This window comes from Streptomyces sp. NEAU-174 (assembly GCF_052665095.1).
Window position 1 is genome coordinate 172,774 of sequence record NZ_JBQTCE010000003.1, and the last position, 229,966, is coordinate 402,739.

The window sequence follows — 229,966 nt, forward strand, 5'->3', positions numbered from 1 at the left end:
CACCCGCAGGTTGGTCATGACGGGCAGCGGGCGGGTGCACACCTGCGCCGGCTTCATGTACGGGACGCAGTAGAACGCGCAGCGCGCCGGGTCGGTGGGGAAGTCCTCGCCACCGTCCCAGTGGGCGTATTCGAGGGAGTCGGGAAGACCGTCGATCTCCTCGGGCGGAATGGGCAGCCACACCAGGTCGCGCGCTTCGGATGAACCGTGAGTCGATTCCTGGTGGCGGAACGTATCGCTGTGATCTGCACTCATGCCAGGAGGCTATGCGATCACCGGCCGTTGGCAGAGGTTAGTTTGGGGTCCGAGGAACGGGAGGGGTCAGGCCAGGTGGAGCGCAGGAGAATCGGCGCGGCGGCGCTCGAAGTGGGGGCCATCGGCCTTGGATGCATGCCGATGAGCTGGGCGTACACCGCTTCGCAGCGCAGTGGCGAGCGCTCGGAGCGCACCGTGCACACCGCGCTCGACTCGGGGGCGAGCCTGCTGGACACCGCCGACATGTACGGCCCCTTCACCAATGAGCTGCTGGTGGGGAGGGTGCTCAAGGAGCGGCGGGCGGACGCCTTCGTGTCCACCAAATGCGGACTGCTGGTGGGCGACCAGCACATCGTGGCCAACGGGCGCCCCGGCTATGTGAAGCGGGCCTGCGACGCCTCGCTGCGCCGGCTCCAGACCGATGTGATCGACCTCTACCAGCTGCACCGGGCCGACCCTGAGGTCCCCATAGAGGAGACCTGGGGCGCGATGGCGGAGCTGGTCGCGGCCGGGAAGGTACGGGCGCTCGGGCTGTGCGCCGTGGGCGCGCGGGCGCAGCGGAGGGCGGGCGCCGGGATGCACGACGCCACGGTGCGCCAGCTGGAGCGGGTCCAGCAGGTCTTTCCGGTCAGCTGTGTGCAGGCGGAGCTCTCGGTGTGGTCGCCCGACGCGCTGGAGGCGCTGGTGCCGTGGTGTGCCTCGCGCGGGGTGGGCTTCCTGGCGGCGATGCCACTGGGCAACGGCTTCCTGAGCGGAACGCTCACCCCGGGGCAGGGCTTCGAGCCGGACGACATGCGGGCCCGGCATCCGCGGTTCACGGCGGAGATGATGGCCGCGAACCAGCCGATCGTGGCCGGTCTGCGACGGGTCGCCCAGCGGCACGGGGACGGGGTGACCCCGGCCCAGGTGGCCCTGGCCTGGCTGCTGGCGCAGGGGCCGCATGTGGTGCCGGTGCCGGGGACCAAGCGGGAGCGGTGGGCGGCGGAGAACTGCGCGGCGGCCGGTCTGCCGCTCTCCTCCGAGGACCTCGCGGAGATCGCGGGGCTGCCGCCGGCGCAGGGCTCGTGGGACTGAGCGCGTCGCGCCCGGCGGTCCGGCGCGTGGCCGCCGGTGTGCGTTCGGCCCTGGTCCGGGCCCGATTCGGGGATGGGAACCCGGCGCGGGCCCGCGGTGTATAAGAATCAGTGCCGTGCCGCGGCACACGTGCCCATGGAGAGGAACCCGACCGTGCGACGTCCTCGCGTCACCTCTGTTCTCGCCGCCGCTGCCGCTGCCGCCGTGGTGCTCGTGGCGGGCTGCTCGTCCGACGGCGACAGCATCACCAGACCGGACGGCCGGTCGTCCGCGCCCACGAAGCCGGGCGGCGGGGGTTCCTCCGACGCGCCCTCGCCGACGGAGTCCGCGGCGCCCGCGAAGGGCTCGGTGAAGGTGGAGCGCACCCTCACCACGAAGCTGGACTCCCCCTGGGGGATCGCGCCGCTGCCCGGCGGGGATCTGCTGGTCTCCTCGCGGGACACCGGGAAGATCTTCAAAGTCTCGGCGGACTCGGGGAAGAAGACCGAGCTGGGGTCCGTCCCGGGCGTCTCCGCCTCCGGTGAGGGCGGGCTGCTGGGGCTGGCGGTCTCCTCCGACTTCGGCACGGACCATATGGTCTACGCGTACTTCACCACCGATTCGGACAACCGCATCGTCCGCATGGTGTACGACGACAAGCGCCCCGCCGGCGATCAGCTCGGCGCCCCGGACACGATCTTCAAGGGCATCCCCAAGGGCTCGATCCACAACGGGGGCCGTATCGCCTTCGGCCCGGACAAGATGCTCTACGCGGGCACGGGAGAGAGCGGTGACCGCGGGCTCGCCCAGGACATGGACTCCTTCGGCGGCAAGATCCTGCGGATGACCCCGGACGGCGAGCCCGCGCCCCGCAATCCGGACGCCCAGTCGGTCATCTACTCCCCGGGGCACCGCAATGTGCAGGGCCTGGCCTGGGACGCGGACAAGCGGCTGTGGGCCTCCGAGTTCGGCCAGGACACCTGGGACGAGCTCAATCTGATCGAGCCGGGCAAGAACTACGGCTGGCCGGAGGCCGAGGGCAAGGCCGGGAAGAAGGGCTTCGCCGATCCGCTCGAGCAGTGGAAGCCCAAGGACGCCTCGCCGAGCGGAATCGCCTTCGCCAAGGGCTCGATCTGGATGGCCGGGCTGCGCGGTGAGCGGCTGTGGCGCATTCCGCTGAAGGGCGACAAGGCGGTGGCGAAGCCACAGTCGTTCCTGGACGGGAAGTACGGACGGCTGCGCAGCGTGGTGGCGGCGGACGACGGGGGGCTGTGGCTGACCACGAGCAATACGGATGGGCGTGGTGAGCCGGGCCGGGAGGACGACCGGATCCTGCGGCTGGAGGTCCGCTGAGGGCGCTCCGCTGGGGGGATCTGCTGGGGAGGTTCGCTGAGGGGAGGGCGAATCGGCTGGTCGTGGCGTTGAGTTCGGCCGACATGGTGCGGAGTGCCCGTTCTGTGCGGAGTCTGCCTACACTGGCAGCAGTCGCACGCCTACGGGGGTCGTCATGTTCAACCTCATCGAGGAACTGTTCGCGCCCGGCCGCAAGCACACCGATGAAGAGCGCAACCGCCTGGAGTTCACGCTCGACGAGACGCGCAGCAGCGACCCGGGGAAGGGCCCTATAGACCTCGACTCCGGGCGAGTGGTGATCCGGCCCCGCGAAGGGGACTGACCCGGCGGGCGACTGACCCGGCGGGCGGTAGGGATACCGATACCGCACGTCCTGTCAGCGCCCCGGCGTGCTGACGGTGCGACGCACCGCGCATACCGTCAGCGGGCCGCCGCCGCGCCATCGGCCAGGCCGTCCACCAGGCGCAGGCGGTGGGCCACGGCGGCTGCCTCGGCACGGCCCGAGACGCCCAGCTTGGCCAGGATGTTGGAGACATGCACGCTGGCCGTCTTGGGCGAGATGAAGAGCTCCTCGTCGATCTGGCGATTGCTGCGCCCGTCGGCGACCAGCCGCAGCACATCCCGCTCCCGTGGCGTCAGCCCCAGCTCCTCGGCCGGATCGACGGGTTCGGCGGACTTGGCGGCCGGGGCCGGCGAGCCCGGTACCGGGGGCAGCGCGGGGGTGCGGCCCGGGGACGCGTCGAGCGCGGCGCGGGTCGCGCTGGACGCCAGGGGCAGCCGCGCGCGTCGGGCCAGGAGCTCGATCTCCTCACGCAGCGGACGGGCACCCAGCCGGTCGGCCACGGCATACGCCTGGGCGAGCAGTTCGGCAGCCTGCTCACGATCAGTCTGGGCCGGGGCGCCCCGCCCCGGAGCCCCCCGGCCGGAGACACCTTGGCCGGAGGGGCCCGGGCCAGACGGGCCCTGACCGGAGAAACCCTCGCCAGAGGAACCCTCGCCGGATGTGCCTTGGCCGGGGGCGCCCGGGCCGGTGGGGCCCCGGCCGGAGGGGTCCGGGGCGGGGGTGAGTAGGGCTTCTGCCCAGCGGTGGCGGGCGCGGGCCAGTGGGTAGGGGCGGTCCAGCGCGGCGAAGGCGGCCGTGGACTCGGCCCAGAGGTCGGGCCGGTCCCGGCCCTCGGCGCGCGCCAGTTCGGCCCGGACCATCGCCGCGTGGGCCCGCCAAACCGGCACCGGCTGCGGCACCCGCTTCACGGCCGCCCGGAGTCGGGCCAGCGCCTCGCCCCGGCCCGGCTCGGCCGTGGGCAGTCCGCGGGCGGCCGACTCGGCCGCGGCGGCCGTGTACAGCAACCGCCAGGCGTAGCGCTGCATCCCTGGCGGGAAACCGGCCGCCACGGCCTGGTCCAGCAGGGCCCGGACCTCCAGGATCCGGCCACGGGCCGCCGCGAGTTCGATGGCGTGCCCCGCGATCTGGAGGGTGTACTGCGGTTCGGTGTTGCGGGCGCCGTAGTGCTCCCGGGCGGCGGCCAGCTCGCGCTCCGCCGTGTCCCACTCCCCGCGCGCCAGCGCCAGTTGGGTGAGCCGGTTGGCGGCGGTGCCGCGCGGCTTGGTGCCGAGGGCGAGCCGCCGGGTCTCCACGGCCGCCGCCTCCGCCTCGTCCCAGCGGCCCAGGGAGAACAGCGACTCGGCCAGATTCCCGTAGACCCAGGCCCGGGAGTCCACCAGACCGACCCGGTCCAGGATCCGGGCGCCCTCCTCGGCGGTCTCCACCGCCTCGGCCGACCGGCCGACCCCCTCCAGCGCCGAGGCCAGATTGACATAGCAGCGCCCCAGGACGCTGATGTCGCCGAGGGCCAGGGCCCGCTCGCAGACCTCGCGCATCTCGGCCAGCCCGCGCTCGATGTCGCCGGAGTCACCGGTGAAGTAGCCCAGCGTCAGGCGGGCGTTCAGCTCCGTGCTCTCGGCGCCGACCAGCCGGGCCAGCTCCACCGCCCGTTCGGCGGCGGCCAGGCCCTCGGCACCCGGCCGGTGTGTCATCGTCCAGCCCGCCACCTGCGCCATGACCTCGGCGTGCACGGGGGACGGTGGCAGCCCGCGCACCAGCTCCTGGGCCCGGCTCAGCTCCTCCCAGCCGTCACCGCGGGCCAGGCCCTCCATCAGTTTGCTCTGCTGGGTCCAGAACCAGGCGGCCCGCAGCGGGTCGTCGCCGCCGCGGTCCAGCGTCCGCAGCGCCCGCTTGCTGACGGTCAGCGCGCGCTCCCGCTGCCCGGACATATGCGCGGCCACCACCACCTCGGCGAGCAGATCGAGATGGCGCAGCGGCTGGTCCTCACAGCCGCGGGCGGGGTACACCTCCGCGTAGTCCATGGGCCGCTGCGCCCGCCGTATCTCCTTGGGCGCGTCCTCCCACAGCTCCATGGCCCGCTCCAGCAGCCGCAGCTGCTCCGCGTGGGCGTACCGCCGCCGTGCCGCGACGGACGCCTGGAGCACGGCGGGCAGGGCCTTGGCGGGGTCGTGTGCGTGGTACCAGTAGCTGGCCAGCCGCGCGGCCCGCTCATCGGCCCGTACCAGCGCGGGCTCGGCCTCCAGGGCCTCCGCGAAGCGCCGGTTGAGCCGCGAGCGCTCCCCGGGCAGCAGATCGTCGCGCACGGCCTCGCGCACCAGCGAATGCCGGAAGCGGTAGCCGCTGTCGTCGGCCGTGGGGCGCAGGATGTTCGCCCCGACGGCGGCCCGCAGCGCGTCGATCAGCTCGTCCTCGCCCAGCCGGGCGACCGCGCGCAGCAGTTCGTACTCCACGGAGGAGCCGCCCTCGGCGAGGATCCGCACCACCCCCTGGGCCTCCTCGGGCAGCGCCTCGACCCGCACCAGCAGCAGATCGCGCAGGGATTCGCTGAGCCCGGTGGCGCAGCCCTCGTTGAGCGAGCGGGCGATCTCCTCCACGAAGAAGGCGTTGCCGTCGCTGCGCTTGAAGATCCGGTCGACCAGCTCGCGCTCCGGCTCGGCCCCGTTGATCCCGGTCAGCTGGGCACGCACCTCGCCGCGGGTGAAGCGGGACAGCTCGATGCGCCGCACCTCGCGCATCCGGTCCACCTCGGCGAGGAAGGGGCGCAGCGGATGGCGGCGGTGGATGTCGTCGGAGCGGTAGGTGGCCACGACCAGCAGCCGGGCGCTGAGCAGCGAACGGAAGAGATAGCCGAGCAGCTCGCGGGTGGAGCGGTCGGCCCAGTGCAGATCCTCGATGGCGACGACAAGGGTGCGCTCGGCGGCCAGCCGCTCCAGCAGCCGGACGGTGAGCTCGAACAGCCGGGCCCGGCCGTCCCCGTCGTGGGACGCGCGGGAGGTCTCGCCCAGCTCGGGCAGCAGCCGGGCCAGTTCGCCCTCCTGCCCCGCGGCGGCCCCGTCCAGCTCGGTGCCCAGCTTGCGGCGCAGTGAGCGCAGCACGGTGGACACGGGCGCGAACGGCAGCCCGTCGGCGCCGATTTCCACACAGCCGCCGACCGCGGCGACCGCCCCCGCGGCCACGGCCGAGGCCAGGAACTCGTCGATCAGCCGGGTCTTGCCGACCCCCGCCTCTCCCCCCACCAGCAGCACCTGCGGCTCGCCCGCGGTGGCACGGGCGAGCGCGTCCTCGAGGGTGGCCAACTCCTGGGCGCGGCCGATGAACACCGGGCTGACGGACGTGGTGTGCACGCCGTCGAGCATCGCACAGGGCACCGACACCGCGGCACCGGCTTTTCCGGCGCCCACCGCTCCGGATTCCACCGCTTCGGCCCCTACCGTTCCGGCGCCCACCGCCTCGGCGCTCCCCGCTCCGGCTCCCGCCCCAGCTTCGGCCCCCATGACGAGCGGCACGGCCCGGCCGCCGTCAGGCCGCCGTACGGTACGACCCTGGTGAGCGGTCGCCGCGCCACCGCCGTACCGGCCTCTTCCGCCCTCCGCTCCCCTGCCCGGCCGAGCGGCCGTCGACCCCTTCCGCAGCCTGACGGACCAGCCGGTGGGCGGCGGCCTCCCGCCGCAGCTCGGCCTCGCGGATCCGGTGCAACTCATGGTGCAGCATGGCGTTCTCCCTGGTGACGAGTGGTTTCGTGGAACGCGTCCACTCTCGTCGCCCAGGACGGCCCGGCGCATCGGGAGGCCGCCCGATCTTCGCTCGGCCCAGGGCCTTAGGCGCCCCGCCGACACGGCTGAGGAAGCCCGAGGAGGGTCCTCAGAGCACCGGCGAACGTGCCGTACCGGCCCGCGCCGCGTCCTCCGAGGGTTGCTCCGGCAGCGGCACGGGCACCGCCACCGGTCCGGACGCCGCGCCCTCGCCATCGCCCCCGGCCCCGACCTCGGCGTCGCCCGCGCCCTCGCCCACGCCCTCCGACTCGATGCTGATCCGCGGCAGCAGCCGCTCCAGCCAGCCCGGCAGCCACCAGTTGGCGCCCCCGAGCAGATGCATCAGCGCGGGCACCAGGAGCGTACGGAGGACGAAGGCGTCCAGGGCGACCGCGGCCGCCAGCCCGATGCCGAACATCGCGATGATCCGGTCGCCGCTGAGCACAAAGGCCGAGAAGACCGCGATCATGATGACGGCCGCGGAGTTGATGACCCGGCCGGTCTCGGCGAGCCCCACCCGGACCGCGGTGCGGTTGTCGCGGGTGCGCCGCCACTCCTCGTACATGCGGCTGACCAGGAAGACCTGGTAGTCCATGGAGAGCCCGAAGAGCACCGACACCATGATCACTGGCAGGAAGGGCTCGATCGGGCCCGCCCTGCCCAGCCCCAGCAGTTCGCTCCCCCAGCCCCATTGGAAGATCGCGACCACCACGCCGAAGGACGACGCGACGGCGGCCACATTCATGACCGCCGCCTTGATCGGGATGCCGATGCTGCGGAACGCGAGCAGCAACAGCACACATCCCAGCGCCACCACCACCCCCACGAACAGCGGCAGTTTGCTCACGATCACCGCGGCGAAGTCGTCGTAGCCCGCCGTCAGCCCACCCACGTAGACCCGCAGCGAGCTGCCCTCCTCGGCCCGGGGCAGCACCTCGGAGCGCAGCCGTTCGACGAGGTCGGAGGTGTCCCGGGATTGCGGTGCCGTCGTGGGGACGACCGTGATGACGCCGGTGCCGCCGCCTCCGCCCAGGTCCGCGGCGCTCACCGAGGCCACCCCGTGGATGGTGCGCAGGGTCTCGGACAGTTGGGTGAAGGCCATACGGTCGTCGGCCCCGTCCATGCTGCCTATTAGCGTCAACGGGCCGTTGAAACCTGGTCCGAACCCCTCGGCCAGCAGGTCGTAGGCCCGGCGCGTGGTCGAGGCCGAGGAGCCGTTGCCCTGATCCGAGGTGCCCAGGTGGAGCGAGAAGGTGGGGAGCGCGAGCACCGCGATGAGGGCGGCCGCGACCGCCCCCAGCAGTTTGGGGCGGCGCTCGACGTAAAGCGCCCAGCGCGCGCACAGGCCCTGGGACGCCGCGGCTTCCGGCCCCCGCTCGGCCAGCCGTACGCGTTCCCTCCGGCTCAGGGCCCGCATGCCGATCAGGCCGAGCAGCGCGGGCAGCAGGGTGAGCGAGGCGGCGACCGTAAGGGCGACGGTGAGCGCCGCCGCGACCGCCACCCCGTTGAGGAAGGACAGCCGCAGGACGAGCATGCCGAGGAGCGCGAGACAGACGGTCGCGCCCGCGAAGACCACCGCGCGCCCCGAGGTGGCCACCGCGCCCTGGGCGGCCTGTTCCACCGACAGCCCCCGCCGCAGCCCCTTGCGGTGCCGGGTGACGATGAACAGCGCGTAGTCGATCCCCACGCCGAGGCCGATCAGCATGCCGAGCATGGGCGCGAAGTCGGCGATGGTCATGGCGTGGCCGAGCAGCCCGATGGCCGCGTACGCGGTGCCGACGCCGATGAGCGCGGTGGCGATCGGCAGCAGCGTCGCCGCGAGCGAGCCGAAGGCGAGGAAGAGCACCACGGCGGCCACGGCGACCCCGATGGCCTCGCTCAGATGGGCGGGCCCGGTCCGCTCGGTGAGCCCGGCGCCCGCGCCGCCCATCTCGACCTGAAGGCCCTTGGCCCCGGAGGCGGCGGTACGGACCGTGTCGAGCACCCGGCGCACCTCCGCCTCGCCCAGGTCGGCGGCGGGCTTACGGAAGACGACGGTGGCGTAGGCGGTGTGCCCGTCGGCGCTGATCCGGCCGTTGTCACCGGCTTCGCCGAGCCCGCCGGATCCGCCCAACCGGCCGGTGTCGCCGGCGCCGTACGGACCGGTCGCGGGGACGGCACCGTACGGGCCGGTCACGGAGGCGACGCCGGGCAGATCCGCCACCTGCCGCAGCGCCGCCGTCATCCGCCGCTCGACCCCCGGGGCGCGTACGGTGCCCGCGCCGTCCGCCGTGTGCCAGACGACGGTGTCGCTGTCCCCCGCCCGGTCCGGCAGCCGCCGCTCCATCAGGGCGGAGACCTTGGAGGAGTCGGTGCCCGGGATATCGTAGTCGTTGGAGTACGCCGAACCCGTCACGGCCGCCGCCGCGGCGACCCCGGCGAAGGCGGCAAGCCACAGCACGATGACGATGGCTCGGCGCCTGAGACACCAGCGGGCGAGTGCGGCCATGGCTGCTTTCCGGGTCGTGCGCCGGGGGGCGGCGTGATGTGGTTGTGACCTGGCACTCTGCCAGGCGGAAAAGATCCTTTGTCCCCTTTGTGGGCTTCACCACATGTGGGAGGGGGAAGTCGGAGAGCATGAACCCGGCCGGACGGCGAGCCGGCCGGGCGCGCCGAGTGGGTGCCCCTGCTCCACGCCGTCTCGCTCCCCGGCGGCCCGGTCGAGCGCGGGACCTACGACCGGATCAAGGGCGAGCTGATCGAGCGGCTGCGGCGGGCCGGTCCGCTCGACTGGCTGGTGTACGACATCCATGGCGCGATGAGCGTCGTGGGTCTGGAGGACGCCGAGGGCGCGACTCCGGCGACAATCCCACCGCCGGGGGCGCCGGGGACCTCGCCTATATGCTCGGGCGGCTGCTGGCCAACGAGGAGCTGGCCGCCGGCCGCGCCACCGCCCTGCACCCCGGGATCAGCGATCCGGCGGCGGTCGCGGAGTGCTTCGCCGCCGGGCCGGGCGCGACGGTCCGGCTGTCCGTCGGCGGCGGGATCAGCCGGGGGACGGCGGACCACGCCGCGCCCTGCGAGCTGACCGACGAGGTGGTCGCCCTGCGCCGGGGACGACCCGGTCGGCGGGGATCTCGCGGCGGTGCGGCACGGGGGCGTCACGGCGATCCTGGTCAGCCGCCGCAAGCCGTTCCACACGCCGGCCGACTTCGGTGAGCTGGACCCGCGCGGGTATGACCCCTCGAACCCCTCGTCGTCGAAGGGATACAGCCCGTCCGTGCAGGGGTTCAAGGCGCGACGGTCGGTACTTCGCCCCCGGGGTCCAGGGGCGGAGCCCCTGGTAGCGGGAAGGGGCGGGGAGGGGAAAACATCGCTATGCGGCTCCGCCGCGCGACCCGCCGGACAGCGCGGAAGGGCGCATACGACGGCGGCGGGGCGCGCCCTCGCGCACCCCGCCGCCGTCAGGAACCGAAACGGACGTACGCCGAGCCGGTCAGCCCTCGACGCCCAGCCTCTCCAGGATCAGCTCGCGCACCCGCGCCGCGTCCGCCTGGCCGCGCGTGGCCTTCATGACCGCGCCGACGAGCGCACCCGCCGCCGCGACCTTGCCGCCGCGGATCTTGTCGGCGATGGCCGCGTTGGCCGCGATCGCCTCGTCCACGGCGGTGCCCAGCGCGCCCTCGTCCGAGACGATCTTCAGCCCGCGCTTGGTGACGACCTCGTCCGGACCGCCTTCGCCCGCGAGGACGCCCTCGATGGTCTGGCGGGCCAGCTTGTCGTTGAGCGAGCCCTCCTTGACCAGCGCGCACACCCGGGCCACCTGCGCCGGGGTGATCGGCAGCTCCGCGAGCTCCACCCCGTCCTCGTTGGCACGGCGGGCCAGCTCGCCCATCCACCACTTACGGGCCTGATCGGCCGGGGCACCCTCGTCCATCGTGGCCGTGATCAGGTCGATCGCGCCCGCGTTGAGCACCGACTGCATCTCGTGCCGGGACAGGCCCCACTCCTCGCGCAGCCGGTTGCGGCGCACCCGCGGCAGCTCAGGAAGCCCGCCGCGCAGCTCCTCCACCCATGTCCGGGCGGGGGCGACCGGCACCAGGTCGGGCTCGGGGAAGTAGCGGTAGTCCTCCGCCTCCTCCTTGACCCGGCCGGCGGTCGTGGAGCCGTCCTCCTCGTGGAAGTGGCGGGTCTCCTGGATGATCGTGCCGCCGTCGTTCAGCACCGCGGCATGGCGCTGGATCTCGAAGCGGACCGCGCGCTCGACCGACCGCAGCGAGTTCACGTTCTTGGTCTCGGATCGGGTGCCGAACTTGTCGGCGCCCTGCGGGCGCAGCGACAGGTTCACATCGCAGCGCATCTGGCCCATCTCCATGCGCGCCTCGGAGACCCCGAGCGACTTGATGAGCTCGCGCAGCTCGGTCACATACGCCTTGGCGACCTCCGGGGCCTTCTCCCCGGCGCCGACGATCGGCTTGGTGACGATCTCGATCAGCGGGATCCCGGCCCGGTTGTAGTCCAGGAGGGAGTGCTGGGCGCCGTGGATGCGGCCGGTCGCGCCACCCACATGGGTGGACTTGCCGGTGTCCTCCTCCATATGGGCGCGCTCGATCTCGACGCGGAAGACCTCACCGTCGACATCGACGTCCAGATAGCCGTTGAAGGCGATCGGCTCGTCGTACTGCGACGTCTGGAAGTTCTTCGGCATATCCGGATAGAAGTAGTTCTTCCGGGCGAAGCGGCACCATTCGGCGATCTCGCAGTTGAGCGCGAGTCCGATCTTGATGGCCGACTCGACGCCGGTCGCGTTGACCACCGGGAGCGAGCCGGGCAGGCCGAGGCAGGTGGGGCAGGTCTGCGCGTTGGGCTCGGCGCCCAACGCCGTGGAGCACCCGCAGAACATCTTGGTCTTGGTGCCGAGCTCGACATGCACCTCGAGCCCCATCACGGGGTCGTAGGTGGCGAGGGCGTCCTCGTACGACACCAGTTCAGTGACGGTCACGGAAAAACTAACCTCTCAGTCCGCGAGGACGTCGTCGTCGCCCATGCGCTTGAGCTCGCGGATGAGCAGGGCGACGCCGGTGACGATGGCGGCGGCCGAGACCACCGCGTCGGCCAGCTGGAGCTTGTCGTTCTCGAATCGGGCCTTCTTGGCCTGCTTCGCCACACTGACCGCGCCGAACAGCGAGGTCGCGATGGACAGGTAGGTGCCGGGCCTGGACTTCTTGAAGCCCTTCGCCTTCTTGATCGCACTCATAGGGACGGTGCCTCCTCGATCAGCGGATGGCCCCACTTGTCGATGAGCGCGGCCTCGACCGCGGCACCGACCTTGTAGAGCCGGTCGTCGGCCATGGCGGGGGCGATGATCTGCAATCCGACCGGCAGACCGTCCTCCGGCGCCAGACCGCAGGGCAGTGACATGGCCGCGTTCCCCGCGAGGTTGGTGGGAATCGTGCAGAGGTCGGCCAGATACATCGCCATCGGGTCGTCGGCGCGCTCGCCGATCGGGAAGGCGGTGGTCGGGGTGGTCGGCGAGACCAGCACGTCGACCCGCTCGAACGCCTGCTCGAAGTCCCGCTTGATCAGCGTACGGACCTTCTGCGCGGAGCCGTAGTACGCGTCGTAGTAGCCGGAGCTGAGCGCGTAGGTGCCGAGCATGATCCGGCGCTTGACCTCGGCGCCGAAGCCCTCCGCGCGGGTGAGCGCGGTGACGTCCTCGGCGGACTTGGTGCCGTCGTCGCCCACCCGCAGGCCGTAGCGCATGGCGTCGAAGCGGGCCAGGTTGGACGAGCACTCGGACGGCGCGATCAGGTAGTACGCGGCCAGCGCCTTGTCGAAGGACGGGCAGGAGATCTCCTCGATCTCGGCGCCCAGCTCCCGCAGCAGCTCCACCGACTCGTTGAAGCGCTGCATGACGCCGGCCTGGTAGCCCTCGCCCGCGAACTCCTTGACGACGCCGATGCGCATGCCCCGCACGCTTCCGTTGCGGGCGGCCTCGACGACGGCCGGGACCGGCGCGTCGATGGAGGTCGAGTCCATCGGGTCGTGCCCGGCGATGACCTCGTGCAGCAGCGCCGCGTCCAGCACAGTGCGGGCGCAGGGGCCGCCCTGGTCAAGCGAGGACGAGAACGCCACCATGCCGTAGCGGGAGACCCCGCCGTACGTCGGCTTGACCCCGACCGTGCCGGTGACCGCGGCGGGCTGGCGGATCGAGCCGCCGGTGTCGGTGCCGATGGCGAGCGGGGCCTGGAACGAGGCCAGCGAGGCGGACGAGCCGCCGCCGGAGCCGCCGGGGACCCGGGTGAGGTCCCAGGGGTTGCCGGTGGGGCCGAAGGCGCTGTTCTCGGTCGAGGACCCCATGGCGAACTCGTCCATGTTGGTCTTGCCGAGGACGATCACGTCCGCGTCCCGCAGCCGCTGGGTGACGGTCGCGTCGTACGGCGGGATCCAGCCGTCGAGGATCTTGGAACCGACCGTGGTCGGGATCCCCCTGGTGGTGAAGATGTCCTTGAGCGCGAGCGGGACACCGGCCAGCGGGCCCAGCTCCTCGCCGCGCTCCCGCTTCGCGTCGACGGCGCGCGCCTGGGCGAGCGCCCCCTCGCGGTCCACGTACAGGAAGGCGTGCACCTTCTCGTCGACGGCCTCGATACGGGCCAGGTGCGCCTCGGTCACCTCGACGGCGGTGACCTCGCCGGAGGCGATCCTGGCGGCGATCTCGGCCGCGGTGAGCCTGGTCAGGTCGGTCACGGTGGTCACTCCTCCCCCAGGATCTGCGGCACCTTGAAACGCTGCTGCTCCTGGGCCGGGGCGCAGGCCAGGGCCTGCTGCGGGGTCAGGGACGGACGGACCTCGTCCGGACGCATGACGTTGGTCAGCGGCAGCGGGTGGGAGGTCGGCGGAACGTCTTGGTCGGCGACCTCGGAGACGCGGGCGACCGCGCCGATGATGTCGTCGAGCTGTCCGGCGAAGTGGTCTAGCTCTTCGGCCTTCAGCTCCAGACGCGCCAGCCGGGCGAGGTGGGCGACCTCCTCGCGCGTGATGCCAGGCATGCAGCGATCCTCTGGGTGAGTGTGAAGTGTTTCGGCCCCAATCCTATGGCTCCCGCCGCACCCCGCGCGAAAGGCTTTGCGGCACCCCATGTTGTGGGCAATCGTTCCGCGGGGCGGAACGGGTGGGCACAACGCCACCCACCGGCCCGCACCCAACAACGAAACACCAAGGGGCAGCACCCCTCAGGTCACCGGCTGATCCGCGTCCTCGTCCGCGGGAGCGGCTTCCTTACTCGACGGCTCCGCCGTCTCGCGGTGCCAGCCACCCTCACCCCGCGCCCGCAGCCACGCCGTCATCTCCTCCGGCGGCATCGCCGCGGCCACCAGCCAGCCCTGGACCGCGTCGCAGCCCAGATCCCGCAGCCGCTCCCAGGTCTCGTCGTCCTCGACGCCCTCCGCGACCACGAGCAGGCCCAGCGAGTGGGCGAGGTCGACCGTACAGCGGACGATCTCCGCGTCCTCGTTGTCCACGGCCAGCCGGGCCACGAAGGAACGGTCGATCTTGAGCTCGCTCACCGGCAGCCGCCGCAGATGGACCAGCGACGAATACCCCGTCCCGAAGTCGTCGAGCGACATCTTCACCCCGTGCCCGGTGAGCCCGGCCAGGGTGTCGGCGGCCCGCTGTGGGTCCTCCAGCAGGACGTGCTCGGTTATCTCCAGCTGGAGGGCGCCCGCCGGGACCCCGTGCCGGGCCAGCCGCCCGGCGACCGCGCCCGCGAAGCCGGGGGTGTGGACATCGCGCGGCGAGACGTTGACGGCGACGGGCACCTCGAGGCCGTCGGCGCGCCACCGCGCCACCTGGCCCAGGGCCGTCTCCAGGACGTACTCGGTCAGCCGGGGCATCAGCCCGGAGCTCTCGGCCATGGAGATGAACTCGTCCGGCGGCACCTTGCCCCGGTCCGGGTGCACCCAGCGCACCAGGGCCTCCAGGCCCGCCACATGCCCGTCGAAGCCGACCTTGGGCTGGTAGTGCAGCTCGACGTCGCCCGCGTCCAGGGCGCGCCGCAGATCGCCGAGCAGACCGAGCCGGTCGGGGGTGTTGCCGTCCCGCCGCGCCTCGTACAGCTCGACTCCGCTGCGGTCCCGCTTGGCCTGGTACATCGCGACATCGGCGCGGCGCAGCAGCCCCTCGGCGTCCAGGGCGTGGTCGGGGTAGACGGCGACACCCGCGCTGGCCTCCAGCACCAGGGTCAGCCCGTCCAGGTCGAGCGGGGAGCCGAGGTCGCCGACGAGGACGCGGGCGCTGCGCTGGGCGCTGGTGAGCGAGTCGGTGGTGGGCAGCAGCACCGCGAACTCGTCGCCGCCGAGCCGGGCCACCTCCGCCCCGCGCGGCAGGGCGAGCCGCAGCCGCTCGGCGATCTGGAGCAGCAGCCGGTCACCGGCCAGATGGCCCAGGGTGTCGTTGACCGAACGGAAGCGGTCGAGGTCCAGCAGCACCAGCGCGGTGCGGGTGCCGGCCCGCTCGGCCTCGTCCAGCGCGGTCCAGGTGCGCTCCAGCAGCCACTGGCGGTTGGGCAGCCCGGTGAGCGGGTCGCGCAGCTGCTCCTCGGCGCGGACCCGGGCGATCCACAGCGTGGAGTCCAGGGCGACCAGCGGCACCGCGAACAGCGGGAGCAGCAGCGGGGTGTCCCCGGCGACGACCACGATGAGGGGGGCGATGCCGAGCAGCGCGATGCCGACGAGGACCTGCCGGAAGAGGGCGGTGCGGGCGACGGTGGGCAGTCCGGCGCCGGGCGGGGCGAGGGAGCACCACAGCAGGGCGCGGGTCACCGCGAGATAGACGAAGGCGGCCAGGGCCGTCTGGGGGATGGCGGACACATGCCAGGTGTCGGTGCGCCAGGGGTGTTCGACGGAGGGGGTGGTGCCGAAGGCGGCGAGGGTGAGGGCGGCCGCGCCGACTCCCAGGATGTCGACCGCGCCGTGCAGGGCGGCCTGCCGCCATCGGTGCCGCCGGGCGGCACCGACCAGGACGACCACGGCGAGGCTGACCAGCACGGCCGGAATCCAGCCGTAGAGCAGCAGCGCCGCCAGGGTTAACGCGGCCCCGGAACCGGTGCCGCCCCACCAGCGGTCACGGCCGAGGGCGACCAGATGGCCGACGATGATTCCGGTGAGCACGGCGAGCGACCAGCCCACGGTTCCGTCGGGAAAGAGCGCATTGCCCGCGTCGAGCACTCGGAACACTCCGATACCGAGTGCGAAAGCCGCCATGGCGACCGCAGCGGCCGGCAGCGCGGGCAGCACGGCCCGGCGCAGCCGCGACGCCGGGGCGGCGCTTTCGGTCGGTTTCATACCCGTCCCTCTCACAGCCGGCGGTGCCAGCGCCACGGCGGGCGCACACCTCAACAGTAGGCGGCAGAAGGGGAAGACGGGCGGCGATCGGCGACGGTTCCCCGAATGCCGCCCGACGATCCATGACCTTCTGCTATGCGCTGTAAGGGTGATGCCCGCCGGCTGTACCCGGGAAGTGCTCCCAGTCGTAATCCGGCCAGGTTTGGACCCATTGAGCGGACAAGATGGCCGGAGCACTGCGCCGGATGGGTGGAGCGGCTACTCCCGTGGCTACTCCAACCGCCGCTCCACCGGCCATCCGTGCTACTCGGCGGACTCTTCCGCGGACTCTTCACCGGGCTCTTCACCGGACTCTTCCGGGGGCGTCAACGCGACCTCTCTCGCCGCGTCGGGACCCTGTTCGAGCAGGACGCCAAATCCGTCCTCATCGAGTACGGGAACCTTCACCTGCATGGCCTTGTCGTACTTCGAGCCCGGATTGTCGCCGACTACTACGAAATCGGTCTTTTTCGAAACCGATCCGGTGACTTTGGCACCACGGCTCTGTAGTGCCTCCTTGGCCCCATCCCGGGTGTACGACTGAAGCGTTCCGGTGACGACGACGGTGAGGCCCGCCAGCGGACGAGGGCCTTCCTCCTCACCGCCCTCCTCCTCCAGCCGGACCCCGGCCCGCCGCCATTTCTCGACGATCTCGCGGTGCCAGTCCACCGCGAACCACTCCTTGAGCGAGGCGGCGATGGTCGGCCCGACCCCCTCCACGGCCGCCAGCTCCTCCTCGTCCGCCTCGGCGATCCGGTCCAGCGAGCGGAATTCCCGGGCCAGCGCGGTGGCGGCCACGGGGCCGACATGACGGATCGAAAGTCCGGTGATGATCCGGGCCAGCGGACGCTCCTTGGCCGCTTCGATATTGGCCAGCATCGCCAGGGCGTTCTTCTTCGCCTCGCCCTTCTGGGTGGCGAAGAAGGTGACGACCTTCTCCTCACCGGTCTCCGGATCACGCTTGGGCAGTCCGCTGTCCGGGTCCAGGACATACGACCGAATGGGCAGCAGTTGTTCGATCTTCAGGTCGAACAGATCGCCCTCGTCCTTCAGCGGCGGTTCGGCGGGTTCCAGCGGCTGGGTGAGGGCGGCCGCGGCGACATAGCCGAGGTTCTCGATGTCCAGGGATTTCCGCCCGGCGAGATAGAAAATCCGCTCGCGCAGCTGCGCCGGGCAGGACCGGCCGTTGGGACACCGCAGATCGACATCGCCCTCCTTGGCGGGCTGAAGCGGTGTATCGCACTCGGGGCAGGCGGCCGGCATCACGAATTCCCGTTCGCTGCCGTCCCGCAGATCGACGACCGGGCCCAGGATTTCCGGAATGACATCGCCCGCTTTGCGGAGCACCACGGTGTCACCGATCAGCACACCTTTGGCCTTGACCACATCCTGGTTGTGCAGCGTCGCGAATTCGACCTCCGAGCCCGCGACCGTGATCGGCTCGACCACCGCATAAGGCGTCACCCGCCCCGTGCGCCCCACGCCCACCCGGATGTCCACCAGCTTGGTGTTGACCTCCTCGGGCGGGAACTTCCAGGCGATCGCCCAGCGCGGCGCCCGCGAGGTGGAGCCCAGCCGCCCCTGGAGCGGGATCTCGTCCAGCTTGACGACCGCGCCGTCGATCTCGTGCTCCACCGAGTGCCGGTGCTCGCTCTGGCCGTAGTACGCGATGTACTCGCGCACGCCCTCGATCGAGTCGACCACCTTGAAGTGGGCGGCGGTGGGCAGCCCCCACTCGTGCAGCAGCTCATACGCCTGCGACAGCCGGTCGATGTCGAAGCCCTCGCGCGCCCCGATGCCGTGCACCACCATGTCCAGCGGCCGGGACGCGGTGATCTTCGGGTCCTTCTGGCGCAGCGAACCCGCCGCCGCGTTCCGGGGGTTGGCGAAGGGCGGCTTGCCCGCCTCCACCAGCCCGGCGTTCAGCTCCTCGAACCGCTCGCGGGGCAGGAAGACCTCGCCGCGCACCTCCACCAGCGCCGGGACGCGGTCGCCCGTCAGCCGGTTGGGGATCTTGGCGATCGTCCGCACATTGGGCGTGATGTCCTCGCCGGTACGGCCGTCGCCACGGGTCGCGGCGCGGGTCAGCCGCCCGTGCTCATAGGTGAGGTTGACCGCGAGGCCGTCCACCTTCAGCTCGCACAGGAAGTGGTACGAACCGCTGCCCAGCTCCTTGGCGATGCGGTCCGCCCAGCCGGCCAGCTCCTCGTCGTCAAAGGCGTTGTCCAGGCTGAGCATCCGCTCCCGGTGCGCGACCTCGGTGAACTCCGTCTCGTACGCCCCCGCGACCTTCTGGGTCGGCGAGTCGGGCGTACGGAGCGTGGGGTGCTCCTCCTCCAGCGCCTCCAGCTCGCGCATGAGCTTGTCGAACTCGGCGTCACTGACGACCGGCGCGTCCTTCACGTAGTACCGGAAGCGGTGCTCCTCGATCTGCTCAGCGAGCCTGGCGTGCCTCTCCCGCACCTCGGCGGGGACCTTCGACTGCTGTTCGCCGGCCACCGTGTCGTCCTCCCGTTACTCAGGGTTGTCCGCGAGCGATCTCGCCGCCCGGACGCAGTGGGCCAGCGCGGCGCGGGCGTACCCGGGCGAGGCGCCCGCGAGCCCGCACGACGGGGTGACCACCACCGACTCCGCGAGAGTCGCCGGTGCCAGCCCCAGCCTGCGCCACAGCGTCCTGACACCCCCGACGCTACCGGCAGGGTCCGACAATGGGGTGTCCGTGCCGGGTACCGCGCCGATGAGGAGTGCCGTACCGCCTTCCACGGCTTCCCCGATCGCCTCCTCCTCACCCTCCGTGAGCAGCGACAGATCGAAGGAGATCCCCGCGACGCCCGCGCGCCGCAGCAGCCCGAACGGCACGGCCGGCGCGCACGAGTGCACCACCACCGGCCCGTCGGCCGCCTCCACCAGGGTCCGCAGCGCGCCCTCGACCACGCCCCGGTCCACGGCGGCGTGGGTGCGGTAGCCGCTGGCCGTACGGACGCTCCCGCGCAGCACCGACGTCAGCGACGGCTCGTCGAGCTGGAGCACCACCTCGGCGCCCGGCACCCGGCGGCGCACCTCCGCCAGATGGGCGCGCACGCCCTCGGCGAGCGATGCCGTCAGGTCCCGGCAGGCGCCCGGGTCGCTCAGCGCGGCCTCGCCCCCGCGCAGTTCGAGGGCGGCGGCCAGGGTCCAGGGCCCCACGGCCGACACCTTGAGCGCGCCCTGGTGCCCCTGGGTGAACTCCTCCAGCGCGTCCAGGTCCTCGCCCAGCCAGGAGCGGGCCCGGCGGGTGTCCCGGCCCGGCCGGTCGCTGATCCGCCAGCCGCTGGGCTCGACATGCGCGTAGAGCTCGGCCAGCATTCCGGCGGTGCGCCCGATCATGTCCGCGCCGGGGCCGCGCGCGGGCAGCTCCGGGAGGTACGGCAGGGCCTCCAGCGAGCCGGTGACGGTCTTCGCGGCCTCCCGCGCGTCGCCGCCCGGCATCGACCCGACGCCGCTGGCGGTCCCGGGGGGCCATGGGTGGGTGGTGGTGGTCTTGTCGCTCACGTAAGCGCTCCGCTGGAAACGTTGGTATGCCGTCGGTCGTCTGCGGCAACATTGTGGCTGGTCGCGCCCACGCGGCGGAGCCGCACATCGACACAGCCCCGCGCCCCTGCGGGGCGCACCCGAACCGCGGCCGACCTCCGCCGCCGGGATGACTCAGCCGCGGGGGCGGACCTGGAGGTCGGTGATCTCGGCGTCGGGCGGCAGGTCGAGGGCGGTCAGGATGGTCGTCGCCACGGTCTCGGGCGCGATCCAGCGCTCCGCGTCGTACTCCTTGCCCTCCTGCTGGTGCACCTTCACCTGCATCGGGGTGGCCGTGCGCCCCGGGTAGACCGTGGTCACCCGGACGCCGTTGCCGCTCTCCTCCCAGCGCAGCGCGTCGGCCAGCGCCTTGAGCCCGTGCTTGCTGGCGGCGTACGCGGCCCACTGGGCGTTGGCGCGCAGCCCGGCGCCGGAGTTGACGAAGACGACATGCCCCTGGGCCAGCCGCAGCTGCGGCAGCAGCAGGCGGGTCAGCTCGGCGGGCGCCACGAGGTTGGCGGCGAGCTGGCGGTTCCACGCCTTCGGGGTCAGCTCCCCGACCTCGCCCAGGTCGACCACTCCGGCGATGTGCAGCAGCGAGTCCAGCCGGTCGGGCAGCGTCTGATGGCCCAGCGCCCAGGACAGCCGGTCCGGGTCGGACAGGTCGCCGACGACCGTCCGCACCCCCGGGAACCGCTCCGCCAGCTCCTTCGCCCGCCCGGCGTCCCGCGCGAGCAGCCACAGCTCGTCGCCGCGCTCGGCCAGCCGCTCGGTGACCGCCGCGCCGATGCCCGAGCCTGCCCCAGTGATCAGATGCGTTCCCATGCTCCCCAGCTTGCCTCACCGCCGGAGGCGCCCCGACGACGGTCCCGACCGATGGCGGTCCCGGCTTGGCGCGATCCCATGCCCGAAACCCGTGCGGACTTCCCGCTGAGCGCTCCCATCCTGTAACGGGCGCGGCGCTCGCCGTAACGGGACTCGCGGAAGATCAGGCGGCGAGGGCCGGAGCCGGAGCCGGCGGCGGCCCACCCCAGGACAACTCGAACCACAAAGTCTTGCCGCCGAGCCCGAACGGCTCTTCTCCGATGGCACAGCCACCCCAGCGGTCGGCGAGGATGTCGAGGATGAACAGACCGCGCCTGTTCTCCAGCTCGGTCGACGCCGAGTCTGCCGACGCCTTCAATGGATCGGGCAGTTCGGGGTTGGTGTCCGAGACACTGACGCGAAGGACGGGGTGCAGCCAGAGCAGGCGCACGGAGGCGTGGTTGTCGGAGTAGCGGACGGAGTTGGTGGTCAGCTCCGACGTCAACAGCGCGGCCAGCTCGACGAGTTCGCGCAAGCCGTGCGCTGTCAGTACGGCGCGCAGGGTGGCCCGGACGACCCCCGGGCCGCGCGGATCGCGAGGGAAGCGGATCCAGCAAGCCGCCGCCATGCTCGGCGCCGACCGGACAATGATCTCCAACGTGGAGGCCGCCCGGACGAGACTGAGCGAAGAACGGGTACGCCAACTGGCCTGCAACTACGGATGCGCCGATGAAGCACTCGTCGAGGCATTGGCCTCTATGACAGGCAGCCGCCGGAACGAGCACTGGTGGCAGGAGTACAAGGGGAAGCTGCCGGACGGTTTCCTGGACATCTCTGAAATCGAGCACTACGCCACACGCATCCGCACGGCACAGACGGCGCACCTTCCTGGACTGTTGCAGACCGAAGATCACGCACGAGCACTCTTCGATCTCGTAGTGCCCAAACTGCCGCGCCTGGAGATCGAGCTACGCGTCGCGCACCGTCTTGCCCGTCAAGGCATTCTCGACGGGGAGCATCCCACCCCGTACGTTGGCATCATCCACGAAGCGGCGCTACGGATGCAGTTCGGCGGGCCGGAAGTGGCCCGGTCACAGCTTGAGTACCTGGCCGACTCTGCCGACCGCGACAACATTACGCTGCTGGTCATCCCGTTCAGCGCGGGCAGCTTTCACGGCGCTGGGCAGTCCGTCCTCTACGCGGAGGGGGCCGTCCCTCCGCTCGACACGGTGCAACTGGATTCGGCGTACGGGCCCCACTTCATTGACTCCCCCACGCCAATCGCCAACTATCGTGCACTGCTTGACCTGATGGAGGGATCCGCGCTCCGTGCCGACGAGTCGCAGAAGCTCATCCGCTCCATCGCCCGTGAGATGTGAGAGGAGCCATCAGTGCACGAGCACACCTGGCAGCGGTCATCCTTCTGTGGCGGCGGCGGCAACAACTGCATAGAGGTCGCCGCCGACGACAGTGACATAGCCATCCGGGAGAGTTCGGAACCCAGCGCCATTCTCCATACCGACAGGATCGCGCTCCGCACGTTCATCTCCGGTGTTAAGCGTGGGCACTTTGACCGGTTGCTGAACTGACACGCTTTTGTCGGAGTGTGCGACGGTCAGACGGGGAGCTGCCAATTCGGCCCCTCCGGTGAGCCAATCCATACGGTCTGTTCGAAGGGCGTGGCGGTCATCCCGAACTCCGTCATGTCCGGCGCTCCCACGCCCCGCCAGCGCAGAAGAGCCTGTTCCACCTGGTCCCAGAGGCGGAGTGGCCCGTGCTGGTGCACGGTCCACCCCTCACCTTCGGGTTCCGTCCACGCCTGTGAGCCGGTCGCTACATCACGGAGGATGACGCCCGAGCCGGTGGTCATCAGCTCGGCTGAGGGTGCCGCGAGCTGGGCGACGAACCGTCCCGCCCACTCCTCCAGGAGCCCAGGGTCCAGGCGCGTACGACGTGTGTCGCCGTCCAGTCGGAAGAAGGACGGGGACGGCGGCCGTTCGTGGGGGCGGGCAAGCATATAGGTGATGGTGTCGCCGGTGAACCGACCATGGGCGGTTCCCTCGTCGTCGAGGACGAGACGGATCATTCCGGCGGCGAGCATCCAGCCGCAGATGGTGGTGGTGATTGATCCGCCGTCGTTGAGTTGCCAGAACCATGAGTGCGGGATGGACCGGACGGAGCAGGTGGCGACGATCGCGTCGTAGTCGGCGTGCTCCTTGCACCCTTTGAGGCCGTCTCCGACCGCGAGCGTCGGCGTATATCCGGCCTCGCCCAGGTGCGCGGCGGCCCTTGCGGCCAGGACGGAGTCGTACTCGATGCTGACGACGTTCCCGGCCCCGAGCCGGTGGCACAGGACGGCGGTGGAGTAGCCGGTGCCGGTGCCCACTTCGAGCACCTTCTGACCGGGGCGGAGATCTGCCACCTGGGCGGTGCGAACCACCAGAGAAGGGAGCGTTGCCGAGGACGTGGGACTGCCGGAGACAGGGCCCGTGGCGTCCGCGGCGTCCTTCTCCTGGACCTGGGTGACCCACGTCTGGTCGGAGTAGATCATCCGCAGCCACTCGTCCTCCCCAGTCTCGGCCCGGTGTACGGGTTCCCATCCGGTGCCGGTGGGGCGGAAGGCCACGGTGCCGAGGAACAGCTCGCGAGGGACAGCCGCGACCGCGTCTCGCCACCCGGGGTCAAGGGCGGGATTGGCGGCGGCAATCTCCTCGGCCAGGGCGAGGCGGAGTGCGGCGGGGTCAGCGGGCACGGGGTTCTCCTGCGTGCTGGAGCTGGTCGGCGACGGCGGTAATGATCTTGCCGGTGATTGGTTCAGGGAACCACGCGTATTGGCCATTTGGGTTGCACTCGTACAGCCAGATTCGGTCATCCCGGTCTACGCCGAAATCGAAGACTCCGAAGACCAGCCCGAAGGCATCCACATACTGGCGTACCCGCTTGGTCAATTCCGGTGGCGTATCGATGAGCGAGTACGACAGAACGTCGTAGTGGCGTCGCCAGTCCAGGCCCGGCGAACCGTCGGTAGTCCGTGCTGCGCAGGGGCTTATAGATGACGGGGCCGTAGTCGCGGGCGAACTCCCTGGCGGCGGTCTCGTCGTTCGTGAGAAGAGTCGGCGGGATATCGAAACCGCAACGCGCTGCGGTAGCGAGCTGGGCGGGCTTGTACTCGGCGTCCCGGTTCCGCCACGGGTGGTTCACGTAGTACGCGTCAGGGAGGGAAGCGAGGATGCCCCCGAGACCGTAGCGAGCCTCTTCTCGGCACCAGCGGGCGTCCTGGTCACCCAACCCGGAGGGGGCTGTGTAGGGGCGCGGTCGGCGCCAGTACACGGATCGAACCCGGTCAAAATCGGTGACTCGGGTTCGAGTCCGTGCGTTTCCGCGCAACCCGTCGTTGTCCAGGCGGGCCACGAGGGAGATGTCCGTGGGGAAATCGCCCGGGTCCAGGCGTATGACCGGGACCCGGCGCTTGTTCAGTTCCTCGATGACGGAATCGGCAGTTACGTCATCCACCTGCGAGACAACGAGGACAGGACCGATTGGCGTCAATCCGTGTCGCCTTCCTGATCGCTGCCTTGATCCGGGTTGCCGTCCAGACTTGTCTTGGTCTGGGTTTCCTTGCCCGTCTCGGACCTCTTGTGTTTACCCGTAAGGGGCAGGCCCAGACCCTCCGAGCCGACCCATCGACCGGTCTGCGTCTCCGGGTCGAGGACGACCTCCGCAGCGGGAAGGACCACTGCTTCGGGGTAGGGCCTCATACGGGTCAGACCCCACGGCTCCGCTGCCATGCTCACTTCCACCTCCGGACACCGCTGATCTCCGGCGCACAGTGTGTCGCCTTGCTCTCGCGCTTCGGTGGAGGGCATTTCAGCGGATGCGTGTCTCCAGCGGCACCCGCGTCAGACGGACTCCAGATACGTCATGGCCTCCGCCCCGTTCTCCGCGAAGAAGACCAGCTCGCTCAGCGGCCGGGGCAGGAATCCCTCCTCCTCCATCCGCTGGAACTGCTGCTTCAGGCCGTCGTAGAACCCCGCCGCGTTGAGCAGCACCACCGGCTTGATGTGCAGCCCGTGCTTCTTGAGCTCCAGGATCTCGGTGGCCTCGTCCAGCGTTCCGGTGCCGCCGACCATGATCACGACGGCGTCGGCGCGGGCGAGCAGCTGGGCTTTGCGCTCGGCGAGGTCCTTGGCGATCACCATCTCGTCGGCGTTCTCCCGGGCCTTGGCGGCGAGGAACTCCACCGAGATCCCGACCAGCCGCCCGCCGTGCTCCTGCACCCCGTCCGCCATCACCTTCATCAGCCCGACGTCGGATCCGCCCCAGACCAGGGTGTGCCCGCCCTTGCCGATCAGTTCGGCGAACTCGCGGGCGGGGGCGGTGTATCGGTCGTCGAGGTCGGCGGCGGAGCAGAAGACGCAGATATTCATGCGCGTCACTCTACGAGCCGGGTCGGACACCCCCGCCGCCGCGCGCTGCGGGTCGCGCCGTGCGGCGGATCTTTCCCCTCCCCGCCCCTTCCCGCAGCATCGATTTGCGGCTCCGCCGCGTGGCATGGGCTCCACCCCTGGACCCCGTGCCCCGGGGGCCAAGCCCCTGCCACGCGACGCAGTCGCATACCGATGCTGCGGGCAGGGGCGGAGCCCCGGTTTCGGGGCCTGCCTCAGGTTTCGGCGCCCGGAGCGCCCTGTCGCCACGCCCGGCCTTATCCCCTCCCCATCGCCCCGATATGGGCCAGCACCGCCTCCGCGCCGTCCTCCACACCCATCGCGTCCGCGAGCTCGGCCGCCCGGTGGCGGAGGGCGGGGGCGGTCAGGCAGGTCGTGATCGCCGCGCCGAGGGATTCGGCGGTGAGGTCGGCGAGGGGCAGCGGACGGGGGGCGACGCCGAGGTGGTGGAGGCGCGTTGCCCAGAACGGCTGGTCGGCCATGGCGGGCACCGCCACCGCGGGGACCCCGGCGCGCAGTCCGGCCGCGGTGGTGCCCGCTCCGGCGTGGTGGACGACGGCGGCCGTGCGCGGGAACAGCCAGTCGTGCGGAAGGTCGCCGACCGCCAGGACGTCGTCCCCGGCCGCCGTCAGCCCGGCCCACCCCGCCTGCACCACCGCGCGCACCCCCGCCCGTGCCACCGCCGCCGTCACCAGCTCGCCCAGCCGCTCCCCCTCGCCCGGCGCCATGCTGCCGAACCCGATGAACACCGGTGGCGGACCGGCCTGGAGGAAGTCGGTCAGCTCGGCCGGGGGCCGCCAGTCCCGGGGCCGGGCGGGCCACCAGTAGCCCGCGACCTCGACCCCGGACGGCCAGTCCGCCGGACGCGGTACGACCAGCGGGCTGAAGCCATGGAAGACCGGCCGGAGGTCCGCTCCCGTCGTCTGTGAGGTGGCCGCCCGCGAAGTGGCGGGTGGCAGGCCGAGCCGGGTGCGCAGGCCCGCCACGGCGTCCGCCTGGAGGGCCGCGGCGTCCGCCAACAGCCGTTGCCCCGCCGCCAGATTGCCCTCCGGCCCGAGGTCTTCGGCGTCCGTGGCACCGGCCAGCGGGAACTCCCGCGTGGGACAGGCCGGTGCGAGAAAGGTGCCGATGACGGGGGTGCCGGACGCCTCACCGGCCACCCGGCTGAGTGCCGCCGGGCCGAACGCGGTGAGCACCAGGTCGGCCCCGTCCGCCACGGCCGCCGCCACTCCGTCGGCGAGCCGGTCCAGGAACGCCGCCATCGCCGCCCGCGCCTCGTCCCAGGAGGCCGCCCGCGCCCTGGCGCGGATCAACTCCCGTGGATCGCCCGGCAACGGCCGGTGGTCCAGGCCGCATCCGTCGATGAGCCCGGCGAAGGGCGGGTGCGCGGCCACGGTCACCTCATGGCCGGCCTCCAGCAGACGCCGCCCCAGGCCCGTGTACGGAGCGACGTCCCCGCGCGAACCGGCAGTCACGATCAGAATCCGCATGTGCTGATCCTCCTCGCCCGAGTGTCGGACGAGAAAGCCCCCCGGCCCCGGGTGGCCGGTAGCGGGTGTCGAACCCGCCACCGGCCACCCCATGGGGTCAGGCGTCGGCGATCAGGGACCGGGGATCAGCGGGTGAAGTGGAAGATGCCCCAGGTCACATGGCGGTTTCTGCCGCCCTCGACCCAGTTGCTCAGCCCCTTCTTCATATGGGTGAGGTAGTCGGCGCTGACCTGCTCCGTCAGACCGTTCGCCTCCTGGCGCCGGGTTTCCTCCAGGACCCGGGCGTAGTGGGTGATCAGCTGCTCGCGGTGCTCCTGGAAGCCGCCGCCGACCTCGATGAAGCCGAGCCGCGCCAGTTCATGGCGGTAGAACTCGGGCGACCCCATGGTCTCCAGATGGATGCGATCCAGGATGGGGCGGAGGGTTTCGGCGGGGCAGCCGTCGGCCGCCATGGGGTCGGTGAAGATGAGGTGACCGCCGGGGCGCAGCACGCGGGCGGCCTCCTCCAGGGGGCGGGCCCGGTTGCCGCTGTGCAGGAACGCGTCCTGGGACCAGACGACGTCGACGCTGTCGTCCGGCAGCGGGATGGACTCGAAGGAGCCGTCCATCACCTCGATGGCCTCGGTCAGCCCGCGCTCGGCGTTCAGCGCGCGATGCCGCTCGTTCTCCACCTCGCTGAGGTTGAGCGCCTTGACGCGGCAGCCGTACGTCTCGGCCAGATAGCGCGCCGAGCCGCCGAAGCCCGCTCCGAGGTCGAGGACGACGGAGGACTCGGTGAGGTCCAGCTGCCCGGCCATACGGGCCACGGTGCGCCTGCTGGCCTCGGCGATCGGCTCGTCGGGCCGGTCGTAGATGCCGATGTGGATGTCCTCGCCGCCCCAGACACTCCAGTAGAAGGCGTCGGCGTCCGCGGAGTTGTAGTAGTCGCGGGCGGTGCCCACGGCTCCCGAATACTCCCCGTTCGCCGTGACCGAACCGATCGGCCCGACCGGCGCCTCCGTCGTGCGGTATTCCTTCTCCGCGACGTGAATGAAGAAGTCGGGCCGCTCCTCCCGGTAGGTGTGCTGGAAGTCGCCGTAGGTCTCGATCCGCTGGAAGCCGACCTCCTCCATCAGCCTGCGCGTGTAGTCCTTGCGCAGCGGAAACATGTTGAGGTGGTAGACGGATTCGTCGGGGAAGCTGTAGCGCATGCGCACCAGCCCCTCGTCCACGTACTCCGGTTCGACGGCGACGTCTTCTCCGCAGTAGTAGTACACATGCTTGCTGCTGTAGCCGCGATCGAGGATCGCGTCGTAGTTGCGGTGATCCAGGATCAGGATTCCGTCGTGCTTGAGCATGGCGTAGAACTCCGCCAGCGCCTTGCGCCGGTCACGCTCGGAGAACAGATGCGTGAAGGAGTTCCCGAGGCAGACGATGGCGTCGTACTCGCCGTGGGCGTCGCGGTTGAGCCAGCGCCAGTCGGCCTGGACGACGCGGAGGATGTGGTCACCGTGCTTGAGCCCGTTGGAGAATGCCTGGGCGAGCATCTCGGCACTGCCGTCGGCGCTCACGGCCTCGAATCCGGCCTCGAGCAGCCTGACCGAGTGGAAGCCGGTCCCGGTGGCCACGTCCAGGACCTTCTTGACGCCGCGCTCGCGCAGCAGGTCGATGAAGAACGTGCCCTCGCTGTCCGCCCTCCGGTCCCAGTCGATCAGCGAGTCCCACTTTTCGACGAAGCTGGGTACGTACTCCTCTGTGTAGTGATCAGTGTCCCTGACATCAACTGGATTGTCGCCAAATTTCTGTACAGGTTGCGCAGAAATAACGGAACCTCCGGTGCTGAGACAGCGGACCACGGCACCCGTGTCCGCGGGGCGCATTCCCAGATTCACGTGGCGCATGCCACCGGAATGGCCGGGCCCACGTTAAATTCAGAGAAACTGATCGCACCAAACGGAGATCAACCACCCAATCCTGACTTTTGGCTTCTTTTTCACCAAAAGCGGATATCCACCCGGAGGGCCCGGGGTCTACGAGGCGACCGGCTGGGCCCGCTCGGTCGCGGCGATGGTCGCGGAGCCGACCACCCGGGTGCCGTCGTAGAGCACGATCGCCTGCCCGGGCGCCACGCCCCGCACCGGCTCGGTGAAGGTCACCCGCAGCTCGGTTTCCCCGATTCGCTCGGCCATCACCTCGGTTTCGCCACCATGTGCGCGCAGCTGGGCGGTGTACGTGCCCGGGCCCATCGGAGGGGCCCCGCACCAGCGCGGCTTGATGGCGGTGAGGGCGGCCACGTCCAGGGCCTCGACGGGGCCGACCGTGACCGTGTTGTCCACCGGGGAGATGTCCAGCACATAGCGCGGCTTGCCGTCGGGCGCCGGATGGCCGATGCGCAGCCCCTTGCGCTGGCCGATGGTGAAGCCGTACGCGCCCTCGTGGGTGCCCAGCCGGTGCCCGTCCTCGTCGACGATGTCGCCCTCGGCCCTGCCGAGGTGCCGGGCCAGGAAACCCTGGGTGTCGCCGTCGGCGATGAAGCAGATGTCATGGCTGTCGGGCTTCTTGGCCACGGCCAGGCCCCGCCGCTCCGCCTCCGCGCGGATCTCGTCCTTGGTGGTCAGGGTGTCGCCGAGGGGGAACATCGCATGGGCGAGCTGGCGCTCGTCGAGCACACCGAGGACATAGGACTGGTCCTTGGCCATGTCGCTGGCGCGGTGCAGCTCGCGCGAGCCGTCCTCGCGCTCCACGACCGTGGCGTAGTGGCCGGTGCAGACGGCGTCGAAGCCGAGGGCGAGCGCCTTGTCCAGCAGCGCGGCGAACTTGATCTTCTCGTTGCAGCGCAGACACGGATTGGGGGTGCGGCCCGCCTCGTACTCGGCGATGAAGTCCTCGACCACGTCCTCACGGAAGCGCTCGGCGAGGTCCCACACATAGAAGGGGATCCCGATCACATCGGCGGCCCGCCGGGCGTCCCGCGAGTCCTCGATGGTGCAACAGCCACGGGCGCCGGTGCGGAACGACTGCGGGTTGGCGGAGAGCGCGAGATGGACACCGGTCACATCGTGGCCCGCCTCGGCCGCCCGCGCGGCGGCGACCGCGGAGTCCACACCGCCGGACATGGCGGCGAGGACGCGCAGCCGACGGCCGTCGCGGGGACCTGTGGGCGCACCGGGGAAGTCAGTCATAACCCGGCCAGCATAAGTCGGCACGTACGCAACGGCTAAATGGGCAGGGAGCGGCCGGCCACCGCCCCGCTCAGCTCGCCCGCGCCCGCTCCAGCACCCGCTGGACGAGGTCCAGGGCCTGGTCGGCGTCCTTGCCGAGGTAGATCAGGTCGACGAAGGCGTGCTGGATGCCCGCCTCCCGCTCGGCCCGGACCAGGGTCGTCGCGATGTCGTCCACGGAGGCGTCGGCGCTGGGGTTGACGCGCAGGATCGCGTCGAACGCGGCCGGGTCCCGGCCCTCCCGCTCGACCGCTTCGCGCACCCCGGGCAGCCGCTCGGCGAGGTCGGCGACGGGGTCGGGCGCTCCGGACGCGGCGGGGACGACCGCGATGGGCAGCCAGCCGTCGGCGCGCCGGGCCACCCGGCGCATGGCCGCGGGCGCGAAGGCGGCGAGGTAGACGGGCGGGCGGGGGCGCGAGGCCGGTTTGAGGTCCACATGGGAGGCGGGCACGGTCCAGTGGTCCCCGCGGTACTCGACCGGGTTCCTGGTCCACCAGGCGTCCAGGGCGTCGAGGCATTCGTCGAGGCGACGGCCGCGCTCGGCCATGGGGACGTCCACCGCCTCGTACTCCTCGGGCGACCAGCCGGTGCCGAGCCCGACCAGCAGTCGGCCCGCGCTCAGCAGATCGACGGTGGTGAGGGAGCGGGCGAGCAGCGCGGGCGGGTACCAGGGGGCGTTGATGACATCGGTGCCGAGCCCGACCCGCTCGGTGGCCGCGGCGGCGGTGGCCAGCACCGCGAAGGGGTCGAGCGCGGCGCGGAATTCGGGCGGGATCACATCGGTGCCCGCGTAGCCGACGATCGGGTCGACCGGGGCGAGCAGGCGGTCCCCGACCCATAGGCTGTCCGCGCCGAGCTCCTCGGCCTGGCGCGCGAACCGCGCGATGTCCTCGGGGTGGTGGGCGAGCGGACCGAACTGGGGAAGGGCGAATCCGATGCGCATACCGTCAGCTCCTCATTGAGCGGATGGACACATTCCAGCGGGCACGTTCCACGGTACGGAAGCCTGGAGTCGGCTCAGAGACAGTTCAACGTTCATCTACCCGGACGGCCAGAGGGCCATCACCCGGAACGAAGGGTTCGCGCCATGATCCCGGCGGCCGGAACCGGACGCCCTCCCCCGCGCGTTGAGCGTTCCGTGAGCGAGACCACGACCGGCGGTGGACGCCGCGTCAACAGGCGCACCCTCCTGATCGGCGGCTCGGCGGCCGGTCTCGGCGCGGGTGTCGCGGCCTATGCCGCGCGGGACGAGCTGGCCCGGATGTGGTGGCGGCTGCCCGGTGTCGACAAGCCCCGCAAGGCGGGAGCGGTCGATCAGCCGGGCGCGGAGTGGATCCCGGCCTCGGGCGCGAACTGGCGGTGGGCGGACCGCCCGGACGACTACGTCATCGACCGGGTGGTGATCCATGTGGTCCAGGGCAGCTTCGACGACGCGGTGCGGGTCTTCAAGGACCCCGGACACCGCGCCGCGGCGCACTATGTGGTGCGCCGCGACGGGCATATCGCGCAGCTGGTCCGGGAGCTCGACGTGGCGTTCCACGCGGGCAACCGCTCGTACAACGAGCGCAGTATCGGCATCGAGCACGAGGGGTTCGTGAGCGAGCCGAGCTCGTTCACGGACGCGATGTACCGCGCCTCGGCACGGCTCACCGCCTCGATCTGCGAGCGGTACGACATCCCCCGGGACCGTGAGCACATCGTCGGCCATGTGGAGGTGCCGGGCACCGATCACACCGACCCCGGCCGCCACTGGGACTGGGACCGCTATATACGGCTGGTGCGAGCGGTGCGCGTGGCACGGGCGGCGAAGTGACGGATCTGGTTCAGGCGGACCTGGCTCAGGCTCCGAAGACGATGGCGAGCGGACGGGCCGAGCTGTCGGCGGTGGGCCTGGCAGCCTTGTTGTCGCCGATGTAGAGCTTCTTGCCCTTGTAGATCATGATGCACTCGCCGTAGGTGTCCATGTCGGACTCCACGTCCTTCATGTCGTCCGGGTGGGTCTGGAGCGTGTCCATCGCGAACGTCTTGGGATCGATGCGCACGACCCCGCCGGCCTCGCTGTACATGGAGCCCAGATAGGCGATCAGGGAGCCGTCGTCATCGGTCTGGACGGGGATCAGCGACCGGCTCTCCGCCATCTTCGTCTTCCCGGTCTCCTTGCCGGTCTTCAGGTTCAGACCGGAGATCCGCTCCCCCGGGCCACCGTGGTCCACGTCCACCTCCGAGGAGAGGTAGAGGGTGCTGCTCGCCTTGTCGAGGGCGAGTTCGGTGCAGCCCTCCACGCTCGTGGCCGGGCAGTTGGGCTGGTACCCCTTGGCCAGGACGTCGATCGTGCTGAGCAGCTTGCCCTGCTTGCCGCTGTCGTCGATGGTCAGGATGTCCGTGGTGCCGGTCCCGGCGTCCGAGTCGCCGGTGTCGACGGCCACGACGAGCGGCGCGGTGGAGATCACATGCGCGTACTCGACCTTCTCGTCCAGTTTGTAGCTGGACTTCACGTCGCGGGTCCTGGGGTCGACCGTCTGGACCTCCAGCCGCTTGGTGCTGGAGTCCCCGGTGTCGCAGCTCCGGATCGCGACGATCTTGTCATCGCCGCCCGCGTAGCCGTCGTCGTCGCAGTCCGCGAGGTACGCGGGCTTCCACAGCGGCTTGCCGTCGAGCGACCAGGCTCCCCCGCCGCCGGTGCCGCCCGCGGCCACGGTGCCACCGCCGATGGTGACCTCGTCGAACTGCACCCCGGCGTTGCCCTCGCTGTCCGACCCCTCCTTCTGCCAGACCAGCTCGCCCTTCTTCAGGTCGACAAGACCGACCTTGGTGCACAGGGCGTCCTCGCCCGCGCCGTCCCGGAACAGGATCGCGGTCAGACCGTCCTTGGTCATATGCGGGGAGGCCCAGCAGAGCTGTCCGCCGAGCGGAATCCGCCACTTGGACTTGGCGCCGTCGAGCGAGTAGCCGACGAGCTTGTTGACGTCGCCCTTCACAAAGGTCGAGTCCGTCACCCAGGTGCCCATGGTGTTGGCCTCCTTGCCGACCTTCGGCATGGCGACCTTGCCCAGCGTCTTCGCCTGGGCGCCCTTGGACGAGCCCCCGCTCTCGCCGCCGTCGTCATCCCCGGACCCGCAGCCGCTCACCAGGGCGGCCGCGAGGACCCCGCCCGCGATCAGCTTCAGTGCGGGCTTGGAGCGCCACCCCCGCGACGGCGGCCGCCGCACCCCCCGCGGCTGCGGGGGCTGGTGCGACGGCTGGTGGTGCGGCGGCAGCGAAGGCTGCGACATCGATGAACTCCTGGATTTCCCCGTGAAGAAAACCTGTGTGCGTATCCCGCATGACAGGTCTCATTGACGGGTAAATCCTTTCCCACGGCTCTCCGCCATTTCAAGCGGAGATTGATGTTCCGTAGGTTATGTGAAATGGCCGCAGGAACAATTCGAATTCCGTGGTGATGATGAGGCGGTCCGGGCGGGGGCCGTCGGCGCGGCCGTCAGCTGAGGCATCGGCGCGGCCGTCAGCTGAGCCCCGCCCCGCGCGCCCGTTCCACCGCCGGGCCGATCGCCTCCGCTACGGCCTCCACATCGGCCTTGGTCGAGGTGTGGCCGAACGAGAAGCGCAGGGTGCCCCGGGCCAGCTCGGGGTCGCTGCCCGTGGCCAGGACCACATGGCTGGGCTGGGCGACACCGGCCGTGCAGGCCGAGCCCGTCGAGCATTCGATGCCCTGCGCGTCCAGCAGCAGAAGCAGCGAATCGCCCTCGCAGCCGGGGAAGGAGAAGTGGGCATTGGCGGGGAGCCGGCCCGCCGGGTCGGGGTCGCCGCCGAGAACCGCGTCGGGCACGGCCGTACGGACGGCCGTGATCAGCGTGTCGCGCAGGGCGCCGATCTCACGGGCGAACTCCTCGCGATGCTCGGCGGCATGCGCACCGGCCACGGCGAAGGCGGCGATGGCCGGGGTGTCGAGCGTCCCGGAGCGCACCTGGCGCTCCTGGCCGCCGCCGTGCAGCACGGGCACGGGGGTGTGCTCACGGCCGAGGAGCAGCGCGCCGATGCCGTAGGGACCGCCTATCTTGTGGCCGCTCACGGTCATCGCGGCCAGCCCCGAGGCGGCGAAGTCGACCTCGGTCTGGCCGAACGCCTGGACCGCGTCGGCATGCAGCGGAACGCCGAATTCGGCGGCGGTGGCGGCGAGTTCATGGACCGGCTGGATGGTGCCGATCTCGTTGTTGGCCCACATGACGGTGGCGAGGGCGACGTCCGAGGGGTCGCGGGCGATCGCCTCGCGCAGCGCCTCGGGGTGGACCCGGCCGAGGGAGTCGACCGGCAGCCATTCGACCCGCGCGCCCTCGTGCTCGGCGAGCCAGTCGACCGCGTCGAGCACGGCGTGGTGCTCCACGGGGCTGGCGAGCAGCCGGACGCGGGCCGGGTCGGCGTCCCTGCGGGACCAGTAGAGCCCCTTGACCGCGAGATTGTCGGCCTCGGTCCCCCCGGCGGTGAAGACGACCTCGCTCGGGCGGGCGCCCAGCGAGGCGGCCAGGGATTCGCGCGACTCCTCGACGGTACGGCGGGCACGCCGGCCGGCGGCGTGCAGCGAGGAGGCGTTGCCCGTGGCGGCGAGCTGGGCGGTCATCGCCTGCACCGCCTCCGGGAGCATCGGAGTGGTGGCGGCGTGGTCGAGGTAAACCATGGTGGCCTCGATTCTACGAGGCGATGCGGGGCTGCGTACCGGGTGCACGGCCTGCGGATCTCTCATGGGTTCGCGAGGACCCCTCGACAGGGGCGGTAAGGAGTGTCTACGGTTTTACTCATGACAGACACTGGGTGGAAGACCGAGAAGACCGAATGGGACCTGGACCGCACCTGCCTCAGCTCCTCCGGCGAGGTCCGCTGGGCCGAGTTCGGCGCGCCGGACGCGCCCCCGGTCGTGCTGCTGCACGGCACGCCGTTCTCGTCGTACGTATGGCGGGGCGTCGCCCGTGCGCTGGCCGGCCGGTACCGGGTGTTCGTGTGGGACATGCCGGGCTATGGGGCCTCCGAGAAGCGGGCTGACCAGGACGTCTCGCTGGCCGCCCAGGGCCGGGTCTTCGGTGAGCTGCTCGAGGAGTGGGGGCTGACCGGGGAGGGGGCGGAACCGGCCGTCGTCGCCCATGACTTCGGCGGCTGCGTCGCCCTGCGCGCGCATCTGCTGCACGGCGCGAGGTATCGCCGGCTGGCGCTGGTCGATCCGGTGGCCCTTCCGCCCTTCGGCTCCGCCGCCTATCAGCTCTTCGGCGGTCACGCCGAGGTGTTCGAGCAGCTTCCACCGGCGCTGCACCGGGCACTGGTGCGGGAGTACATCGGGTCGACCGGCGGGCCGGGGCTGCACCCGGCGGTGTGGGAGCGGCTCGTCGAACCGTGGTGTGGTGAGTCGGGGCAGCCCGCGTTCTACCGGCAGATCGCGCAGAACGATCAGCGGTTCATCGATGAGATCGAGGGGCGGTACGCGGAGGTTGAGCCTCCGGTGCTGGTGTGCTGGGGCACGGAGGACGCGTGGATTCCGGTGGCGCATGCGGATGAGCTGGCCGCTCGGATTCCGGGGGCGCGGCTTCGGCTGATCGAGGGGGCGGGGCATCTGGTGCAGGAGGATGCGCCTGCGGAGCTCACGGCTGTGCTCGGCGGGTTCCTCGGCGAGGGCTGAGGGGGCGCCTACGGCGGTTGCTCCCCCACCCCGCCCCTTCCCGACACCTGACGATATGCGGCTCCGCCGCGTGGGAGGCTCCGCCCCAGACCCCGGTCCTCAAACGCCGGACGGGCTGGATTGGTTCATGTGCTCATGCGGAGCAATTCCGCGGCCAGTCGGCCGATGTGGTGGCGCCAGGAATTTTGGGCTTCGGTGCGCTCCGCGGCCGCGTCCGGCGGGCCCGTTTGGGTGAGGATGAGGCGGGCGCCGTGGCCGGTGCCTTCGGTGAGTTCCCAGCGGACCGTTCCGACGGGGTGGCCGCCGCGTTCCCAGTCGTAGGTGAGCACCCGGGGCGGGCGCGCCTCGGTGATCGGGCCCGCCGGGACCGCGTCCGTGCGGAAGCCCGGGGGGACCGGCGCCCCGGCCGCCGGTTCGGCGGTGGAGTCGGCGGTGGTGTCGGCGGCCGGGCCGGTCAGCGCCCGCCAGGCCGTCTCGGCGGGGCGGACCAGCTGGCGCTCGAAGCGCAGCCGCCAGCCGCCGTCCTCGGTGGTCTCCACCGTGCCCTCGGCGAGCCCGAACGCCTCGACGTACTGCTCGTGCAGCTCGGCCATGTCGCCGTGGGCCACCTCCTCACCGCCGAGCAGGGCCGCGAGACCCGTGATGCAGGCGTGCCAGCCGGAGGCGAAGCTGGCCGCGCCGAAGCGGTCGCCGAAGGTGTGGGTGAGGGTCAGCACGGAGCCGTCGCCCTCGGGGCGCAGCTCCCAGCGGAGCTCGTCCTCGCCCCAGGTGAAGGCGAAGACATGGGGCGGGTCGAGCTCGGTGACGACGCCGTCCATGTCCGGGCCCTCGCGCCCGGGGAAGACGAAGCCCATCCGGCCCCCGACCTCGAGCTCGACCTGGACCTCGGAGGGGAACCAGTGGGCGAGCTGGGCTGGCTCGGTGAGCGCCCGCCAGACCTTCTCCGGGGGGTGGGCGAGCCGGCGCTCCAGGCGCAGCGCCGAGCGGCCGCCGTCGGACTGGGCGAGGGTGTCTTTCATGGCGCTTCTCCGTCGGATGCGTCGGGTAGTGCGTCGAGGGGGGCGTCGGGGGGTGCGTCGCGTACGTCGTGTGGCTCGGGTTCGCCGGTCGTCCCGGGGAGCTCCGGCATCGTGTCCAGGTGTCGTTCGAGCGCGTCGAGACGGTCGGTCCACAGCCGACGGTACGGCGCCAGCCAGGCGTCCACCTCGGCGAGCGGCTCCGGGCAGAGCTCGTACCAGCGGCGCTGGGCGTCCCGGCGGACCCGCACCAGACCGGCCTCGCGCAGCACCCGCAGGTGCTTGGAGGTGCCCGGCTGGGTGAGCCCCAGGTGCTCGGTCAGCTCACCGACCAGGCGGGGCCGCTCCAGCAGGAGGTCCAGGATCTGCCGTCGACTCGGCTCCGCGAGCACATCGAACGGTATGGCCATGACCTCAACATAACGCCCCGGCTATATAACCGCAAGGGAATGCAAGCCCCCGGGTACGGAACGAGCACCCCTCAGGGCTCCTCCGTCGCCGTACTGCGCCGGTTCCACGCCCTCGGCGCCCGCCAGCCGAACCGCATCGCCGCCAGCCGCACCACAAACGCCACGGCGGCCGCGAGCGCGCTCGTGGCCGCCGTAAGGGCGTCGAAATGGAGCAGCAGGGCCGCTATCGAGGAGCCGACGATGGCCGGGACGGCGTACAGATCCCGGTCCCAGCGCAGCAGCGAGGGCGCCTCATGGGCGAGGAGGTCGCGCAGCACACCGCCGCCGACCGCCGTGGCCATGCCGAGGGTGACGGACGAGGTGAGGCCGAGCCCGAAGTCATGCGCCTTCATCGTGCCCTCGACGCAGAACAGCCCCAGCCCGGCCGCGTCGAAGACCCCGACCGCCGCCGTGATCCGCTCGACCTCGGGGTGGAGGAAGAAGACGATGCCGGTGGCGACGAGCGGGGTGAGGAAGTAGCCGAGGTCGGTGAAGGCGATGGGCGGCACCGCGCCGATCACCAGGTCACGGAAGACACCGCCGCCCAGCGCGGTGACCTCGGCGAGCACCGCCATGCCGAAGACATCGAAGTTCTTCCGCACGGCGAGCAGCGCGCCGGATATCGCGAAGACGAAGATCCCGGCGACTTCCAGGGCGTGCTGGACGGACGGGGTGAACAGTTCGATGGGCACGCGACATTGTTATCCGCGAAGGCCCACGGTCCCCGTCCGGACCCCGTCCCGTCTCAGCTGTCGGTCTTCTTCGTCACCTTCTGTGCCGACGCAGGCCTGGGCTTCTCCCCCGGTGCCTGGTCGGCTGCGTTTTCCGGGTGGTGGCAGGCCACCTGGTGGCCGGTGGCCAGCGACACCAGCGGCGGCTCCTGGCTCTTGCACACCTCGGTCGCCTTCCAGCACCGGGTGTGGAAGCGGCAGCCGGAGGGCGGGGCGATCGGCGAGGGCACATCGCCCGTGAGCAGGATCCGCTCCCGCTTGGCGCGCCGCCTGGGGTCCGGCACCGGCACCGCGGACAGCAGCGCCTTGGTGTACGGGTGCATGGGGCGCTCGTAGAGGTCCTTGCGGTCCGCCAGCTCGACGATCTTCCCCAGGTACATCACCGCGATCCGGTCCGAGACATGCCGGATGACCGACAGGTCGTGCGCGATGATCACGTACGTCAGACCCAGCTCGTCCTGGAGGTCGTCCAGCAGGTTGACCACCTGCGCCTGGATCGACACATCCAGCGCCGAGACCGGCTCGTCGGCCACGACCAGCTTGGGCTTGAGGGCCAGCGCCCGGGCGATGCCGATGCGCTGCCGCTGGCCGCCGGAGAACTCGTGCGGATAGCGGTTGTAGTGCTCGGGGTTGAGCCCGACCAGCGCCAGCAGCCGCTGGACCTCCGCCTTGATCCCGCCCTCGGGGGTGACGCCCTGGAGCCGGAAGGGCGCGCTGACGATCGCGCCGACGGTGTGCCGGGGGTTCAGCGAGGAGTAGGGGTCCTGGAAGATCATCTGGACGTCACGCCGCATCGGCCGCATCTGGGCCGTGTTGAGATGCGTGATGTCCTTGCCCTCGAACTCGATCTTGCCCGAGGTGGGTTCGAGCAGCCGGGTGACCAGCCGCCCCATGGTGGACTTGCCGCAGCCCGACTCGCCCACCACGCCCAGGGTCTCCCCCGGCCGGACGTCGAAGTCGAGCCCGTCGACCGCCTGGACCGCACCGGACTGCCGCTGGAGCAGCCCCTTCTTGATGGGGAAGTGCTTGACCAGACCCGACACCTTGAGCAGGGGCTCGGGCGACGTCGTCGCCTTCTGCGGGACCGTCATCTTCGGATCCTTCGTGTCGGTCACAGCTTCGGCGCAATCTCTTCGGTCCAGATCCGGGTGCGCTCCTCCTGCGTCATATGGCACGCGGAGAAGTGCCCGCCGCCCCCGGCCTCGGTGAGCTCCGGCCGCTCGGTGCGGGTGATGTTGTCCTTCGGCACATCGGCGTACGGGCAGCGGGGGTGGAAGGCGCAGCCGGATGGCACGTTGATGAGGCTGGGCGGGGAGCCCTTGACCGGGATGAGCCGCTCGGTCTGGTCGCGGTCGATCCGGGGCATCGAGCCCAGCAGCCCCCAGGTGTACGGGTGCTGGGGCTCGTAGAAGACCTTCTCGGCCGGGCCGCGCTCGACACAGCGGCCGCCGTACATCACCAGCAGATCGTCGGCGAGCTCGGCGACCACGCCCAGGTCATGGGTGATGATGATGACCGCGGAGCCGAACTCCTTCTGGAGGTCCCGGATGAGGTCGAGGATCTGCGCCTGGACGGTGACGTCCAGGGCGGTGGTCGGCTCGTCGGCGATCAGCAGTTCGGGGTTGTTGACCAGCGCCATCGCGATCATGGCGCGCTGGCGCATCCCGCCGGAGAACTCGTGCGGATAGCTGTCCACCCGCTTGTCGGGCTGCGGGATGCCGACGCGGTCCAGCAGCTCGATCGCGCGCTTGCGGGCCACCTCCTTGGTGACCTCGTGGTGCACCCGGTACGCCTCGATGATCTGGCGGCCGATGGTGTAGTACGGGTGCAGCGCGGACAGCGGATCCTGGAAGATCATCGACATCTCGCGGCCGCGCAGCTTGCGCACCTCGTCGGGGTCGGCGCCCAGCAGCTCCTGGCCGTTGAGCCAGATCTCACCGGAGATCCGCGCCTTGCGGCGGCCGTACTGGCCCGCGGTGTGCAGCCCCATGATGCCGAGCGAGGTGACGGACTTGCCGGAGCCGGACTCGCCGACGATGCCGAGCGTCTTGCCCTTCTCCAGCCGGAAGCTGAGCCCGTCCACCGACTTCACCAGACCGTCGTCGGTCGGGAAGTGGACGTGCAGATCGCGCACCTCGAGGAAGGCGGTGGGGGCGGGCGAGCCCGCCGCGGCCACCTCGCCCACGGCGGCGGTGCCGGTGGCCGGCAGATCGCCGTTCCCGGGCTGTCCTGAGGGCTTGGTCAGGTCGGTCATCCGAGCCTCACTCGCGGGTCGATGACGGCGTACAGAAGGTCCACGACGAGGTTGGCGACCACGATGAAGACGGCCGCGATCAGGGTGACGCCGAGGATGACCGGCAGGTCCTTCTCGGTGATCGCGTTCACCGCGAGCCGCCCGAGGCCGGGCAGGTTGTAGGTGGTCTCGGTGAGGACCGCGCCGCCCAGCAGCGCGCCCAGGTCGAGGCCGAGCAGGGTGAGGACCGGGGTCCAGGTCGAGCGCATCGCGTGCCGGCCGATGACCACCCGCTCCCGCAGCCCCTTGGCGCGGGCGGTGCGGATGTAGTCCTCGCCCATGATCTCCAGCATGGTGGCCCGGGTGAGCCGGGCGTACATCGCCGCGTAGAGGAAGGCGAGCGTGATCCACGGGAGGATCAGGCTCTCGAACCACATCGCCGGATCGTCACCGAACCCCTTGTAGTCCACGTTGACCCACTTCAGCGAGTAGCTGAAGATCGCCAGCGAGAGCAGACCGGTGAAGTAGATCGGCAGCGAGACACCGGCCAGCGCGACCGTCATCGCCGAGCGGTCCCACAGGGTGCCCCGGCGCAGCGCGGAGACGACACCGGTGGTGATGCCGCCGACCAGCCACAGCAGACAGGCGCCCGCGGCGAGCGAGAGGGTGACCGGCATGGCGTCGGTGAGCTGCGGCCACACCGCCTGCTCGGTGCGGAAGGAGTAGCCGAAGCAGGGCGCCGGGCAGTGGGTGACGTCCGTGCCGTTGGCGTAGTCCCGGCCGACGAAGAGGCCCTGGACGAAGTGCCAGAACTGCACCAGGACCGGATCACCGAGGCTGAGCTTCTGCCGGATGCCCTCGATGGCCGCGGGGTCGGCCTGCTTGCCGACGAACAGCAGCGCGGGATCGGCACCGGCCCACTTCGGGATCACGAAGAAGATGGCGAAGGTCGTAAGGGTGACGACCAACAGCATCACGACGACGGCGAACAAGCGCCGGATGAGATAAGCAAGCACTGTGCGCGGCCCGGGGGTGGCCCGTGATACCCCGGTCGAGGGGTATCAGGGGGGGGGGGGGGGGGGGGGGGGCTCCTGGGGCCTTGGGGGCACCCCCCCCCCCCCCCCACCGCCCGCGGCCATCACCTGCCCTTCGGGCCTATCGGGTGCGGCGATGGTTAACGTGTGCGGCGGATCGGGTGACCGGCCGTCACTTGACGACGCCCAGCTGGGAGTAGTCGTAGCGGCCGTTGTAGGCCGCCGACGAGAAGGCGTTCGTCAGCCGCGAGCTGCGCCAGGTGATGTTCTTCTCGTAGATGAACGGCATCTGCACGGCCAGGTCGCTGACCTTGTGGTTCATCTTCTGGTAGATCTCCCCGGCCTTGTTGGGGTCGGTCTCCTTGAGCGCGTCGTCGAAGTACTTGTTGATCTCCGCGTTGTTGGTCTCGGAGACGTTGTAGTTACCGGTCTGCTCGATGAACCGGCCGTCGATCAGCGGCTGGGAGAAGCCCTGGCCGGTGGGGAAGTCCGGGCCCCAGCCGGTCATGGACAGGCCGTAGCCGCGCTTCTTCATCACCGCCGGCGAACCGGTGATGCTGGCGGAGGTGCTGCCCTGGATCGGCTCCACGTTGAGGTTGATGCCGACCTTCTTCAGCGACGCCTGGAGCGCCTCGGCGGCGTCGACCTCGGCGGGCTGGTCGTTGCGGGCCACGATGCTGGTGGAGAAGCCGCCCGGCTTGCCGCACTGCTTCAGCTCGTCCTTGGCCTTGGCCACGTCCGCCTTGCCACCGCGCTTCAGGACGCCGTACGGGTCGTAGTTGTCCGAGCCCTTCACGCTCTTGGGGAGCATGTTGGTGGCGATCTCACCACCGGCCTGCGGGCCACCGCGGGTGGTCTGGAGCGACTTGTAGTCGGTGCCGTAGATGACCGCCTTGCGGCAGTGGATGTTGTCGAACGGCTTGACCTTGGTGGTGAAGTCGACGTACCGGACGAAGCTGGTGGTGATGTTGTCGACGTTGCCCTTGTTGTGCTTGAGGGCGTCGTTACGGCCCGAAGGGGTCATACCGGTGGCGCTGAGGAAGACGTCGTAGTCGCCCTTGATCAGCAGCCGGTCGATGGCCTCGAGGTTGGAGTTGAAGGTGACCGTGACCTTGTCCGGCAGGGCCGGGCGGATCGGGTCGGACGCCTTCTTCCAGTTGGTGTTGCGGACCAGCGACAGGCTCTTGCCCGGGGTGTACGACTGGACCTTGTACGGACCGGAGGAGAACGGCCGGTTGGTGTACTTGGCGCCGGTGTCCTTGTCCGCCTTCACCGGGGAGCCGGTCGGCATCGCGAGCATCTGCTCGAAGTCACCGTTGGGCTTGGCGAGGTTGAAGACGATGGTCTTGTCGTTCGGCGTCTGGATCGCCTTCAGGCCCAGCTTGTCCTTGGACTTGTCCTTGTACGGGCCCTTGTACTCGCCCTTGGGGTCCAGGACCTGGCGCAGATAGCCGGGGCCGCCGGAGACGACGTCCTTGGCCCAGATGCGCTCGATGCCGTACTTGACGTCCTTGGACGTGATCGGGGAGCCGTCCTCCCAGGTGATCCCGTCGCGCAGGGTGTAGGTGTAGGTCTTGCCACCGTTGGTGATCTTGCCGGTGGAGGTGGCGAGGTCCGGGGTCAGCTCGTTCGCGGCGTTGCCCGGCTTCGGCGTGTAGGAGATCAGTTGGCGCGCGTAGAAGCGGGAGAAGTCCCAGGCGAACCCGTAGTACTGACGCTGCGGGTCGAGGGAGTCGAACTCCTGCTTGTTGATGAACTTGAGGGTGCCGCCCTTCTTGGCGGACTTGGCTGCGACACCCTTCACCGCGGCGTTGAACCCGGCACCCGAGCCCTCGTCGTCGGAACTGCCACCGCCGCAGGCGGCGGTGGCCAGGAGAGCGCCGACGACAGCCGCCGCTCCGGCGATCCGCCTGCTTCTCGAGAGCCGTTTCATAGTTGCTGCAACCTCCGGGTTAGAGCGGTCCTGGGCATGGCGCCGCGGAATACCTTGGGGAGCCGTCTGCCGGATGTGGCAGGGGCTGCTGATTGCGTTCGAGTACGACCGGGCGGCCGTGTGCCGCACCGTCATCGGGTGCCCTTCGGGTCCAGTGCGTCGCGGACGCCGTCGCCGAAGAGGTTGAAGGCCAGCACCGTGACGAAGATCGCCAGACCCGGGATGATCATGAACATCGGATCGTCCTCATAGGTGCCGACCGCCTTGGAGAGCATCTGCCCCCAGGAGGCGGTGGGCGGCTTCACGCCCGCGCCGAGGAAGCTGAGCGCGGCCTCGGTGAGGATGTTGGTGGGGATCATGAGCGTCGTGTAGACGGTGATCGGCGCCACCAGGTTGGGCAGCAGCTCGCGGAAGAGGATGTAGCGCCGGCCGGCGCCCAGGCTCCGCGCGGCCTCGATGTACTCCTTCTCGCGCAGCGACAGCGTCTGGCCGCGCACGATGCGGCCGACGTACGGCCAGCCGAAGAAGCCGATGACCGAGACCAGGATCGCGATGCGCACCCCGCTGCCGGTCAGTCCCAGCAGGTCGTTGGGGAGCACCGAGACCAGGGAGATGATGAAGAGCAGCTGCGGGAAGGCCAGCAGCATGTCCATCACCCGGCTGATCAGCGAGTCCACCCAGCCGCCGAAGTATCCGGCGATGATGCCGAAGATGGTGCCGAGGACCACCGCGACCACCGCCGCGAGGAAGGCCACCAGCAGCGAGATCCGGGCGCCGTAGATGACCCGGCTGAAGACGTCGCGGCCGTTGGACGGCTCCACACCGAACAGGAAGTCCGAGCTGATACCGCCCATGGACCCCTTCGGGGTGCCGAACAGCGGGTCGATCTCCTCCTGGTGGAACTCATTGGGCGGATGCCCGAGCAGACTCACGATGAGCGGAGCGAAGATCGCCACCAGCACGAGGAAGACGACAACGATGCCACCCGTCAGTGCGAGCTTGTCCCGCTTCAGGCGTGACCAGGCGATCTGCCGCAGCGATCTGCCTTCGACGGACGCTTTGACCACATCCGCCGCTACATCGGCAGTCGCCACCGGATCGCTGTCCGTGCTCGTGCCGTGCAATGGTGCCGTCATCGTGGTGGAGACCCCTCTCGACCGGTGGTGACCGGCCCACGACTCGCCGCTGTAGCGGCTTTGTTCATCACCTGGGTGAAAGTCGCGTTCTGGTACGGAACCTTTCTGGAAGGGGTCGTACGCAGGAACCGCACCCCTTGGAGCGGGAGTCTTCAACGCGTTTGTGATCACCCGCCAGTACTCCCGGGCAATGGATGCCTAACCGTGATGTGAGGAGTACCGCTCCGCTATACGGACGGTCGCGACACGAGAACGCAGCAGTAACCTCGCGCCCGTAATGGTGTGTTCGGCCCGATTGGGGCGGAAGGCCGGTCGGGCAATCCCGTCAATCGGTGCGCGGCTCAGTGCGCGGCGGGACCCGGTGGCTCGATACGTGGGACGGGGTGGCCCGGTACGCGGGACGGGGTGGGCCCGGTACGCGGGACGCGGTGGGCCCGGTACGCGGGACGGGGTGGGCCCGATACGTGGGACGGGGTGGCTTCAGTACGCGGGACGCGGCGGCGGATAGCCGTAGCCGTACGACGGCGGCGCGGCGGGCGCGGCGCCATAGGCGTCACGGTCGAAGAACGGGCGGGCGTTGGCCCGCATCCACATGGCGACGGGGTCGTACTCGTCCGAGAGCGCGACCGTGGAGACCGGCAGCCCGTCCGGCACCGCGGTGATCGACTGCTCCATCATCACCCGCACCGACTGCACCGCCGCCGCGCCGGTGTCGTACAGATCCAGGCCGATCGCCAGGTACGGGGCGCCCAGCGAGGGCTGCACCCAGGCGCGCCGCAACGAGCGCACCGCGGCGGTGCGATGCGCGTTCTGCCCCAACAGGGCGTAGAACTGGGGGATGTCGATGGCGGGATCGGACAGCCGCAGCGGCCCGGCGGGCAGCCGGTCCAGACCGCCCGCGATCCGGCGCAGGTCCGGCCAGGGGATGCCCACTCCACCGCCGCGGGCGTGGGGGTTGAGCCAGAGGCCGTAGCGGTCGCGGTAGAGCGAGTCGGCGATGAGGCGTCCGTCGGCCACCTCGTGCGCGCGGTTCCAGCCACTGGCGGCCAGTTCCTGCGCCGAGGTCACACACGGGGCGTAACCGAGGCCGTCCACGTCCATGTTCCCGTACTGGGCGTCGGGCGAGCCGGGCGCACCGTGCCACAGCAGCATCCAGACCTGGCCCTCGCCGATGGCGTGCAGCAGCGCCTCGTAGGCGTCGTACCGGCCGGGAGCGACCTGCTGCAACGCTCGCTCAACCTGGCCGGCCGCCGCCCCCCAATCCGCGCCCGCGCTCACCTGGGTCCGCCCCTTCTCATCGCCTTGCCCACACCTCACCGGGGAGCGTGCCCGCACCCCTCCTGGTCATCAAACCAGCTTACGGGCCGCGGCAGCGGACCCAGGGGTGAGTCAGAGGTCACGGTCGTAGAACGGACGCACCCGTCCCAGCATCCAGTCGGCCACCGGATCGCCCTGCGCCACGTCCAGCAGCACCAGCTGAACCTTCCACGGCACCGGCACCGCACCGAGGGCGCGGCCCAGCGCCTCCACCGCGCGCGCCTGCCCCGCGGGGTCGGGCTCGTCGAGCTGCACCCCGACGAAGAGCGCCGGCTCGTCGCCCTCGACGCTGGCCAGGGCGCGCCGGGCGGTCCGCACCCCGGTGCCCTTGGCGAACTCGATCCCGGCGGCGGCCAGGAAGTCCACCGGCTCGTCCTGCCAGTCCGGTTCGAAGAGCCGGACCCGGCCACCGGCGGCCGGACCGTCGAGCTCGGTACGCCCGGCGCGGCACAACTCCCGGACGGCGGGCGGAGGCAGCGGTACGACCACCGCGCCGCCGGGGTTCACCGCGATGCCGAGCTGGGGCGGCAGCCCGCGGGCGAACTCCACGGCCGGGGCGATGGTGAAGGACATATGGGAGCCGACGAGCTGGAGGAACTGCTGCTCGGAGCTGAACACCGGGACATACGCGCCGCCGTCGATCTCCATCGTGGGCAGATCGAGGCTCGGGCTGCCCGGGCCCCCGCCGTTGGGCAGCGGGATCCAGAGGTGGCTGCGGGAGAGCGTCTCGACGATGCGCGCTCCGGCCCCGGGGACGCCGACGGAGGCGGCCATCACCTCTTCGAGCTCATTGCCGGGAAACGCCGGTTGCGCGGCATATCCGCCGTCCGGGAATCCTCCGTGCGCCGGGGCCACTCCGTACTGCTCCGGGAAGCTCATCTTCGTCCAACCGCCATCTCGTCCGACCTGCCCGAAGCACCCTAACCGCTGGGCGGCCCGGGGCCGGAGGGGTCGGCGGCGATCTCCACAGCACTTCCCCACCTCGCCCGGACCCGCCCTCGTCACGCTGTGTGATGCCGATGGTCGATTTCCGGCCACCTCCGAGGGAGCGGCGCGCTCACTCGAAGGAGATGCAGCGCAGCGCGCTCGCGCCTCGCCGGTCCAGCAGCACCGCCGACGCGCACCCCCGCGGCGGCCGCCCCTCCTCCATCCCGGTGATCAGCCGCCGCATCGCGCGCAGATGCCGCCCGAAGGCGTAGGCGGAGACCCCGCGGCCACGGGCGGCCTGGCCCTCCAGCGCCTCCGTGGCGCCCACGTCCAGCAGCACCATATGGAGGCCGCGGCCCCGGCGCCGCACGTCCCGGGCCAGCCAGCGGCGCACCCACGGCAGCGCGCCGCAGTCGTGCACCACGACGCTCGCGCCCGAGCGCAGCGCCCGGTGCAGCCCGGCGTAGTGGGCGTACCGGACCAGCGGGCGGTAGAGCGCGTACGGCAGCCAGCCGGGCAGCCGACGCTCCCACGCCTCGCGGGTGTTCTGCGAGTCGACCCTGATCACGGCCGCGCCCGTCTCGTCCAGAAGCGGCACCGTCCGGTTGATCAGGGTGCTCTTGCCGCTGCCCGGCAGCCCGGAGGCGACCAGCACATCCCCTGCCGGAAACCGCAGCTCACGCGGGCCCGCGCCGCCACCCTCCGCCCCGGCGCGCAGATCGTGCACCGCGCTTCTTCGACCGGGGCGGGCCGTCGACCCGGAGGGGATGCGCCCACGCCGCGCCGGCAGGAGCCTCTGTGTTGTCGCGTACGTTCCCTGCCCATGCACCGTGATCGTCCTCCCAGGTCGGTCAACGCTGCTCGTACCCGCAGAGTGTCAAGAAAAGGTAATGTCGGGCAAGGCTGCCCCTGTCCGGGCGGCCGGAGCCCGGTCGGATCGGGGCTTCCCTTCTCGGCCATACATGCGATGATGTCCGCGCAACTCCATACCGGCCGCTTGAATCCGCGCGGGAGAGTCCTTGGTCACCGGCATCCGTGCCGGGTGTCCGGGGCGCCGAAGGAGCAAGTCCTCCCTTGAATCTCTCAGGCCCCGATACCGCACGGACGAGGCAGATCTGAAAAGCGGGCCGCCCGGGCGCGGCTCCACCCAAGGTGCAAACCGGGCCCCTTACGGGCGTCACGGCGAACCTCTCAGGTTCCGATGACAGATGGGGAGGGCGCACGCGTCCTTGCCGTCCGTCCTCGCCGTCGCGCGACCCCGACCTCTGGAGCCTGAATCGTGACCGACGCCCCGCCCACCCCACGCCGTACCGCGCTGGACGCGCGGCACCGCGCGCTCGGCGCCACCATGACCGACTTCGCCGGCTGGGACATGCCGCTGCGCTACGGCAGCGAGCGCGACGAGCACACCGCGGTGCGCACCCGCGCCGGGCTCTTCGACCTCTCCCACATGGGTGAGATCTCTCTCATCGGTCCGCAGGCCGGGGACGCCCTGGACCACGCGCTGGTCGGCCGGCTGTCCGCGCTCGCCGTGGGCCGCGCCCGCTACACCATGATCTGCGACGACGAGGGCGGCATCCTGGACGACCTGATCGTCTACCGCCTCGGGGACGAGGAGTTCCTGGTCGTGGCCAACGCCGCCAACGCCCAGGTGGTGCTGGACGCGCTGACCGGGCGGGCCGCCGGTTTCGAGGCGACCGTGCGGGACGACCGCGACGCCTACGCGCTGCTCGCCGTCCAGGGCCCCGAGTCCCCGGGGATCCTGAAGCGCCTGACCGACGCCGACCTGGACGGGCTGAAGTACTACGCCGGGCTGCCGGGCACCGTCGCCGGCGTCCCCGCCCTGATCGCCCGCACCGGCTACACGGGCGAGGACGGCTTCGAGCTGTTCCTGGCGCCGGACGACGCCGAGCGGGTCTGGGAGGCGCTGACCGAGGCCGGGGCCCCGGCGGGCCTGGTCCCCTGCGGTCTCTCCTGCCGGGACACCCTGCGCCTCGAGGCGGGCATGCCGCTGTACGGGCATGAGCTGACCACCGACACCACCCCCTTCGACGCGGGGCTCGGCCGGGTGGTGAAGTTCGACAAGCCGGGCGACTTCGTCGGCCGCGAGGCCCTGGAGGCCGCGTCCCGCCAGGCGGACACCGTCACCCCGCGCACCCTGGTCGGCCTGATCGCTTCAGGCCGCCGGGTGCCGCGCGCCGGATACGCCGTGGTGGCCGCCGACGGCTCGGCGATCGGCCAGGTCACCTCGGGCGCGCCCTCCCCGACGCTGGGCAAGCCCATCGCGATGGCGTACGTGGACCCGGAGTACGCGAAGCCCGGCACCGAGGGGGTCTTCGTGGACATCCGCGGCGCCCGGGAGCCGTACGAGGTCGTGGCGCTCCCCTTCTACAAGCGCGAGCGCTGACGTTTCCCCGGGCGTGAGCGGTGCCCCGGCCCGTCGCCGGGCCTCTCCGAACGCGAGCAGGGCCCCGGCCCATCCCGCCCCCTCGGCGCCGTATCCCCTCGGCGTCGCATCCCACCAGCTAAGACCCGTTTCCCAAGCACTCCCCCGTATCCAGGAGAATCGGACCATGAGCAACCCCCAGCAGCTGCGGTACAGCAAGGAGCACGAGTGGCTGTCGGCCGCCGACGAGGACGGCGTGTCGACGATCGGCATCACCGAATTCGCGGCCAACGCGCTCGGCGATGTCGTCTATGTCCAGCTCCCGGACGTCGGCTCCACGGTCTCCGCCGGTGACACCTGCGGTGAGCTGGAGTCCACCAAGTCGGTCAGCGATCTGTACACGCCGGTCTCCGGTGAGGTCACCGAGATCAACGAGGACGTGGTGAACGATCCGGCGCTGGTGAATTCCGCCCCCTTCGAGGGCGGCTGGCTGTTCAAGGTGAGGGTGACGAGCGAGCCGGAGGACCTGCTCTCCGCCGACGAGTACACCGCCTTCGCCGAAAACTGACCCTCCTTATTCGATCGGGACCCTCGATGTCGCTTCTGAACAGCTCCCTGCACGAGCTCGACCCGGACGTCGCCGCTGCTGTCGACGCCGAACTCCACCGCCAGCAGTCCACCCTGGAGATGATCGCCTCGGAGAACTTCGCTCCGTCGGCGGTCATGGAGGCCCAGGGCTCGGTCCTGACCAACAAGTACGCCGAGGGCTACCCCGGCCGCCGCTACTACGGCGGCTGTGAGCACGTCGACGTGGTCGAGCAGATCGCCATCGACCGGGTCAAGGAGCTCTTCGGCGCCGAGGCGGCGAACGTCCAGCCGCACTCGGGCGCCCAGGCCAACGCGGCCGCGATGTTCGCCCTGCTCTCCCCCGGCGACACCATCCTGGGGCTCAACCTGGCGCACGGCGGCCATCTGACCCACGGCATGAAGATCAACTTCTCCGGCAAGCTCTACAACGTGGTGCCCTACCACGTGGACGCCGAGACCGGTCTGGTCGACATGGACGAGGTCGAGCGGCTGGCCAAGGAGCACCGCCCCAAGCTGGTGATCGCGGGCTGGTCGGCGTACCCGCGCCAGCTGGACTTCGCCGCCTTCCGCCGGATCGCGGACGAGGTCGGCGCGTACCTGATGGTCGACATGGCCCACTTCGCGGGTCTGGTGGCGGCCGGGCTGCACCCCTCGCCCGTACCGCACGCCCATGTGGTGACCACCACCACCCACAAGACCCTGGGCGGTCCGCGCGGTGGCGTGATCCTCTCCACCGCCGACCTGGCAAAGAAGATCAACTCGGCGGTCTTCCCCGGTCAGCAGGGCGGTCCGCTGGAGCATGTGGTCGCGGCGAAGGCGGTGTCCTTCAAGGTGGCGGCGAGCTCGGCGTTCAAGGAGCGCCAGGAGCGCACGCTGGAGGGCGCCAGGATCCTCGCCGAGCGGCTGACCCAGCCCGATGTCCGGGAGGTGGGCGTCGCCGTCCTCTCCGGCGGCACCGATGTCCATCTGGTCCTGGTCGATCTGCGCGACTCCGAGCTGGACGGGCGGCAGGCCGAGGACCGACTGCACGAGGTCGGCATCACGGTCAACCGCAACGCGATCCCGAACGACCCGCGGCCCCCGATGGTCACCTCGGGTCTGCGGATCGGCACCCCGGCGCTGGCCACGCGCGGCTTCACCGCGGAGGACTTCCGCGAGGTCGCCGACGTGATCGCGGAGACGCTCAAGCCGTCGTACGACGCGGAGGCGCTGAAGGCCCGGGTCAGCGCGCTGGCCGACAAGCACCCGCTGTACGCGCATCTGTCCAAGTAAGCCGGAGCGCCCCGGAGCAACCCGGAGCAACCCGGAGTGATGCGGACCCGGGGGCGCGCCCGCCCTGGCGCGCCCCCGCCGCACCACATCGCACCAAACCGCACCACCCCACGCACGGCCCGCACGCTTCCCCGGCGGGCACACGCTTCCCCCGGCGTGCAGACGAAGGAGTCCCCCGGTGGCCATTTCCGTATTCGACCTCTTCTCGATCGGCATCGGCCCGTCCAGTTCGCACACGGTCGGCCCGATGCGGGCCGCGCGGATGTTCGTCCGCCGGCTGAAGAACGAGGGTCTGCTGGCCCACACCGCGTCCGTCCGGGCCGAGCTCTTCGGCTCCCTGGGCGCCACCGGTCATGGCCACGGCACCCCGAAGGCCGTGCTGCTGGGCCTGGAGGGCAACTCCCCGCGCACCGTCGACGTCGACACGGCCGACGGCGAGGTGGAGCGCATCCGCACCACCAAGCGGCTGCGGCTGCTCGGCGCCGAGATCGGCCCCGGCCACGAGATCGACTTCGACGACTCCTCCCAGCTGATCCTGCACCGCCGCCGCTCCCTGCCGTACCACGCCAACGGCATGACGCTGTGCGCGTACGACGCCGAGGGCCATCCGCTGCTGGAGAAGACGTACTACTCGGTCGGCGGCGGCTTCGTGGTGGACGAGGACGCGGTCGGCGAGGACCGCATCAAGCTCGACGACACCGTCCTCACCCACCCCTTCCGCACCGGTGACGAGCTGCTGCGGCTCTCCCAGGAGACGGGCCTGTCCATCTCGGCCCTGATGCTGGAGAACGAGAAGGCGTGGCGCACGGAGCCGGAGATCCGGGCCGGGCTGTTGGAGATCTGGCAGGTCATGGAGGCGTGCGTGGCCCGCGGCATGTCCCAGGAGGGCATCCTGCCCGGCGGCCTCAAGGTCCGCCGCCGCGCCGCCACCGCCGCCCGCGCCCTGCGCTCCGAGGGCGACCCGGGCGCCCGCGCCATGGAGTGGATCACCCTCTACGCCATGGCGGTCAACGAGGAGAACGCGGCGGGCGGCCGCGTGGTCACCGCCCCCACCAACGGCGCGGCGGGCATCATCCCCGCCGTTCTGCACTACTACACCCGCTTCGTCCCGGGCGCCGACGAGGAGGGCATCATCCGCTTCCTCCTCGCCGCGGGCGCCATCGGCATGCTCTTCAAGGAGAACGCCTCGATCTCCGGCGCCGAGGTCGGCTGCCAGGGCGAGGTGGGCTCCGCCTGCTCGATGGCCGCCGGTGGCCTCGCCGAGGTCCTCGGCGGCTCCCCGGAGCAGGTGGAGAACGCCGCCGAGATCGGTATGGAGCACAACCTCGGCCTCACCTGCGACCCGGTCGGCGGCCTGGTCCAGATCCCCTGCATCGAGCGCAACGGCATGGCCGCGGTCAAGGCGGTCACCGCCGCGAGGATGGCCCTGCGCGGCGACGGCCGCCACCATGTCTCGCTCGACAAGGTCATCAAGACGATGAAGCAGACGGGCGCGGACATGAAGGTCAAGTACAAGGAGACGGCGCGGGGCGGGCTCGCGGTGAACGTCATCGAGTGCTGACAAAGGGACGGCGAAAGGGAACGACGAGTGGGGTCGGCTGATACCCCGGCTGATACCCCGGCGATACGCGTGCCGGTCGGGGAAGACTCGGAGCGCTGGGCCAGCCGGGCGACGAGCCGACGCGTACTGCTCGTGGTGCACAACGTCACCTCCGCGGGCCGCCTGCTGGACGTACTGCCGCTGTTCCACGACGACTTCCGGGTGCAACTCCTGGTCACCTCGACCGAGTCATCCGCGTTTCAGGCCGGAATCGGCGAGTTGTTCACGGAGTTGGGTCTGCCCGTGCTGCCCTGGAAGCAGGCATTGGCGACACCGGTGGCGCTGGCGATCTCCGCGAGTTTCGGTGGTCAACTCCAGGATATACAGGGCAAATTGGCCGTGATGTCACATGGTGTCGGATACACTAAGAAACTGGGCGAGTCACGAGTCACGAGTCACGAGTCACGAGTCACGAGACACGAGACACGAGCCGACCTTCGGCCTGTCGCCGGAGTGGCTCCTGGCAGGCGGGGAGCCGTTCGTGGACGGCCTCGTCCTCTCCCACCCGGAGCAGCTGGAGCGGTTGCGGCGGGTGTGCCCGGAAGCCGAAGGAGCATCCGTACTCGCCGGCGACCCCTGCTTCGACCGCATGCTGGCCGGGCGACCCCACCGGGAGCGGTTCCGCCGCGCCCTGGGCGTGCGTCGCGGCCAGCGGCTCGTCGTACTGAACTCCACCTGGAATCCCGAGGGGTTCTTCGGAACCGGCGGCGACCAGGACATCCTGCCGAGCCTGCTCCCCCGGCTCGCCTCCGAGCTGCCGGCTGACGACTACCGGCTGGCGGCCGTACTGCATCCGAACATCTGGTACGGGCACGGTCCAGGGCAGATACGCGTCTGGCTGGACCGGGCCCGCCGCAGCGGGCTGACCTTGATCGACCCCGTGCACGCGTGGCGCCAGGCCCTGCTGGCGGCGGATGTCGTCCTGGGGGATTTCGGAGCGGTGTCCTACTACGCCGCGGCGTTGGACATCCCCGTGTTGCTCGCGTCCGCCACGCAGGACCGGCTGGACCCGGAGGCACCCCTCGCGGCGTTCGTCCGGCAGGCCCCTCGGCTCGACCCGCACGAACCGCTGCGCGGGCAGCTGGAGGACCTGCTGGCGCGGCATCGCCCGGTGGCCGGTCCGGCGGAGTTCACCAGTTCGGCCCCGGGCTCGTCGGCGGCGCTGCTGCGGAGGCTCTTCTACACGCTGATGGATCTGCCGGAGCCCGCGGCTCCCGCCCTGCTGGAGCCGCTGCCCCTGCCACCGTACGATCCCCCGCGGCGTACGGCTCCCCTGGACGTCCGTACCCGCGTCCTGGGAGCGGACGTCTGGATCGAGCGCTCCACCGGGCACCCGTACGACGCGGTCGGCGAGAGGCACCTCGCGGTCCATGAGGACGCCCGGGACCCCGGCGGCCTGGCGCTGGCTGATGTGATCTTCCGTGAGGGGCAGCCGGACGATCCCCGCCTGGGCGGCCCGGAGGAGTGGACCGCCGAGGTGCTGCGCCGGTATCCGCACTGCTCGCTCGCCGTGTACGTGACCGGCCCGCACAGCTGCACCGTGCGCGCCCGGGAGCATGGTGTGTTCCAGCTGTCGGCAGGCCCGGGAGCGGACGCCGATCCGGCGGCCTACGCCTCCGCGCTGTACACGTGGCTGGCCGGTGGCGGTGCGGTGCCACCGGGCGGGACGACGCTCCGGGTGCACGCGGCCGGCCGCGTGCACCCGGTGACGGTGGCCCCCGCTACTGGGCGTCCTCGCAGCGCAGCCGCAGCCGGGCCAGATAACCCAGGTGCGGAGTCGCCTGTTCCGGACTGAGCAGGCGCTCAGCCTCCGCGATCTTCGCCAGGGCCTCGGCGTTCTCACCGGCGTCGTGCAGCGTCTCGGCGAGGTCCGTGAGGGTGCGGGCCTGGTTGTACGCCTCTCCCCGCTCCGCGAAGAAGTCCCGCGCGGCCTCCAGGCGAAGGCGGGACTCCCCCAACCGCCCCAGGCCGCGCAGGGCACGTCCCTGGTGACGCCCGATCAGGGCGAGGGCACGCGGAAGGTCCGCCGCGCCCTCCTGGCCTGGGCCGATCCGCCGGTAGACGCCCTCCGCCTCGACGAACCCCTCGTACGCCGCCTCGTACCGCCATCGGTTCAAGCACAGCAGGCCCAGGAACTCCACGGACGACGCCTCGCCCCGTAAGTGGCCCGCGGCGCGCTCGCAGGCGACGGCGGCGCGCACGGCGTGATCGGCCTCCTCCCACCGTCCCATCTCGCCCAGACAGTGGCCCAGTTGGAAGTGCAGGGCGCCCGCCATGCGGGACCGCGGCTGATGCTCGTCGGCACACCGGGCCGCGATCCGCAGGGCGGGCAGCACCTCGTCCCAGTGTCCGGCCTTCAGCTGAAGTGGCCACAGTGCGCGGGCCAGTCGCAGGGCCTTGTCGATGTGCTGGTACTCGTCCGCCACAAGGACCGCCCGCACCAGGTTCCCGGCCTCGGCCAGCAGGGCCGCCATACCCTCGGCCTCGTCACCGTACGGAGTCCCCCGCTCGGGTGCGGGCTCGGTCCGCCAGCTCTGCGGCAGGGCCGCGTGGGCGGCGTGCAGCGCCCGGTTCAGCAGTCCGTCGAGCACGCGTGACACCGCCGCGAAGCACTCCGGGATCCCGTGCCGGGGACCCGCGGCGTCGGCCAGATGGCGGCGCACCTCGGGCCGGAAGCGGTAACGTCCGTCCCCCACCGACTCCACCAACTGCGCTTCCGCCGCCGCGGCAAGCATCCGGGCGGCCTCCTCCTCGGCGACGGCGGCGGCGTCCGAGGCCAGCCGGGCATCGATCGCGGGCCAGCCACCCAGCGCGGTCAGCCGGCACAGCCGCGCCGCCTCGGGCCCGACACGGCGGCACGCGTCCTGCGTCATGGTGTGCACCGGATGGTGCCCCGCGGGCTCGTCCGGCGGATCCGGGAAGGGCGGTTCCTCGGTCAGCAGGCGCATCGCCGCCGCCTTCAGGGCGAGGGCGTTGCCCGCGCAGGTGTCCAGCAGGGCGGGCATCCGCGGCTTGGCTCGCGCGACCTTGTCGGGCCCGGCCACCTTCCTCAGCATCCGCAAGGCGTCCCGCTCGCTCAGCGGAGGGACGGCGATCCGCTCCGCCTCCAGCGCGAACGGCGGACCCGAGGCCACCACCAGCAAAAACACCTCCGGCGTGGCCGGAATGAGGTTGCGGACCTGCGCGACCGAAGACGCGTGGTCGATCACCACCAGCGCCCTGCGGCCGGCCGTCAACCGCCGGTAGAGCTGTTCACGTCCCGTCTCGGTCGGCGGAATCCGCTCGGGCTCGACTCCCATCTGCCGCAGCAGGCGCAACAGGACGGCGGCCGGTTCCGGTCCATGGTCTCCGGCGGCGTCGGAGAGGTCGACGTAGAACTGCCCGTCGGGGTACCGCGCGATCTGGGCGGCGCCCCAGTGCAGGGCCACCGCGCTGGTGCCGATGCCGGGCGGACCGTGCAGCAGCGCGACCCGCGGCCGCCCGCCCGCGGCGCGGGTCGCCTCCCGCTTCAGCTGTCTGAGGACGGCCTCGCGGTCGGTGAAGTCCCGCGCGGCGGGCGGCAGTCCCGCCACGGGGCGCGGCGCCACCGCCGTGTCCGGCAGGCTCCGCAGCAGAAGGGCCCACTCGCCGGTCCGTCCACCCTCGTCACTCAGGCGCGCATGCATCTGCCGCGCCAGTGCCTCCCACCCCTCCGCGGTGGCCGGCAGCGGCGTCTCCCGGCCCAGAGTCCGTCTCACCAGCGCACCCGTCGACAGGAGCACCTGCTTGCCGACTTCTCCGGCCGCGCCGTTCCCCACCGCCGCGAGGAATGCGGTGAGCGCGCTCACCGTGACGATCTCGATCACACCGGCCCCTCCCCTGGTCCCGGTCCGGTCCCTGGCCGGACTGTATCCCCGCGGCGCCCACCCCGGAAAACCATCCGGCCTCGGCGGCCTCGCCCCGACGCCGGGTCCGCCGGGTCCGCCGAGTCCGCCGGTTCCGCATGCGGGCCGGCCGGATGTCACACTCCGGCGGGCTTCTCTGTCGTACCTGCGCAAGCCATTGCCACCACAGGTACGACACGATGGAGAGCCCGCCATGGCCCGTATCTCGCTCACCCCGCCCAGCACGCTCCTCAACCGCCTCGGCGCCTGGTACTCCCGGCGCACCTACGGCAAGGTGCTCGACCCCGGTCTGGCCGCCGGCCACAATCCGCGGGTGCTGCTCACCTATGTCCGGGCCGAGCGCGGTGCCGCCAGGTGGAACCGCCTGGACCCGACCCTCAAGCACCTCGCGGTCATGGCCACGACGGCGAAGATCAACTGCTCGTGGTGCATGGACTTCGGCCACTGGGAGGCCGACGCCCTCGGGCTCCCGATGGACAAGATCTCCAAAGTGCCGCGATGGCGCGACCACGAGGACGCCTTCACCGGTCTTGAGCTGCTCGTCCTGGACTACGCCGAGGCGATGACCGAGACCGAGCCCCGCGTGACCGACGAGCTCGCGGCCGCCCTGGTCGAACGGCTCGGTGAGGCGGCGTTCGTCGAGCTCACCGCCATGGTCGGCCTGGAGAACTACCGTTCGCGCGTCAACAGCGCCTTCGGCCTGACCAGCCAGGGCTTCTCGGACGCCTGCGGGGTAGCGTCGCGGGCGTGATCGACACGACCACTTTCGAAGAACACCGGCGGATGCTGTTCGGCATCGCCTACCGCATGCTCGGCTCCGTCGCCGATGCCGAGGACGTGGTGCAGGACGCCTGGCTGCGCTGTAGTCAGGTGTCCACGCCGGTGGACAACCCGGCGGGCTATCTGGTCCGTACGGTCACCAACCTCGCGCTCAACCGGCTCACCTCGGCCGCCGCCACCCGCGAGAGTTACGTCGGCCCCTGGCTGCCCGAGCCGCTGGTCACCCGGCCGGACATCGGCGAGGAGGTGGAGCTGGCCGAGTCGGTCTCGCTCGCCATGCTCGTCGTCCTGGAGAGCCTGTCGCCGCTGGAGCGGGCGGTCTTCGTACTCAAGGAGGTCTTCGGCTTCTCCTTCAAGGAGATCGCCGGAATGCTGGAGCGCGGCGAGGCGGCCGTACGGCAGGTGGGCAGCCGGGCCAGGGCGCATGTCCAGGCCCGCCGGCCGCGTTACGACGCCCCGGCGGAGGTGCGGCGGCAGGTCACCGAGGAGTTCCTGGCCGCGTGTCTCGGCGGCGATCTGAACCGGATGATGGAGCTGCTGGCCCCCAATGTGACGGCGTGGAGCGACGGCGGCGGCAAGGTGAAGGCAGCCCTCCGCCCGCAGCGGGGCGCGGAGAAGGTCGCCCGTTTCCTCGCCGCCGTCATCGCCCAGCCGATGGACGACCCCCAGGCGCACGCGGTGGACGTCAACGGCCGTCCGGGGTTGCTGCTCACGGTCGCGGGCCGCCCGGACACGGTCGCCTGTGCGGAGGTCGAGGACGGGCGCATCACGGAGATCCGCATCATCCGCAACCCGGAGAAGCTGCGGCACCTGCCGCCGCCGTAGGCCGCGGGGGGCGGCGCACACCGGCGAACAGGTCGTCCTCGGGAGTCGCGACGGTCTCCGACCTGCTGGAACCTCCTTGGGCGACTACGCGGTGCGCTAAACCGTCAGAGCTGACCAAGATCAACCCGCATCGGAAACGGAGCCGCGACCTTCACCACACCGGTGAATACGTCTCCCTCCCGGTAGACCCTGGCCGCGGGGTCGAGTACGTAGGTGTAGACGAGCGGGACGCCGGTGGCCGCCTGCTCGATCCGCCAGTAGAAGGCAATGCCCGCCTTGGCGTACTGGTCCACCTTCACGATGCGGTCAGTGGTCTCCGAACCGGGCGACACGACCTCGGCGACCAGCAGCACATGCTCGGGGCGGGTGGGCGTGACGTCGAATCGTTTCCGCGCGGTACACGACCACGTCCGGACGACGATTGGTGAGCGGCACATCCTGGAGCCGGACGTCGAAGTCCGTATCGGCGTTCCAGTCAGGGCCCGCGGCGTCTTCCAGGGCGTTGGCCAGGATCCGGGCCAGGCGGCGGTGCCGCTTCGACGCACTGGGGCTCACCACGGCCACCCCGTCCACGATCTCAATGCCCGCGCACTGCTCCTCGGACCAGGAGTCGTACTGCTCAGCCGTGATCTGCTCGTGCATCCACGCCGTAGGGGCCATCTCAGCAGCCTCCCATCACGGTTCACGGGTGAAGATCTCCACGTCTTCGAGTGCGTCGGCGGCGGCGCCCGCGAGGGACTGGTCCCCCTGAAGCCTCCCCACCGCCTCGACCGCCTCGGGCGACACCTGCCGGTGAAGCCGGGCCAGGTGGCCCAGCGCGAGGGCCGCGGCCCTGCGCACGTCGGACTCGGGGTGCGAGGTGAAGTGGATCAGCCATCGCTCCACCCACTCTCGGTCCTGAATGTTCAGAGAGGCTGCGATCAGCGTCTCGGAGATTTCTCGCGGCTGCCCGGAACCGAAGATTTCCGCAGCCTTCTCCGCGGTAACCTGCTCAGGCTTTTTGTACTCCATGAAAAAAGAAACTCCTAGCCAGGCGACTACTTGATCTTACCCTTGGCCGTCACGAGACCCGCTTTCCGCAGCGCACTCTGCATCTGCTGACTCAGCTCATTCCACTTCCGGACGTGACCGTGATAGATGCCGGTGCCATTGTGCGTTTCGTCGAATACCGCGAACTCTCCGGCCTCTTTGTCCACCCCCACCCGTCGCGTCGTATTGGGGTTGAAGGTAATCGAATTCTCCAAGGTGCTCTGAGGATTCGAAGGCTCGGGGGCAGCGTTCCCTCTCTGTGTCTGTCCGTGCTTGGGCGAGGGCTGGAAGGTCAGGTTCTGCTGGTCTTCATCAGCGGACTTCGATGCCTCCTCATTCTGCCGGTCGGGCGAACCGTCAGGCCCTGTTCCGCCGCTCGCGGCCATCAGGACGATGCCCAACGCCCCGTACGCCGCCGCGTGGACGGCGGCCTCGCGGGTGATGACCGTCGCGCCCACTCGGGCGCCCGCCAGGGCGAGGCCGAGGCCGCCGGCGGGGGTGATGAGGGTCAGGAGGGACAGCAGGAGGAGGGCGAAGCCGAGGTAGGCCAGGAAGTTGTTGAGGGCGTCGAGGAGGTGGAGGTTGCGGATGACGGGGCCGTTCGGGGGTGCGCCGTCGGCCAGTCTCAACAACAGCAGCGCACCCACGACACAGCCACCCAGCGCGGTCCAGACGCGGAAGCGGATCGTGGCCAGCGCCTCGCCATGCGGCAGCGCGAGGCTCGCCCGCCACGCCCGCAGCAGTCGGACCAGCTGCCAGCCCGTCCACAACAGGCCCGCGATCCCGAAGCCGACCAGGACGTGGAGCCCGGTGCCCGAGGCGAAGCGCTGTTGAAGGTCGGCCGCGGACGGGAAGGAGCCGATCGCCAGGAGGAGCAGCGCCGGGGTCGCCAGAGCGACGGACACGAGCACGTACCACTTCCGGCGCCGGTCCCGCAGCGTCCCGGCCACCCTCGCCACGGCCCGTAAGTCGACGCCCCGCCAGGCGTGTTCGCGGTCGGAGGCGTCGATCTGGGCGGCGGACCAGGCGACCGTACGGTGCAGGCTCCCGGCGCCGGGGTACGGCGGCGCCCCAGCCGCCGCCCCGTAGAGCAGGGACCGCCGCAAGCGCGCGAAGCGCAGCGCGATCAGCGTGGACCAGGGCACGCCCCAGGCCCCGTACGCCGCCAGCGCGCTCAAGCCGGTCCTGCCCGCGCGTTCGGCCCGCAGCAGGACCCCCGGCACGACCGCCTTCCCCCGCCACAGCTGCCGCAGGTCGACGGCCATGGCGACCGCCAGACACACCAGCGGAGCCGCCCACAGCATCCCCTCGAACGTGTCGACCCGCTCCGCCGCACCCCGGTCCATCGGATGCGCGGCGGCGTAGTTGGTCAGCATGTGGAGCCCGGACGTGGCGGCGAGCGGCAGCACGCCGAGGGCCCGCGCCCAGCCCCGGCCGCGCAGCAGGACCCCGACGCCGAGCGCCGCCATGGCCGTATAGACCAGGTGGGGGCTGGTGGCAGCGGCCGGGGTGCGGTCACCGAGCTCCAATGCGCCCTGAGGAGCGGGGAACCAGGCGGAGAAGACCTGCTCGGCACCCGGGATGTACGGCGCCCGGAGGCTGTCGGGAACGGCCCAGCCGCCGGCCGGGTGCGCGATCGCCCGATCCGCGTCCAGCCCGTACCGCGCCACCGCTTCCAACAGCCCGAACCCGGCCCCCAGCGCCGCGCCGAGCACCACGTAGTCCGTCAGGCCCCACTGCCGACGGATCCTGACGTTCCACGCCACGAGCAGCAGCGGCGCCAGCTTCATCAGCTCTTCGATGACCGGATCGACCGCATAGCTCGCGGTCTTCACGACATCGGTCAGCGACTCCCCGGTGGCCTCGGCGGCCCCGCGCGTATACGCCAACTCCAGCAGCGCCGCCGCGGCCCCGGCCCCGTAGACACCGACCGCGATGGCCAGCAGCGCCGTGGACATGCGCACCGACCGGGTCGGCGAGGACAACACCAGAAGCTGCACCACGCCGTACACGCTCGCGGCCAGCATGAGTAACGCCACGCCCAGTCCCCCCGACTGTTCGGCTCAGGGGGCGAGGCTATGGCTCAGATCATGGTCGCGGCAACGGGCCGCAACGGGACTCCCGCCTGCCGCTCACGGGCCGACCCCGTCCCCGCCGTCGGCGGGCGCCCTTTCCGGCTGCTCCCCCGGTCAGATGAACGGCGTACAGGCGCCGGTCGGCAGGATTCCTGCGGCGCTCGATCAACCCGCGCTCCTCCAACTCGTCGTGACACGGCTCGTACCGTCCAGGGCATGGCTGCTGGGGGTGCTGGGAAGCGGCGCGTACGCAGAGTGCGCTTGGCTTCGGCCCGGTATGGGAGGGATCCGCGCCGCAGCCGGACCCGCAACTGTCGAACCTCTCCGGTGGCAGCCCTCACTCGGTCGGCCTAGCGTGGTTGGTGTAGCGGTCGGCGGGCTGAGAGTCGCCTTCCTGGTGAGGGGTGGTCAGAACTCCACTTCTGCGACCGGTTTTCCAGACATCAGCGCGCATCTGCCTCAACCCGCGCAGTGCCGCCTCCCCCAGGGGAGAGCCATGGGATAGAGCCGGGTGAAGGTCCTGCGGGCCAGGCCGGGACAGGCATCGTGACGCCGGCTTCACGGCGGCGCTCACTGCCCTTGCAGCCCCATTTCATGAAGAGCTCCGGCGGAGGAGTGGAAACGACCATGCAGATGAATGATATGTACCAGAGCGCGATCAACGGGACGTTGAAGTCCGGGTATACAGAGCTGGGACAACCTCTGACGTTCCACAACATGACCACCACGTGCTTGGCCATGTATGAGATCGCTAGCGACGGAACTCGCTGGGGCTGGGACAAGGAAGAGCAGGAGTTCTCGTCCGGACAGCCGTCGGGTCAAATCGTGCAGGGTACGGCCCATCCTGGATATCAGGGCGGCCAGTCGACGACATTGGAACAACCGTACTTGAACGCCTACTGGCTGTTCGTGAACGCTTGGAGTGGCGCGTTCGCCGCGGTCTTCCAGACCCCGACCGATGGCAGCAGTGACATTTACATCACGGATTGGGATCTGCTGGAGCCCAACGACATCGGGACGATACCGACGCCCGACACCGACGCCGGGATCCTTATTCCAACAGATTCACCGCGGATCGTGGTCGGCAGCGGCCTGCTAGGACCTACGGGATATGGGACGCCAAATGTCGTGATCCGGGAACAGTTCTGGCAGCGCCTCCCGGATTCCTACAGCATCGCGCCGGGAGAAACCAAGCATTCATCCTACACCGTGACGTCCGGCAGACAGCAGACCACCTCCGAGTTGAGCACGCTCGAGGCGTCGGTCAACGCGTCAGCCAGTGCCGGCTGGGGGCCGGTGTCTGCGTCCGTCTCGGCCAGCCTGAGCACCTCGTCCACGAATTTCCAGCAGGTCACCGTCACTGAGCAGACGACGTCCTATGTCTCTGAGAAGTACAGCCTCGACCAGGGCGCCGAATCACCCGAAATGATGCTGTACTGGCAACTGGCCGACGTCGTGACGATTTACGACTGGGAAGGAACTCCGCTCGGCTCCATCATCACTGGAACACAGCCGACCGTGATCGGCGGCCCCTACACTCCGCCCAGTCCCGCCGAACTGACGCACTGACGCTTTGACGCTCTGACGCACAGGGGAAAGATCATGCAGATGAACCCGACATATCAGCAGGCCCTCAACGGTACGCTGGTGTCCAAGAACACCGGCAGTACCGGACAGTTCGCCTTCTACAACGCCACGAATATTCCGCTGGGTGGATACCTCATATCCGACACAGGTGTCTGGCTGGGCATGGCGCCGGGCGGCACCAGCTTCGGTCTGGGAAACCCATCGCTACTCCTGAAGCCGTACACCCCGTGGTCGACGTTTACCTCGCCGATCGACTACGGCTGGTATTTTATCTTCGTCAACTACTACAGCGGCGCCTTCGCCGCCGCTTATCCGGCCACAGCCGCAGTACCCTGGCAGGGCGACGAGTACGTACTCACCGTCTCGTCTTCCGATCTGCTCAATCCCAACGACATCGGATCGCCTCCGACTCCCAACGAGGCCGTCGTCATTCCCCCTGACTCGCCCCGGGTGGTGGTCGGCTGCGGAGGCGTCAACGGCAACAGCATTGCCCGGGAGCAGTACTGGCGACGGCTGCCCAGTTCGTACTGCATCGCCAAGGGCGAACAGCGGACGGAGAACTACACGACCACGTCGGGGATCGAGGTCACGACATCGCAGCAGTCACAGCTGGCCGCATCCCTGGGTGTCAGTGCCAGCGCTGGCTGGGGGCCGATCTCGGCCAGCATCTCGGCGTCGGTCAGTGCCAGCTCCAGCACATCCCAGCAAGTTACTACGAACACGCAGAGCACGTCCTTCATTTCCCAGGATTTCGACAACGTCAAGGGTTCGACCGCGCAGATGTTCCTTTATTGGCAGCTCACCGACGTGATCACGGTGTTCGACTCCAACGGGAATGCTCTCTCTTCCCTCATCTACGGCTCCGAGGAACCTGCGGTGATCGGCGGCCCGTACGACCCGTCCCACCTCCCGTCGCGTCCGCTGAAGAAGGAGGTTCCCATGTCTCCGCAGATGCGAGAACTCCTGACGAAAGAGCGAGGAGACTAATCGCGGAATCTGACCGCCCACCCGCAGCGACCTCCCGGTGAGCGGTCTCTCACCTCGGCGCGGTCGACGCGCTTGCGTATGGAGGCACCCATGCCAGAATGGGACGGTGCTAAACTACCACAGCCCAGTCAGGACCTCTTCACGGCCTCCTGTCAATTGACCGACGAAGAGCACGAGATCATCCAGGCAGTTGTGGAGCGGGTCAAGCTGATGGCTGCCGAGAAGCCCAACATACTCGTATCCCTCGCGGTGGGCGCCGGCGATCCGGCCACGGCATGGCAGAACCCGTCGCTAGACGTGGACCCCATGGTCCTTGCCAGGCAAAGCGAACCAGGATATTTCACGGATGCCGCGAAGAATGGCTACTTCGTCATCTCGATCATCCTGAACAGGTCCAGCTTTCCTAAAGAGCAAAATTTCACCCAGACAGAGACCGACTCATTCGTCCAAATACAGGCTCCAGCCAGGTTCCCCCTGAACGACCCACCCACGAGCAAGACATGGGCGGCGCTGGCAGAGCTGGCCGACTTCGTGAAGAAAAAGGGCGGCCTGTGGGTGGTGGCAAACTGTCTGACCGACCACCACTACCAGCGGATCATGGACCTTGTAGCGAAGGGCGGCAGGGTCACCTCCGCGTACCTCCACTCTTATGCCCTCAAGGGGCATACCATCGAGAGGGCGTACAACCTTCACGGGAAGATGTGCCAGTACAAGAATAGCCACTTCGAACGCCTCGGTGACGTCTTCGAGCAGCTGGATACCCAGGGGCTCGTCGTTCTCGCGAGCTGATCAGGTTGATGGTGGATCGTGTCCTGGACTTTAATTGGCCGGGAACTCTCCGTTGCGCACGGCGCTCGTGAAGGAAGTCCACGCCTCCACGGGGAAGACGAGGGCGGGGCCTGCCGGGTGCTTGCTGTCGCGGACGGGGACGACACCGGCAGTGGCGGCTATGGCGAGTGCGAATTCCACGCACTCACCCCCATTACCGTTGCTGTAGCTGGACTTGACCCACTCAGCACGGGACAGGTCGAGGGCAATCCTCATCGGGTGTATTCCTCCATTGCACTACGGATCATGGACAGTGACTGTTCGGGATGGAGCGCAGCAGCCCGCAGCCAGTCGTAGGTGGCTGTCGCATTTGCCACCGCTTCCGGTGAATCGATCAGTTGGCCTGCCATCGCCGTGTCCACGTAGGCGACATTGGGACCTTCGTCGAACGTCAGGAGCGTGTAACTCTCCGATGCGGCGGGCGCCCCCACCGCGAACGGTAGTACCTGAAGGGTGATGTGCGGAGACTCCGCCTCCTCCAGGAGGTGGGCGAGTTGTACGGCCATGACCCCTGAGCCACCCACCGCAGTCCGTAGACACGCCTCGTTCAGGACGCACCAGAGCAGCGGAGGCGGATCCTTCTCCATCACCTCCCGCCTCCGCAATCGCCCGTCCACCAGCTCATCGATCTTGCTCGTGCTCTTCCGGGGGTGCGCGGCCTGGAAGACCGCCCGCGCGTACTCGGGGATCTGGAGCATGCCCATGACCAGCGCCGCCGAGTAGTTCGAGATGCCCGTCGCCTGCCGCTCCAGCTGCACGTACGGCACGAACCAGTCCGGATAGCCGTGCTGGCTGGCCCGCATCCGCAGGCGCGCGAACGTGCCCGGCGTGCCGAAGACCCGGTCGCACGCGTCGGCGAACTCGGGGCTGGCCAAGCGCTCGCCCGCCTCCACCTTGGCCACATATTGCTGTCCGTAGTTGGCCTTCAAGCCCAACTCCCGCTGGCTCAGCTCCGCCTGTAACCGCCAGGTCCGTACCTCGGCTCCGAGGAACGCCGCCCCGCTGGATGGTTCCTGGCCTTCCTTGACCTCGCTCACCTGTGGTTCTCCCCTCACCCCAAGCTTCTTGGTGTGCCCCGATCCCTGTTGCGCGTGGCCCCGCAGGGCAACGCTGGGAGTACACAGAGTGATTAAAGCTCGCAAGACACATCCAGGTCAGGAAGAACCCCCCATGGTGTTTCCCTCCGAACACATCACCGAATCCACCCGACATCGCGTCGCGGACCGGGTCACCCGCGAGATGCGGGAAGTGGCGCGGCGACGTGGCTGGAGTTCGGCGGGCCCGGCCGAGCCACCGGTGGGAGGGACCCCGTGCGTCCTCTTCTGCGGGGCGCTCCCCGAAGACCTCGCACGGCGCCAGGAGCCGCCCACACCCACATCCACACCGGAGAGTGACCGTTGAACGACACCTGCCCCACCTGCCGCCACTACGCGGCACTGCGCGAACAGGCCAAACGAGCCGGTGACCACAGCAAGGCCACCGACTACGAGGTACTGCGCCGACGCCACCCCGCCCACACCGTCCACATCCCCCGCCAGCCCGAAGGACGAGCCGTATGAACCACCAGCTCCAGCAGCCACAGCCCAGCACCCGTCCAGCACCCGCCCTCGGCCAGGTGGCGTACGACCCGGCCAGTGGCCGTACCGGCGTGGTGCAGGCGGTGCACAGCGTCGCCGAATTGTGCTTCGACCACCGGATGAGCAGCGATCGCGTCGCGTTCCTCCGGCCGGAGCGAGGCGGCGTCGAGTGGACGGCCGACGCCGGGGCCCTCCGTTTCCCGGCGGACGGGGAGGGCGGCGGGCAACACCCGCACGCGCCGTAGCCATGCTCGGTGCGGTGCGCGCCCCGCCGCCGTCCTGACGGTGGTCAGTGCCAGTCGCCGCACCCCGCGCCAGGCTCGCCACCACGTCGGCTCCCGGCTCCCGACTCCGGGCTCCCGGCCGTGAATCGAAACGGCCCGTCGCCGCGTTTCCAGAACCTCGGACCGCGGATCGAGGAGATGCGCCGTCCGCCGGGCTGAGCAGTGCCCTGACGCCGCCGCTGCCCGGTGGCGCCTCCCTCCGTCCCGTGCGAGGGAGGACCCATGGATCCGTCCGGCGACGCCTCCGGCCCCGCCGAGCCGCCTCATCCGCTGAGCGGGAGCGAGCGAAGGGAGTACGAGCGGCTGCGCGAGGCGGCGGCCGTGCGCCATCGGCGGCTTCGCCACGTGGGCGCGTGTGTGCTGCTCGTCCTGGCGGTTCTGCTCTCCCCGCTCGCCGTCGTCGCCACCTGGCTGCACGAAGAGATCACCGACCCCCACCGGTATGTCCAGACCGTCGCCCCGATCGCCAGGAACCCCGGGGTCCAGGCCACCGTCACCAACCGGCTCACCAAACGCGTGGTCGACCGGGTCGACGTGCCCGCCATCACCGCCCACCTCGCCAGGAACCTCGACAAGACCGGAGCCCCGTCCGTCGTCGTGGACGGCACCCGGATGCTCGGCGGGCCGCTGGAGAGTGCCCTCACCAACGCCGTGCGGCGCGTGGTCCACAAGGCGATCGCCAGCGAGCAGTTCCCGTTGGTGTGGGACGCGGCCAACCGCCGTGCCCACGCCGCCGTCGTCAAGGTCCTCACCGGTGAGGGCACCAGCGCGGTCCAGGCCCGCGGGAACGCGATCGTCCTGGACATCGGCACCCTCGTCGACAACGTCAAACAGCGCCTCGTCCGGGCGGGCTACGAGAAGGCCGCCAAGATCCCGCACATCGACCGGCAGTTCACGCTGGCGCGGACGGACAAGCTGGACGAGGCACAAGGCGCGATGCGCCTCCTCGACGTCGTCGGCACCTGGCTGCCCGCCGTGACGATCGTGCTCGCCGCGCTCGCCGTGTGGACCTCCCCCGCGCATCGGATCACGCTGCTGGCCGCCGGGGTCGGTACGGCGGTGATGATGATCGCGCTACTGGTCGGCCTGGCCGTGGTGCGCGGCGTCTACCTGGACTCCGTCCCGCCCACGACCCTGCCCCGGGGCCCGGCGGCCTTCATCTTCGACACGCTCGTACGCTTCCTGCGCGAAAGCACCCGCACCCTTCTCGTCGTCGCGATCGTCACCGCGCTCGCCGCGTATCTGTACGGCCCCGGGCGCGGGGCCCGCGTCGTGCGCTCGGCCGCGGCGCGCGGCACCGGCGCCATCGGCCGGGGGCTGGCCCGCGTCGGAGCCCGCACCGGGGGGTTCGGCCGCTGGCTGGACACCCATCGGGCCTGGACCACCGGCGTGGTGATCACGGGCGGCGCGCTGGCCCTGGTGCTGTGGAACCACCCCACTCCGGCGTCCGTCGGGCTCGTCCTCGGCGTCGTCGTGGGGGTCCTGGCAGTGCTCGGCATCCTCGCCGGGGCGTCCGGGCCTACGGCGAAGGGCCGGACCGCGTCCGGGCCCACGGCGAGCGGCCCCGCCCCCGATGGCCCCGCCGTCGGCGGCCGTCCTGGGCATCCCTGACCCATGAGGGCGCCGCGGACGCTGTGGGAGCGCGTCACGACCGCCATCGGCGGCGGCCCGGCCGCCCGGTTCCTGGAACGGCTGGCGGCGGTGAACGTGCTGGAAGCCGCCACCCGGCTGGCGGCCCAGGCGTTCCTCACCGCCCTCCCCCTGCTGATGGCGGTGGCGGCCTTCGTCCCCGACGCGTTGCAGAACCTCCTGGCCGACTCGCTGCGCTCGGTGGTGGGCGTGCGCGGTGACGTCCTCGACGAGGTACGCCGTACGTTCACCACCCGGGGAACGGCGAAGAACACCTCGGGGGTCGTCGGACTGCTGGTCGCCCTGGTGTCCGCGACGGCGTTCAGCAGGGCGCTCCAGGCGATCTGCGAACGCTGCTGGGGGCTGCCCAGGGCGGCGGTGCGCGTCACGGCGTGGCGCTGGCTGCTGTGGCTGCTCGTCTGGCTCGCGGTGCTCCTCGTCCAGGCGCCGGTGCGCAGGGGGTTCGGCACCGGCATCGTCTCCGGGCTGGCGCTGTCCGTGCTGTCGGCCGTACTGCTGTGGTGGTGGACCCAGCATCTCCTGCTGAGCGGCCGCGTCACCTGGACGCATCTGCTGCCGGGCGCCGTGCTCGCCGGTGTGGGAACCGTCCTGCTGGGTTACCTCTCCCGGCTGCTCATGCCCGTGGCCATGGCCCGCAGCCTCGCCGACTTCGGCCCGCTCGGCCCCGTTTTCACCCTTCTGACCTGGCTGATCGTCGTCTTCCTCATCGCCGTTGCCGGTCTCGCGGCCGGACCGGCGGTGGCCTCGTCGGCCTGGTACGCACGGACCATCGGCCCGCCGCGGGGAAGTCCGGGACGCAAGCGGACCTGACGGCCCGGACCGGACCGGCCCGCCCCGCTTCGTGGAGCGGTGGTTCAAACCCCGCCCCGTCTCCCTCGGTGTGGCACCGAACGGCTGCGGATCGCGATCCCGTCCCAGTAGGGTCCTGCGTACGAGAGGGGGAATAACACCCGTGTATTCACCCGTTCTTGACCCGAGGTAGGCGCCATGCTGCACGGCATCGACGTGAGTTCGCACCAGTCCACGTTCGACGCGGACGGACTGGCCTTCGTCTTCATCAAGGCCACCGAAGGCCGGTCATACATCAACCCGAAGCAGACCTCGCAGGCGTCCCGGGCGCGCAAGGCGGGATGCGTCGTCGGCTTCTACCACTTCCTGTGGCCGGGCAATATCGCGGCACAGGCGCGCTACTTCGTCGAGAAGTGCGCGTCCCAGAAGCACGATCTGCTCGCCGTGGACTGGGAGACCACCGGTTCCGGCACCCGCGCCAGCAACGCCGAGAAGGACCGGTTCATCCGCGAGGTCAAGAAGCTGCGGCCCACCCACCGGGTGATGCTCTACTGCAACCGGAACTTCTGGCTCAACTACGACACCACGTCGTACGCGGGCGACGGCCTGTGGATAGCGGACTACGTGACGGCGGGCAAGCCGCGCATCAAGGCGAAGTGGCGAATCCACCAGTACACCGACCGCCCGCTGGACAAGGACGTGGCGAACTTCTCCAGCAAGTCCGCGCTCCAGGCCTGGGCCGACCCCAGCCGGGCGGCGCTCACCGCCGATGAGGAGACGGAGGACGTGGCGGACGCGGAGACCGCGGAGACCGCGGAGGACGGGGCCTGACCGGCCCCGGGCCCCTCGGGGCGTTGTCGGTGGGGGCGCCTACGCTGCCCGGTATGAGTTACGCAGACCTGCGCGAACTCCGCAGCGCGCTCACCACCGCGTCGGACATCGCCTTCTCGCTGGACGCCGCACCCTCCGGGCCGGAGACCGAGCTGCTCACCGACGCCCTGCGGCGGGCGCTCGCCGCGGCGGGGTCGCTGACCGCCGAGCACGGTTCCACGGGCTGCCCGGAGCATCCGCGCGGAGCCGTCGATCCGCTGTACGGGGATCCGGACGACCCGCTGCCGCCCGGCTACGGCCGCTGTCTGCTGTGCAACGACCGCAGACGGCGGGCCGGCGCACAGCGGCGCGGCTGGCGCTGAGCGCGCCGGCCGCGCCGTCGTCCGTACGGCCCGTGTCGCCGGTCCTCGGCCAGCTCAGCGGGTCCGTTCACGGCCCGTTTCAGCCGGTCTTCTCGCCGCTCTTGTTCTGGGCCGCCCAGAACTCGTCGAAGGTGAGCAGACCGTCACCGTTGGAGTCGTGGGCGTTGATGACGGCCTGGGCGACGGGCTCCGTGACATACGGGTCCCCCAGCTGCGCCATCACGCTCTTGTACTCGGCCGCGGTGATCTGGCCGTCACCGTTGAGGTCATACCGCTCGAACGCCTTGCGCGCCGCCTCGATGTCCGCCACCTGTTCCGCCCCTTCCGTGCGTTTCCTGACCCGCACAGATTAGCGGTCGGGGGTGGCCGGTTCGTCTCGGCCGTGTCACGGCGCGCTCGGCGTTCGGTTCGCGGCCTCAGGCCCGGCGGTGTACCCGGCTCCCTCCGTTGACCAGCCTCATATAGCGGTCCCAGTCCCACAGCGGGCCGGGGTCGGTGTGGTCGGTGCCGGGGACCTCCACATGGCCGATGATGTGGTCGCGGTTCTTGGGGATGCCGTAACGGTCGCAGACGGCCGCGGTCAGGGCGGCGGACGAGGCGTACATCTCGTCCGTGAACCACTTGGGGTCGTCCACCCAGCCCTCGTGCTCGATGCCGATGCTGCGGTTGTTGTAGTCCTTGTTGCCCGCGTGCCAGGCGACGTCCTTCTCCCGGACGAACTGCCCGATGTAGCCGTCGGCCGAGGCGACCATGTAGTGGGTGGAGACCTGCTTGGCCGGGTCCTGGAAGATCTTCATCGCGTCCGGGAAGGTCTCCTGCGTCACATGGATGACGACGAAGTCGATCGGATACGAGGTCGGGCGGCTGGAGACGCGGTAGTTGGAGGAGGAGGCCGGGATCCAGTGGGTGGGGGGATAGGCGGCCGCGCGGCGGCGGCGTCTGTCGTCGGCGTGGGCGGTGGTGGCCGTCGCCGCGGTGGCGGCGAGTCCGGTGGCGGCGGTGGCGAGATAGGCGCCCGAGCGGAGCAGGGCGCGCCGGGTGGGGGTGCGGCCGTGCGCTTCCATGGGGGTCTCCCGAATGTCGTAGCGGGGACAAATAGCGGGGACAAAGGGGGTGACGCGTGGGGGTGTGACGCGCGTAGCGCGCTTCCATGGTGAGTCCTCGGCAGGGCCATGCCAAGAACCGCCGCGCAAAGAAAGATTTCGTGTCACGGTCTGGACCACTGGAGTTTTGAAAGAATCAGGTCGACAACAAAGGAGATTTGCCGCTCTACCCGCCATTAACAAGGCAAGTGTTACACCTCACCTTGGATTGGCTTGGAAGTGGTCTACCACCTCTGCGATAGTCGGGGCCGCGACCCCCATTGACCCGAGCGAGGTCGCTTCCCCCGAATGCCACGGCGAACACCCCTTTCGCGCCATGGCCGGGGAGGGAAGGGGCCCCGGTGCCGTCGGCGCACGACGACACCGGGGCCCCTTTCACGCTCCTTCACGCTCCGCGCGTGGTCCGTACCGGCGTACGCACGATCAGTTTTCGGCCACTCGCATCTCAAACCAGGTCGTCTTGCCGCACGGCAGCAGATCGACCCCCCACCGCTGGGAGAGCTGGTCGACCAGCATCAGCCCGCGCCCGCTGGTGTCGAGATCCCCCACCGGCATCAGACACGGCAGCCCCCGGGACGGGTCGCGGACCTCGACCCGGATCCAGCCGCGCCGCCGCAGCATCCGCAGCCCGAAGGTGCGGGCGCCGGTGTGCCGTACGGCGTTGCCGACGAGCTCGGAGACCAGCAGCACCGTGTGCTCGGCGAGCTGATGACCCAGCCCCCAGTCCCGCGCCACCACGAATTCGGCCATCCGGCGGGCGGTCCCCGCGGACTCGGGGCGGGAGGGCAGCCGCACCTCCTCGCACGCGGGGTTCCCGAAGAGGTCAAGCGCCCTGAGGGCCAGATCATCCTCGACGGACGGCGCCCCCCGCACCGCAGCCGTACCAGTGCGCTGCCGCGGCTGCTCCATTCCCTCCAAGCCCGCCATGCCCCCCATCATGGCCGCCCAAAAGGCCATCCGGGGCGGAACCATGGGATTCCGACCACCGGAGCCCCAGGCTCCATACATCCGATCCGACATATGCCAAGGGCAGTTGGGGAACCGCAGCGCCCCATCTGACCAGCGATGTCACCGCGCGTACGCGTGATCACCCAGCGTACCGGACCGGGTCAATCGAGGGCCGACCGTTGGCGAAGAAAATTCGCTCGCACGGGGCATACGCGGCTCCACGACCCCGGCCGGGGTGGCTTCACAAACCCCGGCCGAGGCGATCGGAACCGGTCGGGTGTCAGCGGAACGTGGCCTTGCCCGGCCCGTCCTCGACAAAGCTGCGCATCCCGATCTCCCGGTCCTCGGTGGCGAACAGCCCGGCGAACCAGTTCCGTTCGATGGCGAGACCGCTGTCGAGGTCCGTCTCCAGCCCCCGGTCCACCGACTCCTTGGCCGCGCGCAGCGCGATCGCCGGGCCCTTGGCCAGCTTCGCCGCCCAGGCGTGGGCCTGCTCATAGACCTCCTCGGCCGGTACCACCCGGTCCACCAGGCCGATGGCGAGCGCCTCGTCGGCCTTGACCTGACGGCCCGTGAAGATGAGGTCCTTGGCCTTGGCCGGTCCGACCAGCCGGGCCAGCCGCTGGGTGCCGCCCGCGCCGGGGATCAGACCGAGCAGGATCTCGGGCTGGCCGAGCTTGGCGTTCTCGGCGGCGATACGGAAGTCGGCGCACAGCGCCAGCTCGCAGCCGCCGCCGAGGGCGTAGCCGGTGACGGCGGCGACCACGGGCTTGGGGATGCGGGCCACGGCGGTGAAGGACTCCTGGAGGTCACCGGAGCGGGCCACCATCGCGGCGTGGTCCATCTCCCGCATCTCCTTGATGTCCGCGCCGGCCGCGAACACCTTCTCACCACCCCAGATGACCACCGCGCGCACATCGTCGCGGCGGGTCACCTCGGCCGCGAGCTCCCGCAGCCGGTCCTGGGTGGCGATGTCGAGCGCGTTCATCGGGGGGCGGTCAAGGCGGAAGGTGGCGACGCCGTCGGCAACCTCGAGGTTCACAGTCATGAGCGCAGGTTAGCGCCCGCTAACAAGGGAGCGGAGGGGCGGGGGTGGCACCGGGAGGAACGCCGGGGCCGGTGCCGGGGCGCCCCCGACCCGGCGCCCGGACACCTGCCGAGGTCACGCCTTCCACTTCTCCCAGGACATGTTCCAGCCGTTGAGCCCGTTGTCCGGCTGGACGGTCTCGTCATGGGAGTTCTTCACGATGACCACATCGCCGAGGATCGACTTCCGGAAGAACCAGGCCGCCGGGGTGGAGGGATCCCCTCCGCCGCGCTGGTCGAACAGGCCCACACAGCCGTGGCTGACATTGGACGAACCGAACGTGGGCCGCCCCGCCCAGTAGTTGCCGTGGATGAAGGTGCCCGAGGTCGACAGCCGCATCGCGTGCGGCACGTCCTTGATGTCGTACTCCCCGTCGAAGCCGACCGTGGCGCCGTCCATCCGGGTCACCGGATGCTTCTCGCTGATCACCATCTTGCCGTTGTAGGTCTCATGGCCGGGCGCGCCCGAGGTGATGGGGATGGTCTTGATGGTCTTGCCGTCCCGCTTGACCGTCATCTTCTTGGACTTGGCGTCGACGACGGAGATCTGGCTGCGGCCGATGGTGAACGTCACGGACTTCCGCTGCTCGCCGTAGACCCCCGGCCTGCCCTCGACCCCGTCGAGGTCCAGCCGGAGCGTCACCTTGGTGCCGGCCTTCCAGTACTTCTCGGGGCGGAAGTCCAGCCGGTCGTTGCCGAACCAGTGGCCCTCGATCGGCACCGACGGCGAGGCGCTGACCTTTATCCCCTTCTCCACGTCCGCCGGGTGGGTGATGCCGCGGGTGAAGTGGAGCGAGACCGGCATGCCGACGCCGACCGTCGTGCCGTCCTCCGGGGTGTAGATGCCCACGAAGGTGTTCTTGGGGCGGAGGGTGGTGAAGGTGGCGTGCTTGGCCGTGGTCAGACCGTGGGCGTCCTTGGCGACCGCGTCCACGGTGTAGGTGGTGTCCGAGCGGAGATGGGTGTCGGGCCGCCAGCTCTTCCCGCCCTGGGCGATCTTCCCCTCGACCGGGGTGCCCTTCGCGTCCTTGACCTTGACCGAGGACAGGGTGCCCTTCGCCGAGGTGACCTTCAGCGCGCCGCTGGTGTCCACGTCCTTGGCGCCGTCCTTGGGCGCGATGGTCACCACGGCGCGGGAGGTCCTGGGCCGGTCGCCCTTGCCGTCCTTGCCCTTCTCACCGTCATCGTCGGAGCCGCCGCACGCGGCCACCGCCATCAGCAACACCCCGAGCAGCAGCGCGAGAAGCCCCTTGCGGCCGCCCCGCACCGCCTCCGGTATCCGCCGCACCGTCACAACAGCTCTCCCCTCCCCAGGGCCGCGCCCCCGCGGCAACCCCGACACGCACAAGGCGCTCCTGGCGATAGGTAATCACACGCCGCCGACAGTGGACTCCCCCCGATGGTCACGTTTCAGTCCCAGGCCAGAGGGGTCCCAGGATGATCGTCCGGTGGCGGTGGGGGCCGGGCGCCATTGAGCCCCGGGTTCTGGGGTCTTCCGGCGAGTGAGCCGAAGGGGCGCGTCGCTGTCGTAAGGGAGAGCGCGCGCAGGGAGCGAGGAACGAGCGACCGAGCACGGTCGACCGTCGACAGTGACTGAAGCGCCCCGGAGGCGAACCGAGCCTTATAGAAAGGGGATTACGGGCAGAACAGGTGGGAGGGCGCAGGGTGGGCCGTGCGGGACGGGACACCGCGGGCCCACCGCCCGCCATGAGGTGCTGCCCGCCTCCCTCCCACGGGGCGGAGGCGGTTGGCCGCGAGCCGCGGAGGCCGATGTGTCCGGCGCAGCCGAGCAGGAGACGCGTACCGCCCAGCGGGAGACCCGCGACGGAACACCCGCACGCCCCTCGGCGACGGCGGTGGGGCACCCCGTCGGCCGCCGCCCCACGGCCGTCGCGCCGCGCCGCGGCCGGTCCCCCGCCCCCGCGGCGGGCCCCGCCGTCCTGCCGGGCAGCCCGGAGCCGCTCGGCGCCCGCCCCTGCCGGGGCCCTGACGGGGCGTGGGGCACCAACTTCGCGCTGTGGGCGGGCGGTGCCGAGGCCGTCGAGCTCTGCCTGTTCGACGACGACGGCCGCGAGCTCCGCTGCCCGCTCACCGAGCTCACTCACCAGGTCTGGCACGGCTTCGTCCCCGGAGTGCTGCCCGGCCGCCGCTACGGCTACCGCGTGCACGGCCGCTGGGACCCCTGGATGGGCGCCCGCTGGAATCCGGCGAAGCTGCTGCTGGATCCGTACGCCCGCGCCGTGGACGGGGACTTCGCGCTGCCCGCGGAGGTCTACGGACATGTGCGGGACTGGCCGCAGCAGCATGTGGCGGACACCGTACGGGACGATCGCGACTCCGCCCCGTACGTCCCCAAGGGCGTGGTCATCGGCGACGACGCGGCGGCCGGCGCGCCCGACGAGTGGACCGAGGACCGGCGGCCCAAGACGCCCTGGGCCGAGTCGGTGATCTACGAGCTCCATGTGCGCGGCTTCACCATGCGCCACCCCGGGGTACCGCCCGAGCTGCGCGGCACCTACGCGGGGCTGGCGCATCCGGCGGCGGTCGAGCATCTGACCCGGCTCGGGGTCACGGCGGTGGAGCTGCTGCCGGTGCATCAGTTCGCCCATGAGGACCATCTGCTGCGCCGGGGGTTGCGCAACTACTGGGGCTACAACTCCATCGGCTACTTCGCGCCGCACGCCGGATACGCGGCCGGCGGCACCCGGGGCCAGCAGGTCGGGGAGTTCCGGCGGATGGTGCGCGCCCTGCACGCCGCCGGGATCGAGGTGATCCTCGACGTGGTCTACAACCACACCGCCGAGGCCAATGAGCTGGGCCCCACCCTCTCGCTGCGCGGGGTCGACAACCGCGGCTACTACCGGCTCCAGCAGGACCCCCGTCGCTACGCCGACTTCACCGGCTGCGGCAACACCCTCAACGTCCTCCAGCCGCAGGTGCTCCGCCTGATCACCGACTCGCTGCGCTACTGGGTCACCGAGATGGGCGTGGACGGCTTCCGCTTCGACCTGGCCAGCGCGCTCGCCCGCGCCGCGCACGGCGTGGACATGCTCTCGCCCTTCCTGGCCGTGATCGCGCAGGATCCCGTGCTGCGCCGGGTCAAGCTGATCGCGGAGCCGTGGGACGTGGGCTCCGGCGGCTATCAGGTGGGCGCCTTCCCGCCGCTGTGGGCGGAGTGGAACGACCGCTACCGCGACGCGGTGCGGGACTTCTGGCGCGGGGCGCTGCCCGACGCCCGCGAGCTGGGCTACCGGCTCTCCGGCTCCAGCGATCTGTACGAGCGCGGCGGCCGCCGCCCGTACGCATCGGTCAACTTCATCACCGCGCACGACGGTTTCACCCTGCGCGACCTGGTCTCGTACGAGCGCAAGCACAACGAGGCCAACGGGGAGGGCAACCGCGACGGCTCCTCCGACAACCGCGCCTGGAACTGCGGGGCCGAGGGCGAGACCGACGACCCCGGCATCCGCGCGCTGCGCCGCCGCCAGCTGCGCAATCTGCTGGCCACCCTGCTGCTGTCCACCGGGGTGCCGATGCTGGTCGCGGGCGATGAGCTGGGCCGCACCCAGGGCGGCAACAACAACGCGTACTGCCAGGACAACGAGACCGGCTGGCTGGACTGGTCGCTGCTGGAGGACCCCGGCTGGCGTGCCCTCACCGAGCTCACCGCCCGGCTGATACGGCTGCGCCGCGCCCATCCGGTGCTGCGCCGCCCGGCCTTCTTCTCCGGTCTGGCCCGGCCCCCGGAGGGGCTGCGCGACCTGGCGTGGTTCACCCCGCACGGCACCGAGATGACCGAATCCGACTGGTACGCGCCGACGACCGCCCTCGGGGCCTATCTGTCGGGCCGCGAACTGCCCCAGCGCGATCCGCACGGCGCCCCGGTGACCGACGACAGCTTCCTGGCGCTGCTGCACGCGGGACCGCGGCCGGTCTCCTTCACCCTGCCCGGGCCGCCCTGGGCCCGGGGGTACGAGCTCCTGCTGGACACCACCCGCGAGGAGCAGGACGCGCCCCCGGGCACACGCCTCGCGGCGGGCGCGCCCATCGAGCTTCCGGAACGCTCGGTCCTGCTGCTGCGCGCCCTCACCTCCGTGGACCTACGCCAAAAAACCGAGTGAGCACTGTCAGTGGCGGACCGTAGTCTCCCCACTGATGGCTGTGACGAGTGAACCCCGCGCCCAGGAAGGCGGTGCCGCCCCGCGGCACCGCTCCGCCACGCGTTCGCTGCTGCGGCTGTGGCCCTATGTGCGCCCGGTGCGGGCGCGGCTGTTCGGCGCGGCCGGGGTGGCGGTCGTCGCCTCCTGTATGGGGCTGGTCATCCCGCTGGTCCTCAAGTGGATGGTGGACGGGCCGGTGGCGCACCGGGACCCGGGCGGGGTCTGGCTGGGCGGTGCGCTGCTGCTCGCCCTCGGCACGGCCGAGGCCGCGCTCTTCGGGCTGCGGCGCTGGCTGGTGGGGCGGCCGCTGGCGTCCGTCGAGGCCGCGATGCGCGCCGATCTCTACCGCCATCTCCAGCGGCTGCCGGTCTCCTTCCACGACCGCTGGGCCTCCGGCCAGCTGCTGTCGCGGGCCACGACCGATCTGATGCTGCTGCGGATGTTCCTGGCCTTCCCGCTCACCTTCCTGGTGGTCAACGGGGTCACCATCCTGGCCGGGTTCGGCATTCTGCTGTCCCAGGAGTGGACGCTGGGCCTGGTCCTGATGGTCCCGGCGGTGCCGCTGATGATCCTGTGCTCGCTGTTCGAGACGCGGTACGCGACGGTGGCCCGCACCGTGCAGGACCAGACCGGCGATCTGACGACGGTCGTCGAGGAGGGCGTGCTGGGCGTCCGGATCGTCAAGGGCTTCGGCCGCCACCGCAGCCAGGCCCGCGCCTTCCGCGCCCTGTCCGAGCGGGTCCGCGCCACCGAGCTGCGCAAGGCGCGGCTGCTGGCCGCGATCTGGGCGCTGATCATGACCCTGCCGGAGCTGGCGATCGGCGCGGCGCTGGTGCTGGGCACGGTGCGGGTGGCCGACGGGGATCTGTCGGCGGGCACGCTGGTCGCCTTCCTCTCCACCGCCCTCACGCTGCGCTGGCCGGTGGAGTCCCTGGGCTTCCTCCTCGCCATGAGCCAGGACGCGGCCACGGCCACCGACCGCTATTTCGACGTCATGGACGCGGAACCGGCCACGGCCGCCGACCGGCTTCCGGCCGCGCCTGCGCGGGAGCGCGGCCAGGAGCGGCCTGCGCGGGAGCGCGGACAAGAGGGCGACGGCGGGCTGCGGTTCGAGGGGGTGGAGTTCGCCTACGCGGACGCGCCACCGGAGGAGCCGCCCGTGCTGCGCGGGGTCGATCTCCACATCCGGCCCGGCGAGACCATGGCGCTGGTCGGGGCGACCGGTTCCGGGAAGACCACCCTTACCGCCCTCGTCCCCCGGCTCCACGAGGTCACGCGCGGCCGGATCACCCTCGACGGCCGGGACATCACCGCCCTCTCCCGGGAGGAGCTGCGCGCCTTGGTGGCCGTCGCGTTCGAGGAGCCCACGCTGTTCTCCGCCACCGCCGGGGAGAACGTCCTCATGGGCGCCGCCGACGCGGGGACGGAGGAGCTGCTGCGGGCCCTGAAGGTGGCGCAGGCCGACTTCGTGCACGCCCTGCCGGAGGGCACCGACACCGAGGTCGGCGAGCAGGGGCTGAGCCTGTCCGGCGGTCAGCGGCAGCGGCTCGCGCTGGCGCGGGCCGTCGTGGGCCGCCCCCGGTTCCTGGTGCTCGACGATCCGCTGTCCGCGCTCGACGTACACACCGAAGCGCTGGTGGAGGCGGCGCTGCGGCGGGTGCTGGCGTCCACGACCGCGCTGGTCGTCGCCCACCGGCCGTCCACCGTGCTGCTCGCCGACCGGGTCGCGCTGCTGTCGGAGGGCCGGATCGCCGCCGTCGGCACCCATCAGCGGCTGCTGCGGGAGAGCGCGGAGTACCGCTCGCTGATGTCCGGGCAGGAAGCCGAGGAGGGGGAGAGAAGCCCATGACCACGGTCGAGGAGGAGCGGGAGAGCACCGACGACTGGGACGACGGGGACGCGGACGGGGGCCGTACGGCGTCGTCCGACGACCCGTTCGACCGCGATGTCCTGCCGGTGCCCAAGGGCGCGTCGCTCGCCCTGCTGCGCTCGCTGCTCTCCCCGCGCCGGGGGCGGGTGTGGCTGGCGGCCGTTCTGCTGCTGCTCCAGCAGGCCGCCGTCCAGGCGGGTCCGCTGCTCGTGGCGTACGCCATCGACCGCGCCGTGCCCGCCTTCCGGGACGGCGGGCACGGGCCGCTGATCGCCGTCGGCGCGGGCTATCTGGGCTGCGCGCTCGCCTCCGGGGCACTCCAGTACGCGTTCATCCGCGCCTCCGCGCGGATCAGCCAGGACGTGCTGCTGGATCTGCGCGGCCGGATCTTCCGTCATGCCCAGGCGCTGAGCGTGGACTTCCATGAGCGGTACACCTCCGGCCGGCTGATCTCCCGCGCCACGACGGACGTCGAGTCGCTGCGCGAGCTGCTCATCGAGGGCCTGGAGGAGCTGCTCGGGGTCGCGCTCTCGGTGGTCTACATCTCCATCACGCTGCTGTATCTGGACTGGGGTCTCGGCGGGGCGGCCGTGCTCTCCTTCTGGCCGCTGTATCTGCTGATCCGCTCCTTCCAGCGGCGCTCCATGCGGGTGTACCGCAAGCGGTCGACGGCGATCGCGGCGGTGATCGTGACGTTCACCGAGACCATGAACGGCATCCGCCCCGTGCAGGCGTTCCGCCGCGAGCGCGCCAACGACGCGCGCTTCGGCGAGCAGAACCACCGCCATGAGCGCGCCAACGGGGACGCGATCCTGGAGATGGCCCGCTATGTGGTCAGCTCCCGGCTGGTGGCCAACGCGGCGGTGGCCGTCATCGTGCTCTGGGGCGCGTACCGGGTGGCCTCCGGTTCGCTCGCGCTCGGGGTGCTCGCCGCGGCCGCGCTGTATCTGCGCAGGCTGTACGACCCGATCGACCGGCTGGGGATGTTCCTCAACTCCTACCAGTCGGCGGCCGCCTCACTGGAGAAGATCGCCGGTCTGCTGGCCCAGCGGCCCTCGGTGCCCGAGCCCGCCGACCCCAAGCCGCTGCCGCCGCGCCCGGCGAACGCCCCCGGCCGGGAGGTGGTCTTCGACGGGGTGCGCTTCGCCTATCGCACCGGCGGCGAGGTGCTGCCCCGCTTCGATCTCACGCTGCCCGCCGGGCAGACGGTCGCGGTGGTCGGGGCCACCGGCGCGGGCAAGTCCACCCTGGCCAAGCTGCTGGCCCGCTTCTACGACCCCAGCGACGGCCGGGTGCTGCTCGACGGGGTGGATCTGCGCGATCTGGCCATGCCCGAACTGCGGCGCGGTGTGGTCATGGTGACGCAGGAGGCGTTCCTGTTCTCCGGCACGGTCGCCGACAACATCGCCATCGGCCGCCCCGACGCCACCCGCGCCGAGATCGAGCAGGCGGCCAAGGCGATCGGCGCGCATGACTTCATCGCCTCGCTGCCCGACGGCTACGACACGGATGTGCGCAAGCGCGGCGGCCGGATCTCCGCCGGTCAGCGCCAACTGGTGGCGTTCGCCCGCGCGTTGCTCGCCGATCCGTCCGTCCTCATCCTCGACGAGGCCACCTCCTCGCTCGACATCCCGGGCGAGCGGGCGGTGCAGCGCGCCATGGACACGGTGCTGCGCGACCGTACGGCGGTCGTCATCGCCCACCGGCTGTCGACGGTCGAGACGGCCGACCGGGTGCTGGTCATGGCCGACGGCCGGATCGTGGAGGACGGCCCGCCGGACCGGCTGATCACGGGCGAGGGCCGGTTCGCGGCACTGCACCAGGCGTGGCGGGACAGCTTGGTGTGAGGCGGGCGCCGGGTGCGGCCCGGCGATCCGTTGCCGGGCCGCGCAGACCGCGTGCGCGTACGAGGGCCGCTCAGGCCGCGTGCGGGTACGAGGGCCGCTCAGGCCGCGTGCGCGTACGAGGCCAGCAGCCCGGCGGCGAGCACCGGGTCCACGACCGGGACGCCCAGCCGCCGCTCCAGCAGGGGCCGGATGCCGATGGTGTTCAGGCCCGTACAGGCGAGGAGCAGCGTGTCCGCGCCCGAGGCGACGAGTCCTGCCGCGGCCTCCAGTACCGCCTCGGGCCCCTCCGGGGCGAGCAGGTCGGTGGTGCGGTGGACGCCATTGGGGCGGGCGGATGCGGTGAAGCGGTCGCCGAGCAGGGCGCGTACGGCGGGCGGTGCCTCGTCCCGGATGCCCAGCACCCCGACCCGGCGGCCGAGGCCCAGGGCCACGGCGGCGGCCGCCGACCCCGCGCCGATGACGGGGACGCCGACGGCCTCGCGCGTCTCCTGGAGCGCCGGGTCGGCGGCGCAGCTGATGATCAGCGCCCGCGCCCCGGCGCCGGCCAGCTCCCGGGCGAGCGCCACGATCTTGGGTTCGGCGCGGGCCTCGGACTCGTCGTCATGGATGCCGTACGGCTGGTCGGGGATGCACCGCGAGACGGTCGGCAGACCGTAGCGCTCCTCGACGGCCGTGCCATGGGTGGCGACGGCGGTGGGGTCCTCGCTGGTGAGGACGCGGATCACCCCGATGGGCCGGGCCGGGGTTTCGGGCGGGGGCACGGGCATGAGGGACCTCCGGTGGATGAGGCGCGCTGGCTATGGGGCGGACAGAGGGTGCGGGCGAACGGTGCGCCAAGGCGCCGCGCGCCCGTTACGCCGAAGCCGCCACCACCTCCGCCGCCATCCGGACGGCGATGGCGCGGGCCAGCAGTACGGGGCGGCCCGCGGCCCGCAGGGCGGCGGTGCGCATCCGCTCGGTGTAGCCGATGCAGTCCAGGACGAGCCAGGAGCTGCCGCGCTCGGCCAGGCCGCGCGCGGCGGCGGCCACGTCGTCCAGGACGCGCTCGGTGGGGCCGTACGGATCGGCGACCGCGGCCTCCACCCGGCCGGGCAGCAGCTCCGCCCAGCGCCGGGAGACGTCCTCCGCCTGGTCCGGATGCGGGCAGACGATGCCCACGGGGTCGGTGCCCACGGCCGCGGCCACGGCCTGCTGCACCAGCGGTTCGGCGAACAGCAGCGGCCGCCCGGCCCGTACCGCCGGGAAGCGGCCGGTGCACAGCAGCAGCGTCGCGGCGGCGCCGTCCCGCTCCGCGCGGGCGACCGCGTCCGCGATGCGCGGGACGATCGCGCCATGCCCGAGCAGCACCGAACGGCCGTCGCGCAGCCGGGAGACCAGCGGTGCCTCGCCGTGCTCGGGGGCCAGCAGCCGGCGGGTCGCGGCCTCGGCGTCACCGTCGAACCGGTCGGCGTCGAGCGCGCCGTGTTCGACCAGGCGCACCCCGGGCAGCAGCGGTTCGGCGTCCGGGCGGAGGTCGGCGCGCGGGGCCTGGCCGATGGTGACGAGGCCGAGGGCCGGGCCGCCCGCCGGATGGTCGCGGTCCACGATCTCCGTGGTGTCCGCGGTCTCCGTAGTGTCCACAGCCTCGGTGGTGTCCACAGCGTGCATGTCCTTCCTCACAGCGCCTTGGTGAGCTGGCCGACGTCGTTGAGGGAGCTTCCGGCGACGAGTCCCGCGCCGACCAGCGACAGCTCGTTCTCGGCCTGCTCGTCGGACTCCTTGCGCGCCCTCGCGTCGGCGATCCCGCGCCGCCGCCACATGGTGTAGAGCTGACGGATCACCAGGGCGCCGAGGACCATCCAACCGGCCTGGGGCGTGGCCACCAGAAGTCCGGTGGCCAGCAGGACGCCCATCTGCCGGGAGGGTCCGCCGATGAGCTGGACCAGCGCGCCGGGGATCGCCCACAGCAGCATGGTGGTCATGGTGCCGGGCTCGAGGCCGGTCTTGATGGTGGTGACGTAGACCTCGGCGACCGGCGGCACCTTGCCGTCGGAGAAGAACGCCTTCCAGGCGACGGCGACGACGACCAGCGCCACACCGAAGCCGACGAGCTGGGCGAGGTACTGCTGACGCCGCCCCTCGATCTCGAAGGGCCGCCAGGGCGCCGCGTCCCGGCGCAGCAGCCAGCCCGCCTTGAAGTCGTAGCCGAGGTCGGCGAAGGCGGGGCCGGTGGAGGCCGTGTAGCCGACCAGCAGGGCGAGCGGGACGGTCGGGATGTGCAGCACCAGACCGATGATCAGGAAGATCAGGGTGACCGCGAAGGCCGGGAACCAGCCGGAGTGCATGGCCGCCAGTCCCACGATCAGCTGGTGGACGATGGCGGCGACACCGGCCAGCAGCACCCAGCCGACCAGGGCGGGCACGGAGAGCCCGCCGACCACGCCGCCCGCGATGGCGACCACGACCGCGCCGCAGACGAAGAGGCCCATGCCCTCCAGCAGTCCCCGCCGCAGCTGGGGGGCCTGGACCGTACGGCCGCCGTCGGCACCATCGACGCCCGGACCACCATCGGCGTTCGGGCCACCATCGACGACGCCCGGACCGCCGTCGGCGCTCTCCGCCTGATCGGCGCCAGCGCCCCCGCCCCCGCCCTTCCGCGTCCGCATCAGCAGCAGCGCCTGGGTCAGGGCGACCAGTCCGGCGCCGATCATCAGCCCGTGCGGCACATGGTTCGCGCCCAGGTCGAAGCCGAAGTCGGGGGCGTACTGCCCCACGGTCAGCCCGATGCCGAACATGGCGAGCGCCCAGATGTTGCCCAGGAAGCCCACACCCGCGGCGCTGGTGGGCAGCTTCAACAGCGCGCCGACGAAGCCGACCAGGGCGCCCGCGCCCAGGATCGCGGCCTTGCGCCCACCGGTGTCCCCGGCCTTGATCGTCTCGGCCGCCGCGATACCGGCCGGCCAGGAGCCGGTGGCGGGCAGCAGCTTGGAGTCGAACACCCGGTACAGCACCCAGCTGTCGACCGCGAGGCCGATGACGGCCCCGCCGAGCATGGGCCACACCAGGTCATCGCGCCCGAGGGCGAAGGGCACCGCGATCGGGGTGAGCAGGGAGTTGGCAGCGGCGAAGGTGGAGCCGGAGATCGCCGACTGCACCAGGTTCTGCCGGTGCTTCGACCGCATCCGGGTCAGGACGCCCACCGGGATACGGCCGATGAGCATCGCCACCAGGGCGCCGATCACCGCCGTATTGGGTGACACCCCGAGCGTGGTGATCAGCACGATGCCGATCAGCGCGCCGAGGACCGACAGCACGATGGTCAGGATGAGGGTGACCGGTTCGAAGGCTCTGGGGTGCGACCGCGGTGGGGCGTCCGCGGCCGCGGTGGTGGCCTGGGGGTTCGGGTTCATGGGGACTCCTGCGGGGTCCGGGGCGGGGACGGGTGGGTCACCCCGGACGGGTCGGTCACCCCGCCGGGGTGAGGGCCTGGAGGTGGGTCATGGGTCCGTACAGCTCGACCAGGCGCGCGAACTCCTCGGCGTCCAGGAAGCGGGCGACGCCGCGGCCGAACTCCTTGGCGGTCTCGACGGCGAACCGGGCGGCGACGGCGATGTCGGTCTCGTGGCTGGCGCCGGTGGCGCATCCGGCCACCGCCGAGCCCGCCGTGATCGCGAGGCCGACGACGGGGGCGGTGGTGGCCACGGCGGGCTGGAGGATGGAGTTGAGGTGGTGCACCCCGTTGCCGTACGGGGTGATGTCCTGGGTGGTGATCGGCAGGATCCGCGCCGACTCGCCGGTCACGCTCTCCAGGACGGACACCAGGTCCTCGCTGACCCGCAGGATCCAGCCCTGGCAGACCGTGGGCGACAGGGCGACACCGCGGTGGTTGAGCAGCCGGTTGCCCTTGGTGGTGTCGATGGAGACGACCGCGTCCATCGCGGGCGAGATCTCCTCGCGGTTGCACACCAGGGTGTCCACCGGGGAGTCCATGAAGGGCACCGGGTCGTGCGGCTGGGTGGGGGCCCAGCCGGAGACGTGGGTGGAGAGCGTGACATCGCCGTCCAGGACGTCGCCCCGGGCGTGCATGTCCAGCAGTTTGGCCGCGGCGGACAGCGCCGCGACCGCCCCGTCGGCGTCCGAGACCAGCCCGATCCGCTCCGGGCGGGCGCCGACTCCGCCGAGCCTGCCGAGGATGCCCAGGGTCGGGGCGGCGCCGCCGGACAGCTTGCCGTGGCGGCCGGGAACGGTGACGGAGACGAAGTCCGTGCTGCCCTTGTCGCCCTCGACGGTGCGTACCTCGATCGCGGGCGCCGTCTGGGGGTCGGCTCCGGCCGCGGCCTGGACCGCGCGCAGGTGGTCGGCGAGCAGGGCGCCGCTGGTCTGCGGACGGTCGAGGAGTTCGATCATGTCAAGGACGTGTTTGAGCACGGCTGGCCTCTCACGGCGGGTGAAGCGGTGGTCGGGGTGGCGCGGTCGATCGGGATGGCGCGATCGGTCGGGGGTGGCGCGATCGGCCGGAATGACGCGGTCGGTGACGGCGATGGCCCGACCGGACACGAGCGGGGAAGCGGTGCGCGGGGCGGGCACTGCCACCGGGCACCGGCCTGGCCAGGGATCCTCCCGGCATCGGCCTGGCCAGGGTCCGCCCGCTGTCGCGCAGTGCGCAACGTTTTCTCTATATCCGAGAATGTTTACCCTTTCGTCATGGCCGAACAGACGCCCGTAACCGGTGCCCCACCCCTCCAGACCGCGGACCGCGTGCTGAATGTGCTGCTGTCCTTCGACCGGGAGCGCCCGGAGTGGGGCGTCACCGAGATCGCCGAGGAGTTCGGGCTGGACAAGTCGGTGGCCCAGCGGCTGCTGGCCGCGCTGGCCTACCGGGGCTTCCTCGTCTCCGACAAGCGCTCACGCCGCTACCGGCTGGGCCCGGCGGTGTGGCATCTGTCCTGGGTGTGGGAGCGGGGCGGCGGCATGGCCAGCCTGGCCCGGCCCACCCTGGAGGCGCTGGCCGGGGCGGTCGGGGTGAACGCGCTGTTCGCGGTGCCGGACGGGGTCCATATGCGCTGCGTCGCGGCGGTGGACGGGGCCACCGGACCGCTGCGCTACTACGTGCTGGCGGGCGAGCTGTACCCGGCGCACGCCGGGGCCACCTCCCGCGCCTACTTCGGTATGCTCCCGCCCGGTGACCGGGCCGTGCTGCTGTACGGCCGCCCGATGGCGCGCTTCGGCGAGCACACGCTGACCGATCCGGTGCGGCTCGAGGAGCGCTTCGCCGAGGTGCGGCGCGAGGGCTACGCCTACTCCGAGGGCGAGTACGATCCGGACACCGCGGCGCTCGCCGCGCCGGTTCTGGTGGGCAGACGTCCGGTGGGCACCCTGACCCTGGCCGCCACCCCCGAGGTGCTGCGCCCGCGCCGGGAGCAGCTGGTGGCACCGCTGTTGCAGGGCGCCGCCGATCTGGGCCGGGCGCTGACGCCCGCCCGGCCCCGGCGCGCCCCGCACCGCGAGCGGCGCTGAACGGCGCGGCGTCGGCGCTGAACGGAGCCGCGCCGACGCTGAACGGCGCGGCCTCGGCGTCGGTGCCGAGCCGCCCGGCGTCCCGCCGCCACCTTTGTGATCCGTCTTGTGACCCGTCTCGGAAAGGCCCCCTCATGCAGTTGCTGCTGCTGTCGAACTCCGCCGCGCCCGGCCGTGGCTATCTGGAACACGCGCGGGAGGAGATCGCCTCGGCGCTGGACGGCGCGCGCCGGCTCGTCTTCGTGCCGTACGCGCTGGCCGACCACGACGGCTACACCGCCCAGGTGGCCTCGGCCCTGGAGCCGCTGGGCGTGGAGGTCACCGGCGCGCACACCGCCGACGACCCGGCCGCGCTGGTGCGCGGGGCGCAGGCGGTGTTCGTCGGCGGCGGCAACAGCTTCCGGCTGCTCAAGGCGTTGCACGAGCGCGATCTGGTCCGGGCGATCCGGGAGCGGGTGGCCGCGGGCGCGGTCTACATGGGCTCAAGCGCGGGCACCAACATGGCCTGCCCGACCCTGCGCACCACCAACGACATGCCCATCGTCCAGCCGCCCACCTTCGAGGCGCTCGGCCTGCTGCCGTTCCAGATCAACCCGCACTACCTCGACGCCAAGCCGGACACCGCCCACATGGGCGAGAGCCGGGCCCAGCGGCTCGAGCAGTTCCTGGAGGAGAACGACGTCCCGGTGGTCGGCCTGCGCGAGGGCACCTGGCTCCGCCGGAACGCGGACCGGCTGACCCTGGGCGGCGTCGACGCCGGGGCCATCCTCTTCCGCCGCGGCGAGGACCCGGCGGAGCTGCGCCCCGGCGCCGATCTGAGCGCCCTGCTGCGCGAGGAGCCACGCTTCGACTCCACCGCGCGCTGACGGCGGCGCGGATCGGGTTCGGGGGGATAGGGGGCGGGACATGAGGGTGGGACATGACAGCTGATGCTGGGATACGCCACCGACATCGCCCCTTACCGAAATTGACCGTAAATCACCGTCATATGAACACGGCACACCTGTCAACGGACACTTTCCAGACAACTTTTTGTCGCGATCCTGACAGGTCAAGTCCATTGGTGGCACTCTTCCCTCGGCCGAGGCGCGGCGCTTCCCCCAGCCCATAGCCGCACCCGAAGCCACAGCCACAACCACCCTTCACACCCGCACGCGTTCTGCCCTGCCCTGCCCGGACGGCGACCCAGCCGCCCGGTCGTCCCGGCCGTGCCACCGCGCGGCCAGCGCAGAAGGAGTCAGCGTGAGACCCCTCCCCCAACGGCACCTCAGACCCAGTGGCCGCGGATCCGGCCGCACCCCGGGCAACCGGGCGATCGCGACCGGCGCCCTGGTCGTCGCGGCGGCGATGATCGGCGTCGGCTTCCAGAGCGGCACCGCCGCCGCCCGCCCGGACGACTCCGCCGCGACCTCCGCGAGCGTGGCCGACCGCCCCGCCGCCCGCACCATCTCCGGCGCCCCCGACCCCGGCGCCCTCCCCGTCAAGCTGTCACCGGCCCAGCGCGCCAAGCTGATCCGCGAGGCGGACGCCGCGAAGGGCGAGGCCGCCCGGGACCTCAGGCTCGGGGTCAAGGAGAAGCTGGTCGTCAAGGACGTCATCAAGGACGCCGACGGCACGACGCACACCCGCTACGAGCGCACCTACGCCGGACTCCCCGTCCTCGGCGGCGACTTGGTCGTCGACCGGGCGAAGAGCGGCGCGCCGCTGACCGTCGCCAAGGCCACCAAGGCCCGGCTGACCGTCCCGACCACCAGCGCCGCCGTCGCGCCCGCCACCGCCGAGAAGGCCGCCGTGCGGGCGGCGAACGCGCAGGGTTCGCGGAAGACCTCGGCCGACCGGGCGCCCCGCAAGGTGATCTGGGCCGCGAAGGGCACCCCGACCCTCGCGTACGAGACGGTCGTCGGCGGCCTCCAGGAGGACGGCACCCCGAACGAGCTGCACGTCGTCACCGACGCGGCCACCGGCAAGAAGCTGTTCGAGTACCAGGGCGTCAAGACGGGCACCGGGAACAGCCAGTACAGCGGCCAGGTGACCCTCGGCACCTCGGGCAGCTCGGGCTCGTACAACCTCACCGACGCCGGGCGCGGCAACCACAAGACGTACAACCTCAACCGCTCCACCTCGGGCACCGGCACGCTCTTCACCGACGCCGACGACGTCTGGGGCAATGGCACCACCTCCGACGCCGCGACCGCCGGGGTGGACGCGCACTACGGCGCCGCCGAGACCTGGGACTACTACAAGAACGTCCACGGCCGCACCGGCATCCGGGGCGACGGCGTCGGCGCGTACTCCCGGGTCCACTACAGCAGCGGTTACGTCAACGCCTTCTGGCAGGACGCCTGCTTCTGCATGACCTACGGCGATGGCTCGGGCAACGCCAAGCCGCTGACCTCCATCGATGTCGCCGCGCACGAGATGAGCCACGGTGTCACCGCGGCCACCGCCAACCTCACCTACAGCGGTGAGTCCGGCGGGCTCAACGAGGGCACCTCCGACATCTTCGCCGCCGCCGTCGAGTTCTACGCCGACAACGCGAACGACCCCGGCGACTACCTCGTCGGCGAGAAGATCGACATCAACGGCAACGGCACCCCGCTGCGCTACATGGACAAGCCCAGCAAGGACGGGGCCTCCAAGGACAGCTGGTACTCCGGGGTCGGCAATGTGGACGTCCACTACTCGTCCGGCATCGCCAACCACTTCTTCTACCTGCTCTCCGAGGGCAGCGGCGCCAAGGTCATCAACGGCGTGAGCTACAACAGCCCGACGTACGACAACCTCCCGGTCACCGGTATCGGCCGGGACAACGCGGAGAAGATCTGGTTCAAGGCGCTGAGCCAGCGCATGACCTCCAACACCAACTACGCGGGCGCCCGCGACGCCACGCTGTGGGCGGCGGGCGAGCTGTTCGGCCAGGGCAGCGCGCAGTACAACGCGGTGGCCAACGCCTGGGCCGGGGTCAACGTCGGCACCCGGATCGCGGACGGCGTCACCGTCACCCCGCCCGGCGACCAGACCAGCATCGTCAACCAGGCCACCAGCCTCCAGATCACCGCGACCAGCTCCAACCCGGGCGCGCTGAGCTACGCGGCCACCGGGCTCCCCGCGGGTCTGGCCATCAACTCCTCCAGCGGTCTGATCTCCGGCACTCCGACCACCGAAGGGTCCGGCCCGGTGACCGTCACGGTGACCGACTCGGCCGGCAAGACCGGTACGGCGTCCTTCACCTGGACGGTCAGCGCCAGCGGCGGCAACGTCTTCGAGAACACCGCGGACATCGCCATCCCGGACGCGGGTGAGCCGGTCACCTCGCCGATCTCGGTGAGCCGGGCGGGCAACGCGCCCAGCAACCTCCAGGTGGCCGTGGACATCGTGCACACCTACCGCGGCGACCTGGCGATCGACCTGGTGGCCCCGGACGGTACGGCCTACCGGCTGAAGGACGCCAGCCTCTTCGACTCGGCGGACGACGTACGGACCACGTACACCGTGAACGCGTCCTCCGAGACCGCGGTCGGCACCTGGAAGCTGCGGGTCCAGGACATGTACGCCCAGGACACCGGCTACATCAACAGCTGGAAGCTGACGTTCTGACGGGGCGTTGACGCTCCCACCGGACAGGCGCCGCCAGGGGTCGACCCGACTCCCCCTGGCGGCGCCTCTTTTGGCTTCAAAAGCTGACGTCAAGCTGTCCGGAATCCGAAGGTTGATCAGCATTCAACGAACATTTTCCCCTCGACCTGTCGTGAAACCCGTGACATGTCCCGGACTTGTGTGACAGTCTGCCCAACGCATTACGCATCAGTACCTCTTGTTCAGCACCGGGCCGCACTTCCCCGCAGCCCGGCGCTGACCCCCCCACAGCAACGAGGAGATCGCGTGCGCAAGACCTTCAGCATGCCCATATCCGGTGCTGGCAAGCGGCGTTCGGCCATCGCGGCCGGTACCGCCGTCGCCGCGGCGGCCCTGCTCGCCTCCGGCCTGAGCGCCGGAACCGCGGGCGCCGCCCCGGCCGACGCCAAGTCCGGCGCCCAGCCCGCGGCGCTCACCGCCTCGGCCCGTGCCGAGCTGCTCCGCGAGGCCAACGCGACCAAGGCGGACACCGCCTCGTCGCTCGGCCTCGGCGCCAAGGAGAAGCTGGTCGTCAAGGACGTCATCAAGGACGCCGACGGCACCACCCACACCCGCTACGACCGCACCTACGACGGCCTGCCCGTCCTCGGCGGCGACCTGGTCGTCCACCGCGCCAAGGGCGGTGACGTGAAGAGCGTCACCAAGGCCACCAAGGCCACCGTCAAGGTCGCCTCCACCACGGCCGGGATCGCCCCGAGCGCCGCGGCGAAGTCGGCCGTCAAGCTGGCCAAGGCCGACGACACCGCCAAGGCGACGGCCGACCAGGCCCCGCGCAAGGTGATCTGGGCCGCCGACGGCAAGCCCGTGCTCGCCTACGAGACCGTCGTCGGCGGGGTGCAGAAGGACGGCACCCCGAACCAGCTGCACGTCATCACCGACGCCGCCACCGGCAAGAAGCTCTACGAGTACCAGGGCATCGAGACCGGCAAGGGCTCCAGCGAGTACAGCGGCGAGGTCGAGCTCGGCACCAGCAAGGAAGGCAGCGGTTACACCCTGACCGACGCCGACCGCGGCGGCCACAAGACCACCAACCTGGAGAACAAGGAGGACGGCGAGGGCAAGGCGTTCACCGACGACGACGACAACTGGGGCACCGGCAAGCCGGACGACCCCCAGACCGCCGCCGTCGACGCCCACTACGGCGCCGCCGCCACCTGGGACTACTACAAGAACGTGCACGGCCGCGACGGCATCGCGGGCGACGGCAAGGGCGCCTACTCCCGCGTGCACTACGGCGACAGCTACGTCAACGCCTTCTGGGACGACAGCTGCTTCTGCATGACCTACGGCGACGGCCAGGGCAACAAGGCCCCGCTGACCGCGCTCGACGTGGCGGGCCACGAGATGAGCCACGGCGTCACCTCCAAGACCGCGGGCCTGGAGTACAGCGGCGAGTCGGGCGGTCTCAACGAGGCCACCTCCGACATCTTCGGCACCTCGGTGGAGTTCAACGCCAAGAACACCACCGACGTCGGTGACTACCTCATCGGCGAGGCGATCGACATCAACGGCGACGGCACCCCGCTGCGCTACATGGACAAGCCGAGCAAGGACGGCCAGTCCGCGGACAACTGGTCCGACGACGTGGGCGACCAGGACGTGCACTACTCCTCCGGCGTCGCCAACCACTTCTTCTACCTGCTGTCCGAGGGCAGCGGCGCGAAGGAGATCAACGGTGTGAAGTACGACAGCCCCACCGCCGACGGCTCCAAGGTCGAGGGCATCGGGCGGGACAAGGCCGAGAAGATCTGGTACAAGGCCCTGACCACGTACATGACCTCCAACACCGACTACCACGCCGCCCGTGAGGCCACCCAGAAGGCCGCCACGGACCTCTTCGGCGCCGACAGCGCCGAGGCCAAGGGCGTGGACGCCGCCTGGGCCGGGGTCAACGTCAAGTAAAACCACCTGAGTTACCGCACGACACTCTGCCGGTGCCCGGGGCCTCAGGCCCCGGGCACCGGTATGTTTTATCCACGGCAAAGTGACATCTTTGTCGCGTTGGGCGGAAGCTTCGCCCAACTCCCCATCACAACTGGAGATACGCGTGGATTCACGTTCGACGTCGGCCATATCCGGCATATCCCGTCTCAGACGCTCGCGTACCGCCCTCGCCGCCGGAGCGGCGACCCTGGCCGCCTCCCTGCTCGCCGCCGGCGCCACCGCCGGATCCGCGAACGCGGCCCCCTCCTCGGCCCCTTCGGCCACCCGCTCGGGTGCCACCACTGTCTCGCTCTCCCCCTCGGTCCGCGCCGAGCTGCTGCGGGAGGCGGGCTCCACCGCCGTCTCCACCGCGAAGTCGCTGGGGCTCGGGGCCAAGGAGAAGCTGGTCGTCAAGGACGTCGTCAAGGACGCCGACGGCACCACCCACACCCGCTACGAGCGCACCTACGCCGGACTGCCGGTCCTCGGCGGCGATCTGATCGTCCATGAGTCCGCGAGCGGCGCCTCCCAGGGTGTCGACAAGGCGACCGACGCCGACATCGAGGTCGGCGACACCAGCGCCGCCATCGCCCCCTCCGGCGCCGAGCGGTCCGCCCTCGGCGCCGCGCGCGCCGCGGGCGACAAGGAGGCGGGCTCTGGCCACGCGCGCAAGGTGATCTGGGCCGCCACCGGCAAGCCCACCCTGGCGTACGAGACGGTCGTCAGCGGGGTGCAGAAGGACGGTACGCCCAGCAAGCTGCACGTCATCACCGACGCCGACTCCGGAAGGAAGCTCTACGAGTTCCAGGCCGTCGAGAACGGCACCGGCACCGGCCAGCACAACGGCAAGGTCACCGTCGGCTCGGTCAAGAGCGGCAGCCAGTGGCTGCTCAAGGACACCGCGCGCGGCGGCCACCAGACGTACAACCTCAAGCACTCGTGGGACGAGACCAAGAAGGGGTCGGCGTTCTACGACGCCGACAACGTCTGGGGCAACGGCAAGCCCACCATCGCCCAGACCGCCGCCGTGGACGCCCACTACGGTGCCGCGATGACCTGGGACTACTACAAGAAGGTCCTCGGCCGGAACGGCATCAAGGGCAACGGCAAGGCCGCGTACTCCCGCGTCCACTTCGGCGACGCGTACGAGAACGCCTTCTGGGACGACGACTGCTTCTGCATGACCTACGGCGACGGCACGGGCAACAAGAAGCCCCTCACCTCGCTCGACGTCGCGGGCCACGAGATGAGCCACGGGCTCACCTCGGCCACCGCCAACCTCGAGTACAGCGGCGAGTCGGGCGGTCTCAACGAGGCCACCTCCGACATCTTCGGCACCGCCGTGGAGTGGTACGCCAAGAACGCCAAGGACCCCGGTGACTACCTCATCGGCGAGAAGATCGACATCAACGGCGACGGCACCCCGCTGCGCTACATGGACAAGCCCAGCAAGGACGGCCTGTCCTACGACTACTGGAAGAGCGGTGTGGGCAACGACGACCCGCACTTCACCTCCGGTATCGCCAACCACTTCTTCTATCTGCTGTCCGAGGGCAGCGGCCGCAAGGTCATCGGCGGGGTGACCTACGACAGCCCGACCAAGGACGGCCGTACCGTCAAGGGCATCGGCCGCGCCAAGGCCGAGAAGATCTGGTACAAGGCCCTGACCACGTACATGACCTCGACCACCAACTACGCCAAGGCCCGCACCGCGACCCTCAAGGCCGCGAAGGCGCTGTACGGCGCCACCAGCGCCGAGTACAAGGCGGTCGACAACGCCTGGGGCGGCGTCAACGTGAAATGACTCCGCCGGTCGGCCGGGCTTCCTGGCCCGGCCGACCGGTCGCCCCGCTGTCCCCTACCGTCCGCCGGTCGCCAGCTGGCACGCCCGCTGGTTCTCGGCGGCGGCGCAGGGCAGATGGCCATGCTTCTCGATGAGGTTCCGCCCGGTGTCCCCGGCCAGATAGTCGAGGAATTTCGAGGTCAGGGAGTTGGCGGGCGGCGCGGTGTAGGTGTACGCGTACTCCGGCTCCCAGAAGGGGTAGATCCGCTCCCGCACCGCGTCGATGGACGGCTTGCGGTTGTCGAGCGCCACCAGATGGAGGGCCCCCTTCTGGGCACTCTCCTCGGCGGAATGCAATTCGGCGTAGCCGATCGCGCCGGGGGTGTTCGCCACCGTCTTCAACACCTCGCCGGTGCTGTCGAGTTCACAGCGGACGACGGCGTCCCCGGTGAATTTCGGGGTCCGGCAATTGTCGGACGTCCGCGAGATCTCGTTACGCTCCAGCACCCGGCTCTCGAACACGCCGCGGGTCCCGGATTTCGCGTCCCGGCTCACCAGCCGCACCGGTAGATCGGGCCCGCCGGGCAGCTGGTTCCAGTTGGTGATCCGGCCCGAATAGAGGGCTCGGACATCCTCCAGCGAGAGATCGGTCATCCGTACGTCCTTGTTCACCACCACGCTGAACACGGACAGCGCCACCAGATGCTCCTTGAGCTTGGGGTTCCCGTCCCCCTCCGGCCCGTCGGAAAAGGCGAGATACGACGGGAATCCGCCCTTCGCCGCCTCCCCGACGTCGATCAGCGTCTTCGTACCGCGCCCACTGCCCTGCGCCTCGACGGTGACATGGGCATCCCGGCAGTCGCCCTGATACGCCGTGCCCGCGTCCTGCGCCACCGGCTTGAACGCGGTCGAGCCGACGATCGTCAGATTTCCCTCGGCACAGCCGCGCGGCAGCGGATCGTCCCGCCACACCCGCATACCGAACGACTGGAGCATCAGCATCGCCAGCAGACTGCCGATGAGCCCGAGCATCCGGTTGCTGGGCCGCCGGAACTTCTCGTTGTTCCGGATCCTGCCCTCTTTGATCCGCCCGCCCACATGCGGCGGCTTGTCGGTCCCGGCGCCCGTCAGCAGCACCAGCAGCTTGAAGTGATCCCCCTTGTTCAGCGGCACCCGGGGCAGCGAGATCTCATTGCCCGCACAGACCAGCCCGGGATTCTCCGGCGTCCCGCGCTGCGGCAGATGCCGCAGCAGATCCGGATGGCTGGGCTCGGTGACCGCCACATCCCGTACGACGCGATTGGGAAAGGTCGCGGTCAGCCCGCGGTGATTCGTCGCCGGCGCCGTGATGTAGTCGTCGGCGTCAATGCTCCGAAACCCATCATTCTCAATCCGCAACAGGACGAGTGAGGCCCCGGCCAGATCCGGGGTATTCTCCAGCATCCGCAACCGCTGATGAATCGGCCCGTCCTGGGTGCTGTCGTCTATCAACGTGTCCATCTGCACGCGATAACCGATACGCTTCCGCCCGGGAATCAGCCGCTCATACGAGAGCCCGCCAACGGTCACGACGACGCCGAGCAGCGCCAACAGATTCTCGGGCGCAGTCAACTGCTCCAGCCACTTCATGGTTGCCCCCCGTGCATGCAATGGCTTCAGGGGGGCGAATGTACGCTCCGAGAACGCACATATGGCCGATGTGGCCCAGCTCTCATCCAATGTTCGTCCCGCGTTCAACCACCACGGGCGCGGGGGCGCCGCCGCCTCACACGGGGTCAGAGGTCGTCCGGCAGGCGGATGACGCGGTCGAAGGGACGCTTCTGGAAACCGGTCCGCAGATTGCGACAGTCGGGCGCCTTGCACATGAAGAACTCCTCGACCGTCTTCCGCCCCGTCCGGTTCTTGAGCCAGGCCTTCTCGTTGGCGGAGAGACGACGGTGCAGTTCATCGGTTCCACAGGTGTAGCAGTACATCTTCTGGTCTCGCACGACACCTCCTGAAACGGGCGGACAGCCAATCCGCGAGCCTATAAGGCACGTTGGGCGATGGACAGCACACAACCGGACAACCCGGACCCCGCCCGGAGGGCCACGATGCGGGATCAGCCGTGCCCGTCGGCCCGCTCGGCAACGAGGGCGCGGAATGCCTCCAGGTCACCGATGACCTCTTCCGCCCGATCTGGCCGCTGGTACAGGCTGTAGTAGCGGGCGCCGATGGCATCCGGGTCGGCCACTTCGTCGCCGGGGATGACACCGGAGGCGATGGTCACCGTTGCCGCGTGGATCCCCTGGGGGCCGAGCTCGGCGTGCAGGGCATGCGCCCAGTTGCGCAAGGCGGCCATGGCCAGCCCCACGTTGGCCAGGAATGGCGCGGCGATCGTGGAGGAAACGCCAGTGGTCAGCAGCAGCGTTCCCTCGCCACGGGCGCGCATCTGCGGCAGTACCTGCCCCACGGCTGCCACCGCGCCCAGCACATGCAGCTCGAACTGCGCGGCGGCAGATGTGACGGTGGTCTGCGCGGCGTGGGTGATCGGTCCGGTCGGGCTGGGGCTGTACTCCAGAACATCCACTGGCCCCAGCACCTCCCCGGCCCTGGCGAGGGCATCGGCCAGCGCGTCACGATCCCGGATGTCGGCGGGGAACGCCGCGGCGGTGATGCCCAGCCCGGTCAACTCATCCACCAGAGCGGCGAGCCTGTCCTCGCTTCGCGCGATCAGGCCCACCTGGAAATCCTGACGGCCGAAAGCTCGGGCCACGCCCATTCCCAGCCCCGGGCCGGCACCGACGATAACGAGCGTCTTCGCCACTACAACATCCCTTCCGATCACAGCGGTCACGCCGAACTCAGGCCGCGGCCCGCCAATCAGGTAGTTACTCTTTGTTCGCAGCAGCATGATTTGTCACTGCCGTGATGGTGACAAGACGGCACATTTATGTCGGTGACGTACATGGAGGTAACCCTTGGCTCTCTCCAGGAAGACCTCGTCGACCGGGCAGCACCGCGACGTCCCGCCTCAGCCGCCAGGGGACATGGGCGGCGATGAGCCGGATGACGAGGTATGCCGACAGGTGCTGCGGATCCTCGCCCTGATCGGCGACAAGTGGAGCATCCTGGTGATCGGGCAGCTCCGCGACCGAACCCTGCGCTTCAGCGAATTGCATCGCGCGGTCACCGGGATCTCGCAGCGCATGCTCACCCTGACCCTGCGGCAACTCGAGCGCGACGGCCTCCTCACCAGGACCGTGCACCCCAGCGTTCCTCCGCGCGTCGACTACGCGCTCACCGCGCTCGGTACAACGCTGCTGGACTCAGTCGCCGCTCTCGCCGAATGGGCCGCCACGCACCGGCAAGAGATCAACAGCAACCGACGCCGCTACGACGCCACCCACCCACCTCGAACCCAACCCTGATCGCCACTCGACCTGCGCGACGACGAGGTCGCAATCCCGCTGGCACGACCTCCGAGCACGGCAACTGCCCAACGCTCTACGAAATCGAAGAAACCGGCGATCTTTTCGAACGAGTGGACCGGCCCCACGCAGGTCCTCCCACTAGTCGTCGCCTCCGCGCCATGTGGCGCGGACCCGGCGCCATGCCTCGATGACGGCCGGGAGCTTGGACAGGAGCTCCGCTGACAGGGTCAGTATCAGTCCGGCGAGGCCGAAGGCCGCGAGGACGAGCAGGGTGACGGTGTCCCAGTCCACCAGTTCTCAACCCTTCGATCGGGGTGGTCGAACCGATGGCCCGGCAGGCTCAGCCCGACCACCTCGTACGGTGGTCAGCTGAGGTCCTGCCGACGTCCAAGATCTCAATACGAACGGCCGGAGAGCGGCGCTCTCCGGGACCGTCGGCAATTCCGGCCGCCACTTCGGGCGGCGGCCGGCTTTTTTCGTGCACCCCGAGACGTCGGGCATGGGGTGGCACTTTCCCCCGTGCCGAACGGTCCGTCACCAGTTTAACCGCCGGAGGCTCAGCGCATCAGGACTCCCGCCGCCTCGGATGTGGTTTCCGAGGGGATGGCGATGAGGCCCGGTTCGGCGGGGTGGGAGAGGAGGGGGTGGGTGGGGAGGACGCGGATGGTGTAGCCGAAGGGGCCGGTGCGGTTGAGGGCCAGGGGGGCTTCGTAGAGGCGGCTGCCTTCGATGTCGGGGCCCGCGGTGGGTTTGAGGGGGATGTGGGTGGCGTCGGTGATGTGGTCGGTGTCGTCCACGCGACCCGCCACGGCTTGGACTTCGACGTCCGCCGGGTCCAGGGTGCCCAGGCGCACCCGGGCGCGGAGGGAGAGCGTCGAGCCGAGTTCGGCGGCGTCGCCCGGGGCGGGTGGGGTGAGGTGGGCCTCGACGTGGTCGACGGCGACGTCCGGCCAGGCGGCGCGGATCCGGGTCTTCCAGCCGGCCAGTTCGGCGGCCGCCTCGAGGTTCAGGGCCCGGTGGGAGCGGGCGGCGGGGGCGTAGAGGCGCTCGACGTATTCGCGGACCATGCGGCCCGCGAGGACCTTGGGGCCGAGGGTGGTGAGGGTGCGGCGGACCATGGCGATCCAGCGGCCGGGGAGGCCGTCCAGGCCGCGGTCGTAGAAGCGCGGGGCGACCCGCTGCTCCAGCAGGTCGTAGAGGGCCGCGGCCTCCAGGTCGTCGCGGCGGGTCTCGTCGATGGCGTCCCCGTCGGCGGTGGGGATGGCCCAGCCGAAGTCCGGCTCGTACCACTCGTCCCACCAGCCGTCGAGGACGGAGAGGTTGAGACAGCCGTTCAGGGCCGCCTTCATACCGCTGGTGCCGCATGCCTCCAGCGGGCGCAGCGGGTTGTTGAGCCAGACGTCGCAGCCGGGGTAGAGGTTCTGGGCCATGCCCATGCCGTAGTCGGGCAGGAAGACCAGGCGGTGGCGCACCCGGGGGTCGTCGGAGAAGCGGACCAGTTCCTGGACGAGGCGCTTGCCGCCGTCGTCGGCCGGGTGGGCCTTGCCCGCGACCACGATCTGGACCGGCCGCTCGGGGTGGAGCAGCAGCTCCATCAGCCGGTCCTGGTCGCGCAGCATCAGGGTGAGCCGCTTGTAGGAGGGGACGCGGCGGGCGAAGCCGATGGTGAGGACGTCGGGGTCGAGCACGCCGTCGATCCAGCCGAGCTCTGCGGTGCCCGCGCCGCGCTGCCGCCAGGAGGCGTACAGCCGCCGCCGGACCTCGGCGACCAGCCGCTTGCGCAGGGTGCGGCGCAGCTCCCACAGCTCGGTGTCGCCGAGGTGGCCGAACTGGCGGGCGCCGAGCCGGGTGACCTCGGGGGCCGTCCAGGTGGGCGCGTGCACCCCGTTGGTGACGGAGGTGATGGGCACCTCCTCGGGGTCGAAGCCCGGCCAGAGCCCGGCGAACATCTCCCGGCTGACGCGGCCGTGCAGGGTGGACACCCCGTTGGCACGCTGGGCCAGCCGCAGCCCCATCACGGCCATGTTGAAGAGGTTGGGCTCCCCGCCGGGGTAGGTCTCCATGCCGAGCGCGAGGATCCGCTCGACCTCGATCCCGGGCAGCTCGGCGTCGTCCCCGAAGTGGCGGGCGACCAGCTCGCGGTCGAAGCGGTCGATCCCGGCGGGCACGGGGGTGTGGGTGGTGAAGACGGTCCCGGCCCGCACCGCCTCATGGGCGGTGTCGAAGTCGGCCCCGTCGGCGATCAGTTCGCGGATGCGCTCCAGGCCCTGGAATCCGGCGTGGCCCTCGTTGGTGTGGAACACCTCGGGCTCGGGGTGGCCGGTGAGCCGGCAGTACGCGCGCAGGGCGCGGACGCCGCCGATGCCCAGCAGCATCTCCTGGAGCAGCCGGTGCTCGCTGCCGCCTCCGTACAGCCGGTCGGTGACCTCGCGCTCGCCGTGGCCGTTCTCCTCCACGTCGGAGTCGAGCAGCAGCAGTGGCACCCTGCCCACCTGGGCCTGCCAGACGCGGGCGTGCAGCGGACGGCCGCCGGGCAGGGTGAGCGGGATCCGGACGGGCCGTCCGTCCGTCTCGCACAGCTGGGTGAGCGGGAGCTCATCGGGGTCCAGGACCGGATAGTGCTCCTGCTGCCAGCCGTCGCGGGAGAGCGACTGCCGGAAGTAGCCGTGGCGGTAGAGGAGGCCGACGCCCATCAGGGGGACGCCGAGGTCGCTGGCGGCCTTGAGGTGGTCACCGGCGAGGATGCCGAGGCCGCCGGAGTACTGGGGCAGGGCGGCGGTGATCCCGAATTCCGGCGAGAAGTAGGCGATGGCGGTGGGGAGTCCTGAGGGGGCGGGTGGGACGGAGGGTACGGACGCGCCCGGGGACACAGCGGGTACGGACGCGTCTGACGCCACGGGCGCGCCCGGGGACACAGCAGGTACGGACTCGACCGGGGTCGGCCCGGCTCTGTCCTCGGCGGCGACCCGGCCCTGATACCACCGGGGCCCGGTCAGATAGTCGTGCAGATCATCCGCGGCCGCCGTGAGACGGCGCAGGAAGGAGCGGTCCTCGGCGAGGTCCGCGAGCCGGGAGAGGGGCACGGCGCCCAGCAGCCGCACCGGGTCGCCGCCCGACTCCCGCCATCCCTCGGGGTCCACGGACTCGAAGAGCTCGCGGGTCTCGGGGTGCCAGGACCAGCGCAGATTGCGCGCCAGCCGGTTGAGCGGTCGCAGGGGCTCCGGAAGGACGGGGCGCACGCTGAATCGACGAATGGCCTTCACTCTTCGACGGTAGCGGCCGACGAGTCCCTGTTTCGGCTGTTTCGCCCCGCACCCGAGAAGTCGGCCCGAAGGCGGCAACCTTTCAGGCCAAGGGGACGACTAGGGGTCACACCTTCCCCCCATGCCTTGGAGGACCACGTGCGCTCTCGGGACAGTTCGCACATTCCGCCCCCCGCTCATCCGCCCAGATCCACCCCGCGCAGGGGCCGGATGCTGGCCGCCGTCTGCGCGGCGGGTGCGCTGACCGTCACCTCGCTGGTGAGCGTCTCGGAGGCCGCCGAGGGCAAGGGGCCCACCCCGAACGCGGCCGCCGCGGCCCAGCTCGAGAAGCTGGACCGGGGGCTGGTGAGCGTGCACACCGGCAATGACAACCTGGTCAGCTGGCGCTGGCTGGCCACCGACCCGGACGGTGTGACGTTCAACCTCTACCGGGGTGGCGTCAAGGTCAACTCCTCCCCCATCACCACCACGAACTACCTCCACAAGGACGCCCCGAACAGCGCGGACTACACCGTGCGGGCCATTGTGGGCGGGGCGGAGCAGCCCGCCTCGCCGAGCGCGATCCAGTTCCGCCCGGGGTACTACGATGTGCCGATCTCACCCCCGGCGGGCGGCTCGGACTACACCTATGAGGCGAATGACGCCTCGGTGGGCGACCTCGACGGCGACGGCGACCTGGACTTCGTCCTGAAGTGGCAGCCGACCAACGCCAAGGACAACTCCCAGTCGGGCGTCACCGGCAACACCATCGTCGACGGCTACACCCTCCAGGGGCAGCGGCTGTGGCGGATCGACCTGGGCCGCAACATCCGCTCCGGTGCCCACTACACCCAGTTCCAGGTGTACGACTACGACGGCGACGGCCAGGCCGAGATCGCGATGAAGACCGCGGACGGCACGGTGGACGGCGCCGGAAGGACGATCGGCAGCGCGTCCGCCGACTACCGCAACTCCAGCGGCTATGTGCTCGGCGGACCCGAATATCTGACGATGTTCAACGGCCGTACGGGCGCCGCGATGAGCACGGTGGACTACGTCCCGCCGCGCGGCACCGTCTCCTCCTGGGGCGACTCCTACGGCAACCGCGTGGACCGCTTCCTGGCCGGGACGGCGTATCTCAACGGCTCCACCCCCTCGCTGATCGAGGCGCGCGGCTACTACACCCGCACCGTGATCTCCGCCTGGAGGTTCAGCGGAGGCCAGCTCACCCGCCAGTGGACGTTCGACACCAACAGCTCCACCAACACCGGCAAGGGCTACGACGGCCAGGGCAACCACGCGCTGGCCACCGGCGATGTGGACGGCGACGGCAGGGACGAGATCGTCTACGGCTCGATGGCCGTGGACGACAACGGCAACGGGCTGTGGACGAACAAAAACGGCCACGGCGACGCCGCCCACCTCGGCGACCTCGACCCCTCCCGGGCGGGTCTGGAGTACTTCAAGGTGGACGAGGACTCCTCGAAACCGGGCTCGTACTTCGCCGACGCCCGCACCGGCCAGGTGCTGTGGTCCACCGCGTCCGGCGGCGACAACGGGCGCGGCGTGGCCGGTGACATCTGGGCGGGCAACGACGGCGCGGAGATGTGGTCCGCGCGGGACGACCAGATCCGCGACGAGGGCGGCGGCGCCAAGGGCCGCAAGCCCTCCTCGATCAACTTCCTGGCCTGGTGGGACGGCGATCCGGTGCGCGAGCTGCTGGACGGCACCCACATCGACAAGTACGGCACCTCGGGTGACACCCGGCTGCTCACCGGCTCCGGGGTGCACTCCAACAACGGCACCAAGGCCACCCCGTCGCTGTCCGGCGACATCCTCGGCGACTGGCGCGAGGAGGTGGTCTGGCCGACCAGCGACAACAAGGCGCTGCGGATCTACTCCACGCCGTACGAGACCGACCGGAAGATCACCACGCTGCTCCATGACCGGCAGTACCGCGAGGCGCTGGCCTGGCAGAACACGGCCTACAACCAGCCCCCGCACCCCAGTTTCTTCATCGGCGACAAGATGGCGACCCCGCCGCGGCCGGCCATCACCACCCCGTGAAACCCCCCACCGAGAAGGAGATCCGACATGGCTGAACCACGCACCAGGTACCGGGCGATGGCCGGGGTCCTCGGCGCCGTCGCCCTCACCGCGGGCGCGATCACCACCGGGCTGACCCTGCCCACGGCCTCCGCCGCCAGCTGGCCCACGCCCAGCGGCACCCCGCAGGCGGTCTCCAAGACCATCAGCGTCAGCGGGACGACCGACGGCGGGATGAAGCGCTACTACGGCTCCGGCGACCTCGGCAGTGACAACCAGGACGAGGACCAGGGCCCGCTGTTCGAGCTGAAGGACGGCGCCACGCTGAAGAACGTCATCCTCGGCGCCCCGGCCGCCGACGGCGTCCACTGCGAGGGCAGCTGCACCCTCCAGAACGTCTGGTGGGAGGACGTCGGCGAGGACGCCGCCACCTTCCGCGGCACCGGCAAGACGTTCAACGTCATCGGCGGCGGCGCCCGTAAGGCCGCGGACAAGATCTTCCAGTTCAACGGCGGCGGCACGCTCAACATCTCGGGCTTCGCCGGGCAGGACTTCTCGACCTTCGTCCGCTCCTGCGGCAACTGCTCCTCGCAGTACAAGCGCACCATCAACGTGAGCAACTCCGAGATCACCGCCCCGGGCAAGGTCATCGGCGGGATCAACACCAACTACGGCGACTCGCTGACCCTGCGCGGGATCACGATCGTCGGCGACAGCAGCAAGAAGATCGTCCCGTGCCAGAAGTACATCGGGAACAACACCGGCGCCGAGCCGAGCAAGAACGGCAGCGGCCCCGACGGCACCTACTGCAAGTACAGCTCGTCCGACATCACCTACAAGTGATGTGCGGATGACCGCGCGCCGTGCCTGACCCTCACAGGGACAGGCACGGCGCGCGCCCGTGCCGGACACTGGTGGGTATGGACACAACCGCCGAGCTGGGGAGTTTTCTGCGCACCCGCCGCGCCGGGCTGCGCCCCGAGGACGTCGGCCTGGTCGCGTACGGGACCCGGCGCCGGGTCCCGGGGCTGCGCCGCGAGGAGCTGGCGCAGCTGGCCGGGGTGAGCGCGGCGTACTACACGCGGCTGGAGCAGGGCCAGTCCACCAGCGCCTCGGACGGGGTGCTGGACGCGCTCGCCCGCGCGCTGCGGCTGAGCCCGGACGAGCGGGCGCACCTCGGCAATCTGGCCCGGCCGCCGCGCGCCGGGCGGCGCCCCGCGCGGCGCGCCGAGTCCGCGCGCCCGGCGACCCGGCGGCTGCTCGCCGCGATGGACGGCGTACCGGCCGTGGTCCTCGGCCTGCGCTTCGACGTCCTGGCGTGGAATCCGCTGGGGCACGCCCTGATCGCCGGACATCTGCCCGCCGACGCGCCCGAGCGCCCCGCCGACCGGCCCAACACCCAGCGGATGCTGTTCCTCGACTCCCACACCCGTGAGCTGTATCCGGACTGGACGGGCGAGGCGCGGCGCGCGGTCTCCTCGCTGCGGCTGGTGGCCGGGGCGCACCCCGACGACCGGCGGCTCGCGGAGCTGGTCGGCGAACTGACCGTGAAGAGCGAGGAGTTCGCGGCGCTGTGGTCGCGCCACCCGGTGCGCCGGTGCGCCTTCGGCACCAAGTCCTTCCACCATCCGCTGGTGGGGCCGCTGGAGCTGGACTTCGAGATGACCCGGCTGCCGGACTCCGGGGGCCAGGCCCTGCTGATGTACGGGGCGGAGCCGGGGTCACCGTCGGAGGCGGCGCTGCGGCTGCTGTCGCGGGAGGCGGTCGCGTTCTACGCCCCCTGATGCGCCCTTGTCGGGATCTTTCGTCCCACGCGACGCTTGCGCCGTCGAGTTGGGGAGGGGATCGTTCCATGGCATGTGCGTCTGCGGGCCCCCGGCGGAGGGTGGCGGCGCCGGCCGCCGTCGTCGCGGTGGTCCTGGTGGTCTTGTCGCCCGCTCAGACCGTTCCCGCGCAGGGGGTCCAGGCCACGGGCGGGGCGGGGACCCACGGCTATATCGTCGCCCTGAAGCGGGGCGCGGCAGCGCCCGCGGCGGCGTCCGGGGCGGGCCGGGCGCTGATCGAGCGGTACGGGGCGCGGGTGCGCCGGGTCTACCGCACCGCGCTCAACGGCTATGCGGTACGGGCGAACGCGGCACAGGCCGGGCGGCTGGCGGCCGATCCGCGGATCGCCTCGGTGACCCGGGACGAGCGGGTGTCGCTGCGCTGGTCCCGGGCGCGGTTACCGGCCCCGCCGCGCGGCCGGGCGCGGCCGCCGTGGGGTCTTGACCGGATCGACCAGCCGGACCGGCGGCTGGACGGGGCGTACACCGCGCCCCGCGGCGGCGGGCACGGCACCACGATCTATGTGATCGACTCCGGGGTGCGCGCCTCCCATGAGGACTTCGGCGGCCGGGCCCGCTCCGGCTGGGACTTCGTGGACGACGATCCGGTGGCCGAGGACGGCAACGGCCATGGCACCCATGTGGCCGCCACGGCCGCGGGCACCCGCTACGGCGTGGCGAAGGAGGCCACGATCGTGGCCGTACGGGTGCTGGACGACCGGGGCGAGGGCACCATCGCGCAGGTGCTGGCCGGAATGGACTGGGTGCTGCGACACGCCAGGCGGCCCGCGGTGGTCAATCTGAGTCTGGGCTCGGCGGCCGCCACCCCGCTGCCCCAGTGGGACGCGGCGGTGCGGGCGGGGATCGCCGCCGGTCTGGTCTTCACCGTGGCGGCGGGCAACCAGGACCGGCCCGCCGCCTCGTTCTCGCCGGGCCGGGTGCCGGGGGCGCTCACGGTGGGCGCGACCGACCACGCCGACCGGCGCTCTGGATTCTCCAACTGGGGCCCGGGAGTTGACCTGTTCGCGCCCGGGGACCGGATCGTCTCGGCGTCCAGCGCGAGCGATACGGCGGCCAGGACGCTGTCGGGCACCTCGATGGCGGCCCCGCATGTCGCGGGCGCCGCCGCGCTGTATCTCGCCGGTCATCGCTTCGCGACTCCGGCCCAGGTCGGGGCGGCGCTGACGGCCGGTGCGAGCAAGGGCCGGGTGCGCGGCGCGGGCCCGGGTTCGCCGAACCGTCTGCTGCGGGTGGCCAACTGACGTAACCACAGAACGCATCGGGTGGACGGCCCCGCCTACGGGCGGGGTCGATTCATGTACCCCGCGTTACGAACCGGTAGTTAACGGGAACCCGGATTGTCTCCCCATTCCGCAGGGGAAGGCTTTCCACGCGCGCCCCCCATGGCCGACCCCATCCGCCCACCAGAGTGAACGCGGACAGGAGCTGTCATGCCCGCAACCCAACGCCCGGCGGCAAAACCGATACAAAGGACAAAAGCCGCCCCCGCGTCTCCATCCGCACTGCCGTCAGGTGATCCTATGATCGGTCGCATTCCCATTCTGGATATCCGCCCGCTGATCGACTGCGGCCGCCGCCCCGCCAAGGCGGTGGTGGACGAGACCTTCGAGGTCAGTGCCACCGTGTTCCGGGAAGGTCATGACGCGGTCAGCGCCAATGTGGTCCTCCGGGATCCGTCCGGCCGCTCCGGCCCCTGGACCCCGATGCGTGAACTCGCCCCCGGCACCGACCGCTGGGGCGCCGAGGTCACCCCCGGCGCGCCCGGCCGCTGGACGTACACGGTCGAGGCGTGGAGCGATCCGATCGCCACCTGGCGCCATCACGCCCGCATCAAGGTCCCGGCCGGGATCGACACCGACCTGGTCCTGGAGGAGGGCGCCCTGCTGCATGAGCGCGCGGCGGCCGGAGTGCCCAAGAACGACGGCCGGGAGGCGGTGCTGGCGGCCGTCGACGGGCTGCGCGACGAGCGCCGCCCGGTGGCCGACCGGCTCGCCGCCGCCCTCGCGCCCGATGTGACCGACGCCCTCGACCGCCATCCGCTGCGGGAGTTGGTCACCTCCTCGCGCCCCATGCCGCTCCAGGTGGACCGGGAGCGCGCGCTGTTCGGCTCCTGGTACGAGCTCTTCCCGCGCTCGGAGGGCGCCAAGGTGACCGAGGGGCGGCGGCCGGTCAGCGGCACCCTGCGCACCGCCGCCGAGCGGCTGCCCGCGATCGCCGCCGCGGGCTTCGACGTGGTCTATCTGCCGCCGATCCACCCCATCGGCACCGCCTTCCGCAAGGGCCCCAACAACACGCTCTCCGCGGGCCCCTTCGACGTGGGCTCGCCCTGGGCCATCGGCTCGGCCGACGGCGGCCATGACGCGATCCACCCCGACCTCGGCACCTTCGAGGACTTCGACCACTTCGTGGCGCGCGCCCGGGAGCTGCGCATGGAGGTGGCGCTGGACTTCGCGCTCCAGTGCTCCCCGGACCACCCCTGGGTCTCCCAGCACCCCGAGTGGTTCCACCAGCGCGCCGACGGCACCATCGCGTACGCCGAGAACCCGCCCAAGAAGTACCAGGACATCTATCCGCTCGCGTTCGACCGGGACTTCCACGGGCTGGTCCGGGAGACCGAGCGGGTGCTGCGCCTCTGGATGGCGCACGGGGTGCGGATCTTCCGGGTGGACAATCCGCACACCAAGCCGGTGGTCTTCTGGGAGAAGGTGCTCGGCGACATCCACCGCTCCGACCCCGATGTCCTCTTCCTCTCCGAGGCGTTCACCCGCCCGGCGATGCTGAACGCCCTCGGCGCGGTCGGCTTCCACCAGTCGTACACCTACTTCACCTGGCGGAACACCAAGCAGGAGCTCACCGACTACCTCACCGAGCTGTCGGGGGACGCCGCCGCCTGGATGCGGCCCAACTTCTTCGTCAACACCCCCGACATCCTGCACGCCTACCTCCAGGAGGGCGGCCGCCCCGCCTTCGAGGTGCGGGCCGTGCTGGCCGCCACCCTCTCCCCCGCCTGGGGCGTCTACGCGGGCTACGAACTGTGCGAGGGCACCCCGGTGCGCCCCGGCAGCGAGGAGTACCTGGACTCGGAGAAGTACCAGCTCCGGCCGCGCGACTGGGCGGCGGCCGAGCGCGAGGGAAGAACGATCACCCCGCTGCTGGCCCGGCTGAACCGGGTGCGCCGCCGCCATCCCGCCCTGCGCCGGCTGCGCAACCTCAGATTCCACCACGCCGACAACGATTCCGTCATCGTCTACTCCAAGCGCGCGGGCGACTCGTGTGTGGTCACGGTCGTCAACCTCGACCCTCACCACACCCAGGAGGCGACGGTCTCGTTGAACATGCCGGAACTCGGCCTCGAGTGGCATGAGTCCGTCCCGGTGCGCGACGAGCTCACCGGCGAGACCTATCACTGGGGCAGGGACAACTATGTGCGCCTGGAGCCGGGGCGGGATATGGCTCCGGCGCATGTGCTGTCCCTGCGACCGTCCTCACCGATCGGAGGGTCACCCACAACATGATCGTCAACGAGCCCGTACCGGACACATTCGAGGACACGCCCGCGGGCGACCGCGATCCCGACTGGTTCAAGCGCGCGGTCTTCTACGAGGTCCTGGTCCGCTCCTTCCAGGACAGCAACGGCGACGGCGTCGGCGACCTCAAGGGCCTGACGGCCAAGCTGGACTATCTGCAATGGCTGGGCGTGGACTGCCTGTGGCTGCCGCCGTTCTTCGCCTCACCGCTGCGCGACGGCGGCTACGACGTCTCGGACTACACCGCCGTGCTGCCGGAGTTCGGTGACCTCGCCGACTTCGTGGAGTTCGTCGACGCCGCTCATCAGCGCGGGATGCGCGTGATCATTGACTTTGTCATGAACCACACGAGTGATCAGCATCCGTGGTTCCAGGAGTCCCGCAGCGACCCGGACGGACCGTACGGCGACTACTACGTCTGGGCCGACGACGACAAGCAGTACCAGGACGCGCGGATCATCTTCGTCGACACCGAGACGTCCAACTGGACCTTTGATCCGGTACGTAAGCAGTACTACTGGCACCGCTTCTTCTCGCACCAGCCGGACCTCAACTTCGAGAACCCCGCCGTCCAGGAGGAGGTACTGGCCGCCCTGCGCTTCTGGCTGGACCTGGGCATCGACGGATTCCGGCTCGACGCCGTCCCGTATCTGTACGCCGAGGAGGGCACCGACTGCGAGAACCTGCCCCGGACGCATGAGATGCTCCGGCGCGTCCGGGCCGAGATCGACGCCCACTATCCGGACACCGTGCTGCTGGCCGAGGCCAATCAGTGGCCGGAGGACGTCGTCGACTACTTCGGCGACTTCTCGGCGGGCGGCGACGAATGCCATATGGCCTTCCACTTCCCGGTGATGCCGCGCATCTTCATGGCGGTGCGGCGCGAGTCCCGCTACCCGGTCTCGGAGATCCTCGCCAAGACCCCCGCCATCCCCTCCGGCTGTCAGTGGGGCATCTTCCTGCGCAACCACGACGAGCTGACGCTGGAGATGGTCACCGACGAAGAGCGCGACTACATGTACGCGGAGTACGCCAAGGATCCGAGGATGCGGGCCAACATCGGCATCCGCAGACGACTGGCGCCCCTGCTGGACAACGACCGCAACCAGATCGAGCTGTTCACCGCGCTGCTGCTGTCCCTGCCCGGCTCGCCGATCCTCTACTACGGGGACGAGATCGGCATGGGCGACAACATCTGGCTCGGCGACCGCGACGCCGTGCGCACCCCCATGCAGTGGACCCCCGACCGGAACGCGGGCTTCTCCTCCTGCGATCCGGGGCGCCTGTTCCTGCCGACCATCATGGACCCGGTCTACGGCTATCAGGTCACCAATGTCGAGGCGGCCATGAGCAGCCCGTCCTCGCTGCTGCACTGGACCCGGCGGATGATCGAGATCCGTAAGCAGAACCCCGCCTTCGGGCTCGGCTCCTTCACCGAGCTGCCGTCCTCCAACCCGGCTGTCCTCGCGTTCCTGCGCGAGGCTCCGACGACCCGGGACGGCGAGGACGACCTGGTGCTGTGCGTGAACAACTTCTCGCGCTTCGCCCAGCCCACCGAGCTGGACCTCCAGTCCTTCGCCGGCCGCCATCCGGTCGAGTTGATCGGCGGGGTCCGCTTTCCGGCCATCGGCGAGCTGCCGTATCTGCTCACGCTGGCCGGGCACGGCTTCTACTGGTTCCGGCTGCGGCGCGGCGAGCCGGTGGGGCGCTGGGCGGACCGCGTCGGCTGAGCGATGCTTTCCCCTACCCGCCCCTTCCCTCAACTGGGGCTCCGCCCCAGGCCCCGCTCCTCAAACTCCCCCAGCTACCGCTGGGAGGTGCCCCCTGGAGGGGCTGATTTCAGCCCGTCCGGCGTTTGAGGACACGCCCGAAGGGCGTCCGGGGTCCAGGGGCGGAGCCCCGGCACGGGGTCTGGGGCGGATGCCCCAGTTTCGGGAAGGGGCGGGGTGGGGAACAGCCCGCCGCAGGCGCCAGCTCCGCCGTGGGGTCATCCGTACGCGTCCATCTCGGGCGCGTACGGGCGTTTTCGACCCCCCGTCATGGGCACTCTGTACTCACACCGTCACCGGCGGGCCCGATGGCGTTCACCGGGCTCGCCGTACGGACGATCCTCGCCCGACACGTCCCGCACCGTCGCACAGTCAATGCCGCAATCCGGGACACTTTGCCCTGATCTGTCGTGTGCCCGGGGAAAGGACGCGACGCCATGCCGGAAGCTCCGCTCTCCCGGGGGGCACATCACCCGCCGACCGCCGTACCGCGGGACCAGCCCCCACCGGCCGCGGTCCGCACCGCCGCGGCCGCGGGCCCGCCCGGGCTGCTCACCTCGCTCGCGCCGCTGCTCGCCGAGTGGCTGCCCCGGCAGCGCTGGTTCGCGGGCAAGGGCCGTCCCGTCACCGGCTTCGCGCTGGTCTCCGCGACCGAGCTGCTGCCGTGGCGGGCGAGCGGCGGCACGCCCGGGCTGCTCCATCTGCTGATCCGCGCCGAGCAGCCGGAGCCGCCCGGCCACCGGCACGGCTTCGGCTGCGGCCACCGGCGCGGGGCGGCGGCCAGCGACTGCTACCAGCTGCTGCTCGGGGCACGCCCCGCCCTGCCGCCGTCGCTCGCCCCCGCGCTCATCGGCCGGCCCGGCGGCGGTCCGCTGGACGGGCAGACGGTGTACGAGGCGCTGGCCGACCCCCGGCTCACCACGCTGCTGCTGGAGCGGCTGCGGATGCCCGGGCGGCTCGGCCCGCTGCGCTTCGTACGGGAGCCGTCCAGCGCGATCCCCTCCGCGCTCGCGCCCCGGGTGATGACCGCCGAGCAGTCCAACTCCTCGGTGGTTTACGGCGATACGTTTATTCTCAAGCTCTTCCGGCGGGTCAGCCCCGGCACCAACCCGGACCTGGAACTCCCCCTCGCGCTCGCCCGCACCGGCTGCTCCCGGGTGCCCGCGCCCGCCGCCTGGTTCGAGGCCGAGCCCCCGGCCGAGGGCGCCGGGCCACGGCCGGAGCCGTTCACCCTGGGGGTGCTCCAGCCCTTCTTGACCGGTTCCCGGGACGGCTGGCAGCTCGCGCTGGACGCCCTGGCCGCCGACGGCGACTTCGCCGACGCCGCCCGCGCGCTGGGGCACGCGACCGCCGAGGTCCATCTGGCGATGGCCCGCGCACTGCCCACCTCCGTGCTGCGCCGCCCGCAGATCGAGCACCTCGCGGCCGCCATGAGCGAACGGCTCGACTCGGCCGCCGCCGCGGTGCCCGCCCTCCAGCCGTACCGCACCGCGCTGCACGGCGCGTACGAGGACCTGGCCGCGCTGGGACGGGCGGGCCGCACCTGGGCGGCCCAGCGCATCCACGGCGATCTGCACCTGGGGCAGGCGCTGCTCACGGGAAACGGCGGGGACGGCGTGGACGGCGGAGGAGGCGGGCGGTGGTCGCTCATCGACTTCGAGGGCGAGCCGTCCCGTCCGCTGGCCGAGCGGCGCCGCCCGCAGCCGCCGGTGCGCGACATCGCGGGCATGCTGCGGTCCTTCGACTACGCGGCGGCCGTGGGACGCCATGAGCACCCGCAGGAGTGGGCGGGCCGCACCCGCGCCGCGTACTGCGCGGGCTACGCGGAGGCGTCCGGCACCGATCCGCGCGACGAGCCGGAGCTGCTGCGCGCCCATGAGACCGACAAGGCCGTCTACGAGGTGCTCTACGAGGCGCGGCACCGCCCCGACTGGCTGTCCGTCCCGATGACCGCGATCCACCGCCTGGCCGCCACCACCCGAGCCTGACCCCGGGGCCGCCCCCCCGGCCGGACCCCGACCGGGAGCCGGGGCCCGGGGCCCCCGGTTCCCCCGGACCGCGGCCCCACCGCCCCCCTCCTTCCCCCGCCTCTCCGATTCCCGCTTCCGACCGTTCCGTCCGACCCCCGACACCCCCGGGAGGACCACCCCGTGACCGCACGACCGCCGTCCGGCCAGTACCCGTCCGACGAGGGACCGGGCCACGCGCCCGCCGCCACCGGCGCCACAGCCGGCCCGGCGGTCCCGGCGACGTTCCTCTCCGCCCGCACCCCCACACGGACCGAACCCGCCACCGCCCACCGGGACGCATCCGCCCGGCCGGGCGGGAGCGCGGACCGCTCGGCGCCGACCACGTCCCCCGCACCCGCCGACGGGCCCCGGCCGAGCCGCGAGGCCCAGGTGTCCTACGGCTCACCGCCCGTGCCCCGGGCGCCCCGCACGGGCGAGGAGCCGCACGAGGAGGGCGGCGGCGCGGGCGGGCCGTCGCGGGTGGCCGGGCGGCCCGTGGCCGGGGGCGGCGCGGGCCCGGACAACGTGGTGGAGGACGAGCGCGGGGTGCGGGCCGCGCCCGCGCCGGCGGGCGAGGACCGGCGGCGGCTGCTGGCCGGGACGCATCACGACCCGCACGCGGTGCTCGGCGCCCACCCCGTGCCCGGCGGGGTGCTGTTCCGGACCCTGCGCCCGTACGCCCGGTCGGTGACCGTCGCCGCCGCCGGGCTGCGCGCGCGGCTGCGGGCCGAGGGGGACGGGCTGTTCTCCGGGGTGCTGCCGCTGCGGGAGATCCCGGACTACCGGCTGCTGGTGGCGTACGAGGACGCCGAGCTGGAGCTGCACGACCCGTACCGCTTCCTGCCCGCCATCGGCGAACTCGATCTGCACCTGATCGGCGAGGGCCGCCACGAGGAGCTGTGGCGGGCGCTCGGCGCGCGGCCGATGACCCACCAGGGCGTCTCCGGCACCCGCTTCACCGTATGGGCGCCCAATGCCCTCGGGGTGCGGCTCACCGGCGACTTCACCTACTGGGACGGCACCGCGCTGCCGATGCGCTCGCTCGGCGGCAGCGGCGTATGGGAGCTGTTCCTGCCGGGCGTGGGCGAGGGCGCGCTCTACAAGTTCGAGATCGCCGGGCCCGACGGCGGCCACTCCCTGCGCGCCGACCCGATGGCGCGGCGCACCGAGTGCCCGCCCGCCACCGCCTCCGTCGTCCACGCCTCGCACCACGAGTGGGGCGATGACGCGTGGATGGCGCGGCGGAAGGGCGGGCGCGTCCATGAGCTGCCGTTCTCCGTCTACGAGGTGCACCTGCCGTCGTGGCGGCCGGGGCTGACCTACCGGCAGCTCGCCGAGCAGCTCCCGGCGTACGTCAAGGACCTGGGCTTCACCCACGTCGAGCTGATGCCGGTGGCCGAGCACCCCTTCGGCGGCTCCTGGGGCTACCAGGTGACCGGCTTCTACGCGCCCACGGCCCGCCTCGGCACCCCGGACGACTTCAAGTACCTGGTGGACGCGCTGCACCGGGCGGACATCGGGGTCATCGTGGACTGGGTGCCCGCGCACTTCCCGAAGGACGCCTGGGCGCTGGCGGAGTTCGACGGCCGTCCGCTGTACGAGCCGGCCGATCCGCTGCGGGCCGCGCACCCGGACTGGGGCACGCTGGAGTTCGACTACGGGCGCCCGGAGGTGCGCAACTTCCTGGTGGCGAACGCGGTCTACTGGTGCGAGGAGTTCCACATCGACGGCCTGCGCGTGGACGCCGTCGCCTCCATGCTCTACCTCGACTACTCCCGCGAGCCCGGCCAGTGGACGCCCAACGCGCACGGCGGCCGGGAGAACCTGGACGCGGTCGCCTTCCTCCAGGAGATGAACGCGACCGTCTACCGCCGCTGCCCGGGCGTGGTCACCATCGCCGAGGAGTCGACCGCGTGGGACGGGGTCACCCGCGCCACCCACCACGTGGGCCCCAGCGGGTTCGGCGGCCTCGGCTTCGGGCTGAAGTGGAACATGGGGTGGATGCACGACTCGCTGGGCTATCTCGCGCACGAGCCGGTGCACCGCGCCTATCACCACCACGAGATGACGTTCTCGATGGTGTACGCGTACAGCGAGAACTACGTGCTGCCGATCTCGCACGACGAGGTGGTGCACGGCAAGCGGGCCCTGGTGTCGAAGATGCCCGGCGACTGGTGGCAGCGGCGCGCCACCCACCGCGCCTACCTCGGCTTCATGTGGGCCCACCCGGGCAAGCAACTGCTCTTCATGGGCCAGGAGTTCGCGCAGGGCGCCGAGTGGTCGGAGGCGCACGGCCCCGACTGGTGGCTGCTGGACCCGTCGTACTCCGCCGAGCCCGACCACCGGGGCGTCCGCGACCTGGTCCGCGACCTCAACCGGACGTACGCGGCCACGCCCGCGCTGTGGCAGCGGGACACCGACCCCGAGGGCTTCTCCTGGATCGAGGGCGATGCCCGCGAGGACAATGTCTTCGCCTTCCTCCGCTACGACGCCGAGGGGTCTCCGCTGCTGGCCATCAGCAACTTCTCCCCGGTGGTCCGGCATGAGTACCGCGTCGGGACGCCGGAGGGGGTGCCGGTGTGGCGCGAGGTGCTGAACACCGACGACCGGGCTTACGGCGGCGGTGGCGTGGTCAACGCCGAGCCGCTGAAGGCCGGGCCCACGGGGTGGCACGGCCGTCCGGCCTCCATCCTGCCGGTGCTGCCGCCGCTGGGCACGATCTGGCTGCGGCCCGCCTGAGCCGTACGGACGCCCCGCCGCCCTGCCGCACGGCCTCGGCCTTACGTCCCGTCAGCCATTGTCAGCCATCGGGCCCAGCCCGGTGAGGCCGTCCCGGACCCGGTGGGCGTCGGGGTGGCCGAGGGAGTCGAACCGGGTCAGGGCCCGCTGCCAGCTGCGGCGGGCCCCGGCCCGGTCCCCGGCGGCGAGCTGGGCGCTGCCCAGCCGGTGCAGGGACTCGGCCTCCCGGACCCGCTCGCCCCGGCCGCGCCGCAGATCCACCGCGTGCCGGTAGCAGCTGATGGCCTGCTGGTGGTCGCCGACGTGGCTGTAGGCGTAGCCGAGGCTGTCCCAGGCGGCGGACTCCCCGCGCCTGTCCCCCGCCTGCCGCAGCATGGTCAGCGCCTTCTCGCAGTGGACGAGGGTCTGCTGGAAGTCGCCCAGCATGGCGTACGCCCAGCCGACGTTGTTCAGGGCGTACGCCTCGCCGCTGCGGTGGCCCGCCGCCCGGTACAGCTTCAGGGCGCGCAGCGCGTGGTGCAGCCCCTCGTCATGGCGCCCCTCCCGCTCGCTGGCGAGGTTGAGCGCGCCATGGGCCAGGGCCTGGCCGACGGCGTTGCCGGTCTCGCGGTGCAGGTTCAGGGCGCGCACCAGATGGCCGCGGGCCCGGTCGTAGCGCCCCATCCGCAGATCGGCGAGGCCCAGCGCGTAGCAGGAGTGGGCCTGGCCGGTGAGGTCGCGGATGCGGTGGGCCGACCCCAGGGCGATCCGGTGCACGGTGCGCTGGTCGTGCCAGTGGCCGCGCTGGTCCAGGAACTCGGTCAGCGACCAGGCCAGTTGCCAGGCATGGGTCTCGAATCCGGCCTCGGCGGCCTCCTGTAGGGCGGCCATCAGCGCCGGATAAGTGACGATGAACCAGAGCAGCGCCTGGCCGTGCCCCGCGAACTCGCCGACGCTGACGCCGGGCCGGACCGGTTCGACCGTGATCGGCTCCCGGTGCGGGGTGAAGGCCCTCCCGGCGGCCACGGCGGTGTGCAGATAGTGGTCGAGCATCCGGTGCAGCGCGGTGCGGCGCTCCTCCGGCGCGTCGTACGCCTGGGTGAGCTCCATGGCGTAGGCGCGCAGCAGATCGTGGAAGCCGTACTGACCGGGGGCGCGCTCGGTGATCAGATGTGCCCGGGTCAGCTGGATCAGCAGCCGGCGGGCCTGCGGCACCGGGATCCCCACCAGGCTGGCGGCCGCGGGGGCCGCGATATCGGGGCCCGGGTGGACGCCCAGCAGCCGGAACAGCCGGGCGGCGTCGGCGCCCAGGGTGTGGTACGACCAGGAGAAGACGGCCCGGACGTCGGTGGTGGCGTCCCCGCCCTCGAACGCGTCGAGGCTGCCGCGGGCGTCGCGCAGCTCCCCGGCGAGCGCCTCCAGGCCGAAGCGGGGGTGGGTGGCGGCGCGGGCGGCCACGATGGCGAGCGCGAGCGGCAGCCCGGCGCACACCGTGATGACCTCCTCCACGGCCTCGGGTTCGGCGGCCACCCGCTCGGCGCCCACCCGGCTGATCAGCAGTTCGCGCGCCTCGTCGCGGTCGAGCAGATCCAGCGGCAGCGGCTGGGCCTGCTCGGCGACGACCAGGCTGGTGAGCTCGTTACGGCTGGTCAGCACCACCAGACAGCCGGGGGAACCGGGCAGCAGGGGCCGCACCTGCTCGGCGTCCCGGGCGTTGTCGAGGAGGATCAGCATCCGGCGGTCGGCCAGCAGGCTCCGGTACAGCGCGGTCTGCGCCTCCAGCGTGGCGGGGATCCGGTGGGCGGGCACCTGGAAGGCGTCCAGGAAGCCCCGTACGGCCTCGGCGACGGTCATGGCCGAGTCGGTGGGGCCGAAGCCGCGCAGATTCACATAGAGCTGGCCGTCGGGGAACCGGTCGCGGACGCGGTGGGCCCAGTGCACCGCGAGGGTGGTCTTGCCGAGGCCGCCGCTGCCCGCGATCACGGTGATCCTCGCGGCCGTGGGCGGCCGCCCCCCGTCCCCGGCCCCGGCCTCGCCCGTGCCGGCGGGCAGCAGGGCGTCCAGCCCGGCCAGTTCGCGCTCACGGCCGGTGAAGTGGGCGACGTCGGAGGGGAGTTGCTGGGGTACGGCGGTGACGGCGGTGAGCGGCTCGGGGGTGGTGGCGGGCGTGCCCGAGGGTTCGGCGGCGGGTTCGGGGGCGGGTTCGGGGGGCTCGTCGGTGGCGGGGGTGCCCTCCGGGGCGGGGGCGGGGGCCGCGTCGGGTGGGGTCGGGGGAGCGCTCCCGTGCCCGCCGGACGGCCCGGAGGCGTCCCCGGACCGGCCGTCCTTGCCGTCCCTGCCGTCCCTGCCGTCCTGACTGCCCCGGCCGTCCCGGCTGTCCTCGAGCGCCTGCCGGTGGAGCCGCTGGAGCTCGTCGCCGGGCTCGATGCCCAGCTCCTCCACGTACCTCCGGCGGGTGGAGCGGAACAGCGCGAGGGCGTCGGCCCGCCTGCCACAGCGCCGCAGCGCCTCCATCAGCAGCGCCACCGAGCGTTCCCGCAGGGGGTGTTCGGCCACCAGGACGGACAGCTCCGCGGCGGCCTCGTGGTGGCGTCCGGAGCGCAGGTCGATCGCGGCGCACTCCTCGACCGCCGCACGCCGTTCCTCCTCCAGACCGGCGCCCAGGGTCTCGGGCAGCCAGCCGCCCGCGACATCGGACAGCGCGGGCCCGCGCCACAGGTGGAGCGCGGCGCGCAACAGCTCTCCGGCCCGGGCCTCGGCGGCAACGGCGGCCTCGGGCTCCCCGGTGGCCCCGGCGTCCTTGGGAGCCTCCCGCGCGGCCCGCACCAGATCGCGGAAGCGGTGCAGATCGACCTGCTCACGCGCGACGGTCAGGGAATAGCCCTTCGCCGACGTCGTCAACTCGGCCCCGGGCAGGGCGGACAGGATCCGCCGCAGCTTGGAAATCTGTACCTGTACGGCGTTTCGCGCGGACCCCGGCGGATCCTCGCCCCATACTGCCAACACCAGCCTGTCGACGGACACCACGCGGCCGGAGGCCATCAGCAGCATCGCCAGAACGGACCGCTGCTGTGCGGCGGTCGGCCCCAACAGACGCTCGCCCTGCCATATTCCGACCGGTCCCAACAGGCGAAACTCGGTCCCATCCACACACTGCCCCCGTTGGTACCAGAGATTTCACTGTGACCACTTGGAAGCCTACCCACGGGTTCGGGTCAGCGAGGCATCAGCCGGATATCAGCGGCTCGTAGCACCCTACGAGTGTTCGAGGGTCCCACGGGCACCAGAAGCACTCCCCGGTCACCGCTGACGGCGGCGGCCGGACCGGAACTCTCCGGTCTCCGGGCCCCTCTTCCGACGATGAACGGGGGACGGTATGGCAGTGAGGTGCCGGGGAGGCGGCTCATGACCACCGCAGGAGGAACACGGAGCACACCACGGATCGGCGAGCTCGTCTACGACCTCGAGCGCGAGGCCATGGGGCGGGTCGCCTATGTGGACACCGGCGGGAACATCGCCTGGGTCAAACCCCTGCGCCAGGGCCCCGAGTGGACGGCCCTCCCGGAGCAACTGCGGCGGGCGCCGGACGGCGAGCGGTAGGAGGTGTCCGGCGGTACGCGTACGCCTGCGGCAGGCTGCTCCCCTCCCCGCCCCTTTCCGAAGCATCGATATGCGGCTCCGCCGCGTGGTGGGGCTCCGCCCCAGCCCCCGCTCCTCAAACGCCGGAGGGGCTGGAATGGGGGGGTCCAGGGGCGGAGCCCCTGGTAGCGGGAAGGGGCGGGGAGGGGAAAGCATCGCTATGCGGCGCTGAGGACCAGCCCAGCACCGCCAAGGGCCGTTGACGGCCGGGCCCATGCCGGCGTCTCGCGTCTTCCAACGGGGGGAAGACGCGGGGCGCCATTCGTCGTGCGACGGTCGTACGGCCACGGTCCAGCCCCGTGAGACGCGCAGCGGCCCTGCCCCGATTCAGGAGGGCAGGGCCGCGTTGCGCGTGGGGTGTCAGGCGGGCACGTGCTCCTTCGCCGTGTCACCGTCACGCCGCTCGGGGAGGGACTTGCCCTCGGCCGCCTCGGAGTCCGCGGCCGGACCGTGGCCGCCACCACTGCGGGCGAAGCCCTCCGCGTCGAACGGCAGCCGTCCGGCGAGGACTTCGTTCATCCGCTCCTTGTCGATCTCCTTGGTCCAGGTGCCGACCAGGACGGTCGCGACCGCGTTGCCCGCGAAGTTGGTGAGGGCGCGGGCCTCGCTCATGAAGCGGTCGATGCCGACGATCAGGCCGACGCCGTCGACCAGTTCGGGCCGGTGCGACTGGAGACCGCCCGCCAGCGTCGCCATGCCCGCGCCGGTCACACCGGCGGCGCCCTTGGACGCCACGACCATGAAGACGAGCAGGGATATCTGCTGGCCTATGGAGAGCGGGTCGCCCATGGCCTCGGCGATGAACAGCGAGGCCATCGTCAGGTAGATGGCGGTGCCGTCCAGGTTGAAGGAGTAGCCCGTGGGGACGGTGATACCGGCGACCGGCCGGCTGACGCCCGCGTGCTCCATCTTCGCGATCAGCAGCGGCAGCGCCGACTCGGAGGAGGACGTCGACAGGATCAGCAGGAACTCCCGCGCCAGGTACTTCAGCAGCAGGAAGATGTTGATGCCCGCGACCAGCCGCAGGATCGTCCCGAGGACGAGGAAGACGAAGAGCGCACAGGTCACATAGAAGCCGACCATGATGACCGCGAGCGCCTTGAGCGCGTCCAGACCGGTCTCGCCGACCACGGCGGCGATCGCGCCGAAGGCACCGATCGGGGCGGCCCACATGACCATCGACAGCAGCTTGAAGACGAGCTGCTGGATGTGGCCTACGCCGCGCAGCACCGGCTCGCCCGCCTTGCCCATCGCCTGGAGGGCGAAGCCCGCGAGGAGGGCCACGAACAGGGTCTGGAGCACCTCGCCCTCGGTGAAGGCGGAGACCAGCGTCTTCGGGATGATCCCGAGCAGGAAGTCCGCCGTCGACTCGGAGGCGCCCTCGGCCTGGCTCTGCCCGGCCTGGGCCGCCTCATGGCTCATGTGCAGGCCGCTGCCGGGCTCGAGGAAGTTGCCGACGACCAGGCCGATCGCGAGGGCCACGGTCGACATCACCATGAAGTAGCCGAGCGCCAGACCGCCGACCGCGCCGACCTTCGCCGCCTTGCGCACCGAGCCGACGCCGAGCACGATCGTGCAGAAGATGATCGGCGAGATCAGCATCTTGATGAGGTTGACGAAGCCTTCGCCGATGGGCTTGAGCTCCACCGCCGTATCGGGGGCCACGAAGCCCACGAGGATGCCGAGCGCCACCGCGCCGATGACGGCGAGGTAGAGGTAGTGAATCCTTTCTTTCTTCGGCTTCGTCCCATCCGGTTCCGTACGCCCGGATGCGGGCGGCGTGGTGTCCGCAGCCACGGTGCTGCCTCCTTCTGTTCTGCCGTCCAACTGTCCCGGCGCTGTACTGTGTGCGGCTCGCACACCGCCTTGAACGGTCCCGGCGACTATGCCCCAGCCTGTGACGGGGGTCACCCTTCCGTTCATTTCGTTCACACAAAGATGCGTGTGCAGACTGATGGCCATGCGCATTCCCCACCCCCGGAGCCTGGCGGGCCAGCTCTTCGCGATGCAGGTCGTGCTGGTCGCCGCCCTGGTGGCCGGATGCGCCGTCTTCGCCTACGTCACCGACCGCGAGCAGGCGGTGGTGGCCGCGCGGCAGCGGGCGACCGCCGCCGCGGTGGCCGTCGCCGACTCGCCGTCGGTCGCCGAGGCCGCGCGGTCGAAGGACCCCACGGCCCGGCTCCAGCCGTACGCGGAGAAGGTGCGCCGGGACACCGGCGTCACCTTCGTCACGATCATGGATACCCACGGGGTGCGCTGGGCGCACCCCGATCCGGACCAGATCGGCGCGACCTATCTCGGCCACATCAAGCCCGCGCTGCGCGGGCGGATCTTCGACGAGACTTACACCGGCACGCTCGGCTCCTCCGTGCGCGTGGTCGCCCCGGTGCGCGACGCCCGCGCCGACGGCCGGATCACCGCGCTGGTCAGCGCGGGGATAACCGTGGACACCATCAGCGCCCAGGTGCGCCGGCAGCTGCTCGCGCTGCTCGGCGTGGCGGCCGCCGCGCTCGCGCTCGGCGGCCTGTGCGCGTATGTGATCAACGCCCGGCTGCGCCGCCATACGCACGGGATGAACGCGGCCGAGCTGAGCCGGATGCACGACTACCACCAGGCCGCGCTGCACGCCGTGCGCGAGGGGCTGCTGATGCTGGACGGCCAGCGGCGGATCGCGCTGATCAACGACGGGGGGCGGGAGCTGCTCGGCCTGCCCGAGGACTCCGTCGGCCGCTACGCCTCCGAGCTGGGCCTGCCGCCCGCGCTGACCGGCGCCCTGCTGGCCGCCGAGCCGCGCGTGGACGAACTGCATCTGACCGCGGAGCGGGTCGTGGTCGTCAACACCTCGCCGGTGAGCAGCGGTGAGCAGCGCGGCACGGTCGTCACCCTGCGCGACCACACCGAGCTCCAGGCGCTCTCCGGCGAGCTGGACTCGCTGCGCGGCTTCGCGGAGGCGCTGCGCTCCCAGGCCCATGAGGCCGCGAATCGGCTGCATGCCGTCGTCTCGCTGATCGAACTGGGCCGGGAGGACGAGGCGGTCGACTTCGCCACCGCCGAGCTGGAGCTGGCCCAGGCGCTGACCGACCAGGTGGTGGCGGCCGTCGCCGAGCCCGTCCTGGCCGCCCTGCTGCTGGGCAAGGCGGCCCAGGCCAGTGAGCGCGGCGTCGAGCTCGTCCTGGCTCCCGACAGCCGCATCGACGACGGCGTCCTCCCGCCCGGCCTGCCCGCCCGCGACCTGGTGACCATCCTCGGCAACCTCATCGACAACGCCACGGACGCGGCCGCCGAGGGCGTCGGCAACGAGTCGGCCCCGCGCAGCGCCCGCGTCACGGTCACCGCCCGCGCGGACGCCGGCGAGCTGACCCTGCGCGTGTCGGACACCGGCGCCGGGCTCGACCCGGCGGCGGCCGAGGAGGTCTTCCGCCGCGGCTGGAGCACGAAGTCCGCGGGCCGCGGCCTCGGCCTGGCCCTGGTCCAGCAGGCCGCCCGCCGCAACGCGGGCACGGTGGAAGTGACCACCTCCCCCGACGGCGGCGCCCAATTCACCGCCCGCCTCCCTTTGACGACGGCCCCGGCCGCCACGAGGTGAGCCCCGCCTCGGGCCGGGGCCCCGACCGGCCACTCGACGGCAGCCGGTGACGGGGCGGGCCGCCGCCGCCCACCCCGCGCGGGGGTGAGGTGAGCGGACGAGCCCCGGCGCGGTCGCCCCAGGCGGGGCGGCGCCTTCATAGCGGCCCGGCCGCCGGGCGGGCACGTGGGCCGCGCACGAGCGGGCCCGGCCGGCCGGACGGATGCCCCGCTCGGCATCGGGCGCCCACCGGGGCCAGGTGGGTCCGACCCGGCAGGCCGCCACGACGTGAGTCCCGGCCGCCGTACCGGTCAAATCCAGCCGTCCGGGAGCGGGGGTCCCGGGGCCTGAGTCCCTGGGGCACAGGCCGTAGGGGAATCGTCACCGTAGGGATCTGGCCACTTGCGGTTACCCTCCGTAAATTGGAGCCCCGAGCTTCCATGTCCACCGCGTTTCGACCGCGTTTCGAGAGGAATCCGTCCATGAGCCCGCCGCAGGCGAGACCGGGGGATCCGGCGCCGATCCGGGTTCTCGTCGTCGAAGACGACCCCGTCGCGGCGGACGCGCACCGGATGTACGTCGAGCGCGTGCCCGGCTTCGCCGTCGTCGGGGCGGCGCGGAGTGGCGGGGACGCGCAGCGGTTGCTGGAGCGGACGCCCGCCGATCTGCTGCTGCTGGACCTCTACCTCCCCGACGGGCACGGCCTCCAGCTCGTACGGGCGCTGCGCGCGGCCGGGAACGGCGCGGATGTGATCGCGGTCACCTCGGCCCGGGACCTCGCGGTGGTCCGCGACGGGGTCTCCCTCGGGGTCGTGCAGTACGTGCTGAAACCGTTCACCTTCTCCACCCTCCGGGACCGCCTCCTCCGGTACGCCGAGTTCCGCGCGACCGCGGGCGAGGCCAGCGGGCAGGACGAGGTGGACCGGGCGCTCGCCGCGCTGCGGGCGCCGCAGCCCGCCGCGATGCCGAAGGGGCTGACCCAGGCCACCCTGCACGCGGTCACCGAGGCGCTGCGCGGCGCGGAGGAGGAGGGCATCTCGGCCGCGGCGACCGCCGAGACCGTGGGAATCTCCCGGATCACCGCCCGCCGCTACCTGGAGCACCTGGTGGAGGCCGGGCGCGCCGCCCGCGCCCCGCACTACGGCCAGATCGGCCGGCCCGAACTGCTGTACCGCTGGCTCAGCGAGCACTAGGAGACGCTACGGCGGTCGCTCGATGTGTGCCATGCCGCGCTTACATCAGGACATGCACGACAGTGCCGGCCCGATCCGCACCTAGGTTTGCGGAATGAATTGTTCCCCGTGCGTCGTCCCCTTGGCGCCTACGGCAGACAGCAAGAGGCGTCCGCTCCTCGGCCCCAGTTGGTTCGCGGCCGTGATGGGCACCGGCATCGTCGCCAACGCGGCGGTCACCCTGCCGCGGAGCTCCCACATGTTGCGGACCGCCGCCACGGTGGTCTGGCTGGGCGCCGCGCTCCTGCTGGTCCTGCTGGCCGTCGGTTACCTTCGGCAGCGGGCGCTGCGGTCGCACGCCGGTGATCCGGTGACGGCCCAGTTCTTCGGCGCGCCGCCGATGGCGCTGCTCACGGTGGGCTCCGGGGCGCTGCTGCTCGGCCGCCCGCTGATCGGGACCGGGACGGCGCTGGACGTGGCCTGGGTGCTGTGGTCGCTCGGCACCGTGCTCGGCCTCGTCACGGCCTGCACGGTGCCCTATCTGATGGTCACCCGGCACCGCTTCACGCCGGACGCGGCGTTCGGGGGCTGGCTGATGCCGGTGGTGCCGCCGATGGTCTCGGCCGCGACGGGCGCGCTACTCGTGCCTCACGCACCGGCGGGGCAGCCGCGGCTCGCCCTGGTGCTGGGCTGCTACGCGATGCTCGGACTCGGCCTGGTGGCGGCGCTGCTGGTGCTGGCCATGATCTACGGCCGTCTGGTGCACCATGAGGCCCCCACCGGAACGGTGGTGCCCACGGTGTGGATCGGGGTGGGGGCGTTGGGCCAGTCGGTGACGGCGCTCGGTGCGCTGGCCGCGGTGGCACCGAGCGCGCTGCCCGCACTCTACGCGCGGGGCGCCGAGGTGTTCGCGCTGCTGGGCGGGATCGTGGTGTGGGGCTTCGCCATGCTGTGGGTGGCGCTGGCCACAGGACTGACCGTACGGACGATCCGGGCCGGGCTGCCGTTCGCGCCGACGTGGTGGTCTTTCATCTTCCCGGTCGGCGCCTGCGTGACCGCCACCAGCGCCCTCGCGGCACGGACCGGTTCGGAGATGTTCGCCTGGATCGCCGTGGCGTTCTATGGGCTGCTCGTCATCGCCTGGGTGGTGGTGAGCGGCCACTCCCTGCGCCATGCCGCCCGGCACCTCCTGCTCGGCCCGGCACGCGGCATGTCCTGATGTGCTGCCCTTATGACATATTCGCCTGCCTTCTCATCTTTCCAGCTGTTTTAGCGTGGATGGCATGACACAGTCGTATGAGCTGGAATTCGGCCTCAACGAATGGCTTGTCGAGGAGCAGCACGAGCGGTATCTGCACGACCCGGGCTCGGTCGACCAGGCGTGGCGCGACCTCTTCACCTCCTCCGCCCCCGTGACGGGCCGAGAGCGTCACGATCCCAGCACGGTGAGTGACCATGCGGTCAAGGCGGTCCGCGTCGCGGCGCTCATCCACGCGTATCGCGTGCGTGGACATCTGATGGCCGACACCGATCCACTCACGGCGGAGCGGAGGGGCTCGCACCCGGAGCTCGACATCATGGCATTCGGGCTCGGTGACGAGGACCTGGAGCGGACGTTCGTCGTCGACGGCTTCGCCGGGCAGGTCACCATGTCCCTTCGCGACGTTCTGCGGGTCCTGCGGGAGTCCTACTGCCGGAGCGTCGGCACCCAGTACATGCACATCCAGAGCGCCGAAGAACGTCGCTGGGTCCAGCGGCGGATCGAATCACCCCACCCCGGGGCGGACCGCGCCGAACAATTGCAGATCCTCTACCGGCTGGGCGCGGCAGAGGCCCTCGAGACGTTCCTGCACACCAAATACGTGGGCCAGAAACGGTATTCGCTCGAAGGCGGCGAGTCCGCGATCGTGCTGCTGGACGCCCTGCTGCACCGCTCCGTCAAGACCGGGGTGAGGGAAGCCGTCATCGGTATGGCACACCGCGGCCGGCTCAATGTGCTCGCCAACATCGTCGGCAAGTCCTACGCGGAGATATTCCACGAGTTCGACGACGCGGTGGACATCCGGTCGGTCCAGGGATCCGGGGATGTGAAGTACCACCTCGGTGCTGAGGGGACCTATCGCGCCCTGAACGGCGGCACCATCGCCGTCTCCGTCGTGGCGAACCCCTCGCATCTGGAGATCGTGGGGCCGGTGGCCCAGGGAGTGGTCCGCGCCAAGCAGGAGGTGGCCGCGGACGGTGCCGACACCTTCCCCGTCCTGCCCATCGTCGTCCACGGGGATGCCGCGTTCGCCGGTCAGGGTGTGGTCGGCGAGACGCTGAACATGTCCCAGCTGCCCGGCTACCGCACCGGGGGGACGGTCCACATCGTCATCAACAACCAGCTCGGCTTCACGACCTCACCCGCCTACGGCCGTACGAGCGGCTACGCCACCGATGCGGCACGGACCATCGAAGCCCCGATCTTCCACGTCAACGGAGACGACCCCGAGGCCGTCGTCCGTATCGCACGGCTGGCCTTCGACTACCGTCAGGCGTTCCACAAGGACGTGGTCATCGATCTGATCTGCTACCGGCGCCACGGCCACAGCGAGGTCGATGATCCATCCATCACGCAGCCGGCGATGTATGACCGCATCGTCGCCAGACCTTCGGTGCGCAAGCTGTACGCCGAGGCGCTGATCCGCCGGGGAGACATCAGCGAACGGCAGGTGGAAGGCGCCCTGCGGGACTACCGGGAACGCCTCGAGCGTGCCTTCGTCGAGACCCAGGCGCTTCCGGTTCCCGGCCGCTCCCCGGCACGCGTCGTTCCCGGGGACGCCGGGGGCGTCGGAGACGCCGGAGACGCGGCCGTCGCTCAAGCGCCCACCGCGATCACCGAGGCGACCGCCCGGCACGTGATCGCGGCCCAGACCAGTCCGCCGCAGGACTTCACCGTGCACCCGCGCGTACTGCCGCAACTGCGCCGACGTGCCGCGATGCTGGACGCGGGAACGATCGACTGGGCCACCGCGGAAACCCTCGCCGTCGGCTCCCTGTTGCTGGACGGGGTTCCGGTACGGCTGGCCGGGCAGGACTCCCGCCGCGGCACGTTCGGGCAACGGCACGTCGTGCTCACCGACCGGCGCACCGGCGTGGAGTACACACCGCTGAGCTCCCTCGGAGCGCCGGCCGCGGACTTCGCGCCCTACGACTCGATGCTGTCCGAACTGGCGGCACTGGCCTTCGAATACGGCTACTCCCTGGCACGTCCCGACGCTCTGGTGCTGTGGGAGGCGCAGTTCGGCGACTTCGCCAACGGCGCCCAGATCGTCGTCGACGAGTACATCGCGTCATCCGAGCAGAAATGGGGGCAGCGCTCCGGGGTGACGCTGCTGCTGCCGCACGGCCTGGAGGGGCAGGGACCGGACCACTCCTCCGCCAGGGTCGAACGGTTCCTCCAGCTGTGTGCGCGCGGGAACATGAGCGTCGCCATGCCCTCCCTGCCCGGCAACTACTTCCACCTGCTCAGGCAGCAAGCGCTCGGTGAGCGCGAACACAGAAGGCCACTGGTCGTATTCACTCCGAAGTCGATGCTCCGGTTGAAGGCGGCCACCTCCACGCTGACGGAGCTCACCACGGGCGCGTTCCGTGCGGTCCTGCCGGACGAGACGGCCGATGCCGCCCGGACCGGGCGCGTGCTGGTGTGCTCGGGCAAGGTCTTCTACGACCTGGACGCCCACCGGCGAAGCTCGAACCTGTCGGACACCGCGATCGTCCGCGTGGAGCGTCTCTACCCGTTCCCGGAGCCCGAGCTCGGCGCGGAACTCGCCCGTTTCCCCGCCGACGCCGAGGTGCGGTGGGTGCAGGAGGAGCCGGAGAACCAAGGCGCCTGGTCCTTCGTGGGGCCGCGGGTGCGGCGGTCGGCGAACCGTCCCGTCGGATGCGTCAGCCGACCGCCTGCGCCGGCCCCGGCCGTGGGCTCCGCCCGGCGGCACGCCGCCGAGCAGAAGGATCTCGTGGCATCCGCTTTCCGCTGACCAGGCCGCCTGCGACGCCACGGGAGGGCCCGTCGCGCCTCGACTACGGCGAGACGGCTTCGGGCGCTGGGTCCTCCGTGCCCACGCCGGTCGTGCGGAAACTGGTCCGGTACGCGCCGGGCGTCACACCCAGGTGCCGCACGAACGCTCTGCGCATCGACTCGGGCGAACCGAACCCGGTACGCCGCGCCACCACCGCCATGGCGTCATCGCCCGTCTCCAGCAGTACCTGGGCGGCCTCCAACCGGACCTGCTCCACATACCGGGCGGGAGTGGTTCCCACCTCTTCGTCGAAGAGCCGGGTCATATGACGGACACTGACGCCCGCCTTGCGTGCCATGGCCGACAGTGTGTGGTTGGCCCCGGGGTTCTCGGCGACTTCGTCCAGCACCCGGCGGAGGGTGTCCCGACGGGAGTGCGGGACCTGGGAGCGGACGCTGAACTGGGACTGGCTCCCAGGTCGTTGCATGAAGACGACCATGTCCTTGGCAACCGCTCGAGCGACCTCCGCACCGTAGTGATCTTCGACGAGCGCCAGGGAGAGGTCGATGCCTGCGCTGACCCCTGCCGAGGTCATCATGCGCCCGTCCCGCACGAAGATGGCGTCCGGTTTGACCCGCACGGAGGGAAAACGTGAGGCCAGCTGGTGTGACTGCCGCCAGTGCGTCGCGGCGCGACGCCCGTCCAGCAGTCCGGCCGCCGCCAGCAGAAACGCCCCCGTGCACACCGATGCCGTGCGGCGGGCCTTCTCATGCAGTCGCCGGACGACGCCCAGGAGCGCGTCGTCCTTGATCAGCGTTTCCCAGTCCGGACCGCCCGGGATCACCAGCACATCGCAGGGCTCACACACATCATCGACGCGCAGGTCGGCGCCGAGGCGGGTCCCGGCGGAGGTGATCACCTCCGCCCCGTCCTCGGACGCGGTCCGCACCCGATAGCGCCCGCCGAACTCGTTCGCCGAGGCGAACACCTCGATGGGGCCGGTCACGTCGAGCAGCCGCACCCCCGGGAAGACGAACACCGTCACGGTGAGCGGGCCCGTTCCAGGGCGCTTGTGGTTCATCGGGTGCCTCCGGGCCGTACGCGGGGTGCGGACACGGGCGACCCGTTGAGCGCCGGTCGGCGAGCGTTCCAGGACGGATCGGGCGCGCCCCTCCTGCGGTCAGTATCCGACTGCGACCAGAACCGGGACCAGGACCGGCATCCTCCCTGCTGGGAGGCGCATCCTCCCAGTCGCCCACGAGCCCGATAGGAAAGTTTCCTATCCGACATCTTGTCGCGGCCATGCCGCCTCGCTAGGTTCAGCCTCGCTCGACTTCCTCCCACCCCCCACCCAGGAGGCTCCATCAGCCATGCCTCTTTCCAAGCCGACGCACCGCAGACTCGCCCTCGCCGCCGCCATCGGCCTGCTCGGCGCGGGTGTCGCCACGGCGGCCACCGCCCAGGCGGCGCCGGGGGCGGCGCACACCGCCGCCGCGCCCAGCGGGCTCAACGGGCCCTACCTCTACCTGGGTTGGGGCTCCCCGCCCAAGGCCACGGACGTCATGTCGGCCACCGGCACCCAGCAGTTCACGATGGCCTTCATGCTGTCCGACGGCGGCTGCAACCCCAAGTGGGACGGCTCCCGCGCGCTCACCGGCGGCAACGACCAGTCGACGATCAACTCCATCCGCTCGGCGGGCGGCGATGTCACCGTCTCCTTCGGCGGCTGGAGCGGTAACAAGCTGGGCGAGAAGTGCTCCTCCGCCTCCGCGCTCGCCGGCGCGTACCAGAAGGTCATCGACGCCTACAAGCTCAAGTCGATCGACATCGACATCGAATCGACCGAGTTCGAGAACGCGACGGTCCGCCAGCGCGTGATCGACGCGCTCAAGACGGTCAAGCAGAAGAACAGCGGCATCAAGGTGTACGTCACCTTCGGCACCACCACGTCCGGCCCCGACTCCAATGGCAAGGACCTGGTCAAGCGCGGCGCCACCGCCGGGCTCGACGTGGACGGCTGGACGGTCATGCCGTTCGACTTCGGCCAGGGCTCGATCGACATGGCGGCGGCCACCAAGTCCGCGGTGGACGGTCTGAAGAACACGGTGGCGAGCGCGTACGGCCTCTCCTCCGACGCCGCCTACCGCAAGGTCGGCTTCTCCTCGATGAACGGCAAGACCGATGTCGCGGGCGAGACGATATCCCTGAACAACTTCAAGGACATGGTCTCCTACGCCAAGAGCCACCACCTGGCCCGCGTCAGCTTCTGGTCGCTCAACCGCGACCGCAAGTGCGGCTCCGGCACGGACGGGGATGCGTGCAGCGGTATCGACCAGGGCACCTACGACTTCACCAAGGCGCTCGCGGGCTACACCGGCTGACACCGGACCGAGCCCCGCCCGCGCCGCGCGAGGTGGCGGGGCTCGATCAAGTGACCATCCAGGTCACGGGGATTGACCTTCCGTTGAAGCCGACCTTACGGTCAGCCCGCAGCCCACAGAGGCCAGCAAGGAGGTCGTGCCCGTGCGCCCCACCGCCCCACTGATCCTCGCCGCCACCCTCGCCGCCACCGCCGGACTCACATCCTGCGGTGGCGGTTCGGGCAGCGACCCGGACACCATCAAGGTCGCCTACAACCGCTCCACCGACAACAAGATCCGCTTCAAGGACAACCATCTCGCCGAGGTCAAGAAGCAGTTCGAGAAGGCCAACCCCGGCAAGAAGGTCAAGCTGATCCCGATCCAGGCGCAGGACAACGACTACGCCACCAAGGTCCAGCAGATGATGCGGTCCCCCAAGACCGCCCCGGACCTGGTCTACGAGGACACCTTCCGGATCAACTCCGACATCAAGGCGGGCTATCTGCGCCCCCTCGACGAGTATCTGGCCAAGTGGAAGACCTGGGACCAGTTCGTCGACACCGCGAAGGCCGCCGCCAAGGCCGAGGACGGCAAGACGTACGGCGTCCCGGACGGCACCGACACCCGGGGCCTGTGGTTCAACAAGGAGATCTTCGCCAAGGCCGGGCTGCCCGCCGACTGGTCCCCGAAGAACTGGAACGAGATCCTCGAGGCGGCGCGCACGATCAAGAAGAAGGTCCCCGGCGTCATCCCGCTCAACGTCTACACCGGCAAGGCCCCGGGCGAGACCTCCGTGATGCAGGGCTTCGAGATGCTGCTGTACGGCACGGGCGAGGCGGGCGGGAACCCACTCTACGACCCCGGCGCCAAGAAGTGGGTCACCGGCGGCAAGGGGTTCACCGACGCCCTCGGCTTCCTCAAGACCGTCTACTCCGAGAAGCTGGGCCCGGACATCTCCGACGCCCTCGACCCCAACGTCGGCACCACCGTCTACAGCGAATGGCTGCCCAAGGGCGAGCTGGCCATCGCCCTCGACGGCTCCTGGCTCGGCCAGAACTGGCTGAAGACCGGCGGCAAGCCGTGGCCCGAGTGGTCCAAGACCCTCGGCCAGGCCCCGATGCCCACGCAGCACGGCCAGGCGCCCGGCAAGGTCAGCATGTCCGGCGGCTGGACGTGGGCGATCACCGCGAAGTCCAAGAACCCCGATCTGGCCTGGAAGTTCATCCAGCAGCTCCAGACCAAGGACAACGCGGTCACCTGGGACATCGTCGACGCGCAGATCGCGGTCCGCAAGGACGTCGCGCAGGACCCGAAGTACACCTCGTCCATGCCCGGGATCACCTTCTTCACGGGCCTGGTGAAGAACACCCACTACCGGCCCACCACCCCCGTCTATCCGCAGGTCTCCACGGCGATCGGCGAGGCGATGGAGGCGGCGACCACGGGTGACTCCTCACCGGAGAAGGCCGCGAAGTCCTACGACGACCAGCTGAAGTCCATCGCCGACGGCGCCACGGTGGCGGCGGGCGGCCAGGGCTGAGGGCCGCCCCCCGATGGCAACCGCGACCAAGGTGGCGGCGGCCCCGACGGAGACCCCGGCCCGGCCGGGCCCCCGTCGCGGCCGCCCCCTGCGCTGGCTCCCGCTCGCCCCCGCCACCGTCATGCTGCTGCTCTTCCTCGGTGGCCCGATCGCCTACTGCGTCTATATCGCCTTCACGAACATGCAGCTCACGGGCGCGTCCTCCACGGACTTCGTGGGCCTGGACAACTTCCAGCGCGCCTTCGGGGACGACGACTTCCGTAACGCGGTCGTCCTCACCCTCGTCTTCACCCTGCTCTCCTCCCTCGTCGGCCAGAACACCCTCGGCCTAGCCCTGGCCGCCCTGATGCAGCGCGCCTCCCGGCCGGTGCGCACGCTCACCGGCTCGATCGTCATCGCGGCCTGGGTCGTCCCCGAGATCGTGGCGGGCTTCCTGCTGTACGCGTTCTTCCGCCGCGAGGGCACGCTCAACGCGCTGCTGGACTGGCTGGGCCTGCCGTCCCAGAACTGGCTCTACACCCTGCCCATCCTCGCCGTCTCCTTCGCCAACGTCTGGCGCGGCACGGCCTTCTCGATGCTCGTCTACTCCGCCGCGCTGTCGGAGATCCCCAAGGAGATCACCGAGGCCGCGGAGGTCGACGGCGCCGGCGGCCTCGGCCGCTTCTGGCACATCACCCTGCCGATGATCCGCCGCTCCATCGGCACCAATCTGATGCTGAACACCCTCCAGACGCTGTCGGTGTTCGGCCTCATCTGGGCCATGACCCGAGGCGGCCCGGGAAACCGCAGCCAGACCCTCCCGGTCTTCATGTACGACCAGGCGTTCAACAAGTCCCTCATCGGCTACGGCACGGCGGTGGCCCTGCTGTTGCTGCTGGTGGGTGCGTTGTTCTCGGTGGTGTACCTGCGGCTGATGCGCGAGGAGGTCTGAGCTCCCCGCTCGGCGGGGCACACGCCGGGCGGAACGTGATTGCCGACACACAACACACACATCCGCGCCCCTGTTGTCAGGCATGTCACACTTATCCATCCCGAACGTGACCGCGCCAGGAGCGAGTTCGCTCATGCCCACTTGTGAAGACCTTGTGTTCGAACCGAGGTCCCTCTAGCGTGCTCGGCGTTCGAGAAGCGAACACCACGTTGCCGGGCCGCCGAATCCTGCCCACCGGCGCCGCGGCAGCACGTCATCACACCGTCGGGCAGGAGTGGGGGACCCACTTGCGCCGTGCGGACAACACGTACCGGACGGCTAGGGGTGAAGCCGTGGAAGCACACGGCCGGGTGAATCTCCAACCCGAACCCGACAGCTCACCTCGCAGGCGTTCCGGAGTACGGAGCCACCCTGATGTCTGTCGTCGGACAACACCGCTCCCCATGCCCTCAAAGCGCCGCCCAGCGCCTCCTCGGCCGCGCCTCCCCTGTCGGCGCACCCCTCGCGTTTCCGGTTTCTCCACGCAGTGAGTGAAGAAGGCCGCCGACTGGTGTGACCTCAGCCGTATACCGGGGTCACTCATCCACGTACGAGCACGCGGCCGGTGCTGAGCCCTGCCTCCTCGGTGTGCGCGTTTGACGGGGCGGGGTCGCTGCCGGCTTGGCGGGCTCGGAAGCCAGTGCGGCCGTCTGCCGCTCAGCCAGCTCGGAACCCGCCGTGCCTTCCGTCAAACAGGAGGAGACATGTTGAAACCCTTCGCGTTGGACTACGCCCGCCCTGCCGCGCCCCCGCCCATCGTGATCCCTTACGCCTATGACCCCAGACGGCAGTGGAACGTCCTGCCCGACGGCCGCCCGGCCACCAGCGACCGCGCCTTGCTGCTGGCCGCGAGCACCACCTGCTCCACGGCAGGTTCCAAAACCCACTTCGACGACTGACGGGTCCCATGACGGTCCTCATACTGACCTGTGCCGAGGACGTGACCGCGGACATGGTGGTGTCGGCCCTGGACGACCGGGGCGTCCCGGTCGTACGCCTGGACCCTGCCGACCTCCCCGGCCGGGTCAGCCTGTCAGCGGAGTACGTCCAGGGCGACTTCCACGGTCACCTGTCGACCGGTGACCGGGTGGTGAGCATGACCGGACCGCGCTCTATATGGGTACGCAGACCCGGTCGCCCGGCCGCGCAAGCCACCCATCAGGCCGAATGGCTCACGGCCGAGTCCGAACACGCCCTGTACGGAACTCTGCACGCAACGGGCACGCGCTGGATGAATCACCCGGTCGCGGCCCAGCAGGCCCGCCGCAAACCCTGGCAGCTGCGTGTCGCCCACCACAGCGGCTTCGCGGTGCCCCCCACGCTGATCACCAGCTTCCCGCAGATCGCACGCGACTTCGCCGCCCGGTACCGGGATCTCGTCGTGAAGTCGATTTCGGGAGCACACCCCAGTGACCCACCGATGGCACTTCCCACCAGTCGTGTCGAGCCGGATGCCGACTTCGCAGGGGTGACAGCCGGCCCCACCCTTCTTCAACAGCGCGTACCCAAGCGTGCGGACATCCGGCTGACCTGTGTCGGAGACGAGTTGTTCGCCGCCCGGAAGTTGTCCGACCCCAAGGAGGTGGACGGGCGCTTCACCGACAACGGCGCCCTCTGGTCCCCGGCCCGCATACCTGACCGCATCGCGGGGGCCGTCCGTGCCTACGTGTCTCTCGCCCAACTCGCCTACGGCGCTTTCGATTTCGCCGAGGACGGTGACGGCACCTGGTGGTTCCTCGAGTGCAACCAGGGCGGGCAGTTCGGCTTCATCGAGCTGGAGACCGGCCAGCCCATCGCCGAGGCCGTCGCGGCCTGGTTGGCCAGTCGATCCACCCCTCCTCGGTAACGGCGGCCCGGAAGACCGCCCAGGCGGCAGGCGTGCAACGGATGGCCGGGCCGCTGGAGTGAGGGACCCGGCCGGGTCTCCGGGGGCGGCTCCCACGGCGGTGGTGGCGGGCCCTTCCCTCCGCACGCTCCGGTGCCCGACTCCCGGCTCATGTCCCTGTCTGTGGTCACACCCTCAGCTGTCCGCGGGGACGGCCGCGTTCCCAGAGCCGGAGGGCTTGGATTCGACGAACCTCCCCGTGCGCCCCGTCCGGCGGTCGTAGACGAACGCAAGGAGAGACGTCAACTGCTACTTCAGGCCATATCTGGCCGTACCGGTTGGGACCGGTCCCAACCGGCTCGCGATATACCCCGAACGTCGCCGAACGAGCGATTCACACAACCGGAAGGACACCAGACATGGGTACGCGCAACGCCCTCCTCGGGACCATCGCCGCAGCAGGGCTCACCGGAGCCATGCTCACCGCGGTGACTGCGGCTCCGGCTCAGGCCGCCGAAGGCTGCAACACCAACAACGCCAGGACGGTCGCGTCCGCCTCGACCCACTCCCGCGGCATCGAGCTGCGGTACAACGGGACATGCGCATGGGGCAGGATCTTCGGCTCCCCGGGTGACCTGGTGTGGGTGGACCGCAGCTACGACGGCGGCCGAACCTGGAGCCAGCTCAGCGTCACCAAGATCAACACCGGTGGTAGCAACCACACCGACGCGTTCAACAACAAGGGCAATCTCATGCGGGCCTGTGGCAAGGCCGGCAACTATCCGGATGTCGCCTGCACCATCTGGTGGTGACCCGGATCCCTCTCCCTGGCCCGTGGTGTCTGCTTCCGCAGCCACCACGGGCCCTGCGTATCACGCCGCCCCTTGGACCGGGGCCCGTCCGACAAAGGCTGTGTCCGCGTGCGGCCGTGGATCCTCGTCCATGCCAGTACGGCCCCGGCCGTCGCCGCCGCCGTCGCGGCGAGGACGGGACCGCCGAGGGTGATGGCGCGCTGAAGGGAGGCGGCGGCCGTATATCCGGTGCCTGCCTCGGCGGTGGCCCACAGCGACGCGGCCAGGGCGCTGTAGGGGGCGATGCGCCGGTAGGGCAGGCGTGCGGCGCCGACGAGATGGGGGGTGAGGGTGCGCAGGATCGGCAGGAACCGGGCCAGGAAGACCGCGTGGCCCCCGCGGCGGGCCATCAGTGCCTCGGCACGCCGCCATGCGGCGGCGGGGAGGCGGCGGCCGAGGCGTCCGGTGCGCAGGCGGTCGCCGAGGACCTTCCCGGTGCGGTGCGCGAGAAAGTCCCCCGCCACCACGGCGCACGCGGCGGTCGTCACCAGCGACGGAAGGTCGAGCCGCCCGGTGCGGGCCAGTGCGCCGGCGGTCAGCAACAGGGTGAGGGTGGGGATGAAGGCCCCGACCAGCAGGACGGATTCGGCGAGGACGGCCACGGCGACGATCGCGTAGGCACTCGCGGCGGGCACCTGGCCGAGGGTGTTGGCCAGGATGTTCACCGGTCTGCCGCTCCGATGGCGGCGGGCTGCGGGCGCGGGGGCGTGGGCATGGGCGTGGCGGCAGGCCGCTGGAGCCGCCACACCCTGGCGGGGGGCAGGTTGGCCCACACGGTCCGGCAGCCGCCCGCGTACCGGCGCCGGTAGCGGGCCAGGGTCTCCTCCGCCGCCCGGTGCCGACGGACCCGCGCACGGGACGCCAGCAGGGTGCGGGCCTGGCGGGTGCCCAGATAGGCGAAGTACGTCAGGACACCGCCCGGATGCAGCAGTTCCAGATACCGGTCCATGATCGCCTCGATGTCCCCGGGGGCGAAGTTGGCGAAGGGCAGGCCGGAGACGATCACGTCGTAGCGACAGTCCGTGTCCAGCTCCTCGACGCGGGCGGTATGGACCCGGACCCGCTCCGCGACGGCGGCATCGGCGGGTGCGACGGCGAGGTGGCGCAGCCGGTCGGCGAAGCGCGGGTTGGCCTCCACGACGTCCAGGTGGCTGCCGCGCGGCAGCCGCGGGATCAGGACGCGAGTGACGGCCCCCGTCCCGGCCCCCGCCTCCAGAATGTTCAGTGGCCGCCCGGCCCGTGCGCGGACCGGCTCGGTCAGCGCCCGGGCCAGCGCCGTTCCGCTGGGGGCGATGGCTCCGGTGGTGCGCATGTCGCGGGCGGCCTCGATGAGGAACATCCAGCCCTCGGCATGGCGCTGCGCGAGGACACGGTCGTGCGAGGTGGTCCAGTTGTCCATGGCCTCGACGCTAAGAACCGGCCCGCGCAGGTGAATCCGCCGTTGTACGACGCTCTTCCCCCCACGAAAGTAGGGGAACGGCATGGAAGATCGTCGGAGGAAGGGCGACCGGCCGCGCGCCTACGATTTCGGCGTGAGCCGGAAGAAGAGCCTCCTGTGGGCCAGGTACGGGCGATACGGCCTGGTGCTGCTGCTGACAGGGGCCGCCGTCCAGAACGGCGCCGCGACCGTCGGCGGCCAGTACCTGACGGCGCGTACCGCGGGGGCGGTGGTGTGCGGGCTGGCCCTGCTCGTGCGCCGGCTTCCGTGGTTCCTCGCTCCGCTCCTGGCCACGGCCGCGACGGGGCTGGGGGGATGGCCGCTGCTGCCGCTGCTGTTGGTCGCGCTGTTCGACCTGGCCGCGCGGCGCCGCGCCGCGGTGGCCGTGGGCTGCGGCGCCGCCGCCCTGGCCGCCAACGCGGTGGCGCCGACCGCGGTCTCCCTGTGGACGCCACAGCAGTACGGCGCGAACCTGTTCCTGCTACTGGCGGTGGTGGGCGGACTGTGGATAGGCAGCCGCCGCCGCCTGGTGCAGGGGCTCAACGCCCAGGTCGAGCACCTGCGCATCGAGCGGGAACTGCGCGAGGAGAGTGCCCGGGCCGCCGAGCGCACCCGCATCGCCGCCGAGATGCACGACGTCCTGGCCCACCGCCTGAGCCTCATCGCCCTGCACACCGGGGTCCTGGCCACCAAGGCCGACACCCTGCCCGGCCCGGTCGCCGAACGCCTCACCCTGCTGCGCACCACCTCCACCCAGGCGCTGACCGACCTGCGCGATGTCCTCGGCGCCCTGCACGACCCGCACACCACGGCCGACTCCGCGCCCGCTCCCGTCCTGCGCGACGTACGGGAACTGGTCGAGCAGGCACGCACGGCCGGCCAGCAGGTCGACCTGACCGTCGAGGGGCAGCCGGAGCAGGCTCCCGCGGCGCACCGCCTGGCCGTTTACCGTCTGGTCCAGGAAGGTCTGACGAACGCCCGCAAGCACGCCTCGGGCGCCCCTGTGCGCGTCCGCCTCACCTACGATCCGCCCGCCACGCTCGTCGAGGTCACCAACAGCCCGGGCACCCCCGCCCCGGACACGGCCCCCTCCGGCTTCGGGCTGGTCGGCCTGAGGGAGCGGGTCAGCGCCCTCGGCGGACATCTGAACACCGGCCCCCACGGCGCCGGAAGCTGGCGGCTGGCCGCCCGCATCCCCCACCCCGCACCCATCGAGCAGAACGGCCCCCGCACATGATCCGCGCCATGATCGTCGACGATGACGCCCTGGTCCGTCTGGGCCTGGCCGACCTCCTCGACACGGACGACGGCATCGAGGTCGTCGCCCAGGCGAGCGACGGCGTCGAGGCCATTGAACGGGCCACCACCCACCGCGTGGACGTGGCACTGGTCGACGTCCGCATGCCACGTATGGACGGCATCACCGCCACCACCGGTCTGCGGGCCCTGCCCCACCCTCCGAAAGTCATCACCCTGACCACCTTCGACCTCGACGAATACGTCTACAACGCGCTCGCCGCCGGGGCCGACGGCTTCCTCCTCAAAGACACCGACCCCGCCGAGATCCTGCGCGCCGTCCACCTCGTCGCCACCGGCTCGGCCATGCTCCACCCCGCCGCGGCCCGCCGCCTCATCGACCGCTACCACCACGCCAACCGCCCCCAGGCGAGTGCCGCCCGCGCCCGCCTCGAAGCGCTCACACCCCGCGAACGCGATGTGCTGACGCTCCTGGCCAGGGGCGATACCAACGCCGACATCGCCACTGGCCTCGGCATGCGCGAAAGCACCGTCAAAGCCCACGTGAGCCGCGTCCTCACCGCGCTGGGCGTCACCAACCGCGTCCAGGCGGCCCTCCTGGCCCGCGACGCCGGTCTCACCTGACCGCGTGCTCAGGACCCGGGTCCGATCGGTCCCGGGCAGGCGGTCCCCGCTTCAAAGTCCTGCTGAACACGTAGCCGCCGAGGGGGCCACACGAGCTGAGGACAAATCAGGAGACGCCCTCCCGGCCGTCGACTAACCTCGCGAGGTTGCTCTTTCGCGCTTTCCGTTCGCGCCTTCAGGAGGAGACCGCCATGGCCGCCGAGCCGTTCCCGCCCGTCGAACCGTATGCGCACGGCCTCCTCGACGTCGGCGACGGAAACCGGATCTACTGGGAGACCAGCGGGAATCCCCGGGGGAAGGCGGCCCTGTGCGTGCACGGCGGCCCCGGCAGCGGAGGGCGGCGCAGCGCTCGCGGGATGTTCGATCCCGAGGTCTTCCGGATCGTCCTGTTCGATCAGCGTGGCTGCGGTGAGAGCCTGCCGCACGCCTCCGACCCGTCCGTCAGCCTCGATCACAACACCACCGACCACCTCATCGCCGACATGGAGCGGCTGCGCGCGCACTTGGGCATCGAGCGCTGGCTCCTCTACGGCGGCTCCTGGGGCTCGACGCTGATCCTCGCCTACGCCGAGCGCCACCCCGAGCGGGTCTCCGAGATCGTCATCGCGGGCGTCACCATGACCCGGCCGGAGGAGACCGACTGGCTCTACGGCGGGGTCGGACGCCTGCTGCCCGGCGCCTGGGAGGCGTTCCGCGACGCGGTGCCGGAGGCGGAGGCGGAGGCGGTGCGGGGCGGCGATCTCGTCGCGGCGTACAACCGGCTGGTGAACAGCCCGGACGAGGCGGTCAGGGTCAAGGCGGCGCGGGCCTGGTGCGCTTGGGAGGACGCCGTCATCGCCCACGAGGCACTGGGCAGTCCTGGCTACTACAGCGACAAGACCGACGACGCGCTGATGGCCTTCGTCCGGATCTGCGCGCACTACTTCGCCCATGACGCATGGCTCGAGGACGGACAACTCCTCCGCGACGCACACCGGTTGTCCGGCATCCCGGCGGTGCTGATCCACGGGCGACTCGACCTGGGCAGCCCGCTCAAGAGCGCGTGGGAGCTGGCCAAGGCCTGGCCGGACGCGGAGCTGAAGGTGATCGACGACTCGGGACACACGGGCAGTCCGACGATGCGGGGCGCGGTCCTGGAGGCGATCGCCCGTTTCGGCGGGACGCGGGACACGGTCCACCGCGACCGGGGGATCAGACAGAGGCGAGCTTGAGCAGTTCGTCCGTCAGGTCGGCGAGTCGACGACGATACGGGGGTGCGAGGGCCTCGGAGTGGGGAGGCGGCGTTTCCGTTTCGCCGTTGTAGAAGCGTCCGGTCACCGTGGCGAGTTCGGGATCGCTCACCAGGCGCGACGTGGCAGCCACCCCCTTCTCGACAGGCTCCTTGACGTCCACACCCGAGGCATGGGTCATGGCCGTGGCCATGAACGTCGCAGGGTGAAGTGAGTTCACGGTGACACCGGTGCCGGCGAGTTCCTCGGCCAGCGCGCGGCCAAGGCCGTCCGACGCTCCCGTGATGAGAATGGTCTTCATGCAAACGCCTTTCGGAGACGAGTGGTTGCACTCGCGAGGTGGTGAGGTGGTGAGGCAGCGTCGATGGCAGCGGCGGATGGCGCGCCAGGGACCGGACGGCCGGATGACGCGCTCCCCTGCGCCCTCCCCGTACGGCTGCCACAGCTGTCCAGGTCGCCCCGCCCGGGCATCCGACCGCACGAGAGGTGTGCGCCTACGGAGTTTCCGCGGGGAAAGAGGTGTGTACCGCGCTGATTCTGAGGAAGTCGAGTTGCTCCGCGGGCGGCGTGCCGGGGGCCGCGGTGTAGGTGACGATGCGCAGGTCCGACCGGGGGACGGTGAGGATGTCGCAGTCGAGGGTGAGGTCGCCGACCATGGGGTGGACGATCGTCTTGCGTTCGTGACCGAGCGCGCCGGCGGCGGTGCTCTGTGACCAAAGGTGCGCGAATCGGGTACTGCCGGTGGCGCATTCCCGCACCAGGCCGCGCAGGCGCGGGTCGTCAGGGTAGGCGCCTTGTGTGGCACGGAGGTCGGCGACGAGCGAGGACTCCATCGCGTCCTGGCCGCCTTCGGGCAGGATGGGCCAGCTCCCGAGGGTGCGTCCGGGCAGAAACGTGTCGCGTACGAGGTTGCGCTGATCCGCCGGGGCGTGCGTGGGGTCGCCGACGAGCGAGGACCACAGCGGTGTCCACGTGATCAGTGTCCAGTCCGCGGCGAAGACGGCCAGCGCCTTGTCGGTGAAGGCGGAGACCAGGCGCTGCACGCTCGGCGGGATGTGGGTCGAGATGCGTCCCGGCCCCGGCACCGGAAGGTGCGCGAGACGGTACAGATGGTCCCGTTCGGACTCCTCCAGCTGGAGCACGCGCGCCAGAGTCTCGGCGACCTGCTCGGAAGGCCGTGCGGACCGTCCCTGTTCCAGACGGACGAGGTAGTCCACCGAGAGACCGGCCAGCACGGCGAGCTCTTCGCGTCGCAGGCCCGGAGCCCGGCGCCTACCCGCTACAGGCAGGCCCACGGCGGCCGGATCGAGCCGGTCACGCCAGCGGCGCAGCGCCGTGCCGAGCGAGTTGGATTCTTTCGTCACCGCCTCAGTATCACCGTCCGGCCGAAAACGATGGTGGTACTGCGATTCCTCCCGTAGCGGAGGGCACTGGCCGGGACTTCCCTGGCGATGGACGGTGGACGCATCAAACAAGGCCGCTCGCCCGGACAGATCCGGGCGATGCGCTCCGCCGCTTTCCCGCAAGAGAGGCCCTTCGATGTCCACCACGCTGCCCGCACGCAATCTCATCAATGGAGAGTGGAGTGACAGCGGCTCAGTGCACGAGTCGATCAATCCCTCCACCGGAGAGGTCGTCGGCACCTTCGTCTCGGCCGGTCGCGCCGAGGCGGAAGCCGCGATCACGGCGGCGCGGACCGCCTTCGACACCACGGGCTGGTCGCGGGACGCGTCGCTGCGGTCCCGGGCGCTCAACGAACTGGCCGACCGGGTGGCCGAGCGCCTTCCGGACATGGCCCGGACGCTGGCCCGGGAGAACGGCAAGCTCCTCGCCCAGACGACCTGGGAAGTGACCTTGTCCGTGGAGTGGCTGCGCTACAGCGCCGCCGCCGCGCTCATGCAGATCGCCGGCCGGGCCGCCGAACCCACGCCGGGCCTGTACTTCCACTCGTCGCCCGAGCCGATGGGGGTCGCCGGAATCATCACACCGTGGAACTCCCCGGTGATCCTGCTGGTCCGCGCGCTCGGTCCGGCGATCGGCGCCGGCTGCACGGCGGTGCTGAAGATGCCCGGGCAGACCGCTCTGACCAACACGCTCTTCGCCGAGGCCGTAGCCGCCACCGAGTCCCTGCCCCCGGGTGTGGTGAATCTCGTGACGGAGGCGGGCAACGAGGTGGCGCCGCTCCTGGTGGAGTCCGCGGACGTCGACGTGCTCAGCTACACCGGCAGCACCCACGTCGGACGCGCCATCGCCGCCGCGGCCGCGAGCACACTCAAGCGCGCCAACCTCGAACTGGGGGGCAAGGCCCCGTTGGTCGTCTTCGACGACGCCGACCTGGATGTCGTGGTCCCCCAGCTGGTGACCAGCTCCATCGCGATGAACGGGCAGTTCTGCTGCACCGGCTCGCGCGTGCTGGCCCAGCGCGGCATCGCCGACGAGCTGCGGGCCCGGCTGGCCGCCGCGCTGGAGACGGTCAAGGTCGGGCCGGCCGAGGACCCCTCCAGCCAGTTGGGACCGCTCATCGACAAGGCCAGCGTCGCACGGGTCGACAAGATCGTCGAGGACGCGGTGGACTACGCCAAGGTCATCGTCAGGGGCGGGCCCGTCACCGACTCCGAGCTGGCCGGCGGCGCGTACTTCCGCCCGGCGCTGCTGGAGATGGAGCGGCTCGATGTGCCCCTCGTGCAGCAGGAAGTCTTCGGCCCGGTCCAGACCTTCGAGATCTTCGAGGACGAGGCCGACGCCGTTCGGCGGGCCAACGCCACCGAGTTCGGTCTGGCCGCGGCGGTGTTCACCGCCGATGACATCCGGGCCCGCCGCGTCGCGCGAGACCTGCGCTTCGGCAGCATCTGGCTCAACACCTGGGGCGTGATGTCCGAGCACTTCGAGCAGGGGGGCGTCAAGCAGAGCGGATACGGCATGCTGTGCGGCCCGTCGGCCATCACCGAGTTCCAGACCCTCAAGGCTTACTCCACCGCCGCACCGCACCCCGCGTAAAGCCCCATCGGGCCCTTCCGGCCCGCCCCCTCGCAGCCTGCGGCAAGGCCAGCGACTATCCGGAGGCGTCTGCGCCATCTGGTGGTGGCCTGGGCGACGTCTCCATGACCCGTGGTGCCCGCGGAAGCGGACACCACGGGCCCGCTCACGCCCCAGGGGCCGACCCGATCCACCCGTCGGCGAGGCCGACTCGGAAGACCGCCCAGGCGGCGGGGGTGAACCGGAGTATTCGACCCCCCGGGTCCTTGGAGTCGCGTATGGCCACGGCGCCGGGCACGCCACGATGCGGGACGCGATCCTGGAATCGATCGCCCGCTTCGGGGCCGGTCACACCGGGTCGCGAACCTGGGTGAGGGCGCCCCGGAGTGGTGCGGGGTGTCGTTCGGCGAGCAGGTCCAGGAACGCCTCGGTGGCCGCGCTGGGGCGCCGGGTCGAGGCGGTGGCGACGGTGAGCTGCCAGCGCAGTTCGTGGTCCGCGACGCCCACCGTGTCGAGGCCGGTCCGGTCGGGGACCAGGAAATGGCCGAGAAAGCCGATGCCCAGCCCCGCCCGGATGAAGTCGACGGCGGTGCCGACGTCCGCGACCTCTACGGATACTTCCCTCTCCACCCCCGCGGCGGCGAATGCCCGGTCGACCACGGTGCGATTGCCGAAGCCCGGCGGGGAGTCGATGAACGGGAACTCGGCCAGTCGCGCCAGTGGCACCCGGCCCGCCCCGGCCAGCGGATGTGAGTCGGCCACGTACACGACCATGGGTACGGTGGCCAGCAGCCGGGTGGTGAGATCGGCCGGTGACGGCCCGGGCAGGGAGAGGAAGGCGACGTCGAGCCGACCGTCGCGCAGCTGCTCCGCCAGGCCCGCCGATCCCGCCATGGCCGCTCGCAGCCGCACCGTGACACCGGGGTGCCGGGCGCGCAGCGCGGCCAGGAGCTCGGGCAGATCGACGAGGTCGATCGAGGTCTGGGTGCCGACCGTGACCGTGCCGTGCAAGGCGCCCTGTGTCCGGTGAACGGCGTCCTTGGCGGCGCGCGCGGCGTCGAGGGTCTCTCGCGCCCGGGGCAGGAAGGCGCGCCCGGCCGCCGTCAGGGTGACTTCCTGGGGGCTCCGGGTGAACAGGGCCGATCCCAGCTCCCGTTCCAGTGCCCTCACCGTCGCCGACACGCCTGACTGGACGACGTGCAGCGTCCTCGCCGCGCGGGTGAAGCTCCCGGTGTCGGCGACCGCGAGGAAGTACTCGAGATGGCGCAGTTCCACGCCGCCCATTATCACCAATCGTGCTGGGGCCCAGCAGCAGACATCGTTGGACGTGCTGGGCGCACCGGAGTGAGGGTGAGAAGACCGGCCCGAGCCAAGCCCTCCGGAGGAGACGTCGATGGACCATGAGTGGCGCTACACCGAGCTGCCCGTGCGGGCACGGCAGGCCATCGAGGGCTTCGTGCCGCCCGACGCCCTCGACGCCCTCGTGGCCCGGCGCCTTGAGCGCTACCCCGATGTGCGGCCGCGCCCCGCGGATCACGACGGGGACACCGAGGAGCTCGACGGGGCCGTGTTCACCCACCACTTCGCGGATGTCCCCGGCGACCACGAAACGGTCCGGTGGCACTACGTCGAGACCGGACCGGGAGCCGGGGAGCCCGTGGTGTTCCTGCACGGGATGCCCGACTCATGGTTCCTGTGGCACCACCAGATGGCCGCGCTGTCGGACTCGTACCGCTGCGTCGCGATCGACCTCAAAGGCTATGGGCAGTCGGAGAAGGGACGGGGCGACTACCGGCACTCCGGCGCGGCCGGGCAACTCGTCGCGCTGCTCGACGCGATCGGGGTGGATCGGTTCACCCTGGTCACCCACGACCGGGGCACCGTGCAGGGCGACCACATCGCCGCCGCCCATCCCGGACGAGTCCGCCACTATGTGCGCGGCGAGCAGCACCTCCACCACTTCCACCCCGACCTCGCCCCGCAGGACGACCTCCTCGCCGAGGCACCGTGGAGCGGGCTGATGGAGGACCCGAAACGGTTCGTCGTCTGGGCGTACGCCGCCGTCGGGAATCTGCCGGTGGCCGACGAGGACATGCGCCGCGTCATCCAGGAGTACTCATATCCCGGGATCACGCGCGCCGTCCCGCGCTACAACATGGCCTCCACCTTCCGCAAAGAGTGGATCGAGCGGCGCAGCGACCTGATCCCGCGCTGGCGCGCTCCGGTGACCCTGATGCAGGGCCGGGACTCACGCAGCCAGCCCCGCGAGTTCTACGCCGAGGCCGCCGAGCACATTCCCCATGCGGCCGGCGTCGAGGTCCGGTACGTCACCGGGGGGCACTTCTGGCCCCTGGAGAGCCCCGAGGAGACCAGCGCCACCCTGCGCGAGGTACTCCGCGTCCGACGATCACCGGCGTCCTGACCCTCGCCCCCCGACCTTCATGGAAGGACAACCATGGATCTGATGCTCAAAGGCCGGACCGCGATCGTCTGCGGCGCCTCGTCCGGGCTGGGGCTGGCCATAGCGGAACGCCTCTCCGGCGAGGGCGCCAACGTCGTCGCTGTCGCCCGGCGCCGGGCGAGCCTGGAGTCGGAGGCGCTGCGTATCGGCGCCGTTCCCCTGGTCGCCGACCTCTCCGAGGAGGGTGCGGCGGAACGGGTCGTCGAGCACACCGTCAGCCGCTTCGGCGGCGTCGACATCCTGGTGTGGAACACGGGAGGGCCGCGTCCGGGCAGCGCGCTGGAGATCGACGAGCACGCGGCGCACGACGCGTTCCGCACCCTGCTGCTGCCCCTGGTCCGTATGTTCGGCGCCGCCGTACCCCACCTACGGCGCAGCCCGTACGGCCGGATCGTCGCGGTGACGACGACCACGGTGAAGGAGCCGACGTCCCTGGTCGCGCTGTCCAACCTGATCCGCCCCGGGCTGACCGGATACCTCAAGACGCTGGCCAACGAACTGGCGCCGGACGGCATCGCGGTCAACTGCGTGGCGCCCGGCCGGATTCTGACGTCCCGGGTGCACGAGCTCTACCCGGACGGCGTGCCTGCCGACGCCACGGACGACATCCCCATGGGGCGGTTCGGCACACCGGACGAACTCGCGGCCGTCGTCTGCTTCCTCGCCACGCCGTTGGCCTCGTACGTCACGGGCACCACGATCGCCGTGGACGGCGGCCTCACCCGTTCGATGCTCTGAGGACACGCTGGAAGGCCGCCCAGGCGGCGGGGGTGAACCGGAGTATTCGACCCTCCGGGTCCTTGGAGTCGCGTACCGCCACGGCGCCGGGCACGTTCTTGGCCACCTCGACGCACTCTTCGTGTGCATTGCTGTAGCTCGACTTACGGAAGACGAAGGTTGTCACAGCTCACAGTCCCTTGATGAGCGCCCCGATGAAGGTTCGGGACTCGGCCTCAGGCAGCGCGCCCCGCGCAGTTTCCTCGAACAGTCTTACGTGCTGCGCCGCACCTTCGCCACCCTCGACCCACGCCGTTGAGAACGCCAATTCCTGGTACACCACGTCCATGGCGCCCGCCTCGGCGAACGAAAGAACGTTGAACGAGCCCGCGAGCGCTCGAATCATCCCGGCGCCAAAGGGAAGCACCTGAACCGTGACGTTGGGGCGCTCGCTCCAGTCGAGGAGGCTCGACAACTGCTCCCGCAACATCTGGGGCTCGGACGCTGGGATGCGCAGTGCCGCCTCCGCGATGACGGCCCAGAGGGAGAGCGGCTTGTCCCCGCAAAGTCTCTGCTGCCGGGCGACCCTGGAGGTGACCAACGCCTCAACCTGATCGGGCTGTTCACCCGGGTCCGCTGCGCGCCGCAACGACCGCATGTAGTCAGCGGTCTGGAGCAGTCCAGGAATGAACGACACCTGCCACGCCTTGACAGCCGTGGCCGCGCTCTCAAGCGGCACGTATTCCCGCATGGTCTTGGTGAGCGGGACGTCATTCCACCAGCCCTTCGCCTTGCGGCGTTCGCGGTCGATGCGCGCCAACTCCAAGAGGGCGCCGACAGTCGACGGATCGTTGGCGCCGTACAGCGCACACAGGGCGCGGATGTCCGGGTCCCGGATGGGAACCCACCCGCCCTCCATCTTCGCGACCTTGCCCGTCGAAGCGCTGAGCGCCTTCGCCGCGTGCGTCTGCGTCAGGCCCGCCTTGGTCCGGAGGCTCATCAGCTCGGCGCCCAGTCTCCTCCCCAAGACGCTGGATGTGCTGTTCCCTTGGGTGGACTGACCCTCTGTCACCGCGTACCTCTCCTCCGTGATGTGACGCCAGTCTGGAGCGTAGCGGGGCGCCTCGCAAGCGAGATCGGTTGAATTTTCCTCAGCAGAGTTGAACCGATCACCATCGCGGGGCTACGGTCCGTAATGAACCGCTCGCACAGGGACGTCAGTTGGCGGACGCACTCCGCCCTGCCCTGCCCACTGGAGGTACGCGATGGCATTCGCGCCCCAAGACCCCCGGATCCCGGACCCCAGCGACCCCGTCATCCAGGAGGGCCGCGTCGACTACGTCCCGACACCGATAAGCGTGACCAGGGCCCGCCGGCACGCCACACGACTCATCGCCGACTGGGGCCACCCCGCGCTCGCCGACGACACGGCACTCATCGTGTCGGAGCTGGCCACCAACGCCTTACGGCACGGGCACGTACCCGGGCGGCTCTTCCGCGTCGAGCTCACGCTCACCAAAACCCGTCTGCGGATCGCCGTATCCGACCCCCGGGGCGAGCGACTTCCCCGCCCCCGCCACCCGTCGCCCCGCGACAAGCACGGCCGGGGCCTGCTCATCGTCCGCGCCCTCGCCCACCGCTGGGGCGTCCGCGAACGCACCGTCGGCAAGGAAATCTGGGCCGAGCTGGACCTGGCAGCACCCTAAAACTTGCGGACCCCGCATATTTGCGGGGCACGCAATTTTTGCTACGCTCACCGCATGGGACTGCGAGAGCGGAAGAAGGCCCAGACGCATGCCGCGCTCAGCTGGGCCGCCGTGCGGCTGACCGTGGAGCGCGGGTTCGACAAGGTCAAGGTGGAGGACATCGCCGAGGCCGCCGGGGTCTCGCCGCGTACGTTCAACAACTACTTCTCGAGCAAGGCCGAGGCGATCGCGTTCCGCCACCTCGACCGCTGTCTGCGCGTCGCGGACGAGGTGCGCGAACGGCCGGGCGAGCCGCTGTGGGACGCGATCACCGGCTCCGTGCTGCGGCAGTTCGCGCCGGACGCGGAGGCGATCGCCCATCCGCCCGTCGCCGACGCGGCGCAGTGGACGGAGGGGGTGCGGGTGATGATCGCGGAACCGGCGCTCCGGGGCGAGATGTTGCGGGCCGGGGCCACCGCCGAGGCCGAGATCGCGGCGGCCGTCGCGGAACGTACCGGCGGCGACCTGGAGCGGGACCTGTATCCGCACCTGGTCGCCTCGGCGGTCATGGGCGCGGTCAACACCGCCATCGCCCACCATCTCCGCACCGACGCGGCCGTGCCGGTGAGCCGCCTGCTCACGGACGCCCTCGCCCGGATCGCGGCGGGGCTTTCCACCCCGTAAGTCCACTCAACCAACCCGCCCCGAAGGGGAATTCATGATCGAGGTCGTCATCGCAGGCGCCGGGCCCAACGGCCTGATGCTCGCCTGCGAACTCGCCCTGGCCGGTGTGCGCCCGGTCGTCCTGGAGCGCCTCACCGAACCAACCGACACACAGCGCGCGAACGGCCTCGTGGGCCAGGTCATCCGCATGCTCGACCGACGCGGACTGTACGAGCGGCTGACCGCTCCCGGCACCACCCCCGAACCCGCGCCCCGCTTCACCTTCGGCGCGTTCCCGCTCCACCTGGGCGACCTGCCGGACAACCCGCTCTACACGCTCCTGGTGCCGCAGCTACGGATCGAGCGCATGCTCGCCGAGCGCGCGGCGGAGCTGGGCGTCGACATCCGGCGCGGCCATGAGGTCATCGGCCTGACACAGGGCGAGAAGTCGGTGACGGTCGAGCTGCGCGAACAGGCCCCGATCGAGGCGGAGTTCGTGGTCGGCGCCGATGGCGGGCGCAGCGCGGTCCGTAAGCTCGCCGGGATCGACTTCCCCGGCGTGACGACGGACGACTCGGTGTCGCGCACCGGACATGTGGGCGTGTCCCCGGACGCGGTCGGTGCCGACGGCGGCCTGACCGTGCCCGGTTTCGGCGTCATACCGCCGTACCAGCATCTGCGGACCGAGCAGGGGCTGATCGCCTGGGCGCCGTCCCCGGACGGTGCCCACAAGCTGACCACCGTGGAATGGGGGCAGCCGGCCGAGGGCGAGGCATCGCTCGACGAGCTGCGGGCCAGCGCCCGCCGGGTGCTCGGCGCGGACATCGCCCTCTCCCCGCCGACCGGGCCGGGACCGCATCTGATGCGGCGGCTGTTCGGCGGCAACACCCGCATCGCCGAGCGATACCGCGCGGGCCGCGTCCTGCTGCTCGGCGACGCGGCGCATGTGCACTCGGCGATCGGCGGCCCGGGGCTCAACCTGGGCCTCCAGGACGCGGTGAACCTCGGCTGGAAGCTGGCCGCCGAGGTGCGCGGCCACGCGGCGGAGGGGCTGCTCGACACGTACGAGTCGGAGCGGCACCCGGCGGCGCGGCGGGTCGCCATGCACACCCAGGCGCAGTCGCTGCTGACCCGGCCGGGCGGCGATGTGACGGCGCTGCGCGAGCTGTTCGGCGAACTGCTGGACCAGCCCGCGACCCGGCGGCACCTCGCGGGGCTGCTCTCCGGCGCGGACATCACCTACGCCATGGGCCCGGCGACCGGCCCCCTCGTCGGCCACTGGGCGCCCGACCTCCCGGGCCTCCGCGACCTGACCCGCACCGCCCGCCCCCTCCTCCTGGACCCCACCGGCACCCTCGACCCGGGCCCCTGGTCACCCCACGTCGACACCGCGACCGTCCCCGGCCTCGACACCGCCCTGCTGCTCCGTCCCGACTGCTACATCGCCTGGCAGGGCACCACGGACGACGGTCTCCACGAGGCGCTGGGGATGTGGTTCCGGGCCGCCTGAGGCCGCCCGGCTACGCCTCCGCCACCACCACGTACAGCGTCGCCGAGGCGAAGAACGGGCCGTGGGCCAGGTGGTCCAGCCACTCGGCCGCCTGGGCCTCGGTGAAGTCTCCGGCCGCGACGGCACGGCGGGTGGTGCGCTCGAAACCGAAGACCCGGTCCGCCGCGCGGACATCGCGGAAGACCTGGGTGGCCGGGATGACCTCCGGCACCCGGAACCCGGCGTCGACGGCGAGCCGGGCGAGTTGGCGGCCGATGGCGGCGTTGCGGATCACCCGCTCGGTGACGTGGCGGGTGTAGGCGCGGGAGAGCGCCGGGTCGGGGTGGTCGACGACGAGGGTGTCCCAGTCGAGCTCGGCCATCACCAGCCGCCCGCCAGGGCGCAGGACCCGGTGGAACTCGGCGAGGGCGCGGACCGGGTCCTCCACCCACTGCAACACCCGGTCGGTGCGGGCGCGGTCCACCGAGGCGTCGTCCAGGGGGAGGGCGTGGACATCGGCCCGCCGCAGCTCGACGCCCGGACGCGCGGCGACGTGCGCCTCCGCCGCCGCGTCCAGCATCTCCTGGTCGCGGTCGACTCCGATGACCGTACCGCCGGGGGCCACCGCCTCGGCGAGGGCCGGGAGATCGGCGCCCGGGCCGCAGCCCGCGTCCAGGACGGACAGCCCGGCCCGGAGGTCGAGGGCGTCGAGCATCCGCGCCTTGTAGTCGCGCCCGGCGTCGCTCGCGGCGAACCGGGTGAGGTAGTCGGCGGACGCGGGCCTGGTGGTCTCGAAGACGGAGGGAACGGGAGAGGTCACCACGTCAGTCAAGCAGAGCCGACCCCGCGGAGGGCCCAGAACCGATCCCACGGAGGGCCCAGAGCCGACCCGCGGAGGCGGGCCTTCCGCGTGCCCACTACGCGATCCGGCCACGCGGTGGGGAGCGTCCCGGGAATTCTTATCCATTCACGCTGCTTCACCGGCTCCGCCGCGCACCCGACAACTACGGTGCGACCAACCATGTTTGAGGGCAACCGGTCGAAAAAACGCCAGGAACCACACCACCTGTCCCGGGGAGGTCGGCACAAGGCGGCCCGTGATCCGCGCGCGCACTGGCTGCTCCTTCTCCTCGTCCTTCCGGCCATGTTCGGCCTGCTGATGTTCCAGGGCTGGACCAACCACGAGGTCGACGCGGCGAAGGCGCGGCGGCCGTGCACCAGCCCGGTGCCGCGGGCGCTGGCCGACGGCGGGCCGGTGGTGCAGATCAACGGCGGCCGGGTGCGGACCGTGGGGATGCCCGCCGGGACGGTGGCGCTGACCTACGACGGCGGTCCTGACCCCGTCCAGACGCCGCGGCTGCTGGACCTGTTGCGCCGGTACGACGCGCGGGCCACGTTCTTCGTCTCCGGCGCCAAGGCGGCCCAGTACCCCGACCTCGTACGCCGGATCCGCGCCGAGGGCCATGAGATCGGGTCGAACACCTACACCGGCGCCGACATGGGCACGGCGTCCGCCAGCCGCTCCCGGATGGAGCTGTCGCTGACCGAGTCGGCGCTGGCGGGGTCCGTGGGGGTCCAGCCGAGGCTGCTGCGGCTGCCGCTGACCACCGATGTGGACACTCTGTGCGGCGACGAGTGGCAGGCGGCGCGGCGCGTGGCCGCCGAGGGCTATGCGCTGGTGGCCGCCGACCGGTCGGGCACGAAGCCCTCGCAGGGGATGGTCCGGCAGTTCAGCCAGACGGACACCGCGTACCAGGAGACGGAGAAGCTGCTCAAGGACCCGCGGGCCAAGAAGTTCACCACCGTGACCGGCGGGCTCGGTGTGCCCCCGGTCGACGTTCCGGTCTCCGGCCTGGAGCGCTGGGAGGGCAAGGCGCTGATCTGGGTCGCGGCCATCGGCCGGAGCTTTGTGTCCACCATGACGTGGGTGCTGGGGATCGCGGGGGCGCTGGGGGTGCTGCGGCTGCTGATGCTCGTGCTGTTCGCGCGTACCCATGTCCGGCGGCTCACCCGCTTCCCACCCGGGAAGCAGGTCAACGAGCCGGTGACGGTGCTCATCCCCGCGTACAACGAGGAGGCGGGCATCGAGGCCACCATCCGCTCGCTGCTCGCCTCCACCCATCAGCGGCTGCAAATCGTCGTGATCGACGACGGCTCGACGGACCGTACGGCCGACATCGCCGCGAGCGTCAACGACCGCCGGGTGCTGGTGGTCCGGCAGCCCAACGCGGGCAAGGCCGCCGCCCTCAACACCGGTCTGGTGCACACCAAGCACGACATCGTGGTGATGGTCGACGCTGACACCGTCTTCGAACCGGACGCCATCCACCAGCTCATCCAGCCGCTCGCCCACCCGGCCATCGGCGCGGTCAGCGGCAACACCAAGGTGGGCAACCGGCGCAGTCTGCTGGGCAGGTGGCAGCACCTGGAGTACGTCTTCGGGTTCAACCTCGACCGGCGGATGTTCGAGGTGCTGGAGTGCATGCCGACCGTGCCCGGCGCCATCGGGGCCTTCCGGCGGGACGCGGTGATGGGCGTCGGCGGGGTCAGCGAGGACACCCTCGCCGAGGACACCGACCTCACCATGGCGCTGTGGCGGGCGGGCTGGCGGGTGGTGTACGAGGAGACCGCCGTCGCCTGGACCGAGGTGCCCACCTCGCTGCGCCAGCTGTGGCGGCAGCGGTACCGCTGGGGGTACGGCACGCTCCAGGCCATGTGGAAACACCGCCGCGCGGTGATCTCCCTGGGCTCGGTGGGGCGGTTCGGCCGCCGGGGGCTCAGCTATCTCACCCTCTTCCAGGTGCTGCTGCCGCTGCTGGCGCCCGTGATCGACCTGTTCGCCCTGTACGGCGCGCTCTTCCTCGACCCGGCGGAGGCGGCCGGGGTGTGGTTCGGCTATCTCACCATCCAGGTGATCTGCGCCGGGTACGCGCTGCGGCTGGACGGGGAGCGGATGCGGGCGCTGTGGTCGCTGCCGTTCCAGCTCTTCGTCTACCGGCAGCTGATGTATCTGGTGGTCATCCAGTCCGTGGTCGCCCTCCTGCTCGGGACGCGGCTGCGGTGGCACCGCATCCAGCGCTCCGGGACGGCCGCGCAGGCGCTCGGCGCGGCACCCGCGCACCGGAGCCTGACATCGAGGTGACGTACGGAAGGGTGACGTACGACGGTCGTCGTACGACGGGGTGGCGTACGAGGGGGTGACGTACGGCGACCGGGTCCGCGTTCAACGCGGCGCCGAAGTTGTCATACCTCTATGAACGGACGGCGGGCGCCTCCGGCCGCTCGGCAGACTGCCGCACATGAGCGATCGGTTGGACGGGTGGGCCGCCGGGGACCCGCTGTCGGCGCGGGCCTGGGAGATGTCGACGGCGGACACGCAGAGCATCCCCGTGCAGGGGGCCCAGGGCATGCCGCCGGCAGGGCCGCAGGGTGTCCCCGCGCAGGGGCCGTCCGTGCCACCGGGTGTCCCCGCGCCCCATGGCGTCCACGCGCCCCACGGCGTCCCCACCAAACCGGCCCCCTACCGGACGGGCGACGAGAACCGCACCCCCGAGCCCGAGCCCGTACCCCCACCCGCGCCCACCCCCACCGTCCGGCGCCGCGCCCCCAAGGAGCCGCTCAGCCGGCGCCGCCGGATCGTCCGGCTGGCCGTCGTGGCGGTCTCCGCGCTGCTCCTCGCCTCCGGCAGCGCCTACGTCTGGGCCGACACCCAGCTCAACCGCGACGTCGACCTCGGCCGGGCACCGGACCGCCCACCGCCCGGCAAGGGCACCAACTACCTCATCGTGGGCTCCGACAGCCGGGAGGGCCTCTCGGCGGAGGCCAGGAAGAGCCTGCGCACCGGCTCGGCCGAGGGCCGCCGCACCGACTCGATGATGGTGCTGCACACCGGCTCCAACGGCACCACGATGATGAGCCTGCCGCGCGACTCCTGGGTGAACATCCCCGGTTACGTCCGCCCCGAGACCGGCAGGCGCTACAACCCGTCCCAGAACAAGCTGAACGCGGCCTACTCGATGGGCGGCCCCGATCTGCTCGTCTCGACCATCGAGCGCAACACGGGACTGCGCATCGACCACTACGCGGAGATCGGCTTCTCGGGGTTCGTGGACGTCGTGGACGCGGTCGGCGGCGTGCGGATGTGTGTGGACCGGGACATCAAGGACCCCAAGTCCGGGCTCGACCTGAAGAAGGGCTGCCAGAACCTCGACGGCGCGAAGGCGCTCGCGTTCGTCCGCCAGCGCAAGCAGGAGGCCAAGGGCGACCTGGGCCGCACCCAGAACCAGCAGAAGTTCCTGGCCGCGCTCGCCAAAAAGGCCGCCACACCGGGCGTCCTGGCCAACCCGTTCGCCGCCTTCCCGACCGTACGCGCGGGTCTGGACACGCTCATCGTGGACAAGGACATGGGCCTGCCGACCCTGATGTCCCTGTTCGAGGCGGTGAAGGGCGTCACCTCGGGCAACGGCAAGCAGCTCAACGTCCCGGTGTCCAACACCAACCTCCGGACCTCCAAGGGCAGCGCGGTGCAGTGGAACGTCACGCAGGCGCGGCGCCTGTTCGACCAGCTGCGGAACGACCAGCCGGTGACGATCGCCCCACCGACGCCGTAAGGACCGCGCAAGCGTCTTCCCCAACGCGAGTGGCACCCGGTTTCATGGACGGACGCTGATCGACTGCGCTCGCAAGCTCGCAAGCGCGCGAGGAGGTCCGAGGTTGTCCGCGCTCTCCGCCCGCCCCGCCCGCCCCTGGCCCCGCTCCGCCAAGAGCCGTACCGGCGGCCCCCGCTGGTCCCCCCGGTTGCGCCGCCGACTGGCCGCCGACGCCGCGCTGCTGGTCGTCGCCGCCGCGTTCCTGCTCCCGCTCGCCTGGCTGGTCCTGGCCTCGATCGACAACGATGCCACCCTGCGGGTCTCGGCGCCCGGCTCGCCCACGATGGACAACTTCTCGGCGGTGTGGACGGACGAGATCACCTTCACGCCGATGCTCAACAGCCTGCTCCTGTGCGGCGGCGCCACCGTCCTGACCGTCGCCTGCGCGGCCCTCGCCGCCTATCCCCTCTCCCGCTTCCGCTCCCGCGTGGTGCGCCCGTATCTGCTGACGGTGCTCTTCACCACCTGTCTGCCGATCACCGCGATCATGGTTCCGGTCTATGGACTCTTCGTCCAGGTGGACCTCATCGACACCATGTCCGGCACGGCCCTCTTCCTCGCCGCCTCCCAACTCCCGTTCGCCATCTGGCTGATGAAGAACTTCATGGACGGCGTGCCGGTGATCCTCGAGGAGGCGGCGTGGACCGACGGCGCGTCCTGGCTACAGAGCCTGACCCGGGTGATCCTCCCGCTGATGGGCCCGGGCATCACGGTCGTGATGATCTACAGCTTCATCATGATGTGGGGAAACTTCTTCGTCCCCTTCATGCTGCTGCTCTCCCCCGAGCAGCTCCCGGCGTCCGTCTCGATCTTCACCTTCTTCGGCAACTACGGCCAGGTGGTCTACGGCCAGCTGGCCGCCTTCTCGATCCTCTACTCCACGCCCGTGCTCCTGCTCTACGTCCTGATCTCCCGCCGTCTGGGCGGCGGCTTCGCCCTGGGCGGCGCCGTCAAGGGCTGACGGATCCGTGAGAAAATCCACTGCTACGGCCTGTGGTGGCAGGGGAGTTGGACGGGCGAGGGGGCGCAGGTGGAGTTCCGCATCGACACCGAGGACCAGGACGACGGCGGCGAGGCGCTGCCGTCGCTGTACCGGTGGCTCTACGGGGACGAGGCGCTGGAGCGTACGACCGAGGTGGAGCTGCGGGAGGCCGCACCGGAGGAAGGCGCCATGGGCGGCGCCTGGGACGTGGTGAACGTCGTGCTCACCCACGCCACCGCGCTGGCCAACCTCGCGCTGGCACTGGCCGCATGGCGTCAGAACCACCCGTCCGCGCCCCCGCTGAACGCCCACGCGAACGGGACGACGGTCACCGTGCACACGGACGACCCGGAGGCGGTGCGCCGGCTGCTGGAGGCGCTGCACTCCCCCGACTCCGGTGCGGAGGGCTGAGGCCGTGCGGCTGCCGGACCCGGCCACCTCACGGGCGGTGCTGATCGGCGTCCACGCGTTCGAACACCTCAAGGACCTGCCCGCCGTCGAGAACAACATCAACCGGCTGTACGACGCGCTGACCGATCCCGAGCTGTGGGGGCTCCCCAAGGAGCACTGCCGGAAGATCCTCCAACCGCGATTCGGCCAAGAGGTGATCGGAGCGCTCGCGCAGGCGGCCGACGAGGCGAAGGACACCCTCTTCGTCTACTACGCCGGTCACGGACTGCTCGACAAGCAGGTCACGAACGCCTCGGACCGGCTCTGTCTGGCGCTCCCGGACGCCGACCACGACGCCCAGCTGTACTGGGCGCTGCGCTACAAGGACGTACGGGAGAAGGTCCAGCAGCCGCGGCGGGCCCGCCGCAAGGTGGTCGTGCTCGACTGCTGCTTCAGCGGCCAGGCCGCCGTCGCCATGGGCCCGTCGGACCTCCATGACGAGGCCGAGATCGAGGGCGCGTACGTCCTCACCTCCTCCGGGGCCAACGCCCCGTCGTACGCCCGGCCGGGCGCGGAGCTGACCGACTTCACCGGTGAGCTGCTGGCACTGATCGAGGGGGGCGTGGCGGGCGGGCCGGAGCTGCTCACCGTCGACGACCTCTACCAGGGAGTCCGGCGGGCCGCCGCCCACAAGGGCCTGGCCAAACCGCACAAGCTGGCCACCGACCAGGCCGACCGGGTCACGCTGGTGCGCAACCGCCGCTGGGCCCCGGAGCTGCCCCCGGCCTCCCCCGCCGCCGTCGAGGGCGCCGCGCCCGTCGGGCGGCTGAGCCGGTACGACCTGGACCGGCTGATCGAGGCCCAGAAGAAGGAGGCGGCCAGCTTCCCGTACAAGGACCTGCTGGACGGGCCTCGCCGCCCCCGCTTCACCGAGGTCTACGTACGCCAGCAGATGACCGCCCAGGGCCTGGACGCCGAGCACCACGGCGACGGCATGCCGGAGCCGTCCCGGCCCGGTGAATGGTCCCGGTCGCGGGAGCGCGAGGAGCGGCGGGCCGAGGCCGGTGCCCCGGCCCTGGAGGGCAAGCAGGACCGCCGGGTGTCCCAGTCTCTGAGGTCCGTCCTGGAGTCGCCGGAGCATCTGCTGATCACCGGCGGCCCCGGCATGGGCAAGTCGTCGCTGATCAGCCAGCTGCCCCGGGACCTGCCCAAGGACGCGGTGCCGATCCGCGTCACGGCCAGGCGCCTCGCCCCGCACGCGCTCAGCCACCGGCCCTGGCAGGAGGCGATCGCCGCCTCGGTCGAGAAGGGCATGCTCCCCGCCGGCCTTGACCGGCTTCCGGACCGGCCCACTCCGGACGGGCGGTGGGTGATCCTCATCGACGCGCTCGACGAGGTCTCCGACATCGGGGCCCGGGACCGGCTCGTGGACTGGGTGGACGGCATCCTGGGCCCGCCGCGCGACCTGCCGTTCCGGCTGATCCTCACCAGCCGCCCGCCGACCCCGGCCGACCGCGACAAGCTGATCCGCGCGGGCATGGCGCACTACACCCTGGAGCCGTTCACCGCGGACGGCCTGGAACGCTTCGCGGCGGGCTGGTTCCACGACGCCCCGGTCCCGGGGCAGGCGGAGCGGTTCCTGGCCCAGCTCCGCGAGGGCCATCTGCTGGACGTGGCCAAGGTGCCGCTGCTGGCCACCATCGCGGCGATCGTCTTCGAGAACTCCCCGGACAAGCCGCTGCCCAAGCAGCGCTTCGACCTGTACGAGGAGTTCCTGACGCATCTGGCGGAGGGGCGCGGCAGGCGGGTGAAGGAGGGTCTGCTGACCCAGCTGGAGGATCTGCCGAACAGCGAACGGCTGGTGGGCGAGATCCGGCAGCGGCGATCCGAGCTGGGCAGGCGGCTCGCCGTGGCGGCGTCCCGGGGCGAGACGGACCTGCTGGGCCAGGCCGAGACCTGGACGCGGCAGCTCGCCAAGGAACTGGACGTGGCCATTCCACGCACTCCCCGATGGCGCAAGACCCTGTTCGCGCTCGCCGAATACACCGGTCTGGTCACCCGGGACGGGGACAACGTCCGCTTCTGGCACCTGTCGTTCGCCGAGCATCTGGCGGCGGAGGTCCACGAGGCGGAGCTGCCGGGGGTGTTCGATCCGGAGGCGGAGGTCTGGGCCGGGTGGCTGGACCGGATCTTCGACGGCACCGGCCAGGAGGAGGTCGCCCGGCTCGTCCTGGTCCGGCACACCCACAACCACCCGGACAGCGCCCTCCTCCCCTGGCTCCAGCAGCGTACGGATCGCCATCAGGCGCTGGTGGGCGAGCTGCTGCTGCGTGGCGCACAGGCCGCCGGGCCGGTACTCAAGACGTTCTGCACGATGCTCCGGCGCGTGCTCATCCTGTCGGCGGACGAACGCGACGACGTGCTCACCACGGCGGCGCTCCTCGGCGATCCCGAGGTCTCGGCCACACTCGTCCAGGTCATGGAGGACGACGCGGTCGCCACCACCGGCCGCGTCGTAGCGGCCCAGTTGCTCAGCGAGCGCAGCGAGGCCACGGCGCGGACCGCCGTGGACCACCTGTGGACCGTGATCGACAACCCGCACATCCCGGACATGGACCGGGTGCGCGCGGCGTCGGCGGTCGCCCGGTCCCAGCACCCTTCGCGTGACCGGGCGGCCGAGGCGCTGCTGGCGACGGCCCGTGACGACCGGATCGACTTCTCCCAACGCCGAACGGCGGCGGAGGCCCTGGCGAACCTCGGCGGCGACCGCCTCGCACAGGCACAAGGCTGCCTGATCGACCTGATGCAGAATCCTGGTGCTTCCGCCCAGCATCTCGTGCCACTCGCGGAGACCCTCGCCAAGCTGTCCCCCGTCGCGTCCGCCGATGCCCTGTCGGCCTTGGAAACACTCGCCGAGGACCCGGCGACCACCGTCTCCAACCGGATCGACCTGCTGCGCGTCATTCCCCTGCTGGACCCTGGCCGCGGACCACGATCCCTCGATGTGCTCGAGGACCTGATGACGTCGGGCAAGGTCACCGCCGGTTCCCGGGCGAAGGCGGCCCAGACGCTGGCCGCGATCGCACCGGGCCAGAGCGATCTGGCCGTGGACGTGCTGTGGAACCTGGTGCGGAATACCCGCCTCGACATATACGACCGCATGGACGCGGCGGAACGGCTCGCGGATCTGGATGCCACCCATCGGGTCGAGGTGGCCGAGGAGTTGTTCCGGCTGGCGCAGTCCCCACACTGCCCCACGAACAGCAGGATCGACCCGGCGGTGAAGTCCGCTTCGCTGGCACCCCGGACACGGGACCGCTGTCTGGCGCTGCTCGCCTCGATCGCGGCCGATTCCGCGCACGACTGGGACGAGCGGCTTCGCGCGGTCTCGAACCTGAGCGAGATGGATCCGCAGAACCTGGAACGGGTGGTCCCCGTTCTGGAGGACGCCCTGAGTGCGCCGGGGGTGAGACCCCGCGAACGGGCGAAGGCCGCCGACTACCTCGGAAGGCTCAGTGACGCCCACCGAACGCGTGTCGTCGGCATCCTGCTCGAACGCATGTCGTCAGCGGAGTCGGGACGCAAGGAATCCTGGGAGCTCGCCGAGACGTTGGCGCTGCTCGCTCCGGAGCACACCGAGGAGGCGGAGGCGGCCCTCACCCGGGCATTGGAGTCCCCTTTCCTCGGCGCGAGCGAGCGCGAGGAAGCCGCGCGTTCCCTCGTCCGCGTCGCACCGCACACACAGCCCCGCGTCGTCGAAACGCTGCTGAGCCAGGCAGCCGCGGAGCCGGACGCGTTCTACGTGTGGTGGATGGCCACCTCCGCGGTCGAAATCGACCCGGGTCAGCGCGAAGCCGCGGCCCGCATCCTGCGGTCCCGGCTGACCGGGCTCGCCACGCGTTCGGACGGAAACCGCTGGGCCGCGAGGGGGCTGACCGAGTTGGGCGGTGCCCAGGAGCGCGCCGAACTCATCCGCCTCTTTCAGGCCCGGGTCACCGAAGCCGCCACTACCGAGGTACGTCTGGCGGCGGCGGACGACCTCGCGACGATCGACCCCAGGGCACTGGAGGCCGTGGTGGACGCCCTGGTGGCCATCGCCACCGATGACTCGTGCCCGGCGCCGTACCGCGTCCAGGCGGCCGCCCGGATCGGCGGGATCGGCCGGGCCCATCACGAGGCGGCCCGGAGGTTTCTGGAGTCGATCGTCGCCGACGAACTCTGCGATGCGAAGGACCGGGAGAAGGCTCAGCACGAGCTCCAGAACCTCCACAACGTCCCGCCGCCCCTCGCCCCTGCCTGACCGGACTCAGCCGCCCGGCAGGGTCGGCGCGGCGCAGCCGTGGTGTTTGGCCGAGGCGGCGGCGAAGGCCGCCAGGGCGGCGCGTTCGTAGGCGAGGTCGGGGCGGCGGCGGGTCTCGCCGTCGGCGGCGTCGGCGCGGATGAGGTAGAGGGCGGACTCGGCGCCGCGCGGGCAGGTGGCGCCGGCCCAGTAGGCGCTCCGGCCGAGCCGCCCGGCGGGCTTCTCGGCGGGGGTCACGTTCTCGTAGTCGTAGTCCCGGGTGTACTGGGAGCGGGCGTCCTCCGCGTAGGGGCCGTAGTACGCCTCCAGCCGGTAGAGCGGTGAGCCGTCCCGGGTGCCGAGGACGCAAGCCTCGCGCGGTGCGCGGTCACGGGCGGTCTCGCGGGCGGTGGAGACGGCGGAGCGGGACGCGGTGGGGACGGCCGCGCACGTGCCCTTGGCGCCGAGCAGCGGCTCGTACTCGTCCTCGTTCACCGGCAGGCCGACGGTGCGCACCGGCTTGCCCAGGCGCGCGCCGCAGCCCCAGTGGTCGTTGGCCGCCTCGGCGGTCGCGGTGGCGGTGCGGACGAAGTCGGGGCGGACGGCGGGGTCGTCGAGGGTGGCCGCGCCGCGCAGCGCGGTCTCGACGGTGATCAGCAGACTGTCGCCGCGCCGGGCGCAGTCGAGCAGTACGGCGGTGGTGGCCGTGCCGTCCTCGGCGTCGTCCAGCCGTGCGGTGTCGGTGGCGAACAGGCCGGACCAGCCGTGGCCGAGGGGGACGGGGAGCGTGCGGCGGGTGGGTACGGCGGTGTAGAGGTCGTCGTATCCGTACTCGGCGCGGGGGCGGGGCGAACCCGCGATGGAGACGGCGATGTGGCCGGTGTCCTCGGCGGTGATCCGGCAGTGGACGGAGAGGGAGTTGGCCCGCCTGGCGCTGTTCTTGGCGCTCTCGCCGCTCTCGCCGCTTCCGTCGCTCTTGGCGCTTCCGTCGCTCTTGGCGCTCCCGCCGGTCTCGTCGCTCCCGGAGGCCGTCTTGCCGAAGGAGCCCTCGGTGCGGTTCGTGACGTCCAGTTCGGTGTCGTCGCCGAGCACCTCGCGTACCTCGCCCACCGGAAGCACCCCGTCGCAGGCCCCCTCCAGCGCCCGGTCCTCGCTGCCCGCGAACCAGACGAACGCTCCGGCGAGGGCGGCGAGCGCCACCGCCATGGCCACCAGGGCGCGGAGCCGGCGCCGGGTGAGTGCGGGTCGGGTCAGTGCCACTGCTCGACCTCCCCGAGCACCTTGGTGTCGCGGCACTTCGCGGACGCGGGCCAGCCGTCGTCGGCGTCGAGATAGCGGTCCAGGACCGTACGTGCGGCGGTGGAGAGTCTGGCGCGGTCCTTGCCGCCGATGACGGCCGTCTCGCCGTCCTCGAGCCGGATCTCGGGGAGGACGGCCACCCGGTGGTAGGTGGTGCGGCCGCCGCACACCGACCGGGCCCACAGGGCGAGTTGGGGCCGCCCGGCGTAGGACGAGACGCGGTCCTCCTGCCGCACACCACGATCAGCGTCCGTCTCGGAACCGGCCTCGGAGGGGCGCTCGTCGTCCTCCGCTCCCCACCCGGGCACATGACCCTCGCGTTCGTAGGAGTCGTACGCCGACCGGCCGAGGATCCCCGACCAGCTGGCCGCCTCGACCTCGGTGACCTGCCACTGCTTCGGGCGTGGGCGCTCACCCGCGTTCTTCTCCGCGTCCCACTCCCCGGCGCAGGCGCTCAGGCCGGTGGACTCCTGGAGATCGCCGAGGGTGGTCCAGGAGCCGGAGGCGACACCGGGGAGCGAGGAGCCGTCGATCCACTCGCATTTGCGCAGGCCCTGGCCGGGCGCGCCATGGGTCTCGTCCGTGTCCACCACGGCGGTGGGCGTCGTGAGCGGGCCGGAGCCGCAGTGCTGGGCCTTGGTGAGGGCGTTGGCCACGTGTACGGCGGTACGGAAGCCGAGGAGCGCGGTGGCGCGGTCCGGCTTGCCGCTCCCCTCCGTGGCGTCATCTGCCGAGTCGGTCCCGTCAGTCCCCTCGGTCCCGTCCGTCACCCGGGCCGTCACATACAGATCGGTCGTGGGCCGGACCCGGCCGCCGAGCCCGCCCAGGCAGTCGGCCACCAGCCAGGCGCCCCGCTTCCCGTACTGGCCGGTGGTGCCCGGCGCCACGAAGGTGCCATGGCCTCCGGCCGGTTCGAGCAGGTCCCGGGTCTCGACGGCCTCGGGCACATCGGAGACCAGCGCCTCGGCGTGGACCGTGACCCCGTGGCCGTCGCCCCACGACAGCGAGCAGTCCAGCAGCGAGCGGCTCTCCTGGCCGGGGGCGAGCATCGTGCCGTGCTGTCTGAGCTCGCCCGGCCGCTCGTCACGCACCAGCCGTTCGAGGTCCCCGTACGGCAGGGTGCCGTCGCAGGCCTTCCTCAACTGGGCCCGGTTGGCGGCGAGATGGCCGCCGCCGCTGTCCCGGGTCGCGAGGACGGCCCCCGCGATCCCCACGACCGCCATCAGTACGACAAGGGGCGTGCGGCGCTGCCACACACGGCCCCATAAACCACGCATCCCGCCCGTAACTCCTTATATCCCCTGACCAGTTCCCCCTTGATCAGGCGGGGACAGTACCAGAGGGGCGGGACCACGGCGGCGGCGCGGGCTACCGGAGAGCCAGCAGCCGTAGTGAATCAGAAGACCGACTCGGCCTCGTCCATCCGGTCCACCGGCACGGTCTTGAGCTCGGTGACCGCGTTGGCGATCGGCACCATCGTGATGTCCGTGCCGCGCAGCGCGGTCATCATGCCGAAGTCGCCCCGGTGCGCCGCCTCGACGGCGTGCCAGCCGAAGCGAGTGGCCAGCACGCGGTCGTACGCGGTGGGCGTGCCACCGCGCTGCACATGCCCCAGGATGACCGGGCGGGCCTCCTTGCCCAGGCGCCGCTCCAGCTCGGCCGCGAGGCGGTTGCCGATCCCGGCGAACCGCTCATGGCCGTACTGGTCGATCTCGCCCTTCTGGTACTCCATGGAGCCCTCGGCCGGGTGCGCGCCCTCGGCGACACAGATGACCGCGAACTTCTTGCCCCGGGCGAACCGCTCCTCGACCATCTTCACCAGCCCGTCGACCTCGAAGGGCCGCTCCGGCAGGCAGATGCCGTGGGCGCCGCCGGCCATTCCGGACTCCAGCGCGATCCAGCCCGCGTGGCGCCCCATGACCTCGACGACCATCACCCGCTGATGGGATTCGGCGGTGGTCTTCAGCCGGTCCATGGCCTCGGTGGCGACGCCGACGGCGGTGTCGAAGCCGAAGGTGCGGTCGGTGGAGGAGATGTCGTTGTCGATCGTCTTGGGGACGCCGACGATCGGGAGCCCGGCGTCGGAGAGCATCCGCGCCGCGGTGAGGGTGCCCTCGCCGCCGATCGGGATCAGTACATCTATCCCGTAGTCACGGGCGTGGTCCTTCGAGGTCTCGCACGCCTCGCGCAGCCGGGCGCGCTCCAGGCGGGAGGAACCGAGGATGGTGCCGCCACGGGCGAGGATGCCGCTGACGGCGTCGAGGTCGAGCTTGCGGTGACGGCCGTCGAGGAGCCCCTTGAAACCGTCCTCGAATCCGATCACCTCGTCTCCGTGGCCGGCGACCGCGCGGTGCACCACCGACCGGATCACAGCGTTGAGACCGGGGCAGTCGCCGCCTGCGGTGAGAACTCCGATGCGCATCGTGCTGTGTCTCCTGCTCCCTACGGGTAGATGTGAGCCAGTCCGATTGTTTCATGGGCGGGGTGGTGCTGTATCCCCCGAGCGACAAGCGCCTTAATCACGGTCGCGGGTATTGTCAAGAGGACTGGGCCGGTCAATGTGGCCGATTTGTGTCCGATGGGCGCACATAACGAAAACACCGACGAACGCCAGAGGAACGGAGAGCACGCGTGACACGCAGCGTGTACGTGACCGGAGTCGAGCGTGGCGACGGACGCCAGGTCGTGGAGCTGGGAGTCATGGAGCTCCTGACCCGCCATGTCGACCGGGTCGGCGTCTTCCGCCCCCTGGTGCACGACGACCCCGACCGCCTCTTCGACCTGCTGCGGGCGCGCTACCGGCTCAGCCAGTCACCGGAGTCCGTCTTCGGCATGACCTACGAGGACGCGGCCACCCTCCAGGCCGAGCGGGGCACCGATGAGCTGGTCTCACAGCTGGTGGGTCGCTTCCACGAGGTCGCCGACGCGTATGACTACGTCCTGGTGCTGGGCAGCGACTACGCGGCCACCAGCCTCCCCGACGAGCTGGGGCTGAACGCCCGGCTGGCCAATGAGTTCGGCGCCTCGGTGATCACGGTGGTCGGCGGGCAGAAGCAGACCGCCGAGTCGGCCGGTGCCGAGGCCCACAACGCCTACCGCGCCTATGAGGGCCGGGGCTGCGAGGTGGTCGCGGTGGTCGTCAACCGGGTGGCGCCCGGGGACCGCGAGGCCATCGCCGGGCGGCTGGCCGCCAAGCTGCCGGTCCCCAGCTATGTGCTGCCCGAGGACGGGTCGCTGTCGGCGCCCACCGTCTCCCAGATCGTCCGCTCCCTGGGCGCCGAGGTGCTGCTCGGCGATCACACCGGGCTCTCCCGGGACGTGCGGGACTTCGTCTTCGGCGGCGCGATGCTGCCGAGCTTCCTGCCCGCGCTGACCGAGGGCTGCCTGGTGGTGACGCCCGGGGACCGCGCGGATCTGATCGTCGGCGCGCTCGCCGCGCACAGCGCGGGCGCCCCGCCGATCGCCGGGGTGCTGCTCACCCTGGACGAGCGGCCGGGTCCGGACATCCTGGCGCTGGCCTCGCGGCTGGCGCCGGGGACCCCGGTGGTGTCGGTGGCGGGCGGGTCCTTCCCGACGGCGGCCGAGCTGTTCGCCATCGAGGGCAAGCTCACGGCGAGCGCGCCGCGCAAGGCGGAGACCGCGCTGGGCCTCTTCGAGCGGCATGTGGACACCGCGGCGCTGACCGAGCGCATCTCGGTGGGCCGCTCCAGCCGGGTCACCCCGATGATGTTCGAGCGCGAGCTGATCGAGCGGTCCCGGTCCCGCCGCCGCCGGGTGGTGCTGCCCGAGGGCGCGGAGGAGCGGGTGCTGCGCGCCGCCGACGTACTGCTCCGCCGCGATGTGTGCGATCTCACACTGCTGGGCGAGGAGGAGCCGATCCGCAAGCGCGCCGCCGAGCTCGGCATCCAGCTCGCCGAGGCGCAGATCATCGATCCGCAGACCTCCCCGCTGCGGGAGCGCTTCGCGGAGAGCTACGCGAAGCTGCGCGCTCACAAGGGCGTCTCCTACGAGCTGGCGTACGACGTGGTGGCCGATGTGTCGTACTTCGGCACGCTGATGGTCCAGGAGGGGCTGGCCGACGGCATGGTCTCGGGCGCGGTGCACTCCACCGCCGCCACCATCCGGCCCGCCTTCGAGATCATCAAGACCGCGCCGGGCGCCCAGATCGTCTCCTCGGTGTTCTTCATGTGCCTGGCCGACCGGGTGCTGGTGTACGGCGACTGCGCGGTCAACCCCGACCCGGGCGCCGAGCAGCTCGCCGACATCGCCATCCAGTCGGCGACGACGGCCGCGAAGTTCGGGGTGGAGCCGAGGATCGCGATGCTGTCGTACTCCACCGGCACCTCGGGCTCCGGCGCGGACGTGGACAAGGTGCGCAAGGCGACCGAGCTGGTCCGCGAGCGCCGCCCGGATCTGCTGGTCGAGGGCCCGATCCAGTACGACGCGGCGGTGGACGCCGCGGTGGCGGCGACCAAGCTGCCCGAGTCCGAGGTGGCGGGCAAGGCCACCGTGCTGATCTTCCCGGACCTGAACACCGGCAACAACACCTACAAGGCCGTGCAGCGCTCGGCGGGCGCCGTCGCGGTCGGCCCGGTCCTCCAGGGCCTGCGCAAGCCGGTGAACGACCTGTCCCGCGGGGCACTCGTACAGGACATCGTCAACACCGTCTCGATCACCGCCATCCAGGCCCAGTCCCCGGCGACCGCCACCTCCCCGGCCTCCCCCACCTCCCCGACCTCCCCGACACAGAAGGCGCAGTCCGCGTGAACGGCTCCCGAGTCCTCGTCCTCAACTCCGGCTCCTCGTCCGTGAAGTACCAGCTGCTGGACATGGCCGACGGCTCCCGTCCTGCCTCCGGCATGGTGGAGCGGATCGGTGAGGGCCCCGTCGCCGACCACTCGGCGGCCCTCAAGCAGGTGGCCGACGAGCTGGCCGCCAAGGGCCTGGGCCTCGACTCGCCCGAGCTGGCGGCGGTCGGCCACCGGGTGGTGCACGGCGGCACCCGGTTCACCGAGCCGACCCTGATCACCGACGAGGTGGTCCAGGAGATCGAGAAGCTGATCCCGCTGGCCCCGCTGCACAACCCGGCCAATGTCACCGGGATCAAGGTGGCCCGCGCGCTGCGCCCGGACCTGCCGCAGGTCGCGGTCTTCGACACGGCGTTCCACTCCACCATCCCGGAGGCGGCGGCGCGCTACGCGATCGACGTGGCGACCGCCGACCGCTGGGGGGTGCGGCGCTACGGCTTCCACGGCACCTCGCACGCGTATGTCTCCCGGGCCACCGCCGCGCTGCTGGGCAAGGAGCCGGCGGAGGTCAACACGATCGTGCTGCACCTGGGCAACGGGGCCAGCGCCTCGGCGGTGCGCGGCGGTGTGTGCGTGGAGACCTCGATGGGGCTGACGCCGTTGGAGGGCCTGGTGATGGGTACCCGTTCCGGGGACATCGACCCGGCGGCGATCTTCCATCTGTCCCGGGTGGGCGGTATGTCGACCGATGAGATCGACACGCTGCTCAACAAGCGCAGCGGTCTTGCCGGGCTGTGCGGGGACAACGACATGCGCGAGATCGGCCGCCGGATGGGCGAGGGCGACCAGGCCGCCCAGCTCGCCTTCGACATCTACATCCACCGGCTGCGGAAGTATGTGGGCGCGTACACCGCGGTGCTCGGACGGGTGGACGCCATCGCGTTCACCGCCGGTGTGGGGGAGAACTCCGCGGCGGTACGGGAGGCGGCGATGCGCGGCCTCACCGCTTTCGGCGTCGAGGTGGACGGCGTCCGCAACGCGCTGCGCTCCGCCACGGCGCGGCTGATCTCCACGGAGACCAGCCGGGTCGCGGTGGCCGTGGTGCCCACCGATGAGGAGATGGAGATCGCCAGCCAGACGTATCACCTGGTCAGCGCCTAGGCTCCAGTTCCGCTCCGCCCTGCCCTTGACTTAAATATTCCGCTCCGAAACAAACCCGATAGGATCTGCCTCATGCGCCGTTCCAAAATCGTCTGCACTCTGGGCCCCGCCGTCGACTCCTACGACCAGCTGAAGTCCCTGATCGAGGCCGGGATGAACGTGGCCCGGTTCAATATGAGCCACGGAAGCCACCCGGAGCACGAGGAGCGGTACCACCGCGTCCGCAAGGCCTCCGAGGAGACCGGGCACGCGGTCGGCGTCCTCGCCGACCTCCAGGGCCCCAAGATCCGTCTGGAGACCTTCAAGGACGGACCGGTGGAACTGGTCCGCGGGGATGAGTTCATCATCACCACCGAGGACGTGGACGGTGACCGGACCATCTGCGGCACCACCTACAAGGGGCTGCCGGGCGACGTCTCCAAGGGCGACCAGGTCCTGATCAACGACGGCAATGTCGAGCTGCGGGTCACCTCCGTCGAGGGCCCGCGGGTGCGGACCATCGTCATCGAGGGCGGGGTGATCTCCGACCACAAGGGGATCAACCTGCCGGGTGCGGCGGTCAATGTGCCCGCGCTGTCCGAGAAGGACATCGAGGACCTGAAGTTCGCCCTGCGGATGGGGTGCGACATGGTCGCCCTGTCCTTCGTCCGGGACGCGGCCGACGTCCGGGACGTCCACCGGATCATGGACGAGGTGGGCCGCCGGGTGCCGGTGATCGCCAAGGTGGAGAAGCCGCAGGCGGTCGCCAACATGACCGATGTCGTCGCGGCCTTCGACGGGGTGATGGTGGCCCGTGGTGACCTCGCGGTGGAGTATCCGCTGGAGAAGGTCCCGATGGTGCAGAAGCGGCTGATCGAGCTCTGCCGCCGCAACGCCAAGCCGGTGATCGTCGCGACCCAGATGATGGAGTCGATGATCACCAACTCCCGGCCGACCCGCGCCGAGGCGTCCGACGTCGCCAACGCGATCCTGGACGGCGCCGACGCGGTGATGCTCTCCGCCGAGTCCTCGGTCGGCTCCTACCCGATCGAGACGGTCAAGGTGATGTCCCGGATCGTCCAGGCCGCCGAGCAGGAGCTGCTCTCGCGCGGTCTCCAGCCGCTGGTGCCCGGCAAGAAGCCGCGCACCCAGGGCGGTTCGGTGGCCCGCGCGGCGTGCGAGATCGCCGACTTCCTGGGCGCCAAGTCGCTGGTGGCCTTCACCCAGTCCGGCGACACCGCCCGCCGGCTCTCCCGCTACCGCGCCCAGCAGCCGATCGTGGCCTTCACCACCGACGCGTCCACCCGCAACCAGCTCACGCTGAGCTGGGGCGTGGAGTCCTTCGTGGTGCCGTATGTCGAGCACACCGACGCGATGGTCGACCTGGTGGACGCCGAGCTGCTGAAGCTGGGCCGCTACTCCGAGGGCGATACCATGATCATGACCGCCGGTTCGCCCCCCGGCGTCCCCGGCACCACCAACATGGTCCGGGTGCACCACCTGGGCGGCGCGAGCGAGTAGCGCCGAACGCCCCGTAACGCGACCGTGGGCACCGCCTTTCGAGTGAAGGCGGTGCCCACGGTCGTTTCCCTCCTCATGGAGGGGTGTGCGGCTCCCGAACGGGTCGGTGGGGGCGCGGGATCACTCCCCGGTCTTGAACAGGTGCATACCCGGAACGGTCAGATCGCCACCGAACTGACCGGCCTGGGTGACCGTGACGTCGGTGAAGAACACCTCGGGGATGTTCACCGGCGGCGGGCTCTTGGGGCTGAAGGTGATCGGGATGAGCCCCAAGAGGTTCCCCTTCAGCTCCTCGGTGTACATGGTCACCGTGCCGTTGCGAATGGTCGAGGTGGACCCCTCGCGCGCCTGCACATGCGTGGTGGTCCCGGCCGGGCCCACCACCAGCTGGTGGAGATCCTTGATGTCCACGCCCGAGGCGGTGAACTTCAGGACCTTCTTGATCTGGCCCCCCTGCGTCTTGACCTCCACGATGCCCTTGTAGTCCAGGCCGTGCAGGCTCAGCATCGTGCTCTTGAGGGTCCAGGGGTCCTCGGGAAGCAGGCTCGAGGTCGGGTCCGTCTCGGCGTTCTCGTACGCGTCGGCGTCGAACTTCGGGCAGGGGAACGCCTCCTTGCCGTCCGCGTCCTTCGAGGCGGACGCGGAGGGCTTGGGAAGCGCCTTGTCCGCCTTGTCCTTGGCGTCGTCGACGGTCTTGCCCACCCCGTCCACGGTGTCCTTGACGCCCTTGTCCACCTTGTCCACCGTGTCCTTGACCGGATCGGTGAGCTTGTCGGAGGACTTGGACGGGGACGGCGACGGCGACGAGCTGGGCTTGTCGCTGGAGGACGGGCTCGGCGAGGCGCTCGGCTCGGCCGACTCGTCCCCACTCTTGTCGTCGGGCGTGAGGACGTCGTGGAGCGTGTCCCCGAGTCCCAGCGGGTCCAGCGGGTTCTTGGACTCGGACGGGCTCGGCGAGGCCGACGGCTCCTTCGACTCCTGCTCGTCCTCGGAGCCGGACGACGGAGCGGAGGAGGAACGGGACGGAGACGGCGTGGGAGTGGCCTTGTCGTCCCGGGACCCGGTCTGGCCACCCGAGGACTCCTCGGAGCCCTTGGAGCCGTCCTGGGAGCCCTTATCGGACGAATCCTTGGCGTCCTTGTCCTCGCCCTGGGCGTCCGAGGCGTCCTTGCCGCCCTTGGCGTCCTTGTCCGCCTCGTCCGGCTGCGACACACACGGGCCGGGCTTGTAGCGGTCCTCGGGCCGGGGGTTGGCCGAGGCGAGCTGCGGAGTGAGCCCCATGCCCATCAGCACGGCCGTCGGCATGGCCGCCAGCGCTATGGCCTTGCCGGCGGGCACCTGAAGGCGGGTGAGTACCGACTTCTTCGGTGCCGCGTGCCGCGGGCCGGTTCTGACCCGGCGTGGGCTCACTCCCTCCGGCTGCTCGGGTCGGTCTTCACCCCGCACGGTGCCTCCCATTCCTGGCTTCCTGGTCCGGCGCGGACCCGGCCCCGGCCGGCTCCGGCACGTTCCCACCGTTCCCGTCGTCCTCTGAAGCGTTTCCCGGCCCCTCGGCCGGCTGCGCGGAGGGAGCCTCCCCGGGGGCCCAGGCGATGCTCATGCCGCCGCCGAACAGCGCGAGCAGGAAACCCATCACGAAGCCGCCGAAGTTCGAGACGGGGATCGACACCAGACCGAGCAGGATCGTGGCGACTCCGGCGAACACCCGCACCATGGGCTGGAACCACATGGTCAGGCCCAGGACCACCAGCAACACCCCGATGATCAGCGAGGCCGATCCGGCGGTGGTGGACATGTTGATGGTGAATCCACCGGCGTTGAGGTCGTTGTACGGGAAGTACATGATCGGTACGCCCGCCAGCAGGCTCAACAGCCCGGCCCAGAACGGGCGCTGCCAGCGCCATGCCCTGAAGGACCCCCGCCAACGGCTGAAACGGTCACTCGCCCCCGGCGACTCGGCACTCATTGAAAACAGCTCCCTGGGGCTGGCGATCGGTGTGATCGCGGTTGTTCTACAGCGGTACTAGCCTGGCGCATACACGCTGCGGGTCGATGCCCGGGTGAGGGGCAGCACGGCGGCCCCCCACCCTTGGCTCAGCTGATCAGAAGCACTCGTTCTTGCCCTTGCTGACCTTCATCGAAAGGCCGGAGAGCTTGAACGTGCCCGCGCTGGTCGCCCAGGCGGTCTGCTTCACACCGGTCAGCGTGGCGGAATCGGACTGCTGGCCGAACGAACCAGGATCGGCCGCGTCACCCTTGTTGATGCCGGGACCCTTGTGGGCGTCACCCGCCGCGACACCGATGTCGATCCCACGGAACGTGGCGTCCGCGTTGAGCTGATCGAGATCGATGAAGAGGTTCTTGGCCTCAACCTGCTTGCTGCCGTTGCCGGCCGTCAGCTTCAGCGACACATCGCCGAAGACCGGAACCGGGATCACGACGGACTGGCACAGGCCCTTGAGCTTCGCGCTCTTGAACGCCGACACCGCGACGGGGACCTTCTTGCCCCCGTGCTGGGTGTCAAGCGCGCCGTACTGCGCGAACCCGGTGCCGTCGAGCCGGTCGACCGAGACCTTGAACTGCTGACCGGATACGTTGAACGAGGCCGCGAGCGCACCCTGGGACAGGGCGACGCCGATCGCGGCCGTGGCAGCAACGCTCGGCACCATGACAACGGCGAACCGCTTCCATCTGGTGCCGCCACGAGCCACGGACTCCATGACTTTCCTCCTTCTCGGACGTACATCTCCGGCCGGGGCGGGGCCCCGGACCTGGGATGGGAGAAGTGCTACGTCCTCGGGAAGGAGAGCGCCCACGTCTCACAGGCGCACACCGCACCCGAAACACCGGCGATCACCCCCGAGCGACAACCACTGGCCACGCAATCTCGCGCAACCTCCTGGACAGGCCCTGCCTTGTGGGCAGAGACCCCCCTGTCCACGGTCGGCGCCACTGCCGCCGACCTGCCCGGTGGGGACCCAACCACACCGACGCGCCGACCGGATGCCGAGCTACGGGGGGGATGGACCGAGCTTGGCCGATCGTGGTCCATTCCCGGCCTGGGCACAAGGGGTTCGTTACTAGCGAGTAACGGACGGATAACCGAACTGCGGCAGGACGGTCGAGATCGGCCACGCAGGGTTGCCGGACAGTGACCGGAAAGAGAGGGAGATTTACTCCAAGACCGGACAAAGCCGGGGCTCATCCTTACTGGCAGTAACAGCGACCGCGTTTACCAAGTTTTGGTAAAGAGCGGTCGCTGTGTTGTTTGAGGAGCCGGAGGTCAGAACAGCACCCGCGCCAACGCGCCGCGCGCCGCCACCACTCGGGGGTCCTCACCGCCGATCACCTCGAAGAGGCTCAGGAGATGAACGCGGGCCGCGTCCCGGTCCTCCCCCGCCGTACGGCGCACCGCGTCCACCAACCGGCCGAAGGCGTCCTCCACATGACCGCCCACCAGGTCGAGGTCGGCCGCCGCGATCTGGGCCTTGACATCCGCCGGGCTCTCCGCGGCCGCCTTGCGCACCTGCGTGGCGTCCACTCCCTGGACGCGCTCCAGCAACTGGGCCTGGGCCAGGCCGAGCTTGGCCTCGCCGTTGGCGGGGTCGTCGGCGAGCACGTTCTGGTACGCCCGCACCGCACCGCCCAGGTCACCGGCGTCCAGCGCCTGATGGGCCGCGGCGAGCGCGCGGTCCTGCGGCGACTCGGGGGCCGCCGGGGCGGCGGCCTCCTCGGCGCCCTCGTCCTGGGCGCCGGGTTCGACCGGTGTACCCACGATGCCGAACTGCTGCTCCGCCGCCTGGATCAGCTGGTCCAGCACCTGGCGGATCTGTGCCTCGGGCGCGGCGCCCTGGAAGAGCGGCACCGGCTGGCCCGCGATCACCGCGAAGACCGCGGGGATCCCCTGGACGCCGAACTGCTGGAAGAGCATCTGGTTGGCGTCGACGTCGATCTTCGCGAGGACGAACTGCCCCGCGTACTCGGTGGCCAGCCGCTCCAGGACGGGACCGAGCTGCTTGCACGGCTCGCACCACTCGGCCCAGAAGTCGATGACGACCGGCACTTCGGTGGAGCGTTGCAGGACGTCCTGCTGAAAACCCGCCTCGTCGACATTGAAGATCAGACGGCCGGGCGCGGGCGCGCCTCCGGTGCGGGCCGCGTCGGCCCGCGCCCGCTCCGCCTTCTGCTTCGCTTCTCCGGCCGCCTTCACCGCGGCGAGGTCGACCACTCCACTCATGGACATGTTCCGTGGCTGCATGGTCCCATCCTCCCCTCTTCGCGCGGTGAAGGGAAAAGCGCATCGGCCCGTGGACCGGCCGTGGCACACCCTTACGCTACGAGTCGTAGCGTAACTCACCCGGGACGATGCGCGGTACTGGCGGGTAGGGTGCCGCGCATGAGCCCGTCCGCACGCCGCACCGGGCGCCCGCGCAGCGCCGAGGCCGACCGCGCCATCCTGGGCGCGACGCGTGCCGCCCTGGTGGAACTGGGCTGGGCGAAGCTGACCCTGGGCGATGTGGCGGCCCGCGCCGGAGTCGCCAAGACGACGCTCTACCGCCGCTGGGCGAGCAAGTGCGAGCTGGTGGTGGACGCGGTCGCGGCGGTCTTCGACGAACACCTGGAAGCCGGCGACCACGGCAGTCTGCACGCCGATGTGGAGGCCGCGGTGATCCGGCTGGGGGCGCTGCTGGAGCGCCCCGAGACGGGCACCGCGCTGATGGCCGTCCTCGCCGAGGCCATGCACGACGAGTCGCTGCGGTGCCGGGTGCGCTCGGCGATCGTGGACCGGCAGAAGCGGCTGGTGACGATCGGCCGGGAGCGCGCCCGGCTCCGCGGTGAGCTGCCGCGCGAGGAGGCCCCGGAGGCGTCGGCCCGCAACGCGGACCTGATCTTCGACGCGGTCGCCGGGACGGTGCTCCACCGGCTGATGGTCAGCGCGGAGCCGGTGGACCCGCGCTGGGCGCGGGACTTCACGGATCTGCTGCTGTACGGGATGACCGGGGCGGACTCCGAGGGCGCCGCGGCCGCCGGATCCGCTCCGGACGGGGCTCAGAAGCCGGCCGGTTCCGTGTAGACGCCCCACTCGTCGCGCAGGGCGCCGCAGATCTCGCCGAGCGTGGCCTCGGCGCGCACCGCGGCCAGCATCGGCTCGATCATGTTGGAGCCCTCGCGGGCGGCGGCGATCATCGCCTGGAGCCCCTTGGTGATCTCGGCCTCGTCGCGCCCGGCCCTACGGCCGCCCAGCGCCCGCACCTGCTCGCGCTCGACCTCGTGGCTGACCCGCAGGATCTCCAGATCGCCGGTGACCGAGCCCTCGTGGCAGTTGACGCCGACGACCTTCTTGTCGCCCTTCTCCAGGGATCGCTGGTAGCGGAAGGCGGATTCGGCGATCTCGCCGGTGAACCAGCCGTCCTCGATGCCCTGGAGGATGCCCGCGGTGATCGGCCACCGCGGCTCCTGCCCGTCCGGCACCGTACGGCGGCCGCGCTCCTTGATCTGCTCGAAGATCTTCTCGGCGTCGGCCTCGATCCGGTCGGTCAGCGCCTCGACGTACCAGGAACCGCCCAGCGGGTCGGCCACATTGACCACCCCGGTCTCCTCCATCAGCACCTGCTGGGTGCGCAGGGCGATTTCGGCGGCCCGCTCACTGGGCAGCGCGAGGGTCTCGTCCAGGGCGTTGGTGTGCAGCGAGTTGGTGCCGCCGAGGACCGCGGCGAGGGCCTCCACGGCGGTCCGCACCACGTTGTTGTACGGCTGCTGGGCGGTGAGCGAGACCCCGGCGGTCTGGGTGTGGAACCGCAGCCACTGCGCCTTCTCGCTGGTGGCCCCGTAGACATCGCGCATCCAGCGGGCCCAGATCCGGCGGGCGGCGCGGAACTTGGCGATCTCCTCGAAGAAGTCGACATGCGCGTCGAAGAAGAAGGACAGCCCGGGGGCGAAGGTGTCGACGTCCAGACCCCGGGAGAGGCCGAGCTCCACATAGCCGAAGCCGTCGGCGAGGGTGTACGCGAGCTCCTGCGCGGCCGTCGCCCCGGCCTCGCGGATGTGGTAGCCGGAGACGGACAGCGGCTTGTACGCGGGGATGCCCTCGGAGCAGTACTCCATGAGGTCGCCGATCAGCTTCAGATGCGGCTCGGGCGGGAAGAGCCACTCCTTCTGGGCGATGTACTCCTTGAAGATGTCCGTCTGGAGCGTGCCGTTCAGCCGTGAGACGTCCACGCCCTGGCGCTCGGCGGCGACCAGGTACATACAGAAGACCGGGACGGCCGGGCCGCTGATGGTCATCGAGGTGGTGACATCGCCGAGCGGGATGTCCTTGAAGAGGATCTCCATATCGGCGGCGGAGTCGATGGCGACACCGCAGTGGCCGACCTCGCCGAGCGAGCGCGGGTCGTCGGAGTCGCGGCCCATCAGCGTGGGCATGTCGAAGGCGACCGAGAGCCCGCCACCGCCCGCCTCGAGAATCATCTTGTAGCGCTCATTGGTCTGCTCGGCATTGCCGAACCCGGCGAACTGGCGGATGGTCCAGGACCGGCCCCGGTACCCGGTGGCGTAGAGGCCGCGGGTGAACGGGAACTCCCCGGGCCAGCCGATCCGCTCGAACCCCGCCACGGAGTCGCCCGGGGCGGGTCCGTAGACCGGCTCGACGGGGTCCCCCGACAGCGTCGAGCGCGTCCAATCCCTTGGGGGCTTCGCCCCCAAACCCCCGGCCGCGTCGCGCTTGTGTGCCGCGTCGTATCGGGCCTGCCACCGTCGGCGGCCCGCGTCAATGCCTTCGGCGTCCATGCTGCAAAAGTACTAGGACGTCCTACTAATTGTCGACGCAAGACTCACCGCATCCGGCCGATCGGGTGACCCCGGCACATGCGTCCGCGCGCCTCGTCCGGGCTCGGACGGACGCGCGGAGTTACCTCGAAACCGCCGGTCAGACCTGCGCGGGCGCGGGCTCGGCGCCGCTGACCAGCGGTTCCACCTCGTGGGTGACCTTGCGCTCGACGAAGAACGCGGCCGTCGGGATGGTGCCCGCCACCAGGACCCACAGCAGCTTGCCGAACGGCCACTTGGCCTTGGAGCCGAGGTCGAAGGCGAAGACCAGGTAGACGATGTAGAGCACGCCGTGGATCTGGGAGACCACGAGCGTGAGGTCCTCGCCCGTGTCGAAGCCGTACTTGAACACCATGCAGGTGCAGAGCACGAGCAGCATCACTGCGGTGATGTAGGCCATGACCCGGTAGCGGGTCAGCACACTGCGTTTCATGCCCTGAGCGTAACCGCCCGTTCCGGGGCGATCTTCGCCGCCCCCGGTCTTCGGCGGCCGCCCCCGAGGCCCCGCTCAGTCGTCGTCGAAGTCCTCCGCCGAGACCCTCAGCGGGCGCAGCATCTCGAAGATCCGGCCGCAGTCCTCGGCGTCGTAGACCCCGAGCCCGAACTCCATCGCCATCAGATCGCGGGTGGCCGACTCGACCACCTCACGGCCCCGGTCGGTGATCGAGGCCAGGGTGCCGCGGCCGTCGTTGGGGTTCGGCCGCTTGTCGACCAGACCCGATTTGACCAGGCGGTCCACCGTATTGGTGACCGAGGTCGGGTGGACCATCAGCCGCTCGCCGATCTTGGACATCGGCAGCTCACCGGACTTGGAGAAGGTGAGCAGCACCAGCGCCTCATAGCGGGCGAAGGTCAGTCCGTAGGGTCTGACGACCGCGTCGACCTGGCTGAGCAGGATCTGGTGGGCCCGCATGATCGAGGTGATCGCGGCCATCGACGGCACGGATCCCCACCGCTGCTTCCAGAGCTCATCGGCGCGGGCGATGGGGTCGAACGACAGGCTGAGCGGCTTCGGCACACCACCGACCCTACCGGCCGGTCATATCGTGGTCAGCCCTATCTCACACTTCGGGCCGGGCGGGTCCGGAGACCGTACGCCGCACCTCCAGCGCCACCAGCAGCGAGCACAGCGCCCCGCAGCCGCCCGCCGTCGCGGCCACCACATGGACCGGTACGAACTCGGCGACCGCGCCGGAGACCGCCATGCCGAGGCCCTGCGCGGTCATCAGCCCGGCCGACATCGCCGTCATCGCCCGGCCGCGCAGCTCATCGGGGACGGCGGCGAGGAACCACTGGTCGAGGCCGAGGCTGTAGGCGATACCGCAGCCGGTCAGCACCTGGAGGGCCAGCACCCAGCCGAACGACGGATGGCCGGCGTACCCCAGGGCGGGCAGCATCGCCGCGACGCCGACCGGCAGCGTCAGCCGGGCCCTGGCACGCGGCCCGAGCAGCGAGCCCACCAGCGCCTCACTGGCGATCGCGCCCACCGGCATCCCGCACATCAGCAGCCCGAGGCCCACCGAGCCGAGGCCCAGCCCATCGGAGTACGGCGTCAGCAGGACCTCGGGCATCACCACGAACATCGGCGGCACCCACGACAGCAGCATCAGCGCCCGGATCCTGCGGTCCGCGAACAGCCGCCGGATCCCGCTCAGCGAGTCCCCGAGCAGGGGGCACCTCCCAGCGGTAGCCGGGGGAGCCCCGCCCCCGGTCAGCCCGCGCGCCGGGCGGCGGCGGGTGCCGAAGCGGAGCACCAGCGCCGAGCCGACGAGCGCCGCCGCGGTGAGCGCCAGCGCGGCCCGCGGCGAGACGGCGGCCAGCAGCAGCCCGCCGACGCCGAACCCGGCCAGCTGCGCGGTCTGGGCGGTGATCCGGAGGACCGAGCGGCCCAGTACGAAGGCGTCGCCCTCGCCGAGGACGTCGCCGAGCGTCGCCGACCGGGTGCCGCTGAACACCGGGGAGATCGCGGCGGGCACACAGCGCAGCGCGAGCAGCGCCGCCACCGGCATCCCCGGCACCACCATGGCGGCCACGCACGCGGCGTGCACCAGATCGCAGACCACCAGCACCCGGCGGGCCGGGAAGCGGTCGGCGACGGAGGACAGCAGGGTGCCGCCGATCACGTACGGCAGCATCGAGGTGGCGAACGTCAGGGCGCTCAGCAGCGGCGATCCGGTGAGCCGGAAGACCAGGACGGACAGCGCGAGCTGCCCGACCACCTCGCCGAGCATGGAGACCAGGTGCGCGGCGAAGACGGCCCGGAACTCACCGACCGCGAACACCGCGCGGTAGCCAACGCTCCCCGGGCCCCGCGGCGGCCCCTCGTCGGCGCCGGGCGCGAGCTCGGGTCGGGAGGCGGGCGCGTCGGGGCGCGACTCGAGGGGGCCCGTGGTGCCGGGCCCGGAGGGCGTTGACATGCCGGAAGCGTGCCCGTACGGGCGGGGCGGGCTCTAATGTTTCGGACTGAGCCGAATCTTCGGGATCCCGGGGGCGCAGATGCCACTGCACATGCAGTTCGGTACGGATGATCTGCTGCGCTGCCGGTTCGCCATCTCGCCCCTGTGCCAAACGCACGAGGCGGTGCGCACCCTGCGCCGGACCGAGCGGCACGGCTATCACCTGCCGTGGCTGCGGCGGGTGCGGGAGGCGCTGGCCGGGCTCGACCTGTCGGAGCTGTGGCTGCTGATGCCGGTGCGCGGCTACACCCCGGACTTCCTGGGCCCGCCGCCTGAGGTGCCGTACGCGCCGTTCGAGGACGAGCTGGCGCGGATGCGGGCCACGGACCCCGCCGCCGCCCGCCGTGAACTGGCCCTGTCCCTGGAGTGCACCCCGGGGGCGGCCGGCTCCGCGCGGGGCCGGGCGATGCTGGAGGATCCGGCGCGGGCCGTCCAGCGGCTGGCGGAGGTGACCGAGGCCGCCTGGCGGGCCCTGGTGGAGCCGGACTGGCCCCGGCTGCGGGCGTTACTGGAGGCCGATATCGCCTATCGCTCGCGGCAGCTGGCCGAGGGCGGCCTGGAGCGGCTGTTCGCGGATCTGCGCCCGGCGCTGCGCTGGACGGACGGCACGCTCACCATCCGCAACTCCGTGGTGCCCGCCCAGACGCAGGACCTCGACGGCCGGGGAGTGCTGCTGATGCCCAGCGTCTTCGTCTGGCCGGATGTGATCAGCGGTTTCGTCCCGCCGTGGCAGCCCACGGTGATCTATCCGGCGCGCGGGGTCGGCGGGCTGTGGCGGGAGCCGGACGCGGTCACGGCGGACGCGCTCGTACGGCTCCTGGGGGCCAGCCGCGCCGCGATCCTCGCCGGTCTGGAGGAGCCCGCGTCCACCACGGCCCTGGCCGCCCGGCACCGCCTGGCGCCCTCGTCGGTCTCGGCGCATCTGGCGGTGCTGCGCGGCGCCGGGTTGCTCAGCTCCCGGCGCCAGGGCCATCAGGTGCTGTACGAGCGCACCCCGCTGGGCATGGCCCTGGTGGGCGGGGGCTGAGGGCCGCCGCCCACACCGGGTGCTCAGTCGGAGAGGTACCGCTCGACGGTCTCGACCTTGGAGGTCAGACCGTCCGTGACGCCCGGGCGGATATCGGCCTTGAGGACCACCGAGACCCGGGGCGCCCGCGCCTCCACCACCGCGACGGCGCGCCTGACGACGTCCATGACCTCGTCCCACTCGCCCTCGATCGAGGTGAACATCGCGTCCGTACGGTTCGGCAGCCCCGACTCGCGGACCACCCGCACCGCGTCGGCCACGTACTCCCCCACGTCCTCGCCGACGCCCAGCGGCGTCACCGAAAAGGCCACGATCATGCGTTGACCACGCCCTCCTTACGGGCGCGGGCCGCGATCACCCCGGCCTCGGCCTCCCGCTTGAGCTTGCGCTCGGCGAAGAAGCCGCCGGTGGGCAGGACGGAGAGGACGAAGTACAGGGCCGCGGTCTGCCACCCCCACTTGGCGCGGTTCCAGGCGTCCGCCCAGAAGACCACGTAGAGGATGAAGAGCACGCCGTGCACCATGCCCATCACCGGCACCGCGTTGAAGTCCGTGGTGCGCTTGAGCACCGAGCAGATGAGCAGCAGCAGGAACGACACGGCCTCGGGCGCGGAGACCAGGCGGAGCCGGCGCAGCGCGGTGGCGGTCTTGAAGTCCACGAGAGCACCTTCGTGTGAAGAGAGAGACACGGACCAGCTTGTGAAGGAATGCACAAGCTTTCGCCCATTGTCGCAGCCGCGCGGGCGATCTCCGTCCGGGGGGCACCTCATGCCCCCGGCGCTCCCTGTCCCCCGACGTCGCCGGACCGCTACCGTCGGCTCCGTGGCTCAGTTTCGGCTCCAGGGAAGCAGGGTGCTCGCGGTCGACCTGACCGGCGACTCCGTGAAGGCCAAGAACGGCGCGATGGTCGCCTACGAGGGGGAGATGACCTTCAAGAAGAGGACGGGCGGCGGGGAGGGGCTGCGCGGGATGGTGACCCGGCGGCTCACCGGTGAGCAGATGGCGGTCATGGAGGTGAAGGGGCACGGCACGTGCTACTTCGCCGACCGGGCGAGCGAGATCAACCTGGTGTCGCTGCGGGGCGAGAAGCTCTATGTGGAGTCCAGCAATCTGCTGTGCACGGACTCCGCGCTGCGCACCGGCACCTCCTTCACCGGGCTGCGCGGCTCCGCGCAGGGCAACGGCCTGTTCACCACGACCGTCGAGGGCACCGGCCAGGCCGCGCTCGTCTCCGCCGGCACGGCGGTCGTGCTGCGCGTCACCCCGCAGACCCCGCTCCAGGTCGACCCGGGCGCGTACATCGCCCACACCGGCGGCCTCAAGCAGCACTTCCAGGCGGGGGTGAACTTCCGCGCGCTGATAGGCGAGAGCGGCGGGGAGTCCTTCCAGATCCGCTTCGAGGGCGATGGGCTGGTCTACGTCCAGCCCAGTGAGCGCAACACGATCGGGGGTGAGGTGTGATGCCGTTCAATCTGCTCACCTCGCGGATGGTGGAGGCCCAGGTGCTGCCCGGACAGACCCTGTTCAGCCAGCGTGGCGCGATGCTCGCCTATCGCGGGGACGTCCGCTTCACCCCCAGCATCACCGGCGGCCAGGGCGGGCTGCGGGGGATGATCGGGCGGCGGGTCGCCAATGAGGCCACCCCGCTGATGACCGTCGAGGGCCAGGGCACGGTGATGTTCGGGCACGGCGGCCACCACGTCCATGTGATCGACCTGGTCGGCGACACCCTCTATGTGGAGTCGGACCGGCTGCTGGCCTTCGACGGCTCGCTGCGCCAGGGCACGATGTTCCTGGGCGCCCAGGGCGGGGTGATGGGCATGGTGCGCGGCCAGGTCACCGGCCAGGGGCTGTTCACCACGACCCTGGAGGGGCGGGGCTCGGCGGCGGTCATGGCGCACGGCGGGGTGCTGGAGCTGCCGATCGTCCCGGGACGTCCGGTCCATGTCGATCCGCAAGCCTATGTCGCCCACCGGGGTGATGTTCGCAATAAGCTCTCGACGGCGATCGGCTGGCGCGAAATGGTGGGCCGCGGCTCGGGCGAGGCGTTCCAACTGGAGCTGTCCGGCACCGGCACGGTCTACGTCCAGGCATCGGAGGAGAAGCTGTGAACGGCCCCGTCATCCATGACGCCTGGACGCTGCCCGTCGACGACAACATCAATCCGTACGCCTTCAGCGTGGATCTGAACGGCCAGTGGTTCCTCCAGAAGGGGAAGATGGTCGCCTACTACGGGCAGATCGACTTCCAGGGCGTCGGACTCGGCCACCTCGACCACCTCATCGCGCACAGCTTCCACTCCCCGCTGCACGCGGCGGAGTGGGTGGTGGCCGAGGGGCAGGGCAAGATGGTGCTCGCGGACCGCGCCTTCGACGTCAACTCCTACGACCTGGACGACGGCAACCTCTCCATCCGGTCCGGCAATCTGCTCGCCTTCCAGCCCTCGCTGTCCCTGAAGCAGTCCATCGTCCCGGGCTTCCTCACCCTCATCGGCACGGGGAAGTTCGTGGCCGCCTCCAACGGGCCCGTGGTCTTCATGGAGCCGCCGATCCGGGTGGATCCGCAGGCGCTGGTCGGCTGGGCGGACTGCCCGACGCCGTGCCACCACTACGACCACGAGTATCTGCGCGGCTTCCTCGGGGCCGTCCGGTCGCGCACCGGCATCGGGGGCGCCTCGGGCGAGGAGCACCAATTCGAGTTCGTGGGCGCGGGGACCGTACTGCTCCAGTCCACGGAGGAGGTCGTCGCCGAGATATCGGTCGGCGAGACAGGGGGTACCGGTTCGTGAGCGCGAAGGTGCGGAGTGTAACGTCGAACAGGTGACCTCTAGCCCGATACATCCATTGGTTCGGAATTCAACTTCTATAGGTAGAATACATCCCATGGAGACCGAGAACGGCACGCGCTGGCTCAGCGACGAGGAACAGCGCGCCTGGCGCACCCACCTGGATGTCAGCCGGCTGCTGACCTACCAGCTCGAAAAAGACCTCCAGCCGTTCGGCCTGACCATGAACGACTACGAGATCCTGGTCAACCTCTCGGAGTCGGAGGACCACCGGATGCGGATGAGCGATCTCGCGTCCGCGACCCTACAGTCCAAGAGCCGGCTGTCCCACCAGATCACCCGGATGGAGAACGCCGGCCTGGTCCGCCGCGAGAACTGCGAATCGGACCGGCGGGGGCTGTACGCCGTACTGACCGAGCAGGGCTGGGACACCATGCGCAAGGTCGCCCCCCACCATGTGGCGTCCGTGCGCAGGCACTTCATCGATCTGCTCGCGCCGGATGACCTCAAGGCGCTGTACGGATCGCTGGTGCCCGTCGCGGAGCATCTGCGCACCCAGCGGGGCCGGGTCTAAGCAGTGTCCGACGGGGCGTGACGCCCGCGGCGGGCCGCGGCTCCGCCGGGTGGTCCGCCGGACAGCCCGTACCTCACCGCCTACCTCGGCAGCCGCAGCTCGAACAGGGCGCCGCCCTCGGGTGCCGCCCGGACGGCCAGCGTGCCGCCGTGGCGCACCGCCACGTCCCGCGCGATGGCGAGGCCGAGCCCGGCCCCGCCATCGTCGCGGCTGCGGGCGTCGTCGAGCCGTACGAACCGCTCGAAGATCCGCTCCCGCTCGGCCTCGGGCACCCCCGCACCGTCGTCCGCGACCTCCAGCACGGCCCACCGGCCCTCGTCGCGCACCGCCACCCGCACCCCGCTCCGGGCGTGCCGCTGGGCGTTGTCGATCAGATTGCCCAGCACCTGGGCCAGCTGCCCGCGCGAGCCCGGCACCGCGACCGGCGCCGTCTCCTCCCGTACCGGCACCCGGTCCGCCACCCGCTGGGCCAGCTCCTCGCGCACCAGGGCGTCCAGCGCCACCGGCGTCCCTCCGGTGGGCCGCTCCCCCGCGTCCAGCCGGGCCAGCAGCAGCAGGTCGGCCGCGAGCCGCTGGAGCCGCACCACGTCCTCCACCGCGCCGTCCAGGTCCAGCAGCTCCGGATGGGCCGCGCCCACCTCCAGCTGGGTGCGGAGCGAGGCCACCGGGGAGCGCAGCTCATGGGAGGCGTCGGCCACGAAGGCCCGCTGCCGCTCCACGGACGCCTCCAGCGCCGTGAGCGTCTCGTTGGTGGTCCGGGCCAGCCGCGCCACCTCGTCGTACGACCCCGGCTCTGGCACCCGCCGGGACAGGTCCGTGCTCGCCGTGATGGCGGCCATCTCGCGCCGGATGCCCTCCACGGGCCGCAGCGCCCGCCGGGTCACCAGCCAGGTCACGGCGGCCACGACCACCAGCAGCAGCGGCAGCCCGAGCAGCATCGCGTCCCGCACCGTGGTGACCGCGCCGCGCTCGGTGGCCAGCGGGGCGCCCGCGTAGACGGTGACGTCCTCGCCGGACGGGTCGGTGGCCTCCACGGCCGCCCAGACGTAGTCGGCGGTCTCCCCGTCGACACGGGCGGAGCCGTCGCCGTACTCCTCCCCGGAGGAGACCTTTCCGGCGCCGCTGTCGTCATCGTCGGTGTCGTCGTCCCCGACGCCCGCCGCGACGGGCTTCACGGACGCGCTCCCGGTGCCCGTCACGGCCTCCAGATCCTCGCTGACCGCCCGCACCCGGCCGTCCTCGTCCACGACCTGCACCGGGACGCTCTCGTCCAGCTTCAGCGACCCGTAGCCCGCCCCCGCGGCTATCTTCGACGCCACCTCCCGCGCGTCCACCTGGGCCTTCAGCCGCGCCTGGTCCCCCAGATCGGAGCGCAGCACCTGGAGCACCGCGATCCCCGCCGCCACCAGGGCCACCGCCACCACCAGGGTCGCCCCCAGCGCGGCCCGCGCCCGTACCGAACCGAACGCCTTACGCACGGAGCCGGTACCCCGCTCCCCGTACGGTCTCGATGAGCCCCGCGCCCAACTTGCGGCGCAGGGCGCTCACATACACCTCGACGATGTTGGGGTCGCCGTCGTAGGCGAAGTCCCACACATGCTCCAGGATGTCGGGCTTGGAGACGACGTCGCCCGCCCGCGTCGCCAACTGCTCCAGCACGGAGAACTCCTTGGCGGTCAGCGGCACCTCCCGGCCGTCCCGCTCCACCCGGCGCGCGCCCCGGTCCACGGTGAGCGGCCCCACCCGCATCACCGGGGAGGCCCCGGGGCCGCGCCGCCGCAGCAGCGCCCGTATCCGCGCCACCAGCACCACATACGAGAACGGCTTGGTCAGATAGTCATCGGCCCCGGTGTCGAGCCCCTCCGCCTCGTCGTACTCGCCGTCCTTGGCGGTGAGCATCAGGATCGGCACCTCGTGCCCGGCGGCCCGGAGCGCCCCGCACACGCGGTAGCCGTTCAGCCCCGGCAGCATGATGTCGAGGACGACGAGGTCGTACACCCCCTCCTGGGCACGGTGCAGCCCCTCCCGGCCGTCGTGCGCCACATCGACGGCGAACCCCTCCGCCCGCAGCCCCTTGGCCAGCGACAGGGCCAGCCGCCGCTCGTCCTCCACGATCAGCACACGCATGCGACCAGCGTCGCAGAGCCAACCTGAAGATCTCTTCAGGCGGCTTCAGGTGGGCTTCAGCATCGATCGGCCAGGGTGGTTGGCGTCCGAACACGAATGGGGAGGAACCCACATGAAGCGCAACATCGTCATCGCGTCCGTCGCCGCGGCCGCCCTGGTCACCGGCGGTACGGCCGTCGCCGTGGCGGGCACCCAGTCCTCGTCCCCGGCGGCCCGGTCCGCGTCCCCGGCGGCCGCGTCCACCGGCGCCTCGCTGACCCAGGCGGCCGACGCCGCGCTGAAGGCCGTCCCGGGCACGCTGGACTCCATCGACCGCGACCACGGCCGCTGGGAGGCGGACGTCCTGGGCAAGGACGGCAAGTGGCACGAGGTCACGCTGGACGCCAACGGCAAGGTGATCGACCAGCGGGTGGACCCGGACGACAACGACCCCGAGGACGCCGCCGAGGCCAAGGCCCTGCGGAACGCCGACGTCTCGGCCATCGAGGCGGCCCGGAAGGCCGCGCCCCAGTCCACCGTGACCTCCGTGGAGTTCGACGGCGACCGCACCCCGGTGTGGGAGGTCGAAACCGTCAAGAACCACAAGGAGCGTGACCTGACCGTAGACGCCCACTCGGGCAAGGTCACCCAGGCCCCGGCCGACGACGACCACGGCGACGACGACAGCGACGACGACTGACGGGAGGGGGAGCGGGGGCGGGCCCCGCTCCCGTCACCCCTGTTCGGTCACCGCCGCCACCAGCTCGTCCGCCGCCGTGTACGGGTCCAGCTCGCCCGCGACGACCCGCTCGGCGAGGGCGCCCAGGCGGCGGTCGCCGTGCAGATCGCCGATCCGCTCCCGCAGCGCGGTCACCGCGATCGTCTCGACCTCGCCCGCCGCCCGCCGCATCCGGCGCTCCGCGAGCACACCGTGCTCCTCCATCCACGCACGGTGCTTCTCCAGTGCCTCGACGACCTCGTCGATCCCCTCAGCGCGCGCCGCCACGGTCTTCACGATCGGCGGCCGCCAGTCGCCCGGCGACCGCGCCTCGCCCAGGCCCAGCATGTGGTTGAGCTCGCGGGCCGTGGCGTCGGCGCCCTCCCGGTCGGCCTTGTTGACCACGTACACATCGCCGATCTCCAGGATCCCGGCCTTGGCCGCCTGGATCCCGTCGCCCATCCCCGGCGCGAGCAGCAGCACGCTGGTGTCGGCCTGGGCGGCGATCTCGACCTCGGACTGGCCGACGCCCACCGTCTCCACCAGGATCACCTCGCAGCCGGCCGCGTCCAGCACCCGGATGGCCTGCGGGGCGGCCCAGGCGAGCCCGCCGAGATGGCCGCGGGTGGCCATGGAGCGGATGTAGACGCCGGGGTCGGAGGCGTGCTCCGACATCCGCACCCGGTCGCCGAGGAGCGCCCCGCCGGAGAACGGCGAGGAGGGGTCCACGGCGAGCACGCCCACCCGTTTGCCCGCCCGCCGGTAGGCGGAGACGAGCGCGGAGGTCGACGTGGACTTGCCGACCCCCGGCGAGCCGGTCACCCCGACCACATACGCGCCCCCGGCCAGCGGAGCGAGCGCGGCCATCACCTCGCGCAGCTGCGGCGAGGCGCCCTCGACCAGCGAGATCAGCCGGGCGACCGCACGCGGCCGCCCCTGCCGTGCCTGCTCCACCAGCGTGGGCACATCAGCCATGGGTGCCGTACTCCTTATCGCCTGAGCACATTGAGCGCATTGAGCGCAATCGCTCGATCACCTCGATCACCTCGATCACAGCGGGACCCGAATCCCCGCAGGGGACTACTTCCCCGCCGGCACCCGCAGGATCAGCGCGTCGCCCTGCCCGCCGCCACCGCACAGCGCCGCCGCACCCGTGCCGCCGCCGCGCCGCCGCAGCTCCAGCGCCAGATGCAGCGCGATGCGCGCGCCGGACATCCCGATGGGGTGGCCGAGGGCGATCGCGCCCCCATTCACATTCACCTTTTCGGGGGAGACGCCCAGGTCCTTCATTGACTGCACGGCGACCGCGGCGAACGCCTCGTTGATCTCGATGAGATCGAGGTCGTCCACCGTCAGCCCGTCCTTGCCCAGGGCGTGCGCGATCGCGTTGGACGGCTGCGACTGGAGGGAGTTGTCGGGTCCCGCCACATTTCCGTGGGCGCCGATCTCGGCGATCCACTCCAGACCGAGCTCCTCGGCCTTGGCCCTGCTCATCACGACGACCGCGGCGGCACCGTCCGAGATCTGCGACGACGTGCCCGCGGTGATCGTCCCGTCCTTGGTGAACGCGGGCCTGAGCCGGGCCAGCAGCTCCGCGGTGGTCTCGCCGCGGATGCCCTCGTCCTTGTCGAAGACCACCGGCTCACCCTTGCGCTGCGGGATCTCCACCGGGGTGATCTCGGCGTCGAAGAGGCCGTTCTTCTGCGCGGCGGCGGCCCGCTGGTGGGACTGGGCCGCGAACTCGTCCTGCTCGGGGCGCTGGATGCCCAGCCGGGTGTTGTGCTTCTCGGTGGACTCGCCCATGGCGATCTGCTCGAAGGCGTCCGTGAGCCCGTCGTACGCCATCGCGTCGAGCATCTCGACCGCGCCGTACTTGTACCCCTCACGGGACTTGGGCAGCAGATGGGGGGCGTTGGTCATGGACTCCTGGCCGCCCGCGACCACGATGTCGAACTCACCGGCGCGGATCAGCTGGTCGGCCAGGGCGATCGCGTCCAGCCCGGAGAGGCAGACCTTGTTGATCGTGAGGGCCGGTACGCTCATCGGGATACCGGCCTTGACCGCCGCCTGACGGGCGGGGATCTGCCCGGTGCCCGCCTGGAGCACCTGCCCCATGATCACGTACTGCACCTGCTCGGCACCGACCCCGGCCCGCTCCAGCGCGGCCTTGATCGCGATCCCGCCCAGGTCGGCGCCGGAGAATGAGCGCAGACTGCCGAGCAGTCGTCCCATGGGCGTGCGCGCGCCCGCCACCATCACAGAGGTCGTACGAGACATTGGTGCGTCCCTTCACGAGGAGAAGGAAGTTAACGAGGGTTATCGTCAATGTACTGACGAGTACCCGCGCGGTCACCGGCCCATCGGTGTGATCGCGCGCACGTTGCGTAACCGACCGTACGGCGGTGCACTGTTCCCATGCTGACGAGAATCGACCACATCGGGATCGCCTGCTTCGACCTCGACAAGACTGTCGAGTTCTACCGTGCCACGTACGGCTTCGAGGTGTTCCACTCCGAGATCAACGAGGAGCAGGGCGTCCGTGAGGCCATGCTCAAGATCAATGAGACCTCCGACGGCGGGGCCTCCTACCTCCAGCTTCTCGAGCCGATCCGGGAGGATTCCGCGGTCGGCAAGTGGATGGCCAAGAACGGTGAGGGCGTCCACCACATCGCCTTCGGCACCGCCGACGTCGACACCGACTCCGAGGCCATCCGCGACAAGGGCGTCCGGGTCCTCTACGAACAGCCCCGCCGCGGCTCGATGGACTCCCGGATCACCTTCCTCCACCCCAAGGACTGTCACGGTGTGCTGACCGAGCTCGTCACCGCCGCGAACCCCGCCGCGCACAAGGCCGCGCACAAGGACGAAGAGGATCACTGAAGCGGACCACTGACCTACCCCTTCCCCGGCCGGTAGAGTGCTGCATCGGCCGGGGTACGGAAACGGAGAGGGTTCGGGGTCCGGCCCGGGCTTCGCCGATGATCTGACACCATTTCTCGGAAGGGCCAGCTCCGGTCCGACCCGGCACGCACTTCGCCTGGTCGGTACCGCAAGGGAAACCGTCGAAGGGACCTCGGGGCACCGCAAGGGACCACGGGAGCCTGAAGGGTTACGGAGCCGGCCGCCAATGCGACCAGGGGACGGATGGGACCGCGCAGTGCGGGGCTACGACCGCTACGAGCCTGACGATCAGCTCTCGAAGTTCGAGGCCGAGATGGAGCGGCTGAAGACCGAGCGGGAGAAGGCCGTCCAGCACGCCGACGACCTCGGCTACCAAGTCGAGGTGCTGCGCGCCAAGCTGCATGAGGCGCGCCGTAATCTGGCGGCCCGCCCCGCCTACGACAGCGCCAACGCCGGCTACCAGGCTGAGCAGTTGCTGCGGGACGCGCAGCTCCAGGCGGACCAGCTGCGCGCCAACGCCGAGCGGGAGCTGCGCGAGACCCGCGCCCAGACCCAGCGGCTGCTCCAGGAGCAGGCCGAGCGGCAGTCCCGGCTCGAGGCCGAGCTGCACGCCGAGGCCGTGGCCCGGCGCCAGCGGCTGGACCAGGAGCTGGCCGAGCGCCGCGCCACCGTCGAGTCGCACGTCAACGAGAACGTGGCCTGGGCCGAGCAGCTCCGGGCCCGTACCGAGGCGCAGGCCCGCCGGCTGTTGGACGAGTCCCGGGCGGAGGCCGAGCAGGCCCTGGCCGAGGCCCGCGCCGAGGCGCAGCGGATGACCGAACAGGCGCGCCAGCGGCTGGGGTCGGAGGCGGAGGCCGCCCGCCACGAGGCCGAGGCGATCCTGCGCCGGGCCCGTAGCGACGCCGAGCGGCTGCTGACCAACGCGGGTACCCAGGCCCAGGAGGCCACCGACCACGCCGAGCAGCTGCGCGCCTCCACCGCCAGCGAGGCGGACCAGGCCCGCCGTGCCGCGGCCGAGCAGACCCGCGCCGCCGAGCAGCGGATGCAGGAGGCCGAGCAGGCGCTGCGGGAGGCGCGCAGCGAGGCCGAGAAGGTGGTCGCCGAGGCCAGGGACGCGGCGGCCAAGCGGCTCGCGGCGGCCGAGTCGGACAACGAGACGCGCACCCGTACCGCCAAGGCGGAGGTCGCCCGGCTGGTCGGCGAGGCCACCAAGGAGGCCGAGCGGCTGCGGGCCGAGGCCGAGCAGCTGCGGGACGACGCCCGCGCCGAGGCCGAGCGGATGATCGCCGAGGCGAGCGACGACGCCCGGGCCCGAGCCGCCGAGGACTCCGCGGCCCAGCTGGCCAAGGCGGCCCGGAGCGCCGAGGAGGTGCTGACCCGCGCCTCGGAGAAGGCGCAGGCCACCACCAAGGCGGCCACCGACGAGGCGGAGCGGATCCGGCGCGAGGCCGAGGAGGAGGCCGACCGCCTGCGGGCCGAGGCGCACGACACCGCCGAGCAGCTCAAGGGCACGGCCAAGGACGACACCAAGGAGTACCGCGCCAAGACCGTCGAGCTTCAGGAGGAGGCCCGCCGGCTGCGCGGCGAGGCCGAGCAGCTGAAGTCGGAGGCGGCCGCCGAGGGCGAGCGGGTGCGCGCCGAGGCGCGCCGCGAGGCGGTCCAGCAGATCGAGGAGGCGGCCAGCACCGCCGAGGACCTGCTGACCAAGGCCAAGGCCGACGCCGAGGAGACCCGCTCCGGTGCCACCGCCGAGAGCGAGCGGGTGCGCACCGAGGCCATCGAGCGGGCCAACGCGCTGCGCCGGCAGGCCGATGAGCTGCTGAAGCGGGCCCGTGGCGAGGCCGATGAGCTGGTGACCTCGGCCGAGGAGCAGGCCGAGCGGGTCAAGTCGGAGGCGGCCACCGCGGCCGAGGAGCTGCGCGAGGAGGCCGAGCGGGCCGCCGAGGACCGCCGCGCCGAGGCCGAGGGCGAGCTCAACCGGCTGCACCAGGAGGCCGAGCAGCGGCTCTCCTCCGCCGACCAGGCGCTGCGGGACGCCCGCGAAGAGGCGGAGCGGCTGCGTAGGGAGACCGGCGAGGAGATCGAGCGGCAGCGCGCCGAGTCCGCCGAACGGCTGAACGCGCTGCGCCAGCAGGCCGAGGACGAGGCCGCCCGGCTGCGCGACGAGGCCGCGGCGGACGCGTCGAACGCGCGCGCCGAGGGCGAGTCGGTGGCCGTACGGCTGCGCGGCGAGGCCGCGGCGGAGGCCGAGCGGCTGCGTTCGGAGGCCCAGGAGACGGCCGACCGGGTGCGCGCGGAGGCGGCGAGCGCCGCCGAGCGGATCGGCGCCGAGGCCGCCGAGGCCCTGGCCGCCGCCCAGGAGGAGGCGGCCCGCCGCCGCCGCGAGGCCGAGGAGCTGCTCGCCGACGCCCGCGAGGAGGCGCAGGCGGAGCGTACGGCGGCGCGGGAGCAGAGCGAGGAGCTGCTGGCCGCCGCCCGGACCCGGGTCTCCGAGGCGCAGGTCGAGGCGCAGCGGCTGGTCGAGGAGGCCGAGCGGCGCTCGGCCGACCTGGTGGCCGCCGCCGAGCAGACCGCCCAGCAGGTGCGGGACTCGGTCGCCGGGCTGCACGAGCAGGCCGAACAGGAGATCACCGCGCTGCGCAGCGCCGCCGAGCACGCCGCCGAGCGGGTGCGCGAAGAGGCGCAGGCCGAGGCCGACCGGGTCCGCGCGGACGCCTACGCGGAGCGGGAGCGCGCCTCGCAGGACGCCACCCGGGTGCGGCGGGAGGCCACGGAGGAGTCCGAGGCCGCCAAGTCGCTCGCGGAGCGCACGGTCGCGGAGGCGATCGCCGAGTCGGAGCGGCTGACCGAGCAGGCCCGCGAGGAGGCGAACAGGCGCCGCGCGGACGCCGCCGAGCAGGCGGACCGGCTGGTCACCGAGGCCACCCACGAGGCCGAGCGGCTGCGTGCCGAGGCCAATGAGACGCTCGACGAGGCGCGGCGCTCGGCCAACAAGTCCCGTGCCGAGGCCGCCGAGCAGGCCGATACGCTCATCAGCGGCGCCACCGAGGAGGCCCAGCGGCTGGTCTCGGAGGCCACCACACGGGCGCAGGCGCTGCGTACGGAGGCGTCCGACGCACGGGCGACCGCGGAGCAGGACGCGGCCCGCACCCGGGCCCAGGCCCGCGGCGACGCCAACAACATCCGCTCGGAGGCGGCCGAGCAGGCGGACCGCCTGGTCACCGAGGCCCGCAACGAGGCCGACCGGCTGCGCGCGGAGGCGAGCGGCGAGGCGGAGCGGCTGCGCAGCGAGGCCGCGGAGACCGTCGGTTCGGCACAGCAGCACGCGGCGCGCACCCGCGCCGAGGCCGAGCGGGTGGAGGCCGAGGCGGCGGCAGAGGCGGAGCGGATCCGCAACGAGGCGCAGGCCGAGGCGGACCGGCTGATCGACCGGGCGCGCGAGGACGCCAACAAGCGGCGTTCGGACGCCGCCGAGCAGGCCGACCGGCTGATCTCCGAGTCCTCGGCGGAGGCCGAGCGGCTCACCTCCGAGGCGCAGGAGGCCGCGCTGCGCGCGGCGACCGCGGCCGAGGAGCAGGCGGACACCATGGTGGGCGTGGCCCGCCAGGAGGCGGAGCGGCTGGTCTCCGAGGCCACGGCCGAGTCCAACGCCATGGTGGAGAAGGCCCGTACGGACTCCGACACCATGCTGGGCGAGGCCCGGGGCGACGCCACCGCCATCCGGGAGCGCGCCGAGGAGCTGCGCGCCCGTACCGAGGCCGAGGTCGAGGAGTTGCACGAGCGGGCCCGCCGGGAGTCCGCGGAGCAGATGAAGGCCACCGGCGAGCGGGTGGACAAGCTGGTCGCGGCGGCCACCGCGCAGCTGATGAAGGCCGAGGAGAAGGCCAAGTCGCTGGTCGCGGAGGCGGAGAGCGAGGCGAGCCGGGTGCGGATCGCGGCCGTGAAGAAGGCCGAGGGTCTGCTGAAGGAGGCCGAGCAGAAGAAGACCGAGGCCGAGCGGGAGGCGGACCGGCTCCGGACCCAGGCCACGGACGAGGCACAGCAGATCGTGGACGAGGGCAAGCGCGAGCTGGAATTGCTCAAGCGCCGCCGCGAGGACATCAACGCGGAGATCTCCCGTGTCCAGGACGTCCTCGAGGCGTTGGAATCCTTCGAGACCCCCGCGTCGGGTGGCGCGGGCGGCAAGGAGAACGGCCAAGTCAAGACAGCGGCGGGTGCGGGTGCGACGAGGAGTGGAAAGCGGTCGGAGGGGTAACCGTATCCGGGGGGACGAGTCTCAGCCGTGCCTATCGAGGTATCGCTTAAGTCTCGCGTCGGTTTCGCGTAAGTCTCGCGTCAGGCTGCGTCCATCACGGCATGTCCGTATCATCCCGACGAGTGACGAGGTCTCCGTCTTACTGCCACTCAAAAGGCTGGAGGTTTCGCAGATCAAACACACGTTGACTCGATGACACGCCGTTCGGCCCCCTAGGATTCCCTCTATCACCTCACCGGTCTCTTTCGACAGGAACCCCATGAGCGACACTTCCTCCCCCTTCGGCTTCGAGCTCGTGCGGCGTGGGTACGACCGCGGTCAGGTGGACGACCGCATTTCCAAGCTCGTCGCCGATCGTGACAGTGCACTGGCCCGTATCACCTCTCTGGAAAAGCGCATCGAGGAGCTGCACCTCGAGACGCAGAACGCTCAGGCCCAGATCAACGATTCGGAGCCGTCCTACGCGGGGCTCGGCGCCCGGGTCGAGAAGATCCTCCGTCTCGCCGAGGAAGAGGCGAAGGATCTGCGCGAGGAGGCTCGGCGCGCCGCCGAACAGCACCGTGAGCTGGCCGAGTCGGCCGCCCAGCAGGTCCGCAACGACGCCGAGTCGTTCGCCGCCGACCGCAAGGCCAAGGCCGAGGACGAGGGCGCGCGGATCGTCGAGAAGGCGAAGGGCGAGGCGGCCACGCTGCGCCAGGAGGCGCAGAAGGACGCCCAGTCCAAGCGCGAGGAGGCGGACTCCCTCTTCGAGGAGACCCGCGCCAAGGCCGCGCAGGCCGCCGCCGACTTCGAGACCAACCTCGCCAAGCGCCGCGAGCAGTCCGAGCGCGACCTGGCCTCGCGTCAGGCCAAGGCCGAGAAGCGGCTCGCGGAGATCGAGCACCGCGCGGAGCAGCTGCGCCTGGAGGCCGAGAAGCTGCGCACCGACGCCGAGCGCCGCGCCCGCCAGACGGTGGAGACCGCGCAGCGCCAGGCCGAGGACATCGTGGCCGACGCCAACGCCAAGGCGGACCGCATCCGCAGCGAATCCGAGCGCGAGCTCGCGGCCCTCACCAACCGCCGCGACAGCATCAACGCCCAGCTGACCAACGTCCGCGAGATGCTGGCCACGCTGACCGGCGCGGCGGTGGCCGCGGCCGGTGCCCCGGGCGAGGACGAGGCGGCCACCCGCGGCGTCCCGGCCCAGCAGTCCCGGTGACCCACGGTCACACCGGAGCGCCCGATGCCCCGCGCCGCCCAAGCGGCGCGGGGCACGCGCATGTTATGGGCCCCGAACGCCTTCCCGGCCTGGCCGGCCACGGCATGGCGGCCGCGCGTCAACGCGCGCGGATCGCGGCCCCCACCGCATAACCGCATAAAGCCGCGCCCCGCGAATCCAGCCCCCATCCGGCGTTTGAGGAGCGGAGCCCCCGCGCGGGTCCGGGCGGACACCGCCCAAACCAGCCCCTCCGGCGTTTGCCGGCCAAACCAGCCCCTCCGGCGTTTGAGGAGCGGGGGTTCGGGGGCGGAGCCCTCGGCGGGGCCGGGCGGGGGCCGACACACCCAGCCTCTCCGGCGATTGAGGAGCGGGGGTTCGGGGGGCGGAGCCCCCGTGCGGGCCGGGCGGGGGCCGACACACCCAGCCCCTCCGGCGATTGAGGAGCGGGGGTTCGGGGGCGGAGCCCCCGGCGGGGCCGGGCGGGGCCCGGTTTCGGGGAGGGGCGGGGTGGGGCAGGCAACCCCCCGTGACCGACCGCACCCTCAAAACCCTCGGCTTCGCCGACGTCCCCGCCCAACAACCCCTCACCTACCCCGGCCGCCCCATCACCCACCCCACCCTCCTCACCACCGGCGAACTCTGGGACCTCACCCCGGCCCCAGGCCGCCTCGGCACCTGGACGGTCAACCCACGCCCCGACGACAACGAAGCCCCCGCAGAACCGTTGGACACCGTCCTCACCCAGCTCGGCCACCCCCCAACCCCCAACCGCCACCCCGTCATCGCCGTCGGCTCCAACGCCTCCCCCGCCCAGCTCCACCACAAGCTGTCCCGCCCCGGCCACCCGGCCACCGTCCCCATGGTCCCGGTCGACGTGCACGGCATCGCGGTCGGCTGCTCGGCCCACATCGGCCGGTACGGCTACGTGGCCTCCGCCCCGTACACGGCACCCGGCGCCCGCACCCCGCTCGTCATCAGCTGGCTGGACGCCGAGCAGCTCGCGGCCGTGGACGCCACCGAGTACCCCAACTACCGCCGCGTGCTGCTGCCCGGCAGCCAGTACCCGATGGTCATGCCGTCCGGCGAGCGGCTCCGCGGCGCGTATCTCTACGTCGGCGAGCGCGGAGTGCTGATGTCCCCGGACGGCACCGAACGCCCCCTCCCCGGCGGCGGCGACCAGAGCGCCCTGCTCACCCGCCTCCTCGCGGGCTCACCACGACTGCGCGCACTCCTCGGCCCGGACCCCCGCGCCTGGGTCACCCGCGCGGGCGGCGACCCCGCGGTACGCAGCACCGGCACCCGGATCTTCCAGGAGGAGGGCTGGGCGCTGCCGCAGCCCGACCTCCTCCGCTGCCCGGAGGACGGGCAGCCCGGCGATCCCGGCGGCTCCGGAGGTCCCGGCGGGCCCGGCGAGCCCGGCGGCTCGGGAGGCCCCGGCGGCCCCGGCGGCGCCAAGAGTTACGATGCGCTCTCATTTCCCGAGTAACGGGAACCGTCAACGCGCCGTTATCCTCCTAACCCTCACGGGGCGAGCACGCCCGACCCATGCTCATGAGGGGCGGAGAATGATCGAGGCAGTCGGCCTCACGAAGCGCTACGGCGCCAAGACGGCCGTGTACAACCTGTCCTTCCAGGTGAGGCCCGGCGCCGTCACCGGCTTTCTCGGGCCCAACGGGTCGGGCAAGTCCACCACCATGCGAATGATCCTGGGCCTCGACGAGCCCACCGCCGGCCATGTCACGGTCGGCGGCTATCCGTTCCGCAAACTCCCCAACGCCCCCCGCCAGGTGGGCGCACTGCTCGACGCCAAGGCGGTGCACGGCGGCCGCAGCGCCCGCCAGCACCTGCTCTGCCTGGCCCAGCTGTCCGGCATCCCGGCCCGCCGGGTGGACGAGGTGCTGGGCGTGGTGGGCCTCCAGAACGTGGCACGCAAGCGCTCCAAGGGCTTCTCGCTCGGCATGGGCCAGCGGCTGGGCATCGCGGCCGCCCTCCTCGGCGACCCGCAGGTGCTGCTCTTCGACGAGCCGGTCAACGGCCTGGACCCCGAGGGCATCCTCTGGGTCCGCAACTTCATGAAGCAGCTGGCCTCCGAGGGCCGCACCGTCTTCGTCTCCAGCCATCTGATGAGCGAGATGGCGCTCACCGCCGACCATCTGATCGTGATCGGGCGCGGACAGCTGCTCGCCGACATGAGCGTCAAGGACTTCATCTCCTACAACTCCGCGGACTTCGCCCGCGTCCGCACCCCCGAGGGCGACCCGGGACAGCGCGAGAAGCTGACCGCCGCGCTGAGCGAGGCGGGCGGCCAGGTGCTGCCGGAGCAGGACGGCGCGCTGCGGGTGACCGGGCTGCCGCTGCCGCGCATCAGCGACCTCGCGCATGGGGCGGACGTACGGCTGTGGGAGCTCTCCCCGCACCAGGCGTCGCTGGAAGAGGCGTACATGCGGATGACGCAGGGCGCGGTGGACTACCGCTCGACCATCGACGAGCGCGCCGCGTTGCAGCAGCAGATGCCGGGCGCGGTGCCACAGGGCGGTCCGTACGGCTATGCGCCGGGCGCTCCGGCACAGCAGGTGGGCTTCCCGCCGGGGACCGTACTGCCGGGCTACGCAGAGCCCCCGGCCCCGCCACAGCAGCACGCCCCGGGCGCCCCGCACACCCCGGGCGCCCCGATGCCCGCCGCCCCGGCGGCCCCGTCCGGCGCGCCCGCCGCCCCCGCGATGCCGCCCACCGCTCCCCCGGCTCAGCCGCCCGCGGCGCCGTCCGCCCCCGCCGATCTGACCAAGAGCGACACCGAGGACGCCCGATGACGACCCCGCACCAGCAGCAGTACCAGGCGCCCGTCCCCCCACAGGGTCCTCCGCAAGGCCCTCCGCAGGGTGGTCCTCCGCAGATGCCGCCACAGGCAGCCCCGCAGGCGGCCCCACAGGCGGCCCCGCATCAGCCACCGCCCTCCGGGCCTCCGTCGCAGCCGTACGCCGGTGTCGGCCCGTACACCTCGCCGATCCCGGTCCGCCAGACCCACCTCGGCAATGCCCTCGCCTCCGAGTGGACCAAGATCAAGTCGGTGCGCTCCACGATCTGGACGCTGAGTGTGATGGTCGCGCTGGTGGCCGGCATCGGACTCCTCGTGGCGGCGAGCACCAGCGACAGCGACTACCAGACCGTGCCCACCACCCTCCCCGGGTTCTTCGGCACCCTGCTCGGCCAGCTGTGCATCGTCACCCTCGGGGTGCTCGTGATCACCTCCGAGTACGGCACCGGGATGATCCGGACCACCCTCACCGCCTCGCCGCAGCGCTCCCGGGTGCTCACCGCCAAGGCGCTGGTGTTCTTCACCCTCTCGTTCGCCACCACGACCCTCGCGCTCGCGCTGGTGGCCTTCGCCAGCACCGGGATGCACAGCGGGCCGGGTGTCCAGGAGCCCACGAGTGAGCAGCTCCTGGGCTCGACGGTCGGCGCCGGGCTCTATATGTCGCTGCTGGGGCTGCTCTCGCTGGCCGTCGGCTGCATGCTGCGGCACTCGGCGGGCGCGATCACCACGATGCTCGGTGTGGTGCTGCTCCCGGCCATCCTCCCCGCGTTCCTGATGATGTCGGACAGCCTCCGCGACCTCGGCGAGAAGATGCAGGAGTACTCCTCGCCGCAGGCGCTGGCCTCCCTCTTCCGGATCGACGAGAGTCTGAACAGCGGCTGGCCCCAGCTGTGGGCGCTGGCCGTGGTCACGGCGGGGGCGATGATCGCCGCCTATGTGCTGATGGAGAAGCGCGACGTGTAGGGCTCACGGGTCCCGAGCGGGGCCGGAGTCGGACGCCCCCGGGCCGTACCCGGGCCGCGCCTGAGTCAATATCGCGGTGCGTTACGGGACCGCTGGAGCTTCGCGCCCCGGCGGTCCCGTGCGTTCCAGCACGCCTTGTGCCAGTGGCGCCGGTCGTCCGCGCCCATGTGCTGCTGCCAGGCGACCACATGTGCCACCCCCGGCGGAATCTCCTGGTCGCAGCCCGGGCAGCGGTAGTGCTTGGCGGCCGCCCCGCCGCCGACCTGCCGGACCACCCACTCCTCGCCCTGCCAGGTCTCCATGCGGTCGAGGCCATAACGGTCCGTACTCTCGTGGCCGACGGGCTTTTCGCCGCCTCGCGGGCGGTTTCGGCGTGGAGACACGGGGCACCTCGACAGAGCTGGGAGCTAACGGGCTGTGACCAGCGTACGCGCTACGGTCACCCTCCGGGAAAGCCGTCATCCACACCCACGCTCTGATCATCATGAAAACTTCATGCGCGGCCGTGCCCTTGGCACGTGTCAGGCGTTAATGCCTACGAGGGGGGATGCCCGCGCCGGCACCGTCAGCCGCGACAAGGAGGCAGTTTCACCATGGATGTGGGGGCTTTCATCCTGGCCGCTCAATTCCCAGGCCAGGGACAGGAGGAGGCGCTGCACCGGGCGGTCCGGTCGGCCGAGCTCTCCGAGGAGACCGGGCTGGACGCGGTCTGGGTCGCCGAGCACCACTTCGTTCCGTATGGCGTCTGCCCGTCCGCGGTGACCCTCGCCGCCCTGCTGCTGGGACGTACCCGCCGCATCGGCGTCGGTACGGCGGTGAGCGTACTCCCGACCGCTCACCCCGTCGCGCTGGGTGAGCAGGCGGCACTGCTCCATCTCCTCTCCGGTGGCCGGTTCACCCTGGGTGTCGGCCGTGGCGGGCCCTGGGTGGACCTGGAGGTCTTCGGCTCGGGCCTGCGGGCGTACGAGCGGGGCTTCCCCGAATCGCTCGATCTGCTGCTGCGCTGGCTGCGCGAGCCCCGGGTGGGGGCCGACGGCGAGCGGTTCGCCTTCCGCGAGGTGGCGGTGGTGCCGCGCCCCGACGACGCCCTCGCCGGGCCGGTGGTGGACGCCCCGCCGGTGGTGGTCGCCTGCACCTCGCCCGCCAGTGTGCGGCTGGCCGCCGAGCGCGGGCTGCCCATGCTGCTGGGCATGCACTGCGGGGACGAGGAGAAGGCCGAGGTGGTCGGCCTGTGGCGGAAGTCCGCGCTGGCGGCGGGCCGTTCACCGGAGCATGTCGAGGCGGTGGCGGCGCGCCATGTCTCGGCCGGGGTGGTGCAGATCGCGGACACCCGCCCCGCGGCGGCCGAGATCCTGACCAAGGCGATGCCCGGCTGGCTGCGGCAGGGGCTTGAGGCGCATGTCACGGTCGACGGCCGGGAGCGCCGGATGCGCGACCCGGTGGCCTATGCGGAGCTGCTGTGCGAGCTGCATCCGGTGGGCTCGCCGCGGCTGTGCGCCGACCGGCTGGCGGCGACCGCCGAGCGCACCGGGATCCACCGGTTCGCGCTGCTGGTCGAGGGGTCGGGCGATCTGGCGGCCACGGAGGAGAACGTACGACGGCTCGGTGGTGAGGTGCTGCCGCTCCTGCGCTGATACACCTCCCCCTGGTGGAGCGGCAGCGTACGTCCCGTCAGCAGTCGCGGAGTTCGGGTGACTGGTTGAGGAGCTGCCCCCGGACCGAGGTGAAGCGGGCGAGGCGCTCGTCGGCCGATGCGTCCATCGGGAAGACCGCCACCCGGTGACAGTTCTGGAAGGCCAGCCGCACCCCGAAGTGGCGCTGAAGGGCGCCGCGTATCGCGTCACTGGCGAGTGCGCGGAGCAGTTGGCCGCGTGCCTGCTCATCGGGCGGCGGCGTCTGGTTGTCGGCGAACTCCCCGCCGTCCACCTTCAGCTGGGCCACCAGCGAGCTGATCATCTCCCATGCGTACGGTAGGGAGTTCCGGACGCAGTCGACGAAGGCCGCTTCGTCGACCTCGCCTCGCTCGGCCTGTTCGAGCAGGGCCGGTGAGACGTCGAGCGACATGGGTTCTCCTCTCGCGACCCCGTGAGCGGGGTCTCAGGGATGGGAAGGGCGGACGGCGACGCAGCGTACCCGTCCGACGACCGCCCGCTTCAACGGTAATTCGGCCACTGCGCCCGCACCAGGAGAATGGGCACACAACCAGCCATCGCCGAAGGGGTCCATCGACGGACGAATCGCGTGCGGCGGTGGTGGTCGAGTAGCGTTGCCGACCATGCGTCTCGTCATCGCCCGGTGCTCGGTGGACTACGCCGGCCGCCTCACCGCCCACCTCCCCTCCGCACCCCGTCTGATCCTGGTCAAGGCCGACGGCAGTGTGTCCATCCACGCGGACGACAGGGCCTACAAACCCCTCAACTGGATGTCTCCGCCGTGCACGCTGAAGGAAGGCGACGACGATGTGTGGACGGTGGTGAACAAGGCGGGCGAGAAGCTCATCATCACCATGGAGGAGGTCCTCCATGACTCCTCGCACGAACTCGGCGTCGACCCCGGCCTGATCAAGGACGGTGTCGAGGCCCATCTCCAGGAGCTGCTCGCCGATCGTATCGAGACACTTGGCGATGGCTGGACGCTGATTCGGCGTGAATACCCCACCGCCATCGGTCCTGTGGACATTCTCTGCCGCGACGCGGACGGGGCGACGGTCGCCGTGGAGATCAAACGCCGTGGTGAGATCGACGGTGTCGAGCAGCTCACCCGCTATCTCGAACTCCTCAACCGGGATCCGCACCTCGCCCCGGTGAAGGGCGTCTTCGCCGCCCAGGAGATCAAGCCCCAGGCTCGCGTTCTCGCCACGGACCGGGGCATTGGCTGCGCGGTGCTGGACTACGACGCGCTCCGGGGCATCGAGGACGACAAGCTCCGGCTCTTCTGACGCGGGCCCACTCCGACAAGCAAGGCCGGACCCGCCCGCCCCGGCCTCCCCTAGGCCGCACGGTCTCCCGCCCGCCCCACCGGAGCGGCCCCCACGGGGTGCCCCCGGACCACGCGCCGGATCCGCCCAACGGAGCTTTCTCCCCTGCGGCGGACCCGCCCACCGGGGCTTTCTCCCCTCCCCGCCCCTTCCCGATACCAAGGGCCCGCCCCTGGACCCCGGGGCCCGGGGCCCGGCGGCCGAGGGGCCCGCCCCGGGGTCCGGGGGCCCGGTAGTCCAAGGGCCCGGGAGTCGCCCCGGGAGTCCGGGGACCCAGGGGCCCGGAGGCCCGGGGCGGAGCCCCACCACGCGGCGGATCTGCACAGCGATGCTTTCCCCTCCCCCCTTCCCGATACCAAGGGCTCCGCCCCTGGACCCCCGGGGGCCCGGGGCTCGGGGGGCCCGGGGCTCGGGGAGCCCGGGGCTCGGCGGCCGGAAGCCCGCCCGGGAGTCCGGGGGTCCGGCGGCGCAGGGGTTCGGGTCGCTGGGGGAGCCCCGCTGCGCGACCGAGGCGCATGCCGACGCTCTTCCCTGCCTGTCGCTTCCCGGTGCCAGGGGCTTCGCCCCTCGGCCCCGGGGAGCGGCGGGGCGGTGTGGTGGGTGACTGGGGGTCGCCTGCGCGCTTTTGGCTCGTCTGGGCGGGGGCTGGGGCGGGGCCCCAGTTGGGGGGAGGGGCGGGGAGGGGGACAGGCCGCCGCAGGCGTCCGGACACCCCTGAGCCGACCAGATCGCGCCACGCGCGCGGGGCGCCCCCTGGCGCGATCCGGCGCCCTCCGCACCGCTTTCCCGGGCGGCTACGCGACCGGGGTGGCCGTGTCCGGCGCCGGGTGGGTCGTGGGGGCGCTCGCGGTGGTGGAGGTGTCGCCGGTGGGGGTCGTGGTCGGGGGCGACGTCGTGGGCGTCGGCTTGGTGGGCTCGCCGGTCGGCGTCGTCGGCCTGCCCGTCGGCGGCTTGGTCGTCGGCCCCGGGTCGGAGGTCGTGGGGTGCGAGGACGGCGAGGAGGGCGGCTCCTCGGTGTCCGAGGGCGAGCCGCTCGTGGACGACGGGCCGCTGGTCGCCGTGGAACCGCTGGGCGAGCCGCTGCCGCTCGGCGCGGTCGGGGACGTGGACGCCTTCGGCACCCCGCTGAGGCCCGGCTGGGGGGCCTGGCTGGTGCCGCTCGTGGGCTCGTCGGCGGTCAGCCCCTTGTCGTCGTCCCGCTGACTGGCCGAACGGTCCGGCTTTACCTTGTCGGCCGGGTGGTCGGAGTCGTTGCCCAGGGTGCCCAGGGTCACCACGGTGCCGAGCACGGCCACCAGCAGCACACCCGCGGCCGCCGCGACCACATTGCGCCGGCCACCGTGCGTCATCAGCCGCCGCAGACCGCCCGGCTTGCCGCCCGAGGGCCCGGCGGGCGCGGAGGCGGCGGTAAGGGCCGTGGGGGTGGCGGGGGCCGCCACCGAGGTCCGGGAGGCGGACGGGACCACCGCGGTCACCGCCGTCGTCGCCGCCGTCGTCGCCGCAGCGGTCGCCGCGGTCGCCGCCGTGCCGCCCATGGCGGCCATCGGCGTCGTCGTCGCCACCTTCGGCGTGACGATCGTGGTCTCGGTGTCGTCCGGCGCTCCGCCCGCCGCCGGGGGCGCCGCGTCGTCCTTACGGTTCCCACCGCTCGTCCCGAACGCCCCGGCCATCGCCGAGCCGGGCGAGCGGTCGGCGACCAGCGCCAGCGCGCGCCGCCCCGCGACCGTGCCCCGCTTGTCCGCGAGCACGCCCCGCAGGCCGATGGACGCCTCGAGCTCGGCGCGGGCCCGGTCCAGATGGCCCGTGCACAGCGCGAGGACGCCCAACTCGTGGTGGAAGTACGCCTCGTCCGCGACCTGACCCGCGAGCCGCGCGGCCTCCTGGCCGTGCCGCACCGCGCGCTCCCAGGCGCCCCAGTGCAGCGCCGCGGCGAGCGCGGGCGCGGCGGCGCGGGCCAGGAGCACGGCGGCGTCGGCGTGGCCCGCCTCGCGGCTGCCGATGAGCGCGGTCATCGCCGCGAGGATCGCGTCGGCCTCGGCCGCGACGCGCTCGGGGGCCACCGAGGGGTGACCGGCCCACCAGGCGTAGTGCTGGGCGACGGTGTGCGCGCGCCCGGCGTCCTCGTCGGCGTAGCCCGCCTCCGCGAGCTGGGCGGTGACGCGCGCCGCCAGCCGGTAGTGCGCTCCGGCCGGGGTGACGAGACCGCAGCCGAGCAGCTCGCCGAGGGCCGCGTCCGCGTGGGTGTCCGCGGACAGCGCGCGCAGATGCACCTGGTCCGGGCATTCACCGCCGAGCGCGACCGCGAACCGCAGCGCGTCGCGGGCCGCCCCGCTCAGCCGGGCGGCGAGCAGCGCGGCGGGGGACGCCGCCTCGGCGATCGACGGCAGCGGGGCCCCGGCCTCCGGCGCGGAGGAGGCGTCGTCGCGCTGAGCGTCGGGCTGGGCGCCGCGCTGGGCATCCCGCTGCCGCAGCAGCGCGCCCGCCTGGACGAAGCGCAGCGGCAGCCCCTCGGACTCGAACCACAGGTCCGCGGCCCAGCTCGCCTCGTCCTCGTCCAGGGGCCGTCGTGCGGCCCGCTCGAGCAGCTCGAGTCCGGCCGTACGGCTGAGCCCGGAGAGGAAGACCTCCTCCAGGTGGGAGTCGGGGGACGGCGCCGGGACATCGGGGGTGGCGGAGATCAGGAACGCGCATTCGGGGGTCGCGTCGAGGAACTCGTCCAGCGCGGCGCCGCCGAACTCGATGTCGTCCAGGACGACGACCGCGCCGATCTCCTGGACCGCCGCCAGCAGCTCCGCGCGGTCCGGCCGGTAGAGCGGGGCGCTGAGGACGGCGGCGTAGAGGTCGTGGAGGAGGTCGGTGGGGGTGCGGTGGTAGCCGGAGAGGCGTACGACACCGTCGGGCGCGAGCCGCTCGCAGTCGGAGGCCACGGCCTCCAGCAGGGTGCTGCGCCCGGCGCCGGAGGGCCCGGTGACCCGCACCGAGCGGCCGCGGGCGAGCAGCCGGGCGAGCCGCTCCCGCTCCTCGTCGCGCTCCAGCACCGGCAGTTCGGGCACGACGGTCCCGGACGGGCGGGGCGCGGCGGCGGCGCGGCGCAGCTCGGCCCGCTCATCGAGGCCGTGACGCTCGGGCCGGGCGGGCCGCTCACCGGGCGGGCAGGGTTCTATCTCGCTGCCGTCGACGGGGTTGACCGTGAGCAGATGGTCACCGGCGACGATGCGCGCGGTGCGGGCCGGGGACGCGGAAGCGGGCGCGGAGGAGGGAGAGGAAGCGGAAGAGGCGGAAGAGACGGAGGAGGGCAGGGAGGCGGACGCGCCGGGCAGCGGGGCGCCCAGCGCGGGCGTCGGCACGTCCCCTATCGGCCCTGTCGGTCCCGTCGGCCCTATCGGTCCCGTCGGCCCCGCCGGACGCCGCAACGAGCCGTCGCCCGAGCCGTCACCCGGGCCCTCGCCCGGGCCGTCCGCCGCACGCGACGCACCGGAAGCGGCACCCGGCGCGGTCTCGTCGTGGCCGTGCTCCTGCGATCCGCGGTTCTTCGGGTCCACTGTCCTTGCCCCCCAGATGCGTGGCGTGCTGTAAGGCTCCCCGGCCTGCCTTCGCTTCTGGTCCGGTGCCGCCGTAGGGAATGTGTCCGGCGCTCACCGGACCCCGGGCCGTATCAGACGGCCTGGACCTGCTCACAGTATCCACCGCGCCGGAGGTGGCCCACGCCACCCCGGGTAACCCACCGGCCCCGGGGCAGGCGGTCCCCGCCGCTCAGACGCGCGGCAGGGACTCCGCCTCCAGTCCGCCTTCGATCGCGAGGATGCGGTGCAGCCGGGTGGCCACCAGCAACCGCTGCATCTGGGGCGGCACCCCGCGCAGCACCAGCCGTCTGCCCACCCGGCCGGCCCTGCGGTGCGCACCCATGATCACCCCGAGCCCGGTGGCGTCCCAGGAGTCCAGTTCGGTCAGGTCGAGGACGAGATCTCCGCCGCCCGCGTCGACGGCGGTGTGCAGGGCCGTACGGGCGTCCGCCGCGCTCCGGACGTCCAGTCGGCCCCCGACGACCAGCTCGGCGTGGTCGCCCCTGATGTGCATATGCGCTCCCCAATACGGTGCGTCGTGTCGTCAATGCGCCATTTCTGTCTACAGAACTGACTGCCTCTCACACGAGGAAGTTGCCGTCTGTAAGCGAACCGATACCGAATTCACCCAGGAGGGTGAGTTCCGGGCCTGGCGCCGCACCAAGGCCCTCAGTAGCGGTAGAAGCCCTCGCCGCTCTTCCGGCCGATGTCCCCCGCATCGACCATCCGGCGCATGATCTCCGGCGGTGCGAACTTCTCGTCCTGCGACTCGGTGTAGATGTTGTCGGTGGCGTGCAGCAGAATGTCCACGCCGGTGAGGTCGGCCGTCGCGAGGGGTCCCATCGCATGGCCGAAGCCCAGCTTGCAGGCGGTGTCGATGTCCTCGGCCGTGGCGACCCCCGACTCGTACAGCTTCGCCGCCTCCACCACGAGGGCGGAGATCAGCCGGGTGGTGACGAATCCCGCGACATCGCGGTTGACGACGATACAGGTCTTGCCGACGCCCTCCGCGAACTCCCGTGCGGCGGCCAGGGTTTCATCGCTCGTCTTGTGCCCGCGCACCAGCTCGCACAGCTGCATCATCGGCACCGGCGAGAAGAAGTGGGTGCCGACGACCCGCTCCGGGCGGCGGGTGGCCGCGGCGATCTTGGTGATCGGGATGGCCGAGGTGTTCGAGGCCAGGATCGTGTCGTCCTTGACCAGTTCATCGAGGGTCCGGAAGATCTCCCGCTTGACCTCGACCTTCTCGAAGACCGCCTCCACCACGACATCCGCGTCGGCGGCGGCGTCGAGGTCGGTCGTGGTGGTGATCCGGCCCAGCGCCCGCTCGGCCTCCTCCGCCGCCAGCTTGCCCTTGGCGACGAACTTGTCGTACGAGGCCCGGATGGTGTCCGTGCCGCGCCGCAGCGCCTCGTCGGTCACATCGCGCAGCACCACGTCCCAGCCGGCCTGGGCCGAGACCTGCGCGATACCGGACCCCATGAGTCCGGCTCCGATGACCGCGAGCTTCTTGGCCACGACACACTCCTTCTGATTCCGTCCGACTTGGTCACAATCCGATGTGCCGGACCTTAACGCCCGTTCACCCCCGCGGGCAGCCCCTCGTAACGCGCGTCACGGTGTGTTCTTCGCCGCATAGTTGAGGACCGTGTCGCTCAGGAGCGACTCCATGACGTCGACATTACGGAGGGCGTCCTCGGCGACCGCGTCCACACCGCCGCCCTCCGCGAGCCCGCGGATGATCGAGCGCAGCACCGCGTTCTGCAACCCGACGAGCTGGTGGGCGATGAACTCGGGCCTGGGGTCCCCGGGGTCGGCGGCGGCCTCCTCGCGCAGGGTGACCCCGAGTTGGTGGACCGCCTTGCCCTGGATCGCGAAGAGCCTGGCCATCAGCGTCGGGGACTCCACGATGACCTGCCGGAACCGGTCGTAGCCCTCGCTCAGCCCGACATAGGCGTGCCGTTCGCGGATGTCCTGGCGCAGCTGGTCCATCAGCGCCCGCGCCGCGGACTGTCCGGGCGCGCGGTCCCGTACGAGCCGGGAGGGGCGGTCGACGACCTCGTCCTCGCGGTCGACGAAGAGGTCCTCCTTGGTCGGGAAGTAGTTGTAGACCGTGTTGACGGAGACCTCGGCCGCCTCGGCGATCTCCGCGATCGTGACCGCCTCGAAGCCGCGCGCCATGAACAGCCCGGTCGCGACGTCCGAGATGTGCTGTCTGGTCTGCCGCTTCTTCCGTTCCCTGAGCCCTTCCGCCATGGCCTCATCCTAGCTTCGCTGGGGCTCATTGATTTTTGGGGTGATTGCAAAATTGGTGGGTCTCTGTTTTTCTGGGTCCCATGGCAGTCATCACGACGAACGGCCTCACCCACACCTTCCGGACCAGGCGCGGCCCCGTGGCGGCCGTGCGCGGTATCGACCTGACCGTCGAGCGCGGTGAGATCCTCGGCTTCCTCGGACCCAACGGAGCGGGCAAGACCACCACGCTGCGCATGCTCACCACGCTGCTCCCGCCCACCGGCGGCAGCGCCACCGTCGCCGGGCACGACCTCGCCCGCGATCCGGCCGGGGTGCGCCGGCGGATCGGCTATGTGGCCCAGTCCGGCGGGGTCGATCCGACCGTCTCGGTACGGGAGGAGTTGGTCACCCAGGGGCGGCTCTACCGGATGGGCAAGGCCGAGGCGGCCGCCCGCGCCGGGGAGCTGGCCCGGGAGCTGGGCCTGGCCGAGCTGCTGGACCGCCCCTGCGCCGCGCTCTCCGGCGGCCAGCGGCGGCGGCTGGACATCGCCCTCGGCCTGGTCCACCGGCCCGAGATCCTCTTCCTGGACGAGCCGACCACCGGGCTCGACCCCGGCAGCCGCGCCGACCTCTGGCAGCTGATCCGCGGGCTGCGAGCCGAGCACGGCATGACGGTCTTCCTGACCACCCACTACCTGGACGAGGCGGAGGCGCTGTCCGACCGGCTGGTCATCGTCGACCAGGGGCTGGTGGCCGCCGAGGGGACGGCGGAGCGGCTCAAGGCCGAGCACGGCGGCGCACCGGACGCCACCCTCCAGGACGCCTTCATCGCCATCACCGGGCGCGGCACCGCGCCCCGGAACCCCACCCCGCTCGCCGTCTGACCAGGACACCCGCCCCCGAGCCCCGGAAGAAGGCCCGATGCCTCATCTCGTCTCCGACACGGCCCTGATATTCGGCCGCTACGCCCGCCAGACGCTGCGCTCCAAACCCGCCCTGATCTTCGGGATGGTCCAGCCGCTGCTCTTCCTCGTCTTCTTCGGCCCGCTGCTCACCGATCTGCCGCTCGGCGGCCCGGCCGGCTCCTGGCAGACCGTCGTCCCCGGCATCCTCGTCCAACTCGGCCTGTTCAGCGCCTCGTTCACCGGCATCGGGCTGATCCTCGAGCGCCGTACGGGGGTCGTCGAACGGATGCGGGTCACCCCGGTCAGCCGACTGGCGCTGCTGATGGGCCGGGTGCTCAAGGACGTCGTACTGCTGCTGACGCAGTCCCTGGTGCTGGTGTGCGTCGCCGTGGCGCTCGGGCTGCGCGCCCCGGTGCCGGGCGTGGCGATCGGCTTCGTCTTCGTCGGCGTGCTGACCATCTCGCTCGCCTCGCTCTCCTACGCGCTGGCGATGCGGGTGGCCTCGCCGCAGGGGTTCGCGCCGGTCATCAACTCCGTCACCATGCCCGCGATGCTGCTGTCCGGGATCCTGCTGCCGATGTCGCTCGGGCCCCGCTGGCTCGACATCGCCTCGCACTTCGTGCCGTTCCGCTATCTCGTGGACGGGGTGCGGGCCGCCTTCGCCGGGGAGTACGGGGACGGGAAGATCGCGCTGGCCGCGCTGGTCGCCACCGCGCTCGCGGCGGTGGCCGTCACCCTCGGGGCGCGGCTCTTCCAGCAGGCCGGGGCGTAGGACCGCCGCGTAGGCTCGGAGCCATGGTCAATCTCACCCGTATCTATACGCGTACCGGCGACACGGGCTCCACCGCCCTCGGCGATATGAGCCGCACCGCCAAGACCGATTCGCGGATCGGCGCGTACGCCGACGCCAACGAGGCGAACGCCGCGATCGGGGTGGCCATCGCACTGGGCCAACTGCCCGCCGAGATCGTCAAGGTGCTGGTCCGCGTCCAGAACGACCTGTTCGACGTGGGCGCGGACCTGTGCACCCCGGTGGTGGCGGACCCCGCCCATCCACCGCTGCGGGTGGAACAGGGCTACATCGACAAGCTGGAGGCGGACTGCGACCGCTTCCTTGAGGGGCTGGAGAAGCTGCGCAGCTTCATCCTCCCGGGCGGCGCCCCGGGCGCGGCGCTGCTGCACCAGGCGTGCACGGTGGTGCGCCGCGCCGAGCGCTCCACCTGGGCGGCGCTCACCGAGCACGGGGACTCGATGAACGCGCTCACCGCCACCTATCTCAACCGGCTCTCGGATCTGCTGTTCATCCTGGCCCGCTCGGCCAACAAGGAGGTCGGCGACGTCCTGTGGGTCCCGGGCGAGAACCGCTGAAAAACCACGGGCCCCGCCGGCCCGGTCGCGCGTGGCAGCGCGGCGCCGGGGCCGACGGGGCGGGGCGGGGCTCGTCGTCGTCTGCCCGTTACGGGGGTTAGCGGGCAGACGACGCGGAGCGCTCCCGCTTGGGAAAGAGCGTGTAGCTGAGGGCGATGGCCACGTTGATGCCCATCAGGAACAGCATGTTCCGCTGCCAGTCGCGCAGCGAGCCGATCTCACCGTCGTCGCCGACGTACCAGATCCCGCCCTGGAGCAGGGCGAGGGCGATGACCGCGGCCAGCACCCAGCGCCCGGCGGTCTTCCACTCGTGCAGCGTGCGCGCCGCACCGTACTTCGCGGGCTTGACCGGCGGCGGCCCGCCGAAGAAGCGGTGCGCCACCCGGGCGTCGACCCATTTGACCGTCGAATGGCCGAGCGCGGCCGAGTAGCCGATGTAGACGGCGGCGAGACCGTGCTTCCAGTCCGGTTCCGCGCCGTTCCGCAGGTCGATCACGGTCGTCACAAACAGCACCACCTCCAGCACCGGTTCGCACAGGAGCACCACGGTGCTCGCCTTCGGCATCTTCGCCACGTAGCGCAGCAGAATGCCGATGCCCAGCAGCACCCAGAAGCCGACCTCACAGGCGATGATCAGCGCGACAACCACGATGTTTCCTCTCTCGCTCTGCCCTTGGTCCCAAGCCTCCCCGTCGATGGGGCCGCGCGCGTCGTCGGCGGCGATGAATCCCGACTGCATCCTTCGATGTACGCGGCCGGGCGGCGGGCCCGGCCCCAAGGGGGAGGTCCGACCGGCGCGCCACATGGTGTGATGGGTGCCATGCCGTCCCCTCCCCACCTCCCACGCCCACACCGGCATGACGTCCTCATAGGCCTGAGCGGACTGCTCGGCGGGGCCCTGATGTGGGCGGTGGGGGTGCACAACAACCAGTCGTTCTTCCACGCGCCCCGCTGGCTGGGGATGATCGCGCTGGTCGTGATCGCCGCGTGCGAGCTGCTGCGGCGCTCGAGGCCCCTCATCGGCCTGGGCGTGGGGACCGCGGCGCTCTCCCTGGACATCCTCAGCGGCGGGCTGGCCGTGACGTTCCTGATGTACACGGACCTGGTGTACTCGGCCGTCATGTACTCCGGCCCGACCGCCGCCCGGCGGATCCCCCGGATCTGCTGGCTCCTCACGGGCCTGGCCACCGTGGTGCCGCTGGCCATCTACAACGACCCCCTGGCGCTGCTGGTCGGCACGTTCGTCGCGCTGCTCACCCTCACCCCGGCGTGGACCGGGTCGGTGGTCCGCAACCACCGCGAGGAGGCCGCGGCCGCCCGGGTGGAGGCCGAACGGGTCGCGCTGCTGGCCGAGTTGGACCGGCGGGAGGCGGTGGCCTCGGAGCGCTCCCGGATGGCGCGCGAACTCCACGACATGGTGGCCAACCACCTCTCGGCCATCGCCATCCACTCCAGCGCCGCGCTCTCCCTGAAGGACCCCGCCGCGACCGACGAGGCGCTCGGCGTCATCCGGGAGAACAGCGTGCGCGGCCTGGCCGAGATGCGCCGGCTGATCGGGCTGTTGCGGGACCCCGGGGAGAGCTCGGAACCGGCCGCCACCTCCACGCTCGACGCGCTCGACACCCTGCTGGAGCAGGCCCGCACCAACGCCCGCCCCGGCGGCCAGGACATCGTCCTGAGCGACGAGCGGCCGGCCGGCGCCGCCCCGCTGCCCGCCCCGGTCGAGCTCGCCGCGTACCGCATCGTCCAGGAGTCGCTCACCAACGCCCTCAAGCACGCCGCGCCCGGCCGGGTGGACGTGACGCTGGCGCACCGCGCGGACGGCCCGCTCGAGGTCAGCGTCATCAGCCCGTACGGCGACCGCGAAGGCCCCCGGGCGCCCGGCTCCGGCACCGGGCTGATCGGGATGCGCGAGCGGGTGTCCCTGCTCGGCGGCACGCTCGACGCCGGTCCGGTCTCCGGGCCCGAGGGCATGGTGTGGCGGGTGCGGGCCGCGCTGCCGCTGGACGACGAGAGTGCGCAGAGCCTGAGCGCGCAGAGTGTGCCATGACCCTTCGAGACGACCAGGAGCCGCCGTGACCCCGCCCGCCCCGCCCGCCCGTCCCGCGTCCAAGCCGATCCGGGTGCTGGTCGCCGAGGACCAGGGCTCGGTCCGCTCCGGGCTGGTGCTGATCCTGCGGTCCGCCCCCGATGTGGAGGTGGTCGGCGAGGCGGTGGACGGCCTCCAGGCGGTGGAGATGGCCCGGGCGCTGCGCCCCGACGTGGTGCTCATGGACGTCCAGATGCCCCGGCTCGACGGGGTGTCCGCCACCCGCCAGGTGGTCGCCGAGCAGCTGGCCGATGTGCTGGTGCTGACCACCTTCGACCTGGACGAGTACGTCTTCGGGGCGCTGCGCGCGGGCGCCGCCGGGTTCCTGCTCAAGGACAGCGAGGCGGCCGATCTGATCGAGGCGGTCCGTACGGTGGGGCGCGGCGAGGGCATGATCGCCACCGCGGTCACCCGCCGTCTGATCGCGGAGTTCGCCCGGCCTCAGGCCGCCCCCTCCCCCACCGCGCCCAGCCCCGAGGTGCTCGCCACGCTCACCCCGCGGGAGCGGGAGGTGCTGGCCTGTCTGGGGCAGGGGCTGTCGAACGCGCAGATCGCGGAGCGACTCACGATGGCGGAGGCGACGGTGAAGACGCATGTCAGCCGACTGCTGAACAAGCTGGAGCTGCGCAGCAGGGTCCAGGCCGCGGTACTGGCCCAGGAACTGGGCGTGCGCTAAGCGCGCCAAGGGGCGCGGGGAACTGCGCGACCAGCCACGACGGCGCCGCAGTCGGCCGACGACGACACCTCCAGCGGACCCCTCAGGCCACGTTGACCCGCTGGCCAGGGGGCGCGGCCTCCAGCCAGGCCAGAAAGCCGGTCAGGGCGTCATCGCTCATGGCCAGCTCCAGCCGGGTGCCGCCATGCCGGCAGGCGAGCACCACCGCGTCGGAGAGCAGCGCCAGCTCCTCCTCGCCCTTGGGGGTGCGCCGCTCCAGCACCTCGATCGAGGCGCGCTCCAGGATTCGCCGGGGCCTCGGCGCGTAGGAGAAGACCCGGAACCACTCGACGCGGTCACCGTTGTAGCGGGCGACGCCGTACACCCAGCCCTTGCCGCTGGGCTCGGATTCGCCGGACGGTGGATCCCAGCGCAGTGAACAGTCGAAGGTTCCGCCGGACCGCTGGATCAGCCGCCGCCGGAGACCGAAGACGAAGAGTCCCACCACCACCAGCGCGACGACCACGCCGCCCACAAGCAGAGCGAGGACCATCTTCACCGACCTCCTCGCGTCATCCGGAAAAACCGCACCTGCATCGCCTCAGCCGCGGACCGCTGAAGGGGAGCTCCAGCGAGGTCCGCGGCTGAGGTTTTCCGACCGTACGTGACAGGCTCAGTGCGCTCCCGCCACCGCGCGCAGCCGGACGTCGGCGCGCCGCTCGGCGGCGGCGTCCGCCTCCGACTTGGCACGCTCCAGCGCCCGCTCCGCGCGCTTCACATCGATCTCGTCGGACAGCTCCGCGACTTCGGCCAGCAGTGAGAGCTTGTCGTCCGAAAACGAGATGAACCCACCGTGCACCGCGGCCACGACCGTTCCGCCGTCGACCGAACGGATGGTCACCGGGCCGGACTCCAGCACACCGAGCAGCGGCTGGTGGCCGGGCATGACGCCGATGTCACCCGATGTGGTGCGCGCGATGACCAAGGTGGCCGCACCGGACCAGACACTACGGTCCGCCGCGACCATCTCGACGTGCAGCTCAGCAGCCAACGTGGCTCCTCGGGTCTCTCCCCGCCGGGTCGGGCGGGGCTTTCGTCAAAGAATAACGGGCGTACGGAGAGGGGTGGGACCGGGCCCACCCCTCTCGCGGAGCTACCGGGCTCAGGAGACGCCCAGCTCCTTGGCCTTGGCCTTGAGGTCGTCCAGGCCACCGCACATGAAGAACGCCTGCTCGGGGAAGTGGTCGAACTCACCGTCGGCGATCGCGTTGAACGCGGCGATGGACTCGTCCAGCGGCACGTCCGATCCGTCGAGACCGGTGAACTGCTTCGCCGCGTGGGTGTTCTGCGACAGGAAGCGCTCGATACGGCGGGCGCGGAAGACGGTGAGCTTGTCCTCCTCGCCGAGCTCGTCGATGCCCAGGATGTTGATGATGTCCTGGAGGTCCTTGTACTTCTGGAGGATCGCGATGACCCGCGCGGCGCAGTCGTAGTGGTCCTGCGAGATGTAGCGCGGGTCCAGGATCCGGGACGTCGAGTCCAGCGGGTCCACCGCCGGGTAGATGCCCTTCTCCGAGATCGGCCGGGAGAGCACCGTGGTCGCGTCGAGGTGCGCGAAGGTGGTCGCCGGGGCCGGGTCGGTCAGGTCGTCCGCGGGGACGTAGATCGCCTGCATCGAGGTGATCGAGTGACCGCGGGTCGAGGTGATGCGCTCCTGGAGGATGCCCATCTCGTCGGCCAGGTTCGGCTGGTAGCCCACCGCGGAGGGCATCCGGCCGAGCAGGGTCGAGACCTCGGAACCGGCCTGGGTGAAGCGGAAGATGTTGTCGATGAAGAACAGCACGTCCTGCTTCTGCACATCGCGGAAGTACTCCGCCATGGTCAGACCGGCCAGGGCGACGCGCAGACGGGTGCCCGGGGGCTCGTCCATCTGGCCGAAGACCAGCGCGGTCTGCGGGAGCACGCCGGACTCGGCCATCTCCTCGATCAGGTCGTTGCCCTCACGGGTGCGCTCGCCGACACCGGCGAACACGGAAACGCCCTCGTGCAGCTTGGCCACACGCATGATCATTTCCTGGATGAGCACGGTCTTGCCGACGCCCGCGCCGCCGAACAGACCGATCTTGCCGCCCTTGACGTACGGGGTCAGCAGGTCGACGACCTTCAGACCGGTCTCGAACATCTCGGTCTTGGACTCGAGCTGGTCGAACGCCGGGGCCTTGCGGTGGATGGACCAGCGCTCGGTGACCTCGGACTCGGCCTCGGGCTCGTTGAGGATCTTGCCCAGGGTGTTGAACACCCGGCCCTTGGTGACATCGCCGACCGGCACCGTGATGCCGTCGCCGGTGTCGGTCACCGCGGCCTGGCGGACCAGACCGTCGGTGGGCTCCATGGAGATGGCGCGGACCAGGCCCTCGCCCAGGTGCTGGGCGACCTCGAGGGTGAGGGTCTTCTTCGCACCCTCCAGCGCCGGGTCGGCGACCTCGACGGTCAGCGCGTTGTAGATCTCCGGCATCGCGTCGACGGGGAACTCCACGTCGACGACCGGGCCGATGACCCGCGCGACGCGGCCGGCGGCCACAGCGGTTGGCTCAACAGTGGTGGTCATAGTGTCAGTCACTCCCCGCGGAGGCGTCGGCCAGTGCACTCGCGCCACCGACGATCTCGCTGATTTCCTGGGTGATGTCGGCCTGGCGGGCCGCGTTGGCAAGCCGCGTGAGCGACTTGATGAGCTCTTCGGCGTTGTCGGTCGCCGACTTCATCGCCCGCCGGGTGGCCGCGTGCTTGGAGGCGGCGGCCTGGAGCAGGGCGTTGTAGATACGGGCCTCGACATACCGGGGCAGCAGGGCGTCCAGGACGTCCTCGGACGACGGCTCGAAGTCGAAGAGCGGGAGGATCTCGCCCTTCTTCTCCTGCTCCTCCGCCTTCTCCGCGAGGCTGAGCGGCAGCAGCCGGTCCTGGACCGGGGTCTGCGTCAGCATCGAGACGAACTCGGTGAAGACGATGTGCAGCTCGTCCACGCCGCCCTCGGCCGTCTCCTTGAGGACGGCCTCGATCAGCGGGCCCGCGATCTTCTTGGCGTCCGCGTAGGTGGGGTTGTCGGTGAAGCCACCCCACGACTCCGTGACCTTGCGCTCACGGAAGGCGTAGTACGCCACGCCCTTGCGGCCGACGATGTAGGCGTCGACCTCCTTGCCCTCGCGGGTGAGCCGCTCGGTGAGCTCCTCGGCCGCCTTGATCACGTTGGACGAGTAGCCGCCCGCGAGACCCCGGTCGCTCGTGATGAGCAGGACCGCGGCCCGGGTCGGGTTCTCGCTCTCCGTGGTCAGCGCGTGCTGGGTGGTGGAGCCCTTGGCGACCGCGCCCACCGCCCGGGTGAGCTCGGTGGCGTACGGAGTCGACGCGGCCACCTGGCGCTGCGCCTTGACGACGCGCGAGGCGGCGATCATCTCCATCGCCCTGGTGATCTTCTTGGTCGCGGAGACGGACTTGATCCGCCTCTTGTAGACCCTCAGCTGGGCACCCATACTCAGTCCTCGCCCAGCAGCTTGCCGCCCGAGGTCTCGAACTGCCGCTTGAAGGAGTCCACGGCCTCGCCCAGCGCCTGAATCGTGTCGTCGGACATCTTGCCGCCCTCGACGATGCTGGTCAGCAGCGACTTGTGCTCACGGTGGAGGTAGTCGAGCAGCTCCCGCTCGAAGCGGCGGATGTCCTCGACCGGCACGTCGTCCATCTTGCCGGTGGTGCCGGCCCAGATGGAGACGATCTCGTCCTCGGTGGAGAACGGGGCGTACTGCCCCTGCTTCAGCAGCTCGACCATGCGCGCACCGCGCTCCAGCGACGCCTTGGAGGCCGCGTCCAGGTCCGAGCCGAAGGCGGCGAACGCCTCGAGCTCGCGGTACTGGGCGAGGTCCACCCGGAGGCGGCCGGAGACCTGGCGCATGGCCCGGTGCTGGGCGGAGCCACCGACCCGGGAGACCGAGATACCGACGTTCAGGGCCGGGCGCTGACCGGCGTTGAACAGGTCGGACTCCAGGAAGCACTGGCCGTCGGTGATGGAGATGACGTTGGTCGGAATGAACGCCGACACGTCGTTCGCCTTGGTCTCGACGATCGGCAGACCGGTCATCGAACCGGAGCCCATGTCCTCGGAGAGCTTGGCGCAGCGCTCCAGCAGCCGGGAGTGCAGGTAGAAGACGTCACCCGGGTAGGCCTCACGGCCCGGCGGGCGGCGCAGCAGCAGGGACACCGCGCGGTAGGCGTCGGCCTGCTTGGACAGGTCGTCGAAGACGATCAGGACGTGCTTGCCCTGGTACATCCAGTGCTGGCCGATGGCCGAGCCGGTGTAGGGGGCCAGGTACTTGAAGCCCGCCGGGTCGGACGCCGGGGCGGCGACGATCGTCGTGTACTCCAGGGCGCCGGCCTCCTCCAGCGCGCCGCGCACGGACGCGATGGTGGAGCCCTTCTGGCCGATGGCGACGTAGATGCAGCGGACCTGCTTCTTCGGGTCGCCGGAGCGCCAGTTGTCGCGCTGGTTGATGATCGTGTCGACGCACAGCGCGGTCTTGCCGGTCTGCCGGTCGCCGATGATCAGCTGACGCTGGCCACGGCCGATCGGGGTCATCGCGTCGACGGCCTTGTAGCCGGTCTCCATCGGCTCGTGCACCGACTTGCGCTGCATGACCGTGGGGGCCTGAAGTTCGAGGGCGCGGCGGCCCTCGGTCTCGATCTCGCCGAGGCCGTCGATCGGGGCACCCAGCGGGTCGACCACGCGGCCGAGGTAGCCCTCGCCGACGGCGACCGAGAGGACCTCGCCGGTGCGGTGCACCTGCTGGCCCTCCTCGATGCCGCTGAACTCACCGAGGACGACCGCACCGATCTCGCGCTCCTCGAGGTTGAGGGCGAGGCCGAGGGTGCCGTCCTCGAACTTCAGCAGTTCGTTCGCCATGGTCGAGGGAAGCCCCTCGACCTTCGCGATGCCGTCGCCGGCAACGCTGACCGTCCCGACCTCCTCGCGCGAGGCCGCGTCCGGCTTGTACGCCTGGACAAAGTTCTCCAGTGCGTCCCGGATCTCCTCCGGCCGGATCGTGAGCTCCGCCATCTGGGTTCCCTGCTCTCCTTGTTGGGCCCGAAGTGTTTGACTACGGCCCAACTCGGGCCGCTTACATGCTTGTTGAGTTGGTGGCTTAAGTCAGCCGGCCATCCGCCGGGTCGCCTCTTCGAGGCGGTCCGCGATGGTCCCGTTGATGACCTCGTCGCCGATGCGCACCGAGATCCCGCCGAGGACCTCGGGGTCCACGTCCAGGTTCAGATGCATCTTCCGTCCGTACAGCTTCCCCAGTGCGTCACCGAGCCGCTGCTTCTGCCGGTCGCTGAGCGGCACCGCGGAGGTGACGACCGCGACCGTACGGTCCCGGCGCGCCGCCGCCAGCTTGGACAGCTCGTCGAGACCCGCCTCCAGGCTACGACCCCGCGGATGGGTCACCAGACGGATCACCAGCCGCTCGGTCCGCTGGTCGGCGCGGCCGCCGAGCAGCTCGCCGACCAGGCCGGACTTGGCGGAGACGCTCGCGCGCCGGTCGGTGAGCGCACCGCGCAGCTCGGACGAGGAGGAGACGATCCGGCCGAACCGGAACAGCTCGTCCTCCACATCGTCGAGGGTGCCGGCCCGCTCGGCCGCGACCAGGTCGGCGGCGCTGGCCAGCTCCTCGAGCGAGTCCACCAGGTCGCGCGAGCGCGACCAGCGGGAACGGACCAGGCCGGAGATCAGGTCGATGGTCTCGCCGCCGACCTGTCCGCCCAGCACCCGCGCGGCAAGCTCGGCCTTGGCCTCGCCGGGCTGCGCCGGGTCGGTGAGGACCCGGCGCAGCGAGACCTCGCGGTCGAGCAGCGCGGTGACGGCGGCCAGCTCATCGGCGAGCTTCGTCGCGTCGACGGCGGTGTTGTCCGTCAGGGCGTCGAAGCGCTCGCGCGCGGCTGCCAGTGCCTCCCGGCTCGCTCCGTTCATCGGCCGGCCTCGGCCTTCGAGCCATCGGTCGCCTTCGCCTCGAGCTCGTCGAGGAACCGGTCGATGGTGCGGCTCTGCCGGGCCACGTCCTCGAGCGACTCACCGACGATCCGGCCGGCCAGGTCGGTGGCGAGCCTGCCCACGTCCTGGCGCAGGGTCTGGGCGGCCTGCTTCCGATCGGCCTCGATCTGCGAGTGACCGGCAGCGATGATCTCCTCACGCTGCCGCTGGCCCTCCGCGCGCATCTCGGCGATGAGCGCGGCGCCCTGCTCCTGCGCCTCCTGGCGCAGTCGCGCGGCCTCGTGACGGGCGTCGGCGAGCTGGGCTCGGTAGTCCTCGAGGACCTGCTGGGCTTCGGCCTGAGTGGCCTCGGCCTTCTCCATGCCGCCCTCGATCGCCTCGCGGCGCTCCTCCAGAACCCGGTTGATGTTCGGGAGGAGCTTCTTGGCGAGGAAGATGAAGACGATGGCAAAGGCGATCAGGCCGATGACCAGCTCCGGGATCGGCGGGATGAGGGGGTTCTCACTCTCCTCAGCCGCCACCTGTACCAGGGCGTTCACATCAGTGCCTTCCGTCTGTCGTGGTTAAAGCGGTCCGTTCAGGACTTGAAAAGGAAGCCCATGACGATACCGATCAGCGCGAGCGCCTCACAGAAGGCGAAGCCCATGATCTGGTTGGCGCGGATCAGGCCGGCCGCCTCGGGCTGACGGGCGAGGGCCTGGGTGCCGTTACCGAAGATGATGCCGACGCCGACGCCGGGGCCGATGGCGGCGAGACCGTAACCGATCGAGCCGAGGTTGCCGGTGATGCCGTCGGCGGCGAGGGTCTGGAGAGCGGACATGCCGGTTCTTCCTTTGCGTTTCATGGGCCGGTGGGGGTTGGCCACCGGACGTCTGATGGTCTGGGAGGCAGGTGTGCTCAGTGGTGCTCGGCGAGCGCGCCCTGAACGTAGTTGCAGGCCAAGAGCACGAAGACGTACGCCTGGACAGCCTGGATGAAGAGCTCGAAGGCGGTCAGCAGAATCGTCATCACGAAGGACGCGCCCGCGTAGGCGATCCCGATGCCGTTCAGCAGGTACCAGGAGCCGATGGTGAACATCAGCAGCAGCAGGTGGCCGGCGAACATGTTGGCGAAGAGCCGGACCGCGTGGGTGAAGGGCCGGATGATCACGTTCGAGAAAAACTCGATCACGACGATCATCGGCAGGATCGCGCCGAGCTCCTTGTCGTAGCCGGTGATGTTCTTCCAGCCGCCGACGAAGCCGTGCTTCTTGAAGGTCAGATACATCCAGAGGACGTAGACGATGGCGGCGAGACCGGCCGGGAAGGCGATGATCGACGTCACCGGGAACTGGGCGACCGGGATGATCGACCACAGGTTCATGATCCACACGAAGAAGAACAGCGAGACCATGAGAGGGACGTACTTCTCGCCCTCCTTCTTCCCGAGGGCCTCGTAGACCAGCCCGCGGCGCACGAAGTCGTAACCGGCCTCGCCGACCATCTGGAGCTTGCCGGGGACCACCTTGGCCCGGCCGAAAGCGGCCCAGAAGAACCAGACAATGGCGACGGTGCCCAGCAGCGCGAGCAGCATCGGTTTGTTGAAGTCGAATCCGCCCACCGAGAAGAGCGGCTCGAACTTGAACGAATGGAGTCCGGGTGCCGGGAAGCCGCACCCGTCGAAGATGTGGCAGTTCGTCTCGAAGGCGAGCGTCTGGTCAGAACTCACCGCGAGCTCCTTCAGCGTGGCGCATGGGTACGGCAACCTCGTTGTGTCGGCGCGGCACGCGGCCACGGAACGGCACTGGACTGGTCTTACGAATGTGGGGGCGGCTGATCGGCGCGTGGCCGAGTGGTATGGAGGGCATCAGCTGCATGGGCCGCCGATTCCGTCCCGTGAATTCCGGGGGTTCAGCTACCTGCGCCCGCTGTGCCTCAGATGGCACCGGACGATAGCAGGTGAGCGCACATGCTCTTATCCCGGCCCTACTTCTCACGGCGTGGACCCGGCGGGAGCGGACTTCTTCGCCCCCCCGGGCTTGCGTTCGTCCTCGGCTTCCGGCTCCACATAGAGGATCTTGGCCTTCATATGGGCACGGGTCTGCGCGCCGACCCACACCAGGGTCGCGGCGAGGAGTGCGAGGGCGAAAGCCTTGACGTTGAACAGCGTGGTGTCCTGGAACACCGCGAGCACGACCGCCACCAGCAGGAACTCGGCCATGAAGAGGACCATGCCCATGGCCTGGAAGAGATGGGGCAGGTGCTTCGCCGTGCGCTCCAGCACGATCAGCCCGGAAGCCATCACCACCGCGGCGACGAATGTGCCAAAGCCCGCGCCGATCGCTCCCTTGCCGCCTGCGAGCACAGAACCGACGGCGACGGCGACCACACCGGCGATGGCTGTGGGCACGGCGCAACTCAGGAGCGTTCTGGCGTCGTTGGACTGCATGAAGGGTTTCTCCGGCAAGTGTCGGAAGCAACGATTCGTCGTGGACGAGCGTATCCCCGGGGACAGAGGAGACCTCACGAGGAAGAGCCGTCGCCCTACGGCCCCTCGGTTCTCAGCACCGGGTTTAGTGAACGGTATCACAAACTATTTGATGAGGTCTTTACCCACCGGATGTGCTGCACGTCACACGGGAGAGTTATGGGGTGGGTACCTTGTTGACGCCGCCCTGTGATCTTCAGCGCTCTCGCCGGCCCCTTCGCCGGGGGCGATGACTGGGGACATCACGGCGATGACTGGGGAGATTACTGGGGTGTTCCGATGCGCCGGCGGTGAGTGAAGCGGGACCGGTCGCCGATCGCGGTGGCGCCGTTCACACCGTTCGCCCCACTGCTCGCGCCGTTGCCCGCGCCGCCGTTCACCCCGGAGCCCACCGGCCCGGGCTTGACCAACTCCGGCTTCGCGGCGGCGGGCCCGGCACCGGCCGTGGCCGCCACGGGCTCGGCAGCCGCCTCGGCGCCCCGCTCGGCCCTGGCGATCCGGTTGGCGCGGCGGTAGCGCGGCGGAACGAACGCCTCCGCCCAGCGCGGAACGCGCGGGGTGAACCGCGGCAGCAGCAACAGCACCAGACCGACCCCGCTCAGCGCCACGATCGCCAGCACGAACCACACACCGGCCGAGTTCACCGAGTACGCCACGGCGCCGAAGGCGATCAGCGCCGACCAGAAGTACATGATCAGGACGGCCCGGCTGTGCGAGTGGCCGATCTCCAGCAGCCGGTGGTGCAGATGGCCGCGGTCGGCGGCGAACGGCGACTGACCGCGCCAGGTGCGCCGGACGATCGCCAGCACCAGATCGGCGAAGGGCACCGCGATGACGGTCAGCGGCAGCAGCAGCGGGATGTAGACCGGGACGGTGGCGTGCACCGCGGCCTGCTCGGACCCCTCGAACAGCTTCATCGCGTCCGGGTCCACCTGGCCGGTGATGGAGATGGCGCCCGCCGCCAGCACCAGGCCGATCAGCATCGAGCCCGAGTCGCCCATGAAGATCCGCGCGGGGTGGGCGTTGTGCGGCAGGAAGCCCAGGCACATGCCCATGAGGACGGCGGCGAACAGGGTGGCGGGCGCGGCCGCCTCCAGGCCGTAGCCGTACCAGATGCGGTACGCGTACATGAAGAACGCCGCGGCGGCGATGCACACCATCCCGGACGCCAAACCATCAAGCCCGTCAACGAAGTTGACCGCGTTGATGGTGATGACGACCAGCGCCACGGTGAGCAGCGTGCCCTGCCAGGGCGTCAGCGAGACCGGTCCCACACCGGGCACCGGAAGCCACAGGATGGTCAGACCCTGGAGCACCATCACACCGGCGGCGATCATCTGACCGCCCAGCTTGATCAGCGCGTCCACGCCCCACTTGTCGTCCAGCACCCCGAGCAGCCAGATCAGCCCGGCGCCGGACAGCAGCGCCCGTGGCTCGTTGGAGACCTCGAAGACGTCCTTGAGGTTGGTCAGGTGGGCGGCGACCAGCAGCCCCGCGCAGAGCCCGCCGAACATGGCGATGCCGCCGAGCCGTGGCGTGGGCTCACGGTGCACATCACGGGCGCGGATCTCGGGCATCGCACCGGCCGCGATGGCGAATTTCCGCACCGGCCCGGTCAGCAGATAGGTGACCGCGGCCGTGACGCACAGAGTCAGCAGGTATTCACGCACAGGCTGCCCCAGAGGTATCGCTGGCCATCACAGCCCCACACCCTATGCGTGTCCGACGCCTCGCGGTGAACGTACTTACAGACGTCCTACACCTTCGGATGGTTGCATGATTCGACCCTCGTCCGGATAGGGCGGAAATCTCCCGGCCAGTTCCGCCACCTTTTCCCGTACCACGCCCTCGTCCCGCAGGACGGTTCCCATGAGATGGGCTATGCGCTCCATTTCAGGCGCTCGCATTCCCTGGGTGGTCACCGCGGCGGTGCCAAGACGCAGCCCCTTGACGCATCCCCGGGGCTCGGTGGCGGACGCCAGCGCGCAGGTGTCCAGGACGATCCCGGCGGCCGCGCAGCGGCCCTTCGCGGTGCGCCCGTCCAGGCCCAGCGGGGCCGGATCGGCGGTGATCATATGGGTGTCGGTGCCGCCCGTGGTGACCGCCAGACCCTCCCCGACCAGGGCGTCCGCCAGTACCCGGGCATTGGCCACCACCCGTCGCGCATAGGCGGTGAAGGCAGGCGCCGCGGCCTCGCCGAACGCCACCGCCTTGGCCGCGACGGTGTGCATCTGGGCCCCGCCCTGGGTGAACGGGAACACCGCCCGGTCCACTCGCTCGGCGAGCTCCGCACCGCACAGCAGCATCCCGCCGCGCGGCCCGCGCAGCACCTTGTGTGTCGTTGCGCACACCACGTCCGCGTACGGCACCGGGGACGGCGCCGCCTTCCCCGCCACCAGGCCGATCGGATGGGCGGCGTCGGCGATGAGATAGGCGCCCACCTCGTCCGCGACGGCACGGAACGCGGCGTAGTCCAGATGGCGGGGATAGGAGATCGAACCGCAGACGATCGCCTTCGGGCGGTGGGCGTGAGCGAGCCCCCGCAGCTGCTCGTAGTCGATCAGGCCGGTCGCCGGATCGACCCCGTAGCCGATGAAGTCGAACCAGCGGCCGGAGAAATTGGCGGGCGAGCCATGGGTGAGATGGCCGCCGTGCGGCAGCGCCATCGCCAGCACCGTGTCCCCGGGCCGCAGCAGCGCGGCGTAGGCGGCCAGCACCGCGGACGACCCCGAATGCGGCTGCACATTGGCGTGCTCGGCGCCGAACAGCGCCTTCGCCCGGTCCTGGGCCACCCGCTCGGCGATGTCCACGATCTCGCAGCCCCCGTGGTGGCGGGCGCCGGGATACCCCTCGGCGTACTTGTTGGCCAGCGGGGAGGCGAGCGCCGCCAGCACGGCCGGCGAGGCGTAGTTCTCGGCCGCGATCAGCTGGAGTCCGCCGGAGACGCGGTCGATCTCGCTCAGGATGATTCCCGCCAGCTCCGGGTCCTGGCGGGCGAGGCCCCCGAAATCGGGGCCCCAGGGGATGACGGCCATGGCGTGCTCACAGCCTTCGGAGGGGACGGCGGGTCGACGCTTGGGTGGTCACCCCCAATGTAGGCCCCGCGACGCCGCACGGCGCGCCGTACGGCCCGGGAAGGGCCCCTACGCGGTGTCCGGTGGGTCTTTCCCCTCCCCGCCCCTTCCCGTTACCAAGGGCTTCGCCCCTGGACCCCGGGATCCAGGGGCGAAGCCCCGCCTTCCAGCCCCTCCAGGGGGCACCTCCCAGCGGTAGCTGGGGGAGATTGAGGAGCGGGGTCTGGGGCGGAGCCCCCCACGCGGCGGAGCCGCATATCGTCAGGTGTCGGGAAGGGGCGGGTAGGGGACAGTAGCCCGCCGCAGGACTCAAGATCCGTCGGCCCCCCGGGGGCTACGCGGGGGCGGGAACGCCCGTCAGTGCCGTGACGACCGGGTCCAGGGCCTGGTTGATCTCGTCCCCGATGGAGCGGAAGAAGGTGATCGGCGCCCCGTACGGATCGTGCACCTCGTCCGCCTCCTCGTTGGGCGCCAGCAGCCAGCCGCGCAGCGCGGCCGCCGCCTGTACCAGGGCGCGGGCGCGCTCCACCACACCGCCCGCCTCCTCCGGGTCGGGCAGCGTCGCGGGGTCTATGGCCCGCACCAGCCGGGTGAACTCCTTGAGCGTGAAGGTGCGCAAGCCAGCCGAGTGGCCCATCGAGATCACCTGCGCCCGGTGGTCGCGGGTGGCGGTCAGCACCAGATCGGCGCGGATGACGTGCTCGTCCAGCAGCTCACGGCCGAGGAAGCCCGCCGGGTCGGCCCCGAAGTCGGTCAGGACCGTCGCGGCGTGCGCCTCCATGGGCGCGCCCTCATGGCCCCAGGTGCCGGCGGACTCCACGATCAGACCGCGGGTGCGGACACTTCCGAGGCGGTGGGCGAGGGCATGCCGGGTCAGCCGCTCGGTGATCGGCGAGCGGCACACATTGCCGGTGCTGACGTGGAGGATGCGGAAGGTGGCCTCGGCGTTCTTCTCACGGTGTTCCGCTATGCCACGCCCCTCAGGGGCTGTCAATTGGCCACCTCGAGGTCGGGTACGACCTCCCGGAGCTGCTCGGCGGTGAGCGCGCCCGCCCGGAGCAGCACCGGCACCTTGCCGGTCACATCGACGATCGAGGAGGGCACGGCGGCCGGGGTCGGACCGCCGTCCAGGTACACCGAGACGGAGTCCCCCAGCATGTCCTGGGCGGCGTCGCAGTCCTGCGGGGAGGGGTGTCCGGTCAGATTGGCGCTGGAGACCGCCATCGGGCCGAAGTCCGTCAGCAGCTCGATCGCCACCGGGTGCAGCGGCATCCGGACCGCCACGGTGCCCCGGGTCTCCCCCAGGTCCCAGGTGAGCGACGGCTGGTGCCGGGCGACGAGGGTGAGCGCGCCGGGCCAGAAGGCGTCCACCAGCTCCCAGGCCATCTCGGAGAAGTCGGTGACCAGTCCGTGCAGCGTGTTCGGCGAGCCGACCAGCACCGGAGTGGGCATGTTGCGGCCGCGCCCCTTGGCCTCGAGCAGATCGCCGACCGCCTCGGCGTTGAAGGCGTCCGCGCCGATCCCGTAGACGGTGTCGGTGGGCAGCACGACCAGTTCGCCGCGGCGGACGGCGGAGGCGGCCTCGCGCAGGCCGGTCTTGCGGTCGGTCGCGTCCCCGCAGTCGTATCGCCGTGCCATTTAACGGACCTCCTCGTACGTGGCCAATGTGTGGTGCGGTGCCGCCGTCACGGCATGGCCTTCCGCGCGGTGGCGAACCGGGGCCGGTTGTTCAGGTCGGGGTGGTCGGCGGCGTCCGCCCAGCCACGCTCCTCGGTGAAGATCCACGGCACCTGGCCGCCCTGGGTGTCTGCGTGCTCGATGACCACCACGCCGCCGGGGCGCAGCAGCCGGTGGGCGGTGCGCTCCAGGCCACGGATGACATCGAGGCCGTCCTCACCGGAGAAGAGCGCGAGCTGGGGGTCGTGATCGCGGGCCTCCGGCGCCACGTACTCCCACTCGGTCAGCGGGATGTACGGCGGGTTGCTGATGACGAGGTCCACCTGCCCGTCGAGCTCGGGCAGGGCCGTCAACGCGTCCGCGTGATGGAGAACGACGCGGGACCCCTCGACGTTCTTGCGCGCCCAGCGCAGGGCGCCCTCGTCCAGCTCCACGGCGTGCACCCGGGAGCGCGGCACCTCCTGGGCGAGCGCGAGCGCGATGGCCCCGGAACCGGAGCACAGGTCGACGATGAGCGGTTCGACGACGTCCATGGCGCGCACCGCGTCTATCGCCCAGCCGACCACCGACTCGGTCTCCGGCCGGGGCACGAAGACCCCCGGCCCGACCTGGAGCTCCAGATAGCGGAAGAAGGCGCGGCCGGTGATGTGCTGAAGGGGTTCGCGGGCCTCGCGGCGGGCCACCGCCTCCCAGTAGCGGGCGTCGAAGTCGGCGTCGGGCACGCCGTGCAGCTCTCCCCGCTTGACGCTGTGCACAAAGGCGGCGAGCTCCTCCGCGTCGAAGCGCGGTGAGGGCACGCCCGCGTCGGCCAGCCGCTGAGTGGCCTGCGCCACCTCGGCGAGCAGCACGTTCACTGAATTCCTCCAGCCGGTCCGGACAAGGGCACGAAGCGTTGATCAGTGGGTGGCGCTAGCCCGCGGCCGCCAGCTTGGCGGCCGCGTCGGCATCGACGCACGCCTGGATGACCGGGTCGAGTTCACCGTCGAGCACCTGGTCCAAGTTGTACGCCTTGAAACCGACACGATGGTCCGAGATCCGGTTTTCCGGGAAGTTGTACGTACGGATGCGCTCGGACCGGTCGACGGTGCGGACCTGGCTGCGCCGCGCGTCCGACGCCTCCCGCTCGGCCTCCTCCTGGGCCGCGGCCAGCAGCCGCGAGCGCAGGATGCGCAGCGCCTGCTCCTTGTTCTGGAGCTGGCTCTTCTCGTTCTGGCAGGAGACGACGATGCCGGTGGGCAGGTGGGTGATGCGTACCGCGGAGTCGGTGGTGTTGACCGACTGGCCGCCGGGTCCGGAGGAGCGGTAGACGTCGATCCGCAGATCGTTGGGGCCGATCTCGACCTCCACCTCCTCGGCCTCCGGCGTGACCAGCACACCGGCCGCGGAGGTGTGGATACGGCCCTGGGACTCGGTGGCGGGCACCCGCTGCACCCGGTGCACCCCGCCCTCGTACTTCAGCCGGGCCCAGACGCCCTGGCCGGGCTCGATGGCGCCCCTGGCCTTGACCGCGACCTGGACGTCCTTGTAGCCGCCGAGGTCGGACTCGTTGGAGTCGATGATCTCGGTCTTCCAGCCGATCCGCTCGGCGTACCGCAGATACATCCGCAGCAGGTCGCCGGCGAACAGCGCGGACTCCTCGCCGCCCTCCCCGGCCTTGACCTCCAGGATGACGTCCTTGTCGTCGCTCGGGTCGCGCGGGACGAGCAGCAGCCGCAGCCGGTCGGTGAGCTGCTCGCGGCTCTGCTCCAGCTCCTTGGCCTCGTCCACGAAGTCGGGGTCGTCCTGGGCCAGCTCGCGGGCGGTCTCGATGTCGTCCCCGGCCTGCTTCCAGGCGCGGTAGGCGGAGATCACCGGGGTCAGCTCGGCGTAGCGCTTGTTGAGCCGCCGTGCCTCCCGCTGGTCGGCGTGGACCGCGGGGTCGGCGAGCCGCTTCTCGAGGTCGGCGTGTTCGCCGATGAGTTCCTCGACCGCCTCGAACATCGGGGGGCTCCCTGAGTGGTCTGCGTGGTGTTGCGGAAAGTTCCGGAGGGCCGGTGACGACAAAACGCCGGTCCGGTCGCCCCAGGGAAGGGGCGACCGAAGACCGGCGCCGTGCGGGTCGCTACTTCTTGGCGGACCCGGCGTTCTTGCCGAAGCGGGCCTCGAACCGCGCCACGCGGCCACCGGTGTCGAGGATCTTCTGCTTGCCCGTGTAGAACGGGTGGCACTCGGAGCAGATGTCGGCACGGATGGTGCCGCCGCCCACGGTGCTACGGGTGGTGAAGGAGGCGCCACAGGTGCAGCTGACCTGCGTCTCGACGTACTCCGGGTGGATGTCGCGCTTCAAGGGAATCTCCTAGGTTCGGGAGGGCACCGGGTCGACGGGCGGATTGCCTGTCGTGAACCGGGACCGACGATCCAGTTTGCCAGTACTGGCCGCATCCCCCAAAACCGGGGGGCGGACCCGGATATTCCCGGCCCGCCCCGGAGGCTGTCCGACGCCCTCGAATGACCCGGACGACCCTATTTGACGACCTTGCCCGCGCTGGTGGCGTCGCCCGCGGAGCCCTTGGTGGCGGAGGCGGGAACCGGCTGGTCATGGCGGAGCGCGGTCCATATCAGCTTGGCCTTGCGCTCCATGGGCAGCACCCGGGCCGGGTTCTGCGGGTCGTACTCGACCGGCAGCGTGGTCATCTTCATATTGCCCGAGCCGATGCCCTTCAGGGATTCGGCGAAGCCCTTCAGCTTGCTCACCGAGGCCAGCTCCGAGTCGGTGGTGAGGGCCTTGGTGGAGGTGTCCGCGAGGTCGTAGAGCTTCTTCGGGTTGCCGAACAGGTCCACGTGCTTGACCTGGTCCAGCAGCGCCTTGACGAACGCCTGCTGGAGCTTGATCCGGCCGAGGTCGCTGCCGTCGCCCACGCCGTGCCGGGTGCGCACCAGGCCGAGCGACTGCTCCCCGTCCAGGGTGTGCGGGCCGGGCTCCAGGTCGAGGTGGCTCTTGGGGTCGTGGATCGGGGCGGTGGTGGTGATGTTGACGCCGCCGAGGTCGTCTATCAGCTGCTTGAAGCCGGAGAAGTCGACCTCGAGGAAGTGGTCCATGCGTATGCCCGTCATGGACTCGACGGTCTTGATGGTGCAGGCCGGACCGCCGGCCTCATAGGCGCTGTTGAACATGGCCGCCTGCACGGCGGGCGTCTGCTGCCCGCCCTTGCTGGTGCAGGACGGCCGCTCTATGAGGGTGTCGCGCGGGATGCTGATGACGCTGGCCTTCTTGTGGCCCTTGTAGACGTGGACGATCATCGCCGTGTCGGAGCGCGAGGTGCCCTCGTCCGTGCCGTACTTGGCGTTCTTGCCGGCCCGGGAGTCGGAGCCGAGGACGAGGATGTCCATCGAGCCGTTGTCGACGTCCTTGGGACGGTTGGTACCGAGGGCGGCGTTGACGTCGACGCCGGTGAGGTTCCCGTTCAGCTTGTAGTAGAGGTAGCCGAGTCCGGCACCGCCGAGCACCAGCACGGCGGCCAGCGTCCACACCGTGTAGAGCACGGCCCTGCGGCGCGTGCTGGTCCGCTTGCGACGGCGTCCCGCCGCCGAGCCGCGGGCGCGGTGGCGGCCCGGGCTCACCGGTGCGTTCCTGCTGTCCTCGGCCATGTGCTCCTCAGTCCTCTTTGTTGCCCCGAGTACCCCCAGCCGTCGCGGTCAGGCGTGGCGTCACATTGCGTTGCGCGGTGGAGTCAGCCTGTGTTCGGGCCCCGTATTCCGACCTGACAGATGGCAGGCCGGCCGCCAGGGTTGCATATCCGCGATGGCCGGTTTTCGCGTGGGCCGCCGAGCGCACCGTTCGTCCCCTTCGTCCGCCTTACCGCTCTGACCTGCACTTTCGCGGGCGATAACATGATCAGAACCGGTCCGTGGCCTAGCCGGAAGATGTGGCTCACCTCTCATGGAACGCAGCGAGGCCCCCCGCGGTGCGGGGGGCCTCGGCTACGGAGCGTTCCGGCGGGTGTCCGGTCAGTCGCCGTTGTTGCCCGGGGTGGGCGTGGTCTTGGCGATCTGCATCAGGAACTCGGCGTTCGACTTCGTCTGCTTCATCTTGTCCAGCAGCAGCTCGATCGCCTGCTGGGAGTCGAGCGCGTGCAGCACCCGGCGCAGCTTCCAGACGATGTTGAGCTCTTCCGGCGCCAGCAGGATCTCCTCCTTGCGGGTGCTGGACGGGTCGACGTCCACCGCCGGGAAGATGCGCTTGTCGGCGAGCTTCCGGTCGAGCTTGAGCTCCATGTTGCCGGTGCCCTTGAACTCCTCGAAGATCACCTCGTCCATGCGCGAGCCGGTCTCGACCAGCGCGGTGGCCAGGATGGTCAGCGAGCCGCCGTCCTCGATGTTGCGCGCGGCACCGAAGAACTTCTTCGGCGGGTAGAGCGCGGTCGAGTCGACACCACCGGACAGGATGCGGCCGGAGGCGGGCGCCGCCAGGTTGTACGCACGGCCCAGGCGGGTGATCGAGTCCAGCAGGACGACCACGTCATGACCCAGCTCGACCAGGCGCTTGGCCCGCTCGATCGCCAGCTCCGCGACGGTGGTGTGGTCCTCGGCCGGGCGGTCGAAGGTCGAGGAGATGACCTCGCCCTTGACCGACCGCTGCATGTCGGTGACCTCTTCCGGCCGCTCGTCGACGAGGACGACCATCAGATGGCACTCGGGGCTGTTGCGGGTGATCGCGTTGGCGATCGCCTGCATGATCATGGTCTTACCGGTCTTCGGCGGGGCCACGATCAGACCGCGCTGGCCCTTGCCGATCGGCGCGACCAGGTCGATGATCCGGGTCGTCAGCCCGCCGGCCTCGGTCTCCAGACGCAGCCGGTCCTGCGGGTAAAGCGGCGTCAGCTTCCCGAACTCCGGCCGCCCGCGCCCGGTTTCGGGCGCCATGCCGTTCACCGAGTCCAGCCGCACCAGCGCGTTGAACTTCTCGCGGCGCTCGCCCTCGCGCGGCTGACGGACCGCACCGGTGACGTGGTCGCCCTTGCGCAGGCCGTTCTTGCGGACCTGGGCGAGCGAGACGTACACGTCGTTCGGGCCCGGGAGGTAGCCGGAGGTCCGGATGAACGCGTAGTTGTCGAGGATGTCGAGGATGCCCGCGACGGGGATCAGCACATCGTCCTCGGACACCTGCGGCTCATTGCCGAAGTCGTCACGGCCGCGGCGGCCACGCCGGTCGCGGTAGCGGCCGCGGCGCCCGCGCCGCCCGCCCTCGAAGTCGTCGTCGCTCTCGTCGGCGCGCTGCTGGCCCTGGCCGCGCCCGTCGCGCTGCTGACGGCCGCCGCCCTGCTGGCCGTCCTCGCCCTTGCCGCGGCGGTCGCCGCGGTCACCGCGGTCGCCGCGCTGGCGGTCCCGGCGGTCGCCCTTCTGGCCGCGCTCCTGGCGGTCACCGCCCCTGGCGCCCTTGCCCTCGGCGGTGTCGGCGGCGGCCTCGGCCTTCCCGTCGCCCTTGGGCTCGGTCCTGGCCTCGGTCTTGGCGGAGACGTCGCTGCGCGCCTCCGTCTTGGTCTCGACGGCGGTGGCCGTGCCCCCGGCGTCGGGGGTGGTGGCGGGCGCGGTGGCCCGGCGGCGGCGGCGCTCACCGGCCGGCTGCTCATCGCCGGCGGGCTCACCGGGCTGGCCGGGGATCTCGATCTGCGCCTGCGCCGCGGCCTTCTCCTCGGCATCGGCCTTGTCGGCCTTCTCCGCCTTCCCGGCGGACTTCGAGGACTTGGCGCCGGTCTTCTCCTCGGCGTCGTCGCCCGTGCGGGCGCGGGAGGTGGTGCGGCGCTTCGGCTTGGTCACCCCCTCCGCGTCGGACGGAGTGCTCTCGGAGCCCTGGGCGGAGCCGGAGCCCGCGGCCTGCTTCTCCTTGATGACCTCGATCAGCTGGCCTTTGCGCATCCGCGCGGTGCCCTTGATGCCAAGGCTCGAGGCGAGCTGCTGAAGCTCGGCCAGGACCATGGCGTCGAGGCCGGTGCCCGAGCGGCGTCGCCGCGGGGCAGCGCCAGTGGCAGCACCGTTGGCGGGCGCGGAAGCGTCCGTGGCGGGCGCGTTGTTGCCGACACCGCTGTCGGAGGTGCCGGAGGCGTTCACGCCCATCAGATCGGTGGTGTCGCTCACGAAGGGTCCTTCCCTGGAGCGGGCGTCGGCCTGTCTGGCTCGGCGACCGGTTGTGCTGTCCGGCTGTGGTCCTTCGGTTACGGACCGGGCCGGGGCGGTGGTCCGCCGGGTACGGCGGAGAGATCAGTTCATGGTTCCGACGCGGCGGAGGATTCACGAGAATCCGCCACGCCGATTCCGGAGCGTGCTCGATACTGCTCAGGCAGGCTGCTCAGGCAGTGGGGGAGGCTCCCGGAAGAAGGGTGGTCCCTGATGGGGACACTGCGCACCTCGCCTCCGAGTACATCCAAGAGGCATCCAGTGCAGACTTGAGGTTAACACTACCGGATCCAACAAACATTCCCCCTCTCCAAGACCGGCTATCGAGTTTTCCCGGCTCCGGGACACCCCGGATCGCGGTGTCAGGTGAGCGGCAGAACACTCGCCCCCCCGGCGTCGAGAGCCAGCCGGTTGGCCGCCCACCCCTCGCCCGCCAGCCGTGCGACCTTGTCGGCCGCACCGTCCTCGACCAGCGCGAGCACCGTGGGGCCCGCACCGGAGATGACCGCGGGGACGCCGTCCGCCCGCAGTCGGTTCACCAGGCTCACGCTCTCGGGCATCGCCGGAGCGCGGTATTCCTGGTGCAGTCGGTCCTCCGTCGCGGCGAGCAACAGCTCGGGACGCCTGGTCAGGGCCTCGACAAGCAGTGCGGCCCGGCCCGCGTTGACCGCGGCGTCCACATGCGGGACGGTGCGCGGCAGCAGGCCGCGGGCGGTCTCGGTGAGCACCGGCCGACCGGGGACGAAGACCACCGGAACGATGGAATCCGCGGGGTCCATCCTGATCGCCCTGGCGGACCCCGCGTCCGTCCAGGCCAGGGTGAAGCCGCCGAGCAGACAGGCTGCGACATTGTCGGGGTGGCCCTCGATCTCGGTGGCCAGCTCCAGCA

197 protein-coding genes, 3 pseudogenes and 2 riboswitches (2 of these 202 running past the window's edge) are annotated in these 229,966 nt (G+C 71.1%); of the genes and pseudogenes, 89 read left to right on the plus strand and 111 right to left on the minus strand.

The annotated features are described in order from the left end of the window. A protein-coding gene (locus tag ACT2CW_RS10145; RefSeq protein WP_445516317.1) for a 2-hydroxyacid dehydrogenase crosses the window boundary here: on the minus strand, window positions 1-255 show its 5' end (the start). Its footprint begins 744 nt before the window's first position; 255 of the gene's 999 nt are visible here — the first part of the coding sequence; it begins with the start codon at window positions 253-255; the stop codon falls past the left edge of the window. Window positions 256-330: 75 nt separating this feature from the next. Between ACT2CW_RS10145 and ACT2CW_RS10150 the strand changes: the two genes are divergently transcribed. The 3 genes from ACT2CW_RS10150 (at window position 331) to ACT2CW_RS10160 (ending at window position 2,983) form a co-directional block, all read left to right on the plus strand. Next, entirely contained in the window at window positions 331-1,329 is a 999-nt protein-coding gene (locus tag ACT2CW_RS10150) for an aldo/keto reductase (RefSeq protein ID WP_445516318.1), read from the plus strand. A gap of 135 nt (window positions 1,330-1,464) precedes the next feature. Then, window positions 1,465-2,661: a PQQ-dependent sugar dehydrogenase gene (locus ACT2CW_RS10155; protein WP_445516319.1), complete on the plus strand. Its 1,197-nt coding sequence runs from the start codon at window positions 1,465-1,467 to the stop codon at window positions 2,659-2,661. Window positions 2,662-2,815: 154 nt separating this feature from the next. Next, window positions 2,816-2,983, plus strand: coding sequence for a DUF6191 domain-containing protein (locus ACT2CW_RS10160; RefSeq protein WP_166483824.1), 168 nt, complete (start codon window positions 2,816-2,818; stop codon window positions 2,981-2,983). Window positions 2,984-3,081: 98 nt separating this feature from the next. On the opposite strand, the gene ACT2CW_RS10165 is transcribed toward ACT2CW_RS10160, so the two are convergent. The 3 genes from ACT2CW_RS10165 to ACT2CW_RS10175 form a co-directional block, all read right to left on the minus strand. Further along, a complete protein-coding gene (locus ACT2CW_RS10165; RefSeq protein WP_445516658.1) occupies window positions 3,082-6,360 on the minus strand; it encodes an AAA family ATPase in 3,279 nt (1,092 codons plus the stop codon). Between the two features lie 163 nt (window positions 6,361-6,523). Next, entirely contained in the window at window positions 6,524-6,715 is a 192-nt protein-coding gene (locus ACT2CW_RS10170) for a hypothetical protein (protein WP_445516320.1), read from the minus strand. 150 nt (window positions 6,716-6,865) lie between these two features. After that, window positions 6,866-9,244 (minus strand): MMPL family transporter, encoded by a 2,379-nt coding sequence (locus ACT2CW_RS10175; protein WP_445516321.1) that lies wholly within the window; start codon window positions 9,242-9,244, stop codon window positions 6,866-6,868. A gap of 132 nt (window positions 9,245-9,376) precedes the next feature. On the opposite strand from ACT2CW_RS10175, the pseudogene ACT2CW_RS10180 reads away from it, so the two are divergent. After that, window positions 9,377-9,976 (plus strand): annotated as a pseudogene (locus ACT2CW_RS10180) (MlrC C-terminal domain-containing protein); the annotation flags it as partial. Window positions 9,977-10,231: 255 nt separating this feature from the next. Here ACT2CW_RS10180 and gatB read toward each other — a convergent pair. The 9 genes from gatB to ACT2CW_RS10225 form a co-directional block, all read right to left on the minus strand. After that, window positions 10,232-11,737, minus strand: a complete 1,506-nt coding sequence (gene gatB / locus ACT2CW_RS10185; protein ID WP_445516322.1) for an Asp-tRNA(Asn)/Glu-tRNA(Gln) amidotransferase subunit GatB — start codon at window positions 11,735-11,737, stop codon at window positions 10,232-10,234. 15 nt (window positions 11,738-11,752) lie between these two features. Further along, window positions 11,753-11,992, minus strand: coding sequence for a hypothetical protein (locus tag ACT2CW_RS10190; RefSeq protein WP_020868240.1), 240 nt, complete (start codon window positions 11,990-11,992; stop codon window positions 11,753-11,755). After that, window positions 11,989-13,482 carry an Asp-tRNA(Asn)/Glu-tRNA(Gln) amidotransferase subunit GatA gene (gatA, locus tag ACT2CW_RS10195; protein WP_414081806.1) on the minus strand — a complete coding sequence of 498 codons (1,494 nt, stop codon included), beginning with the start codon at window positions 13,480-13,482 and terminating at the stop codon, window positions 11,989-11,991. Before gatA ends, ACT2CW_RS10190 begins: the two co-directional genes overlap by 4 nt. Before the next feature lie 5 nt (window positions 13,483-13,487). Further along, complete coding sequence (gatC, locus tag ACT2CW_RS10200; protein WP_020868242.1) at window positions 13,488-13,784, minus strand: Asp-tRNA(Asn)/Glu-tRNA(Gln) amidotransferase subunit GatC; 297 nt, start codon at window positions 13,782-13,784, stop codon at window positions 13,488-13,490. Between the two features lie 183 nt (window positions 13,785-13,967). Beyond that, window positions 13,968-16,076: a putative bifunctional diguanylate cyclase/phosphodiesterase gene (locus ACT2CW_RS10205; protein ID WP_164431689.1), complete on the minus strand. Its 2,109-nt coding sequence runs from the start codon at window positions 16,074-16,076 to the stop codon at window positions 13,968-13,970. A 303-nt stretch (window positions 16,077-16,379) separates the two neighbouring features. Further along, window positions 16,380-18,614 (minus strand): NAD-dependent DNA ligase LigA, encoded by a 2,235-nt coding sequence (gene ligA, locus ACT2CW_RS10210; protein ID WP_445516323.1) that lies wholly within the window; start codon window positions 18,612-18,614, stop codon window positions 16,380-16,382. Between the two features lie 15 nt (window positions 18,615-18,629). Beyond that, window positions 18,630-19,646, minus strand: coding sequence for a methionine synthase (locus tag ACT2CW_RS10215; RefSeq protein WP_164431693.1), 1,017 nt, complete (start codon window positions 19,644-19,646; stop codon window positions 18,630-18,632). A 153-nt stretch (window positions 19,647-19,799) separates the two neighbouring features. Further along, window positions 19,800-20,489 carry an SDR family oxidoreductase gene (locus ACT2CW_RS10220; protein WP_445516324.1) on the minus strand — a complete coding sequence of 230 codons (690 nt, stop codon included), beginning with the start codon at window positions 20,487-20,489 and terminating at the stop codon, window positions 19,800-19,802. 163 nt (window positions 20,490-20,652) lie between these two features. After that, entirely contained in the window at window positions 20,653-21,096 is a 444-nt protein-coding gene (locus ACT2CW_RS10225; RefSeq protein WP_445516325.1) for an ATP-binding protein, read from the minus strand. Here ACT2CW_RS10225 and ACT2CW_RS10230 point away from each other — a divergent pair. After that, window positions 21,095-21,847 (plus strand): DUF5753 domain-containing protein, encoded by a 753-nt coding sequence (locus tag ACT2CW_RS10230; RefSeq protein ID WP_445516326.1) that lies wholly within the window; start codon window positions 21,095-21,097, stop codon window positions 21,845-21,847. The genes ACT2CW_RS10225 and ACT2CW_RS10230 overlap by 2 nt on opposite strands. Window positions 21,848-21,859: 12 nt before the next feature. Then, complete coding sequence (locus ACT2CW_RS10235) at window positions 21,860-22,057, plus strand: DUF397 domain-containing protein (RefSeq protein ID WP_445516327.1); 198 nt, start codon at window positions 21,860-21,862, stop codon at window positions 22,055-22,057. A gap of 26 nt (window positions 22,058-22,083) precedes the next feature. On the opposite strand, the gene tgmC is transcribed toward ACT2CW_RS10235, so the two are convergent. The 9 genes from tgmC to ACT2CW_RS10280 form a co-directional block, all read right to left on the minus strand. Continuing rightward, window positions 22,084-23,220: an ATP-grasp peptide maturase system methyltransferase gene (gene tgmC, locus ACT2CW_RS10240; RefSeq protein WP_445516328.1), complete on the minus strand. Its 1,137-nt coding sequence runs from the start codon at window positions 23,218-23,220 to the stop codon at window positions 22,084-22,086. After that, window positions 23,210-23,416 (minus strand): hypothetical protein, encoded by a 207-nt coding sequence (locus ACT2CW_RS10245; RefSeq protein ID WP_445516682.1) that lies wholly within the window; start codon window positions 23,414-23,416, stop codon window positions 23,210-23,212. Before ACT2CW_RS10245 ends, tgmC begins: the two co-directional genes overlap by 11 nt. Beyond that, window positions 23,337-23,981 carry an MvdC/MvdD family ATP grasp protein gene (locus tag ACT2CW_RS10250; protein WP_445516329.1) on the minus strand — a complete coding sequence of 215 codons (645 nt, stop codon included), beginning with the start codon at window positions 23,979-23,981 and terminating at the stop codon, window positions 23,337-23,339. Before ACT2CW_RS10250 ends, ACT2CW_RS10245 begins: the two co-directional genes overlap by 80 nt. A gap of 32 nt (window positions 23,982-24,013) precedes the next feature. Further along, window positions 24,014-24,256: a putative ATP-grasp-modified RiPP gene (tgmA, locus tag ACT2CW_RS10255; protein ID WP_445516330.1), complete on the minus strand. Its 243-nt coding sequence runs from the start codon at window positions 24,254-24,256 to the stop codon at window positions 24,014-24,016. Between the two features lie 111 nt (window positions 24,257-24,367). Next, window positions 24,368-24,895 carry an LOG family protein gene (locus tag ACT2CW_RS10260; protein ID WP_201851012.1) on the minus strand — a complete coding sequence of 176 codons (528 nt, stop codon included), beginning with the start codon at window positions 24,893-24,895 and terminating at the stop codon, window positions 24,368-24,370. 275 nt (window positions 24,896-25,170) lie between these two features. Next, window positions 25,171-26,403, minus strand: coding sequence for a glycosyltransferase (locus tag ACT2CW_RS10265; RefSeq protein WP_445516331.1), 1,233 nt, complete (start codon window positions 26,401-26,403; stop codon window positions 25,171-25,173). A gap of 125 nt (window positions 26,404-26,528) precedes the next feature. Beyond that, the gene (locus ACT2CW_RS10270; protein ID WP_445516332.1) at window positions 26,529-28,283 is read right to left on the minus strand and encodes a glycine/sarcosine N-methyltransferase; all 1,755 of its coding nucleotides are present in this window, start codon (window positions 28,281-28,283) and stop codon (window positions 26,529-26,531) included. 129 nt (window positions 28,284-28,412) lie between these two features. Next, window positions 28,413-29,564, minus strand: coding sequence for a tRNA 2-thiouridine(34) synthase MnmA (gene mnmA, locus ACT2CW_RS10275; RefSeq protein ID WP_445516333.1), 1,152 nt, complete (start codon window positions 29,562-29,564; stop codon window positions 28,413-28,415). A gap of 70 nt (window positions 29,565-29,634) precedes the next feature. Next, window positions 29,635-30,546 (minus strand): TIGR03619 family F420-dependent LLM class oxidoreductase, encoded by a 912-nt coding sequence (locus ACT2CW_RS10280; protein ID WP_182470809.1) that lies wholly within the window; start codon window positions 30,544-30,546, stop codon window positions 29,635-29,637. Between the two features lie 195 nt (window positions 30,547-30,741). Between ACT2CW_RS10280 and ACT2CW_RS10285 the strand changes: the two genes are divergently transcribed. Continuing rightward, window positions 30,742-31,416, plus strand: a complete 675-nt coding sequence (locus ACT2CW_RS10285; RefSeq protein WP_445516334.1) for an N-acetylmuramoyl-L-alanine amidase — start codon at window positions 30,742-30,744, stop codon at window positions 31,414-31,416. 25 nt (window positions 31,417-31,441) lie between these two features. Here ACT2CW_RS10285 and ACT2CW_RS10290 read toward each other — a convergent pair whose 3' ends face one another. Together ACT2CW_RS10290 and ACT2CW_RS10295 are read right to left on the minus strand one after the other, a co-directional pair. Beyond that, on the minus strand, window positions 31,442-32,875 hold the full coding sequence (locus tag ACT2CW_RS10290) for a hypothetical protein (protein WP_445516335.1): 1,434 nt from the start codon (window positions 32,873-32,875) through the stop codon (window positions 31,442-31,444). A gap of 230 nt (window positions 32,876-33,105) precedes the next feature. After that, the gene (locus tag ACT2CW_RS10295) at window positions 33,106-34,275 is read right to left on the minus strand and encodes a cysteine desulfurase family protein (protein WP_164431711.1); all 1,170 of its coding nucleotides are present in this window, start codon (window positions 34,273-34,275) and stop codon (window positions 33,106-33,108) included. Between the two features lie 120 nt (window positions 34,276-34,395). On the opposite strand from ACT2CW_RS10295, the gene ACT2CW_RS10300 reads away from it, so the two are divergent. Further along, window positions 34,396-35,265 (plus strand): alpha/beta fold hydrolase, encoded by an 870-nt coding sequence (locus ACT2CW_RS10300; RefSeq protein ID WP_445516336.1) that lies wholly within the window; start codon window positions 34,396-34,398, stop codon window positions 35,263-35,265. 125 nt (window positions 35,266-35,390) lie between these two features. On the opposite strand, the gene ACT2CW_RS10305 is transcribed toward ACT2CW_RS10300, so the two are convergent. The 11 genes and pseudogenes from ACT2CW_RS10305 to ACT2CW_RS10355 all read right to left on the minus strand — a co-directional run bounded on the left by ACT2CW_RS10305 (window position 35,391) and on the right by ACT2CW_RS10355 (window position 46,876). Beyond that, window positions 35,391-36,284, minus strand: a complete 894-nt coding sequence (locus ACT2CW_RS10305) for an SRPBCC family protein (protein ID WP_445516337.1) — start codon at window positions 36,282-36,284, stop codon at window positions 35,391-35,393. A gap of 95 nt (window positions 36,285-36,379) precedes the next feature. Continuing rightward, window positions 36,380-36,691: pseudogene (locus tag ACT2CW_RS10310) on the minus strand (ArsR/SmtB family transcription factor); the annotation flags it as partial. A 71-nt stretch (window positions 36,692-36,762) separates the two neighbouring features. Beyond that, window positions 36,763-37,422 carry a trimeric intracellular cation channel family protein gene (locus ACT2CW_RS10315; RefSeq protein ID WP_086885102.1) on the minus strand — a complete coding sequence of 220 codons (660 nt, stop codon included), beginning with the start codon at window positions 37,420-37,422 and terminating at the stop codon, window positions 36,763-36,765. A 53-nt stretch (window positions 37,423-37,475) separates the two neighbouring features. Continuing rightward, window positions 37,476-38,552 carry an ABC transporter ATP-binding protein gene (locus ACT2CW_RS10320; protein WP_445516338.1) on the minus strand — a complete coding sequence of 359 codons (1,077 nt, stop codon included), beginning with the start codon at window positions 38,550-38,552 and terminating at the stop codon, window positions 37,476-37,478. A 20-nt stretch (window positions 38,553-38,572) separates the two neighbouring features. Beyond that, complete coding sequence (locus ACT2CW_RS10325) at window positions 38,573-39,715, minus strand: ABC transporter ATP-binding protein (RefSeq protein ID WP_037960854.1); 1,143 nt, start codon at window positions 39,713-39,715, stop codon at window positions 38,573-38,575. Continuing rightward, window positions 39,712-40,686, minus strand: coding sequence for an ABC transporter permease (locus ACT2CW_RS10330; RefSeq protein ID WP_138917391.1), 975 nt, complete (start codon window positions 40,684-40,686; stop codon window positions 39,712-39,714). The genes ACT2CW_RS10325 and ACT2CW_RS10330 overlap by 4 nt, the downstream gene beginning before the upstream one ends. A gap of 214 nt (window positions 40,687-40,900) precedes the next feature. After that, a complete protein-coding gene (locus tag ACT2CW_RS10335) occupies window positions 40,901-42,661 on the minus strand; it encodes an ABC transporter substrate-binding protein (RefSeq protein WP_445516339.1) in 1,761 nt (586 codons plus the stop codon). Window positions 42,662-42,792: 131 nt separating this feature from the next. Beyond that, on the minus strand, window positions 42,793-43,797 hold the full coding sequence (locus ACT2CW_RS10340) for an ABC transporter permease (RefSeq protein WP_164431723.1): 1,005 nt from the start codon (window positions 43,795-43,797) through the stop codon (window positions 42,793-42,795). Window positions 43,798-44,277: 480 nt separating this feature from the next. Beyond that, window positions 44,278-45,075: an enhanced serine sensitivity protein SseB C-terminal domain-containing protein gene (locus tag ACT2CW_RS10345; RefSeq protein WP_138917393.1), complete on the minus strand. Its 798-nt coding sequence runs from the start codon at window positions 45,073-45,075 to the stop codon at window positions 44,278-44,280. A 111-nt stretch (window positions 45,076-45,186) separates the two neighbouring features. Further along, complete coding sequence (locus tag ACT2CW_RS10350; RefSeq protein WP_445516340.1) at window positions 45,187-45,993, minus strand: enhanced serine sensitivity protein SseB; 807 nt, start codon at window positions 45,991-45,993, stop codon at window positions 45,187-45,189. A gap of 178 nt (window positions 45,994-46,171) precedes the next feature. Continuing rightward, window positions 46,172-46,876, minus strand: coding sequence for an AAA family ATPase (locus ACT2CW_RS10355; protein WP_445516659.1), 705 nt, complete (start codon window positions 46,874-46,876; stop codon window positions 46,172-46,174). Between the two features lie 163 nt (window positions 46,877-47,039). Further along, window positions 47,040-47,150, plus strand: a riboswitch (glycine riboswitch). A 170-nt stretch (window positions 47,151-47,320) separates the two neighbouring features. Here ACT2CW_RS10355 and gcvT point away from each other — a divergent pair. The 5 genes from gcvT to ACT2CW_RS10380 all read left to right on the plus strand — a co-directional run bounded on the left by gcvT (window position 47,321) and on the right by ACT2CW_RS10380 (window position 53,682). Then, on the plus strand, window positions 47,321-48,448 hold the full coding sequence (gene gcvT, locus ACT2CW_RS10360; RefSeq protein ID WP_445516341.1) for a glycine cleavage system aminomethyltransferase GcvT: 1,128 nt from the start codon (window positions 47,321-47,323) through the stop codon (window positions 48,446-48,448). Window positions 48,449-48,614: 166 nt separating this feature from the next. Then, on the plus strand, window positions 48,615-48,995 hold the full coding sequence (gcvH, locus tag ACT2CW_RS10365) for a glycine cleavage system protein GcvH (RefSeq protein WP_182470823.1): 381 nt from the start codon (window positions 48,615-48,617) through the stop codon (window positions 48,993-48,995). Between the two features lie 26 nt (window positions 48,996-49,021). Continuing rightward, complete coding sequence (gene glyA / locus ACT2CW_RS10370; protein ID WP_445516342.1) at window positions 49,022-50,287, plus strand: serine hydroxymethyltransferase; 1,266 nt, start codon at window positions 49,022-49,024, stop codon at window positions 50,285-50,287. Between the two features lie 178 nt (window positions 50,288-50,465). After that, the gene (locus ACT2CW_RS10375; protein ID WP_445516343.1) at window positions 50,466-51,848 is read left to right on the plus strand and encodes an L-serine ammonia-lyase; all 1,383 of its coding nucleotides are present in this window, start codon (window positions 50,466-50,468) and stop codon (window positions 51,846-51,848) included. A 520-nt stretch (window positions 51,849-52,368) separates the two neighbouring features. Further along, window positions 52,369-53,682: a hypothetical protein gene (locus ACT2CW_RS10380; protein ID WP_445516344.1), complete on the plus strand. Its 1,314-nt coding sequence runs from the start codon at window positions 52,369-52,371 to the stop codon at window positions 53,680-53,682. Here the strand turns inward: ACT2CW_RS10380 and ACT2CW_RS10385 are convergent. Then, window positions 53,609-55,732 (minus strand): ATP-binding protein, encoded by a 2,124-nt coding sequence (locus tag ACT2CW_RS10385; RefSeq protein ID WP_445516345.1) that lies wholly within the window; start codon window positions 55,730-55,732, stop codon window positions 53,609-53,611. The two genes, ACT2CW_RS10380 and ACT2CW_RS10385, sit on opposite strands and share 74 nt — an antisense overlap. A gap of 232 nt (window positions 55,733-55,964) precedes the next feature. Between ACT2CW_RS10385 and ACT2CW_RS10390 the strand changes: the two genes are divergently transcribed. Beyond that, a complete protein-coding gene (locus tag ACT2CW_RS10390; protein ID WP_445516346.1) occupies window positions 55,965-56,522 on the plus strand; it encodes a carboxymuconolactone decarboxylase family protein in 558 nt (185 codons plus the stop codon). Next, entirely contained in the window at window positions 56,519-57,376 is an 858-nt protein-coding gene (locus ACT2CW_RS10395) for an RNA polymerase sigma-70 factor (RefSeq protein ID WP_445516347.1), read from the plus strand. The genes ACT2CW_RS10390 and ACT2CW_RS10395 overlap by 4 nt, the downstream gene beginning before the upstream one ends. 104 nt (window positions 57,377-57,480) lie before the next feature. Here ACT2CW_RS10395 and ACT2CW_RS10400 read toward each other — a convergent pair. The 3 genes and pseudogenes from ACT2CW_RS10400 to ACT2CW_RS10410 all read right to left on the minus strand — a co-directional run bounded on the left by ACT2CW_RS10400 (window position 57,481) and on the right by ACT2CW_RS10410 (window position 60,444). Next, window positions 57,481-58,036, minus strand: a pseudogene (locus tag ACT2CW_RS10400) (Uma2 family endonuclease). 15 nt (window positions 58,037-58,051) lie between these two features. Further along, window positions 58,052-58,387, minus strand: a complete 336-nt coding sequence (locus ACT2CW_RS10405) for a hypothetical protein (RefSeq protein WP_445516348.1) — start codon at window positions 58,385-58,387, stop codon at window positions 58,052-58,054. A gap of 26 nt (window positions 58,388-58,413) precedes the next feature. Next, complete coding sequence (locus ACT2CW_RS10410) at window positions 58,414-60,444, minus strand: PrsW family glutamic-type intramembrane protease (RefSeq protein ID WP_445516349.1); 2,031 nt, start codon at window positions 60,442-60,444, stop codon at window positions 58,414-58,416. Between the two features lie 663 nt (window positions 60,445-61,107). Here ACT2CW_RS10410 and ACT2CW_RS10415 point away from each other — a divergent pair. The 3 genes from ACT2CW_RS10415 (at window position 61,108) to ACT2CW_RS10425 (ending at window position 63,843) form a co-directional block, all read left to right on the plus strand. Then, a complete protein-coding gene (locus tag ACT2CW_RS10415; RefSeq protein ID WP_445516350.1) occupies window positions 61,108-62,049 on the plus strand; it encodes a hypothetical protein in 942 nt (313 codons plus the stop codon). Window positions 62,050-62,082: 33 nt separating this feature from the next. Further along, entirely contained in the window at window positions 62,083-63,054 is a 972-nt protein-coding gene (locus ACT2CW_RS10420) for a hypothetical protein (RefSeq protein WP_445516351.1), read from the plus strand. Window positions 63,055-63,144: 90 nt separating this feature from the next. Further along, a complete protein-coding gene (locus ACT2CW_RS10425; RefSeq protein ID WP_445516352.1) occupies window positions 63,145-63,843 on the plus strand; it encodes a hypothetical protein in 699 nt (232 codons plus the stop codon). Window positions 63,844-63,873: 30 nt separating this feature from the next. Here the strand turns inward: ACT2CW_RS10425 and ACT2CW_RS10430 are convergent, their stop codons facing one another. Together ACT2CW_RS10430 and ACT2CW_RS10435 are read right to left on the minus strand one after the other, a co-directional pair. Beyond that, window positions 63,874-64,098 (minus strand): DUF397 domain-containing protein, encoded by a 225-nt coding sequence (locus ACT2CW_RS10430; RefSeq protein ID WP_445516353.1) that lies wholly within the window; start codon window positions 64,096-64,098, stop codon window positions 63,874-63,876. Continuing rightward, complete coding sequence (locus ACT2CW_RS10435) at window positions 64,095-64,919, minus strand: helix-turn-helix domain-containing protein (protein WP_445516354.1); 825 nt, start codon at window positions 64,917-64,919, stop codon at window positions 64,095-64,097. Before ACT2CW_RS10435 ends, ACT2CW_RS10430 begins: the two co-directional genes overlap by 4 nt. Before the next feature lie 360 nt (window positions 64,920-65,279). Here ACT2CW_RS10435 and ACT2CW_RS10440 point away from each other — a divergent pair, with 360 nt between their 5' ends. The 6 genes from ACT2CW_RS10440 (at window position 65,280) to ACT2CW_RS10465 (ending at window position 69,375) form a co-directional block, all read left to right on the plus strand. After that, the gene (locus tag ACT2CW_RS10440) at window positions 65,280-65,441 is read left to right on the plus strand and encodes a hypothetical protein (protein ID WP_167442768.1); all 162 of its coding nucleotides are present in this window, start codon (window positions 65,280-65,282) and stop codon (window positions 65,439-65,441) included. Next, the gene (locus ACT2CW_RS10445; protein ID WP_445516355.1) at window positions 65,438-65,704 is read left to right on the plus strand and encodes a hypothetical protein; all 267 of its coding nucleotides are present in this window, start codon (window positions 65,438-65,440) and stop codon (window positions 65,702-65,704) included. Before ACT2CW_RS10440 ends, ACT2CW_RS10445 begins: the two co-directional genes overlap by 4 nt. Window positions 65,705-65,965: 261 nt before the next feature. After that, window positions 65,966-67,354, plus strand: a complete 1,389-nt coding sequence (locus ACT2CW_RS10450; protein ID WP_445516356.1) for a hypothetical protein — start codon at window positions 65,966-65,968, stop codon at window positions 67,352-67,354. Window positions 67,355-67,357: 3 nt separating this feature from the next. Next, window positions 67,358-68,203 (plus strand): YhjD/YihY/BrkB family envelope integrity protein, encoded by an 846-nt coding sequence (locus tag ACT2CW_RS10455; RefSeq protein WP_445516357.1) that lies wholly within the window; start codon window positions 67,358-67,360, stop codon window positions 68,201-68,203. A gap of 177 nt (window positions 68,204-68,380) precedes the next feature. Continuing rightward, window positions 68,381-69,013, plus strand: coding sequence for a glycoside hydrolase family 25 protein (locus ACT2CW_RS10460; protein ID WP_445516358.1), 633 nt, complete (start codon window positions 68,381-68,383; stop codon window positions 69,011-69,013). 53 nt (window positions 69,014-69,066) lie between these two features. Next, complete coding sequence (locus ACT2CW_RS10465) at window positions 69,067-69,375, plus strand: hypothetical protein (protein WP_020868286.1); 309 nt, start codon at window positions 69,067-69,069, stop codon at window positions 69,373-69,375. Window positions 69,376-69,454: 79 nt separating this feature from the next. On the opposite strand, the gene ACT2CW_RS10470 is transcribed toward ACT2CW_RS10465, so the two are convergent. The 5 genes from ACT2CW_RS10470 to ACT2CW_RS10490 form a co-directional block, all read right to left on the minus strand. Continuing rightward, window positions 69,455-69,685, minus strand: coding sequence for an EF-hand domain-containing protein (locus ACT2CW_RS10470; protein WP_164431755.1), 231 nt, complete (start codon window positions 69,683-69,685; stop codon window positions 69,455-69,457). Window positions 69,686-69,791: 106 nt separating this feature from the next. Beyond that, on the minus strand, window positions 69,792-70,439 hold the full coding sequence (locus ACT2CW_RS10475) for an N-acetylmuramoyl-L-alanine amidase (protein ID WP_445516359.1): 648 nt from the start codon (window positions 70,437-70,439) through the stop codon (window positions 69,792-69,794). 462 nt (window positions 70,440-70,901) lie between these two features. Continuing rightward, a complete protein-coding gene (locus ACT2CW_RS10480; protein WP_182470850.1) occupies window positions 70,902-71,405 on the minus strand; it encodes an ATP-binding protein in 504 nt (167 codons plus the stop codon). 301 nt (window positions 71,406-71,706) lie between these two features. Next, window positions 71,707-72,474 carry an enoyl-CoA hydratase/isomerase family protein gene (locus ACT2CW_RS10485; RefSeq protein WP_037960906.1) on the minus strand — a complete coding sequence of 256 codons (768 nt, stop codon included), beginning with the start codon at window positions 72,472-72,474 and terminating at the stop codon, window positions 71,707-71,709. 114 nt (window positions 72,475-72,588) lie between these two features. After that, a complete protein-coding gene (locus ACT2CW_RS10490) occupies window positions 72,589-73,806 on the minus strand; it encodes a L,D-transpeptidase (protein WP_445516360.1) in 1,218 nt (405 codons plus the stop codon). A 478-nt stretch (window positions 73,807-74,284) separates the two neighbouring features. On the opposite strand from ACT2CW_RS10490, the gene glgX reads away from it, so the two are divergent. The 3 genes from glgX to ACT2CW_RS10505 are packed head-to-tail and all read left to right on the plus strand — an operon-like array spanning window position 74,285 to window position 80,389. Continuing rightward, on the plus strand, window positions 74,285-76,633 hold the full coding sequence (gene glgX, locus ACT2CW_RS10495) for a glycogen debranching protein GlgX (RefSeq protein ID WP_445516361.1): 2,349 nt from the start codon (window positions 74,285-74,287) through the stop codon (window positions 76,631-76,633). A 34-nt stretch (window positions 76,634-76,667) separates the two neighbouring features. After that, window positions 76,668-78,521 (plus strand): ABC transporter ATP-binding protein, encoded by a 1,854-nt coding sequence (locus tag ACT2CW_RS10500; RefSeq protein WP_445516362.1) that lies wholly within the window; start codon window positions 76,668-76,670, stop codon window positions 78,519-78,521. Next, window positions 78,518-80,389, plus strand: a complete 1,872-nt coding sequence (locus ACT2CW_RS10505; RefSeq protein WP_445516363.1) for an ABC transporter ATP-binding protein — start codon at window positions 78,518-78,520, stop codon at window positions 80,387-80,389. Before ACT2CW_RS10500 ends, ACT2CW_RS10505 begins: the two co-directional genes overlap by 4 nt. 98 nt (window positions 80,390-80,487) lie before the next feature. On the opposite strand, the gene ACT2CW_RS10510 is transcribed toward ACT2CW_RS10505, so the two are convergent. The 4 genes from ACT2CW_RS10510 to ACT2CW_RS10525 form a co-directional block, all read right to left on the minus strand. Beyond that, the gene (locus tag ACT2CW_RS10510; RefSeq protein ID WP_445516364.1) at window positions 80,488-81,156 is read right to left on the minus strand and encodes an aspartate/glutamate racemase family protein; all 669 of its coding nucleotides are present in this window, start codon (window positions 81,154-81,156) and stop codon (window positions 80,488-80,490) included. An 85-nt stretch (window positions 81,157-81,241) separates the two neighbouring features. Next, window positions 81,242-82,036: an AroM family protein gene (locus ACT2CW_RS10515; RefSeq protein ID WP_445516365.1), complete on the minus strand. Its 795-nt coding sequence runs from the start codon at window positions 82,034-82,036 to the stop codon at window positions 81,242-81,244. A gap of 8 nt (window positions 82,037-82,044) precedes the next feature. Then, on the minus strand, window positions 82,045-83,778 hold the full coding sequence (locus ACT2CW_RS10520) for an OPT family oligopeptide transporter (protein WP_182470860.1): 1,734 nt from the start codon (window positions 83,776-83,778) through the stop codon (window positions 82,045-82,047). A gap of 55 nt (window positions 83,779-83,833) precedes the next feature. After that, window positions 83,834-84,796 (minus strand): DUF1177 domain-containing protein, encoded by a 963-nt coding sequence (locus tag ACT2CW_RS10525; protein WP_445516660.1) that lies wholly within the window; start codon window positions 84,794-84,796, stop codon window positions 83,834-83,836. A 276-nt stretch (window positions 84,797-85,072) separates the two neighbouring features. Here ACT2CW_RS10525 and ACT2CW_RS10530 point away from each other — a divergent pair, with 276 nt between their 5' ends. The 5 genes from ACT2CW_RS10530 (at window position 85,073) to ACT2CW_RS10550 (ending at window position 93,248) form a co-directional block, all read left to right on the plus strand. Continuing rightward, window positions 85,073-85,885 (plus strand): IclR family transcriptional regulator, encoded by an 813-nt coding sequence (locus tag ACT2CW_RS10530; RefSeq protein ID WP_330813936.1) that lies wholly within the window; start codon window positions 85,073-85,075, stop codon window positions 85,883-85,885. A 134-nt stretch (window positions 85,886-86,019) separates the two neighbouring features. Continuing rightward, window positions 86,020-86,751: a dipeptidase PepE gene (pepE, locus tag ACT2CW_RS10535; RefSeq protein ID WP_445516366.1), complete on the plus strand. Its 732-nt coding sequence runs from the start codon at window positions 86,020-86,022 to the stop codon at window positions 86,749-86,751. Window positions 86,752-87,232: 481 nt separating this feature from the next. Then, window positions 87,233-89,482 (plus strand): M4 family metallopeptidase, encoded by a 2,250-nt coding sequence (locus ACT2CW_RS10540; RefSeq protein ID WP_445516661.1) that lies wholly within the window; start codon window positions 87,233-87,235, stop codon window positions 89,480-89,482. 303 nt (window positions 89,483-89,785) lie between these two features. Then, complete coding sequence (locus ACT2CW_RS10545) at window positions 89,786-91,423, plus strand: M4 family metallopeptidase (protein WP_445516662.1); 1,638 nt, start codon at window positions 89,786-89,788, stop codon at window positions 91,421-91,423. A 145-nt stretch (window positions 91,424-91,568) separates the two neighbouring features. Continuing rightward, a complete protein-coding gene (locus ACT2CW_RS10550; RefSeq protein WP_445516367.1) occupies window positions 91,569-93,248 on the plus strand; it encodes a M4 family metallopeptidase in 1,680 nt (559 codons plus the stop codon). 54 nt (window positions 93,249-93,302) lie between these two features. Here the strand turns inward: ACT2CW_RS10550 and ACT2CW_RS10555 are convergent, their stop codons facing one another. From ACT2CW_RS10555 to ACT2CW_RS10565, 3 genes are all read right to left on the minus strand, one after another. Beyond that, the gene (locus ACT2CW_RS10555; RefSeq protein WP_445516368.1) at window positions 93,303-94,727 is read right to left on the minus strand and encodes a phosphate ABC transporter substrate-binding protein; all 1,425 of its coding nucleotides are present in this window, start codon (window positions 94,725-94,727) and stop codon (window positions 93,303-93,305) included. A gap of 275 nt (window positions 94,728-95,002) precedes the next feature. Continuing rightward, window positions 95,003-95,200 carry a hypothetical protein gene (locus ACT2CW_RS10560; RefSeq protein WP_445516663.1) on the minus strand — a complete coding sequence of 66 codons (198 nt, stop codon included), beginning with the start codon at window positions 95,198-95,200 and terminating at the stop codon, window positions 95,003-95,005. Window positions 95,201-95,328: 128 nt separating this feature from the next. Further along, window positions 95,329-96,120 carry an SDR family NAD(P)-dependent oxidoreductase gene (locus ACT2CW_RS10565; protein ID WP_445516369.1) on the minus strand — a complete coding sequence of 264 codons (792 nt, stop codon included), beginning with the start codon at window positions 96,118-96,120 and terminating at the stop codon, window positions 95,329-95,331. A 136-nt stretch (window positions 96,121-96,256) separates the two neighbouring features. On the opposite strand from ACT2CW_RS10565, the gene ACT2CW_RS10570 reads away from it, so the two are divergent. Beyond that, window positions 96,257-96,637 (plus strand): winged helix-turn-helix transcriptional regulator, encoded by a 381-nt coding sequence (locus ACT2CW_RS10570; RefSeq protein ID WP_445516664.1) that lies wholly within the window; start codon window positions 96,257-96,259, stop codon window positions 96,635-96,637. A gap of 141 nt (window positions 96,638-96,778) precedes the next feature. On the opposite strand, the gene ACT2CW_RS10575 is transcribed toward ACT2CW_RS10570, so the two are convergent. Both ACT2CW_RS10575 and glgP read right to left on the minus strand, forming a co-directional pair. Further along, complete coding sequence (locus tag ACT2CW_RS10575) at window positions 96,779-96,931, minus strand: hypothetical protein (RefSeq protein ID WP_198549161.1); 153 nt, start codon at window positions 96,929-96,931, stop codon at window positions 96,779-96,781. 266 nt (window positions 96,932-97,197) lie between these two features. Then, on the minus strand, window positions 97,198-99,903 hold the full coding sequence (glgP, locus tag ACT2CW_RS10580; protein ID WP_445516370.1) for an alpha-glucan family phosphorylase: 2,706 nt from the start codon (window positions 99,901-99,903) through the stop codon (window positions 97,198-97,200). 210 nt (window positions 99,904-100,113) lie between these two features. Here glgP and ACT2CW_RS10585 point away from each other — a divergent pair, with 210 nt between their 5' ends. The 8 genes from ACT2CW_RS10585 to glgB all read left to right on the plus strand — a co-directional run bounded on the left by ACT2CW_RS10585 (window position 100,114) and on the right by glgB (window position 113,816). Further along, window positions 100,114-101,949, plus strand: a complete 1,836-nt coding sequence (locus tag ACT2CW_RS10585; RefSeq protein ID WP_445516371.1) for a rhamnogalacturonan lyase — start codon at window positions 100,114-100,116, stop codon at window positions 101,947-101,949. A 27-nt stretch (window positions 101,950-101,976) separates the two neighbouring features. Then, the gene (locus tag ACT2CW_RS10590; RefSeq protein ID WP_445516372.1) at window positions 101,977-102,771 is read left to right on the plus strand and encodes a pectate lyase; all 795 of its coding nucleotides are present in this window, start codon (window positions 101,977-101,979) and stop codon (window positions 102,769-102,771) included. Window positions 102,772-102,848: 77 nt separating this feature from the next. Continuing rightward, window positions 102,849-103,712, plus strand: coding sequence for a helix-turn-helix domain-containing protein (locus tag ACT2CW_RS10595; RefSeq protein WP_445516373.1), 864 nt, complete (start codon window positions 102,849-102,851; stop codon window positions 103,710-103,712). 68 nt (window positions 103,713-103,780) lie between these two features. Next, the gene (locus ACT2CW_RS10600; RefSeq protein WP_445516374.1) at window positions 103,781-105,013 is read left to right on the plus strand and encodes a S8 family peptidase; all 1,233 of its coding nucleotides are present in this window, start codon (window positions 103,781-103,783) and stop codon (window positions 105,011-105,013) included. A 279-nt stretch (window positions 105,014-105,292) separates the two neighbouring features. Next, window positions 105,293-107,287, plus strand: a complete 1,995-nt coding sequence (locus ACT2CW_RS10605; RefSeq protein ID WP_445516375.1) for an alpha-1,4-glucan--maltose-1-phosphate maltosyltransferase — start codon at window positions 105,293-105,295, stop codon at window positions 107,285-107,287. Beyond that, a complete protein-coding gene (treS, locus tag ACT2CW_RS10610; protein ID WP_445516376.1) occupies window positions 107,284-109,029 on the plus strand; it encodes a maltose alpha-D-glucosyltransferase in 1,746 nt (581 codons plus the stop codon). Before ACT2CW_RS10605 ends, treS begins: the two co-directional genes overlap by 4 nt. 476 nt (window positions 109,030-109,505) lie before the next feature. Next, window positions 109,506-111,056, plus strand: a complete 1,551-nt coding sequence (locus ACT2CW_RS10615) for a maltokinase N-terminal cap-like domain-containing protein (protein WP_445516377.1) — start codon at window positions 109,506-109,508, stop codon at window positions 111,054-111,056. 549 nt (window positions 111,057-111,605) lie between these two features. Next, the gene (gene glgB, locus ACT2CW_RS10620; RefSeq protein ID WP_445516665.1) at window positions 111,606-113,816 is read left to right on the plus strand and encodes a 1,4-alpha-glucan branching enzyme; all 2,211 of its coding nucleotides are present in this window, start codon (window positions 111,606-111,608) and stop codon (window positions 113,814-113,816) included. Window positions 113,817-113,867: 51 nt separating this feature from the next. On the opposite strand, the gene ACT2CW_RS10625 is transcribed toward glgB, so the two are convergent. Beyond that, window positions 113,868-116,885: an AfsR/SARP family transcriptional regulator gene (locus tag ACT2CW_RS10625; protein ID WP_445516378.1), complete on the minus strand. Its 3,018-nt coding sequence runs from the start codon at window positions 116,883-116,885 to the stop codon at window positions 113,868-113,870. A gap of 315 nt (window positions 116,886-117,200) precedes the next feature. On the opposite strand from ACT2CW_RS10625, the gene ACT2CW_RS10630 reads away from it, so the two are divergent. After that, the gene (locus tag ACT2CW_RS10630) at window positions 117,201-117,395 is read left to right on the plus strand and encodes a hypothetical protein (protein WP_445516379.1); all 195 of its coding nucleotides are present in this window, start codon (window positions 117,201-117,203) and stop codon (window positions 117,393-117,395) included. Window positions 117,396-117,794: 399 nt separating this feature from the next. On the opposite strand, the gene ACT2CW_RS10635 is transcribed toward ACT2CW_RS10630, so the two are convergent. Beyond that, a complete protein-coding gene (locus ACT2CW_RS10635; protein ID WP_445516380.1) occupies window positions 117,795-119,231 on the minus strand; it encodes a cation:dicarboxylate symporter family transporter in 1,437 nt (478 codons plus the stop codon). 163 nt (window positions 119,232-119,394) lie between these two features. Here ACT2CW_RS10635 and ACT2CW_RS10640 point away from each other — a divergent pair, with 163 nt between their 5' ends. From ACT2CW_RS10640 to ACT2CW_RS10655, 4 genes are all read left to right on the plus strand, one after another. Beyond that, the gene (locus ACT2CW_RS10640; RefSeq protein ID WP_445516381.1) at window positions 119,395-121,020 is read left to right on the plus strand and encodes a sensor histidine kinase; all 1,626 of its coding nucleotides are present in this window, start codon (window positions 119,395-119,397) and stop codon (window positions 121,018-121,020) included. A gap of 461 nt (window positions 121,021-121,481) precedes the next feature. Continuing rightward, window positions 121,482-122,192 (plus strand): response regulator, encoded by a 711-nt coding sequence (locus tag ACT2CW_RS10645; RefSeq protein ID WP_138917617.1) that lies wholly within the window; start codon window positions 121,482-121,484, stop codon window positions 122,190-122,192. A gap of 121 nt (window positions 122,193-122,313) precedes the next feature. Next, window positions 122,314-123,390, plus strand: a complete 1,077-nt coding sequence (locus tag ACT2CW_RS10650) for a TDT family transporter (RefSeq protein ID WP_445516382.1) — start codon at window positions 122,314-122,316, stop codon at window positions 123,388-123,390. Window positions 123,391-123,454: 64 nt separating this feature from the next. After that, a complete protein-coding gene (locus ACT2CW_RS10655) occupies window positions 123,455-126,190 on the plus strand; it encodes a multifunctional oxoglutarate decarboxylase/oxoglutarate dehydrogenase thiamine pyrophosphate-binding subunit/dihydrolipoyllysine-residue succinyltransferase subunit (RefSeq protein ID WP_445516383.1) in 2,736 nt (911 codons plus the stop codon). A gap of 43 nt (window positions 126,191-126,233) precedes the next feature. Here ACT2CW_RS10655 and ACT2CW_RS10660 read toward each other — a convergent pair whose 3' ends face one another. Continuing rightward, window positions 126,234-127,253 carry a GlxA family transcriptional regulator gene (locus ACT2CW_RS10660; RefSeq protein ID WP_445516384.1) on the minus strand — a complete coding sequence of 340 codons (1,020 nt, stop codon included), beginning with the start codon at window positions 127,251-127,253 and terminating at the stop codon, window positions 126,234-126,236. A 289-nt stretch (window positions 127,254-127,542) separates the two neighbouring features. Here ACT2CW_RS10660 and ACT2CW_RS10665 point away from each other — a divergent pair, with 289 nt between their 5' ends. From ACT2CW_RS10665 to ACT2CW_RS10690, 6 genes are all read left to right on the plus strand, one after another. After that, the gene (locus ACT2CW_RS10665) at window positions 127,543-128,553 is read left to right on the plus strand and encodes a chitinase (RefSeq protein ID WP_445516385.1); all 1,011 of its coding nucleotides are present in this window, start codon (window positions 127,543-127,545) and stop codon (window positions 128,551-128,553) included. Window positions 128,554-128,695: 142 nt separating this feature from the next. Further along, window positions 128,696-130,072, plus strand: coding sequence for an ABC transporter substrate-binding protein (locus ACT2CW_RS10670; protein WP_445516386.1), 1,377 nt, complete (start codon window positions 128,696-128,698; stop codon window positions 130,070-130,072). Window positions 130,073-130,085: 13 nt separating this feature from the next. Continuing rightward, entirely contained in the window at window positions 130,086-131,003 is a 918-nt protein-coding gene (locus tag ACT2CW_RS10675) for a carbohydrate ABC transporter permease (RefSeq protein ID WP_445516387.1), read from the plus strand. A gap of 249 nt (window positions 131,004-131,252) precedes the next feature. Beyond that, window positions 131,253-131,409: riboswitch (cyclic di-AMP (ydaO/yuaA leader) on the plus strand. Window positions 131,410-131,749: 340 nt separating this feature from the next. Further along, window positions 131,750-131,941, plus strand: coding sequence for a putative ATP-grasp-modified RiPP (gene tgmA / locus ACT2CW_RS10680; RefSeq protein WP_182470936.1), 192 nt, complete (start codon window positions 131,750-131,752; stop codon window positions 131,939-131,941). An 8-nt stretch (window positions 131,942-131,949) separates the two neighbouring features. Beyond that, entirely contained in the window at window positions 131,950-132,888 is a 939-nt protein-coding gene (gene tgmB, locus ACT2CW_RS10685; RefSeq protein WP_445516388.1) for an ATP-grasp ribosomal peptide maturase, read from the plus strand. A gap of 398 nt (window positions 132,889-133,286) precedes the next feature. Next, window positions 133,287-133,679, plus strand: a complete 393-nt coding sequence (locus ACT2CW_RS10690; protein ID WP_182470904.1) for a glycosyl hydrolase — start codon at window positions 133,287-133,289, stop codon at window positions 133,677-133,679. Here the strand turns inward: ACT2CW_RS10690 and ACT2CW_RS10695 are convergent. Beyond that, a complete protein-coding gene (locus ACT2CW_RS10695; protein ID WP_445516389.1) occupies window positions 133,646-134,383 on the minus strand; it encodes a DedA family protein in 738 nt (245 codons plus the stop codon). The genes ACT2CW_RS10690 and ACT2CW_RS10695 overlap by 34 nt on opposite strands. Further along, entirely contained in the window at window positions 134,380-135,117 is a 738-nt protein-coding gene (locus ACT2CW_RS10700; protein WP_445516390.1) for a class I SAM-dependent methyltransferase, read from the minus strand. The genes ACT2CW_RS10695 and ACT2CW_RS10700 overlap by 4 nt, the downstream gene beginning before the upstream one ends. A 133-nt stretch (window positions 135,118-135,250) precedes the next feature. On the opposite strand from ACT2CW_RS10700, the gene ACT2CW_RS10705 reads away from it, so the two are divergent. The 3 genes from ACT2CW_RS10705 to pip all read left to right on the plus strand — a co-directional run bounded on the left by ACT2CW_RS10705 (window position 135,251) and on the right by pip (window position 138,248). After that, window positions 135,251-136,393, plus strand: coding sequence for a sensor histidine kinase (locus tag ACT2CW_RS10705; protein WP_445516391.1), 1,143 nt, complete (start codon window positions 135,251-135,253; stop codon window positions 136,391-136,393). Continuing rightward, window positions 136,390-137,037: a response regulator gene (locus ACT2CW_RS10710; RefSeq protein ID WP_182470908.1), complete on the plus strand. Its 648-nt coding sequence runs from the start codon at window positions 136,390-136,392 to the stop codon at window positions 137,035-137,037. The genes ACT2CW_RS10705 and ACT2CW_RS10710 overlap by 4 nt, the downstream gene beginning before the upstream one ends. Window positions 137,038-137,228: 191 nt before the next feature. Then, the gene (gene pip / locus ACT2CW_RS10715) at window positions 137,229-138,248 is read left to right on the plus strand and encodes a prolyl aminopeptidase (protein WP_445516392.1); all 1,020 of its coding nucleotides are present in this window, start codon (window positions 137,229-137,231) and stop codon (window positions 138,246-138,248) included. Here the strand turns inward: pip and ACT2CW_RS10720 are convergent. Together ACT2CW_RS10720 and ACT2CW_RS10725 are read right to left on the minus strand one after the other, a co-directional pair. Further along, window positions 138,229-138,567 (minus strand): hypothetical protein, encoded by a 339-nt coding sequence (locus tag ACT2CW_RS10720; RefSeq protein ID WP_445516393.1) that lies wholly within the window; start codon window positions 138,565-138,567, stop codon window positions 138,229-138,231. The two genes, pip and ACT2CW_RS10720, sit on opposite strands and share 20 nt — an antisense overlap. Window positions 138,568-138,760: 193 nt before the next feature. Then, entirely contained in the window at window positions 138,761-139,630 is an 870-nt protein-coding gene (locus tag ACT2CW_RS10725; RefSeq protein ID WP_164432948.1) for a helix-turn-helix transcriptional regulator, read from the minus strand. 175 nt (window positions 139,631-139,805) lie between these two features. On the opposite strand from ACT2CW_RS10725, the gene ACT2CW_RS10730 reads away from it, so the two are divergent. Continuing rightward, window positions 139,806-141,263, plus strand: a complete 1,458-nt coding sequence (locus tag ACT2CW_RS10730; RefSeq protein ID WP_445516394.1) for an aldehyde dehydrogenase family protein — start codon at window positions 139,806-139,808, stop codon at window positions 141,261-141,263. 145 nt (window positions 141,264-141,408) lie between these two features. On the opposite strand, the gene ACT2CW_RS10735 is transcribed toward ACT2CW_RS10730, so the two are convergent. Continuing rightward, complete coding sequence (locus tag ACT2CW_RS10735; RefSeq protein WP_445516395.1) at window positions 141,409-141,594, minus strand: DUF397 domain-containing protein; 186 nt, start codon at window positions 141,592-141,594, stop codon at window positions 141,409-141,411. Beyond that, window positions 141,591-142,517, minus strand: a complete 927-nt coding sequence (locus tag ACT2CW_RS10740; protein WP_445516396.1) for a LysR family transcriptional regulator — start codon at window positions 142,515-142,517, stop codon at window positions 141,591-141,593. The genes ACT2CW_RS10735 and ACT2CW_RS10740 overlap by 4 nt, the downstream gene beginning before the upstream one ends. Before the next feature lie 118 nt (window positions 142,518-142,635). On the opposite strand from ACT2CW_RS10740, the gene ACT2CW_RS10745 reads away from it, so the two are divergent. Further along, on the plus strand, window positions 142,636-143,664 hold the full coding sequence (locus ACT2CW_RS10745) for an alpha/beta fold hydrolase (protein ID WP_445516397.1): 1,029 nt from the start codon (window positions 142,636-142,638) through the stop codon (window positions 143,662-143,664). Between the two features lie 33 nt (window positions 143,665-143,697). Beyond that, window positions 143,698-144,441 carry an SDR family oxidoreductase gene (locus tag ACT2CW_RS10750; protein ID WP_445516398.1) on the plus strand — a complete coding sequence of 248 codons (744 nt, stop codon included), beginning with the start codon at window positions 143,698-143,700 and terminating at the stop codon, window positions 144,439-144,441. On the opposite strand, the gene ACT2CW_RS10755 is transcribed toward ACT2CW_RS10750, so the two are convergent. Together ACT2CW_RS10755 and ACT2CW_RS10760 are read right to left on the minus strand one after the other, a co-directional pair. Next, on the minus strand, window positions 144,422-144,607 hold the full coding sequence (locus ACT2CW_RS10755; protein ID WP_445516399.1) for a DUF397 domain-containing protein: 186 nt from the start codon (window positions 144,605-144,607) through the stop codon (window positions 144,422-144,424). The two genes, ACT2CW_RS10750 and ACT2CW_RS10755, sit on opposite strands and share 20 nt — an antisense overlap. Before the next feature lie 3 nt (window positions 144,608-144,610). Continuing rightward, window positions 144,611-145,492, minus strand: a complete 882-nt coding sequence (locus ACT2CW_RS10760) for a helix-turn-helix domain-containing protein (RefSeq protein WP_432049112.1) — start codon at window positions 145,490-145,492, stop codon at window positions 144,611-144,613. Window positions 145,493-145,685: 193 nt separating this feature from the next. Between ACT2CW_RS10760 and ACT2CW_RS10765 the strand changes: the two genes are divergently transcribed. From ACT2CW_RS10765 to ACT2CW_RS10775, 3 genes are read left to right on the plus strand one after another with little or no spacing between them, the layout of a single operon-like run. Beyond that, window positions 145,686-146,126, plus strand: a complete 441-nt coding sequence (locus ACT2CW_RS10765; protein WP_445516400.1) for an ATP-binding protein — start codon at window positions 145,686-145,688, stop codon at window positions 146,124-146,126. A 54-nt stretch (window positions 146,127-146,180) separates the two neighbouring features. Then, window positions 146,181-146,789, plus strand: coding sequence for an acyl-CoA-like ligand-binding transcription factor (locus ACT2CW_RS10770; RefSeq protein WP_164432938.1), 609 nt, complete (start codon window positions 146,181-146,183; stop codon window positions 146,787-146,789). A gap of 34 nt (window positions 146,790-146,823) precedes the next feature. Then, a complete protein-coding gene (locus ACT2CW_RS10775) occupies window positions 146,824-148,278 on the plus strand; it encodes an FAD-dependent monooxygenase (protein ID WP_445516401.1) in 1,455 nt (484 codons plus the stop codon). A 10-nt stretch (window positions 148,279-148,288) separates the two neighbouring features. On the opposite strand, the gene ACT2CW_RS10780 is transcribed toward ACT2CW_RS10775, so the two are convergent. Further along, window positions 148,289-149,077 (minus strand): methyltransferase domain-containing protein, encoded by a 789-nt coding sequence (locus tag ACT2CW_RS10780; protein ID WP_445516402.1) that lies wholly within the window; start codon window positions 149,075-149,077, stop codon window positions 148,289-148,291. 201 nt (window positions 149,078-149,278) lie between these two features. Between ACT2CW_RS10780 and ACT2CW_RS10785 the strand changes: the two genes are divergently transcribed. The 5 genes from ACT2CW_RS10785 to ACT2CW_RS10805 all read left to right on the plus strand — a co-directional run bounded on the left by ACT2CW_RS10785 (window position 149,279) and on the right by ACT2CW_RS10805 (window position 158,578). Continuing rightward, a complete protein-coding gene (locus ACT2CW_RS10785) occupies window positions 149,279-151,399 on the plus strand; it encodes a glycosyltransferase (RefSeq protein WP_445516403.1) in 2,121 nt (706 codons plus the stop codon). 157 nt (window positions 151,400-151,556) lie between these two features. After that, window positions 151,557-152,867 (plus strand): LCP family protein, encoded by a 1,311-nt coding sequence (locus tag ACT2CW_RS10790; protein ID WP_445516404.1) that lies wholly within the window; start codon window positions 151,557-151,559, stop codon window positions 152,865-152,867. Between the two features lie 103 nt (window positions 152,868-152,970). Then, window positions 152,971-153,867, plus strand: coding sequence for a carbohydrate ABC transporter permease (locus ACT2CW_RS10795; protein WP_445516405.1), 897 nt, complete (start codon window positions 152,971-152,973; stop codon window positions 153,865-153,867). A 69-nt stretch (window positions 153,868-153,936) separates the two neighbouring features. After that, window positions 153,937-154,299 (plus strand): effector-associated constant component EACC1, encoded by a 363-nt coding sequence (locus tag ACT2CW_RS10800; protein ID WP_182472023.1) that lies wholly within the window; start codon window positions 153,937-153,939, stop codon window positions 154,297-154,299. 4 nt (window positions 154,300-154,303) lie between these two features. Next, the gene (locus ACT2CW_RS10805) at window positions 154,304-158,578 is read left to right on the plus strand and encodes a caspase, EACC1-associated type (RefSeq protein WP_445516406.1); all 4,275 of its coding nucleotides are present in this window, start codon (window positions 154,304-154,306) and stop codon (window positions 158,576-158,578) included. A 6-nt stretch (window positions 158,579-158,584) separates the two neighbouring features. Here the strand turns inward: ACT2CW_RS10805 and ACT2CW_RS10810 are convergent, their stop codons facing one another. The 3 genes from ACT2CW_RS10810 to ACT2CW_RS10820 all read right to left on the minus strand — a co-directional run bounded on the left by ACT2CW_RS10810 (window position 158,585) and on the right by ACT2CW_RS10820 (window position 162,278). Continuing rightward, window positions 158,585-159,817 (minus strand): hypothetical protein, encoded by a 1,233-nt coding sequence (locus ACT2CW_RS10810; RefSeq protein WP_445516407.1) that lies wholly within the window; start codon window positions 159,815-159,817, stop codon window positions 158,585-158,587. Continuing rightward, complete coding sequence (locus ACT2CW_RS10815) at window positions 159,808-161,133, minus strand: hypothetical protein (RefSeq protein ID WP_445516408.1); 1,326 nt, start codon at window positions 161,131-161,133, stop codon at window positions 159,808-159,810. The genes ACT2CW_RS10810 and ACT2CW_RS10815 overlap by 10 nt, the downstream gene beginning before the upstream one ends. Before the next feature lie 119 nt (window positions 161,134-161,252). Further along, the gene (locus tag ACT2CW_RS10820) at window positions 161,253-162,278 is read right to left on the minus strand and encodes a 6-phosphofructokinase (RefSeq protein WP_037958515.1); all 1,026 of its coding nucleotides are present in this window, start codon (window positions 162,276-162,278) and stop codon (window positions 161,253-161,255) included. Between the two features lie 209 nt (window positions 162,279-162,487). Between ACT2CW_RS10820 and pta the strand changes: the two genes are divergently transcribed. The 3 genes from pta (at window position 162,488) to pyk (ending at window position 167,265) form a co-directional block, all read left to right on the plus strand. Beyond that, a complete protein-coding gene (pta, locus tag ACT2CW_RS10825) occupies window positions 162,488-164,623 on the plus strand; it encodes a phosphate acetyltransferase (RefSeq protein WP_445516409.1) in 2,136 nt (711 codons plus the stop codon). After that, complete coding sequence (locus ACT2CW_RS10830; RefSeq protein WP_445516410.1) at window positions 164,620-165,765, plus strand: acetate kinase; 1,146 nt, start codon at window positions 164,620-164,622, stop codon at window positions 165,763-165,765. Before pta ends, ACT2CW_RS10830 begins: the two co-directional genes overlap by 4 nt. Window positions 165,766-165,837: 72 nt before the next feature. Then, window positions 165,838-167,265 (plus strand): pyruvate kinase, encoded by a 1,428-nt coding sequence (pyk, locus tag ACT2CW_RS10835; RefSeq protein WP_445516411.1) that lies wholly within the window; start codon window positions 165,838-165,840, stop codon window positions 167,263-167,265. 120 nt (window positions 167,266-167,385) lie between these two features. On the opposite strand, the gene ACT2CW_RS10840 is transcribed toward pyk, so the two are convergent. The 4 genes from ACT2CW_RS10840 to ACT2CW_RS10855 form a co-directional block, all read right to left on the minus strand. Then, window positions 167,386-168,723, minus strand: a complete 1,338-nt coding sequence (locus ACT2CW_RS10840; protein ID WP_445516412.1) for a hydrogenase expression protein HypF — start codon at window positions 168,721-168,723, stop codon at window positions 167,386-167,388. Next, on the minus strand, window positions 168,701-169,231 hold the full coding sequence (locus ACT2CW_RS10845; protein ID WP_164432910.1) for a DUF6114 domain-containing protein: 531 nt from the start codon (window positions 169,229-169,231) through the stop codon (window positions 168,701-168,703). Before ACT2CW_RS10845 ends, ACT2CW_RS10840 begins: the two co-directional genes overlap by 23 nt. A 136-nt stretch (window positions 169,232-169,367) precedes the next feature. After that, complete coding sequence (locus ACT2CW_RS10850; protein ID WP_164432908.1) at window positions 169,368-169,985, minus strand: DUF6230 family protein; 618 nt, start codon at window positions 169,983-169,985, stop codon at window positions 169,368-169,370. A 563-nt stretch (window positions 169,986-170,548) separates the two neighbouring features. Further along, window positions 170,549-171,523, minus strand: coding sequence for a tetratricopeptide repeat protein (locus ACT2CW_RS10855; protein ID WP_445516413.1), 975 nt, complete (start codon window positions 171,521-171,523; stop codon window positions 170,549-170,551). A 138-nt stretch (window positions 171,524-171,661) separates the two neighbouring features. Between ACT2CW_RS10855 and ACT2CW_RS10860 the strand changes: the two genes are divergently transcribed. Beyond that, entirely contained in the window at window positions 171,662-172,339 is a 678-nt protein-coding gene (locus ACT2CW_RS10860) for a TetR/AcrR family transcriptional regulator (protein ID WP_182472030.1), read from the plus strand. Here the strand turns inward: ACT2CW_RS10860 and ACT2CW_RS10865 are convergent. The 4 genes from ACT2CW_RS10865 to ACT2CW_RS10880 all read right to left on the minus strand — a co-directional run bounded on the left by ACT2CW_RS10865 (window position 172,315) and on the right by ACT2CW_RS10880 (window position 176,507). After that, complete coding sequence (locus tag ACT2CW_RS10865; protein ID WP_445516414.1) at window positions 172,315-174,051, minus strand: acyl-CoA mutase large subunit family protein; 1,737 nt, start codon at window positions 174,049-174,051, stop codon at window positions 172,315-172,317. The two genes, ACT2CW_RS10860 and ACT2CW_RS10865, sit on opposite strands and share 25 nt — an antisense overlap. A 139-nt stretch (window positions 174,052-174,190) precedes the next feature. Then, a complete protein-coding gene (locus tag ACT2CW_RS10870; protein WP_164432901.1) occupies window positions 174,191-174,523 on the minus strand; it encodes a DUF3817 domain-containing protein in 333 nt (110 codons plus the stop codon). A 75-nt stretch (window positions 174,524-174,598) separates the two neighbouring features. Continuing rightward, window positions 174,599-175,108 (minus strand): MarR family winged helix-turn-helix transcriptional regulator, encoded by a 510-nt coding sequence (locus tag ACT2CW_RS10875; protein WP_138917586.1) that lies wholly within the window; start codon window positions 175,106-175,108, stop codon window positions 174,599-174,601. A gap of 43 nt (window positions 175,109-175,151) precedes the next feature. Further along, entirely contained in the window at window positions 175,152-176,507 is a 1,356-nt protein-coding gene (locus tag ACT2CW_RS10880; protein ID WP_445516415.1) for an MFS transporter, read from the minus strand. A 79-nt stretch (window positions 176,508-176,586) separates the two neighbouring features. Here ACT2CW_RS10880 and ACT2CW_RS10885 point away from each other — a divergent pair, with 79 nt between their 5' ends. Next, on the plus strand, window positions 176,587-177,573 hold the full coding sequence (locus ACT2CW_RS10885) for a DUF5937 family protein (RefSeq protein WP_445516416.1): 987 nt from the start codon (window positions 176,587-176,589) through the stop codon (window positions 177,571-177,573). Between the two features lie 23 nt (window positions 177,574-177,596). Here the strand turns inward: ACT2CW_RS10885 and ACT2CW_RS10890 are convergent, their stop codons facing one another. Beyond that, window positions 177,597-177,890: an MTH1187 family thiamine-binding protein gene (locus tag ACT2CW_RS10890; protein WP_445516417.1), complete on the minus strand. Its 294-nt coding sequence runs from the start codon at window positions 177,888-177,890 to the stop codon at window positions 177,597-177,599. Further along, window positions 177,887-178,231: a DUF3817 domain-containing protein gene (locus tag ACT2CW_RS10895; protein ID WP_138913766.1), complete on the minus strand. Its 345-nt coding sequence runs from the start codon at window positions 178,229-178,231 to the stop codon at window positions 177,887-177,889. The genes ACT2CW_RS10890 and ACT2CW_RS10895 overlap by 4 nt, the downstream gene beginning before the upstream one ends. A gap of 163 nt (window positions 178,232-178,394) precedes the next feature. On the opposite strand from ACT2CW_RS10895, the gene ACT2CW_RS10900 reads away from it, so the two are divergent. The 4 genes from ACT2CW_RS10900 (at window position 178,395) to ACT2CW_RS10915 (ending at window position 180,931) form a co-directional block, all read left to right on the plus strand. Continuing rightward, window positions 178,395-179,033, plus strand: coding sequence for an AIM24 family protein (locus tag ACT2CW_RS10900; protein WP_106969168.1), 639 nt, complete (start codon window positions 178,395-178,397; stop codon window positions 179,031-179,033). Next, complete coding sequence (locus ACT2CW_RS10905; protein ID WP_164432896.1) at window positions 179,033-179,683, plus strand: AIM24 family protein; 651 nt, start codon at window positions 179,033-179,035, stop codon at window positions 179,681-179,683. The genes ACT2CW_RS10900 and ACT2CW_RS10905 overlap by 1 nt, the downstream gene beginning before the upstream one ends. Next, window positions 179,680-180,360: an AIM24 family protein gene (locus ACT2CW_RS10910; RefSeq protein ID WP_037958467.1), complete on the plus strand. Its 681-nt coding sequence runs from the start codon at window positions 179,680-179,682 to the stop codon at window positions 180,358-180,360. The genes ACT2CW_RS10905 and ACT2CW_RS10910 overlap by 4 nt, the downstream gene beginning before the upstream one ends. 94 nt (window positions 180,361-180,454) lie before the next feature. Further along, the gene (locus tag ACT2CW_RS10915; protein WP_164432894.1) at window positions 180,455-180,931 is read left to right on the plus strand and encodes a MarR family winged helix-turn-helix transcriptional regulator; all 477 of its coding nucleotides are present in this window, start codon (window positions 180,455-180,457) and stop codon (window positions 180,929-180,931) included. An 80-nt stretch (window positions 180,932-181,011) separates the two neighbouring features. Here the strand turns inward: ACT2CW_RS10915 and ACT2CW_RS10920 are convergent, their stop codons facing one another. Beyond that, a complete protein-coding gene (locus ACT2CW_RS10920) occupies window positions 181,012-182,409 on the minus strand; it encodes an ATP-binding protein (RefSeq protein WP_445516418.1) in 1,398 nt (465 codons plus the stop codon). Further along, window positions 182,402-183,058 carry a response regulator transcription factor gene (locus ACT2CW_RS10925; RefSeq protein ID WP_138913770.1) on the minus strand — a complete coding sequence of 219 codons (657 nt, stop codon included), beginning with the start codon at window positions 183,056-183,058 and terminating at the stop codon, window positions 182,402-182,404. Before ACT2CW_RS10925 ends, ACT2CW_RS10920 begins: the two co-directional genes overlap by 8 nt. A 112-nt stretch (window positions 183,059-183,170) precedes the next feature. Here ACT2CW_RS10925 and ACT2CW_RS10930 point away from each other — a divergent pair, with 112 nt between their 5' ends. Beyond that, complete coding sequence (locus ACT2CW_RS10930; RefSeq protein ID WP_445516419.1) at window positions 183,171-183,737, plus strand: PepSY domain-containing protein; 567 nt, start codon at window positions 183,171-183,173, stop codon at window positions 183,735-183,737. 33 nt (window positions 183,738-183,770) lie between these two features. Here the strand turns inward: ACT2CW_RS10930 and meaB are convergent, their stop codons facing one another. Both meaB and ACT2CW_RS10940 read right to left on the minus strand, forming a co-directional pair. Further along, window positions 183,771-184,730, minus strand: a complete 960-nt coding sequence (gene meaB / locus ACT2CW_RS10935) for a methylmalonyl Co-A mutase-associated GTPase MeaB (RefSeq protein WP_445516420.1) — start codon at window positions 184,728-184,730, stop codon at window positions 183,771-183,773. Between the two features lie 105 nt (window positions 184,731-184,835). Next, window positions 184,836-186,014 carry an acetyl-CoA C-acetyltransferase gene (locus ACT2CW_RS10940; protein WP_182472099.1) on the minus strand — a complete coding sequence of 393 codons (1,179 nt, stop codon included), beginning with the start codon at window positions 186,012-186,014 and terminating at the stop codon, window positions 184,836-184,838. Window positions 186,015-186,170: 156 nt separating this feature from the next. Here ACT2CW_RS10940 and mce point away from each other — a divergent pair, with 156 nt between their 5' ends. From mce to ACT2CW_RS10970, 6 genes are all read left to right on the plus strand, one after another. Further along, window positions 186,171-186,635, plus strand: coding sequence for a methylmalonyl-CoA epimerase (gene mce, locus ACT2CW_RS10945; protein WP_138913774.1), 465 nt, complete (start codon window positions 186,171-186,173; stop codon window positions 186,633-186,635). A gap of 247 nt (window positions 186,636-186,882) precedes the next feature. Beyond that, a complete protein-coding gene (scy, locus tag ACT2CW_RS10950) occupies window positions 186,883-190,911 on the plus strand; it encodes a polarized growth protein Scy (protein ID WP_445516421.1) in 4,029 nt (1,342 codons plus the stop codon). Between the two features lie 259 nt (window positions 190,912-191,170). Then, complete coding sequence (locus ACT2CW_RS10955; RefSeq protein WP_037958439.1) at window positions 191,171-192,109, plus strand: cellulose-binding protein; 939 nt, start codon at window positions 191,171-191,173, stop codon at window positions 192,107-192,109. 526 nt (window positions 192,110-192,635) lie between these two features. Beyond that, the gene (locus tag ACT2CW_RS10960) at window positions 192,636-193,595 is read left to right on the plus strand and encodes a hypothetical protein (RefSeq protein WP_445516422.1); all 960 of its coding nucleotides are present in this window, start codon (window positions 192,636-192,638) and stop codon (window positions 193,593-193,595) included. A 79-nt stretch (window positions 193,596-193,674) separates the two neighbouring features. Continuing rightward, the gene (locus tag ACT2CW_RS10965) at window positions 193,675-194,919 is read left to right on the plus strand and encodes an ABC transporter ATP-binding protein (protein WP_182472039.1); all 1,245 of its coding nucleotides are present in this window, start codon (window positions 193,675-193,677) and stop codon (window positions 194,917-194,919) included. Continuing rightward, on the plus strand, window positions 194,916-195,887 hold the full coding sequence (locus ACT2CW_RS10970; protein ID WP_445516423.1) for an ABC transporter permease: 972 nt from the start codon (window positions 194,916-194,918) through the stop codon (window positions 195,885-195,887). The genes ACT2CW_RS10965 and ACT2CW_RS10970 overlap by 4 nt, the downstream gene beginning before the upstream one ends. 65 nt (window positions 195,888-195,952) lie before the next feature. Here the strand turns inward: ACT2CW_RS10970 and ACT2CW_RS10975 are convergent, their stop codons facing one another. After that, window positions 195,953-196,270 carry an ATP/GTP-binding protein gene (locus tag ACT2CW_RS10975; protein ID WP_164432887.1) on the minus strand — a complete coding sequence of 106 codons (318 nt, stop codon included), beginning with the start codon at window positions 196,268-196,270 and terminating at the stop codon, window positions 195,953-195,955. 210 nt (window positions 196,271-196,480) lie between these two features. Between ACT2CW_RS10975 and ACT2CW_RS10980 the strand changes: the two genes are divergently transcribed. Further along, window positions 196,481-197,521, plus strand: a complete 1,041-nt coding sequence (locus tag ACT2CW_RS10980; protein WP_037951006.1) for an LLM class flavin-dependent oxidoreductase — start codon at window positions 196,481-196,483, stop codon at window positions 197,519-197,521. A 37-nt stretch (window positions 197,522-197,558) separates the two neighbouring features. Here the strand turns inward: ACT2CW_RS10980 and ACT2CW_RS10985 are convergent, their stop codons facing one another. Next, a complete protein-coding gene (locus ACT2CW_RS10985; protein ID WP_037951008.1) occupies window positions 197,559-197,951 on the minus strand; it encodes an SCO5389 family protein in 393 nt (130 codons plus the stop codon). A 211-nt stretch (window positions 197,952-198,162) separates the two neighbouring features. Here ACT2CW_RS10985 and nucS point away from each other — a divergent pair, with 211 nt between their 5' ends. Next, window positions 198,163-198,825 carry an endonuclease NucS gene (nucS, locus tag ACT2CW_RS10990; protein ID WP_037951157.1) on the plus strand — a complete coding sequence of 221 codons (663 nt, stop codon included), beginning with the start codon at window positions 198,163-198,165 and terminating at the stop codon, window positions 198,823-198,825. A gap of 833 nt (window positions 198,826-199,658) precedes the next feature. On the opposite strand, the gene ACT2CW_RS10995 is transcribed toward nucS, so the two are convergent. The 4 genes from ACT2CW_RS10995 to ACT2CW_RS11010 all read right to left on the minus strand — a co-directional run bounded on the left by ACT2CW_RS10995 (window position 199,659) and on the right by ACT2CW_RS11010 (window position 204,683). Further along, the gene (locus ACT2CW_RS10995) at window positions 199,659-202,406 is read right to left on the minus strand and encodes an ATP-binding protein (protein ID WP_445516424.1); all 2,748 of its coding nucleotides are present in this window, start codon (window positions 202,404-202,406) and stop codon (window positions 199,659-199,661) included. A 211-nt stretch (window positions 202,407-202,617) separates the two neighbouring features. Then, window positions 202,618-202,941, minus strand: coding sequence for an STAS domain-containing protein (locus tag ACT2CW_RS11000; RefSeq protein ID WP_014054940.1), 324 nt, complete (start codon window positions 202,939-202,941; stop codon window positions 202,618-202,620). A 155-nt stretch (window positions 202,942-203,096) separates the two neighbouring features. Beyond that, complete coding sequence (locus tag ACT2CW_RS11005) at window positions 203,097-203,945, minus strand: 3-hydroxyacyl-CoA dehydrogenase family protein (protein ID WP_414081101.1); 849 nt, start codon at window positions 203,943-203,945, stop codon at window positions 203,097-203,099. A gap of 96 nt (window positions 203,946-204,041) precedes the next feature. Further along, complete coding sequence (locus tag ACT2CW_RS11010) at window positions 204,042-204,683, minus strand: TetR/AcrR family transcriptional regulator (protein WP_037951014.1); 642 nt, start codon at window positions 204,681-204,683, stop codon at window positions 204,042-204,044. A gap of 80 nt (window positions 204,684-204,763) precedes the next feature. Here ACT2CW_RS11010 and ACT2CW_RS11015 point away from each other — a divergent pair, with 80 nt between their 5' ends. Genes ACT2CW_RS11015 through ACT2CW_RS11025 form a run of 3 tightly spaced genes read left to right on the plus strand, consistent with a single transcriptional unit; the run spans window position 204,764 to window position 206,935 of the window. After that, a complete protein-coding gene (locus ACT2CW_RS11015; protein WP_445516425.1) occupies window positions 204,764-205,546 on the plus strand; it encodes an ABC transporter ATP-binding protein in 783 nt (260 codons plus the stop codon). A gap of 37 nt (window positions 205,547-205,583) precedes the next feature. Next, on the plus strand, window positions 205,584-206,339 hold the full coding sequence (locus ACT2CW_RS11020) for an ABC transporter permease (protein ID WP_445516426.1): 756 nt from the start codon (window positions 205,584-205,586) through the stop codon (window positions 206,337-206,339). A 23-nt stretch (window positions 206,340-206,362) separates the two neighbouring features. After that, on the plus strand, window positions 206,363-206,935 hold the full coding sequence (locus ACT2CW_RS11025; protein ID WP_164428071.1) for a cob(I)yrinic acid a,c-diamide adenosyltransferase: 573 nt from the start codon (window positions 206,363-206,365) through the stop codon (window positions 206,933-206,935). Between the two features lie 97 nt (window positions 206,936-207,032). On the opposite strand, the gene ACT2CW_RS11030 is transcribed toward ACT2CW_RS11025, so the two are convergent. Beyond that, on the minus strand, window positions 207,033-207,584 hold the full coding sequence (locus tag ACT2CW_RS11030; protein ID WP_445516666.1) for a hypothetical protein: 552 nt from the start codon (window positions 207,582-207,584) through the stop codon (window positions 207,033-207,035). Between the two features lie 171 nt (window positions 207,585-207,755). Between ACT2CW_RS11030 and ACT2CW_RS11035 the strand changes: the two genes are divergently transcribed. Next, entirely contained in the window at window positions 207,756-208,985 is a 1,230-nt protein-coding gene (locus ACT2CW_RS11035) for a sensor histidine kinase (protein WP_445516427.1), read from the plus strand. Between the two features lie 25 nt (window positions 208,986-209,010). Continuing rightward, on the plus strand, window positions 209,011-209,700 hold the full coding sequence (locus ACT2CW_RS11040) for a response regulator (RefSeq protein WP_445516428.1): 690 nt from the start codon (window positions 209,011-209,013) through the stop codon (window positions 209,698-209,700). Between the two features lie 82 nt (window positions 209,701-209,782). Here the strand turns inward: ACT2CW_RS11040 and ACT2CW_RS11045 are convergent, their stop codons facing one another. The 20 genes from ACT2CW_RS11045 to thrB form a co-directional block, all read right to left on the minus strand. After that, the gene (locus ACT2CW_RS11045; protein ID WP_164428075.1) at window positions 209,783-210,232 is read right to left on the minus strand and encodes a DUF2550 domain-containing protein; all 450 of its coding nucleotides are present in this window, start codon (window positions 210,230-210,232) and stop codon (window positions 209,783-209,785) included. A 120-nt stretch (window positions 210,233-210,352) separates the two neighbouring features. Beyond that, window positions 210,353-210,730: a F0F1 ATP synthase subunit epsilon gene (locus ACT2CW_RS11050; RefSeq protein ID WP_037951023.1), complete on the minus strand. Its 378-nt coding sequence runs from the start codon at window positions 210,728-210,730 to the stop codon at window positions 210,353-210,355. A gap of 111 nt (window positions 210,731-210,841) precedes the next feature. Then, entirely contained in the window at window positions 210,842-212,287 is a 1,446-nt protein-coding gene (gene atpD / locus ACT2CW_RS11055) for a F0F1 ATP synthase subunit beta (protein ID WP_445516429.1), read from the minus strand. A 4-nt stretch (window positions 212,288-212,291) separates the two neighbouring features. Further along, a complete protein-coding gene (locus ACT2CW_RS11060) occupies window positions 212,292-213,206 on the minus strand; it encodes a F0F1 ATP synthase subunit gamma (RefSeq protein WP_182472048.1) in 915 nt (304 codons plus the stop codon). A gap of 2 nt (window positions 213,207-213,208) precedes the next feature. After that, complete coding sequence (gene atpA, locus ACT2CW_RS11065) at window positions 213,209-214,780, minus strand: F0F1 ATP synthase subunit alpha (protein WP_164428082.1); 1,572 nt, start codon at window positions 214,778-214,780, stop codon at window positions 213,209-213,211. Between the two features lie 90 nt (window positions 214,781-214,870). Continuing rightward, window positions 214,871-215,686: a F0F1 ATP synthase subunit delta gene (locus ACT2CW_RS11070; RefSeq protein WP_164428084.1), complete on the minus strand. Its 816-nt coding sequence runs from the start codon at window positions 215,684-215,686 to the stop codon at window positions 214,871-214,873. Further along, on the minus strand, window positions 215,683-216,246 hold the full coding sequence (locus ACT2CW_RS11075) for a F0F1 ATP synthase subunit B (protein ID WP_037951034.1): 564 nt from the start codon (window positions 216,244-216,246) through the stop codon (window positions 215,683-215,685). The genes ACT2CW_RS11070 and ACT2CW_RS11075 overlap by 4 nt, the downstream gene beginning before the upstream one ends. A 38-nt stretch (window positions 216,247-216,284) precedes the next feature. Then, window positions 216,285-216,527, minus strand: coding sequence for an ATP synthase F0 subunit C (atpE, locus tag ACT2CW_RS11080; protein ID WP_037951036.1), 243 nt, complete (start codon window positions 216,525-216,527; stop codon window positions 216,285-216,287). Between the two features lie 77 nt (window positions 216,528-216,604). Then, window positions 216,605-217,414 (minus strand): F0F1 ATP synthase subunit A, encoded by an 810-nt coding sequence (gene atpB / locus ACT2CW_RS11085; RefSeq protein WP_256652444.1) that lies wholly within the window; start codon window positions 217,412-217,414, stop codon window positions 216,605-216,607. A gap of 264 nt (window positions 217,415-217,678) precedes the next feature. Beyond that, window positions 217,679-218,134 (minus strand): hypothetical protein, encoded by a 456-nt coding sequence (locus tag ACT2CW_RS11090; protein WP_445516430.1) that lies wholly within the window; start codon window positions 218,132-218,134, stop codon window positions 217,679-217,681. Window positions 218,135-218,436: 302 nt separating this feature from the next. Next, window positions 218,437-219,855, minus strand: coding sequence for an MraY family glycosyltransferase (locus tag ACT2CW_RS11095; protein WP_164428242.1), 1,419 nt, complete (start codon window positions 219,853-219,855; stop codon window positions 218,437-218,439). A gap of 63 nt (window positions 219,856-219,918) precedes the next feature. Beyond that, the gene (gene glyA / locus ACT2CW_RS11100; protein ID WP_182472049.1) at window positions 219,919-221,208 is read right to left on the minus strand and encodes a serine hydroxymethyltransferase; all 1,290 of its coding nucleotides are present in this window, start codon (window positions 221,206-221,208) and stop codon (window positions 219,919-219,921) included. A gap of 373 nt (window positions 221,209-221,581) precedes the next feature. Beyond that, window positions 221,582-222,241, minus strand: coding sequence for an arsenate reductase/protein-tyrosine-phosphatase family protein (locus tag ACT2CW_RS11105; RefSeq protein WP_037951046.1), 660 nt, complete (start codon window positions 222,239-222,241; stop codon window positions 221,582-221,584). Further along, entirely contained in the window at window positions 222,238-222,885 is a 648-nt protein-coding gene (locus tag ACT2CW_RS11110) for an L-threonylcarbamoyladenylate synthase (protein WP_014054918.1), read from the minus strand. The genes ACT2CW_RS11105 and ACT2CW_RS11110 overlap by 4 nt, the downstream gene beginning before the upstream one ends. 47 nt (window positions 222,886-222,932) lie before the next feature. Then, entirely contained in the window at window positions 222,933-223,778 is an 846-nt protein-coding gene (gene prmC, locus ACT2CW_RS11115) for a peptide chain release factor N(5)-glutamine methyltransferase (RefSeq protein WP_020868414.1), read from the minus strand. Window positions 223,779-223,833: 55 nt separating this feature from the next. Then, window positions 223,834-224,904 carry a peptide chain release factor 1 gene (gene prfA, locus ACT2CW_RS11120; protein ID WP_164428088.1) on the minus strand — a complete coding sequence of 357 codons (1,071 nt, stop codon included), beginning with the start codon at window positions 224,902-224,904 and terminating at the stop codon, window positions 223,834-223,836. A gap of 121 nt (window positions 224,905-225,025) precedes the next feature. Continuing rightward, a complete protein-coding gene (rpmE, locus tag ACT2CW_RS11125) occupies window positions 225,026-225,250 on the minus strand; it encodes a 50S ribosomal protein L31 (protein ID WP_030823398.1) in 225 nt (74 codons plus the stop codon). A gap of 176 nt (window positions 225,251-225,426) precedes the next feature. Then, window positions 225,427-226,551 carry an LCP family protein gene (locus ACT2CW_RS11130; RefSeq protein ID WP_164428090.1) on the minus strand — a complete coding sequence of 375 codons (1,125 nt, stop codon included), beginning with the start codon at window positions 226,549-226,551 and terminating at the stop codon, window positions 225,427-225,429. A gap of 360 nt (window positions 226,552-226,911) precedes the next feature. Next, window positions 226,912-229,038 (minus strand): transcription termination factor Rho, encoded by a 2,127-nt coding sequence (gene rho / locus ACT2CW_RS11135; protein WP_138913793.1) that lies wholly within the window; start codon window positions 229,036-229,038, stop codon window positions 226,912-226,914. 401 nt (window positions 229,039-229,439) lie between these two features. After that, window positions 229,440-229,966, minus strand: the 3' portion of a protein-coding gene (gene thrB, locus ACT2CW_RS11140) for a homoserine kinase (protein WP_037951055.1). 388 nt of this gene lie beyond the right edge of the window; the window shows 527 of its 915 coding nt (coding positions 389-915); its start codon lies beyond the right edge, outside the window; the stop codon is at window positions 229,440-229,442.

What these genes read in the sequence shown, in the direction of transcription:
- ACT2CW_RS10505 (WP_445516363.1), top strand. Translation starts at nt 78,518, where the DNA reads ATGACCACGGTCGAGGAGGAGCGGGAGAGCACCGACGACTGGGACGAC.
- ACT2CW_RS10845 (WP_164432910.1), bottom strand. Translation starts at nt 169,231, where the DNA reads ATGAGTGCCGAGTCGCCGGGGGCGAGTGACCGTTTCAGCCGTTGGCGG.
- ACT2CW_RS10820 (WP_037958515.1), bottom strand. Translation starts at nt 162,278, where the DNA reads ATGCGCATCGGAGTTCTCACCGCAGGCGGCGACTGCCCCGGTCTCAAC.
- ACT2CW_RS11010 (WP_037951014.1), bottom strand. Translation starts at nt 204,683, where the DNA reads ATGGCGGAAGGGCTCAGGGAACGGAAGAAGCGGCAGACCAGACAGCAC.
- ACT2CW_RS10750 (WP_445516398.1), top strand. Translation starts at nt 143,698, where the DNA reads ATGGATCTGATGCTCAAAGGCCGGACCGCGATCGTCTGCGGCGCCTCG.
- ACT2CW_RS10600 (WP_445516374.1), top strand. Translation starts at nt 103,781, where the DNA reads ATGGCATGTGCGTCTGCGGGCCCCCGGCGGAGGGTGGCGGCGCCGGCC.
- ACT2CW_RS10485 (WP_037960906.1), bottom strand. Translation starts at nt 72,474, where the DNA reads ATGACTGTGAACCTCGAGGTTGCCGACGGCGTCGCCACCTTCCGCCTT.
- ACT2CW_RS11000 (WP_014054940.1), bottom strand. Translation starts at nt 202,941, where the DNA reads ATGCACATCAGGGGCGACCACGCCGAGCTGGTCGTCGGGGGCCGACTG.
- ACT2CW_RS10970 (WP_445516423.1), top strand. Translation starts at nt 194,916, where the DNA reads ATGACGACCCCGCACCAGCAGCAGTACCAGGCGCCCGTCCCCCCACAG.
- atpD (WP_445516429.1), bottom strand. Translation starts at nt 212,287, where the DNA reads ATGACCACCACTGTTGAGCCAACCGCTGTGGCCGCCGGCCGCGTCGCG.
- ACT2CW_RS10340 (WP_164431723.1), bottom strand. Translation starts at nt 43,797, where the DNA reads ATGACGGCACCATTGCACGGCACGAGCACGGACAGCGATCCGGTGGCG.
- ACT2CW_RS10980 (WP_037951006.1), top strand. Translation starts at nt 196,481, where the DNA reads ATGGATGTGGGGGCTTTCATCCTGGCCGCTCAATTCCCAGGCCAGGGA.
- pip (WP_445516392.1), top strand. Translation starts at nt 137,229, where the DNA reads ATGGCCGCCGAGCCGTTCCCGCCCGTCGAACCGTATGCGCACGGCCTC.
- ACT2CW_RS10605 (WP_445516375.1), top strand. Translation starts at nt 105,293, where the DNA reads ATGATCGGTCGCATTCCCATTCTGGATATCCGCCCGCTGATCGACTGC.
- ACT2CW_RS10890 (WP_445516417.1), bottom strand. Translation starts at nt 177,890, where the DNA reads ATGATCGTGGCCTTTTCGGTGACGCCGCTGGGCGTCGGCGAGGACGTG.
- ACT2CW_RS10450 (WP_445516356.1), top strand. Translation starts at nt 65,966, where the DNA reads ATGGATCCGTCCGGCGACGCCTCCGGCCCCGCCGAGCCGCCTCATCCG.
- ACT2CW_RS10155 (WP_445516319.1), top strand. Translation starts at nt 1,465, where the DNA reads ATGGAGAGGAACCCGACCGTGCGACGTCCTCGCGTCACCTCTGTTCTC.
- ACT2CW_RS11025 (WP_164428071.1), top strand. Translation starts at nt 206,363, where the DNA reads ATGGTCAATCTCACCCGTATCTATACGCGTACCGGCGACACGGGCTCC.
- pyk (WP_445516411.1), top strand. Translation starts at nt 165,838, where the DNA reads ATGCGCCGTTCCAAAATCGTCTGCACTCTGGGCCCCGCCGTCGACTCC.
- ACT2CW_RS10205 (WP_164431689.1), bottom strand. Translation starts at nt 16,076, where the DNA reads ATGAAACCGACCGAAAGCGCCGCCCCGGCGTCGCGGCTGCGCCGGGCC.
- ACT2CW_RS10565 (WP_445516369.1), bottom strand. Translation starts at nt 96,120, where the DNA reads ATGCTGCTGCGAACAAAGAGTAACTACCTGATTGGCGGGCCGCGGCCT.
- ACT2CW_RS10630 (WP_445516379.1), top strand. Translation starts at nt 117,201, where the DNA reads ATGACCACCGCAGGAGGAACACGGAGCACACCACGGATCGGCGAGCTC.
- ACT2CW_RS10165 (WP_445516658.1), bottom strand. Translation starts at nt 6,360, where the DNA reads ATGCTCGACGGCGTGCACACCACGTCCGTCAGCCCGGTGTTCATCGGC.
- ACT2CW_RS10515 (WP_445516365.1), bottom strand. Translation starts at nt 82,036, where the DNA reads ATGCACGCTGTGGACACCACCGAGGCTGTGGACACTACGGAGACCGCG.
- ACT2CW_RS10465 (WP_020868286.1), top strand. Translation starts at nt 69,067, where the DNA reads ATGAGTTACGCAGACCTGCGCGAACTCCGCAGCGCGCTCACCACCGCG.
- ACT2CW_RS10430 (WP_445516353.1), bottom strand. Translation starts at nt 64,098, where the DNA reads ATGAGGATTGCCCTCGACCTGTCCCGTGCTGAGTGGGTCAAGTCCAGC.
- ACT2CW_RS10160 (WP_166483824.1), top strand. Translation starts at nt 2,816, where the DNA reads ATGTTCAACCTCATCGAGGAACTGTTCGCGCCCGGCCGCAAGCACACC.
- ACT2CW_RS10295 (WP_164431711.1), bottom strand. Translation starts at nt 34,275, where the DNA reads ATGGTTTACCTCGACCACGCCGCCACCACTCCGATGCTCCCGGAGGCG.
- ACT2CW_RS10675 (WP_445516387.1), top strand. Translation starts at nt 130,086, where the DNA reads ATGGCAACCGCGACCAAGGTGGCGGCGGCCCCGACGGAGACCCCGGCC.
- ACT2CW_RS10930 (WP_445516419.1), top strand. Translation starts at nt 183,171, where the DNA reads ATGAAGCGCAACATCGTCATCGCGTCCGTCGCCGCGGCCGCCCTGGTC.
- ACT2CW_RS10955 (WP_037958439.1), top strand. Translation starts at nt 191,171, where the DNA reads ATGAGCGACACTTCCTCCCCCTTCGGCTTCGAGCTCGTGCGGCGTGGG.
- ACT2CW_RS10170 (WP_445516320.1), bottom strand. Translation starts at nt 6,715, where the DNA reads ATGCTGCACCATGAGTTGCACCGGATCCGCGAGGCCGAGCTGCGGCGG.
- ACT2CW_RS11070 (WP_164428084.1), bottom strand. Translation starts at nt 215,686, where the DNA reads ATGAACGGAGCGAGCCGGGAGGCACTGGCAGCCGCGCGCGAGCGCTTC.
- ACT2CW_RS10860 (WP_182472030.1), top strand. Translation starts at nt 171,662, where the DNA reads ATGAGCCCGTCCGCACGCCGCACCGGGCGCCCGCGCAGCGCCGAGGCC.
- ACT2CW_RS10475 (WP_445516359.1), bottom strand. Translation starts at nt 70,439, where the DNA reads ATGGAAGCGCACGGCCGCACCCCCACCCGGCGCGCCCTGCTCCGCTCG.
- ACT2CW_RS10500 (WP_445516362.1), top strand. Translation starts at nt 76,668, where the DNA reads ATGGCTGTGACGAGTGAACCCCGCGCCCAGGAAGGCGGTGCCGCCCCG.
- ACT2CW_RS10690 (WP_182470904.1), top strand. Translation starts at nt 133,287, where the DNA reads ATGGGTACGCGCAACGCCCTCCTCGGGACCATCGCCGCAGCAGGGCTC.
- ACT2CW_RS10595 (WP_445516373.1), top strand. Translation starts at nt 102,849, where the DNA reads ATGGACACAACCGCCGAGCTGGGGAGTTTTCTGCGCACCCGCCGCGCC.
- ACT2CW_RS10870 (WP_164432901.1), bottom strand. Translation starts at nt 174,523, where the DNA reads ATGAAACGCAGTGTGCTGACCCGCTACCGGGTCATGGCCTACATCACC.
- ACT2CW_RS10840 (WP_445516412.1), bottom strand. Translation starts at nt 168,723, where the DNA reads ATGGGAGGCACCGTGCGGGGTGAAGACCGACCCGAGCAGCCGGAGGGA.
- ACT2CW_RS10560 (WP_445516663.1), bottom strand. Translation starts at nt 95,200, where the DNA reads ATGTACTGCTACACCTGTGGAACCGATGAACTGCACCGTCGTCTCTCC.
- ACT2CW_RS10655 (WP_445516383.1), top strand. Translation starts at nt 123,455, where the DNA reads ATGACACAGTCGTATGAGCTGGAATTCGGCCTCAACGAATGGCTTGTC.
- ACT2CW_RS11130 (WP_164428090.1), bottom strand. Translation starts at nt 226,551, where the DNA reads ATGGCCGAGGACAGCAGGAACGCACCGGTGAGCCCGGGCCGCCACCGC.
- tgmA (WP_445516330.1), bottom strand. Translation starts at nt 24,256, where the DNA reads ATGGCAGCGGAGCCGTGGGGTCTGACCCGTATGAGGCCCTACCCCGAA.
- glyA (WP_445516342.1), top strand. Translation starts at nt 49,022, where the DNA reads ATGTCGCTTCTGAACAGCTCCCTGCACGAGCTCGACCCGGACGTCGCC.
- ACT2CW_RS10850 (WP_164432908.1), bottom strand. Translation starts at nt 169,985, where the DNA reads ATGGAGTCCGTGGCTCGTGGCGGCACCAGATGGAAGCGGTTCGCCGTT.
- tgmB (WP_445516388.1), top strand. Translation starts at nt 131,950, where the DNA reads ATGACGGTCCTCATACTGACCTGTGCCGAGGACGTGACCGCGGACATG.
- pepE (WP_445516366.1), top strand. Translation starts at nt 86,020, where the DNA reads ATGCAGTTGCTGCTGCTGTCGAACTCCGCCGCGCCCGGCCGTGGCTAT.
- ACT2CW_RS10540 (WP_445516661.1), top strand. Translation starts at nt 87,233, where the DNA reads ATGATCGGCGTCGGCTTCCAGAGCGGCACCGCCGCCGCCCGCCCGGAC.
- ACT2CW_RS10260 (WP_201851012.1), bottom strand. Translation starts at nt 24,895, where the DNA reads ATGAATATCTGCGTCTTCTGCTCCGCCGCCGACCTCGACGACCGATAC.
- ACT2CW_RS10510 (WP_445516364.1), bottom strand. Translation starts at nt 81,156, where the DNA reads ATGCCCGTGCCCCCGCCCGAAACCCCGGCCCGGCCCATCGGGGTGATC.
- ACT2CW_RS10730 (WP_445516394.1), top strand. Translation starts at nt 139,806, where the DNA reads ATGTCCACCACGCTGCCCGCACGCAATCTCATCAATGGAGAGTGGAGT.
- ACT2CW_RS10290 (WP_445516335.1), bottom strand. Translation starts at nt 32,875, where the DNA reads ATGTCGCAGCCTTCGCTGCCGCCGCACCACCAGCCGTCGCACCAGCCC.
- glyA (WP_182472049.1), bottom strand. Translation starts at nt 221,208, where the DNA reads ATGGCCGTCATCCCCTGGGGCCCCGATTTCGGGGGCCTCGCCCGCCAG.
- atpA (WP_164428082.1), bottom strand. Translation starts at nt 214,780, where the DNA reads ATGGCGGAGCTCACGATCCGGCCGGAGGAGATCCGGGACGCACTGGAG.
- ACT2CW_RS10720 (WP_445516393.1), bottom strand. Translation starts at nt 138,567, where the DNA reads ATGAAGACCATTCTCATCACGGGAGCGTCGGACGGCCTTGGCCGCGCG.
- ACT2CW_RS10590 (WP_445516372.1), top strand. Translation starts at nt 101,977, where the DNA reads ATGGCTGAACCACGCACCAGGTACCGGGCGATGGCCGGGGTCCTCGGC.
- ACT2CW_RS10225 (WP_445516325.1), bottom strand. Translation starts at nt 21,096, where the DNA reads ATGGCGGCGGCTTGCTGGATCCGCTTCCCTCGCGATCCGCGCGGCCCG.
- gatC (WP_020868242.1), bottom strand. Translation starts at nt 13,784, where the DNA reads ATGCCTGGCATCACGCGCGAGGAGGTCGCCCACCTCGCCCGGCTGGCG.
- ACT2CW_RS10745 (WP_445516397.1), top strand. Translation starts at nt 142,636, where the DNA reads ATGGACCATGAGTGGCGCTACACCGAGCTGCCCGTGCGGGCACGGCAG.
- ACT2CW_RS10390 (WP_445516346.1), top strand. Translation starts at nt 55,965, where the DNA reads ATGGCCCGTATCTCGCTCACCCCGCCCAGCACGCTCCTCAACCGCCTC.
- ACT2CW_RS10585 (WP_445516371.1), top strand. Translation starts at nt 100,114, where the DNA reads ATGCTGGCCGCCGTCTGCGCGGCGGGTGCGCTGACCGTCACCTCGCTG.
- ACT2CW_RS10405 (WP_445516348.1), bottom strand. Translation starts at nt 58,387, where the DNA reads ATGGAGTACAAAAAGCCTGAGCAGGTTACCGCGGAGAAGGCTGCGGAA.
- ACT2CW_RS10455 (WP_445516357.1), top strand. Translation starts at nt 67,358, where the DNA reads ATGAGGGCGCCGCGGACGCTGTGGGAGCGCGTCACGACCGCCATCGGC.
- ACT2CW_RS10300 (WP_445516336.1), top strand. Translation starts at nt 34,396, where the DNA reads ATGACAGACACTGGGTGGAAGACCGAGAAGACCGAATGGGACCTGGAC.
- ACT2CW_RS10445 (WP_445516355.1), top strand. Translation starts at nt 65,438, where the DNA reads ATGAACCACCAGCTCCAGCAGCCACAGCCCAGCACCCGTCCAGCACCC.
- ACT2CW_RS11015 (WP_445516425.1), top strand. Translation starts at nt 204,764, where the DNA reads ATGGCAGTCATCACGACGAACGGCCTCACCCACACCTTCCGGACCAGG.
- ACT2CW_RS11090 (WP_445516430.1), bottom strand. Translation starts at nt 218,134, where the DNA reads ATGCAGTCCAACGACGCCAGAACGCTCCTGAGTTGCGCCGTGCCCACA.
- ACT2CW_RS10660 (WP_445516384.1), bottom strand. Translation starts at nt 127,253, where the DNA reads ATGAACCACAAGCGCCCTGGAACGGGCCCGCTCACCGTGACGGTGTTC.
- gcvH (WP_182470823.1), top strand. Translation starts at nt 48,615, where the DNA reads ATGAGCAACCCCCAGCAGCTGCGGTACAGCAAGGAGCACGAGTGGCTG.
- ACT2CW_RS10710 (WP_182470908.1), top strand. Translation starts at nt 136,390, where the DNA reads ATGATCCGCGCCATGATCGTCGACGATGACGCCCTGGTCCGTCTGGGC.
- ACT2CW_RS10555 (WP_445516368.1), bottom strand. Translation starts at nt 94,727, where the DNA reads ATGGACACGTTGATAGACGACAGCACCCAGGACGGGCCGATTCATCAG.
- ACT2CW_RS11045 (WP_164428075.1), bottom strand. Translation starts at nt 210,232, where the DNA reads ATGGTCCTCGCTCTGCTTGTGGGCGGCGTGGTCGTCGCGCTGGTGGTG.
- atpE (WP_037951036.1), bottom strand. Translation starts at nt 216,527, where the DNA reads ATGTCCGCTCTCCAGACCCTCGCCGCCGACGGCATCACCGGCAACCTC.
- ACT2CW_RS10480 (WP_182470850.1), bottom strand. Translation starts at nt 71,405, where the DNA reads ATGGCGGGCTTGGAGGGAATGGAGCAGCCGCGGCAGCGCACTGGTACG.
- ACT2CW_RS11060 (WP_182472048.1), bottom strand. Translation starts at nt 213,206, where the DNA reads ATGGGTGCCCAGCTGAGGGTCTACAAGAGGCGGATCAAGTCCGTCTCC.
- mce (WP_138913774.1), top strand. Translation starts at nt 186,171, where the DNA reads ATGCTGACGAGAATCGACCACATCGGGATCGCCTGCTTCGACCTCGAC.
- ACT2CW_RS10460 (WP_445516358.1), top strand. Translation starts at nt 68,381, where the DNA reads ATGCTGCACGGCATCGACGTGAGTTCGCACCAGTCCACGTTCGACGCG.
- ACT2CW_RS10665 (WP_445516385.1), top strand. Translation starts at nt 127,543, where the DNA reads ATGCCTCTTTCCAAGCCGACGCACCGCAGACTCGCCCTCGCCGCCGCC.
- ACT2CW_RS10425 (WP_445516352.1), top strand. Translation starts at nt 63,145, where the DNA reads ATGCCAGAATGGGACGGTGCTAAACTACCACAGCCCAGTCAGGACCTC.
- ACT2CW_RS10265 (WP_445516331.1), bottom strand. Translation starts at nt 26,403, where the DNA reads ATGCGGATTCTGATCGTGACTGCCGGTTCGCGCGGGGACGTCGCTCCG.
- meaB (WP_445516420.1), bottom strand. Translation starts at nt 184,730, where the DNA reads ATGGCTGATGTGCCCACGCTGGTGGAGCAGGCACGGCAGGGGCGGCCG.
- ACT2CW_RS10230 (WP_445516326.1), top strand. Translation starts at nt 21,095, where the DNA reads ATGCTCGGCGCCGACCGGACAATGATCTCCAACGTGGAGGCCGCCCGG.
- ACT2CW_RS11035 (WP_445516427.1), top strand. Translation starts at nt 207,756, where the DNA reads ATGCCGTCCCCTCCCCACCTCCCACGCCCACACCGGCATGACGTCCTC.
- ACT2CW_RS10220 (WP_445516324.1), bottom strand. Translation starts at nt 20,489, where the DNA reads ATGGGAACGCATCTGATCACTGGGGCAGGCTCGGGCATCGGCGCGGCG.
- ACT2CW_RS10775 (WP_445516401.1), top strand. Translation starts at nt 146,824, where the DNA reads ATGATCGAGGTCGTCATCGCAGGCGCCGGGCCCAACGGCCTGATGCTC.
- ACT2CW_RS10305 (WP_445516337.1), bottom strand. Translation starts at nt 36,284, where the DNA reads ATGAAAGACACCCTCGCCCAGTCCGACGGCGGCCGCTCGGCGCTGCGC.
- ACT2CW_RS10530 (WP_330813936.1), top strand. Translation starts at nt 85,073, where the DNA reads ATGGCCGAACAGACGCCCGTAACCGGTGCCCCACCCCTCCAGACCGCG.
- ACT2CW_RS10640 (WP_445516381.1), top strand. Translation starts at nt 119,395, where the DNA reads ATGCGCATTCCCCACCCCCGGAGCCTGGCGGGCCAGCTCTTCGCGATG.
- ACT2CW_RS10350 (WP_445516340.1), bottom strand. Translation starts at nt 45,993, where the DNA reads ATGAGCTTCCCGGAGCAGTACGGAGTGGCCCCGGCGCACGGAGGATTC.
- ACT2CW_RS10880 (WP_445516415.1), bottom strand. Translation starts at nt 176,507, where the DNA reads ATGTCAACGCCCTCCGGGCCCGGCACCACGGGCCCCCTCGAGTCGCGC.
- ACT2CW_RS10420 (WP_445516351.1), top strand. Translation starts at nt 62,083, where the DNA reads ATGCAGATGAACCCGACATATCAGCAGGCCCTCAACGGTACGCTGGTG.
- ACT2CW_RS11020 (WP_445516426.1), top strand. Translation starts at nt 205,584, where the DNA reads ATGCCTCATCTCGTCTCCGACACGGCCCTGATATTCGGCCGCTACGCC.
- ACT2CW_RS10790 (WP_445516404.1), top strand. Translation starts at nt 151,557, where the DNA reads ATGAGCGATCGGTTGGACGGGTGGGCCGCCGGGGACCCGCTGTCGGCG.
- ACT2CW_RS10545 (WP_445516662.1), top strand. Translation starts at nt 89,786, where the DNA reads ATGCCCATATCCGGTGCTGGCAAGCGGCGTTCGGCCATCGCGGCCGGT.
- scy (WP_445516421.1), top strand. Translation starts at nt 186,883, where the DNA reads ATGCGACCAGGGGACGGATGGGACCGCGCAGTGCGGGGCTACGACCGC.
- ACT2CW_RS10320 (WP_445516338.1), bottom strand. Translation starts at nt 38,552, where the DNA reads ATGACGGTCCCGCAGAAGGCGACGACGTCGCCCGAGCCCCTGCTCAAG.
- ACT2CW_RS10645 (WP_138917617.1), top strand. Translation starts at nt 121,482, where the DNA reads ATGAGCCCGCCGCAGGCGAGACCGGGGGATCCGGCGCCGATCCGGGTT.
- ACT2CW_RS10765 (WP_445516400.1), top strand. Translation starts at nt 145,686, where the DNA reads ATGGCATTCGCGCCCCAAGACCCCCGGATCCCGGACCCCAGCGACCCC.
- ACT2CW_RS10570 (WP_445516664.1), top strand. Translation starts at nt 96,257, where the DNA reads ATGGGCGGCGATGAGCCGGATGACGAGGTATGCCGACAGGTGCTGCGG.
- ACT2CW_RS10885 (WP_445516416.1), top strand. Translation starts at nt 176,587, where the DNA reads ATGCCACTGCACATGCAGTTCGGTACGGATGATCTGCTGCGCTGCCGG.
- ACT2CW_RS11110 (WP_014054918.1), bottom strand. Translation starts at nt 222,885, where the DNA reads ATGGCACGGCGATACGACTGCGGGGACGCGACCGACCGCAAGACCGGC.
- ACT2CW_RS10985 (WP_037951008.1), bottom strand. Translation starts at nt 197,951, where the DNA reads ATGTCGCTCGACGTCTCACCGGCCCTGCTCGAACAGGCCGAGCGAGGC.
- ACT2CW_RS10175 (WP_445516321.1), bottom strand. Translation starts at nt 9,244, where the DNA reads ATGGCCGCACTCGCCCGCTGGTGTCTCAGGCGCCGAGCCATCGTCATC.
- ACT2CW_RS10190 (WP_020868240.1), bottom strand. Translation starts at nt 11,992, where the DNA reads ATGAGTGCGATCAAGAAGGCGAAGGGCTTCAAGAAGTCCAGGCCCGGC.
- ACT2CW_RS10815 (WP_445516408.1), bottom strand. Translation starts at nt 161,133, where the DNA reads ATGCGTGGTTTATGGGGCCGTGTGTGGCAGCGCCGCACGCCCCTTGTC.
- ACT2CW_RS10925 (WP_138913770.1), bottom strand. Translation starts at nt 183,058, where the DNA reads ATGCGTGTGCTGATCGTGGAGGACGAGCGGCGGCTGGCCCTGTCGCTG.
- ACT2CW_RS10915 (WP_164432894.1), top strand. Translation starts at nt 180,455, where the DNA reads ATGGAGACCGAGAACGGCACGCGCTGGCTCAGCGACGAGGAACAGCGC.
- treS (WP_445516376.1), top strand. Translation starts at nt 107,284, where the DNA reads ATGATCGTCAACGAGCCCGTACCGGACACATTCGAGGACACGCCCGCG.
- nucS (WP_037951157.1), top strand. Translation starts at nt 198,163, where the DNA reads ATGCGTCTCGTCATCGCCCGGTGCTCGGTGGACTACGCCGGCCGCCTC.
- ACT2CW_RS10280 (WP_182470809.1), bottom strand. Translation starts at nt 30,546, where the DNA reads ATGCGCATCGGATTCGCCCTTCCCCAGTTCGGTCCGCTCGCCCACCAC.
- ACT2CW_RS10415 (WP_445516350.1), top strand. Translation starts at nt 61,108, where the DNA reads ATGCAGATGAATGATATGTACCAGAGCGCGATCAACGGGACGTTGAAG.
- ACT2CW_RS10855 (WP_445516413.1), bottom strand. Translation starts at nt 171,523, where the DNA reads ATGCAGCCACGGAACATGTCCATGAGTGGAGTGGTCGACCTCGCCGCG.
- ACT2CW_RS10270 (WP_445516332.1), bottom strand. Translation starts at nt 28,283, where the DNA reads ATGCGCCACGTGAATCTGGGAATGCGCCCCGCGGACACGGGTGCCGTG.
- mnmA (WP_445516333.1), bottom strand. Translation starts at nt 29,564, where the DNA reads ATGACTGACTTCCCCGGTGCGCCCACAGGTCCCCGCGACGGCCGTCGG.
- ACT2CW_RS10785 (WP_445516403.1), top strand. Translation starts at nt 149,279, where the DNA reads ATGTTTGAGGGCAACCGGTCGAAAAAACGCCAGGAACCACACCACCTG.
- ACT2CW_RS10520 (WP_182470860.1), bottom strand. Translation starts at nt 83,778, where the DNA reads ATGAACCCGAACCCCCAGGCCACCACCGCGGCCGCGGACGCCCCACCG.
- ACT2CW_RS10905 (WP_164432896.1), top strand. Translation starts at nt 179,033, where the DNA reads ATGCCGTTCAATCTGCTCACCTCGCGGATGGTGGAGGCCCAGGTGCTG.
- ACT2CW_RS10770 (WP_164432938.1), top strand. Translation starts at nt 146,181, where the DNA reads ATGGGACTGCGAGAGCGGAAGAAGGCCCAGACGCATGCCGCGCTCAGC.
- ACT2CW_RS10700 (WP_445516390.1), bottom strand. Translation starts at nt 135,117, where the DNA reads ATGGACAACTGGACCACCTCGCACGACCGTGTCCTCGCGCAGCGCCAT.
- ACT2CW_RS10865 (WP_445516414.1), bottom strand. Translation starts at nt 174,051, where the DNA reads ATGGACGCCGAAGGCATTGACGCGGGCCGCCGACGGTGGCAGGCCCGA.
- ACT2CW_RS10965 (WP_182472039.1), top strand. Translation starts at nt 193,675, where the DNA reads ATGATCGAGGCAGTCGGCCTCACGAAGCGCTACGGCGCCAAGACGGCC.
- ACT2CW_RS10325 (WP_037960854.1), bottom strand. Translation starts at nt 39,715, where the DNA reads ATGACCGACCTGACCAAGCCCTCAGGACAGCCCGGGAACGGCGATCTG.
- ACT2CW_RS10335 (WP_445516339.1), bottom strand. Translation starts at nt 42,661, where the DNA reads ATGAAACGGCTCTCGAGAAGCAGGCGGATCGCCGGAGCGGCGGCTGTC.
- ACT2CW_RS10615 (WP_445516377.1), top strand. Translation starts at nt 109,506, where the DNA reads ATGCCGGAAGCTCCGCTCTCCCGGGGGGCACATCACCCGCCGACCGCC.
- prfA (WP_164428088.1), bottom strand. Translation starts at nt 224,904, where the DNA reads ATGTTCGAGGCGGTCGAGGAACTCATCGGCGAACACGCCGACCTCGAG.